General features: G+C 45.6%; 204 protein-coding genes, 1 pseudogene and 1 riboswitch (2 of these 206 only partly in view). Of the genes and pseudogenes, 106 read left to right on the forward strand and 99 right to left on the reverse strand.

Features of this window, described 5'->3' with window-relative positions; translation table 11 throughout:
• Positions 1-92, forward strand: the 3' portion of a protein-coding gene (gene lldD / locus ACWPOD_RS06095) for an FMN-dependent L-lactate dehydrogenase LldD (RefSeq protein WP_005383962.1). It extends 1,048 nt beyond the left edge of the window; only the last 92 of its 1,140 coding nucleotides appear in the window; its start codon lies off the left edge, out of view; the stop codon is at positions 90-92.
• A 91-nt stretch (positions 93-183) separates the two neighbouring features.
• Here lldD and ACWPOD_RS06100 read toward each other — a convergent pair whose 3' ends face one another.
• Positions 184-531 carry a helix-turn-helix domain-containing protein gene (locus tag ACWPOD_RS06100; RefSeq protein ID WP_005375109.1) on the reverse strand — a complete coding sequence of 116 codons (348 nt, stop codon included), beginning with the start codon at positions 529-531 and terminating at the stop codon, positions 184-186.
• 300 nt (positions 532-831) lie between these two features.
• Here ACWPOD_RS06100 and ACWPOD_RS06105 point away from each other — a divergent pair, with 300 nt between their 5' ends.
• Positions 832-1,935 (forward strand): mechanosensitive ion channel family protein, encoded by a 1,104-nt coding sequence (locus tag ACWPOD_RS06105; protein ID WP_046875767.1) that lies wholly within the window; start codon positions 832-834, stop codon positions 1,933-1,935.
• A gap of 73 nt (positions 1,936-2,008) precedes the next feature.
• Here the strand turns inward: ACWPOD_RS06105 and ACWPOD_RS06110 are convergent, their stop codons facing one another.
• The 11 genes from ACWPOD_RS06110 to ACWPOD_RS06160 all read right to left on the reverse strand — a co-directional run bounded on the left by ACWPOD_RS06110 (position 2,009) and on the right by ACWPOD_RS06160 (position 15,704).
• Positions 2,009-2,728, reverse strand: coding sequence for a carbonic anhydrase (locus ACWPOD_RS06110; RefSeq protein ID WP_395202689.1), 720 nt, complete (start codon positions 2,726-2,728; stop codon positions 2,009-2,011).
• 141 nt (positions 2,729-2,869) lie between these two features.
• On the reverse strand, positions 2,870-3,841 hold the full coding sequence (locus ACWPOD_RS06115; protein WP_395202690.1) for a Csu type fimbrial protein: 972 nt from the start codon (positions 3,839-3,841) through the stop codon (positions 2,870-2,872).
• Positions 3,838-6,252: a fimbria/pilus outer membrane usher protein gene (locus tag ACWPOD_RS06120; RefSeq protein ID WP_456231678.1), complete on the reverse strand. Its 2,415-nt coding sequence runs from the start codon at positions 6,250-6,252 to the stop codon at positions 3,838-3,840. Before ACWPOD_RS06120 ends, ACWPOD_RS06115 begins: the two co-directional genes overlap by 4 nt.
• Positions 6,245-7,003, reverse strand: a complete 759-nt coding sequence (locus ACWPOD_RS06125; protein WP_258658009.1) for a fimbrial biogenesis chaperone — start codon at positions 7,001-7,003, stop codon at positions 6,245-6,247. Before ACWPOD_RS06125 ends, ACWPOD_RS06120 begins: the two co-directional genes overlap by 8 nt.
• 39 nt (positions 7,004-7,042) lie before the next feature.
• A complete protein-coding gene (locus tag ACWPOD_RS06130) occupies positions 7,043-7,579 on the reverse strand; it encodes a Csu type fimbrial protein (RefSeq protein ID WP_225311819.1) in 537 nt (178 codons plus the stop codon).
• Positions 7,580-8,125: a Csu type fimbrial protein gene (locus ACWPOD_RS06135; protein WP_047009589.1), complete on the reverse strand. Its 546-nt coding sequence runs from the start codon at positions 8,123-8,125 to the stop codon at positions 7,580-7,582.
• A gap of 365 nt (positions 8,126-8,490) precedes the next feature.
• Positions 8,491-9,522 carry an L-threonine 3-dehydrogenase gene (tdh, locus tag ACWPOD_RS06140; RefSeq protein ID WP_167427759.1) on the reverse strand — a complete coding sequence of 344 codons (1,032 nt, stop codon included), beginning with the start codon at positions 9,520-9,522 and terminating at the stop codon, positions 8,491-8,493.
• Between the two features lie 44 nt (positions 9,523-9,566).
• Positions 9,567-10,760: a glycine C-acetyltransferase gene (locus ACWPOD_RS06145; RefSeq protein ID WP_005394869.1), complete on the reverse strand. Its 1,194-nt coding sequence runs from the start codon at positions 10,758-10,760 to the stop codon at positions 9,567-9,569.
• 212 nt (positions 10,761-10,972) lie between these two features.
• Positions 10,973-13,303, reverse strand: a complete 2,331-nt coding sequence (locus ACWPOD_RS06150; RefSeq protein ID WP_167427760.1) for a putative bifunctional diguanylate cyclase/phosphodiesterase — start codon at positions 13,301-13,303, stop codon at positions 10,973-10,975.
• The gene (locus ACWPOD_RS06155) at positions 13,300-14,232 is read right to left on the reverse strand and encodes a transporter substrate-binding domain-containing protein (RefSeq protein WP_005394865.1); all 933 of its coding nucleotides are present in this window, start codon (positions 14,230-14,232) and stop codon (positions 13,300-13,302) included. Before ACWPOD_RS06155 ends, ACWPOD_RS06150 begins: the two co-directional genes overlap by 4 nt.
• A gap of 62 nt (positions 14,233-14,294) precedes the next feature.
• Positions 14,295-15,704 (reverse strand): aminotransferase class V-fold PLP-dependent enzyme, encoded by a 1,410-nt coding sequence (locus ACWPOD_RS06160; protein WP_006741963.1) that lies wholly within the window; start codon positions 15,702-15,704, stop codon positions 14,295-14,297.
• Positions 15,705-16,245: 541 nt separating this feature from the next.
• Here ACWPOD_RS06160 and ACWPOD_RS06165 point away from each other — a divergent pair.
• On the forward strand, positions 16,246-16,761 hold the full coding sequence (locus ACWPOD_RS06165; protein WP_167427761.1) for a superoxide dismutase family protein: 516 nt from the start codon (positions 16,246-16,248) through the stop codon (positions 16,759-16,761).
• Between the two features lie 30 nt (positions 16,762-16,791).
• Here the strand turns inward: ACWPOD_RS06165 and ACWPOD_RS06170 are convergent, their stop codons facing one another.
• The 4 genes from ACWPOD_RS06170 to ACWPOD_RS06185 form a co-directional block, all read right to left on the reverse strand.
• Positions 16,792-18,165, reverse strand: coding sequence for a sensor histidine kinase (locus tag ACWPOD_RS06170; RefSeq protein WP_167427762.1), 1,374 nt, complete (start codon positions 18,163-18,165; stop codon positions 16,792-16,794).
• 116 nt (positions 18,166-18,281) lie between these two features.
• Complete coding sequence (locus ACWPOD_RS06175) at positions 18,282-19,013, reverse strand: response regulator transcription factor (RefSeq protein WP_167427763.1); 732 nt, start codon at positions 19,011-19,013, stop codon at positions 18,282-18,284.
• Positions 19,014-19,159: 146 nt separating this feature from the next.
• Positions 19,160-19,855, reverse strand: coding sequence for a spondin domain-containing protein (locus ACWPOD_RS06180; protein ID WP_456231679.1), 696 nt, complete (start codon positions 19,853-19,855; stop codon positions 19,160-19,162).
• 9 nt (positions 19,856-19,864) lie between these two features.
• Complete coding sequence (locus ACWPOD_RS06185) at positions 19,865-20,548, reverse strand: spondin domain-containing protein (protein ID WP_456231680.1); 684 nt, start codon at positions 20,546-20,548, stop codon at positions 19,865-19,867.
• A gap of 288 nt (positions 20,549-20,836) precedes the next feature.
• Here ACWPOD_RS06185 and ACWPOD_RS06190 point away from each other — a divergent pair, with 288 nt between their 5' ends.
• The 3 genes from ACWPOD_RS06190 to gloA2 all read left to right on the forward strand — a co-directional run bounded on the left by ACWPOD_RS06190 (position 20,837) and on the right by gloA2 (position 22,731).
• Entirely contained in the window at positions 20,837-21,310 is a 474-nt protein-coding gene (locus ACWPOD_RS06190; protein WP_456231681.1) for a hypothetical protein, read from the forward strand.
• Positions 21,311-21,387: 77 nt separating this feature from the next.
• The gene (locus tag ACWPOD_RS06195) at positions 21,388-22,317 is read left to right on the forward strand and encodes a LysR family transcriptional regulator (protein ID WP_048625391.1); all 930 of its coding nucleotides are present in this window, start codon (positions 21,388-21,390) and stop codon (positions 22,315-22,317) included.
• A 30-nt stretch (positions 22,318-22,347) separates the two neighbouring features.
• Complete coding sequence (gene gloA2 / locus ACWPOD_RS06200; protein ID WP_237309157.1) at positions 22,348-22,731, forward strand: SMU1112c/YaeR family gloxylase I-like metalloprotein; 384 nt, start codon at positions 22,348-22,350, stop codon at positions 22,729-22,731.
• Here gloA2 and ACWPOD_RS06205 read toward each other — a convergent pair.
• The 5 genes from ACWPOD_RS06205 to ACWPOD_RS06225 all read right to left on the reverse strand — a co-directional run bounded on the left by ACWPOD_RS06205 (position 22,711) and on the right by ACWPOD_RS06225 (position 26,104).
• A complete protein-coding gene (locus ACWPOD_RS06205) occupies positions 22,711-23,076 on the reverse strand; it encodes a hypothetical protein (protein WP_104972915.1) in 366 nt (121 codons plus the stop codon). The genes gloA2 and ACWPOD_RS06205 overlap by 21 nt on opposite strands.
• Before the next feature lie 177 nt (positions 23,077-23,253).
• Positions 23,254-23,643: a cytochrome b562 gene (locus ACWPOD_RS06210; RefSeq protein ID WP_005394852.1), complete on the reverse strand. Its 390-nt coding sequence runs from the start codon at positions 23,641-23,643 to the stop codon at positions 23,254-23,256.
• A gap of 155 nt (positions 23,644-23,798) precedes the next feature.
• Positions 23,799-24,551, reverse strand: coding sequence for a PHP domain-containing protein (locus ACWPOD_RS06215; protein ID WP_456231751.1), 753 nt, complete (start codon positions 24,549-24,551; stop codon positions 23,799-23,801).
• An 83-nt stretch (positions 24,552-24,634) separates the two neighbouring features.
• Positions 24,635-25,081 carry an SRPBCC family protein gene (locus tag ACWPOD_RS06220; protein WP_005394850.1) on the reverse strand — a complete coding sequence of 149 codons (447 nt, stop codon included), beginning with the start codon at positions 25,079-25,081 and terminating at the stop codon, positions 24,635-24,637.
• Positions 25,082-25,180: 99 nt separating this feature from the next.
• Positions 25,181-26,104 carry a DMT family transporter gene (locus ACWPOD_RS06225; protein ID WP_005394849.1) on the reverse strand — a complete coding sequence of 308 codons (924 nt, stop codon included), beginning with the start codon at positions 26,102-26,104 and terminating at the stop codon, positions 25,181-25,183.
• A gap of 129 nt (positions 26,105-26,233) precedes the next feature.
• Between ACWPOD_RS06225 and ACWPOD_RS06230 the strand changes: the two genes are divergently transcribed.
• Positions 26,234-27,124 (forward strand): LysR substrate-binding domain-containing protein, encoded by an 891-nt coding sequence (locus ACWPOD_RS06230; protein ID WP_046875754.1) that lies wholly within the window; start codon positions 26,234-26,236, stop codon positions 27,122-27,124.
• A gap of 125 nt (positions 27,125-27,249) precedes the next feature.
• A complete protein-coding gene (locus tag ACWPOD_RS06235) occupies positions 27,250-28,254 on the forward strand; it encodes a S1 family peptidase (RefSeq protein WP_456231682.1) in 1,005 nt (334 codons plus the stop codon).
• Positions 28,255-28,270: 16 nt separating this feature from the next.
• Here ACWPOD_RS06235 and fliJ read toward each other — a convergent pair whose 3' ends face one another.
• From fliJ to ACWPOD_RS06275, 8 genes are read right to left on the reverse strand one after another with little or no spacing between them, the layout of a single operon-like run.
• Positions 28,271-28,711, reverse strand: a complete 441-nt coding sequence (fliJ, locus tag ACWPOD_RS06240; RefSeq protein ID WP_005394844.1) for a flagellar export protein FliJ — start codon at positions 28,709-28,711, stop codon at positions 28,271-28,273.
• Positions 28,712-28,735: 24 nt separating this feature from the next.
• Positions 28,736-30,082: a flagellar protein export ATPase FliI gene (fliI, locus tag ACWPOD_RS06245; protein ID WP_005394843.1), complete on the reverse strand. Its 1,347-nt coding sequence runs from the start codon at positions 30,080-30,082 to the stop codon at positions 28,736-28,738.
• Positions 30,075-30,830 carry a flagellar assembly protein FliH gene (fliH, locus tag ACWPOD_RS06250; RefSeq protein WP_005394841.1) on the reverse strand — a complete coding sequence of 252 codons (756 nt, stop codon included), beginning with the start codon at positions 30,828-30,830 and terminating at the stop codon, positions 30,075-30,077. The genes fliI and fliH overlap by 8 nt, the downstream gene beginning before the upstream one ends.
• A 4-nt stretch (positions 30,831-30,834) precedes the next feature.
• Entirely contained in the window at positions 30,835-31,848 is a 1,014-nt protein-coding gene (locus ACWPOD_RS06255; RefSeq protein ID WP_005394839.1) for a flagellar motor switch protein FliG, read from the reverse strand.
• Complete coding sequence (gene fliF / locus ACWPOD_RS06260; RefSeq protein WP_031780427.1) at positions 31,817-33,565, reverse strand: flagellar basal-body MS-ring/collar protein FliF; 1,749 nt, start codon at positions 33,563-33,565, stop codon at positions 31,817-31,819. Before fliF ends, ACWPOD_RS06255 begins: the two co-directional genes overlap by 32 nt.
• A 3-nt stretch (positions 33,566-33,568) precedes the next feature.
• Complete coding sequence (gene fliE / locus ACWPOD_RS06265; protein WP_005375045.1) at positions 33,569-33,925, reverse strand: flagellar hook-basal body complex protein FliE; 357 nt, start codon at positions 33,923-33,925, stop codon at positions 33,569-33,571.
• Between the two features lie 15 nt (positions 33,926-33,940).
• Positions 33,941-35,272, reverse strand: a complete 1,332-nt coding sequence (locus tag ACWPOD_RS06270; protein ID WP_456231683.1) for a sigma-54 interaction domain-containing protein — start codon at positions 35,270-35,272, stop codon at positions 33,941-33,943.
• Entirely contained in the window at positions 35,272-36,291 is a 1,020-nt protein-coding gene (locus ACWPOD_RS06275; RefSeq protein WP_456231684.1) for an OmpA family protein, read from the reverse strand. The genes ACWPOD_RS06270 and ACWPOD_RS06275 overlap by 1 nt, the downstream gene beginning before the upstream one ends.
• A 384-nt stretch (positions 36,292-36,675) precedes the next feature.
• Between ACWPOD_RS06275 and ACWPOD_RS06280 the strand changes: the two genes are divergently transcribed.
• From ACWPOD_RS06280 to ACWPOD_RS06325, 10 genes are all read left to right on the forward strand, one after another.
• Positions 36,676-37,494 (forward strand): FliM/FliN family flagellar motor switch protein, encoded by an 819-nt coding sequence (locus ACWPOD_RS06280; RefSeq protein ID WP_005398043.1) that lies wholly within the window; start codon positions 36,676-36,678, stop codon positions 37,492-37,494.
• Entirely contained in the window at positions 37,491-37,862 is a 372-nt protein-coding gene (fliN, locus tag ACWPOD_RS06285; RefSeq protein WP_005398044.1) for a flagellar motor switch protein FliN, read from the forward strand. The genes ACWPOD_RS06280 and fliN overlap by 4 nt, the downstream gene beginning before the upstream one ends.
• 18 nt (positions 37,863-37,880) lie before the next feature.
• Positions 37,881-38,639 (forward strand): flagellar type III secretion system pore protein FliP, encoded by a 759-nt coding sequence (gene fliP, locus ACWPOD_RS06290; RefSeq protein ID WP_005398045.1) that lies wholly within the window; start codon positions 37,881-37,883, stop codon positions 38,637-38,639.
• Positions 38,640-38,652: 13 nt separating this feature from the next.
• Positions 38,653-38,922 carry a flagellar biosynthesis protein FliQ gene (gene fliQ, locus ACWPOD_RS06295; protein WP_005375036.1) on the forward strand — a complete coding sequence of 90 codons (270 nt, stop codon included), beginning with the start codon at positions 38,653-38,655 and terminating at the stop codon, positions 38,920-38,922.
• The gene (fliR, locus tag ACWPOD_RS06300; protein WP_006741982.1) at positions 38,922-39,698 is read left to right on the forward strand and encodes a flagellar biosynthetic protein FliR; all 777 of its coding nucleotides are present in this window, start codon (positions 38,922-38,924) and stop codon (positions 39,696-39,698) included. Before fliQ ends, fliR begins: the two co-directional genes overlap by 1 nt.
• Positions 39,695-40,822 (forward strand): flagellar biosynthesis protein FlhB, encoded by a 1,128-nt coding sequence (gene flhB / locus ACWPOD_RS06305; RefSeq protein ID WP_006741983.1) that lies wholly within the window; start codon positions 39,695-39,697, stop codon positions 40,820-40,822. The genes fliR and flhB overlap by 4 nt, the downstream gene beginning before the upstream one ends.
• Before the next feature lie 31 nt (positions 40,823-40,853).
• A complete protein-coding gene (gene flhA, locus ACWPOD_RS06310) occupies positions 40,854-42,944 on the forward strand; it encodes a flagellar biosynthesis protein FlhA (RefSeq protein ID WP_006741984.1) in 2,091 nt (696 codons plus the stop codon).
• Between the two features lie 19 nt (positions 42,945-42,963).
• Positions 42,964-43,734 (forward strand): EAL domain-containing protein, encoded by a 771-nt coding sequence (locus ACWPOD_RS06315; RefSeq protein ID WP_047009608.1) that lies wholly within the window; start codon positions 42,964-42,966, stop codon positions 43,732-43,734.
• Between the two features lie 304 nt (positions 43,735-44,038).
• Positions 44,039-44,884, forward strand: a complete 846-nt coding sequence (gene lafA, locus ACWPOD_RS06320) for a lateral flagellin LafA (RefSeq protein ID WP_005398051.1) — start codon at positions 44,039-44,041, stop codon at positions 44,882-44,884.
• 55 nt (positions 44,885-44,939) lie between these two features.
• Positions 44,940-46,262 (forward strand): 6-hydroxymethylpterin diphosphokinase MptE-like protein, encoded by a 1,323-nt coding sequence (locus ACWPOD_RS06325; RefSeq protein WP_167427770.1) that lies wholly within the window; start codon positions 44,940-44,942, stop codon positions 46,260-46,262.
• Between the two features lie 282 nt (positions 46,263-46,544).
• Here ACWPOD_RS06325 and ACWPOD_RS06330 read toward each other — a convergent pair whose 3' ends face one another.
• Positions 46,545-46,832 carry a hypothetical protein gene (locus ACWPOD_RS06330; RefSeq protein ID WP_041853112.1) on the reverse strand — a complete coding sequence of 96 codons (288 nt, stop codon included), beginning with the start codon at positions 46,830-46,832 and terminating at the stop codon, positions 46,545-46,547.
• A gap of 388 nt (positions 46,833-47,220) precedes the next feature.
• Here ACWPOD_RS06330 and fliD point away from each other — a divergent pair, with 388 nt between their 5' ends.
• The 9 genes from fliD (at position 47,221) to ACWPOD_RS06375 (ending at position 53,829) form a co-directional block, all read left to right on the forward strand.
• Entirely contained in the window at positions 47,221-48,558 is a 1,338-nt protein-coding gene (fliD, locus tag ACWPOD_RS06335) for a flagellar filament capping protein FliD (protein ID WP_006741986.1), read from the forward strand.
• A 20-nt stretch (positions 48,559-48,578) separates the two neighbouring features.
• A complete protein-coding gene (fliS, locus tag ACWPOD_RS06340; RefSeq protein WP_005398523.1) occupies positions 48,579-48,965 on the forward strand; it encodes a flagellar export chaperone FliS in 387 nt (128 codons plus the stop codon).
• Entirely contained in the window at positions 48,949-49,269 is a 321-nt protein-coding gene (locus ACWPOD_RS06345) for a hypothetical protein (protein ID WP_005398525.1), read from the forward strand. The genes fliS and ACWPOD_RS06345 overlap by 17 nt, the downstream gene beginning before the upstream one ends.
• A complete protein-coding gene (locus ACWPOD_RS06350; RefSeq protein WP_167427771.1) occupies positions 49,266-50,339 on the forward strand; it encodes a flagellar hook-length control protein FliK in 1,074 nt (357 codons plus the stop codon). Before ACWPOD_RS06345 ends, ACWPOD_RS06350 begins: the two co-directional genes overlap by 4 nt.
• A 22-nt stretch (positions 50,340-50,361) precedes the next feature.
• Entirely contained in the window at positions 50,362-50,862 is a 501-nt protein-coding gene (locus tag ACWPOD_RS06355) for a flagellar basal body-associated FliL family protein (protein WP_005398533.1), read from the forward strand.
• A gap of 12 nt (positions 50,863-50,874) precedes the next feature.
• On the forward strand, positions 50,875-51,603 hold the full coding sequence (locus ACWPOD_RS06360) for a FliA/WhiG family RNA polymerase sigma factor (protein WP_005396579.1): 729 nt from the start codon (positions 50,875-50,877) through the stop codon (positions 51,601-51,603).
• 10 nt (positions 51,604-51,613) lie between these two features.
• Positions 51,614-52,471, forward strand: coding sequence for a flagellar motor stator protein MotA (gene motA / locus ACWPOD_RS06365; protein ID WP_005396580.1), 858 nt, complete (start codon positions 51,614-51,616; stop codon positions 52,469-52,471).
• On the forward strand, positions 52,471-53,463 hold the full coding sequence (locus ACWPOD_RS06370) for a flagellar motor protein MotB (protein WP_456231685.1): 993 nt from the start codon (positions 52,471-52,473) through the stop codon (positions 53,461-53,463). Before motA ends, ACWPOD_RS06370 begins: the two co-directional genes overlap by 1 nt.
• A 78-nt stretch (positions 53,464-53,541) precedes the next feature.
• Entirely contained in the window at positions 53,542-53,829 is a 288-nt protein-coding gene (locus ACWPOD_RS06375) for a hypothetical protein (RefSeq protein WP_031780567.1), read from the forward strand.
• On the opposite strand, the gene ACWPOD_RS06380 is transcribed toward ACWPOD_RS06375, so the two are convergent.
• The 4 genes from ACWPOD_RS06380 to ACWPOD_RS06395 all read right to left on the reverse strand — a co-directional run bounded on the left by ACWPOD_RS06380 (position 53,826) and on the right by ACWPOD_RS06395 (position 55,378).
• Positions 53,826-54,044 (reverse strand): DUF6500 family protein, encoded by a 219-nt coding sequence (locus ACWPOD_RS06380; protein ID WP_006741989.1) that lies wholly within the window; start codon positions 54,042-54,044, stop codon positions 53,826-53,828. The genes ACWPOD_RS06375 and ACWPOD_RS06380 overlap by 4 nt on opposite strands.
• Positions 54,045-54,054: 10 nt before the next feature.
• A complete protein-coding gene (locus tag ACWPOD_RS06385) occupies positions 54,055-54,432 on the reverse strand; it encodes a PH domain-containing protein (protein WP_145533813.1) in 378 nt (125 codons plus the stop codon).
• 117 nt (positions 54,433-54,549) lie between these two features.
• Positions 54,550-54,765 (reverse strand): TIGR02450 family Trp-rich protein, encoded by a 216-nt coding sequence (locus ACWPOD_RS06390; RefSeq protein WP_046875742.1) that lies wholly within the window; start codon positions 54,763-54,765, stop codon positions 54,550-54,552.
• 139 nt (positions 54,766-54,904) lie between these two features.
• Positions 54,905-55,378 carry an HPP family protein gene (locus ACWPOD_RS06395; protein ID WP_005462762.1) on the reverse strand — a complete coding sequence of 158 codons (474 nt, stop codon included), beginning with the start codon at positions 55,376-55,378 and terminating at the stop codon, positions 54,905-54,907.
• Positions 55,379-55,476: 98 nt separating this feature from the next.
• On the opposite strand from ACWPOD_RS06395, the gene ACWPOD_RS06400 reads away from it, so the two are divergent.
• The 4 genes from ACWPOD_RS06400 (at position 55,477) to ACWPOD_RS06415 (ending at position 58,863) form a co-directional block, all read left to right on the forward strand.
• Entirely contained in the window at positions 55,477-56,022 is a 546-nt protein-coding gene (locus tag ACWPOD_RS06400) for a TetR/AcrR family transcriptional regulator (RefSeq protein WP_047009615.1), read from the forward strand.
• A gap of 98 nt (positions 56,023-56,120) precedes the next feature.
• Entirely contained in the window at positions 56,121-56,558 is a 438-nt protein-coding gene (locus ACWPOD_RS06405) for a MerR family transcriptional regulator (protein ID WP_006741992.1), read from the forward strand.
• A gap of 253 nt (positions 56,559-56,811) precedes the next feature.
• The gene (locus ACWPOD_RS06410; protein ID WP_005462753.1) at positions 56,812-57,756 is read left to right on the forward strand and encodes an SDR family oxidoreductase; all 945 of its coding nucleotides are present in this window, start codon (positions 56,812-56,814) and stop codon (positions 57,754-57,756) included.
• A 24-nt stretch (positions 57,757-57,780) separates the two neighbouring features.
• A complete protein-coding gene (locus tag ACWPOD_RS06415) occupies positions 57,781-58,863 on the forward strand; it encodes a saccharopine dehydrogenase family protein (protein WP_456231686.1) in 1,083 nt (360 codons plus the stop codon).
• A gap of 49 nt (positions 58,864-58,912) precedes the next feature.
• Here the strand turns inward: ACWPOD_RS06415 and ACWPOD_RS06420 are convergent, their stop codons facing one another.
• Together ACWPOD_RS06420 and ACWPOD_RS06425 are read right to left on the reverse strand one after the other, a co-directional pair.
• Positions 58,913-61,336, reverse strand: a complete 2,424-nt coding sequence (locus ACWPOD_RS06420; RefSeq protein WP_167427776.1) for a formate C-acetyltransferase/glycerol dehydratase family glycyl radical enzyme — start codon at positions 61,334-61,336, stop codon at positions 58,913-58,915.
• Between the two features lie 2 nt (positions 61,337-61,338).
• Positions 61,339-62,268, reverse strand: coding sequence for a glycyl-radical enzyme activating protein (locus ACWPOD_RS06425; RefSeq protein WP_456231687.1), 930 nt, complete (start codon positions 62,266-62,268; stop codon positions 61,339-61,341).
• Between the two features lie 214 nt (positions 62,269-62,482).
• Here ACWPOD_RS06425 and ACWPOD_RS06430 point away from each other — a divergent pair, with 214 nt between their 5' ends.
• Entirely contained in the window at positions 62,483-63,157 is a 675-nt protein-coding gene (locus ACWPOD_RS06430) for a fructose-6-phosphate aldolase (RefSeq protein WP_167427778.1), read from the forward strand.
• Positions 63,158-63,500: 343 nt separating this feature from the next.
• Positions 63,501-64,013 (forward strand): DUF2799 domain-containing protein, encoded by a 513-nt coding sequence (locus ACWPOD_RS06435; RefSeq protein WP_053808269.1) that lies wholly within the window; start codon positions 63,501-63,503, stop codon positions 64,011-64,013.
• A gap of 10 nt (positions 64,014-64,023) precedes the next feature.
• Here the strand turns inward: ACWPOD_RS06435 and ACWPOD_RS06440 are convergent, their stop codons facing one another.
• Together ACWPOD_RS06440 and ACWPOD_RS06445 are read right to left on the reverse strand one after the other, a co-directional pair.
• Positions 64,024-64,479, reverse strand: a complete 456-nt coding sequence (locus ACWPOD_RS06440; RefSeq protein WP_017447218.1) for a GNAT family N-acetyltransferase — start codon at positions 64,477-64,479, stop codon at positions 64,024-64,026.
• Positions 64,480-64,504: 25 nt separating this feature from the next.
• The gene (locus tag ACWPOD_RS06445) at positions 64,505-64,975 is read right to left on the reverse strand and encodes a GNAT family N-acetyltransferase (RefSeq protein WP_167427780.1); all 471 of its coding nucleotides are present in this window, start codon (positions 64,973-64,975) and stop codon (positions 64,505-64,507) included.
• A 132-nt stretch (positions 64,976-65,107) separates the two neighbouring features.
• Here ACWPOD_RS06445 and ACWPOD_RS06450 point away from each other — a divergent pair, with 132 nt between their 5' ends.
• The 10 genes from ACWPOD_RS06450 to ACWPOD_RS06495 all read left to right on the forward strand — a co-directional run bounded on the left by ACWPOD_RS06450 (position 65,108) and on the right by ACWPOD_RS06495 (position 76,307).
• The gene (locus ACWPOD_RS06450; RefSeq protein WP_152813220.1) at positions 65,108-66,298 is read left to right on the forward strand and encodes an MFS transporter; all 1,191 of its coding nucleotides are present in this window, start codon (positions 65,108-65,110) and stop codon (positions 66,296-66,298) included.
• A complete protein-coding gene (yidZ, locus tag ACWPOD_RS06455; RefSeq protein WP_024702169.1) occupies positions 66,273-67,241 on the forward strand; it encodes an HTH-type transcriptional regulator YidZ in 969 nt (322 codons plus the stop codon). Before ACWPOD_RS06450 ends, yidZ begins: the two co-directional genes overlap by 26 nt.
• Positions 67,242-67,382: 141 nt before the next feature.
• Positions 67,383-68,252 carry a DMT family transporter gene (locus ACWPOD_RS06460; RefSeq protein ID WP_140087581.1) on the forward strand — a complete coding sequence of 290 codons (870 nt, stop codon included), beginning with the start codon at positions 67,383-67,385 and terminating at the stop codon, positions 68,250-68,252.
• Positions 68,253-68,640: 388 nt separating this feature from the next.
• Positions 68,641-70,815 carry an FUSC family protein gene (locus tag ACWPOD_RS06465; RefSeq protein ID WP_456231688.1) on the forward strand — a complete coding sequence of 725 codons (2,175 nt, stop codon included), beginning with the start codon at positions 68,641-68,643 and terminating at the stop codon, positions 70,813-70,815.
• Positions 70,816-70,825: 10 nt separating this feature from the next.
• A complete protein-coding gene (locus tag ACWPOD_RS06470; RefSeq protein WP_015313622.1) occupies positions 70,826-72,469 on the forward strand; it encodes a TolC family protein in 1,644 nt (547 codons plus the stop codon).
• Positions 72,469-72,672, forward strand: coding sequence for a DUF1656 domain-containing protein (locus tag ACWPOD_RS06475; RefSeq protein ID WP_005462724.1), 204 nt, complete (start codon positions 72,469-72,471; stop codon positions 72,670-72,672). The genes ACWPOD_RS06470 and ACWPOD_RS06475 overlap by 1 nt, the downstream gene beginning before the upstream one ends.
• Before the next feature lie 12 nt (positions 72,673-72,684).
• Positions 72,685-73,575: an HlyD family secretion protein gene (locus ACWPOD_RS06480; protein ID WP_456231689.1), complete on the forward strand. Its 891-nt coding sequence runs from the start codon at positions 72,685-72,687 to the stop codon at positions 73,573-73,575.
• A 16-nt stretch (positions 73,576-73,591) separates the two neighbouring features.
• The gene (locus ACWPOD_RS06485) at positions 73,592-74,278 is read left to right on the forward strand and encodes a potassium channel family protein (protein WP_005396612.1); all 687 of its coding nucleotides are present in this window, start codon (positions 73,592-73,594) and stop codon (positions 74,276-74,278) included.
• Positions 74,271-75,419: an AI-2E family transporter gene (locus ACWPOD_RS06490; RefSeq protein WP_005396613.1), complete on the forward strand. Its 1,149-nt coding sequence runs from the start codon at positions 74,271-74,273 to the stop codon at positions 75,417-75,419. The genes ACWPOD_RS06485 and ACWPOD_RS06490 overlap by 8 nt, the downstream gene beginning before the upstream one ends.
• A 216-nt stretch (positions 75,420-75,635) precedes the next feature.
• Complete coding sequence (locus ACWPOD_RS06495) at positions 75,636-76,307, forward strand: DUF2057 domain-containing protein (protein WP_258632500.1); 672 nt, start codon at positions 75,636-75,638, stop codon at positions 76,305-76,307.
• Positions 76,308-76,440: 133 nt separating this feature from the next.
• Here ACWPOD_RS06495 and ACWPOD_RS06500 read toward each other — a convergent pair whose 3' ends face one another.
• Positions 76,441-77,205: a ferredoxin--NADP reductase gene (locus ACWPOD_RS06500; RefSeq protein WP_456231690.1), complete on the reverse strand. Its 765-nt coding sequence runs from the start codon at positions 77,203-77,205 to the stop codon at positions 76,441-76,443.
• Positions 77,206-77,415: 210 nt separating this feature from the next.
• Here ACWPOD_RS06500 and ACWPOD_RS06505 point away from each other — a divergent pair, with 210 nt between their 5' ends.
• Entirely contained in the window at positions 77,416-77,868 is a 453-nt protein-coding gene (locus tag ACWPOD_RS06505) for an acyl-CoA thioesterase (protein ID WP_005374933.1), read from the forward strand.
• Positions 77,869-78,730: 862 nt separating this feature from the next.
• Here the strand turns inward: ACWPOD_RS06505 and ACWPOD_RS06510 are convergent.
• Complete coding sequence (locus tag ACWPOD_RS06510) at positions 78,731-78,949, reverse strand: VF530 family protein (RefSeq protein WP_257897643.1); 219 nt, start codon at positions 78,947-78,949, stop codon at positions 78,731-78,733.
• Positions 78,950-79,099: 150 nt separating this feature from the next.
• On the opposite strand from ACWPOD_RS06510, the gene ACWPOD_RS06515 reads away from it, so the two are divergent.
• On the forward strand, positions 79,100-80,023 hold the full coding sequence (locus ACWPOD_RS06515; RefSeq protein ID WP_015313624.1) for a LysR family transcriptional regulator: 924 nt from the start codon (positions 79,100-79,102) through the stop codon (positions 80,021-80,023).
• Here ACWPOD_RS06515 and ACWPOD_RS06520 read toward each other — a convergent pair.
• Positions 80,020-80,310: a putative quinol monooxygenase gene (locus ACWPOD_RS06520; RefSeq protein WP_257897642.1), complete on the reverse strand. Its 291-nt coding sequence runs from the start codon at positions 80,308-80,310 to the stop codon at positions 80,020-80,022. The genes ACWPOD_RS06515 and ACWPOD_RS06520 overlap by 4 nt on opposite strands.
• Positions 80,311-80,379: 69 nt before the next feature.
• Positions 80,380-81,033 carry an oxygen-insensitive NAD(P)H-dependent nitroreductase NfsB gene (locus ACWPOD_RS06525; RefSeq protein ID WP_025609956.1) on the reverse strand — a complete coding sequence of 218 codons (654 nt, stop codon included), beginning with the start codon at positions 81,031-81,033 and terminating at the stop codon, positions 80,380-80,382.
• Positions 81,034-81,200: 167 nt separating this feature from the next.
• Here ACWPOD_RS06525 and ACWPOD_RS06530 point away from each other — a divergent pair, with 167 nt between their 5' ends.
• On the forward strand, positions 81,201-82,664 hold the full coding sequence (locus ACWPOD_RS06530) for a helix-turn-helix domain-containing protein (RefSeq protein ID WP_456231691.1): 1,464 nt from the start codon (positions 81,201-81,203) through the stop codon (positions 82,662-82,664).
• Positions 82,665-82,793: 129 nt separating this feature from the next.
• Complete coding sequence (locus ACWPOD_RS06535) at positions 82,794-85,451, forward strand: alpha-amylase family glycosyl hydrolase (protein ID WP_456231692.1); 2,658 nt, start codon at positions 82,794-82,796, stop codon at positions 85,449-85,451.
• A gap of 84 nt (positions 85,452-85,535) precedes the next feature.
• On the opposite strand, the gene ACWPOD_RS06540 is transcribed toward ACWPOD_RS06535, so the two are convergent.
• Positions 85,536-86,693 carry a D-alanyl-D-alanine carboxypeptidase family protein gene (locus ACWPOD_RS06540; RefSeq protein WP_456231693.1) on the reverse strand — a complete coding sequence of 386 codons (1,158 nt, stop codon included), beginning with the start codon at positions 86,691-86,693 and terminating at the stop codon, positions 85,536-85,538.
• A 210-nt stretch (positions 86,694-86,903) separates the two neighbouring features.
• Between ACWPOD_RS06540 and ACWPOD_RS06545 the strand changes: the two genes are divergently transcribed.
• Positions 86,904-88,199 (forward strand): alpha/beta fold hydrolase, encoded by a 1,296-nt coding sequence (locus tag ACWPOD_RS06545; protein ID WP_456231694.1) that lies wholly within the window; start codon positions 86,904-86,906, stop codon positions 88,197-88,199.
• Positions 88,200-88,257: 58 nt separating this feature from the next.
• Here ACWPOD_RS06545 and ACWPOD_RS06550 read toward each other — a convergent pair whose 3' ends face one another.
• Complete coding sequence (locus ACWPOD_RS06550) at positions 88,258-88,749, reverse strand: GNAT family N-acetyltransferase (RefSeq protein WP_257897637.1); 492 nt, start codon at positions 88,747-88,749, stop codon at positions 88,258-88,260.
• A 323-nt stretch (positions 88,750-89,072) separates the two neighbouring features.
• Between ACWPOD_RS06550 and trhO the strand changes: the two genes are divergently transcribed.
• Positions 89,073-90,053, forward strand: coding sequence for an oxygen-dependent tRNA uridine(34) hydroxylase TrhO (gene trhO, locus ACWPOD_RS06555; protein WP_456231695.1), 981 nt, complete (start codon positions 89,073-89,075; stop codon positions 90,051-90,053).
• Positions 90,054-90,123: 70 nt separating this feature from the next.
• Here the strand turns inward: trhO and ACWPOD_RS06560 are convergent, their stop codons facing one another.
• Positions 90,124-90,429, reverse strand: coding sequence for a DUF6482 family protein (locus ACWPOD_RS06560; RefSeq protein WP_134646142.1), 306 nt, complete (start codon positions 90,427-90,429; stop codon positions 90,124-90,126).
• Between the two features lie 108 nt (positions 90,430-90,537).
• On the opposite strand from ACWPOD_RS06560, the gene ACWPOD_RS06565 reads away from it, so the two are divergent.
• The 3 genes from ACWPOD_RS06565 to gbpA all read left to right on the forward strand — a co-directional run bounded on the left by ACWPOD_RS06565 (position 90,538) and on the right by gbpA (position 94,542).
• Complete coding sequence (locus tag ACWPOD_RS06565; protein ID WP_258662024.1) at positions 90,538-92,019, forward strand: cryptochrome/deoxyribodipyrimidine photo-lyase family protein; 1,482 nt, start codon at positions 90,538-90,540, stop codon at positions 92,017-92,019.
• Positions 92,020-92,099: 80 nt separating this feature from the next.
• Positions 92,100-92,600: a fasciclin domain-containing protein gene (locus tag ACWPOD_RS06570; protein WP_047009633.1), complete on the forward strand. Its 501-nt coding sequence runs from the start codon at positions 92,100-92,102 to the stop codon at positions 92,598-92,600.
• Positions 92,601-92,872: 272 nt separating this feature from the next.
• Positions 92,873-92,973: riboswitch (cyclic di-GMP riboswitch) on the forward strand.
• A 105-nt stretch (positions 92,974-93,078) separates the two neighbouring features.
• Positions 93,079-94,542 (forward strand): N-acetylglucosamine-binding protein GbpA, encoded by a 1,464-nt coding sequence (gbpA, locus tag ACWPOD_RS06575; protein WP_456231696.1) that lies wholly within the window; start codon positions 93,079-93,081, stop codon positions 94,540-94,542.
• A 53-nt stretch (positions 94,543-94,595) separates the two neighbouring features.
• Here the strand turns inward: gbpA and ACWPOD_RS06580 are convergent, their stop codons facing one another.
• Positions 94,596-95,468, reverse strand: coding sequence for a patatin-like phospholipase family protein (locus ACWPOD_RS06580; RefSeq protein ID WP_005397800.1), 873 nt, complete (start codon positions 95,466-95,468; stop codon positions 94,596-94,598).
• Between the two features lie 179 nt (positions 95,469-95,647).
• On the reverse strand, positions 95,648-96,289 hold the full coding sequence (locus tag ACWPOD_RS06585; RefSeq protein WP_456231697.1) for a MarC family protein: 642 nt from the start codon (positions 96,287-96,289) through the stop codon (positions 95,648-95,650).
• A gap of 195 nt (positions 96,290-96,484) precedes the next feature.
• Between ACWPOD_RS06585 and nfsA the strand changes: the two genes are divergently transcribed.
• Positions 96,485-97,207, forward strand: a complete 723-nt coding sequence (gene nfsA / locus ACWPOD_RS06590) for an oxygen-insensitive NADPH nitroreductase (protein ID WP_301612513.1) — start codon at positions 96,485-96,487, stop codon at positions 97,205-97,207.
• 65 nt (positions 97,208-97,272) lie between these two features.
• Here the strand turns inward: nfsA and ACWPOD_RS06595 are convergent, their stop codons facing one another.
• Entirely contained in the window at positions 97,273-98,166 is an 894-nt protein-coding gene (locus ACWPOD_RS06595; protein ID WP_006740797.1) for a hypothetical protein, read from the reverse strand.
• 455 nt (positions 98,167-98,621) lie between these two features.
• Between ACWPOD_RS06595 and ACWPOD_RS06600 the strand changes: the two genes are divergently transcribed.
• The 8 genes and pseudogenes from ACWPOD_RS06600 (at position 98,622) to ACWPOD_RS06635 (ending at position 108,660) form a co-directional block, all read left to right on the forward strand.
• A complete protein-coding gene (locus tag ACWPOD_RS06600) occupies positions 98,622-99,740 on the forward strand; it encodes a polysaccharide export protein (protein WP_006740798.1) in 1,119 nt (372 codons plus the stop codon).
• Between the two features lie 130 nt (positions 99,741-99,870).
• A complete protein-coding gene (locus tag ACWPOD_RS06605; RefSeq protein ID WP_031780663.1) occupies positions 99,871-100,311 on the forward strand; it encodes an arsenate reductase/protein-tyrosine-phosphatase family protein in 441 nt (146 codons plus the stop codon).
• Positions 100,312-100,366: 55 nt separating this feature from the next.
• Positions 100,367-102,532, forward strand: a complete 2,166-nt coding sequence (locus tag ACWPOD_RS06610) for a polysaccharide biosynthesis tyrosine autokinase (protein WP_237311393.1) — start codon at positions 100,367-100,369, stop codon at positions 102,530-102,532.
• Between the two features lie 366 nt (positions 102,533-102,898).
• Entirely contained in the window at positions 102,899-104,164 is a 1,266-nt protein-coding gene (locus ACWPOD_RS06615; protein WP_167427793.1) for a DUF1835 domain-containing protein, read from the forward strand.
• Positions 104,165-104,566: 402 nt separating this feature from the next.
• Positions 104,567-105,871, forward strand: a complete 1,305-nt coding sequence (locus ACWPOD_RS06620) for a dicarboxylate/amino acid:cation symporter (protein ID WP_167427794.1) — start codon at positions 104,567-104,569, stop codon at positions 105,869-105,871.
• Positions 105,872-105,980: 109 nt separating this feature from the next.
• Positions 105,981-106,348 (forward strand): annotated as a pseudogene (locus ACWPOD_RS06625) (IS3 family transposase); the annotation flags it as partial.
• Between the two features lie 645 nt (positions 106,349-106,993).
• Positions 106,994-107,467, forward strand: coding sequence for a DUF6795 domain-containing protein (locus ACWPOD_RS06630; protein ID WP_233059816.1), 474 nt, complete (start codon positions 106,994-106,996; stop codon positions 107,465-107,467).
• A complete protein-coding gene (locus ACWPOD_RS06635) occupies positions 107,467-108,660 on the forward strand; it encodes a lipase family protein (RefSeq protein ID WP_065646924.1) in 1,194 nt (397 codons plus the stop codon). Before ACWPOD_RS06630 ends, ACWPOD_RS06635 begins: the two co-directional genes overlap by 1 nt.
• A gap of 9 nt (positions 108,661-108,669) precedes the next feature.
• Here the strand turns inward: ACWPOD_RS06635 and ACWPOD_RS06640 are convergent, their stop codons facing one another.
• The 4 genes from ACWPOD_RS06640 to ACWPOD_RS06655 all read right to left on the reverse strand — a co-directional run bounded on the left by ACWPOD_RS06640 (position 108,670) and on the right by ACWPOD_RS06655 (position 111,554).
• Complete coding sequence (locus tag ACWPOD_RS06640; RefSeq protein ID WP_074190348.1) at positions 108,670-109,044, reverse strand: YkvA family protein; 375 nt, start codon at positions 109,042-109,044, stop codon at positions 108,670-108,672.
• A 171-nt stretch (positions 109,045-109,215) separates the two neighbouring features.
• Positions 109,216-110,340, reverse strand: a complete 1,125-nt coding sequence (locus tag ACWPOD_RS06645; RefSeq protein ID WP_456231698.1) for a M20 family metallopeptidase — start codon at positions 110,338-110,340, stop codon at positions 109,216-109,218.
• 9 nt (positions 110,341-110,349) lie between these two features.
• Positions 110,350-110,817 (reverse strand): YjiG family protein, encoded by a 468-nt coding sequence (locus ACWPOD_RS06650; protein ID WP_005458317.1) that lies wholly within the window; start codon positions 110,815-110,817, stop codon positions 110,350-110,352.
• Complete coding sequence (locus ACWPOD_RS06655) at positions 110,817-111,554, reverse strand: nucleoside recognition domain-containing protein (RefSeq protein WP_395195247.1); 738 nt, start codon at positions 111,552-111,554, stop codon at positions 110,817-110,819. The genes ACWPOD_RS06650 and ACWPOD_RS06655 overlap by 1 nt, the downstream gene beginning before the upstream one ends.
• 448 nt (positions 111,555-112,002) lie before the next feature.
• Between ACWPOD_RS06655 and ACWPOD_RS06660 the strand changes: the two genes are divergently transcribed.
• Positions 112,003-112,290 carry a hypothetical protein gene (locus tag ACWPOD_RS06660; RefSeq protein ID WP_054866868.1) on the forward strand — a complete coding sequence of 96 codons (288 nt, stop codon included), beginning with the start codon at positions 112,003-112,005 and terminating at the stop codon, positions 112,288-112,290.
• Between the two features lie 96 nt (positions 112,291-112,386).
• Complete coding sequence (locus ACWPOD_RS06665) at positions 112,387-113,103, forward strand: DsbA family protein (RefSeq protein WP_145533895.1); 717 nt, start codon at positions 112,387-112,389, stop codon at positions 113,101-113,103.
• Between the two features lie 67 nt (positions 113,104-113,170).
• Here the strand turns inward: ACWPOD_RS06665 and ACWPOD_RS06670 are convergent, their stop codons facing one another.
• The 5 genes from ACWPOD_RS06670 to ACWPOD_RS06690 form a co-directional block, all read right to left on the reverse strand.
• Positions 113,171-115,231 carry an alpha-amylase gene (locus tag ACWPOD_RS06670; RefSeq protein WP_456231699.1) on the reverse strand — a complete coding sequence of 687 codons (2,061 nt, stop codon included), beginning with the start codon at positions 115,229-115,231 and terminating at the stop codon, positions 113,171-113,173.
• A gap of 180 nt (positions 115,232-115,411) precedes the next feature.
• Positions 115,412-116,089, reverse strand: coding sequence for a monofunctional biosynthetic peptidoglycan transglycosylase (gene mtgA, locus ACWPOD_RS06675; protein WP_167427799.1), 678 nt, complete (start codon positions 116,087-116,089; stop codon positions 115,412-115,414).
• A gap of 151 nt (positions 116,090-116,240) precedes the next feature.
• On the reverse strand, positions 116,241-118,436 hold the full coding sequence (gene glgB, locus ACWPOD_RS06680; protein WP_233059817.1) for a 1,4-alpha-glucan branching protein GlgB: 2,196 nt from the start codon (positions 118,434-118,436) through the stop codon (positions 116,241-116,243).
• 282 nt (positions 118,437-118,718) lie between these two features.
• Complete coding sequence (gene malQ / locus ACWPOD_RS06685) at positions 118,719-120,899, reverse strand: 4-alpha-glucanotransferase (RefSeq protein WP_456231700.1); 2,181 nt, start codon at positions 120,897-120,899, stop codon at positions 118,719-118,721.
• Positions 120,900-121,016: 117 nt separating this feature from the next.
• On the reverse strand, positions 121,017-123,470 hold the full coding sequence (locus ACWPOD_RS06690; protein ID WP_005396762.1) for a glycogen/starch/alpha-glucan phosphorylase: 2,454 nt from the start codon (positions 123,468-123,470) through the stop codon (positions 121,017-121,019).
• Between the two features lie 735 nt (positions 123,471-124,205).
• Here ACWPOD_RS06690 and malT point away from each other — a divergent pair.
• From malT to sstT, 7 genes are all read left to right on the forward strand, one after another.
• The gene (gene malT, locus ACWPOD_RS06695) at positions 124,206-126,914 is read left to right on the forward strand and encodes an HTH-type transcriptional regulator MalT (RefSeq protein ID WP_005396763.1); all 2,709 of its coding nucleotides are present in this window, start codon (positions 124,206-124,208) and stop codon (positions 126,912-126,914) included.
• A gap of 580 nt (positions 126,915-127,494) precedes the next feature.
• Entirely contained in the window at positions 127,495-128,412 is a 918-nt protein-coding gene (locus tag ACWPOD_RS06700) for a DUF368 domain-containing protein (RefSeq protein WP_041853110.1), read from the forward strand.
• 251 nt (positions 128,413-128,663) lie between these two features.
• Positions 128,664-129,089 carry a hypothetical protein gene (locus tag ACWPOD_RS06705; RefSeq protein WP_074190343.1) on the forward strand — a complete coding sequence of 142 codons (426 nt, stop codon included), beginning with the start codon at positions 128,664-128,666 and terminating at the stop codon, positions 129,087-129,089.
• Between the two features lie 9 nt (positions 129,090-129,098).
• Positions 129,099-129,713, forward strand: a complete 615-nt coding sequence (locus ACWPOD_RS06710; protein WP_006740812.1) for an SCO family protein — start codon at positions 129,099-129,101, stop codon at positions 129,711-129,713.
• On the forward strand, positions 129,703-130,011 hold the full coding sequence (locus ACWPOD_RS06715) for a PTS transporter subunit EIIB (RefSeq protein WP_046875700.1): 309 nt from the start codon (positions 129,703-129,705) through the stop codon (positions 130,009-130,011). The genes ACWPOD_RS06710 and ACWPOD_RS06715 overlap by 11 nt, the downstream gene beginning before the upstream one ends.
• 275 nt (positions 130,012-130,286) lie before the next feature.
• Complete coding sequence (rsgA, locus tag ACWPOD_RS06720) at positions 130,287-131,363, forward strand: ribosome small subunit-dependent GTPase A (protein WP_456231701.1); 1,077 nt, start codon at positions 130,287-130,289, stop codon at positions 131,361-131,363.
• A gap of 357 nt (positions 131,364-131,720) precedes the next feature.
• Entirely contained in the window at positions 131,721-132,938 is a 1,218-nt protein-coding gene (sstT, locus tag ACWPOD_RS06725) for a serine/threonine transporter SstT (RefSeq protein ID WP_005396770.1), read from the forward strand.
• Between the two features lie 72 nt (positions 132,939-133,010).
• Here sstT and pdxY read toward each other — a convergent pair whose 3' ends face one another.
• The 6 genes from pdxY to ACWPOD_RS06755 form a co-directional block, all read right to left on the reverse strand.
• Positions 133,011-133,880: a pyridoxal kinase PdxY gene (pdxY, locus tag ACWPOD_RS06730; RefSeq protein WP_167427802.1), complete on the reverse strand. Its 870-nt coding sequence runs from the start codon at positions 133,878-133,880 to the stop codon at positions 133,011-133,013.
• Positions 133,881-133,981: 101 nt separating this feature from the next.
• Positions 133,982-134,170, reverse strand: coding sequence for an AbrB/MazE/SpoVT family DNA-binding domain-containing protein (locus ACWPOD_RS06735; RefSeq protein WP_005396772.1), 189 nt, complete (start codon positions 134,168-134,170; stop codon positions 133,982-133,984).
• Between the two features lie 144 nt (positions 134,171-134,314).
• Positions 134,315-135,625 (reverse strand): putrescine-ornithine antiporter, encoded by a 1,311-nt coding sequence (potE, locus tag ACWPOD_RS06740; RefSeq protein WP_005396773.1) that lies wholly within the window; start codon positions 135,623-135,625, stop codon positions 134,315-134,317.
• Between the two features lie 61 nt (positions 135,626-135,686).
• Positions 135,687-137,867, reverse strand: a complete 2,181-nt coding sequence (gene speF / locus ACWPOD_RS06745; protein ID WP_069528156.1) for an ornithine decarboxylase SpeF — start codon at positions 137,865-137,867, stop codon at positions 135,687-135,689.
• A 408-nt stretch (positions 137,868-138,275) separates the two neighbouring features.
• A complete protein-coding gene (locus ACWPOD_RS06750) occupies positions 138,276-138,722 on the reverse strand; it encodes a helix-turn-helix domain-containing protein (protein ID WP_031780583.1) in 447 nt (148 codons plus the stop codon).
• Between the two features lie 540 nt (positions 138,723-139,262).
• Positions 139,263-140,459, reverse strand: a complete 1,197-nt coding sequence (locus ACWPOD_RS06755; protein WP_046875696.1) for a tetratricopeptide repeat protein — start codon at positions 140,457-140,459, stop codon at positions 139,263-139,265.
• Positions 140,460-141,005: 546 nt separating this feature from the next.
• On the opposite strand from ACWPOD_RS06755, the gene pulA reads away from it, so the two are divergent.
• The gene (gene pulA / locus ACWPOD_RS06760) at positions 141,006-144,995 is read left to right on the forward strand and encodes a pullulanase-type alpha-1,6-glucosidase (RefSeq protein ID WP_167427803.1); all 3,990 of its coding nucleotides are present in this window, start codon (positions 141,006-141,008) and stop codon (positions 144,993-144,995) included.
• 99 nt (positions 144,996-145,094) lie between these two features.
• Here the strand turns inward: pulA and ACWPOD_RS06765 are convergent, their stop codons facing one another.
• The 5 genes from ACWPOD_RS06765 to ACWPOD_RS06785 all read right to left on the reverse strand — a co-directional run bounded on the left by ACWPOD_RS06765 (position 145,095) and on the right by ACWPOD_RS06785 (position 151,782).
• Entirely contained in the window at positions 145,095-146,711 is a 1,617-nt protein-coding gene (locus ACWPOD_RS06765; RefSeq protein WP_456231702.1) for an endonuclease, read from the reverse strand.
• 331 nt (positions 146,712-147,042) lie between these two features.
• Complete coding sequence (locus tag ACWPOD_RS06770; RefSeq protein WP_456231703.1) at positions 147,043-148,656, reverse strand: alpha-amylase family glycosyl hydrolase; 1,614 nt, start codon at positions 148,654-148,656, stop codon at positions 147,043-147,045.
• Positions 148,657-148,776: 120 nt separating this feature from the next.
• Entirely contained in the window at positions 148,777-149,283 is a 507-nt protein-coding gene (locus ACWPOD_RS06775; RefSeq protein WP_006740821.1) for a hypothetical protein, read from the reverse strand.
• A 317-nt stretch (positions 149,284-149,600) separates the two neighbouring features.
• The gene (locus ACWPOD_RS06780; RefSeq protein ID WP_167427807.1) at positions 149,601-150,410 is read right to left on the reverse strand and encodes a MalM family protein; all 810 of its coding nucleotides are present in this window, start codon (positions 150,408-150,410) and stop codon (positions 149,601-149,603) included.
• Between the two features lie 100 nt (positions 150,411-150,510).
• The gene (locus tag ACWPOD_RS06785; RefSeq protein WP_006740823.1) at positions 150,511-151,782 is read right to left on the reverse strand and encodes a maltoporin; all 1,272 of its coding nucleotides are present in this window, start codon (positions 151,780-151,782) and stop codon (positions 150,511-150,513) included.
• A 446-nt stretch (positions 151,783-152,228) separates the two neighbouring features.
• On the opposite strand from ACWPOD_RS06785, the gene glgX reads away from it, so the two are divergent.
• From glgX to ACWPOD_RS06805, 4 genes are all read left to right on the forward strand, one after another.
• On the forward strand, positions 152,229-154,199 hold the full coding sequence (glgX, locus tag ACWPOD_RS06790; RefSeq protein ID WP_167427808.1) for a glycogen debranching protein GlgX: 1,971 nt from the start codon (positions 152,229-152,231) through the stop codon (positions 154,197-154,199).
• A 160-nt stretch (positions 154,200-154,359) separates the two neighbouring features.
• Positions 154,360-155,004: a recombinase family protein gene (locus tag ACWPOD_RS06795; RefSeq protein ID WP_109169267.1), complete on the forward strand. Its 645-nt coding sequence runs from the start codon at positions 154,360-154,362 to the stop codon at positions 155,002-155,004.
• Positions 155,001-156,185 (forward strand): multidrug effflux MFS transporter, encoded by a 1,185-nt coding sequence (locus ACWPOD_RS06800; protein WP_456231704.1) that lies wholly within the window; start codon positions 155,001-155,003, stop codon positions 156,183-156,185. Before ACWPOD_RS06795 ends, ACWPOD_RS06800 begins: the two co-directional genes overlap by 4 nt.
• 79 nt (positions 156,186-156,264) lie before the next feature.
• Positions 156,265-156,909, forward strand: a complete 645-nt coding sequence (locus ACWPOD_RS06805) for an START domain-containing protein (RefSeq protein ID WP_446602614.1) — start codon at positions 156,265-156,267, stop codon at positions 156,907-156,909.
• Positions 156,910-156,925: 16 nt separating this feature from the next.
• Here the strand turns inward: ACWPOD_RS06805 and ACWPOD_RS06810 are convergent, their stop codons facing one another.
• A complete protein-coding gene (locus tag ACWPOD_RS06810; protein ID WP_085342484.1) occupies positions 156,926-157,135 on the reverse strand; it encodes a DUF3955 domain-containing protein in 210 nt (69 codons plus the stop codon).
• Positions 157,136-157,640: 505 nt separating this feature from the next.
• Between ACWPOD_RS06810 and ACWPOD_RS06815 the strand changes: the two genes are divergently transcribed.
• Positions 157,641-159,887, forward strand: a complete 2,247-nt coding sequence (locus ACWPOD_RS06815) for a CehA/McbA family metallohydrolase (protein ID WP_456231705.1) — start codon at positions 157,641-157,643, stop codon at positions 159,885-159,887.
• Between the two features lie 90 nt (positions 159,888-159,977).
• Here ACWPOD_RS06815 and ACWPOD_RS06820 read toward each other — a convergent pair whose 3' ends face one another.
• Complete coding sequence (locus ACWPOD_RS06820; protein WP_456231706.1) at positions 159,978-161,732, reverse strand: hypothetical protein; 1,755 nt, start codon at positions 161,730-161,732, stop codon at positions 159,978-159,980.
• Between the two features lie 428 nt (positions 161,733-162,160).
• Here ACWPOD_RS06820 and ACWPOD_RS06825 point away from each other — a divergent pair, with 428 nt between their 5' ends.
• Both ACWPOD_RS06825 and ACWPOD_RS06830 read left to right on the forward strand, forming a co-directional pair.
• Positions 162,161-163,114, forward strand: coding sequence for a M23 family metallopeptidase (locus ACWPOD_RS06825; RefSeq protein ID WP_005395595.1), 954 nt, complete (start codon positions 162,161-162,163; stop codon positions 163,112-163,114).
• Positions 163,018-163,470, forward strand: a complete 453-nt coding sequence (locus ACWPOD_RS06830) for a bactofilin family protein (RefSeq protein ID WP_080619267.1) — start codon at positions 163,018-163,020, stop codon at positions 163,468-163,470. Before ACWPOD_RS06825 ends, ACWPOD_RS06830 begins: the two co-directional genes overlap by 97 nt.
• Before the next feature lie 88 nt (positions 163,471-163,558).
• On the opposite strand, the gene ACWPOD_RS06835 is transcribed toward ACWPOD_RS06830, so the two are convergent.
• Complete coding sequence (locus tag ACWPOD_RS06835; RefSeq protein WP_456231707.1) at positions 163,559-166,309, reverse strand: M16 family metallopeptidase; 2,751 nt, start codon at positions 166,307-166,309, stop codon at positions 163,559-163,561.
• 364 nt (positions 166,310-166,673) lie between these two features.
• On the opposite strand from ACWPOD_RS06835, the gene ACWPOD_RS06840 reads away from it, so the two are divergent.
• Positions 166,674-168,560, forward strand: coding sequence for a methyl-accepting chemotaxis protein (locus tag ACWPOD_RS06840; protein WP_395187381.1), 1,887 nt, complete (start codon positions 166,674-166,676; stop codon positions 168,558-168,560).
• A gap of 118 nt (positions 168,561-168,678) precedes the next feature.
• Here the strand turns inward: ACWPOD_RS06840 and fecE are convergent, their stop codons facing one another.
• The 6 genes from fecE to ACWPOD_RS06870 all read right to left on the reverse strand — a co-directional run bounded on the left by fecE (position 168,679) and on the right by ACWPOD_RS06870 (position 176,768).
• Complete coding sequence (fecE, locus tag ACWPOD_RS06845; protein ID WP_140291718.1) at positions 168,679-169,443, reverse strand: Fe(3+) dicitrate ABC transporter ATP-binding protein FecE; 765 nt, start codon at positions 169,441-169,443, stop codon at positions 168,679-168,681.
• Positions 169,444-169,445: 2 nt separating this feature from the next.
• The gene (locus ACWPOD_RS06850; RefSeq protein ID WP_025504940.1) at positions 169,446-170,417 is read right to left on the reverse strand and encodes a FecCD family ABC transporter permease; all 972 of its coding nucleotides are present in this window, start codon (positions 170,415-170,417) and stop codon (positions 169,446-169,448) included.
• The gene (locus ACWPOD_RS06855; protein WP_370685978.1) at positions 170,414-171,373 is read right to left on the reverse strand and encodes a FecCD family ABC transporter permease; all 960 of its coding nucleotides are present in this window, start codon (positions 171,371-171,373) and stop codon (positions 170,414-170,416) included. The genes ACWPOD_RS06850 and ACWPOD_RS06855 overlap by 4 nt, the downstream gene beginning before the upstream one ends.
• Before the next feature lie 74 nt (positions 171,374-171,447).
• Positions 171,448-172,371 (reverse strand): Fe(3+) dicitrate ABC transporter substrate-binding protein FecB, encoded by a 924-nt coding sequence (locus ACWPOD_RS06860; RefSeq protein ID WP_167427815.1) that lies wholly within the window; start codon positions 172,369-172,371, stop codon positions 171,448-171,450.
• A 100-nt stretch (positions 172,372-172,471) separates the two neighbouring features.
• Complete coding sequence (gene pvuA / locus ACWPOD_RS06865; protein WP_029853989.1) at positions 172,472-174,610, reverse strand: TonB-dependent siderophore vibrioferrin receptor PvuA; 2,139 nt, start codon at positions 174,608-174,610, stop codon at positions 172,472-172,474.
• Positions 174,611-174,731: 121 nt separating this feature from the next.
• Positions 174,732-176,768 carry a TonB-dependent receptor gene (locus ACWPOD_RS06870; protein ID WP_167427816.1) on the reverse strand — a complete coding sequence of 679 codons (2,037 nt, stop codon included), beginning with the start codon at positions 176,766-176,768 and terminating at the stop codon, positions 174,732-174,734.
• Between the two features lie 250 nt (positions 176,769-177,018).
• On the opposite strand from ACWPOD_RS06870, the gene ACWPOD_RS06875 reads away from it, so the two are divergent.
• From ACWPOD_RS06875 to ACWPOD_RS06895, 5 genes are read left to right on the forward strand one after another with little or no spacing between them, the layout of a single operon-like run.
• Positions 177,019-178,230, forward strand: a complete 1,212-nt coding sequence (locus tag ACWPOD_RS06875; RefSeq protein ID WP_167427817.1) for an ATP-grasp domain-containing protein — start codon at positions 177,019-177,021, stop codon at positions 178,228-178,230.
• Positions 178,227-180,059: an IucA/IucC family protein gene (locus tag ACWPOD_RS06880; RefSeq protein ID WP_456231708.1), complete on the forward strand. Its 1,833-nt coding sequence runs from the start codon at positions 178,227-178,229 to the stop codon at positions 180,057-180,059. Before ACWPOD_RS06875 ends, ACWPOD_RS06880 begins: the two co-directional genes overlap by 4 nt.
• A gap of 6 nt (positions 180,060-180,065) precedes the next feature.
• Complete coding sequence (locus tag ACWPOD_RS06885) at positions 180,066-181,271, forward strand: MFS transporter (RefSeq protein ID WP_456231709.1); 1,206 nt, start codon at positions 180,066-180,068, stop codon at positions 181,269-181,271.
• Positions 181,243-183,072 carry an IucA/IucC family protein gene (locus tag ACWPOD_RS06890; RefSeq protein WP_456231710.1) on the forward strand — a complete coding sequence of 610 codons (1,830 nt, stop codon included), beginning with the start codon at positions 181,243-181,245 and terminating at the stop codon, positions 183,070-183,072. The genes ACWPOD_RS06885 and ACWPOD_RS06890 overlap by 29 nt, the downstream gene beginning before the upstream one ends.
• Entirely contained in the window at positions 183,065-184,267 is a 1,203-nt protein-coding gene (locus ACWPOD_RS06895) for a type III PLP-dependent enzyme (protein WP_456231711.1), read from the forward strand. The genes ACWPOD_RS06890 and ACWPOD_RS06895 overlap by 8 nt, the downstream gene beginning before the upstream one ends.
• 73 nt (positions 184,268-184,340) lie before the next feature.
• On the opposite strand, the gene ACWPOD_RS06900 is transcribed toward ACWPOD_RS06895, so the two are convergent.
• Genes ACWPOD_RS06900 through ACWPOD_RS06910 form a run of 3 tightly spaced genes read right to left on the reverse strand, consistent with a single transcriptional unit; the run spans position 184,341 to position 187,715 of the window.
• Positions 184,341-185,585, reverse strand: coding sequence for an ABC transporter substrate-binding protein (locus ACWPOD_RS06900; RefSeq protein ID WP_456231712.1), 1,245 nt, complete (start codon positions 185,583-185,585; stop codon positions 184,341-184,343).
• Between the two features lie 2 nt (positions 185,586-185,587).
• Positions 185,588-187,018, reverse strand: a complete 1,431-nt coding sequence (locus ACWPOD_RS06905; RefSeq protein ID WP_456231713.1) for an ATP-binding protein — start codon at positions 187,016-187,018, stop codon at positions 185,588-185,590.
• Positions 187,008-187,715 carry a response regulator gene (locus ACWPOD_RS06910; protein WP_005383484.1) on the reverse strand — a complete coding sequence of 236 codons (708 nt, stop codon included), beginning with the start codon at positions 187,713-187,715 and terminating at the stop codon, positions 187,008-187,010. Before ACWPOD_RS06910 ends, ACWPOD_RS06905 begins: the two co-directional genes overlap by 11 nt.
• Before the next feature lie 265 nt (positions 187,716-187,980).
• On the opposite strand from ACWPOD_RS06910, the gene ptsG reads away from it, so the two are divergent.
• Positions 187,981-189,423 (forward strand): glucose-specific PTS transporter subunit IIBC, encoded by a 1,443-nt coding sequence (gene ptsG / locus ACWPOD_RS06915; RefSeq protein ID WP_456231714.1) that lies wholly within the window; start codon positions 187,981-187,983, stop codon positions 189,421-189,423.
• 96 nt (positions 189,424-189,519) lie between these two features.
• On the opposite strand, the gene ACWPOD_RS06920 is transcribed toward ptsG, so the two are convergent.
• On the reverse strand, positions 189,520-189,966 hold the full coding sequence (locus ACWPOD_RS06920) for a DUF302 domain-containing protein (RefSeq protein WP_456231715.1): 447 nt from the start codon (positions 189,964-189,966) through the stop codon (positions 189,520-189,522).
• A gap of 228 nt (positions 189,967-190,194) precedes the next feature.
• On the opposite strand from ACWPOD_RS06920, the gene ACWPOD_RS06925 reads away from it, so the two are divergent.
• From ACWPOD_RS06925 to ACWPOD_RS06935, 3 genes are all read left to right on the forward strand, one after another.
• A complete protein-coding gene (locus ACWPOD_RS06925; protein ID WP_456231716.1) occupies positions 190,195-192,186 on the forward strand; it encodes a U32 family peptidase in 1,992 nt (663 codons plus the stop codon).
• Between the two features lie 152 nt (positions 192,187-192,338).
• Complete coding sequence (locus ACWPOD_RS06930) at positions 192,339-192,983, forward strand: class I SAM-dependent methyltransferase (RefSeq protein ID WP_005395561.1); 645 nt, start codon at positions 192,339-192,341, stop codon at positions 192,981-192,983.
• Positions 192,973-193,857, forward strand: a complete 885-nt coding sequence (locus ACWPOD_RS06935) for a hypothetical protein (RefSeq protein ID WP_170902790.1) — start codon at positions 192,973-192,975, stop codon at positions 193,855-193,857. The genes ACWPOD_RS06930 and ACWPOD_RS06935 overlap by 11 nt, the downstream gene beginning before the upstream one ends.
• Positions 193,858-193,877: 20 nt before the next feature.
• Here the strand turns inward: ACWPOD_RS06935 and ACWPOD_RS06940 are convergent, their stop codons facing one another.
• A complete protein-coding gene (locus tag ACWPOD_RS06940; protein ID WP_005395558.1) occupies positions 193,878-194,879 on the reverse strand; it encodes a glycosyltransferase family 2 protein in 1,002 nt (333 codons plus the stop codon).
• Positions 194,880-194,918: 39 nt separating this feature from the next.
• Positions 194,919-196,640 carry an ArnT family glycosyltransferase gene (locus tag ACWPOD_RS06945; protein ID WP_456231717.1) on the reverse strand — a complete coding sequence of 574 codons (1,722 nt, stop codon included), beginning with the start codon at positions 196,638-196,640 and terminating at the stop codon, positions 194,919-194,921.
• Between the two features lie 304 nt (positions 196,641-196,944).
• On the opposite strand from ACWPOD_RS06945, the gene ACWPOD_RS06950 reads away from it, so the two are divergent.
• From ACWPOD_RS06950 to ACWPOD_RS06970, 5 genes are all read left to right on the forward strand, one after another.
• Positions 196,945-197,190, forward strand: coding sequence for a DUF3297 family protein (locus ACWPOD_RS06950; RefSeq protein WP_005383498.1), 246 nt, complete (start codon positions 196,945-196,947; stop codon positions 197,188-197,190).
• A gap of 226 nt (positions 197,191-197,416) precedes the next feature.
• Positions 197,417-198,151, forward strand: a complete 735-nt coding sequence (locus tag ACWPOD_RS06955) for an ABC transporter ATP-binding protein (RefSeq protein WP_139059671.1) — start codon at positions 197,417-197,419, stop codon at positions 198,149-198,151.
• A complete protein-coding gene (locus ACWPOD_RS06960; protein WP_167427828.1) occupies positions 198,138-200,648 on the forward strand; it encodes an ABC transporter permease in 2,511 nt (836 codons plus the stop codon). Before ACWPOD_RS06955 ends, ACWPOD_RS06960 begins: the two co-directional genes overlap by 14 nt.
• Positions 200,648-201,772 (forward strand): lipocalin-like domain-containing protein, encoded by a 1,125-nt coding sequence (locus ACWPOD_RS06965; RefSeq protein WP_167427829.1) that lies wholly within the window; start codon positions 200,648-200,650, stop codon positions 201,770-201,772. Before ACWPOD_RS06960 ends, ACWPOD_RS06965 begins: the two co-directional genes overlap by 1 nt.
• 178 nt (positions 201,773-201,950) lie before the next feature.
• Positions 201,951-202,850 (forward strand): AraC family transcriptional regulator, encoded by a 900-nt coding sequence (locus tag ACWPOD_RS06970; protein WP_139059674.1) that lies wholly within the window; start codon positions 201,951-201,953, stop codon positions 202,848-202,850.
• Between the two features lie 59 nt (positions 202,851-202,909).
• Here the strand turns inward: ACWPOD_RS06970 and ACWPOD_RS06975 are convergent, their stop codons facing one another.
• On the reverse strand, positions 202,910-203,332 hold the full coding sequence (locus ACWPOD_RS06975; RefSeq protein WP_006740859.1) for an organic hydroperoxide resistance protein: 423 nt from the start codon (positions 203,330-203,332) through the stop codon (positions 202,910-202,912).
• Between the two features lie 137 nt (positions 203,333-203,469).
• On the opposite strand from ACWPOD_RS06975, the gene ACWPOD_RS06980 reads away from it, so the two are divergent.
• The 4 genes from ACWPOD_RS06980 to ACWPOD_RS06995 all read left to right on the forward strand — a co-directional run bounded on the left by ACWPOD_RS06980 (position 203,470) and on the right by ACWPOD_RS06995 (position 207,855).
• Complete coding sequence (locus tag ACWPOD_RS06980) at positions 203,470-203,928, forward strand: MarR family winged helix-turn-helix transcriptional regulator (protein ID WP_005395543.1); 459 nt, start codon at positions 203,470-203,472, stop codon at positions 203,926-203,928.
• Between the two features lie 303 nt (positions 203,929-204,231).
• On the forward strand, positions 204,232-204,789 hold the full coding sequence (gene ahpC / locus ACWPOD_RS06985; protein ID WP_005395542.1) for an alkyl hydroperoxide reductase subunit C: 558 nt from the start codon (positions 204,232-204,234) through the stop codon (positions 204,787-204,789).
• Between the two features lie 157 nt (positions 204,790-204,946).
• Positions 204,947-206,515 carry an alkyl hydroperoxide reductase subunit F gene (gene ahpF, locus ACWPOD_RS06990; protein ID WP_164665966.1) on the forward strand — a complete coding sequence of 523 codons (1,569 nt, stop codon included), beginning with the start codon at positions 204,947-204,949 and terminating at the stop codon, positions 206,513-206,515.
• A gap of 920 nt (positions 206,516-207,435) precedes the next feature.
• The gene (locus ACWPOD_RS06995) at positions 207,436-207,855 is read left to right on the forward strand and encodes a VOC family protein (RefSeq protein WP_456231718.1); all 420 of its coding nucleotides are present in this window, start codon (positions 207,436-207,438) and stop codon (positions 207,853-207,855) included.
• Positions 207,856-207,932: 77 nt separating this feature from the next.
• On the opposite strand, the gene ACWPOD_RS07000 is transcribed toward ACWPOD_RS06995, so the two are convergent.
• Entirely contained in the window at positions 207,933-208,472 is a 540-nt protein-coding gene (locus ACWPOD_RS07000) for a CAP domain-containing protein (RefSeq protein WP_456231719.1), read from the reverse strand.
• Positions 208,473-208,599: 127 nt separating this feature from the next.
• Positions 208,600-209,556, reverse strand: coding sequence for a LysR family transcriptional regulator (locus tag ACWPOD_RS07005; RefSeq protein ID WP_456231720.1), 957 nt, complete (start codon positions 209,554-209,556; stop codon positions 208,600-208,602).
• Positions 209,557-209,682: 126 nt separating this feature from the next.
• Between ACWPOD_RS07005 and ACWPOD_RS07010 the strand changes: the two genes are divergently transcribed.
• The 3 genes from ACWPOD_RS07010 (at position 209,683) to ACWPOD_RS07020 (ending at position 211,801) form a co-directional block, all read left to right on the forward strand.
• Entirely contained in the window at positions 209,683-210,369 is a 687-nt protein-coding gene (locus ACWPOD_RS07010) for a DJ-1/PfpI family protein (protein WP_167427832.1), read from the forward strand.
• Positions 210,370-210,452: 83 nt separating this feature from the next.
• Positions 210,453-210,938, forward strand: coding sequence for a sigma-70 family RNA polymerase sigma factor (locus ACWPOD_RS07015; protein ID WP_012842407.1), 486 nt, complete (start codon positions 210,453-210,455; stop codon positions 210,936-210,938).
• 167 nt (positions 210,939-211,105) lie between these two features.
• Positions 211,106-211,801: a VC0807 family protein gene (locus ACWPOD_RS07020; protein WP_046875662.1), complete on the forward strand. Its 696-nt coding sequence runs from the start codon at positions 211,106-211,108 to the stop codon at positions 211,799-211,801.
• An 8-nt stretch (positions 211,802-211,809) separates the two neighbouring features.
• Here ACWPOD_RS07020 and ACWPOD_RS07025 read toward each other — a convergent pair whose 3' ends face one another.
• Both ACWPOD_RS07025 and ACWPOD_RS07030 read right to left on the reverse strand, forming a co-directional pair.
• Positions 211,810-212,760 (reverse strand): zinc-dependent alcohol dehydrogenase family protein, encoded by a 951-nt coding sequence (locus tag ACWPOD_RS07025; protein ID WP_456231721.1) that lies wholly within the window; start codon positions 212,758-212,760, stop codon positions 211,810-211,812.
• An 88-nt stretch (positions 212,761-212,848) separates the two neighbouring features.
• On the reverse strand, positions 212,849-213,664 hold the full coding sequence (locus ACWPOD_RS07030; RefSeq protein WP_104972114.1) for an AraC family transcriptional regulator: 816 nt from the start codon (positions 213,662-213,664) through the stop codon (positions 212,849-212,851).
• Positions 213,665-213,775: 111 nt separating this feature from the next.
• Between ACWPOD_RS07030 and ACWPOD_RS07035 the strand changes: the two genes are divergently transcribed.
• Complete coding sequence (locus tag ACWPOD_RS07035; protein ID WP_456231722.1) at positions 213,776-214,468, forward strand: MOSC domain-containing protein; 693 nt, start codon at positions 213,776-213,778, stop codon at positions 214,466-214,468.
• Positions 214,469-214,516: 48 nt separating this feature from the next.
• Here ACWPOD_RS07035 and ACWPOD_RS07040 read toward each other — a convergent pair whose 3' ends face one another.
• The 4 genes from ACWPOD_RS07040 to ACWPOD_RS07055 form a co-directional block, all read right to left on the reverse strand.
• Positions 214,517-215,017: a (R)-mandelonitrile lyase gene (locus tag ACWPOD_RS07040; RefSeq protein ID WP_167427836.1), complete on the reverse strand. Its 501-nt coding sequence runs from the start codon at positions 215,015-215,017 to the stop codon at positions 214,517-214,519.
• 42 nt (positions 215,018-215,059) lie between these two features.
• Positions 215,060-215,776 carry a carboxymuconolactone decarboxylase family protein gene (locus tag ACWPOD_RS07045; RefSeq protein WP_167427837.1) on the reverse strand — a complete coding sequence of 239 codons (717 nt, stop codon included), beginning with the start codon at positions 215,774-215,776 and terminating at the stop codon, positions 215,060-215,062.
• A gap of 106 nt (positions 215,777-215,882) precedes the next feature.
• Positions 215,883-216,236, reverse strand: coding sequence for a cyclophilin-like fold protein (locus tag ACWPOD_RS07050; RefSeq protein WP_233059818.1), 354 nt, complete (start codon positions 216,234-216,236; stop codon positions 215,883-215,885).
• A 150-nt stretch (positions 216,237-216,386) separates the two neighbouring features.
• Positions 216,387-216,836 (reverse strand): cupin domain-containing protein, encoded by a 450-nt coding sequence (locus tag ACWPOD_RS07055; RefSeq protein WP_174856115.1) that lies wholly within the window; start codon positions 216,834-216,836, stop codon positions 216,387-216,389.
• A gap of 436 nt (positions 216,837-217,272) precedes the next feature.
• On the opposite strand from ACWPOD_RS07055, the gene ACWPOD_RS07060 reads away from it, so the two are divergent.
• Entirely contained in the window at positions 217,273-218,196 is a 924-nt protein-coding gene (locus ACWPOD_RS07060; protein ID WP_167427838.1) for an AraC family transcriptional regulator, read from the forward strand.
• 130 nt (positions 218,197-218,326) lie between these two features.
• On the opposite strand, the gene ACWPOD_RS07065 is transcribed toward ACWPOD_RS07060, so the two are convergent.
• Positions 218,327-219,328, reverse strand: coding sequence for an arginine deiminase-related protein (locus ACWPOD_RS07065; protein ID WP_085342453.1), 1,002 nt, complete (start codon positions 219,326-219,328; stop codon positions 218,327-218,329).
• A 402-nt stretch (positions 219,329-219,730) separates the two neighbouring features.
• Between ACWPOD_RS07065 and ACWPOD_RS07070 the strand changes: the two genes are divergently transcribed.
• Both ACWPOD_RS07070 and ACWPOD_RS07075 read left to right on the forward strand, forming a co-directional pair.
• Positions 219,731-221,581, forward strand: a complete 1,851-nt coding sequence (locus ACWPOD_RS07070) for an ABC transporter ATP-binding protein (RefSeq protein WP_104972120.1) — start codon at positions 219,731-219,733, stop codon at positions 221,579-221,581.
• A 591-nt stretch (positions 221,582-222,172) separates the two neighbouring features.
• Entirely contained in the window at positions 222,173-222,880 is a 708-nt protein-coding gene (locus tag ACWPOD_RS07075) for a DUF445 domain-containing protein (protein ID WP_005392172.1), read from the forward strand.
• 124 nt (positions 222,881-223,004) lie between these two features.
• Here ACWPOD_RS07075 and ACWPOD_RS07080 read toward each other — a convergent pair whose 3' ends face one another.
• Complete coding sequence (locus tag ACWPOD_RS07080) at positions 223,005-223,481, reverse strand: Lrp/AsnC family transcriptional regulator (RefSeq protein WP_006740877.1); 477 nt, start codon at positions 223,479-223,481, stop codon at positions 223,005-223,007.
• 293 nt (positions 223,482-223,774) lie between these two features.
• Positions 223,775-224,023 (reverse strand): hypothetical protein, encoded by a 249-nt coding sequence (locus ACWPOD_RS07085; RefSeq protein ID WP_012842405.1) that lies wholly within the window; start codon positions 224,021-224,023, stop codon positions 223,775-223,777.
• Positions 224,024-224,407: 384 nt separating this feature from the next.
• On the opposite strand from ACWPOD_RS07085, the gene ACWPOD_RS07090 reads away from it, so the two are divergent.
• Positions 224,408-224,965 (forward strand): GNAT family N-acetyltransferase, encoded by a 558-nt coding sequence (locus ACWPOD_RS07090; protein ID WP_456231723.1) that lies wholly within the window; start codon positions 224,408-224,410, stop codon positions 224,963-224,965.
• A gap of 58 nt (positions 224,966-225,023) precedes the next feature.
• On the opposite strand, the gene ACWPOD_RS07095 is transcribed toward ACWPOD_RS07090, so the two are convergent.
• The gene (locus tag ACWPOD_RS07095) at positions 225,024-225,263 is read right to left on the reverse strand and encodes an RNA recognition motif domain-containing protein (RefSeq protein ID WP_005392166.1); all 240 of its coding nucleotides are present in this window, start codon (positions 225,261-225,263) and stop codon (positions 225,024-225,026) included.
• A gap of 182 nt (positions 225,264-225,445) precedes the next feature.
• Between ACWPOD_RS07095 and ACWPOD_RS07100 the strand changes: the two genes are divergently transcribed.
• The gene (locus ACWPOD_RS07100; protein WP_054866771.1) at positions 225,446-225,979 is read left to right on the forward strand and encodes a GNAT family N-acetyltransferase; all 534 of its coding nucleotides are present in this window, start codon (positions 225,446-225,448) and stop codon (positions 225,977-225,979) included.
• Positions 225,980-226,103: 124 nt separating this feature from the next.
• Here ACWPOD_RS07100 and putP read toward each other — a convergent pair whose 3' ends face one another.
• The 3 genes from putP to putA all read right to left on the reverse strand — a co-directional run.
• Entirely contained in the window at positions 226,104-227,597 is a 1,494-nt protein-coding gene (gene putP, locus ACWPOD_RS07105) for a sodium/proline symporter PutP (RefSeq protein WP_005392162.1), read from the reverse strand.
• A 136-nt stretch (positions 227,598-227,733) separates the two neighbouring features.
• A complete protein-coding gene (locus ACWPOD_RS07110; RefSeq protein WP_152813672.1) occupies positions 227,734-228,441 on the reverse strand; it encodes a 1-pyrroline-5-carboxylate dehydrogenase in 708 nt (235 codons plus the stop codon).
• 11 nt (positions 228,442-228,452) lie between these two features.
• Positions 228,453-230,686, reverse strand: the 3' portion of a protein-coding gene (gene putA / locus ACWPOD_RS07115; protein ID WP_006740881.1) for a bifunctional proline dehydrogenase/L-glutamate gamma-semialdehyde dehydrogenase PutA. The gene runs 898 nt beyond the window's last position; the window shows 2,234 of its 3,132 coding nt (coding positions 899-3,132); its start codon lies beyond the right edge, outside the window; it ends in the stop codon at positions 228,453-228,455.

Raw genomic sequence — 230,686 nt, forward strand, 5'->3', positions numbered from 1 at the left:
TGTACGATAAAGAAATGCGTGTAGCTATGACGCTGACAGGCGCGAAGTCTATCGCGGATCTTTCTCGCGATTCGCTAGTGAAAATCCCATAATCTTTGCAGGCGATTAAAAACAGAAACGAAAAAACGAGCCACAATTGGCTCGTTTTTTATTGCTATTCAACCCGATAATTTGACGAGCAAGCTAGCTTACTTGGTGAACGTACTCAATCACGACTTGGTTGCCGTCGATAAACACGTTACTGATATCACCATCCACCGTCACACGATTTTGTAAATAAACCGTACCAGATGCAGATAGATCACGCTCCGTCAAAGACGGAATCACCTGACCAGGACGTACATGTAGCTGCTCGCATAGCTGTTTTACAAAACCTAGCGTCAGTGGAGAATTACCACGTAACAAGCCAGAAAACTCGTGTAGACTCAAACCAAGGCGCTTCGCCATTTCCATTTGAGTGATGTGCATTTTGGCTTTTTGTGACATCCAGATGTCGTAGAGCGCGTTTCGATCCAGCTCTGTAAATTCCATATCTGCCTCCGCTAATTCAAGAGCCAATACACTCTCACACTTACTTAAGATAAATGTTAGCGATAAGTCAGAGAAGTTATAATTGATCGTTCAAATATCAACGCATATCGGAGATGACGAAGCTCCGCACACGAATGGAACAGCGGCTCATCACCCAGTTTCGACCACTCACTTTTCACCTCACGAAATAGCCTACCTCAGGCGATTTATACATAAGTAAATGATTTAAAGGAAATCACTGGGGTGAAGGAGTAATATCTGCTACCTTTCCTTCCATGGTTCACTAGAAAGAAGTTACATATGTCACAGTGGTTTACCGATTTGCAAAGCTATATTGAAACATCTCATCAAGATTGGAGTGGGAGTGTCCTTTTCATTACACTCGCCAGCTTTATTGCTTGGATAGCTTGGCGACTGATCCGCTCTCGTCTCGCTGTACTAGTAGAGAAAACCCCTTTCCACTGGGATGACATGTTGCTTGATGCGCTAAAAGCGCCAGTCAGTACACTCATTTGGTGTTGGCCAGCAACCGTCTCTATCGGCATCATATTAGAGAGCGAGCTCAACGATAAAATAAACTGGTTAAGCACGCTGAAACTGATTTTGGTGATCAGTATCTTCGTCTGGACCGTTATGCGACTCATCACCAATGTTGAAGAGTACGTCCTAGAACAAAAAAACCGAGATGAAACCACAGTGCAAGCGATAGCTAAAGTCGCGCGCTTGTTCTTTATTACCGTCGGAATTCTCACTGTGATGCAGGCGTTTGGCTTGTCACTGTCAGGATTGCTCACCTTTGGTGGTGTCGGTGGTTTAATCGTTGGTTTAGCGGCGAAAGATCTGCTGTCGAACTTCTTTGGCGGCCTTATGATCTACTTCGATCGTCCGTTTAAAGTTGGCGACTGGATCCGCTCTCCAGATCGCCAAATTGAAGGTACGGTAGAACGAATTGGCTGGAGAATGACCATCATCCGAACTTTCGATAAGCGTCCTCTTTATGTGCCAAACTCTGTGTTTAGCAACATAGTCGTAGAAAACCCATCTCGCATGCTAAACCGACGCATCTACGAAAAAATTGGACTTCGTTACGACGACGCCGAAAAAATGCCGCAAATCATTACAGCGGTGAAAGAGATGCTTAAGAATCACAAAGATATTGATGCACGCCAAACGCTTATCGTCAACTTCGATACGTTCGGTCCATCGTCACTGCATTTCTTCATTTATACCTTCACAAAAACCGTGAATTGGGTGAGATACCATGAGGTTAAACAGGATGTTCTTCTTCAAGTAATTAACATCATTAAAGAACACGAAGCAGATATCGCCTTCCCAACTCAAACACTCAAGCTCGACCCAGTTCAAATGATAAAAGCTGAAGAGCAAGAAGATCACGGCTTCTAATTTCCACCAATACCCAATAACAAAGCCCGCTTTATTCAAGCGGGCTTTTTCATTTTTTATTTGCTTGGATTGGTTAGTGTTGCATTAACACCATACGAGCATTCAATGGTTGGATGGGACGATTGTTTTCCCCCATCACTTTCGTAAACGCTTTAATCTGCTCAGGGGAAATGGTTTGTGCTTCTTTCATCACTAACCAACGTACCCCTTCAGAGCATGGTGGTGTCGTTAGTGAGCCATTAAAGCGATAATACGCTTTGTCTTTTGGAAGCAACGCATCCGCTTCAAATGGCAATTTAATCTCTACACCTTGATCTTTACTTGGTATGTTTGCTAGTAACTTCGCTAAATCTGGGTTCGCTTTTCCGGATTGAAAAAACACGGCTACAACCGCCAAATGGCCAGTTGTATCAGCATGCACAAAGTGTGCTTCTAATGGGTATTCTTTGCCATCCACATGATTTTCTGACGGGGTATGGAAGTGGAACTGCTTTAACGTGAATGCATTGCCATCAATCAACAGTGTGTTGTCACCCTCTAGGCTGGTTTGCAGGGTGTGGCCGTTATTGAGCAATGAGATTGCTTTGCCATGGTAGTCGAACTGCAATTTGTCTAACTTCGCTTCTGCTGCGGAGACAATATTAATTGGGCTTTGGTTTTGACCTTTGGAACATTCAGACGCAAACTCGCCCCAATGCTCAGGCCCGTGACTCCCCTCGTAACCCCAGCTTGCTGCGTAAGCTGTTCCTGTAAATACCAACGCCAAACCTAGTGTTGCCAGTGACTTCTTCATAGTTTTCCTTATTCCTTCAAGTTAAATGTTGTGAAAACAAAACCATACTAATCGCACAGAATTAAGCGGGAATAGAGTGAAAACTATGATTACAAAAGTTTTTTGGAATAGATGCCTCTAGTTATGCAATTGATATGATGCTCAAAATTGAACATCAACGATTATCGAGTCGGTATAAGTGCCAGCTGGTGGGGTGGTTTGGCTTGTTATTATCTCTGCGCGATAATTGAAGTTCTGCGGAGTGATGCCATCGGGAATGGTGTCCCCCGTATCCACATCGCTCTGTTCACGACGTTCAGAACCAGTCCCCCCCCACCGCTCCGTCGATGAGGATTTATAGATTTCATACTCCAAATAGTTACCGCCAGATGCCATGCGTCGTTGGCCTCCGGAGGCATTCACACCGTCGTTTAAACCAATGGTAAAAGCACTGTTCTTGGTACAGGTTAATGATATAACCTGACTGACAGGGTCAAAACCTGCCACCAATGGTGATGAACCAAAATTAATATCTGGCGCCGTGATCATACAATCGGGAGTGACTTCTAACTCTACCGTAATCAAGCTTTGTGCATTGCCTGTTTCTCGCCCAAGACATACGCCTCCAACTCCAATTCCTGAGCAATAATTCCAAATCCAAGAGACCGTAATTTGGTCTCGATAAGTCCCTGCTGAGAGATTACTACCAGCTCCTGTCCGGGCATAAAGCGGAAATTCAGCTTGAGTGCCAAATAAACCTAGTAAATCGAGCAGCCCAATTTCAAAAAAATTGTAAGTTTGGCCAAAAATGTACTCTTGCGAAAGGCTTGGGTCTCCAAAAATCTGATAGCTAAGTTCCGAACTAATATCCGCCGCATTAAGCAACCGCCCATCGTTAGTACTGTTAAACGTTGCAGACACATAGTCGCCACTCAACAAAGAAACAAGTGTAGAAAAGTCACACGTTATCCCTGCGTGAGGCTGGGCTGAGCTCTGTTGCTGAATAGTTGAAACGGTAAACGAGGAAACGCTTCCAAATTGAATCAAAGGCGTCGGCGCAGTGAGCTCACAAGCCATGTTACCGAACGATATAAAAAGAAGAAAAAACCAAAGATAACGAGAATACCGACTCATAATTGTACCTCTGATTTTTGCTCTTTCGTGCAGACTTGTTTACCTAATGTCTGTATTTTCTCGCTCCGTGTTTGATAGAGTCCCGTTATAAATACTTTACATGGTGGAAAGCCTTCGGGGTAAAAGATAATGTACTCACCTACATTACGCCCCTCAAAATACGTCACTCCATCCCAACCAATTTGCCCTACCACTCCAGTATCTGATTGACCATAAGTTCCTAATGGCAAGTAGGCGTCATTTTCATCAACAACCTCCATGCTTAACGCAACTTGCAAAGCTATTGGGAACTCGAGCAAATAGCCGTACCCAGAATGTATCGACGCGTATTGTTCTGTTGTTGGGAAAAAAGCATTGGCTGGTAATCTAAGCGGATCAATTTCATATTTTGCGGTGTAATATGCCATTGCCCAAGGCACAAGTAAGTAACCGTCATCATCAGTCAATCCAACAACTTGATTCTCATATTTGACGGGCACACCTTCAAAACCGCTAGTACTGACAACAGCGAAACTATCATACACATTATTTGCAGGGAATATTTCACCATCGAGTGACGCAACCGAACCCGACATTTCGGCAAAATAATCGTAATTACCACTCGTCCCATTTAAGCCCGCTCGGAACTCCGCCCAAGAGGCTCGGTAAGTAACATCGGCCTGCTTTCTATTGTCAGGCTTTTCATTAATATCATGCGCTAAGTTGATTCCCCAACCACCTCGAACCGGCGCAAGTCGACTAACACTAGCACGGCCACCAATATGACCATCGCTTTCACGCTTCATGGTTAATCCCGCGCTACCAGAGAAGGCACTCAAAGGTAATGAGAATTGTGCTAGCGTAACGGCCTCTCCACCTATGCTCCGATTAAACGATAATGACATGTTGATATCGAACGGAAGCGAGCGGCTGTAAGTTACATTAAGTATTCTCGATCGAGAGTCGGTTTGCTGAACATCAAAGTATCCCCCTGATAACGAACCCCACTCATTCAGCCGGGCGCCAACATTTATCTGAGAGACATGCCGAGATAAATTCTCTCGCTCGTTAGTGTCGTCACTTCTCAAGTTCTCTGGTGTTTGGGAGAGCGTGTAAAATCCCTCGCTCTCAACTTGGGTACGAGCGGAAAAGCTAAACATTCGAGATTGATAACTATAACCAACTGAATAGGAACTCGCTCTCTGCTCATAATTGCTAAACCTTACCGCCCCATCAATCGTTCCCATATTGAATAGGTTGGTAACAAAACCGACTCCCGCAACAATTAAGTCATCTTTCGCTTCGGTTTGTGCCTCCAACGTAAGCCAGTTTGTCATTCCGTGCCTCGCAGCTGCGACAACAGCACCATCGCCATAGTCATTTGAAGCGTTGCCATAGTTTTGGCGTAAAGCACCAAAACTGGCGTTGTAAGAGGTATAGTTAGCCTTCAGCAAGTTAGCTGAAAGGAAAAATGGACTGGTCATTGCAGTCCGCCTTCCCTGGGCATCCGTTGCAATCACTGTGGCTTCACCAGCTCCCGATACCATTGGAATATCATTGATAACAAACGGTCCCGGCCCCACAAACAGTGAATCGGTTTTTAATCCGTTTACAAATAAATCTAACGTCGTGGGAGCAGTTACTTCGCCATAAAATGCAGGTAAAGGGGCGGTAACCACATCTGGACGCATAGAGAAGTCATGTGACAGTTGAATACCAGCCATTCGAACTGGTTGACTCCACGCAAGGGGCCTCACAATGTAATCCCCTACTTCAAAGCGCAATCGACGACTTTGATCAACATATTCGTACCTCGTGTCGAAGCGCGTATATTTATTACTTTGTTGCGCTTGAACGTCTCGATGAAGGTTAGATTTAAATATTCCCGTCGTAGAAAGTACGCCGAATTCGGAAAAGGCTCTCAATTCGTGGTTAATAGATACTTCTTTTTGACTACTATCGTGATCATAAACACCAAACACACTGTAATTAAATAACCCACCAGTTCCGAATTTAGCGGGCGAAAAACGCCTCCTGTTCTGCGCAGAAAAGCGTTGCATCGGCAACCAATTAGGAGGCACTGTGATTAATAATTGCAGTGACGATTGCAAATAATCGACCTCTACACCCGATATTGATGTTATGTCTAACTTCTCTTGCGTCCCAGGTAATACATCCGCGACCACACCAGCAGACAGTAAATCGTCTCTATACACGAAGTAACGCTCGCCTTTACGTTCAACATCCGAGATTAAACCCGTCGGTCGTTGATTAATGACTAGTTCTAACGACAAATGAATATTTTCAAAGTTCTCATAAGAAAAGTTTTCAGGGCTAGGTAACTGCGATAAATGGGTCACTACGTTATCGCACCAACCCACGCCAGGCGTCATACTGGTAAATAAACAAGATAGATATAAAATCTTATTCATTTTGTTCGAGTGGAATAACGTAACGCTTACCTTCAATATCCGCCTTTACTTTTATATTTTTCATATTGGAGTAAGAAATAGGCCACGTTTTATATTGCTCAGGTAATATATACCCTGCTAACCCTTTCGAAACGATAAAAGGCGATTGGTTTGGTGCGGTCACTGCTAGGTTGACTAATCTGACATAGTGATTACTGGTGTTTTCTATATGAATAAGGTTCTTATCTTTACTCTTTATAATCTTTGCCTGTAGTCCGCTCCAAACTTCATTTGTTCCTTGGGATGGTCTTTTCATCCCTTTACCGTACATAAACAATGGTATGGAATATCTCATTCTCACTTTTACTGCCAGATCATTTTCTTTATTTTCATCTTGAGGCCCTTTAGCTGGCGGGAGTTCATCGATGATAATACGATATGCGTACTCTTTATTAGAAAGCGCTCCATCTTGATTTAATATACGAATAAGTTGCTTGGCACCAGGTGCAATTTTCACAAAAGGAGGCGTAGCTATCAGTTGTCGTTGCTGCGCATATGTATCCTGCCCATCCTTCTGTCCCCACTGAAAAATACGAACCTGCAAATAAAAATCTTCAGTGCCTTGATTAACCATCCAAATTGATGTTGCATTCGATTCAGAAGATATTTTAGGGTAAATAGGCCAAATAAGGAGAGAATTAGCATAGGCCTGTGAAGTTAACGTTGATAAGAAAATAATGACGAAAACCAGTCTTTTTATTATTAAATCCATTTAATTTCTCCGAAGGTTATCATTTCTTCGAAACAGCGCTTACCACTCAAGCGTTAAGGTAAGAGTATCTGTATAAATACCAGCGATTTCATTTCCATTTAATATCGCCTTTGCCCAAATTGGCACCTGAATGTTGTCAGGGTCTTCATTAGTTCCAACAGAATAGGGGGTATCAATGTCTAATACTTGAGAGTGTTCTGCATCTTCAAATAATAAATAATCCACCGTACTCGACTTTTCTGTGTGCTTCAGCTTGCGTACTCCTAACGAAGCGTTCAAACCACCGTCAATCTTAATATTCATGGCTATGCCAGGGGTACAACTTAACGTAAGCCCACCGTTGTAGGTGATGCTGCCTTCTACTTCCGCAGCATAAATAGCAGAATGTTCACCAAAGTTTAACTCTCCTATTGTTCCAATTTGAGTGTTACTCTCTTCTGTCAGCGCACCATTGATCAGACACCCCGTATCAATGGTCGCTGACACTTGGAAAGTTTCACTCTGCGCTGCAAAAATAGGATAGGAAAAAATGGCACAGGCGGTGAATAAAAATGCTTTGAGTAATATAGAGTTCACTTACCAACTCAGAGTTACGTTTAGTGTATCAACATAATTTCCTGCGACGCTGCTGGTACCGTATGCCGTGGCGTACAAATTAATGGTCTCTGAATCAACACCATTAAATGTAGAGAGTGCTATAGGGTTACTCGAGGTAAACTGGGTAGAACGATCTGAATCAGTGAAGAGAGTGTAATCCACAAACTCGGATCCGTTGGTCATTGCGTGATTACCTGTCGTCGAACTGGGATCGTTGGCACCACTGACTAAAGAGAAAGTAGGCGTGACTCCATTGCTGCAAAGTATTTCGATCCCCGTACCACCTTCCCCAGTCAAGACTGCTTCTTGCTCAGTAAAAATGGCCGGAACGTCACCAAAATTTAATGAGCCAAAACCAATATTACTGGAACCGTTCACCGCATTGTTGCCATTAATGACACAGCCTTCCACTAAATTGATCGAAACGTCTATCGTACCGCTAATTGTCTCTGCCCTCGTTTGTAAGCTCAACACTGTAAATAACAAGGGAATAATCAAACAAAAAATTTTCATATGAAGCTCCATTTCTATCTCTGTGAACTCTATACAGATGATTGTATTATTAGTTATAGCTCAACAAATAAAACAAAGTGCATATCGAGATTAAAAAGATAAAAAGAAGTCAGTTCATTGTAGTTGTCAAAAGAAAAGCAGAGCTTTACACCGAGATATTCTTTTAGGTTGGAATATAAAACCACCAATTAACCATATTAAATAAAAGGTCTTTAGTGTATTCTGCATACGTTGAAACACGAAGAAGGCAGTTTTTTCTGAATTAGACAGCTTTTAGAAACGAAAAGAGATAGGGTGTGAGCTAAATAATAAAAAATCTAAGCGTTTAAAAAACGAAAAAAAACGCCCCTTTCGGAGCGCTTTCTTATTTGAGCAGATTATTCCCAATCAAGGATAACTTTGCCAGACATGCCTGAACGCATGACATCGAAGCCTTCTTGGAAGTCATCAATCTTGTAGTGGTGCGTAATAATTGGTGATAGATCCAAACCAGATTGAATCAGTGAAGCCATCTTGTACCATGTTTCGAACATTTCACGACCATAGATGCCTTTGATAACTAGGCCTTTGAAGATCACTTGGTTCCAATCAATGCCCATATCTGATGGTGGAATACCGAGTAATGCAATACGACCACCGTGGTTCATTGTGGTTAGCATTGAGTTGAATGCCGCTGGGTTACCAGACATTTCTAGGCCTACGTCAAAGCCTTCTGTCATGCCTAGTTCAGCCATTACATCTTCAAGCTTCTCTTCAGCAACATTTACTGCGCGTGTTACACCCATTTTACGAGCTAGCTCTAAACGGTACTCGTTTACGTCTGTGATAACCACATGACGAGCGCCGACGTGTTTCGCAACTGCGGCGGCCATGATGCCGATTGGGCCAGCACCAGTGATGAGCACGTCTTCACCGACTAGATCGAAAGAAAGCGCAGTGTGTACCGCGTTACCGAACGGGTCGAAGATCGATGCTAGATCGTCAGAAATCTCGTCAGGGATCTTAAACGCGTTAAATGCAGGAATCACTAGGTATTCTGCAAATGCGCCTTCACGGTTTACACCCACACCGATCGTGTTGCGACACAAGTGAGTACGACCGCCACGACAGTTACGGCAGTGACCACAAGTGATGTGACCTTCACCAGATACGCGGTCACCAATGTCAAAGCCACGAACTTCCTGACCAATCGCAACCACTTCACCCACGTATTCGTGACCGACAACCATAGGCACTGGAATTGTCTTTTGTGACCATTCGTCCCAGTTGTAGATGTGTACGTCCGTACCACAGATAGCGGTTTTCTTAATTTTGATCAGAATATCGTTATGGCCAACTTCAGGTTTATCAACCTCAGTCATCCAGATGCCTTCTTCAGGCTTTAGCTTTGATAATGCTTTAATTTTCATAATGTAACCTTCATTAAAGGCCCTATTATCTAGGACCTAGAGTCTTAAATAAGACCCATGTCCTTACCAACTTCGATGAACGCATCAATTGCACGATCTAGCTGCTCACGAGAATGCGCTGCTGACATTTGAGTACGGATACGCGCTTGGCCCTTTGGTACCACAGGGAATGAGAAGCCGATTACGTAGATGCCTTTCTCTAGTGCTCGCTCAGCAAATTCTGCTGCCACTTTCGCATCACCTAGCATGATTGGAATGATCGCATGGTCAGCGCCGCCCATTGTGAAACCAGCAGCTTCCATACGTGCGCGGAAGTGTGCTGCGTTTTCCCATAGACGGTCACGTAGGTCACCGCTCTCTTCTAGTAGATCTAGAACTCGGATAGAAGCGCTTACGATTGCTGGTGCAACAGAGTTAGAGAATAGGTATGGACGAGAACGCTGACGTAACCAGTCGATCACTTCCGCTTTACCAGACGTGTAACCGCCTGAAGCGCCACCCATTGCTTTACCTAGCGTACCTGTAATGATGTCGATACGGTCAACCACGTTATGGTATTCGTGCGTACCTGCACCCGTTTTACCCATGAAGCCAACCGCGTGAGAGTCATCAACCATGGTCAGTGCGCCGTATTTTTCAGCTAGATCACAAATAGCCGGAAGGTTCGCCACTACACCATCCATTGAGAACACACCGTCAGTAACGATAAGAATGTGGCGTGCGCCTGCTTCTTTCGCAGCAATCAGTTGTTGCTCTAGCTCTTCCATGTTGTTGTTTGAGTAACGGAAGCGCATTGCTTTACATAGACGAACACCGTCGATGATTGACGCGTGGTTTAGTGCGTCTGAAATAATTGCGTCTTCTTTACCGAGAATGGTTTCAAACAGACCTGCGTTTGCATCGAAGCAAGAGGTGTAAAGAATCGTATCTTCTTTACCTAGGAACTTAGACAACTTCTGCTCAAGCTCTTTGTGGATGTCTTGAGTACCACAGATGAAACGTACTGAAGCCATACCAAAGCCGTGCTCGTCCATACCCGCTTTACCCGCTTCAATTAGCGCAGGATGGTTAGCAAGACCAAGGTAGTTGTTTGCACAGAAGTTTAATACTTCTTCACCGGTAGAGATTTTAACAGCCGCTTGCTGCTGAGACGTGATTACGCGCTCTGATTTGTAAAGACCTTCAGCCTTCACTTCTTCAATTTGCTGCTGAATCTGTTGGTAGAATGCAGAAGACATTTGAAATTCCTTCCTGGTTATTTTGGCGAGTATTTACTCGTTTAGAATTAGGTTGAGCCTTTATGTGACGGGCATCACGGGCTATCACTCATCAATTAATTGTAGTGTAATTCAAGGAAGGAAGAAGGATTATCCCTTAAGGTGGAAAAGCATTAATGAATCCAAGGCACAAATTCAATTAATGCTTTCCTATAATATTGTAATAAAAGGAGTTATAGCCCAGTTGGTTGTTTAAGTAGTGCTTCAAAGTCCTTAGCTGGTAACGGGCGGCTATAGTGGAAACCTTGCCCGAACTCACAGTTTAAGTCTTTTAGATAATCGACATGACGCTGTTCTTCAATGCCTTCAGCAACAATCTTAAGGTTCAGCGCTTTCGCCATTGCAATGATCACGTTGACGAGCTCACGATCGGAGTCGTTCTCGAACATATTTTGCATAAAGCTGCGATCAATCTTAAGGCGATCGAACGGGAATTTCTGTAAGTAACTCAACGCAGAATAGCCAGTACCAAAGTCATCGATGGTAAGCTTAGTGCCTAACGCTCTTAAGTTATTGAGCATGTCTAATAGCTCTGAGTCGTGGTTAAAGAGAAGGCTCTCTGTCACCTCAATATCGAACTTATCTGATGGAAGACCAGACTCCTCAAGGCTCTTCTTAATAAACGCAAGTAAGCGATCACAATACCTAAATTGAACACTGGAGAAATTCACAGAAACAAACAGCGGCGTCAGATTTTGCCATTGCGCCGCTTGGCGGCACGCTTGCTGGATAGCGAATTCACCAATTTGATGAATCAAGCCATTTTTCTCAGCAATAGAGATAAACTCTTCAGGATTTACGAATCCGTACTTCTCATCATTCCAACGCATTAACGCTTCTGCGCCAACAATTTTACCACTGCTTAGCTCAATAATAGGTTGATAATACAACTCTAGTAATTGACTAGAGATGGCATTTCTTAGTCGATTTTCCAAATCCAAATAGCGTTGCAAGTCTTGGTTCATATTGTGGTTATAAAAGCAGAAGGCATCGCGTCCATCTTGCTTCACGCGATACATCGCCATGTCAGCACAGGCGAGGAGCTGCTCGGCATTATCTCCATCATCCGGAAATACGGACATTCCGACGCTGCTACTCAAGAAGAATTCATGATTGTTCCATACAAATGGATCGTTAAACGCCGAAAGCACGCTTGAAGCAACGCGCTTCGCGGTGTCATTATCAGGCAAGTCAGGAATCACTAATAAAAACTCATCCCCACCAATTCTCGCCAGTAAGTCTGTTTTTCTCGCAACTTGATGAAGTCGTTGAGCACTAAGTTTAAGGATCTCGTCCCCAACAAAGTGACCCATTGAATCGTTAATCTGCTTAAAGTGGTCTAAATCAATAAACATGACCAATACTTTTGAACCACTACGTGACGCTCTAATCAACTCCAAAGCCAGTCTCTCAGAACCGTAGCTGCGATTAGGCAAGTTAGTCAACGTATCGTATTTAGCTTGGAAGGCGAGTTCTTTTTCAGACGCTTTTCGGCGTTCAATTTCGTTAGTTAGTTTTCGGTTCTGTTGAGAAAGAATGTCTTTTCGCTTTTTCTCTTCTTCAAGTTTAATTTTCAATTCAATTCTATTATTATTTGTGATGAACGCATAACACAGCGCAATAACAACCATAACAGCAAGAATACTCAAACCGAGAATGAAGATCCGTGATGTGAAAATATCTCGCTCACTCAAAGGCTCAAACCAAGCCATAAGTTTGAAGTGATGTTTTTCAACAGGCACTTCAAAATATATTTTTCCATCAACGGCTTCAGATATTAAATAATTCTCATCTTTATTATGAGAAGACGTTTTATTTATTGTATCCCATACGACCATCTCAACGTCTTTTATTTTGAGCACCAGCCGGCTATAACTGTCTTCGTGCTCTTGATTAGTGAGCTGATCAATAACAATGTTTTTATTGAGATCTGCAATTAGAAAGGCAACTGGCTTTCCAGAGAACTTGACTTGCTTAATGACTTGAATACGCACGTCGTCGTTATATCGAGTTGCACAAACCTCTTCGGGATGCCCATGTTGAGTCATTAAGGTTTGGATATCCATCTTCTGCTCTATGTTGTCTTCAGAGCCCGTCGTGACAATCGTTGTGCCATCACTGCCTACCAGTGTGAGCTTTTTATAGATTTGGCTGCTATTAATTAACTTACCATCTATCTTTTCATCGAAACGACGCTTCAAGTTAATTAAACTCGCTCCTAATCCGTACTCCATTGACATGCCAGAGGCTAAATTAGCAAAGAATGTTTGTACTGTTTTATCTGTAGATAAGTTATCAACATCTTCACTAGCAATGGTAAATAAATTATCGAGTGTGCTTGCGTAACTTTTTACTTTTAAACCAAGTTCCCTATGTTGGGATTCTTTTAATTTATTTTGCCCCAAACTTGTCACAACAATAAGCATAGCTAAATAAATAGAGACTAATATTGCGCTTATTGCAATAAATTTTTTACTGGATATTTTTTTAACGGCCTTTTTCATCGGGTTTTCTTACTATCTTCTATGAAGTAATCGTTATAAAAGTAGTAAATAGATGGATAGTATTTTTTTACTAATTTTTCGTAGGTTCCATCTTTCTTTATTGAATCTAAATAACGATCAAATGCTTTGCGTAATTCCGGCGAGTTTTTACGGAATGCAACAGCCATTTTCTGATTTTCGGATACTGGACCAATGACTTTTATTTCACCTGGCCATTTTTCTAATGCAATTAACGTATCGGCGACGTCTAGTAATGTGCTTTCCGCATCATTTTTCATTATCGCTGGCACCATCTCATTAAGAAGACGAGCCCCATCAGGCAGTATGACTTTTGCGCCCGTGTCATATAAGTCATAAAGGTTAGGGTCCAAGCAAGAGTGCTCCAACGCTAACACTTCGCGACCATGAATAAGCTGCTTGACGGTTTTTACATCTTCATCAACCGAACCACTGGGTTTAATCGGACTCAGCGTGGAATCTGTTCTGGAAACTAACCAAACGCCCGACGGGAAGTAATCTTGTGAAAAGTCTAAAACTTCAGAACGCCAGTCAAGAATGGTAACGCCATTTGCGATCAAGTCCCCCTCGATTGGAACACTTTCTCCCACGACGGCTTGCTTATTATGGTATTGAACATCTTGGCCCGTCAGCTTACCGACCATATCGCTCCACTGAGCTGGAACATATTGGTACTTAACGCCCAACGACTTGGCAAAGCCTTTGACTATCTCTACATCTAAGCCAGTCAAGGTTTCCACTTCACCTTGTTCAATATAAGAAACGAAGTTAGCGTACGGCACACCAATATGGCGCAACACTCCGCGATCACGGATCTGTTGTAAGTCGTCTGACCAAGCGGAAGAGGACATAACAGAGGCCGCCATAAGCGCCATCGCCGCTAAAGTTCTTTTGAATGTTTTGACTGACATAATAATATCCTTACCTTTCACAAAGCGCCCAATCATGGGCGCTTGAGTGATAAACAACGATGTTAGAACGACGAGTAATACAAATTCGTCATCGCCACCACGAGCCCTTCAACATCCTGCTCGTCATGGAACAAGTGCGTGGAGATACGGAGTGCGTAAGTATCAAAGTCATCATCTTTATGCAGCTTAAAGCTGGTTGTTCGAATGATATAGCCATATTCTTCACGCAGACGATCTCTGAATTCAGTCAATATGTCTTCATTCGTCACATCAGAGAATGGGTTAACTGTGGTTAAGCCACTCGTTAAACCTTCCACGTTTGGCGAGTACATTTGGGCTTGTGGCAAGTACTCTTGTAGTAAGGTTTTACACAAACTACCAAGACTTAGAACACGTTCCTCAATGCGGTCACGACCAATCTCATCCCACATTTTGCAGCTATCAACTAACGCTTGTTTCGCAGGATAGTTGTCGTTCCCGATGTACTGCATCTGTAACTGCTTGCCTAAGTAATCCGCATGAGAAAGTGAAGAGTTGATCAACCACAACGGGTTTTCACGATCACTCCAATACTCATTCAAGCGATTGGCGTTATCACGTACGTACAAAATACCGGTTGCGCCAGGACCACACTGCCATTTGTGACCAGAACCTGCATAGAAATCACAGTCCATATCATGGAAATCGAGGTCAAACATACCGACAGTATGCGCTCCATCTACAAGCGTAGGCACACCATATTCTTTCGCTAAAGCACAAATGGCTTTGGCTGGTAACGCCGTTCCCGTTTTATAGGTGATATGAGAGAACATGATGAGGCGAACGTTTTGATGCGCATCAAGCGCGTCGCGGAAAGCTTGGATGTAATCTTGTTCAGAAACGTCTTCAGTACCGGTAAATACTGGTAGTTGAATTTCAACAACATCGACGCCAAAACGATGTTTTGCGACGTTCATCGGTGATGTTGCAGCCATATGCTCATGGTGCGTCGTTAGAATCACATCGCCTGGTTCAAAGTGTAAGCCGTTAATGATCGAACATAGACCATCAGTAGTATTGCGGCTGAGAATGATTTCTTCTGGGTTAGCACCAAAGCCAGGCGCTACTTCTTGAACCATCTCAGAGACATAAGGCCAAGAGCCAAATTTGCCCTTCATATCCCAAGGATACTTAGCCACCAACTTGTTGTTATGCTCGTAATCTTGAAGAACTTGTCTTGGCATAGAACCCGTTGTGCCAATGTTCATGTAAGTCGTACGTTTATCCAAAACGAACTGTCGTTGCACTTTACGCCAAAAGCGCTTATCGTGTTTTCTACCTAGCCCGCGGCTGCTCCAATCAATTTTCTGTTCTCGTGCTTGAACTGCGCCCGAGAAAGCGGAAGCACTCACACCAGCAACAACAGCTCCTGTTGCGCCTTTCAGAAAATTACGGCGGCTGCTATTAGTCTGAATAGATTCCTTGTCTTTCATCTTTTTCAATCCTTGTCGGAAATTAGCCATATTATTAATTTTAAGTGCGTAACTATCTGTTACTAAAACATTATTACCCATTAAAACCAGAGTTTAATTTTTTCCTCTGCCATTAAGTGACTTTAGTTCCAATTTTTTATCTTATTTGATGATATAAGCAACAGTTTGACCACAAACCTATAAACAACCATATTCACATTAAAATATTCATTAAATTGATTATTTTTTATAGAAGACAATTCCGACAACTTCTTTATAAAACAATTATGAGCTTTGTTATAAAGTCATTAAAAATTTAACTTTGCGTTAATTTAAAAATATTCAGGCTATTTTTTGATTGACGTCTATTCTTTTTATATCTGAACAAACTCAATATGTTAAGTCTTAATAATGGAGAGCTGGTTTCTCAGATAGATACCAGTTTAAGACCATAGAGTGAGACACATCACTCTCTGACATAAACCCACCGCTCAACAGACATAAGGAAGAGAAGTTTTCACTAATATGTGCTTGAGCGTACAACCAAAAAGAAGGAAGTCCCATGTTAAAAGGATTGCTATGCATTTCAGTTGCTGCCACTCTCGTAGCCGCACCTAACGTACTTGCGCAGACTGTCGCGATGAACGATCTCAACAGCAAGAAGAGCGCTGGCACCATTGAGATTTCACAAAGTGACTATGGCGTGGTATTTATGCCTCAGTTATCAGGTTTGTCATCAGGGGTGCACGGTTTCCATGTTCACACTAATCCATCGTGCGATAGCGCGGAGAAGAATGGCAAAACCGTCCTTGGCGGTGCAGCAGGTGGTCACTATGACCCCAGCAACACAGGGAAACATGGCTACCCTTGGACCGATGACAATCATTTAGGCGACCTGCCTCCACTCTACGTGGACATGGATGGTAATGCTAATCAGCCCGTTGTCGCGCCTCGCCTAAAATTATCAGATTTAAAAGGCCGAGCATTAATGATTCATGCTGGTGGTGACAATCATTCCGACCATCCTGCTAAATTAGGCGGCGGCGGTGCGCGCGTTGTATGTGGCGTTATTAAGTAGTCATTCGATAAGCCAAATTCGCGCTTCTCCTCAGGCAGCGAGAAGTGCGAATTTTTGTTGATACTCAGTGTCCGTCTCACACGTCTCTAAGTAGCTGTGGTGCAACATTAAAATTGACTGCACTATCTTTGTACCAATTCCTAATGCGCCACCGACGGCATCTTTATCAATTCGGTTGACAAAAGTGAACAGGATTCGCGACTTATCCTCACTCAAATGCGCTTGGCAATGCACTTCCGAGCCGATTGGGCTGTGGCGCAACGCATTTTCAAGCAGGTTCAATACCAACCGCTCTAAGAGTCCTTTATCACCCACAGTTTGAATCTCGCTATCGATATCCACTTTCAACACCACTTCTTTACGAGAAAACTGGCTCTGCATCGTCTCGGCACATTCTGCCATCAACGCGCCAAGATCTATGGGGCGGTATTCGTAGTTTGGCATTGGTTCCTCTTTACGCGCGGCGTCTAATAAAGCATGCAATTGAGTTGAGAGCTTCTCACAATTTCGGAAAGCGACCTCAATCAAAGGATCGGATTCCGGATGTTGCAAACGCCACGTTTCTAGATAGCCAAGCACGCTCGATAACGGCGTTTTTAAATCATGACTGAGCTGCAACAAGCTCTGACGACGATGAGAAGACTGATACTCCAACTGTAAAAACTGCTGCTGAATGTGCTTCGCCATCATCTGATAAGAGTGCGCAATCGGCACGAGTTCCGGCACTTGGTGAGTAAAGTCAGGTTGCAGGTGAAAATCATGTTCGGCTTGCTGTTGAAGTTGCTTGGTCACGCGCTCAATCGGGTTCAATAGGCTACGTTTCACCAGCACATAAGCCCCTAGAGCAAAGCCTAAAATGGACACTAAGACCAATCCTGCCAGCGCGATGTAAGGGGTATCGACTTGCGCATTAGCAATGGCGTCATGTCGGGTACTGCCAATCACCACATAGAGATAACCGACCGTAGAGCCTAATTCCTCTATCGCCGCAACAGAAAACACTTTGTGTTCACCGCGATTACGAGGATCTTCGCCTAAGATGGGAAGCGGTTCGTTGTTTAAGAATTGCTGAATGGGGTTCAGATCCACCGAGTCCATAAGCTTTGCCCCATCTGGCGCAGCATGGGTGGTGATATTGCCTTGGCTATCGAGGAAATAGATTTCAAAATCAGGGCCGATCAGCATAAGGGTATGAAAGATCGACTTGAGCGCTTTAGGGTTGTAATCCGTACCAATCATCAGCGGATTATCATCGCGCATGTGGCTGGCTAGCTCTTTGTGCAGGCTTTGCTTAGTGCGTAACTCAATGGTTTCTTTTTGCCAATTGTAAGTCAGTGCAATCACCACCGCCGCGAGGCAGAACCACAAGCTGGTAAATACCACTAAGCGAGATTTGAAGCTCATCCTATCGCCTCCTTAAACAGCGGTGTTTTTGAAACACCCGTGATGATTGAAAAATGACGGTGAAAACAACTGCCGACTTACTGTCTTGGCTTGATGTTTTGACTTGCTTTTTTGCATTAGTGTCTTGGTTGAAACTTATACCCAACGCCCCACACGGTTTGGATGAAGTGATGATCTGAATCAGACAAAGACAATTTGCTGCGTAAACGGTTAATGGTGCTACACACCGTGTGGTGATAACCAGAGTGACTGGTGTTCCATACGTGATCGAGCAATTCATCTTTACTGTAGACTCTGCCCGGACGAGTCGCGAGAAACTGCAGCAAAGTAAACTCTGTCGCGGTAAGAGTGACATCCTTGTCGTTTAGGGATACTTGGTGCAACTCCGGAATGATTCTTAGCGGACCAAAATCCATCGCTTCGTCGAGGACTTCATTTGCTACTTTGGCCTCTGCGGTTTGACTGACTCGGCGCAGCACGTTTCGCACTCGTGCTTGGAATTCTAATACGCTAAATGGCTTAGTGATGTAGTCATCAACGCCCGCTTCTAAACCGTCAACCTTGTCCATTTCACCGTCTCTGGCTGTCAGCATGAGCACTGGATTCCAATCTTGTTGCTGACGCAAATAATGGCAGATGTCTAGGCCATCGCCGTCTGGTAAACCTCGGTCAAGGATCAATAAATCAAAGGGTTGTTGTTGGTATTGCGTTTTAGCATCGGCGACATTTGTGGCTCGCGACACTTGGTGTCCTTGAAACTTGAGATGCATCTGAACCAGTTCTGCCAAATCATCGTCATCTTCCACCAACAAGATGTTCGCGACTAAATTGATTGCCTGTTGTTCCATGGTCCTTTCCTTGCCTTCGAGTATCCTCACTTTGCAGATGACCGGAACAAATTAGAAATTCTTTCAAAAAAGGTTCCGATGACGCCATGAGGGATAAAGCGCTCGGCTACAAGCGCTTTGGAAAGGAGACGTCATCGGAGCCTGTGTTACTCGACTCGAGTGATGGTGACTTTCGCACCTGGATTCAAGAAACGATGGTTCGCAGAAAGTGCTGAGTTTGCTAATCCATCATCGTGGCTAACAACACCGGCATGGAATGCAACAACGTCACTGCTGTCATTACGAGCGGCATTGAAGCCCTCACCGCCACCTGCTGGGCCCGGAATGGTTGCGGCAAGTTCATCGTTCAGTTCCGTGCCAGAATCCCAAACGTTCATGCTCATTTCATAGCTTTCACCCACTGCGAGCGATTTGAGCGATAGCCCCGTTTCGCCAACAAAGGCATCGTTGGTATTCACGAACATAGACGCCACAGACAAGTAACCGTAACGACTTGGGTCAACCGTGATGGTGACTTCGTCCGATGCACCCGGCAACACCAATCCATTGCCCGAAATACCTTGGTAAACACTGTCATTGCTGTTCATCAACTCAATCAGCTCTGCGTTACTACCGCCTTCGGCAAGATGCTCAAGTTCAACAGATGCGGCTTGTCCAATTTCAAACAATTGGTAGTCACCATTGTGAGTGAGTACCGCAAGCGGAGACATTGGTTGATTCGCAGTCAAGTTCGCCACGTTGACGGTGTAGCGGTACGATTTCACTATGTCGTTATCATCATCGCTTGGACAACCGGCGAGCAAACCGACTGAAGCTGCTACTAGTAAGATTCTGACTTTCATACATCCCCCTTACTTCACAACGATTGTGATGGTTGCAACTGGGTTTAACCAACGATGGCTGCTGCTATCTAGGTCACTGATGCCGCCGGTTGGATCGCTATCACCAAGGTTACCCGGATGCACGTGAACTTTGTCGTTAGTTACTGTTGCTTCAACGCCTGTGCCGCCAGTACCAAAGGTAATGAAAGGTGGGTTTGGCATGCTAGACGCAAGTTCATCGTTCGCTTCTGTACCGGCATCGTAACTTCTTAGCGTTGCTCGGTATGTACCCGCTTCCGTTGGAATCTTCCAGCTATCTAGACCGACGAAACCGTCATTGGTTGGCAGCAACATCGCGCTCAGAGAAAGATATCCGTGATCGCCACTGTCCAAGGTGAAGGTGGTTGCAACACCCGGATTCAAAATACCACCAGCAGGGTTCTCAACCACCGAACCACCAGCGTTACCAATCACACTAGCAAGCCCAGAGATATCACCACCTTCTGCCATTGCTTCTAGTTCTGGAGTCGCTGCTTGACCCGTTCTGAACATTTGAAGATCAGAGCCATGCGCGGCAATAATAAGTGGCGTAAAGTAGATGCCTTTGGTTGCGTTTGTCACGGTGATTTCCAATTCCGCCGCATTCACTGATGCTGAGCCTAGAGCCATAGCGACTGAAGTCATGACGAGTCCGAGTTGGGTACGTTTTTTCATTGTGATTCCATCCTTTAATGAGGGTTGAACTACCCAAGCCCATTTGTACGGCTTTACTTCTTTGTTCGTGACTTGAGTAGGTTAAGCATTACGTTTCGAACGTTTTGCGTTCTTGCCTCTAAGAATGACGAGCAAATCTATCAGCAACTTCATCGAATTCTCATAAAATTCTCACAAGTTCTGTTCGAATTCTGTCAGCAGCACTTTTTTATTCTTAATCAGGTGTTTACACTTCGCGCTTTCCCCTCCTACAATGCGGTATTCTCTGTTTAAATCACGATTCTCACCATGATTCATAACGTTCTGTCTGCCTACTATGGCGAAATCTACGGCATCGCTTTTTTCAACCACTACTTGAGCCATTACACCCAAAGTGAACAACAAACGCTGTGGCAAACCTTGATTGAAGTGGAAGAACTCACCGCAGAAAAGCTCAAACCTGTACTGCTGACAAATGGCATGGATATAGAAAGTCGATACCAAGAGATGTTGGATAAAGGCTTGGCAGATGCAACCAAGTGGATTGGTTTACCATGGCAAGAGTTGGTGGCGACTCTTCTGAAGTGGGTAGAGCCTTATGAGGTCAAGTATCGAGAGTGGCACGAAGAAGTGAAAGCTTCACAGCAGTATTCAATCGCTGAACGAGAAGCTATCGAGTTGATTGCAGGCCACGAAACGGTCATTTATCACTGTTGGCAGCAATACCATACTGGTGAATCTGGCTTGCCTGCACTCAATGCATTTTTGGCAAAATATCGTTAAAGCGAGACGGTGACACTTGAACCTCGTGAAACCGTACCAGACAATATCGTTATTCCGCTGCGCAGAACTGAACAATTATGGTTAATCCAAAACTCATTGCCCTACTTCCTGATCTTGCTTCGTTTATCTTAGTGGTAAACGAAGGCAGTTTTACCGCTGCAGCCAAACAACTCGGCGTGACGCCATCGGCTTTAAGTAAGTTGATCACACGATTAGAGCAAGCGCTTTCGGTCAAATTGTTTGAGCGCACGACTCGTAAGTTGATCATCACTCAAGCTGGGCAAAAGGTTTACGACCAAAGCATTGCAATGGTGAATGCCGCGCAGCAAGCCGTTGAGTTATCTGCAGAAGATCATGCCGAGCCTACAGGCGCACTCACAGTGGCCGCCCCGGAAGCATTTCTTAATTCGGTGCTTCAACCGTTTGTGTTGCCATTCCTAGAGCGTTATCCAAATATTCAGCTTAAGCTGCGTGCAGCAGATGGTGAGATTGATCTTTTCCGCCAAGGTATTGATGTCGCATTTAAGCTCACCGACAAACCCGATGAAAACCTGGTACTCAAAGAGATCAGCAAGACCAACCTTGTTTTGTGTGCCTCTCCAGATTACCTCACCAAACACGGTATGCCTGAGCACCCAACCGAGCTTGAGCAACACGACTGTATTTACCTTGCCGAGAACGACAAAGACAACATTTGGTCTTTCTTTAAAGAGGAAGCATTCCACTCCATTGCAGTGAGCGGGCGTTACGCCGTCAACCATTCTCAAATGCGCTTGAACGGGGTTAAATCTGGCTTGGGAATTGGGATCTTCCATGACTTCGTGATCAAAGACGCGTTAGAGCAAGGAGAAGTGGTGGAAGTATTGCCGGATTGGATGATCAAGAGTAACTACCACGGCGCTATCGCGATGCAGTATGCACAAACCAAATACATGCCTGCTCGTCTGCGCGTGTTTATCGACTTCGTTAAGGAGCATTTAGTCTCCGAGGACGCTAACCATGCTTGAGGATACTAGCCATGTTTGAAGAGGCTAACCATGTTTAATGCCATTCATCACGTTGCGATCATTTGCAGTGATTATCCAAGGTCAAAACGCTTTTACACCGAATTGTTAGGGCTAAAAGTCATTGCTGAAAATTATCGTGAAGCCAGAGACTCGTACAAACTTGACCTTGCTCTGCATGACGGTAGCCAAGTTGAATTGTTTAGCTTTCCGGACGCACCAGAGAGACCGAGCTTTCCTGAAGCTCAGGGTTTACGCCACCTTGCTTTTCAAGTGGATGATGTCGAGCATGTTAAAGAATATTTAGAGGCGAGAGAAATTGAGGTAGAGCCCGTTCGCATCGATGAATTTACAGGCAAAGCGTTTACCTTTTTTAAAGATCCTGATGGCTTGCCGCTAGAGGTTTATCAACGCTAACTTTGGTGGGGCACGAGGAACTGGCGTTTCAAATCGTACACTTAGAGCCAAAAAAGTGTAGCTTTCAGAAATGACCAAGCTCAGTTGTGGAAGTATTGGTGTAGTTGGAAGTGAATCATGATGAAAAGTCGAAAAGTGGCTAAAAGGACAAGGTTTGCCTTTATGGCTGACGGCATTGTCACTTTCTTCGATTTGAACCAATTCAAAACCATTAAGCGTACATAGCGTCGCCCACACGCCCATGCTGTTACCATGAGCATTGATAACAGGCATCAGCGTCACTAGCACCCAACTTAGAGCACTAGCAAATAGCATGGAGCGATAAAAAGGAATTAATCTACGCATAACGGTGACTTAACAAATTTAATTCAGCGTAACTAATTCTGAGTGCTAGCTCAAAAAACAGGATCAATAAGTGGTTGCCACCTCACAGCTTTTCTTCAATAACGCAATTGACAGACACAAAAAAGCCCACCAAAACGGCAGGCTATTTTCATATTCTATTGTCAGCTTTTATCGCGATTAGCCGAACAGCTTACTCCAAATACTTGGGTTACGCTTGTCGTGGTATTCTTCACGTAGGCTATCAATTTCACGTAATTGTGCTTTCGCGTCTTGCAGGTTACCAGCGTCTAAGTCTGCCTCAATCTTGTCTAACGTTACCGTTAGTTTATTAAAGCCTTCTAAGTAGGTATCGAATTTCTCTGGTGGATAGTTGCCGCGCTTAGATTGCTCGACGATTGCTTGCAAGCTATCAATTGCAGACTTCATGGTTTCAACATCCGACGCTTCTGCCGCCTGTTTGAATTCCATCTTCATCTGCTTCATGTTTTGTTTTAAATCAACCGCTTCTGCCATTGCGTATGTTGAGCCAAACGCAATCGCACACCCTAGGACTAAAGGACGTAACATTTTCACTTCTCCATTTATAGTGCCGAATTCTGTGTCGGCTTTATTTACCCAAGTAACCCACGCCATAAAAGGCGACAAACTAGCTTAGTTGAGTATTTCCGGGTCGCAGTGTAAAGCAATCTTACGCCAGGTGCATACCTAAAATGTAATCAAGTTTATGCGTTGCGAATGTCGTCATACTCTGGAATTGGCTTACGGCCTCTCAGAGCTAAGAAAGACAAAAACTGCTGAGCGGTGTGAGTAATCACTTTTTTGCTATCGATACCCACTCTATCCATTAGCTCTCCAACCAAATCCAGATTACCAACATCATGACAGAAATGCGCATCACTTCCCGTTGTGAAGAAGACACCGAGATCTTTACCGATTTGTGCAATCTCGTGGCAACGGTCTACGCTACCCACTCGGCTATTCCCTTTTAGCGTGGTGTTATTGATTTCAATCGCAACATTATACTCTTTCGCGCACGCTAAAACGGCCTGAAAATCAAAGTCGAAATTTGGATTCCCAAGATGGCCAAGCGCATCAATACGACCGTTTTGAATCACATTAATGAGCGCTTCCGTATGAGTTTCTTTGTTTGCAGGACGAAAAACAGGTTCATGGAAACTTGCAATAACCCAATCTAGGTTACGATCGACACTCAGCGGAATATCGATGTCGCCTTCGGTATTAAGAATGTTGGATTCCACACCCCGAATGATCGCGATACCGTCTAAAAATCGAGGCAGGATTTTTTGGTTGGAGAAAAACCAGTAATGCGGCGCGCCCGGCATTGATTCCGCGTGATCAGTCGTACAGAACATATCCAAGCCGTTCTCTTTCGCCAATTTTGCATTTTCAATCAAGGTGCTGTACGCATGACCACTGGCGTACGTATGTGTATGGGTATCAACTTTAAATTCCATCATCCACTCTCTTAGGTGCGCTATCTTGCGTGCTATTGTATACCTACACGTGACGTACCGTCAGCCCAAGATGAGTATCAGACTTAAGCTTGCTCCTCACTGATGGCTTTTATTAGGGGCAACGCTTTTTCCCATCCGTGATTAAACATAGAAACAAAGTCGCTGTGCGTATGAATGGTGACATTGAGTAACAAACGATCACTATTGGTGTCGATCTGATAGATCTCTCGTGATCCAATCCACTTAGATGCTAAATCCCCATCCAATTGCTGCCTATTATCCGGATTAAAAATGGCAATGTGATGAAATTCAAGACGCTGTTGCGGTTGCACGATATCGATAGTCGCTCGCGTTCCGCCCATATCGGGATCAAAAAAAGTGATGTCTTGCCCTTCTTCCCATATCCCATCAAATTGAGACTGGGGTGAGAAAGCCTGTGCCCAGCGTTTGTATAACTCAGCATCGGTTAGCACTTCCCACACCCGTTGCGGTGTAGCTGAAATCTCAACGTAATAATTTAGCGTAAGCATTATTTCTCTCCCTGAACCTTTCTTGACGCTAGTTCATTGTCAGAAAAAATCAAACCTCACCTCTGATTTGCCTTACTTAATCCTCTATTTTCCGACAGGCTAAGAAGTTCTCGCTTGTAACCTACCACCACGATGCGCCGTAAAGCGAACCCAACATGTGTTCAGTATGGTTGCGAGCACGATTAAACTCATCCCGATAATTTGGCTTTGGCTCATTCGGTCATCGAAAAACGCACTCTGCCAAACCGCAGTGAACAGTAGGTTAGTAAAAATAAGTGGTGCAAGTTGAGAGCCGCTGCTTGCCAGTTGATACGCTTTGGAGCGGAAAACTTGGGTGTTAATGATCATCAGGGACATCACACCGAGCCACAGCATATTAGAAGAAACAGTAGATTCCATCACATTGGCTTTGAGGAAAACATCGATGTCGTTAAACAACGTTAGCGGTAACAGAAATACGGCAGCAAACCCAAACGCCCAAAAGTTGATTTCTAATGGCGACATATCAGTTTTACTCACTTTATATAGCGTAAGCTGAGAGCCGGAATTGAAGAGTCCACCAGCTAGACCGAGTAATAAATCCGAACGCCAAGTAAACTCCCCACCAACTCCCGCCAACATAACCACTCCAGTAAACGCCATTGCTAAAGCCGCCAATGTTGAAACGCGAATGTGGCCTCCCATAAACAGCTTTTCAACCAAAGGAATAAATAATGGGCCAGTGGCAAACAATACCACCCCTTCTACCAGCGTTAACGTTTGTAGTGACGCGATGAAACACAACTGTGATAAGCCGATACAGAAGGCGCGAAGCAAAATCGGTTTTAACGTCCCAGCTTTAGGAAAGGTAAGATTTTTGAAACGAAGTAAGACAAGCAAAATAAGTGCAGGAGCCAAAAAGCGTAAGAAACTAAACAGTGTGACGGAAAGTTCACCTGTCAACTGCTTTGCTAACAACCCAGTAACAGATAAGCTTAACGTAGACATCAGCATGAAAAGAATAGATTTATTTACTGCATTCATTCGATACTCCTTAATATGTGGAGTATTTTATGAGATATCACTTATTGTAAATAGCGAGTAATATTAACCATTAATGTAAGAAAAACTTACAGGTTAACTTATCTCTCATCATGTTACGGTTTCTAAAATATGCGTAAATTAGTCCCTCTAAAATCCATCTATGCATTTGTCGCTGTGGCGGAGTCTGGCAGCATGACAGAAGCAGCGCAGATATTAAGTGTGAGTCATTCGGCGGTGAGTCAGGCGATAAAATCACTGGAGACTCAGGTCAACAAACCTCTGTTTGATCGCGTAGGCAGACAAGTTCAACTTAATGCTGACGGTAAAAAATATTATCGAAAGGTTGCGCCAGCTTTAGAACAAATTGTCGATGCCACAGAAGCGCTAATCCAAGACCAAAACTTGCAACGTATTACGCTTAATATGGTGAATTCCTTGGCGCTGCATTGGTGGATTCCGCGAATGTCGAGTTTGCAGGACTTTGCTCCGCAATTAGACGTTCGTTTATCCAACCTGTCTGGCAGGTTTAATCTAGAGCAAGAAGGTATCGACGCTGCCCTCGTGCATGGAAACACCGAGGAATGGCAAGATTATTACTGTGAAAAGCTCAGTGAAGATGAACTGGTTTTGGTGTGTAGCCCTGAATTGATAGCTAAGACGAATGACTCAAATATAGCTCAACTGTTAAAGCAGTATCCCATCATTGAAGTCACTAACGAACGAAGAAAAAATGACTGGAACGTGTGGCAGAATGCGACTGGCATCCTGCGACCTAAAAGCAAAAAACCAATCACTTTTAATATGTCGATACAAGCCGTGCAGGCGACGACTCGTCGTTTAGGCTTATTGGTGACTCATCGCTTGTTTGTGAAAGATGACATCAAATATGGCCAGTTAATCGAGCTGGGTGAACCCGTAATTAATCCTCATCAACAGCTTTACTTTGTATGCCCGCCACACAAGCTAAAGCTGGAATCGTTTCACCTTCTGCGCTCGTGGTTGCAACAATCATTCAATTAAAGAAACCTTTTGTTAAGCACATTCATTGAAAAATTAGTATAAAGTTAGAAAGAGCACTTTTCATCCAAGGATGGTTTATGAAGCGGTATCAAATATGGTTAAGCGTACTCTGCCTCGCAGTACCCATGAGTGCAGTCGCTGAAAGTGAAGACGCTCATTCAGAGCAAGGCATCTCAACGGCAATCATAGGCGGCCAGCAAGCCACTCAAAATCAATTGCCCTTTTTCGCACGACTCATTCTACACAAAACTGGCGCTAATCAATTTGCCAACATCTGTGGCGGCACTATTGTTAATGACCGCTTCATTTTAACCGCCGCTCATTGTGTAGAGCCGAGTGTTTTTTCTGATGGATGGACAATCAATGATCTGCGAGTCTTAGTAAAAAACCCGACAATGAACGATGTGTTTGTTGAGGAATTCAAAGATGTTCGCTCTATCACTATTCATCCAAATTACGAGCCTAGTGATTTATGGATAAATGATATCGCCGTGCTTGAACTTACCCACCCGATCACCGACAACGTTCAATCCATTACGTTGCCGCAAGATTTTGGTGATTACAGCAGCCAATCGGTTTATCAGATATTCGGTTTAGGGCAAACCTCGACCAACGATGAAAGTGGACCAAATTATTTGCGATGGGCGGAAGTAAAACCACTCACTGATGCGCAATGTGCTTCTTTAGTGACGGGGTTTAATGCTCAAGAAAGCTTATGTGCCAATGGGTTTCCTGAGCGCAGTTATACCGGTATTTGCAGCGGTGACTCTGGTGGCCCTCTCACCTATCAAGACAATAACGGAATGTATCAACAAATCGGTATTGTGAGCTATGGTTCTTCTGTTTGTGAATCCGCTGCGATTCCGAGTGTGTTTACTGAGGTTCTAAATTACACAACATGGATTGCAGCCCAAACCAGTTCGGGAGTGAAAACGCGTTACAATTCCCTCTTAGCAAGCACAGAAGATTATCATAGTGAAGGTGATTCCGGCTTTGAGCCAGAAGATACCAACACATCTGGCTTTGAGGATAATGGCAGTAGTGGTGGCGCACTTGGCGCAGGGATGATCATGCTTGGGGGCTGGTTTGGTTGGCTAAGACGACGCAGCAAAAATTATTCGCGCTCCTAATAGCTTCGACAAGACATCATAATATCTTGCGCTTAACACGAGAGTTGATGATGTCTTCTATTATTTTTTGCTCTTTTTTCGCTTTTTCATAATTTTGCTTAGTACGCCATCGTTCGAGCACTTTTTCTAACCCTTGAACACGAGCGTGTTTGTGCTCCAGCGTTTTTTGTACAGACGCGCATTCCGCTTGCATGACGGCTTGTTCATGCTCATGGTGGCGAAGCATTTTTTGCAGCATTTGATCGACACGATTAAAGTTCATCAGTGCTGCGCTTGTCAGTGTTGGAACAGTTCTGGTTGATTGTCCCGCATGACCTTTCAATGCTGACAATTGTTCCAACTGCATTGAAAGATGGGAGTGACGTTGGCGCATGGCATCAAGTTGCTGACCCACACGATCACGTTGCTTTTCTTCCATTTGTTGCAGCTTACCCACTGCTTTTAACTTGGATTTCATCTCAACGATACCACTCCCATTTGGTTAAGCACTTTGAAAAAGCTGCGCGAGCTCGGTCAAACTGGTTGGGTAATCCACTGACTCATTGGCGGCTTGTTGTAAATACGCGCGTAAGTTTGGATACATAGCAACAGATTGATCTAATTCAGGATCTTGCCCCGGTTGATAGCCTCCTAACGGCAGCAGTTCTTTCACCTGAAGATAGTTTGAGTACATCTGGCGGAAATTATTCGCGATCGTGCTATGCGCCTCCTGTGTACAGGTACTCATACAACGGCTGATAGACGCATTAATATCAATGGCAGGATAGTGCCCTTGCTCGGCAAGTTGACGCGATAATACAACGTGCCCATCTAAGATAGCACGCGCAGAATCCACGACAGGATCTTGCTGGTCGTCCCCTTCCGCCAACACGGTATAAATTGCGGTTAGGCTACCGTGCTGATTTTCACTGTTGCCCGCACGCTCGAGGAGTTGCGGTAACACGCTGAAGACAGAGGGCGGATAACCGCGAGATGCCGGGGGCTCGCCCAACGACAGAGCGATTTCACGCTGTGCCATGGCGTATCGAGTGAGAGAGTCCATCAACAACAGAACATCTTTGCCTTGGTCTCGAAAATACTCGGAAACGCGATGACAAAGCAGTGTCGCTCTTAACCTCATCAGCGGGGATTCATCAGCAGGAGCTGCGATGATAATCGCCTTCTTGCGCGCCTCTGGGGTTAAGTTTCGTTCGATGAACTCGCGTACCTCTCGGCCTCGCTCACCAATAAGACCGACCACAATCACATCGGCTTCGGTGTTTTTGGTGATCATCCCCATTAAAACACTTTTACCGACACCACTGCCCGCCATTAAGCCAATGCGTTGCCCTTTTCCGACGGTCAAGAGTCCATTGATTGCGCGCACCCCAACGTTGAGTGGGGTATCAACAGGACGTCGCTTCAATGGGTTAATCGGTTTTGGTTCAAGTGAAACACGATCTCCCCCTTTAAGCGGTGCCCCGTCATCCAACGGCTCACCTAAACCATTCAGCACTCGCCCTAACCACTGAGCACTTAACTGCACGGTACTGTCACCGTCCAGAGGAATGACTTTCGCACCAGCAAATAAGCCACCTAAGCGCCGAATAGGCATTAGGTAAGCAATAGTGTGCTCAAAGCCCACCACTTGCGCTTCGATCATGTCGCCTTCTGCGGTTTCTACGAGACAGCGCTGCTCCAGTTTAAACCGGCACCCAACGGCTTGTAACATTAAGCCGTTTACTTTAATCAAGCGCCCTGTCACGCGAGCAACAGGGATTGAATCGAGCGAAGCCAATGCTTCGCTCAAACGCTCACTCAATAGCTCATGGCTTAAGGTATTACTCATGCTCTGATTCTACCTGCGGAATACTAACTTCATCCAAAAGGTGTTGTTTTACATTGTCCATACAGGCTTCTAAACGAGAGTCGCAACTTGCATCCGCCTCTGCATCATCGGTCACTAGTTGGCAGCCACCAATCGGAAGTTCCGTATTAGCCACCAGTTTCCAAGATTGTGGCAGATCAGCATTAATGTGAGTAATTCGTTCTAAATCCTGCGGATTTAAATGCACGGTTACGGTTTCCGCTTTGCCTGGCATGGCAGACAATGTCTCATCCACCAAGGCAAGGATCTGTTGAGGCATTAAAGTGAGCTCAGCACGAATCACTTGCTGAGCCACTTTTTGTACCAGCTCACAAATCATATGACGTTGCTGTTGCTCTTTTTCGTCTTGCCAGCGAGACAGCGCATGAAAGAGCTCGTTCACGGGTTTCGCCGCCTCTAGAAAGCTCTGTTTTCCTGACTGCTCACCAGACACAAAGCCTTTTTGGAAGCCTTCTTTTTGCCCATCTAACAGGCCTTGTTGCTTACCCTGCTCGATACCTTGACGTAAGCCTTCTTCATGCCCTTGTTGTAAACCTTGTTGAAAACCGGCTTCAAGCTGTTGTTGAATATCAACTTGCGGCTCTTGCCAACCTTGGTTATCTAGCCCGAATTCGTCTTCTATAGCCTTAGGCTGCGCCAAAGGCGGAAAACGGTGCAAACGGTATCCACTCGGCGGCAGTCGCATCGTACTTGATTTTGTCTCTACCATGACGTTACTCCACCGTTGGCTCTTCATAAAGAAGCAACTGAACTTCACCAGATTCATCCAATTCACGCACCATTTGCATGATGTCTTGACGCGCTTTTTGAACACGACTTAGCGCCACAGCCCCGCGCGCTTCCATATCGTCTTCCAGTGCTTTCACCATACGCTGAGGCATAGAGCGTTTAATGGCTTGCTGTAACGTAATTTCTGAACCTTTAAGTGCAACTGCCCACAATTCTAGTGGGATCTGCTGCACCAGCATGTCCATGGTTTCTTCACGCTGACGACCAAGAACCATAAAGTCGAACATATTCTCTTCAATGGCATTAACGACATCTTCATCATGCAACTTCAGCATTTCCATCAACGACCCGCGATCACCTTCAAAGCGGTTAATGATGTCAGCAGCTTGCTTGACACCAGATAGCGGTGTGCTTTGGCTTGCAGATACTTTTTCAATGCAGCGCTCAACGAGCTCATGCAAATCAATAGCAACTTGATGATCGATGTCTTGCAGCTGAGCAATTCGGAACAAGATTTCGTCATGGTAATCTTGTGGCAGGTGCTTCAACACCGCTGAAGAGCTATCGGCTGGCAAATACGCAAGAAAAATCGCTTGCATTTGCGGGTGCTCATTCACAATGAAACGAGCAAGCGTTTCTGCTTCCACCCACTGTAAGCGCTGCATATTGTTGCGAATTTCATCACCATACAGTGTATTCAGCAGCCCTTTTGCCAAATCATTACCCAATGCTTTACGTAGCGTATTGGACAAATATTCTTTAGAAGCTCCACGAATGCCACTGTGCTCACGAAAGTCTTCAAAGAAAGTTTGAATAACGCCGCGAGCGGAATCGCTCTTAATGCCATTCAACTTCGCCATTGCACGAGTCACCCGCTGGGTTTCATCACGGCTAAAGTGCTGTAAAACCTTCGCAGCGGCATCCTCGCCCATGCCTAATAGCACGAGCGCGGTTTGTTCTACATAACTAAGCGTCTGCTTTGATGGAACTGTGTTCATTGATGTTTACCCATTGTTTCAGTATTTCGGCTACGCGCTCTGGCTCTTCATTGGCAATAAGCTGTAGGTGTTTCAATTGAATCTCTAGTGGCGAACCGGCTGGAGGCAGCATGTCGCTGTTTACATCTAAACCGGAAGAGGCTGAGATACCTTTTTCTGATAGACGACGATCAAGCACTTCTTCATGCTCACGCTCTTCACGCGTTTGCAGGTTGTCGTAATCAGGTTCTTCTTGCGGCTCTGCAAAGTCTAACTCTGGTACTGGCTTATCAACGCCAGTGAGGTGCATGATCAATGGGCGTAGTACGAAGAAGATCATCGCTAAGCCTAACAAACCACCGATAACGTAACGTATTGGCTGCTGTACTGTAGGGTCTTGCCACCACGGCAGAGCAGGAGGCGCATCAATTTCAATTGGAGTGAAGTTGAAACTCATCAAGCTTAAGCTGTCACCTCGTGCCGCAGAAATACCGACAGCATCCATGATCATATTTGAAATCTGCTCTTTATCTGCTTCACTCCAAGCAACACCATCCGGAGAGGCTTTCGAGTTCAACAGTACCGACACGCTCATTTTCTCAATTTGACCTTGTTGGTATTGAGTACGACGAACACTACTCCCCACTGCATACTGACGGTTTACTTCAGAGCGTGCGTTGGTGTTTTGGCTATCGTTCGTTTCTACTTCTTCACCAGTTACCGGCGGTTGGTTGCTTAGAGAACCTGGTACGCCTAGCGCAATTTGGTCAACTGAGTTGTTGTGAATGGTGTGCTCGTTACGTACGACAGGTGCGTTATCCAAAATCTCTTGCGTTTCTTCAACTTGGCTAAAGTCCATATCAGCAGCGACTTGCACACGGAAGTTACTCGGACCCACAATTGGCGTAAGCATGTCTGCTGCGCGTTGAATGATCTGCTTCTCAACGTTCTTTTGATATTCAAGGTATTTTGCATTGACTTTACCTGCTTCCGCCGAAGCAACATCTGCACTGAGTAAACGGCCATATTGGTCGATAACAGATACAAATTCAGGCTTCATCGCCGTCACGCTACCAACCACTAAGTTGATGATTGCTTCAACTTGCTCAGACTTGAGGTCTTCGCCAGGTTTCAGCTCAAGCATCACTGACGCTGAAGGGTTCTCGCTGTTTTGACGAACAAATAAGGTTTGACGAGGAATAGCTAAGTGAACACGCGCATTCGCCACTGAATTCAGAGACATGATAGTGCGTACTAACTCACCTTCTAAACCATGACGGTAACGCGCCGTTTCCATAAATTGGCTTGTACCGAGAGAGCTGTCTTCTTTAAGCGAATCCAAACCTGTCGGCAGTTTGGCTTTAACACCTTTTGACGCAAGCAACATGCGAACTTTCGCAACTTCGCCTTCTGGCACAAGAACTTGGCCATTTTGCTCTTGCATACGGTAGCTCACACCTTCACTTTCTAATACCGAGACAATCTCTCCGATATCAAAACGTTCTTGTTGGCTATACAGTGGACGGAAGCTTTGTGAGGAACTCCAAAGAGCGACCACAATGATTGCCGCAACAATCGCAGCGAGTACGGCAGATAACACTAGGTTTCTCTGGCTACTCGACCAGATTTGCTTCAGCTTCGTTGTTACATCGTCCATGCTATTCGCAGTAGAAAATGTCTGTGCTGAGCCGGAGGTCATGGCTGTATTTCCGGCGACTTGGGGGGTTAGTTCTGACATGAATTACACCGGCATCTTCATAATATCTTCAAATGAGGTCACGACTTTGTTGCGCACTTGCATCAAAGCATTAAATGATAAGCTGGCTTTTTGGCTAGCGACCATCGCACCAACTAGGTCATCACTTTTTCCTGTTTCTACGGCCGTCATTTTTTGACTAGCCACTGATTGATGTTGATTCACTGTATCCAACACATTTGTCATCGCTTGTGAGAACGATAATGGTGCGTTTAGTGATTGTTGATCTAAAGGATTTGCACTCACGATAAACTCTGGCGGCTGCACTTGTGCCTGCATCGCCTGCATTTTTGACAACATAAGTTGCTCTGCCGAGACCGCATGAGTAGGTTGACTTGCCATCTATTTTTTCTCCTATTAGGCAGCCGAGCCTAGTGCCGACTGTAAATCAATACCATGTTCTCGCATGGCTGCGAGTTTGTAGCGTAGCGCTCGAGTAGAGACTCCAAGCGCGTTTGCGGTTTTCGTTCGGTTTCCACCAAACTGACGTAATTTTTCTAAAATAAATTGATATTCGGCCTGCTTCTTCGCTTCTACATGACCAAAGCTTGAAGCTGGCTCAGCGGATGGAACTGGCGCAACAAGTTCAATAGGCAGCATCAGATCATGGGCAGTAATGTAGTCACCATGACGCATGACCAATGCACGCTGAATGACATTTTCCAACTCGCGAATATTACCTGGCCAGTGATACTGACTCAGCGCACTGATCGCATCTTGGGATAGATGACAGCGACTGCTATCTTGATACTTTTCAATAAAGAATTGGCTGATCGGTAAAATGTCTTCTTTTCTTTCACGCAAAGGAGGCCAGTGCAGAGGCAAAACATCCAATCGGTAATAAAGGTCTTCACGGAATGTGCCTTTTTGAACTTCTTCACGTAAGTCTTTATTGGTTGCCGCAATAACACGAATATCAAGCTTCACCGCCTTGTGGCTGCCTACGCGTTCCACTTCACGCTCTTGAAGAACGCGTAATAACTTGGCTTGAACTGCAGGGGACATTTCACCGATTTCATCTAGCAAAATCGTCCCGCCATTCGCTTCTTCAAACTTACCGCTTTGAGAGTTAGTCGCTCCTGTGAAGGCACCTTTTACATGACCAAATAGAACCGCTTCTAGCATCGACTCTGGAATGGCGGCGCAGTTAACCGCCACAAATGGACCATCAATACGTGGAGAGTGCTCATGCACATATCGAGCCAGCACTTCTTTACCCGTTCCCGATTCGCCTGTAATTAACACACTGGCGCTGGTGCAAGCGGCACGATGCGCCAATTGCAGTACCTGCTTGCTTCGCCAAGATTCCGCAACAATGTTGGCCATTGGCTTACCTAGCGCTTCAACGCGCTTCAGTAAATTGAGCAGCTGATTCGCTTCAAATGGGCGTAATAGATAATCGGTTGCTCCCGATTTCATCGTCTCAGCCGCCAAGATTCCCTGCTCTTGATCGACAATAGCGATAACAACACCAGAGTTACGTTGCTTTTGGTGGCAAGCAACAAACTCGCGGACACACATGTCCGGTAAAGTAGAGCTCACAAGAGTGATTTCTGCTCGCTCTTCAAGTAATGCGCCTCGGCCAGTACGAGTGTGTTTTGCGGTGTAACCTGCATTTTGCAACACATCCAATACTGGTTGAGCAAGAGCTTCATTCGGCTCAACCAACAAAATTTTCATTTTCGTCATCATTGAACCTTAACTTTCGTTTGTTGATTTTGTTGTTGTACATCAGGGTGGTGTTTCACTGCCGTTCGCTCGTTATCTCTAACTAGGCGCAACGTTACACGTCGATTTTTCGCTTGGCCCTTCGTCGAACTATTGCTGGCAATTGGGTAACGAGAACCATGCGCTCTTGTTTCGAGCATCGATTTATCAATACCAAGTTCAACTAAGGCCTCGGCAACTTGCTCTGCTCTAGTACGTGATACTGAAAGGTTCGCCAAACTAGAACCAACGTTATCGGTGTGGCCATCAATTAAAATCTTGGTCACACGATCATCAACAGATACATAGCTATTTAACGCTGCGAGCGTTTCTTGCTGCTTACGACTTAGCGCCTTCTGACCAAAGTCAAAAGACAGAACAAGATTTCGTGCCTCTGAAAACGAAAGCTTAGGCAAACGCGCTCGACAGGCATTAAATGACTTGAGCGCGTTTTGAATTTGAATAGTCGGAATTACAATCTCTGACAAAGAGGAAGCATCACTTCCCTTTAGTGACAACGTCACCCAATTACCAGTAGCAATTAAATCCATGAGTTCATCAGCACCTTTGCTGAAGACAAATCGTTGGGATGGCTTAGTAAAATCAAGGGTGGCAAACTCTTTTCTATAAAGCTCACTAGACCAAGGAGCACTTTGACTTATTAGAGCAATCGTTTTCCATTTATTATTTTCATAATGTATATCGGAAATAAAATAAGTTTTATTGTTAGGTTCCGAACGGAAATAAAACTTCCCATACGACGTGCTTGAGTGCAATAAGTTGCATTCAAAGTTGTTTCCTTTATATGTCCACTTTGAAAGGTCCATGGGGATGGTCACAACCTCACCTGAATATGTCACCTTAGACACTAGCAAACTGACAAAAATAAATATTTTACAATTTATTAAACCGTTAGGGTTCATGTATATCTTACAATTCCATGACCTTATCAATTTAATTAAATATGCCACTAAGCCGTGATAACTGGCATAGCTAATCATGTTAATTACCTATTCTGAATATTGAAACTGGTTACAAAATGCTCACAAGAGCATAGCCAAACCTTTTAAATCAAGATTTAAGCTTTAAAAACAATGTCTTATGTTTTAATTATCTAAATTAGCCGTTACACCATGAAGATGGTTTTAAAAAGTTAATAACAACTAAAAACGCTTAATATTTTTATATTTTCTTATTAAGCAATTTATAAAGGAAACTAACCCTTTTTAAATTTTATTAAAAGATTAAGACTATATGCTCAAGGCAACATGTGAACTAAAGTCACAATCTTAGAGTTTGAAACTAAAAGATCATTAAAATTTCTGTGTAGACTACACGCCATTAAGTTAAAACAGTTTCGATTGTTAACGCACGGTAAAATATAAATGGAAAATAGAGTTAGCGAGCCTATTTCTGATATTCAACTACTTGATGTAGAATTATTAGGCAAACCTATTCATATCATTCGTGAAAAGCTTGAAGGCTTGATTTCAGAGTCTTGTTCCAGCCTTACGATTGAATTACAAAATTGGCTCAGTACGAGTAAAGTGGAAGCTAGCTTAACCTCTGTAGACTTGCATCGCTTTACACCAATAAAAATGGATAAAGACCAAACGTCAACCTATCAACACCAAGAGGGCGGCATGGTATTTGTTCATGGAGATGCTCACACGTTAATAAAACTGGCGGATCGGTTCTATGGTGCCAGCACTGAGCGTTCAGCAACAACACTGACAGCAAGTGACCTCCGCCTACAAGAGAGAATCAGTCGTATCATTATTGGTTGGCTTGCACCAGGTGAGATGTGGGAAATGGGTGAGTACGAAGCGCCCCGAGGGATTGGAATTAACGTGCAATTAAACATCGCGTTTGACGATCACCAAGGCTCAATTCATCTCAAACTAGATAGCCACCTTATTCAAACACTGATCGAGCAGCTTGAACTGCAGCCCGATACGGATTTGTACCAACCATTCTGTCGCTCTTTAGAGGCAACGCCTGTTCGACTGAATGTTGTTTTAAGTAAAAAGAAGATGCCGTTGAGCGACGTTGTTGGCTTACAACCTAACGATATTTTACCAATTGAGCTTCTTAATACGGTTCCAGTCAGCATTGGTAACCAATCTTTATTTACAGGTCGTATTGCTGAGCAAGACGGCCAACTTGTTTTGATCTTTAACCCTGATAAGGAACCGCAGCGATGAGCGAAGCGCCAGAAACGAATGCATTCGACGCAGAAGAATTGAACTTTGACGACTTTCAATTAGAAGACTTTGAAGCTGAAAGTACGCTCCAACAAGAACCAGCAACTGCGGAACGTGATCTTAGCTTTTTCAAAAGTATTCCCGTCACTGTCACGCTGGAAGTTGCAAGCAAAGAAATCCCACTTGGGGACTTAATGAAAGCCGGAGAAGGCACGGTTATCGAACTTGAAAAGCTCAATGGTGAGCCTTTAGACGTAAAGGTAAACGGCTCTCTAATGGGTCACGCTGAAGTCGTCGTCGTTAATGATAAGTACGGACTTCGTCTGATCGATGTACATGACTCGGCATTGAGTGGCGTTGGTCAATAATCTTAGGTAGGCATCACAATGAAAAATCTGAGCGCTTGGCACCGTTGGTTACCTCTTTTGGTACTGGTGTCACTTTTGTTTGCTTTCCCAACCATGGCGGCTGACAACGGCTTAACTATCTTGTCCGTTTCTGATGGCGACACACAGCAAGAATACAGCGTTAAATTGCAAATTCTGTTGTTGATGACGGCGCTCAGTTTTCTTCCAGCATTCATTCTGATGGCAACGAGCTTTACTCGGATTATCGTCGTCCTCGCGATTTTGCGCCAAGCCCTTGGTCTTCAACAAAGTCCTCCTAACCGCGTATTGGTTGGGATTGCTTTGGCATTGACCTTGCTGATCATGCGACCTGTTTGGAGCGATATTCATGAAAATGCATTTCAACCGTATGACAATGGTGAAATCACGCTAATACAAGCGTTCTCTGTAGCAGAGAAACCAGTGAGAGAGTTCATGCTGGCACAAACTCATCAAAGCTCTCTTGAGCAAATGCTGCGCATTGCCAATGAACCACTCGACCAAAACGTTGAAGATATTTCTTTTGCGGTTGTCTTGCCTGCGTTTGTCATCAGTGAACTAAAAACCGCCTTTCAAATTGGCTTTATGCTCTTCATCCCCTTCTTGGTTATCGACTTAGTTGTCGCCAGTGTGCTCATGGCAATGGGTATGATGATGCTATCACCTTTGATTGTTTCACTCCCTTTTAAACTGGTGGTGTTTGTACTCGTGGATGGCTGGGCAATGACGGTTGGCACGTTATCTGCCAGTTTCGGTTAAATAGGAGCATGCTATGACCCCTGAACTAACCGTAACGTTATTTTCCGATGCAGTATGGCTGATCATTTTAATGGTTGCGGTACTGGTTGTTCCTGGACTAATTGTCGGTTTGTGTATCGCCGTTTTCCAGGCCGCCACACAAATCAACGAGCAAACACTCAGCTTTTTACCACGTTTGCTCGTTACGCTATTGATGGTGATTTTTGCGGGTCATTGGATGCTCCGAAAAATCATGGAACTGTTTGATTTCTTATTCCACAACATACCAGGGATGATTGGCTAATGGCCATCACATTTGCAGAGCTCTCAGCGATACTCGGTCAACTCTGGTGGCCGTTTTTTCGTGTGGGAGCCGTATTTATTTCGATGCCCTTCTTTGGTGATGCAATCATTCCCGTTTGGATCCGTACCTTACTGGCACTTTCGATCGTCGTGATTACCGCACCATTGATGCCACCAATGCCACAAGTCGAATTATTCTCCATGACGTCTCTATTCCTTGCTTTTGAGCAAGCGATTTGGGGCGTGATGTTTGGGCTAATTTTGCACATGCTCTTTAACGTTTTCACCATGCTTGGTCAGGTCGTTTCTCTGCAAATGGGATTGGGTATGGCAATGATGAATGATCCTATCAACGGACTTTCTGTCGCCATTTTGGGCCGCATATTTCTTATATTTTCAACCTTGTTATTTCTCGCGCTAGAAGGACACTTGCTCGTCATTGATATCGTGATTCAAAGTTTTGTCGTGTGGCCGGTCGGTTCTGGCATCACATCGCTTTCTCTGCAAGGCGTTGTAAATATTTTCGGTTGGATGTTTGCCTCTGCTTTAGCACTAGCGTTGCCTGCCATTGTTTCAATGCTCTTAGCCAACATCAGTTTTGGTGTGATGAATCGCGCCGCCCCCTCACTCAACGTGTATGCGTTAGGCTTTCCAATGACGATGCTTCTTGGCCTGTTCAGCGTATTAATTTCAGTATCTGGTGTGCCGGGTCGCTACACCGCGCTTGTGCACGACACCATCAGACACTTGAGTAACTTTATGTTGGGGGGCGCATGAGCGATCAATCGTCTCAGGACAAAACTGAAAAAGCCTCGCCGCAGAAAGTAAAAAAAGCACGTCAGGAAGGACAAATTCCTCGAGCAAAAGAGTTTACTACTGCGGTGATATTTCTAGCGGTAGCGCTCTACTTTTACTCTCAGCTCAATAGCATTTGGGAAAGTATGTCAGGTATTTTTCGCTACAACATGATGCTGACGCGAGCCGACCTAGAAAACCCTAAACAGCTTGTCGAGCAATTAGGACAAAGTTTAGCGGTCATCATCGACATGTTATTACCGTTGTTTACCGTCATTATTATCGTGACCTGTGGTAGCAGCCTTGTACTAGGCGGTTGGATGTTCCGTCCGGCGAACGTGATGCCAAAGCTGAGCAAAATTAATCCTTTAAGTGGGATAAAGCGCATTTTTTCGACACGCTCAGTGGTTGAGCTCTTAAAGTCCACGTTCAAAGTAGCCGTGATCTTCGGCATCTTATATGGCTATTTAGACAACCACTTACAGCCTCTGCTAGGTATGCAAAACTTACCTTTAAGCCAAGGCTTTTCCCTGGTGATGTCTATTCTCTTTGAAGGCTTATTGTTGATGGGGTTTGCGTTGTTGTTATTTGGTGTTGTAGACATTCCCTACCAACGTTGGGAGCACCTAAAAGAGCTGCGTATGACCAAACAAGAGCTGAAGGAGGAATTCAAGAACAACGAAGGCCGCCCAGAAGTAAAGCAGCGAATCCGTCAAATTCAACAGCAGTTTGCACGCCGAAAAATCGATAAGATGGTACCAACGGCTGACGTGATCATCACTAACCCAACTCACTACGCTGTCGCTCTGAAGTACGAACCTTCACTTTCTGATGCTCCATTTGTGGTTGCAAAAGGCGTAGACGAAACTGCCATGCACATTCAACGAATCGCCCGAGAAAACAAGGTGGAGATCATCAACTCACCACCGTTGACTCGTTCGATCTATCACACCACGGCGATTGAACAAGCAATCCCAAGCCAACTGTACATTGCCGTGGCACATATTCTTACTTACGTTTTGCAATTGAAAGCCTTCCGTAAAGGTGAAGGAAAAGAGCCAACTCCTTTGCCTCATTTTTCGATTCCAAAACATTTGCAGCACTGATTAACCCGCGTTTATCCAAGGACACGAAAGTATGCTTAACCGGTTAAAACAACTTCAAACATCAACCAAAGGCTACATTGGCATTCCAATTGTCTTGCTAATGATTTTGGCAATGGTGATTTTACCTTTGCCTCCCCTGCTATTGGATGCGTTGTTTACCTTCAATATCGTCTTGGCAATCCTAGTATTGCTGGTCAGCACTACCGCAAAGCGACCATTAGACTTCTCAGTTTTTCCAACAATTTTGTTAGTCGCGACATTATTGCGTCTTACACTGAACGTCGCTTCCACACGAATCGTACTCCTAGAAGGACATAATGGGGGGGATGCGGCAGGTAAAGTCATCCAAGCGTTCGGTGAAGTCGTTATTGGCGGTAACTACGTCGTTGGTATGGTGGTGTTTGTTATCTTGATGATCATCAACTTCGTCGTAATTACCAAAGGTGGCGAACGTATCTCTGAGGTGTCAGCGCGCTTTACTTTGGATGCCTTACCGGGCAAACAGATGGCGATTGATGCCGACTTAAATGCCGGTCTTATCGATCAGGAAACCGCTCGATTGCGTCGTAAAGAAGTCGCTAACGAAGCCGATTTCCACGGCTCGATGGACGGTGCCTCAAAGTTTGTGCGAGGTGATGCTATCGCTGGTTTGCTGATTCTGTTTATCAACATCATTGGTGGTATCAGCATCGGCGTCTTTGAGCATGGACTCGCAGCATCTGACGCCTTTAAAACCTACGCACTACTTACAATCGGTGATGGCTTAGTAGCTCAAATTCCGTCACTTCTATTGGCAACGGCTGCAGCGATTATCGTTACGCGAATTAATGATAGCGATAATGGCATGTCGGAAACCATGCAAAAACAATTGCTGGCAACCCCGGCGACACTGTTTACCGTCGCAGGCATCATGGCTGTGATAGGCATGGTACCAGGCATGCCACATTTGGCCTTTTTTGCTTTCGCGGGTGCTTTAGCTTTCGCGGGTTGGCGTCAAACGAAAAAGCCCGTGCAAGACTCCCAAATCGAGGAGGTCGAAGCACTTTCACAAGCCATGCAAGAGGACGATACACCACTTACGTGGGAAGATATTCCTCATGTTCAAACGTTGTCGCTTTCCCTGGGTTACCGTCTCGTTCACCTAGTCAACAAAGAACAAGGTGCACCTTTATCACAGCGTATTCGCGGTGTGCGCCGTAACCTATCTGAACAAGTCGGCTTTTTATTACCAGAGGTACGTATTCGAGACAACCTAAGCCTTAAACCGAATCAGTATACAATTTCTCTCAATGGCGAAGTGATCGAACAAGGCTTTATCGAGCCAGAACGTTTGATGGCGATTGCAGTCGGAGAAACGTACGGTGAAGTAGATGGTATTTTGGGCAGTGATCCTGCTTACCAATTACCAGCAGTGTGGATTGAACATCAAGACAAAGCGAAAGCGCTGAACATGGGTTATCAAGTGGTCGATGATGGCACGGTCATCGCGACTCATATTAGCAAGATAATGAAAACAAACCTTGCTGAGTTGTTTACGCACGACGATGTTGAAGCTATGACGCAACGTTTGACACAGCAAGCACCGAAGTTAGCCGAAGCCCTAGCCGCAGCACTTAACCCTGCGCAGCAACTCAAAGTATATCGCCAGTTGTTACTAGACCAAGTGCCACTAAAAGATATTCGTACGATTGCTAACACGATGCTGGAGTCCGCGGAAAACACTAAAGACCCGATTTTACTGGCATCTGATGTGCGTTGCGCACTAAAACGCACGCTCGTAAACCTGATTGCGGGACAGAAAAACGAATTAAATGTCTATGCTCTCTCTGATGAACTAGAACAAATGCTACTGACTTCGCTACAACAAGCACAATCTTCTGGTACAGTAATGTTAGACAGCTTCCCAATTGAGCCAAATATTCTTGGTCAGTTCCAACAAAACTTGCCACTGATAAGACAACAGCTCAAACAACAGGGATTACCTCCGATTCTTCTCGTTATGCCTCAGTTACGTCCACTTCTGGCTCGTTACGCACGCACATTTACGCAAGGACTGGCAGTATTGTCTTACAACGAAATTCCAGAAAACAAACAAATCAATGTGGTAGGAAACCTTGGTTAATCTTATTTCAACACATGCGATGTACGAACATTTGGTTGGTCTCGCAGTACAACATATCGTCACGGATGACGATCAATTAGTATTTGATGCTTTAAAGCACAATGACATTCAACACGCGTGCCAAGCCATTCGCGAGACTCAATCAGGCGAGGTAGAATTCCAACACCTGACGTTGAGATTTGGCACGCGTGGCGAACAAAGCGTCTATCAATTCGAACTCTCTGAACAAATGCAGTACTGCCTAGATTTGTTCAGCCTTTATCTCGCATTGCGACAAACACAGTTTCAGCTAGAAGCCTTTCACCCCGACTTAATCAGTAACGTCGTCGTGCCGATAAGAATTGACGCATTACTATGGGAACCAGGCATATACTTTCTCGAACAGATGATTCAGTTTCACTCTTGCGCTTTTCAACATGTGATTCCTTCTCTTCAAGCAGACAAAACGCTATGCGCCTATGATAAAGTCTCAGCGCTGATAGAGAAGTTAAGAGAAAACGCCTACTCACTTTGGTTTGAAGTCGCGACATCACAAGTGAACTTCGAGCGAGTCGCTGACTTTAGTCCCGATATGATCAAACTATCGGTCACGTTAGAGGATAAAGAAGAAAGACATGCTTTCCTACCGATTGCTAAGTTCTTAAGAAAGCACAAATACCCTTGGGTAGCCGGGCGGGTAGCGAGCCAAACAGAGCTAAACCGCTATCGCTTGTTAGGGGCCAATTATTACTTTGGTTATTTCAGTGACATCCCGACCTCCCTCTCTTTTCAATCTTTTGGTGAGGAATGACAGAATCCTAACTATTAATCTTTATAAAACAGCGCGAATTATTCGCGCTGTTTTTTTATTTATAACGAAGAACGACAATATTGATAGATGACTGCTTCCCTGATTAAGTCAGGCTTATTCAGGTTATTTGATGTTATATCTGTATTTTCATGGAATACAAGTCACTAAAAATCATCAATTTTGATCTTTTTTAGGAATTTTTTAATTTTCAAATTAATCATTAAAGCTGACCGACCGCCTCTAGTTAGTGACTAGGGAATATCCCGAGGCCTGAAAGATATAGTGACTAACTAAGGAGACTAAGATGGCTTTATCAATGCACACTAACTACGCATCGCTTGTAACTCAAAACACTCTGAACAACACAAGCGGTCTTCTAAACACTGCGATGGAGCGTCTAAGCACGGGTTACCGCATCAACTCAGCAGCAGACGACGCTGCGGGTCTACAAATTGCAACTCGTCTGGAAGCTCAGACTCGTGGTATGAATGTAGCGATGCGTAACGCACAGGACGGCATCTCTATGATGCAGACTGCTGAAGGTGCAATGGATGAGATGACAAACATCACATACCGCATGAACGACCTAGCAACACAATCTTTGAACGGCTCAAACAGTCAAGAAGACCGTGCAGCTTTGGATGCAGAGTTCAAACAGCTAGCATCTGAGCTAGGCAACATCATGGAAAACACTTCATTTGGTGGTCAAAAACTTCTAGCTGAAGGCGGCGGTTTTGGTGCAAGCAGCGTTACTTACCAAATTGGTGCGACTGGTGCAGAGAAACTAGCTGTAAATGCAAAAACACAGCTAAACGACATCTCGACAGCAATTGCTGGCCTGACAAGCATCAGCACTGCTGCTGCAGCTTCTACAGCTCTTGCAAACCTTTCAAGCTCTGGCGGTATGCTAGCAGATCTAGGTACAGCACGTGCTCAGTTTGGTGCTAACATCAACCGTCTAGAGCACACAATGACTAACCTTGGTAACATGACTGAAAACACTTCTGCAGCAAAAGGCCGTATCACTGATGCAGACTTCGCTACAGAGTCTTCAAACATGACTAAGAACCAAATGCTTATGCAAGCAGGTACAACAGTTCTTTCTAAGACTAACCAGCTTCCTGGCATGGCAATGTCTCTACTACGCTAATCATTGAAGCTTATAACCCCACCCATCCGGTGGGGTTTTTTACTATCTGAATATTATGACACCAGTTTATTCTCAACATATTGATATCATTCGCTCTCGTTGGCCTGACGTAGCAAAAGCCTTAGACAGTGCAGACTTTAGCGACTTACACTTTGAAGTAGTTGAACAAGCAGCGATGACCCTAAAAGTCAACGGAGTTCAACTTAGCAGTGCTTATGACCCGGTCGAAGAAGCCTTCCAGTACCGAAGCCTAACGTCTAGCGACGATTATCATATTTGGGGCATCGGTATGGGCAATGTCCCATCCCTGTTAACACAAGATAAAAATGCTCGATCAATTCGTGTTTATCTTTATAACCTACCGTTAGCAAAATTGGTGCTTTCTCTCGTTCCACAACAATGGATATCCGATCCTCGTGTTTCGTTGATCATCGTCTCAGAAGACCAAAGCGATATAGGTAGAAAACTCGCGAGCCTTACTTGGGATGATTGTATCATTCTCAATGCCGACAGAGCCATTTCGCGTCATACTCATCAATGGCTTTATTTCCGCTTAGAAAACCGTGTTTTGATCGGCTATGCAAACGCTAGCTATAGACATAGCGATGAAGAACTGCTCACAAGAGAGAAAGAAAACGAACCTCTTTTAAAACGCCTAAACTCTTCTGATCATTATCTTATGTATCAAGTAGACGACGCTATTTGTATTGGTGCTGGCCCATCACTCCAGCATCATATTGAAGAGTTAAAAACAGTCTATAACCGACCAAATCGTCCCAAGCTTATTGCTGCATCAACTGCATGCAAGTGCTTAATTGAAAATAACATCAAACCAGATGTCGTATTTGCTGTAGATTTAAATTTAGGTGACGAACATATTCCATATGAGATCGCCAAAAATACTATTTTGGTGTTTGGTAGCCATATGCCTAGCCGTATTTTCCAAAACTGGCATGGCGAGAAGTATTACTTACACTTGGGTGACTTCACATACGACAGATTTGCAAGCAAACTACCGGTTAAATATCGCCCTTACTCGTTTGGTTCGGTAATCCATCCTCTAATCCACTTCACCCTTTTACAAGGTGCTACCCAAGTATCACTCATCGGATGCGACTTTGGTTTCCCTGGAGATATCATCCATTCAGGACGCGAAAACAGACCAGACGACCCGAACGCGACGATGACAGCACGAGTAGAGAATGGTTATGGTGAGATGATCAAAACCTCACCAGCCTACCGCATGTTTGGAAGCGGTGTTGAGAACCTAATAGCAGCATCACCACAGACCAAGTTTTACAATTGGAGCCGTATTGGTGCAAAAATTATTGGTGCTGAATATTTCAATGTGGAGGAACTATATGGCAACCGAGATTAACTCTGTTTATGACACTTTTATTAAAACTTCAGAGGTTTACTCATACGGTGACCACTTGACAGGCGACTTAATGTTAGGGAGATGTCTAAATCTCCTAACAAAATTATTCACCGTTCAGTCAGAGCGCACGTCTGTTCTCGAAATACTTTCGCGAATAAATACCGCCCGAGAAGTTCATGACTTCACTGCACTTGCAGATATTCTAAGGTATGAAATTGCGCCTAACATAAAAGCGTTGAGTGAACGCTATTAGCTCTAGAAAGCCTCATCATTGAGGCTTTTTTATCGCCTGATGTAAATAGAACTATTATTATCCCAATGAGAGTCTGGCAATCTAAAACCTACTTTCAGCATAATATTCCTTAACACTTTGTTAAATAACTCTAGTTCCACTGGCTCAGGACTATTATCGAACTGATAGCGTTTTAACTCAGGAAATTTTGATATGGCCTCTTTTTGGATACTTGCCAACTCGTCAGAATTAAGACTCTGCTTGCTAAGTAATTTAGCGTGAATAAAGCGCTCATATTCGCGAGCACACTTCATTAGTCGTAAGGCAAATTCGTTCATAATTGTTGTTTTTCTTTCCGATACTCCAATTTGATGAAAAGATAACAGGAAGCATATAAATACGATGTAAGAATTATCTTAATTCATTAGAAGTAAACACCGAAATATCTGTTCTGAGTCCCTTCCTCCCTTTCAACTCCACTTAGAAATTCTATTAAACATTTACGAGTCTTGAGTCGCCTTGTCTTATAGGAAAACGCTACTTGTTTTCTAGAGGAAAGCGGAACACAAAAGGTGGAACCACAGCTTCCTCTCTATGAAATAATACATCGCAAAGCATTGTTATATATAGCCATTTATATACGGCACACATCTTGCGATGAACTGTTAAACCAAGGCATAGCAGATAAGCTATTTAAGCCGTATATATGAGAGAGGGAGTAACCTCATGAGTTCATTAGATCCAATTACAATGGCTACTAAATTTGCCACTTTTGACGTTCAACCGTTTCAACAGCGCTATCAGCTACAAGCCAGCAAATATCAAGCGCAACTTTCCGCTCTAGGTAAAGTTGAAACGGCATTACGAGACTTTCGTAATTCGTTAAACGAAATGAACAGCAGCACAAACACCATCATTAAGAACAGTGCAACCCTATCTCAGGAAGGTTACTTTACAGCCAGTGCAGATGCTAAGGCCCTCACAGGCAACTACCAAATTTTTGTTGAGCAAGTTGCCACGTCTCATCAAGTCTCTACAGGGATGCCTGCTGATCTAGAAGCAACAACTGAAGTCCCAACAACTGGCTCTCTCGAGTTCACGATCAATGGCGAAACAATGACGCTAGATCTATCGACTGTTGATTCAGACGGTGATGGCACAGCAACAGTCAGTGACTTAGCAAAAGCAATCAACAACAACAGCGATAACCCTGGAGTAAACGCCACCTTAGTTCGCTCAAATGGTCAAACTCACTTTATGTTATCAAGCACTGAAACTGGTGTTGCTAACCAAATCAACGTATCGGCGTCTGGTACTGGCCAAGCCTGGTTTGAAGATGCATTCACAAATCTAAACCAAATTAGCGCCCCACAAGATGCTGTAATGTGGTTGGGAGCTAAAGACTCTGGTCTCAAACTGACGAACGCAAGCAATACATTTGAAGGTGTAATCGACGGTGTAGATATTACTCTAACCAAAGCTCAAGCTTCTGGTGAAACACCTGTTGGCCTTGATATAGGCTCTGACAGCGAAGCAACTAAAGAGCAATTGGATAAGTTTGTTGACGCATATAACACTCTTATTGGCGCAATGAACCAGCACACCCAAATAGGTAGTGAAGACAAAAAACGTGGAGTGTTAGCAAGTGATCCAACACTTCGCTCCATTGAGAGCCAATTAACTAATTTGGTTCGAGGGGAACACGGTGGTATGCGTCTGAGTGAAATCGGAGTGAGCTTGGATCGTGATGGGAAAATGAAAGTCGACCACGAAAAATTCGCCGAAGTTCAAAAGAATAACAGCGTGGGCTTGGAAGCAATGTTTAATGGCGACGATGCCTTACTTGACTCAATGGACGCGATGATTGATCCATTTCTGAAGTTTTCATCAGGCGCATTCAAATCCCGTAAAAATGCGCTTCAAGCTAACTTGGATCGCATAGAAGATAAACAATCTACATTAGAGCGTAAATACGATATGTCGTACAAACGCTACATCAAACAGTTCACACAAATGAACGCGTTAATGACCCAAATGAACCAAACCATGTCGATGTTTGGCTAAGCCTTTAGGAGAAAAAACTCATGCTTATGGACTCTGGCTATGACTCGTACCAGCAAGTAGACCTCAACGCGCAAGCGGCAGCAGCAAACCCACACCAATTAGTCATTATGTTGATCGATGGCTTACTTGATGAAGTTGAACGTATTCGTGGCCATTTGGCTGCGAATCGCTTGGCTGAGAAAGGTAACGGAATCAACAAATGCATGAACATCTTGATTGGGCTCACAAGCGCTCTAGATGATGAGAATGGTGGCGAAATTGCTGAAAACTTACGCCAGCTGTATGACTTCTGCCAAGTTGAGCTTTATTACGCCAGCGTGCAGAACGATGCGAATCGCTTGGTTAATGTCGAGCGTGTAATGGGTAACATTCGTGAAGGTTGGATGAATTTTGGACAACAAGCATAAAGTGTCGCCAGAGCGATTTCGTCATTTATCTCAGCTCATCCAATTCGCTACAAAAACAGCAGATTGGCATGCGCTTAAGCGCTATGACTTGCAGTTGCGAGAGCTATTGATCAGTCACAAACCTTTTTTGAAGGATCCTAAGCTTGCACCTGAAATTCAACGTGCCAAAACCGTTCATGCTGATGCATTCGCTAGATTAGAAAAGTCGAAGAACGAGTTAGAAAAAGAGATGAACATGGTCAATGACCATCAAGAGCGCGCTATGGCCTATCAATTAGCGATGACCATGGAGCTAACTCAATGATCGTATCTCCTTCAACTCAAATATCCGGCAATGCATCACCTAGCCATGAAGGCAACATAAAACAAGCAAGAGCTGTACACGGTTTTTCTCATAACCCTATGTCTGAGCATAGCCAGTATGACGGCCAAGGTTTCGCCTCAGCTTCAACCGTGCCGAGTTTTCATCTTACCGCTCCAGCTTTGGACAGCGAAGAAAAGGCGTATGATCGTGGTTCGGATACTGACGAACACTCGGCTTCTGAAGCAGATGCTCACCTGACAAGTACACTGGGTTCAACAGAATCACCTGATCTTGCTATGCAAGCTCAGGCTCTAACCCAGAGTATGCTCACTATGGCCGAAAAGCAGCCGGGTCAGTTCGGAAAAACTCCGCCTTTAGCGGTAGCTAACGACGTTAAGTCTGCAACACAAGACTCAAATAACGCCTTGCTAAACACCTCTCCAAAGCAACAAGAGGTGCAACAAAGCCAACCGATGTCATCGAACTCGCGTCTATCAATCTCCAGTGCCGACTTTCAGACCCTATTGAGTCAACCAGCTCAAGGGCAACCAACGGCCTCACCACTCCAAGGACAAACACCAACGCCACAAGCCCCGAACACCGCCGTTGCCACGAGTCATATTCAAACTCAAGGCTCTGAGTGGGCGGCTGTGCGCGTTGACACCAGTGCTGGAAAATGGGGAGAGCAAATGATGCAAGTTCTGCATGACCGTGTGACTCTTCAAGCGCAACAAAATGTACAAGAAGCCAAAATCCGCCTCGACCCACCGGATTTAGGTAAGCTGGATTTACTTGTACGTGTTGAAGGCGACCGACTAAGCGTGCACATCAATGCCAATGCAGCCGCAACACGAGAAGCTTTAATGCAAGTGTCTGAGCGTCTACGCACAGAACTGCAAGAGCAGAACTTCGTCCATGTCGATGTCAACGTGGGCTCTGATCAAAGCCAGAGTCGCAATGACCAACATACAAATGAAGAAGACGCCACTATTTTCGCAGCACGAGAATCTGGTGCATTCCAAACCACAACAACAAATTATTCAGAACACTGGCTGAACACTCAAGCCTAGTTAATCCTCGAGGAAAAAGGTTATGACCAAACAACAAATGATCGCCCTGTTTATCGCCATGATCATCACCAGCGCCCTCGTTTCGGCCGCCACGATTATGGGCGGAATCTGGTACTTAAACAAACACGCTCAAGAGTCACCTGACTCTGGTTCCTTGATCGATGATTCTCCATTGTCATTTTTAGTCACAGAAGAACCGACAAGCAAAGGTCCTAGCTTCCATCCTTTAGACAAAGTCGTTTTAACCGTAAAAGGTAAAAAGCAAACTCACTTTGTCATGCTAGAACTAGCAATTGAAACACGCCGTCCTGAGCGTATCAAAGACATTGATGAATACATGCCAATGGTACAAAACTCATTATTAAAATTGTTTAGCGACAAAACATTTGATGAGTTACAGCAAGCGGGTGCCATTGATATTCTGCAAAACGAAGTAAAACAAACGCTTTTACTGGCTTTTGCTAAGACAGACATCGTTCGCGAAATAGACGATGTTTTGTTGACTAAATATGTTGTGCAATAACGGAGCACAACCATGTTAGACATGAATATACAAGACACCTATACCACAGAAGAGGAAGTGACGACGCCATCACGTCCAATTGACGAAAATGCACTACTGCAACGTCATCAAGTTATGGTGAAACGCGTCGTTAACCAGCTACGTGTTCATGCCACTTCTCACTGTAGTATTGAAGATATGCAGCAAATTGGCCTTATCGCTCTAGTTGAAGCTGGACGCCGATACGGCGATGTTGACGATCCTCATTTCCCTGCCTTTGCCGTGTGTCGCGTTCGAGGTGCAATTTTAGACGAATTACGCCGGCTAGATTGGCGCTCACGTAAAACTCGCCAGCAGGCTCACGAACTCAATGACGTGACTCGAGATCTCACACGCTCTTTAGGTCGGATGCCCACGGATGCAGAAATCATCCAAGCCTTGGGGACGAATGAGCAGGACTATTACAACCGCCAAAATGCCGCCCTTGCGGGAGAGATGCAAAGCCTTGACCAACTAATGGAAAGCAGTGGTGATAGTTATATTGGCGGGCAATATGATGGCATGGAACATGAGCATATTCGTCGCAGTTTAGATAGCGCTTTAGGCAAATTGCCGAAGCGTGATCAATTGCTGCTTACTCTGTTCTATCAACATGAACTCAACTTACACGAAATAGCTCTGGTATTGGATCTGACACCACCTCGTATATGTCAGCTTCACAAACAAGCGCTGAAACAACTCAACCAATTAATGTCCTCTTAGGAGTCACAAGATGCAAAAGTTTTTTGGAGTCCTCACTATCCTGGTGTGCGTCTTCGGTGGATACATGTGGGCCGGCGGTAACTTAGGCGCTATCTGGCAACCAGCCGAATTCCTTATCATCATTGGCGCTGCTGCTGGTTCTTTGATCATCGGTAACCCACCTCACGTACTGAAAGAAATGCGTCGCCAAGTGCCTGCGACCATTAAAGGTCCAACAGAAGAGCATGAGTACTACATGGAATTAATGGCGCTACTCAATAACTTGCTTGAGACAGCGCGCAACCGTGGTTATAAGTTTCTTGACTCTCACATTGAGTCGCCAGAACAGAGCTCTATGTTTCTCGCTTACCCGACGATTGCTGAGGATCATCGCCTAATTTCTTTCATTACTGATAATTTACGTTTAATGGCAATGGGACAAATGTCGCCTCATGAATTAGAGGGACTGCTAGAGCAAGAAATTGAAGCTATCCAAAACGAAATGCTTTTGCCTTCACGCTCATTACAGCGTACAGCAGAAGCACTACCTGGCTTCGGTATTCTTGCAGCAGTTGGTGGCATCATTATCACCATGCAGGCCATTGATGGCTCAATCGCGATGATTGGTTATCACGTTGCAGCAGCTCTCGTAGGTACATTCATTGGTATTTTCGGTTGTTACTGTGGTTTAGACCCACTAAGTAACGCCATGGCTCAGCGAGTAAAACGTAATATGACTGCTTTTGAATGCGTACGCGCAACCTTGGTTGCCTACGTAGCGAAGAAGCCGACATTGCTCGCCATTGACGCTGGTCGTAAACATATTCAGCTAGACATCAAACCAACATTCAACCAAATGGAGAAGTGGTTAGCTGAACAGGAGGGATAATGCAAAAACAAGAGCATGTAGTGTTCAAACGTGCCAAAGCACACAGCCATGATGAACCTCATGGCGGCGCGTGGAAAGTCGCGTTTGCTGACTTCATGATCGCCCTAATGGCGCTGTTTCTTGTGCTTTGGGTTATGCAGGTGGTAGACAAAGAAGAGCGTAAAGCAATTGTCGCCCACTTACATAGCTCGAGCGTATTCGACAAGAGTTACGGTAATCCATTTGATACTTCACAAAGTATCTCTCCTATTGACTTGGCACAGGACTCTTCTGTGCCAAGTAAACACAATTCCAACCACGTGGTAAGCTCATACTTTCGAGGTGACGGCGATGGGCCAGAAATCGACTCGTTGATTCCTGGTAACTTCGATACTCAGGAGCAACTTGCAGCGCTGGCGAGAGTCATTGAACGAATGACCGCTCAGATTAACGCACAAGGAAATGTCAACGTCACCGTGACCCCACAAGGCTTACGTATCGTCCTTCAAGATGATTACAAACAGCATATGTTCAGTCGTGGTGGCGCAGAGCTGACCCCTTTCTTCGAAGACTTATTACTTGCACTTGCGCCTGTATTTCAGCGTGTGAACAACCCACTGATCATCAGCGGACATACGGATGCGATTCCATTTAAAAAACGCTTTGGTCGTCAATCAAACTGGGCGTTATCTGCATCTCGAGCTGATGTCGCAAGAAATACGCTGGTTGAAGGTGGCATGCCGGATGATCGCGTCATGCAGGTCACAGGCATGTCGGATAGAGCACTGCTTAACCCTGATGAACCAGATTCAAGCGAAAACCGCCGTATCGAGCTGTTCGTTTTAACGACGCCAGCAGCCAAAGTACTCGAAACTCTTTTTGGTAACCACCAAGAAAGTGAACTGCAAAAAGCGAAAGATAAAGCCGAATTTAACCAACCAGTCATTCGACAAGAAGTCATCAATTACTCGGGTGATACGGCCACCAACGAAGTAAATATTCAAGAATTATAACCTCAAAAGGTCACCTCGCCTGATGGTGACCTTTCTAACTGAAACCTCTGTTACTGTGACTTTTTAGTTGAGTTCTATATGCACATAACACCATCCGAAAACAAAAAACGCGATCTGTTGAAGAAGGCCTTTTTATGGTTAATTGTCTTCGACTACCTTTTATTGGCGTTTTTCTTAACTCAGCTGTCCAGTTTAACGCTTAACAGTGGGACCATGATTAGTATGCTGCTCGTCGTCTACAACGTCTTACTCGTTTCTCTGTGCTTTCAAAGAACCAATAAACAGGATTCTTATATTATCTACCCTGTTTTATCCGCGACGTTGTTGGCATTTGTCTGCTTTCTTTATTTCTTTTTTTTAATTTAGATACCTGACTCCACCATTGACTTTATTTTTACTGCTTTTTCGAAGTGGTCGAGCCGATGGGTCTGAATCCACCACGTAGCCGCCTCCATCAACCGTTCTGGATCATCATTTTTGTTGGCGAAAAACGCATAAAATGAGAGCCCAACCTGCTCACCTTTGCTTTCGATCTTTTTGTCACAGACCTCTATTATTTTGTCTCTCAATGAAGCTCTCATTTCTATTCCCTTACGCTAGTACATACTCACTAACCATACGGTTGAAAGAAATCAGATCAAACGAGCCTTTAATTTCAAAACGAACTCTTCCCACCTCACTGATGAAGAACTCAATTTCACAATCTAAGTCAAAAGTACCAGACGTCTCGATAGAAAATGCATTGATCTTGCTATAAGGCAGCGACGTATAATCCACTTTTGAGCCCGTAATTCCTTGCACATTCGCCGCAATCACTCTCTTGTTGGTAAACACCACTTGGTCGCGAACCGTTTTAAAGCCCGCAAATACCGACTCGCCATCAATAAGAAACTTGTGAAAATCTTCCCTAACTTTTGATACCTCAATGGGTTTAAGCTTAAACACTGATGAATTGTCGAAATCGATCATAGTCATTCCTTTTTAGTTGATAGCGAACAAACTCAACGTAGCAGATACACAGACCGTTGCCTATCAGCTAAGTACCATCTTTCGATTTCAAACCTAGGAAAAATTCAACAAAGTGCATTACTTCCAGCCCTGCCGCCATAGCTCTGGGTCTTTCAGCTCTTGCCAGTTCATCTCTTGCTCACGTTTACTCATAACCGCCTCAATGACACATTTCACAACATTGCCGTCTTCATCCAGTTCCATTTCAGTTACGACAAAGTGCTTCTCTTTATTTTTAGGTGACGTCGCCGTCCATTTGCTGTGCAATAGCTTCTTGGGGTGAATTTTATTCATAGTGGTATACCAATTTAACTAGCATCTTTATGTATACGACTGAATACCAAGAGAGAATCAGATTTTATTTTTAAGCATCCACGAAAAGAAAAAGCCGCAAAAGAGGTCATCCCCTAATGCGGCCTTACTTGCAACCCAATTAGGTCTTTTGACCGTTCAAACGAGGGTTTAAGTACTGACTCTGTAGCAACTGCAACGCCTTACCAACCAGCACAATCACCACCGCGCCAATCAATACGGGCGTGAACAGAAAACTCCACCCCTGCCCAGATGCCATGATCAAGATTGGATTTGCGCCCGCAGGTGGATGCGTTGTCTTCGTAATCAGCATTGCTGACACTCCTAACCCAGTCGCAATCGCGAGGGTGATTGGCGTGATCTCAACATATTGGCTAAACGCAATACCGATAGATGCCGTAATGAAGTGACCAATGATCACATTTTTTGGTTGAGCGAGAGGGCTGCTAGGCACCCCAAACACCAACACCGCCGTAGCACCAAATGGCGCCATGAGAAGTACAACCTCAGTAAGAGACACCTCGGCGTAAGACAACACACCAATAGCCAATGTCGCACCAAGCCCCGCGACCAACGATAAAATTAAATTATTCATAAACACCTCAAAGTAGACCGAATTGTCTACAAATTAAAATAGACAAACCTGTCTACCTTTGTCAATATGTGTTTGTAGAACTTTTTGAGGACGTAGTTATGAACAAAAAGAAACAGTTATTGATCGATACCGCGTTGTCGCTGTTTTACAAACAGGGCATCAACTCCATTGGCATCAATGAAGTCCTTAAAGTATCTGGCGTGGCTAAACGCACGCTGTACAGCCATTTTGAAAGCAAAGAAGCGCTCATCCTCGCCGCACTAGAACAACGCCACCAAATCTTCATGGCGTGGCTAGAGGAGAAACTATCACCAGCACAATCGAGCACAGACGTGATCGACCAGTTGTTTACCGCGCTTAACGGCTGGTTTCATGGTTCTGAGGAAAAATTGGGCGAGTTTCGCGGCTGTTTCTTCATCAACACGTCCGCCGAATTCAGTGACGACAGCGGCGAGATCGCAACGTATTGCCGCCACCATAAACAACAGGTTCGAGAGCTAATTCAACGCTATCTCAAATCAGACAACACATCATTACTCGATGCCATTTGCATCATGAAAGAAGGCGCCATCACTACCGCTTACATGACAAAAGAGTACGACGACGTCACAAAAAAATGCGTGGAAATTTTGCACAAGCTGTAACGGTAAGAAAGCAAGAAACGAAACGACCGAGCACCAAACTGGCGAGAATGTTCAGAAATGGTAAGGTTATTTTATCAACCTAATGAGACACGCTTGATATGAAAATTGGCGAACTGGCGCAAAAAACGGGCCTTGCTCCCTCGCGTATTCGATTTTACGAGCGCATCGGACTGCTAAAAACCGTGACCCGTAAAGCCAACGGGTACCGTGAGTATCCGCAAGAAGCATTAATGATTCTGGACATGATCACAACGGGTCAGCAAGCTGGATTCAGTTTGGATGAACTAAGTGCGTTACTGCCATCCGACCTTTCTAACTGGGATCATCATCAGTTATTGACAACCTTGCAGCAAAAAGTCCAAGAGCTCGACGAGCTTGAGCGAAAAATCGCGCAGAGTAAAAGCAAGTTAAAAGAAGTACTTAAAGAGATTGAAGCTAAGCCAGATGACATGGACTGTGCAATGAATGCAAAACGCGTCATGTCTCAACTTGGTCAAACGATTCTGACCAAAGAAAATCCCTCAAATAAAAAATAAGACCGTCACCAAGTCAAGGCAATGTTAACAAGCGAAGCCTTACTCTTGATGTTGGGTTAAAGATTCGCCAATTCCCCTGCCCGCCACTAAGTTGAGTCTGTAAAAACCATTCGCCCTTAGCTCAGGTGTACCACCTCCTTGTTTCTATAATCAATAAAAAATCAATCCAATTTATCTTCAAAATGCGGGTTGACCTTAAACCTAACTTTAACGTTAGGATGAATATCAAAGTAACACAGCAGGAGACTGGCGAATGCAAACGATATTGGGTGCAAGTGGGCAAATTGGCCGTGAGCTGGCATTAAGCCTAAAACGAGACTTTACGAGCGACATCCGATTGGTGAGCCGCAATCCACATCGAGTCAACGAGACGGATCAACTGGTAAAAGCGGACTTGCTCGACGCGAAACAAACATCAGATGCCGTAAAAGGTTCTAGTATCGTTTACCTTACTGCAGGGCTACCAATGGATACTCAACTGTGGGTGGAACAGTGGCCAACAATGATGCGTAATGTCATCGCCGCATGTAAAACTCATCAAGCAAAGCTTGTTTACTTTGATAATACCTACATGTACCCGCAAACGGATACACCTCAACAAGAAGATGCACCATTTCAGCCCAATGGAGAAAAAGGTCGAATTCGTGCGGTCATTACTGACATGCTGCTAGAATCGATGAATAAAGGAGAAATCGAAGCCGTTATCTGTCGCGCTCCGGAGTTTTACGGCCCGGGGAAAACGCAAAGCATCACTAATTCCGCCATTATCGATAATCTACTTAACCAAAAGAGCGCAAAAGTGTTTTTACGTGATGACACCAAACGCAGCTTAATTTATACGCCAGACGCAAGCCGAGCGATGGCGCTAATTGGGAATACGCCCGATGCTTACGGACAAACTTGGCATTTGCCTTGCGATGATCGTCGACTGACGTATCGGGAGTTTATCGCTGTTGCAGCAAAGGTTTTTAACGTTCAACCGAAATACAAAGTCATCAAGCGCTGGCAATTGTGGCTAGCTGGGCGATTTAATCAAACCATTCGAGATGCAGCCGAGCTTTTGCCCCGCTACGAATCTGACAACCTTTTCGTTTCGGATAAGTTTCAGACTCGTTTTCCAGATTTTCAAATCACCACATTCGAACAAGGCTTGACCACCATTCAACAAGAAAAAGCCAATGACCAGAAACCTCTTTAAGCAGGCATTGATAGGAGCTTTTTGATGAAATATAACACACCGGCATCATCCCCAGATCGTTGGATCATATACGGAGCCAATGGTTATACAGGCGAGTTGATTGCGAGAGAGGCCGTAAAACGGGGTCACCACCCAATCCTTGCAGGTAGAAGTTTAGAGAAAGTACAAAGCCTAGCGGCTGAACTAGGGCTGCAAAGTCTTGCTTTTTCTCTTGAGGATAAAAGCAGCGCGGTCCAACATATTTCGGGTTCATCACCGGTATTAAACTGCGCAGGACCCTTTTCTTCGACGGCAAAACCGATGATGAAAGCGTGCCTAGAAGCAGGCGCACATTACCTCGATATTACAGGTGAGATCTCTGTATTTGAGTTTGCACAAACGCTGCAATCACAAGCAAAGGAAGCTGGTGTCGTATTGTGCTCCGGTGTTGGTTTTGATGTTATTCCAACGGATTGCATTGCAGCCACATTGAAAGCTGCGCTACCAGATGCAACACACTTGTCTCTCGGTTTTGACTCTCGCTCTGGTTTTTCTCCGGGCACGGCGAAAACGTCTGTCGAAGGTTTGGCTCAAGGCGGTAAAGTGCGGCTTAACGGAAAAATCACCACCGTTCCGCTAGCGTATAAAGTTCGCAACATTGATTTTGGTGACGGCGAAAAACTTGCGATGACCATTCCGTGGGGCGATGTTTCAACCGCCTATTACACCACGGGGATTGAGAATATTGATGTTTTTATTCCCGGATCGCCGAACATGATAAAAAACGCTAAACGAGCGAATTGGGTTCGCCCCCTTCTCGGCATAACCTGGGTACAAAGCCTCATAAAAAGCCGTATTGAAAGAACCGTAAAAGGACCAAATGAGGAGCAAAGAAACCAATTACCCACATATGTGTGGGGTAAAGCAAGCAACAAACTCGGACAAAGCAAAACAGCACGAGTGCAAACGGCCAATGGCTACAGCTTAACCGTAACGGGATCTCTGGCGATTGTAGAACACCTGCTACATACAAAGCCTGAAGCCGGTGTATACACCCCCTCTAAGCTCATGGGCTCCAATTTTGTGTCGCAGCTTCCCGGCTCTAGTGGCATAACCATTGAAGAGTAAACCAAAAGGCACCAATCGGTGCCTTCTGCATTAACAGGGGTTGAGACCATCACAACTCGTGTTCGGTACGGGCGATGATGTCATCCTGCGCGTCTGGTGACAGCGCGGTAAAGAAGGCTGAATAGCCCGCAACTCGTACGACAAGGTCACGATATTGCTCAGGGTTCTTCTTCGCTGCCAGCAAGGTTTCACGAGAGACGATGTTGTACTGCACGTGCCAACCTTTATGGTGATTAAAGAAGGTGCGAATCAACATTGAAAGCTTGAGCTTATCTCCTTCTGAAGCGACAGCCGCTGGGCTTAACTTCTGGTTAAGCAGCACACCACCCAAGATTTTATTGGCTTGAATTTTACCGACTGAGTTGTACACCGCCGTTGGTCCCAAACGGTCAGAGCCCGATGCTGGACTTGCGCCTTCCGCCAGTGGCGTTTTCGCTTTTCGACCATCTGGTGTTGCCATCGTGGATGCGCCAAATGGCACGTTGGCAGAGATGCTCGATGTTCCCGCGTAGTAGCCACCACCAATTGGTCCACGCCCATGACGTGTGTTGACAAATTGCACCAACTCATCGATATAAACTTGGTAAGCATCAGCCAGCAATTGGTCGACATAATCGTCGTCATTGCCGTATTTTGGCGCGAAGTTGATTAAGCGTTGGCGAAGTTGTTCGTTCTCAATACCATCGAAGTCTTCTTCTAATGCTTTAGCCAGTTCCGTTTGGCTGATTTGTGCTTCTTCAAACACCAAATGTTTGATCGCCGCCAAACTGTTACCCAAATTGGCGATACCCACTTGCAGGCCAGATACCCAATCGTATTTCGCTCCGCCTTCTTTTACTGTTTTACCACGCGCCAAACAGTCATCCACCAGCGATGAGCAGAAAATATCTTGCGCTTGCTGCTCAAGCACACTGTCGACTACGGTATCGATCTCTATCGATTTACGTGTGTAGTAGCGAATTTGCTCCGCCCAAGAAGCGGTGACTTGCTCAAAGCTCTCGAAGTTGCCTTTTGCCAACGACTTATCATGCGGCAAGAAGGCTTTGCCCGTCGTTGCATCCACACCTTCGTTAAGCGCAGCCAGTAAAATACGCGCAAAGTTAATGAAGCTCATGCCCGTGCAACGGTAACCCCATTTGCCTGGAACAGCGGTTTCAATACAGCCAATAGACGCATAGTTGTAAGCGTCTTCTTTCTCAACGCCAAGCTTGATGAATTCTGGAATGACGATTTCATCGTTGTTAAATGCAGGCATACCGAATCCACATTTGATCACTTCAATACAGCCCATCAAGAACTCTTGATTCAGACCTTCATGATAGCGAACACTCAAGTTCGGTTGCGTGGAACGTAGCTGACCACAAGACTCTAAAATCGCCCAAGATAGCGGGTTTACGGCGTCTTCAGGTTCTCCATTCTCATTCAGCTTTTGGCCACCGATACAAACATTTTGATACAGAGGAGAACCTGCCGATGCTTTTGAGTGCGCACCAGAGCGAATCTTGTTTACTTCAAGCAATTTCAACCAACAGCTTTGCAATAACTCAAGGGCGAACGCTTTGTTCATCGCGCCACTTTCAAGATCACGCACGTAGTAGTCGTTTAGGAACTGGTCCATTCGACCGAATGAAACAGAGTGGCCATTCGATTCAATTTGCAACATCAACTGAACAAAATAGCTCAGTTGCAGAGCTTGCCAGAAGTTGGTTGGCGCATGGAAAGCCACATGACGACAGTTTTCTGCGATTGTCTCCAGTTCCGCTTTCCTCTCTGGTCGAGTTTCGTTTTGTGCCATTTCCAGAGCGAGATCGGCGTAACTCACCATGTGCTCCTTAATCGCAAGCAAGACAATTTCGACGGACTTATAAAACTGCTCTTTCTTCAACCCTTCATACGTCGACACGTCGTTATTAGCGCGATGCTGACGAACCTCATCCAGCAGACCGTTCATACCGACTTTCAGGATTTTTTCGTTATCCACCGCAAGGTGCGCGTCGCCCGAAGTCATGTTGCCTTCGGCTTTAATGATGGTGCTGGCTAAGATCTCTTGCTGCTCGTCGGTAAAGAGTCCATAGCAGCGATCTTGAACCGTTTTACCGCGCCAGTATGGCGTAATGGCGTGAATGCTTTGTTTGTCTTCTTCACTTACCGCAAAACCAGCCCCAGGTCGGTCGGCCAGTTCGTCGATTTCCGCTTCAATCCAACGCACCGTGTATTCAGGGAAGATCGGCGCAGCGCGTACTTTGCTCGCTTGGTTACCGACAATCAGCTCGTCGTGCTTAATCCAAATGGTGCGAGTGCGTAAGTGCTCTTGTAACGCCAACGCTCGTTGCACAATCACAGGTTTGTCTTCATTTGCCTGATACGCTCGAGTATAAGCCTCTGCGCGCTCAGTACAGATAGGCGGCGTTACGATGTTGACCAGTGCAGATTTGTGGGCTTTGATTCGCTCTGGAAGGGTATGTAGGTCCATGGTTAACCTCTAACAATCACGTTAAGTTGAGTATGTTCGCTTGCGTATTGCATTGCGTTTTCTAGCAGTTCTGGATTATTTAATGGTTTGTCAGAACACTCGTAAGGCATATCGAGCAAACGGTATTTATTGATGCCGAGGGTGTGATACGGCAGCAAGTGAAGTTCTTGACAGCTTTCTAATGAAGCAGCGAAATCAATGATCGCTTTGAGCTCATCAATGGTGTCATTGAAGCCCGGCACAACCGGCACGCGAATCACAATGCGTTTGGCAATTGGTGCCAATTTTCTAAAATTGGCTTTGATGCGTTTTAACGATCCCTTCGCCCAGCAGAGAAACTTTTCTTCGTCGGTGTGTTTAAGATCCGCTAACCAGCAATCGATATACGGCGCAACTTTTTCTACGTTTTTCCACGGAACATGCATGCACGACTCCACCGCCGTAGACACATGGTTTTGATGCAAACGTTCGGCAAGTTCTGCCACAAGATTTGGCTGCATCAGCGGCTCGCCACCAGAAAACGTCACGCCACCTTGGCTTTGATCGTAAAAAGGCTTGTCTTTCATCAACACTTCAAACAAGTCGTCCGATTTCGCCGCATCTCCACATATGCAGAGCGCTTGTGTTGGACATACGTTTCGCAGCGCTATGATCTGCGCTTCGCTCATGGCTTTTCGATTGATGATGATTTGATCGTCAATACGTCGGATACCATCGCTCGCCATGTCGCCGTTTACGGTTTGTTTATAAGCCGACACACAAAGCTGGCAGTCCGCTATACAACTGCGCTCATCAAACAGCAGAGAGTGCTTTTCACTGCGGCTTTCTGGGTTTTGGCACCAAGGACAGGACAAACTGCATCCCTTCAGAAACAGAATGGTGCGAATACCATCACCATCGTGGGTCGAGAACCTCTGAATATTGAAATACATTGCTGTCCGCCTCTTGGTTTGCTCTTCTACTTTTCACGCTTTTCTTTTTCTGAAAGCTTCATTTGATAATGAAATATTGCCACTTAACTTTCGTTTTGTGAAATTATTATAATTTCAATTGAAATTTCAATTGATCAAAATCAAGATCTCGACGGATTGTCAGATCTATAGTGATCCCATCATCAAAACGAAGATTTTGTATAAGGTAGAACCCATGATCGAACTCTATTTAGATACTGCTGACGTGGCAGAAGTAAAACGCTTTAACCAATGCCTACCTCTGAAAGGGGTAACCACAAATCCAAGTATTTTGGCGAAGTCAAAACAAGGCTTGAACCAAACCTTAGCTGGCATGCAAGAAGCGTTAGGGGGCACACCCCGTTTCCATGCTCAAGTGGTGAGCACAACTGTAGAAGGCATGGTAGAAGAAGCGCGCCAAATCCAAGAATTACCCTATGATATGGTCGTTAAAGTGCCAGCAACCGAAACGGGCATAGCGGCAATTAAGTTAATGAAAAAAGAGGGAATTCAAGTACTCGCCACTGCTATTTACTCTGCTCAGCAAGGTTTCCTTGCGGCATTGTGTGGCGCTGACTATCTTGCGCCTTATGTGAACCGTATTGATGCGATGAACGGAAACGGTGTAGAAGTGGTCGCAGACCTGCAATTGCTACTGGATCAAAACCAACTGCCTGCAAAAATTTTGGCAGCGAGTTTTAAGAATACCCAACAAGCGATGGAAGTGATGAAGTTAGGTATTGAAGCGATTACCTTGCCTGTCGATGTGGCCGCGCAGATGTTTTCTCATCCAGCAGTTCAGCCGGCTGTCGATCAATTTGATAAAGACTGGAAGTCCGCGTTTGGCAACAAACTTTCATTTGAAAGTTAAGCGTAAAATTATCGAAAGTCCCATTCCTCCTCGATCGAGGGGCTTTTGATATGGGAATCTCTGAGAAAAAGTAACATTCGCGCAGGCAACTGTTTGTAGATGCGGCTTACGAAGAGATTCCCAGCCCACTAGTCTCACCTCTCCTTTCACGCAAAGCACTCTATTCGTAACATCACTACTGACGAACAACGCTCGTTCCACAAGCAAAAAATTTTTGCTTCAAGCCGACAAACTCACAAGCGCAACGCATCAATAACTCGGTAATTATTAATTTTATCTATTGGAAATGAACACTGTTCATTTATAATCAGCGAACCTAACGCAGTAACAAGGAATCCACTTCATGAAACGCATTGCGCTTCTCTTTGCCATATTTGCATTACTTTCTGGTTGTAGCAGCATGTCGCCAGAACAATGCCAAACCGCAGACTGGTATCGCGTCGGCTACCAAGATGGCCGCTCAGGCAACAACCCAAACATTTTGTACGAATACATTAAAGACTGTCGCGAAGCAGGCGTAACGCCAAATCACGTTGAGTGGCAAGACGGTTTCGATAAAGGCACCATTCTTTACTGTTCGCCAGACAATGGTTACACGGTGGGTGTAGAAGGAAAAACCTACTATGGCGTTTGCTCTAACGATCTTTTCCTTAAAAACTATCAGTTAGGCCATCAAGAATATCAGCGTCAACAACGCATTAATGCGTTAGATGCGGAGATATCACGCCTTGATCATCAATTGGATGCAAACTTAGATAAAGACAACGCGAAGCGTATTAGAGAGAGAAGAAAACAACTGGCGCGTGAGCGTGCATCACTCATCTCGCCAGGAGCTAATTACTACTTTAACTTTTAGTCGCGACGGGCTACAACGCTAGGGTCATAAAGCGGCTGTTTGGATCAGGTTGATAGTCGCCAAACGGCTCGCAGTACACGAAGCCATGTTTTTCATATAGGCGATGCGCAGGTTCAAAAAATGCCATCGACCCAGTTTCCAAACTTAGACGTTGTATCCCCTGATGTTTCGCTTGCTCAATCACGTGATTGAGTAAGCGGGATGCCACGCCCTGTTTTCTCGCCGACGGCGTCGTACGCATCGATTTCAACTCTGCGTGACCATCTTCTAGTTGGCTCATTGCCACACATCCCAATAGCTGCTCACCATCCCAGCCCGTCCAAAATGTGATTGAAGGCAGCTTCAACTTGCTTACATCTAACGCATGCACGCTCTCTGGTGGCGATGTAGCGTACATGTCCTGTAAATGCTCTTCCAACAACGCAAGCACCTGCGGCCGTTCTAAATCGTCAATTTCAATTCTCATATTTCCATCCTTGGTGTTTTCCTAGTTAAAGCGGTTGTCTCATAATGTGCTGCGGTCCAACGGGGCCGCCGTGGTAAAGCTCATTGGTATCTTCAAACCCTGATTTTAAATAGCACTGATAAGCAGGTATGTTGCGGCAATTCACGGTGAGATAAAGCGCATCAAACTCGGGATAATGGCGTTTGGCGAAATCGGCAAACTGTTGAATGGCTTGCTTGGCGATGCCTTTGCCTTGATGACGGTGATCCACCAGCAAAGCACGCACGCCTAAACTGTTTTTCGAGCAAAAATCGTATTTCTCGTTGTAAGCAGCATCAAATAGAAAAAAGCCAACCACGTCATCGTCCGCCAAAATCAGATGCGGAAGCTCTGTGGGTTCAAGACGTGTAAGCATTTCACCCACATCCGCGACCGTAAACTGCGATTGCTCTTCTAGCACGCTAAGTTCGCAAGTTTGTTCATGTCGCTCAGGCGAATACTTTTCAATAGTAATCATAATCTTCCTTGTTGTTTTTATGCTCAATTCATACAGGGTATGTCGTAAATAGAAATACCTAGTGTCGTATTTCCCACTCGCAGGCAAACGTTTAGCACTCTATTATCCTCGCCATTCGATAGAGAGGTTTCCATGTCCCGTTTTTTACTTTGTAGTTTTGCACTCGTTTTACTCTACCCTACTGCCATTGATTTGTATCTTGTTGGTTTGCCTCAAATTGCGTCAGATCTCAACGCCAGTGAATCTCAGTTGCATATTGCGTTTTCGATCTATTTAGCTGGCATGGCTACCACCATGTTATTCGCGGGGAAAATTGCAGACTCTGTGGGACGAAAGCCTGTTGCCGTCGTCGGCGCGATGATCTTCGTGCTCGCGTCTTTTCTCGGCGGGATGGCTGAGCAACCAAACGCTTTCTTGATTGCTCGCTTTTGCCAAGGCATCGGAGCTGGATCTTGCTATGTCGTCGCGTTCGCGATTTTACGCGACACGTTAGACGATGAGCGCCGCGCGAAAGTATTGTCGATGCTCAATGGCATCACCTGTATCATCCCAGTGATCGCACCCGTGATTGGTCACTTGATTATGCTGAAATTTCCTTGGCCGAGTTTGTTTACCACAATGGCAGGAATGGGCATTCTCGTCAGTGTATTGGCCATTTTTGTTCTCAAGGAATCACTACCCAGCCAACAACGTGAAGAACAGACAGCGCCAGAGAGCCATCAAGAGACTTTCTTCGAGCGATTTTTTATCAGTAGGCTGATCATTACTGCGCTTGGAGTGACCACCATTCTGACCTTTGTTAACGCTTCACCAATTGTCGTGATGAGCATGCTTGGTTTTGATCGCGGTGGCTATTCTTCCATCATGGCTGGGACTGCGACGATCAGTATGTTGATTTCGTTCTCGGCGCCATTGGCATTGGGGATTTTTAAGCAGCGAACCTTAATGATGACCTCTCAAGTATTGCTCGCTTGTGCAGCCATCGTGCTCAGTGCTGCCCATTTCCATGATGGACAATCTCATTACTATGTGTTCGGACTTGGTCTGATTTGCGCTGGCTTCGCTTGTGGCTTTGGCGTGGCCATGAGCCAAGCGCTCAGCCCATTCTCTCAACAAGCTGGCGTGGCGAGCTCGTTACTGGGCATTGCTCAAGTTTGTAGTTCAGCGTTCTATATTTGGTTTATGGGTTTCATCGGCGTTAGTGCACTGAATATGTTGGTGTTTATCTTAGTGTTAGGTAGCGTAATCAGCCTTGCTCTAATACTATTGATTCCAAAGCCTGTTCACGATACCCATTATGAAGAAATCCCTAGCGCGACTTGATTTAAACTTACTGTTCACTCTGCAATTATTGCTGCAAGAGCAAAGCGTCTCGAAAGCCTCGAAAAAGCTGAACGTTACGCCCTCTACCGTAAGTAAGTCGCTCAACAAACTTCGTCATTGGTTCGATGATCCCTTGTTTGTCAAAACACCTAAAGGTCTTGCGCCAACGCCTTTGGCACAAAGCATGGAGCAAGATCTTGCAGAATGGCTGCAAATTGGCAGCCAGATTGCAGAAAAACGCAGCGATATTACGCCTAAAGGAGTGCGTTTTGATATCACGATTGAGTCGCCATTAGTGCTCACGGTACTGGACAGACTCATCGTCGCTATCCACCAGCGATACCCTGAAGCGAAAGTAAAAACCAGTAACTGGGATTACGATTCACTCGACGCCATCATTAGAGGCGAGGCAGATATCGGTTTTACCGGCCGAGAAAGTCACCCGAGATCGAAAGAGTCGTTGGATCTTCTGCCATATTTCTTGGATTTTGAGATTCTATTTTATGACCTGCCGATGGTGTATTTGCATAAAGATCATCCGGCATTACAGCAAGAGTGGAATCTCGAGACCTTTCTGAGCTACCAACACATCAATATTGTTTGGGAAAAAAGTGAAACTTGGGCGTTGGATGAAGTGTTAACGGAACTAGGGCTACAGCGCTCTATCGGGCTGACGATGTCCAACTTTGAGCAATCCCTTTTTATGGCAGCGCAGCCCACGCATGACATGATCACCACCGCGCCGCACTATTGCAAAAGCTACACAGAAAAGCTGCATCTCGATTTGGTGTGCTTGCCAATTCCGTTAGACCAAACTCAACAAGACAAGTTACTGATTCCATTTACCATGATTTGGCATAAACGCAATGCGTACAATCCCAAATTGCTATGGTTGAAAAACACCATCAAGTCATTGTACGAACAACCATCCCTACCACAGTAACACTCAGGCTAAGGTCAGGTTTTCTTTGGTGATTTTTGATGGTTTTCTCGCTCTGACAGCTATAACTAATCACTTTATCAACTAATGAAAAAGGTCGTTTGACGCTACACTCAATCCATATTTCTGCGTTAAGGGCCAAGGATGTCGACCTTTTTACTCACTGCTATTACGATGCTGGCGTTCGCTGCCAATTCATTATTGTGCCGACTTGCATTGGCCGAAGGGTTGATTGATGCAGGAAGCTTCACTCTCGTTCGATTGATATCTGGCGCGATTACCTTAATCGCATTGCTTGTCGTGAGAGGTCAGTGGAAAACCGATCGGCCAACTTCTCGCTTTCGCTTTTTTGCTGGCGTGGCGTTATTTGGTTACGCTGCCCTTTTCTCTTTCGCGTACTTACAACTGGCGACAGGAACCGGTGCTTTGCTTTTGTTTGGTGCCGTGCAACTGACTTTACTGGCAATCTATTGGTGGCAAGGTGAGCGCTTTCAGTTTCTCGAAATCATCGGTATCGGCCTTTCGATTGTTGGCTTTGTTTGGTTAATGTTGCCATCTGCCACTCGCCCCGATATCAGTTCTGCATTTCTCATGTTGATTTCTGGCGTTTGTTGGGCTGCGTTTACTGCGCTCGGCAAACAAGCGCCTTCTCCAAGTAGTGGCATCACATGGGGGTTTATCGCTGCATCTATAATTGGCATACTCCTATCACCATTGATGCTGTCCTCAATCCATCTCTCTCTGAGCGGAATTTTGCTCGCTATCACGTCTGGCGCCATTGCATCTGGCCTTGGGTATACGCTTTGGTATCAAGTCATGCGTAAGCTCTCTTTACTTCAGGCCGCCGTCAGCCAACTTTCCGTGCCAGCCATTGCTTTGCTACTAGGTACCGTCGTACTCCACGAACCTCTTTCGCTGCATACACTTTTAACCAGTGGCATCATTCTTGGTGGTATCGCTTTGGTTTTTTTATCTCGATCCAAAAAAACAAGCGAACAATCGGCAAGCCGATAAAAAATAATAACTTTCCCTCTCAAATACCCATTCATCATCTATGCTTTTTAAAGCAGCAAAGCTCATTGCAGATGGTACGAGTGGCCTGCTTTAGTATCAGGCGAAGGATATAAGGTGAGAATTGGCTCACACAACACAACGATTTTGTTTCAAAAGTGAGAATCGTCACAGATCGCGATTTTGCTCGTTTTAGGCGTTTCATCAATAACGCCAAGGGCTAGCGCGAGATCGAGCCAAATACGCACTTTGTGTTTTGACAAAGGGTTTACAAAGCACACTTTTTCACCCGCTATATTCCGCCCCCCGAATTTATTCAGAACAAGATTCTGATTATTCACATAAGAAATTCATCAACTTATAACGATAAGCCTGAGCAAACTTTGACACTATGAACGACAAAATAAAATTCGCTATTAAAGTATCGCTTAGCCTGACTCTGGCTTATCTGATCCCGTTTGCCATGGGTTGGCCGCAAGCATCGACGGCCGCAACCACAGTGATGCTGATTGCATCCACAGGCAGTCGTCGTGAATCACTCGCCAAAGGTACCTTACGTGTGTTCGGTACGTTGGTTGGCGCCGTCGTTGGCTTGTTACTGGTGGGATTGTTTGCCCAAGACCGCTTGCTGTACATGCTGAGCGTATCGGTTGTGGTCTCTTTCATTTTTTACTTCCGTAATGCCTATCAAAAAGATCCAACGCTACTCATGCTGACCGGTGTGATGACGCTAATGATGTCCAATGGCGGTGACGCAGAAGGTGCGTTTCTTTATGGCGTTGACCGCGCTTATATGACGGTGTTTGGGGTGGTGGTTTACACACTCGTCGGGACTTTCTTATTCCCTACCAAAACAGAACAAAACCTAAGACAGCTCATCGAACAACTCAACCAAGCACAACGCGCGTTGTTCACCGCTATCTTGCAAAATTTCGAGCAAAAATCGGCAGAGCAAGTCTCTCCTCAAGAAAAGGGAGAAGAAAATCCAGAAGCAGGAGAGCCACAACCTAGCGTGGATTCTCTTATCGAACAGATGTTTGCCGCCCAAAATGCGCTCGAACAGCGTTTTGCCACAGTCAGTGTGGAATGCAGCGACGTGTCGGCCTACATGAAAGAGTGGCGCTTGGCGGTTCATTTGAACAAGCAGGTAACGCAACAATTGACCGTCGCGGCGCACAGCCACTTTAGCCACCAGCAAGACCGTGAAAGCATCAGCAACTTTGATCAAGCCGTTGCGGAAATTGACGCGCTATTTGATACCTGCCAACAAGTGTGGGACGAAAAAGAGCCCGCTTTTCGTGCTCAAGAATTCAAAGTCGAATACAACCAAGCGTTGCTTGAAGACGCAGCGCACCTAGAGAAAGGCTCTGCGCTTATGCTGGGGCACCTCTTGGGGCTCATGCATCAAAACTTGTCGCGTTTAGCGGAGAGCATTAGCTGCATTGACTCTGTGACGAACAATGTCTCCTTTGACGTGCCGCTGCCGAAACCGAAAGGCAAGTTTCTATGGTGGGACGCAGAAAACTTTAAAACCGCGGTCAAAACCTTTGTCACTTATTGGGTTGCAGGACTGATTTGGATTTATTTCAATCCGCCAGGCGGATACTCGTTCGTGGTCTTCTCGACCATGTTTATGTCTTTGCTGTCGTTCGTGCCTGTGCACCCGATTTTGTTGCTAGTGCTGTTCACTTTCGGCTTCTTGTTCGCGGTGCCTTCTTACGTCTTCATTCTTCCCCAATTGGATCTCGGGTTAGAGCTTGGCCTATTCATCTTTATCTACACCTTTATCGGCTTTTATCTGTTCAACGGGCCAGTGACGATTTTCTACATGGTGGGCTTGTTTGTTCTCGGTTTAGACAACAACATGTTCTATCACTTCGGGATCCTCATGACGATCATGCTGCTGTTCTACATGGTGGTGTTCATGATCATTTTCGCGCACTACTTCCCGTTTAGCTCACGACCAGAACACCTCTTTTTGACCATAAAAGAGCGCTATTTTAGGCACACTCGGGATCTGTTTGACTCCTATCAGAAGCAATCCAGCTCTATTATTACGCCGCTCAAACGGGCCTTGCACTTGGTGACGCTCAACGTTTCATCGAAAAAGCTCAAGGTGTGGGGTTCGAAAATCAACCACAAACACTTTGACAAAACCACGCCAGAAGCGATTGGCGCGTTTAGCAAAGCGTGTGATGTACTCAGTAATCACATCAACATCTTAATGGCCGCCGAGAAAAAGTTGATGACCAATCCGCTGATCACTCAGCTTCGCCAACAACACCGCGATTCCATCATTCCTTTGATGGCGGGCGCTTTAGCCAGCCACCAAGCAACACAAGAACTCGACTCCGTATTCGACCAATACAGTCAGGATTACCAAACATTCGAAGATAAACTGGAAGATTTTTTTAGTGAGTTGGATTTATCTGACTACGCTTATTCTGAGATAGCCGGTTTTTATATCTTGCTGAATTTAAAACGGAACGTGTTCGAAGCAATCAAGCATTGCAAGCAAACCTACGAGGATATCGATTGGGTGAACTTACAACAGAAGCGGTTTTAAAGGTGGGGATATGATGCTTCCAAAACTAACCAAACCAAGCCTCGCCATACTTTCCCTGCTCGGGCTCAGTGCGTGTACCACTGTGGGGCCAGACTATGTCCACCCACCGCAAACGCCATTACCAAGCGATTGGTCGGTGCAAAAAGCAGCCAAAGATACGCAGCAATCCGAGCAACAATTACAACAGTGGTGGCAGCAGTTTAACGACCCGACGCTCAATCAATTAGTCGAGTTGGCGAATGAGCAAAACCTAGACATAGAAGCCGCGGGGCTGCGCATTGTTCAAGCGCGTTCATTACTTGGCATTTCGACCGGCTTGCAATACCCGCAAGTTCAAACCGTGTCAGGAAATCTAGCGCGTGCCTACGTGAATGATCAGGGTGTAAACAACGCCGCTCTGTCGTTTGATGCTGCGTGGGAAATGGATATTTGGGGCAAATACGCTCGAGGAATCGAATCTGCAGAAGCTGGTTATTACGCATCCATCGCGTCGTATCACGACATCATGGTCACCATCACCGCCGAAGTAGCACGCAATTACATTAACTATCGCACATTCCAAGAACGTATTTTGCTGTCTCGCCGCAATATCGAGATTCAAGAACGCGTTGTGCACATCACCCAAGTTCAGTTTGATTCCGGCAACGTAACAGAGCTAGACGTACAGCAAGCGAAAAACCAGCTTTACACCACAAAAGCCGCGCAACCAAGCCTAGAAGTCGCGATGAAGCAATCGCGCACGGCACTGGCTTTGTTACTGGGCGTACTGCCTGAAGAAGTAGAGAAATTGCTGCAATCGGACGGTTTGACGCAGCAAATTGCTGACTATGAAGCGCAGTTCAAATCGACAGGCAGAAAATCGGCGCTATCGGGTACCGACGAGCGTTCCATTGTGCCACGTCCTCCGCTTTTAGATACGCAAGTGGATGCTAACTTAGTGATGCGACGTCCTGATTTGCAAGTCTCTGAGATGCAAGCTCGCGCGCAAAGTGCGCAGATTGGCGTGGCGGAAACGGCTCTGTACCCAAGCTTTTCGTTGTTCGGTTCCATCGGTATCGACAGTACGGTTCCCGATGGCAGCAGTTTCAGTTTTAGCGATTCGCTCACCATGGTGGTTGGCCCAACGTTCAGTTGGAACATTTTCCAATACGGACGCGTGAAAAATAACATTCGTTTCGAAGATGCTCGTTTCCAAGAAACGCTGACCAACTACAACAAAAAAGTGCTGCAAGCCGTGAACGAAGTGACCAATGCCATCGAAGCGTATGACCTGTATTTGCAGCAAAAAGATTTACGTTTGCAATCGGTCAACTCTTCCATTCGTGCGTTCAACATCTCCATGACGCAGTACGAAAACGGCCAAATTTCTTTTGAGCGACTGCTCAACTCAGTCGAAAAAATGACCCGCGCGGAAGACAGTTACGCGCAAATTAAAGGCAATGTCGCGAACCAAGTAATAGCGCTGTACAAAGCGTTGGGCGGCGGCTGGCAGGCACAAACGGGGAAACCATTCCTTGAAGAATCCATCGCCAAGCAGATGCAAGATCGTACCGATTGGGACGGTTATCTGGATGAAGAAAACCGCACGTTGCCACCTTTGCCTATCGAAACACCGACGGAAAACGGCGATAAGAACAAAACGGAGGATCTCTAATGCCTCATGAACTCTCTTGGGGAGACATTTACTTTTCTCCCACGCTACTGGTGCTCTTTCTCGCCGTCACGGCAACGTGGATAACGGTGATGATATTGAACAAGACACGTTTGTCTCGCTTCATCGCTTTTCCGTCTCTGACGTTTATTGCCATCATGGTCGGTTATGTGGTGGCCATCGACAGCTTTTATATTCAATTTTAGGTGCCAAACAAGATGAAAAAACTATTCGTAATCGCACTCAATCTTGTCATTCTTGGTGGCGCAGCTTGGCTCGGCTATCAAAAATTTGAAGAGTATTTTAATAACCCTTGGACACGCGATGGCCAAGTGCGCGCGAACGTCATCAAAGTAGCTCCTCGTGTATCAGGCCCAATTGTAAATGTCGCGGTGCAAGACAACCAAGAAGTGAAAACAGGCGATTTACTGTTTGAAATCGACCCTGCGACTTACGAAGTTGCTTTGTCTCAAGCCGAAGTGGCACTAGAACGCGCCATTGTTAGCTCTCGCGGCAAAAAAATCGAATACGACCGCCTTAAAGATATTCGCGCCAAAGACCGCGGCGCGGTTTCTCACAAGGATCTGATTCGTCGTGAAATCGCTTACGAAGAATCGCTGCTGCAAATCAAATCTGCAGAAGAGCAATTAAAGTCAGCGCGCCTTAACCTCAGTTTCACCAAAGTTTATGCGACCGTCGATGGTTTTGTGTCTAACCTCGATATTCGAAACGGTACGCAAGCGGTCGCAAACCAGCCACTGCTGGCGCTGATCGACAAGAACAGTTTCTGGGTGTTTGGTTTCTTCCGTGAAAACCAACTCGCGCAAATCGAACCTGGCAGCCAAGCACGCGTCACTTTGATGTCTCACCCAGACACGCCAATTGACGCAACGGTTGACTCTATCGGTTGGGGTATTGCGCCGAAAGACGGCACGGTCGGCTACAACCTTCTTCCAAACGTGAACCCTGTATTTCAGTGGATTCGCTTAGCACAACGTATTCCGGTGCGAATCTCAATCCCAGAACTTCCAGAAGATGTTGATCTTCGATTCGGGCTTTCTGCGTCCATCATGGTGATGAAAGATTCATCGGCAGAAAATGAACAGTAACTAAGTGAGAAGAACCATGGTCATTGGTAAAAAACTCAAAAACATTAATGAAGAAAACAACTTCTTCTATCTAACTTTAGCGCTAGTGATTTTGTTGCTAGGGAGTGCGATGGCACAAGTGGTAGGTGAAGGGACGATTGAACACATACTGCAGGCGTTCACGGTTCTCACGTTCATTGTCTGTTTTGCCAGTCTTCGCTTCGACAAAATGTGGTCTCGTTTCCTCTATACCCTGTTTGGCGTTTGGGTTCTTGTGATTGTGATCAAGACCGTTTTCAACATCCGAGAGATGAATGTAGTGATGCTTGCCCTCACCTTCGCGTTCTTTTTCGGCACTTTTAAATCCATCGCAAGGCAGATTCTTTTCACTGGCCACGTCAATAGCAACAAAGTCATTGGCTCAGTCGCGCTTTTCTTGCTGCTTGGTCTGATGTGGGCAATTGCCTATCTCATTCTTCTAGAGTTCTCGCCAACCTCATTCACTGGTATGGAAGCCATTTCTTGGGGGCAGAATTTCTCTAATGCGGCGTATTTTAGTTTCGTCACCTTAACCACGCTTGGTTATGGCGATATCAGCCCTCTAACGCCATTGGCTCAAGTCGTGGTGTATTTAGAGGCCATTACAGGTGTGTTCTATATGGCGATTGTTGTTTCAAGTCTCGTCAGTTCTAACATTGATCATCAGGTAAACAAAAATGGATAAACAATCGGTAAAAATCGACAGTAAGCTTTTCATCAGTAATATGGTGGAATCAGCAATACGCATTGGCTTGATCTTCGTCTTGCTGATGTTTACATACGACATCATCAAACCCTTCATTCTTCCCGTTATTTGGGGTGCAATTATAGCCGTCGCTTTAATGCCACTTACAAAAAAGCTGGAGCGTGCATATGGCGGTCGTAGAGGCCTGGCAGCCACAACGATTGCTTTACTTGGTATTGCACTCTTAGTCACACCACTTGTTATGGTGTCAGGCTCCATTGTAGATGGTGCAACGCATGCGCTTGAAGTATTGCAAAACGGACAAGTGAAGATCCCAGGTCCAAAACCTTCCGTTGCGGATTGGCCTGTCGTAGGTGATAAGCTCTATGAGGTGTGGACCCTATTCGCGACTAACCTTGAACAAGCGATTCAAACCTTTATGCCGCAGATAAAGTCCGCGCTCACTTCTTTGCTAGGCACACTTGGCGGTGTATTGGGCAGTTTACTGCTTTCAATCTTGTCACTTGCGATTGCAGCAGGTTTTATGACGTACTCTGAATCTGCAGCATCAGGGCTAAGAACCATCGCTATTCGTACCGCTGGTGAAAACGCTAAAAGCTGGACCACGCTTATCGCAGCAACCATTAAAAGCGTACTGCTTGGCGTAGTCGGTGTGGCGGCGATTCAAGCCCTATTGATCGGTGCTGGTTTCTTTGTATTTGGCGTTCCAGCAGCTGGTTTGCTCACTCTGATTCTGATGATCTTGTGTATCGCTCAGCTACCAGCGCTGCTTGCCGTACTGCCAGTGATCGGCTTTATGTACATGACTCAAGATACAACGACAGCCACCATGTTTACTGTCTGGGTAGTAGTTGCAGCACTTTCTGAAAACCTGTTCAAACCAATGTTAATGGGACGTGGTGTCGACGTACCAATGCCTGTGATTCTGCTCGGTGCCATCGGTGGTATGCTTTTCTACGGCATCGTAGGTCTGTTCTTAGGTGCCGTTATCCTGGCGATTTGGTATGAGTTATTTGTTTGGTGGTTGAGCATTGAGAAAGCACAACAGCAAGAAGAAATGGCAGAACAACAAGACGCTTCTGATGACCAATCAGAGCCTGGACACGGTGCAGGCATTTAATAAATCAATAAGTTAGAAAGAAATTTAATCTATAATTTATGATATCAAACCGCTCTATTGCAGCGGTTTGATTCTATTTGGATCACAGTTTCCCCGTAATAAATGCGATAAAAATGACGTTCTTGTTAAATTTTCATACTTCTTACACTTGGGAGTTGCAATCGGGCAATGAACGATGCACTCTCGATGACCACTAATTTGCTTAGGATAAAAACAATGAAATTGATCAAGCCTTTAACTTGTGCGCTTGCTCTCGCAATGAGTGGCATGGCATTCGCAGATGTAACCGTGAGTGTTCCTGACGACGTTTCAGTATTAGCGGCTAACGGTGAAAAAGCAGACCTTTCGGGTGGTTTTTTCGCCTCAGAAAGAACACTAACGTTACCTGATGGCGTTAACCAAGTCGTATTTCGCTTCGCCCCTTACTTTAACCAAGGTAATGACCGTTTAAGTGTTGAAAGCGATGTTATCGTTACACGATTTGACGCTGCCAATGCCGAGCTGACGCTACAAATGCCAGAATACCGCAACCTTCGCGATGCGGAAGAAAAGATCAAGGACTTAGATTGGAAACTGGTTGATGATTCAGGCAACACCGTCGCCGTTGAGCAAGACAAATTGATCAAACCGGGTATGCAAATCGGTCGTGATTACGTGCGTGAAGTGGAAGGCTACAACAAAACAGGCGGCGTTGCTGCTATCGCTGTTGCTGGTGCAGCCGTTGCTCAACCAGTCACACTGCCAGCAAAGATTCCTGAAGATATGAAACAAGCGAGAGCGACTGCGGTTAAATCAGATTCGACAGCAGAAGAGATGCTGCACTTCTGGTACCAAAAAGCAGACGCAGAAACCAAAGCTCGCTTTAAAGCGTACGTTAATCAACAATAAGTCTGATTAACTCTATCGATATTAAAAGGCCACTTCATGTGGCTTTTTTGATCGAACAAGCTAGGACGCATGAACGACTTTTGTATTGGTGATCATCATGTGTTCAATATGGTTATATCAATTTAACCAAACGCTACCAGTAACGCTCATAGATGATATTGCCTCCTGTTTTAGGACGATACTTTTCCAACCCAAGCCCTTGTAAGACTGGCAAGGTATCTTTGATCATCTGCGGGTTCCCACACATCATGACAAAACTACTTTGAGCAGAGAATGGCATATCAGCAGCGTTGGACAGTCTACCCGATTCGATGAGTTCGGGAATTCGACCTTGTAACTGACCATCCACCACTTCCCTACTGACTATCGGGATGTACTTTAGTCTGCCTTCATATCGTTGCTGTAGTTGCTCAATCAGATATTTGTAGACCAGATCTTTTTCGTAGCGAACCGCATGAACAAGCACAATTCGCTCATTATGAGGTGGTAAGTTTATATCATCCAGTAGCGATAAAAACGGTCCAATACCTGTACCTGTAGATAGCAGCCACAGATCATGAGCCTGTTTAGGAATAGAATCGTGGATTAAATCACCATGTGCGGTCTCACCAACATAAATACTATCACCAGATTTAAGCTTTTGGAGCCTTGGGGAAAGTTGTCCTTGAGGGTCCGCTACTATTAGGAACTCCAACCAATCGAACTGTTCGCTTGGTGCATTAACCACAGAGTAAGCACGGCTGATCGGCTTGCCCTCATCATCTAGCAAAGCAAGCTTGGTGAACTGGCCGGCTTTAAAGGTAAGAGGCGCGCCTGAGACCCTTAAACTGAACAGCTCGCCAGTCCAGTCAATGCGTTTTTCCACCTTGGCTAGATTGAAACCTTTCAGCTCAGTCATGAGACACCTCCTATTTGGTTACTCTTAGTTAAACTTACGCCTTCAACTCGATTATGTAAAGTTTCTAGTTTACATAATAAGATTGCCATTTCATTTCACATTTTAAAAACAATTTTATTACATATTAAATGATTACATCTAGAATAAATGCTCAAAGTGATAAGTCGCGTCGCAATTTGTGGCAATGCAGATGAAAAAGGAGCACTAAAAATGGACACACTGTTAAAGGACTTTCCCGTTATCACAGAGATCAAAGTCGCATGGGGTGAAATGGATGCTCTGCAACACGTCAATAACGTGGTCTATTTCCGCTACTTCGAGACAGCGCGTTTAGATTACTTCAACAAAATTAATCTGCTAGTCGACCTGCAAACCTCGCAAATTGGGCCAGTACTGAGCGAGACGCAATGCCGCTACAAGCTTCCTGTCACTTACCCAGACACGTTATTAGTCGGCTCGCGCGTAATCGACATGCAAGAAGATCGCATCACGATGGAATACCAAGTGCTGAGTAAGAAGTGGGGTAAGATTGCGACCATCGCGACCGCTACTGGTGTGATGTTTGATTTTAAGAACAACGTAAAAGCTGCGATTCCAGACCACGTTCGCCAGTCGATTTTAGACTTGGAAGGAACTGTGGGTAGCACGCATCATTTAGAGTAGCAAGAAACGAGAGATTAAAGGCGAGGTTCCCGACAGCTATTCTTCATCGCTGTCGGGAATAACGTAGGGCTAATCTTCCAACCTACGCGATAAGAGAACTAGCGTCATTCTAGCGAGCCATAGCGAGACGAAGAATCTACTGACAGCTTGCTGCAGACCATAGAGCGATGAATAAACTCAATACAATCTGAGGGTAGATTCTGAATCACGCTCGTTCCTCGCTGTTCAGAATGACGGTTCGAGTTTAGCTCTGACCTCTATAAAACCATCTAAAAAGCTATTCCAGAGAAGCCTAAGTGACCATCCGGAATCTCTCCTTAAATGTAACAGCAGAGCTACTCTTCCTGCCTACGCGATAAGAAAAGCTGCGTCATTCTAGCAAGCCAAAGCGCGACGAAGAATCTACATACCGCTTGCTGCAGACCATAGAGCAATGAATGGACTCAATATATTCTGAGAGTAGATTCTGAATCACGCTCGTTCCTCTCTGTTCAGAATGACGAACCTCGTTTAGGTTCTGACTCTAAAACACTATCTAAAAAAACATCCCGGACGAGCACAAGCGAGTCATCCAGAATCTCGCTTTAGACGTATCAGCAGAGCTACTCTTCCAGCCTACGCGATAAGAAAAGCTGCGTCATTCTAGCGAGCCAAAGCGAGACTAAGAATCTACTTACCGCTTGCTGCAGACCCTAGAGCGATGAATAAACTCAATACAATCTGAGGGTAGATTCTGAATCACGCTTTAGACGTAACAGCAGAGCCACTCTTAAAGCCCACACGATAAGAAAAGTGACGTCATTATAGCGAGCCAAGGCGAGACTAAGAATCTACATAACGCTTGCTGCAGACCATAGAGTGATCAGCAGAACGTCTCGATATATAGCACTTCCACCTTATCTCTTGCCCATTGCGTTTTACGCAAAAACTTCAGCGAAGATTTGATCGACGGATCTTTCTTAAAACAGTTCACTCGAACGCGCTCATACAGGCCATTCCAACCAAAGTGTTCAACTAGTCGGGTGACGATTTTTTCTAAACTCAACCCATGCAGAGGGTTATTCGGCTGTTCGTTGCTCATGTTGTTGATCCAGTAACGATGTAAGTGGCGGGCTAATCTAACTCAAAGTGACCACTTAACCTAATGTTTTCACCTTCAAAGGCGTTTAGCTTGAATTACTTTGCTCATCTCCCCTATAGTAGCTCAAACTTCACAAACATCCTTTTCACGATGAAAGCCCTCAACGACCTCAATATTTTTGTCGAAACCGCGCGCCAAGGCAGCTTTTCAAAAGCCGCTAACAGCATGGACATGACACCTGCCGCCATTAGCGCATCGATTAAGCGTCTTGAAGGGCAAATCGGTTTCCCGCTGTTTGTGCGTTCTACCCGAAGCCTGCGTTTAACCTCAGAGGGCGAACTGTTTTTGGACAAAACCACGCAAGCGTTGGCAACATTGCAAGAGGGGTTGGATCAGATCTCAAGTGCGCGCGGTGAACTGTCTGGTCAGCTACACATTACCGCGCCCTCCGATTTTGGTCGCAACATGTTGCTCGATTGGGTGGATGAGTTCATCGATCTCTACCCAAATGTTTCCATCAAACTAGAGCTGTCCGATAGCTTGACGGATATGTACACCAAGCCTGTCGATATTGCGATTCGCTACGGCGAGCCGGCCGACTCCAATCTGGTCGTGTTGGCTTTGTGTGGGTCAAACGAACGGATCTTATGTGCATCGCCAGAGTACGTAGCTACACACCCAGAACTCACCTCTCCTGCCGATTTAATGCAACACAACTGCTTGTGCTATATGGTCGCGGATTCGGTCTACAACAAATGGACGCTCACGCGTGACGGCGAGAAAGAACAAATCGTGGTCAGCGGTAACTTGATGAGCAACGATAGTGACTTGCCACATCGGTTAGCGATCAAAGGCAAAGGCATTGCGAATAAGTCGTTGATGGACATCAGCCGAGACTTAATCGAGGGAAGATTGGTGCGAGTGTTACCAGAGTGGGATTGCGGCCCAGTGCCACTCTACATGGTGTGCGCCGATCGTCGCTTACTGACGCCAACGATTCGGACTTTCCGCGACTTTATCCAACAAAAATGCTGCCAGCAACGCGCCAACGTGCTGGCAACCTTCTGTCATTAGGCGATAAATCGAAGAGGACGAATCTGGGTATATTCAACCCAATCGTTCTCTTCCAATGTTTCAAGAAACGTCGCCATGTGCGGGCTTTGCAAATGCTTATCCAAGGCCTCTTGCGATGCCCAAATTTCTTGGAACATAAATAGGCCTTCAACTTTTTCGTCGAGATACAACTCGTATTGGCAACAGCCTTCTTCTTTGCGAGTTGGCTCTAGTAAACCAGAAAGCAAATTCGACACCTGATCCTTACTGTCTGGATAGGCTTTCACTTCTGCAACTAAGTGGATCATCGTTTTATCACTCTTTTGCGATTTATATATTGATTACAGGGTTCTACGTAACCTGCAAGTAAGCTCGAATTAGATCTCGGTGAATACGGTTTCTGCATCCCAGCGAGACTTTGGCGTTTTCGCGTTGAAGTCATCTTCCGCGTGGTAGCCAAGCGGCACGATCACAACGCTGGTGTAACCTTTTTCACGCAAGCCAAATTCTTCATCCAGCACTTTGGGATCAAACCCTTCAATTGGCACTGCATCGATTTCTAGCGTCGAAGCACCCAACAGCAACGTACCCACGTTGAGGTAAACTTGTTTCTCCATCCAATGGTTCGCATCTTTCAGATCAAAACGGTGCATGTTCACAAAGTAGCTACGACCACCGCGCACAGCCGCTTTCGCTTCTTCAGTTGGGAGTCGGCCATCTTTTTCTTCTTGCACCATTAGCGCTTCAATGTAGTCGTTATCGATGCCTGTTTTTGCACAAAACACCAATACGTGAGAAGCGTTGAGAATCTTCGCCGCGTTAAACGCGTAGTTCTCTTGCGCCGCTTTAGCGATGCGCTGTTTGCCTTCTTCTGTGCTTGCCAGAATGAAATGCCAAGGTTGAGAGTTCACACTCGATGGACTAAAACGAATCAGCTCTTTAACTGCATCGATTTTTTCTTGAGGTAGCTTGCGCGTTGGGTCAAACACTTTCGTTGAGTAACGAGATTTTGCAGCTTGTACGATATCCATGAGGTTCTCCAATTAATGAATTTAAGCTGAGTAACAGCATAACCTCATGAGATAAAGGGAAAAACCGATTTCGATTAAAAACATTTTCAAAATAAATTTGAAAATAAAACGATAAGAAAGGCTTTGAGCGTTCTCACTGAACTTCTTCATCCTTTCAGCAATAATGCATGTTTGCTCGCAACCGAACTCAACTCATGCTGCCTCAAGATAACGTTATTACATCCTTTCTGTGCAAAAAGCTCGGTCACAATCACCTTCGAATTGCCGGTGAATATTGGCACATTGAGAAGTTGGTGGCCTTGCAATGCATGATGTTGAAAGAAGCGCCTAACCTCCAAGAAGGGCTGCTTTGGTGGAGTAAAAGTGTCTCATTATTCGACCGCCGTTTGTACGTCACATTGCAACATGGTGATGCCCAAATCCATCTGCAAGTCGAATGCAGAACGGCCGATATGCCAAATTGGGCGGAGTCGGTGTTTGGCTTGCTCAAAATGCAGTTGGAAATGCTTGAGTTAAGCGAATCAATACAGGTACAAGTTCAAGCCAGCAATCCACTCGCGGCCGATATTTTTCTAGGGGAAACGCGAGATTCTAAAACGAGTTCAAGCGTGTTTGACTTGGTGAAACATGTTTATTTGCTGCTTTCTCACCAACCAATTGAACAGCCAGAATTGCTGAGTGTTTTGAACGCATTGTTCATCAAAAACAGCAATTACGCGCTCAAATTAGAGCAAGCGGCAAGGCAACTGGGCGTCTCCAAACGCACCTTGCAACGTCGACTGCAAGAGAAGCAAATGAGCTACTCTCAATGCGTTGATTTCGCTAAAAGAAAGCAAGCACTCACTTTGCTTGCCGACACCCAACTCACGACGCAGCAAATCGCCTATCAACTTGGTTATGAAGAACCATCGAACTTTCACCGCACTTTTCGTCGTTGGTATCCGTTTTCACCCATGCAGTATCGCCAACAATGTTTGGATAACCGAACTCAGCTAAATCAGCAACCGATCCGCTTGTACTACGCCAAAGCCAATACCTTCGACGATAACCACATCGACCAACCTGTCGGCAAAATCTGGATGGAAGTGGACAATATTGCGTTTGAAAAAGTGGTCTCGGTAGAATGCCGTGACCGTGATGGCGCATGGCGGCGCTACCCCGCCTTCTTCGAGCGTTTTTTAAGTCATGGCACCGAACTCTGGGCAACGACTGAACTTCCGGTGGCGCATCCCCTTACCTTTCGCCTGTGTTATGAAGTCGATGGAGAACGTTACATTGAGAATAACCACCAGCGTGATTATGTAGTTTCTAAGGGGCTTTTAATTGGCGCAACGGAATATATTGTCCCGACTCGGCAGCTTATTAACATTGGGGCGCAATACACGCTCTTTATCGAACTGGCATGCCGACTTGAAAACGTTGCGAGGATTGACGGTTACGTCGATGATGACCCCACACCTCACGCAATGCGCTTAACCAAACACTCGCTACATTATGCTTGTTGGGTGCTACAATTATCGCTCACTCAAGCTGCAAAACAGTGCCGTTTCCGCCTTTATGATGAATCCGACAACGAGCTCGCGAAAGAGCATTACCCGATACAATATCCTATTGTGCAACCGCTCAATTAAAACTGTCGGTCAGATCAAAGTCGCCGCTTCGTGACATCATTTCACGTCTTTTTTGGCGTGAAATGACACTCTCAATTTCAAACCTTTGCTTTATCGTTTCTGCATTGCTGCATAACGGAGGCAAAAACTGTGTTTGAAACTCTACCTAACCCAATGAATAAAATAAAAATACTTCCTTTCGCGATCGCTCTTGCTCTTTCTGGCTGTGGAAGCGACGAAACCACACCAATCGATACAGGCAGCCACGTGGCATCTCCTGATTGGCAAGATCAAATCATTTACTTCCTGATGATCGACCGTTTTAACGACGGCGACAGCGCTCTTAATGATCAAGGGCAAAACGAATTCGATCCAACTTCGGATAAAAAATTCAGCGGCGGCGACCTCGTTGGCGTGAGTGATAAGCTAAGCTACATCGAAGATCTCGGAGCCACATCGATCTGGATTACTCCGCCAGTTGCTAACCAATGGTGGGATGCGGAGCAAAACTACGGCGGCTACCACGGGTACTGGGCGCGCGATTTCCAAAAAGTGGATGAGCACTTCGGCGACCTAGAAAGCTACCAAGCGTTAGCACGCGAAGTGCATGCGCGTAACATGTTCTTAATTCAGGACATCGTGACCAACCATGTAGGCAACTTCTTTACCTACGATGATCCTTACAGTTATGATCCAAGCCTACCTTGCCAAGGTTTCCGTTTGATTGAAAATGCACTACCCGCCGGGCAAGAGCTGCCGTACCCCCTCAACATGAACGAGTGTAAAACAGACGGCACAGGCAGCTACCACTGGACGCCAACCATCACCGACCACAACGATCCGGTACAAGAAAAAACCTGGCAGCTCTCTGATTTGGATGACCTTAATACGTCCGATCCTGAAGCACGCGCTTATCTAAAAGAGAGCTACCGAAAATGGATTCGCGAAGTCGGCGTCGACGGATTCCGTATCGATACGGTGAAGTTTGTTGAACACGATTTCTGGAACGATTTCCTACACGCCGACGATGGTGTGATGACGCAAGCGGTTGATACCGGTCGTGACAACTTCCTCACTTTTGGTGAAGTATTCGAAACATCTACGCCATACAACACCGAAGGCGAAGAGAAGATGCTGACTTACATCGGTGAAAGTGGCTCACCGAAACAGCTAACCTCGGTACTGAACTTCCCATTGCAAGCGACCATGACGCGCGTGTTTGCAGCAGGACAACCGACCGACTATTTACGTTTCCGTCTTGAGAAAATGATGGAGATGTTCCCAAATCCATACATCATGCCGAACTTCATTGATAATCACGACATGCCGCGTTTTCTGTCGCAAGGTAGCGTGAATGACATGAAACAAGCACTGATCACCATGATGAGCGTGCCGGGTATTCCTGTGATTTACCAAGGTACAGAACAGGCGATGTCAGCGGCGCGTGATGCGATGTTCGCCGGAGGGTATCGTAAAGATGGCAACTACGTAGACTCGTTCGACCAAAACAGTGAGATGTACTTGTTTATTCAAGAACTTGCCAAGCTACGCACTGAAAACAAAGTCATGACACGTGGCGAAATAAAAGTGATTGGCAGCGATAAAGCGGGCGCGGGCGTCTTCGCCTTTACTCGAACGTTGGATAACGACGAAGTCTTGGTTGTGATGAACACATCGAATTCGCCAATGTTGATGAACCAACTCGATGTAGAACAAGTCGGCGGCACCGTCTTCAAACAACAAATCATGTCTAACTGGGCAAACGCTCCAGAGCAGTTAGTCGCAGATGAAAATGGTCACGTAACCCTTGAGCTACCAGCCAAGTCTGCAGTGATTTACTCAAAAACAAGTAGCAACCAATCTGTAGAGACCCCAGACCTCAACATCCAACTAGCGCAGGATTGGGAAGGACAAACCATCACTGGTGATATTGTTATCGCGGGTAGTGCGAACGCCAACGAGAAGTTGAACCTCGTCATCGATGGTAACTTGGAAACAGCGCAAACCATTACTGTAGGCGCTGATGGTCAGTTTAGCGTCACGCTGTCGACTCGTCACTTTGCAATTGGCGAACAACAGCACCGCTTCGCGATTTATTCCACCGAGAAAAAAGCAGGCATCGAGGACGTGAATTTTGTTTCGAACCTAAGCTGGTCAAGCTCGCCGGATGACACCATTGATGATGCGGGGGACGCACAAGACGGCATGGGCGGTCCAAACGGTAACTACTCATTACCAACCGATCCAACGTTCGACAAAGACAACAGCCAACTCGCAATCAACAAGGCAGAAGTGTTTACCGTTGGCAGTAACGTACGTTTGACCCTCACCATGGACAACATCACCGACACTTGGTTGCCACCAAACGGCTTCGACCACGTGGGTTTCACCATCTTTATTGATTTACCGGAAGAAGCCGCAACCAACTTGTCTGAGCTACCGAAGATCAACGCTTCTATGCCAAGCGGAACCTGGAGTCGCAATGCGGTTGTTTTTGGCTGGCAAAGCTCGATTTACAACACCAAAGGAGCAAATGCGACGACATGGGGAGAAGCCGTAACGCCAGCACCAACAGTGACAGTAGACAAAGCCAACAACACCATTTCAATGGACTTTGCTAGCGATGCACTAGGTCGCCCAGATTCGCTCGATGGAATCCGCTTCTATGTCACGACTTGGGACTTAGACGGCCTTTCAGCAACTTACCGCCCGCTAGAGCAAGACAAAGGCCCTTGGAACTTCTCCGGTGGCGCATCGGATGAAAGTAAGATTTGGGACGATTTACCAATCATCACCTTGTCGGAATAAACCGTTAAATAAAACACCGCCCAGCGTTTAGCTGGGCGGCCATCAATAAAAGAATGCAGAAAGACACTTCTGCTCGTTTTTACTCTAGTTAAAGAACGATTTCATCCACAGCACCAGACTGTCCCAAAGCTGACCGAACCACGAGCCCTCTTCTACTGCTTGGCTGCTGACCAAGGGATAACTCGCCACGGTACTGTCATCGCTTTTCCAAACGACCTTACCAATCTCATCCCCTTGCGCGATCGGTGCAATCAATGGTTCATTTAACACCACACTCTTATCAAGCCCAGCCGTCATTGAACGAGGCAGAGTGAGATAGGCATCTTTAGCAAAGATCGCCTCAACTTGATTGGTATTTCCCTTCCAAACGCGAACTTTAGACTCAACTTGGCCCTGCTTAGCAACTTGCTTGGTGTCATAAAAACGAAAACCATAGCTGAGTAGATTCTTCGATTGGCTGATCCGAGCCTGTTGACTTGGCGTGCCCATCACTACCGAAATCAACCGCATTTTCCCTTCTTTGGCGGAGCTCACCAAACTGTATCCCGCATTGCTGGTGTAACCGGTTTTGCCCCCGTCGACATCAATGGAATTGTCCCACAGTAATTTATTGCGGTTGTACTGCGTAATGTCGTTCCACTTGAAGACTTTCTCACTATATAGCGCATACACAGCGGGAACATCGTTGATGATCGACTGCATGAGTTTTGCCATATCGGTGGGTGAGGTTTGGATGCCTTCACTATCGAGACCATGGGAGTTTACAAAATAAGTGTCTTGCAGTCCTAATTTCTCCGCCCAACCATTCATCAAGGCGACAAAGCCGCGTTCACTGCCTGCAACATGCTCAGCCAGTGCAACGCACGCGTCATTACCCGACTGGATGATCACGCCGCGCATTAAGTTCGCAACACTAATTTCATCTTTCGGTTTGATGAACATTTTAGAAGATCCGGGAAACTTGGCCGACCACGCGTTTTCGCTCACGGTGACAACATCATCCCATTTCAAACGCCCCGCTTTGATTTCTTGTCCAACTACATAAGCGGTCATCAACTTGGTTAAACTCGCCGGAGCAAGGCCTGCTCGCCCGTTATGCTCGGCAATAATGGCACCGGATTGAAAGTCCATTAATACGTAACCTTTCGCCTTTAATTGAGGTGGGTTGGGCGTAACAACGGCAAAAGTAGGTACGCTTATTAAACAAGCCACAATAATCCATCGAGCCAGTGACACTTTCATCCGACTTCCTCCATGCTCTTACTTTGTCGCAACTCTATTGAGCATAGCTCACTCAACCAGTTGCACCAGTCGCTAATCGTTTCATTTTCTTGAACTTACATTGATTTGACCAAGGTATAGAACTGAAGAGGCGATTGGGAAATAGCATTGGTTCTTCATGCCATTCGCAGTAAAGTAGCGCTACCCCTCAATAAGGAAATAAAGATAACAATGAACGCTCAATCATTTATCGACGCAGGATTGCATTACACTCCCCACAGTTTTACCGCTCCTCTGGATTACCAAGACGCGAGCAAAGGTACCATTGAAGTCTTCGCCCGTGCGGTTTGCCTAGTTGGCGATGAAGAATCGACCAAACCTTGGTTGGTTTACTTTCAGGGCGGACCGGGCTTTCCCTCTCCGCGTCAAAACGGCAATAACGGCTGGGTAAAACGCGCGTTGCAAGAGTACCGAGTTTTGCTCCTCGACCAACGCGGTACGGGCAACAGCAGCGTAATTAATCACCAGACGCTTGCTCACCTCACGCCAGAGCAACAAGCAGACTACTTAAGCCACTTCCGAGCCGATAACATCGTGCGCGACGCGGAGTACATTCGTGAGCAATTTGGCGTCGAAAAATGGGCGATCTTAGGTCAAAGCTTTGGTGGTTTTTGCTCCCTCACCTATTTGTCTTTGTTCCCAGACAGCTTGCTACAAAGCTATATCACGGGTGGCGTGCCATCAGTCTCGCGTCATGCCGACGATGTGTATGAAGCCACCTTCAAGCGCACCATGGAGAAAAACCAAGCGTTCTTCCAGCAATTTCCAAAAGCGCAACAACTCTGCCAAAACATTGCGAATCACTTGCTGGAAAACGAAGAGTACCTACCAAATGGTCAACGCTTCACGGTGGAGCAATTTCAGCAAATCGGCATCAACTTTGGTGTGAGTGATACTTTCTTGCCAACTTACTATTGGCTAGAAAGTGCATTGATTGAAGTGAACGGCAAACAACAACTTCGTTATGAGTTCTTGAACGATATGTTGGCACAGCAAAACTTCCAAACCAACCCGATTTACGCCATTTTGCATGAATCAATTTATTGCCAAGGCTTTGCGTCGAATTGGAGTGCTCACCGTGTTCGCCAAAGCCGTTCAGAGTTTAATTATGAACCTGGCAAGCCATTTTACTTTACGGGGGAAATGGTCTTCCCATGGATGTTCGATCAATACGTCAACCTCAAGCCACTAAAAGATGCCGCTGAAATATTGGCCGCGAAAGAAGATTGGACTGCGCTGTACGATCAAACACAACTGGCTCAAAACAAAGTGCCTGTCAGTTGCGCCGTTTACGCCGATGATATGTTTGTGGAAATGGATATCAGCCGAGAAACGCTCGCGTTAATCCCAAACTCAAAAGCGTGGATCACTAACGAGTACGAGCACAACGGTTTACGTGCCAACGGTGAGCGCGTTTTAGATAAGTTAATTGCGATGGGGAATCAAACCGCCGCTAATTTGAAATAAATACTATAAAAACGCCTCTTCTAGAGGTAAGAGGCGTTTCATTCCTACCATCTTGTTTTTACGAATCTCTTACGCGCTTGGTCATACGTTTCGTCATCACCCGGTAGCCCATTTTATGATAGAAATCCTCACCTTCATGGTTAAATGACGCCACGGTTAAGCCGATTTCTTCTATTCCTTGAGCACACAAATCACTTTCCATCTTATCCATCAGCGATAAACCTATTCCTAAGTTTCGATGGTTCTCTGAAACAATAAGCTCATTAATAAAGCCAACGCGTTTTTCTGGTGAAATCAGCGACTGAACGTTACGAACCGAACCAGAGATAAAACCGACGACTTTTCTTTGCGAACAAGCAATAAAAGCGCTCACGCTCCCGTCAAAATACTTTTCGAAGGTGCCATATGATTCTCTTAGTTGCGCCAATTCCTTGGGTGGACGATAGAAGTTCGGTTCAGCTTCATAGTGCGATGTATCGAGTTCAACGAGTAATTGTTTGAGCAAGGGAGCATCTTCTTCCCTCAGCCGCCTGATATAAAACTGCTGCATGTCCTTTCCTTGCCAACTGATCCGATTATTATTTTGTAGCTCTTGCGCACAACTTTAATGAAGAGCCGAAGAAGGAATCACAGTACAAATTTAAACCAAAAGTGTCGAGTTCAACTTACCTTGTTCTCTACAATTTATGCTTATAATTTGAACACATAGCGATTTTACCCGCGTGACGCTTTGCCGCATCAAAACACCGCTATATCCTGCCTAGCCATAATATCCGCATAATTTGTCCGTATTTCCGACTAATTTAGTCAGGTATACTTCGTGCCGCTAAAATTTTAAGGTCGTTGACCACCTGTATTTTTAAAGGAAACCTCATGAGTCAGTATGTAATTTGTGCGCTGTACAAGTTTGTTGAGCTGAATAACTATCAAGAACTACGCGAGCCATTACTTGCGTTGATGGAAAAACACCATATTCGCGGAACATTACTGCTGGCAAGTGAGGGCATCAACGGCACTGTTGCCTCTGATCGTGCAGGTATTGATACGCTACTGGAGTGGCTAAACAACGAGCCTCGTTTGACAGGCACCGTATACAAAGAGTCGTATTCTGAGACCCAGCCATTCAATCGCACCAAAGTGAAATTGAAAAAAGAGATCGTAACATTAGGTGTTGAAGGCATAGACCCTCGCCACGTAGTGGGTACTTACGTGAAACCTCAAGAGTGGAACGATCTTATTGCTGATCCTGAAGTGTTTGTTGTCGATACACGTAATGATTACGAAATCGAGATCGGCACATTCAAAGGCGCTGTAAACCCAAATACTGAAACCTTTCGTGAATTCCCAGACTATGTAAAAGAAAACATGGACCCGGAAAAGCATAAGAAAGTGGCGATGTTCTGTACCGGTGGCATCCGCTGTGAGAAATCAACTGCTTACATGAAAGAACAGGGCTTTGATGAGGTCTACCACTTAGAAGGCGGCATTCTAAAGTACCTTGAAGAGGTACCAGAGGAAGAGAGTATGTGGGAAGGTGATTGTTACGTGTTTGACGGTCGTGTTGCAGTAAACCACCAGCTAGAAAAAGCAGATTACGATTTATGTAACGCTTGTCGTCTACCGATCACTGAAGAAGACAAACAGTCAGAATTGTTCGAGCAAGGCGTGAGCTGCCCGAAATGTCACGGCACACACTCAGAAGAACAAATTGCTCGATTCCGCGAACGTGAAAAACAAATTGTTCTTGCAGAACAACGAGGCGAGCAGCATGTTGGTGGCGAAAGTGCCAAGCAAAGAGAAGCTCGACGTGCCGCTAAGTACGCACAAAAAGAAGCTCAGCGTAAACAAGACTAAGCTCGACTCTAATTCTATTTTAAGCGAGCTGCCGTAAGGTGGTTCGCTTTTACTATGCACCAACACTCTTTCAATACAATTTTGTATCCTTCACCAAAACCTCTAGTTGATTGTCTCTTTTGCCTTCGGGTAGCCCCACCATCTCATCATAAGCACTTTGATGTACTAAAACCTGCTTATTTGCTTTGATATTCTTGCACTTCTTTTGCATCTCGATAAGGGAATGAGCCCTCAAAAAGATACCGTTGTCGTCAGTGATGAATTGCGCTTTTCCATCAACTACGACAGATGCTTGATACAATGCGAGATCAAGCGAGTGAATGATCAATTTATCTACGTAGAAGAACTTTTCTAACTTACTCAGTGGTATCGACATGTCTCACCTCCTTGTGAGCAACCTCTACGTTTTAATGAACAAAACCGATCATTAGGTGAGATCTCTTCGGGTCATTTGCGTACAACATCGGAAACAAAGAGGATTCCGATGCAAACAATCAATGTCGTGTGGTTAAAACGAGATTTAAGACTGACTGACCACCAGCCCTTAACACAAGCATTGTCGTCAAAGCACCCAACGGTACTTTTATATATTGTTGAACCGTTGCTGTTAAACAACCCTCACTATTCTGAGCGTCACTGGCGATTTGTTTGGCAATCATTGCAAGACATGAATGAGACACTCAAAGCCTATGGACACCGCATCACCGTTCTGTTTGGCGATGCCTTAGCATGTTTTCAATCAATTCAAATGCAATATCAAATCAACGCTGTGTTTTCTCATCAGGAAATAGGGCTCAACTGCACCTTTGAGCGCGATAAGCAAATTGCCGACTGGCTGCATGAGCAGAACATCACGTGGTTTGAGTTCGAGCACGGTGCTGTTATTAGAGGAGCAAAAGACCGGCAGGGTTGGGACAAACATTGGGATTTGGTCATGAGAGCCTCCATAAGCCCTCTTGAGCTGCAAACCAACTTGTTGCATTCATTGGATGCAGAATCACTCGGCTGCGCGTTTTCGCCACCTTCATCCTGGCTATCAAAATGCAAAGGAATGCAAACGGGAGGGAGCCAACTCGCTTGGAAAACACTGGAGGACTTTTTCAATCGTCGAGGTCGTGATTACTATCGAAGCATTTCTAGTCCCACAGCCTCACGTACAGCCTGTACTCGCCTTTCTCCATACCTCGCTTGGGGTAATATATCCTTGCGTGAAGTTTATCAGTACCTATTGAAACACTGGCAAGTTGTTGGGTTTCGTCGCAGCTTAATTGCGTTGTCTTCACGGCTGCATTGGCACTGCCATTTCATACAGAAATTCGAGTCGGAATACGACATGGAGTTTTACTGTGTTAACCGGGCTTACGAATCGTTGATTAAACAAAGTAGCACTTTCGATGAAGAAAAGTTAGCAGCATGGAAATCTGGATATACTGGCATACCTTTGATCGATGCCTGTATGCGCTGTTTGCATCAGACTGGCTATATAAACTTTCGCATGCGCGCCATGCTGGTTAGTTTTCTCACTCATCACATGAACATGGATTGGCGAACTGGCGTGACGCATTTAGCGCAACTATTCCTCGACTTTGAGCCTGGTATTCATTACCCACAATTCCAAATGCAAGCCGGGGTAACTGGGACCAATACAATCCGGATTTACAACCCGGTTAAGCAAGCCCAAGAACATGACCCTGATGGCGCGTTCATCTATAAATGGGTGCCTGAATTGCAAATGGTCCCCACCCCACTATTGTTCGAGCCCTGGACAATGACACAGATGGAAACCGTCATGTACCACTTGAAACCGGATAGCCGTTACCTAGCGCCTATTGTCGACCTAAATAGCGCAGCTAAAGACGCAAGGGAGCGTCTATGGGCATGGCGGAAACGGGCCGATGTAAAACAAGAAGGCAAACGGATTTTAACGCGACACGTGAGGCCATCGAAAGAAAGCAGGGCTCGTTGATCATCTTTTCATTTAGATGCGTACAAACGAAGACATTCTCTAGGGAAACCGTTGTACCCCCAACTCGTAAGGAACACATTATGTTTAAACGTATCTTGGTTATCACGGCTACATTGATGGCGACTTTATCTTTTATGCTTCCCGTCAAGGCTCATGAGCATGGCATGATGAAGGCTGATATTGTCGACGTTGCCACTGAAAACGGCTCTTTTAATACACTTGTCGCTGCAGTGAAAGCGGCTGATCTAGTCGATACACTCAAAGGAGAAGGCCCATTTACTGTTTTTGCACCAACGGATGACGCTTTTGCAAAACTGCCTGACGGTACAATCGATATGCTCTTAATGCCGGAAAACAAAGACAAGTTAGTATCCATTTTGACTTATCACGTCGTCCCAGGGAAAGTAATGGCTGCCGATGTTGTTAAGCTGGACAAAGCGACTACGGTTCAGGGCCAAGATGTGATGATTAAAACCATGGGCGACAAAGTCATGGTCAATGGTGCAAATGTAATGGCAACCGATGTGAAAGCTAAAAACGGCGTCATTCATGTTATTGATACCGTCATTATGCCTAAATAACATGATTCAGAGGGCGGTGTATTCCGCCCTTTAAACGGTGCTTCTTCTATCCTTAATACTGCCCCTTCCCACCTTCAACCCAACAACCAATCACTCATTCACTCCAACTATAAAAAAGACAAAAACAACATCAAAACCAATACCTTAGAAACAAAAAAGCACAATATTAATGAGATTGGCGTACCGTTACCTTTCAATTTGAGAACATGATTCCATGTCAGTGTCGTTTACTTTTCCACATGTAAATTCTTGAGCTAAATTTTGGCTGCTCAATCACATTTCGGCAAACCATTCGAAAGGGTGGGACGCAAAGCTTCCGGTCTGTCAGCATTCCATCATCAAAAGTAATGCTCATGATAGCGGGGTTGCCATGTTGCAACACTACATTATCCAAAGTATGGATTCATGCAGCGTTGCTTCGTGCTCAGCATGCGCCGAGGTGTGACATTAATTTGTCAGCCATAACAGAGGACATGTGATGAAATCCTTTCCAACCAAATCCGTACTCACGTTAGCACTTGCAAGCATTAGCTCAGGTGCTGCGGCTCACGGCTACGTATCAGAAACCAATGATGGTGTCGCTGCAAGTCGCGCGGCACTATGTAAGTATCCAACACCTGATACTAACGAAAAAAATAATAACTGCGGTGCCATTCAATACGAGCCACAAAGTGTTGAAGGTCCTGATGGTTTTCCACAAACAGGGCCTCGCGATGGAAAAATAGCAAGTGCCGAAACCGCTCTAGCTGCCGCTCTTGATGAACAAACTGCCGACCGCTGGGTTAAACGTCCTATTCAATCAGGTACACAGACTTTTGAATGGACATTTACCGCTAACCATGTGACGCGTGACTGGAAATATTACATCACCAAACCTGATTGGAACCCAAATGCCTCACTATCACGCGACTCGTTTGATCTGACTCCTTTCTGTGTAGTCGACGGCAATATGGTTCAACCTCCAAAACAGGTGAGCCATCAATGTAATGTGCCTACGCGAGAGGGGTATCACGTCATTCTGGCGGTATGGGATGTTGGCGACACAGCGGCTTCATTTTATAACGTGATCGATGTGAAATTTGATGGTGACAGTCCAGTCATTCCAGATTGGACGCAAGGCGGTCAAATTATTCCGACGATGGATTTAAATGTTGGAGATTCGGTTTATACACGCGTATTTGATCAGGCGGGTGAAAACATAGCTTATCGAACCGAGCTAGAAATTACCGATGCAGTCATGGGCAAAGCGAAAAATTGGTCTTACGCTCTAGCAACGAAGATCAACCAAGAGCAAACTAAACTGCAAGCTGGACAGTATGCCGAGGATAAATTCACTCCTGTTTATGGTACTAACCCGGTGTACCTGCAAGCTAATAGCGGCCTTGAGCGTGTAGAAATCGGCTACAAGATAGAAACTCCCGCTCCAGAGTACTCACTCACAGTAGATGGCTTAGAAGACGAATATATTATTGAGTCAACACCGACAACGTTGGAGCTGACACTAACTGCTGAAGGCGATTTAAACGCAGAACTCACCGTGTACAATCACCACCGTGAGCCACTTGCAAGCTGGGCAGACGAAATGAAAGACGGCTCGGTGGAGGCTGTATCGCTCGCTTTAAGCAAATCAGAGCCTGGTCACCATATGCTCGTGACTCGTATTAAAGACAAAGATGGTAACTTGGTGGATCAGCAAACGCTCGACTTTCACTTAAAAGAAGAGTCAGTAACGCCACCACCATCTGGCGAGTACGATTTTGTCTTCCCTGAAGGGCTATCTAGCTACACGGCGGGTACAAAAGTGCTTGCAAGCGACGGTGCCATTTACCAATGTAAACCCTTCCCATACTCTGGTTACTGTGTACAGTGGAAAGAAAGCGCAAACCAATACGAACCAGGAACAGGTTCACATTGGGAAATGGCTTGGGATAAAGTCAACTAAATCGCCCTTTGAACGTTAAGTAAAAAGAGCCTCGCTATGAGGCTCTTTCATTATCAAACGCAAAAATGGCAGTTTTCCCGATCTAAACCATGAACACCTGACAAATTAGCCAAATGAGCCCGCCCTTCAATCAGCCCCATTTCATAACCTTCCAATAGAACGGTTTGTCGCATTGATAAGCGCTGAACAGGAAAATTATCTGGTGGTGCAATCACTCTGACATGCGTTCCCGGTGGAGGATTACGAATAAATTCCAACGATTGATTGTAGTTATCTGCACGTCTTAACATCGCGTCCGCCATTTTAGGATGTTCGGCAAATAACTTCTTCATCAGCCATGTGGTTTTTACTGGCTTCTTGGCATAATTTAGCGGGTGAGAAAGCACAACGGTTATGTCGCGAGCTCCGCGACGATAAGCCTCACGCACCGGGATAGAATCTGCAACCCCGCCATCGGTATAGCAGCCTCCAGAAAAGCAAGGGGTATGCTTGTATGCAATGGGTAACGCTGTTGTCGCTTCAATCGCATGGTGAAAATTATCACGCGTCACGCGATAATAATCTGCCTGTCCTGTATCTACATTCGTCGTCGCTGCCAGAAAAGGAATGCCATTAAACAGTTTATTTTCATCGACGGGATACAAACGATTAGACTCTTCAAACAGCCACTTCACATCAATGAGGTCCCCACCTTTAACGAATCGAGTCGGATCAAAAAAGCGTTTACTCGTTGCCAGCTTAGTAATGACATTAATGCTGCGATGCGGATAGTCGGTCAAATAACCAATCAAGTTTGATGCGCCAGCAGATACACCAATGGCAAAATCAAACGGTTTATAACTCTGCTCTAAAAACGCATCTAGCACTCCGCTTGCGAAGACACCTCGCATCGCGCCACCTTCCACTACAATTGCTTTTGTTGCCATATTTCCCCCATTATTCTTGCCAAAAGAGTAATGAAATTCGTGCAATCAAAACAATTGAATATTCTTATTATTGAAATAGGTGAAGTCTATTTATTTCTTTCTTAGAAACTGAAAACTAAAGTTCAAAAAATCCACACCAGCTAGAAATGTAGGTGTGGATTTAGACGAGGTGGAAACGCCTAAGAGAAAACAGTTTTATAGGCTTCGCCCGCGCCATCAATAAACATTTGAGTACCGATAACCGCTAGGATTAAGCCCATCATTTTCGTCACGACGTTCAGAGCACTCGGTCCAACTGCTTTGACTAATTTGTCTCCAAATAAAAACAGCATATAGGTAATAACACACAACACAGCAAAAGAAACGATGGTAATAATGGTTTGATCAAAACCACCCGCCGTAGCAAAGTTCATCGCGGTAGCAATCGTTCCAGGCCCTGCTAATATCGGCATTGCAAGTGGAGAAACGGCAATGCTCAACGCCGCCTGCTGCTGCGCTGGAGAATACGCTTTCTCTTTAGTTTTCTGATGCGTCGAATCACCTTGAAGCATATTAAAACCGATCAAAAACACCAAGATACCGCCCGTTATTCGCAAGGCGTACAGCGTGATACCAAACAAATCAAAAATTAATTTACCGGCGATCGAAAATATCGCAATGATGACAAATGCAATAAAAACCGAACGAAGCGCCATGGAACGTACGGTTTCCCTATCCTCATCAGCCGTTAAACTCAAAAAGATAGGAATATTGGCGATGGGGTTCATGATCGCAAAGAAGCCCATAAACACCGTGACTGTATGAACGATGAGTTCTTTCATATTTTCCACTGCAGTTAAATTGTTGATTCTAAAAACAGTATATACGCTCTCAAGCAGAACGAGTGATGTATTCTCTATTCATCTTCACACTTATGCGCTAAGCATTGTTTTTCTTTTGAGATAGTTTACCGACTCATCAAATATCGCTAAGGTGAGGCTTCAGCCTTTACATGTAACAGGGGATGTTAAGTCACCATGAACAGTACGATACAAACAATTCTCAATCACCGCTCAATTCGAAAGTTCACCTCGCAACCTATTGAAAGCGAACAATTAGAAACGATTCTACAAGCTGGCCTTGCGGCGTCTTCATCAAGTATGTTGCAAGTCGTCTCAATTATCCGCGTTACCGATAAAGAAAAGCGTACGCTATTGGCACAATATGCGGGGAATCAAGGGTACGTTGAAAGCGCTGCTGAGTTTTTGGTGTTTTGCATTGATTACCAGCGCCACGCCAGTATCAATCTTGATGTGCAAGCTGATTTCACCGAGTTAACACTTATCGGTGCTGTTGATTCTGGCATCATGGCACAAAACTGCTTACTTGCGGCAGAGTCTATGGGACTAGGAGGCGTGTATATTGGTGGCTTACGAAACAATGCTCAAAAAGTCGACGAGTTACTAGGCTTACCTAAAAATACAGCCATTTTATTTGGTATGTGTCTTGGTCATCCAGATCAAGCCCCTGAAGTTAAGCCACGTCTACCTGCTCATGTCGTGGTGCATGAGAATCAATATCAAGACCTAAATTTGGATGATATTCAGGCTTATGACCAAACCATGCAAAACTACTATGCAAACCGTTCGAGCAATCAAAAACAAAGCACTTGGTCACAAGAAGTCACCAGTAAACTAGCTGGCGAATCACGTCCGCACATCCTGCCTTACTTAAACAGTAAAGGGCTCACTAAAAGGTAATGACCACAGTACGATAGGATCAAAAAAGGCCTCTGAAGAGGCCTTTTAATTATCAGTACAGTTAATTAGTTACCGCCTGAACCACCTGATGGCGGATCAACAGGATCAACTGGTTTGCCTGGCTTCGCATCTGGAATCGGTGGCACTACCGGTTTGAAATCATCTACAGGTTTTCCTGCTTCGATCTCTTTTTCAACCTGGTTAACAACATCTTTAGTATCTTCTTCAGATACCTCTACGTAAATAACATCACCAGAATCATTTTTAGGGTAATTTGGGTTCTTCTTAATTACCTCTTCAGTTACAGCTTTGGCTGCTACTGAAATTGCTTTCGGAGAAGCCGTAGGGTTCGCTTTAATGACATCTGAAACTACATTCGCTGTAGCAACCAGTTTAGTCGCTAATGCTTTTGTTGCAGCATCACCACTCTCATCTAACTGCTTAACTACACTTTCAGTATTGCGAAGCAAATCATTAACTGAAACGCCCATCGCATTGACATCAAGACCTAAATCAGCAAACACTTGCTCTGCAACCTCTGGCGTGTAAATTGCACCTTCTTCCAAAGTATCCGTTACTAGAGTAGTAAACGGTGAACCTGTTACAGGTGCATCTGCTTGCGCTAGACCTTTTGGAATTTTGTAATCAGTTGTAATACGTTTACCATTAGATGCATCTACACTCTTATCAGTGTGCTTTAATGTGAAAGTACACTCACTTGGAGCACTAACTACGTCTATGTGACTAATGCGCGCATAGCCAACCATACCTTTGTAGTTTGTTGTCAGTTCATCAGCCTTACCTTTTAAATCTCCACCACAGTCGTAAGAGACTTCCATGCCGATAACAGCTGGATCATAAGCCTGTACTGAGTATGTTTTTACCTCAGGATCGCTGTCACTACCACAACCTGCTAGTAGGACTGCAGCCACACTTGCCGTTAAAAGTTTGATTTTCAAAATTAGCTCCAATATTTGTTGTTATATCCGACCGCAACAGGAAGCATAACGGCAGTTGCATATGGTGTAAATAGGATGCATACAACTTTGGCATGAGTTTTTTCACATTCCTGCCTGTTTACATGTGCAAAATCATGCATTCATCTCAATAACGCTAAATAGACATAATTTTGTCATGTATTCGTAAGTATTTTTTAAGTATGTAGTTGCCTTTATTGCAACCAGATGGATAATGGTTGACTATTTTTGTGGGGTAGATTTTTCACCTTCATAAATGAAACTAAGAGCTCTAAGTCGCTAGCAGCCATTTGGAGTGTTTATTACACAAATAATTCTGAATGGACTCGCTTTCTAAAGGCTTAAAACTGCAGTAAATCGTCAACATTGATGAAATGCAGTTCAATTAGAATGAACCAATTTCAGTCGGCAAACTTTCTTTCGGTAGTTATAAACCAATGAACACATTTAATAAATTTTTGGGGATATCAGTACTTCCTATCCTTCTTACAGGGTGTACTCTGCCTGGTAGCCACCTTTCGGTCAGTGACAAAACAGTAATGAGCACTGAATCGAGTGATATAGAATCGCAGGTTACGGTTTATCCTTTAACTTTGGAGCGAGTGACCTCTTTAAATTCAATAGATCCTTTTTCAAAGCCAAATCCAGAGTTAGATATTGAAATCGCCAAGTATGAATACGAAGTAGGACCTGGCGATATCTTAAATATTACTATTTGGGATCACCCAGAGCTCACGATCCCAGCTGGCTCATATCGTAGTTCAGCCGAAGCAGGTAACTGGGTGCACTCAGATGGCACAATCTTCTACCCTTACATTGGCGTTGTACACGTTGAAGGTAAAAACGTTCGCCAAATTCGTGCAGACATTGCCAACCGTCTTGCAAAATACATTGAGAGCCCGCAAGTCGATGTAAGCGTTGCAGCTTTTCGTTCTAAAAAGACTTATGTGACTGGCGAAGTGAACAAGCCAGGGCAACAACCAATCACAAACATTCCTCTTACACTTCTTGATGCCGTAAATAGAGCAGGCGGACTGGCAGCCGAAGCCGATTGGCGTAATGCAACACTGACGCGAAACGGTGTGGTTGAAAATGTCTCTTTATACGCTCTGATGCAACAAGGCGACTTAACTCAAAACCGTCTTCTAAAGCCAGGTGATATTGTTCATATTCCCCGTAACGATGCGCAAAAAGTATTTGTTATGGGCGAAGTTAACGATCCGAAGCTACTCAAAATTGATCGCAGCGGTATGAGCCTTACTGAAGCTCTAAGTAGCGTTGGTGGTATTAATGAAATCTCCGCCGATGCTACTGGCGTCTTCGTCATCAGACGTTCAAAAGAAGAAGCTAAAATGGCGGACATTTATCAGTTGGATGTTTCTGATGCTTCTGCTTTGGTGATTGGAACAGAGTTTGATCTCAACCCATACGACATAGTCTATGTAACAGCCGCGCCTGTTAGCCGTTGGAACCGCGTTATTGCTCAACTTGTTCCAACCATTTCCGGCTTTAACGAATTAACCGAAGGTGTACTACGAGTACGCACTTGGCCGTAAAAACGACGTGCCGCAAGAAAGTTATCTCTTGCGGCATGCATTCAATAGTTACGTAGCTCAATTGTGCAATATAAAGAAGCAAGCAATTCAGTTGGGATCATAGGCATACAATTTAAAATAGGGTAAGCATTTGTTTTCTAATATTCTTGTCGTCTGCGTAGGTAATATTTGCCGCTCTCCAACAGGAGAGCGGCTTTTGCAGTCTTTACTACCAAACAAACATGTCGCGTCAGCGGGAATCGCGGTGGATAAAAGTCATTTAACAGGAAAAGCTGCTGATGATATGGCAACCACCATCGCGAATGAACATGGCGTAAGCTTAGATGGACACGAAGCACGACAATTAACACCTGAGCTTTGCGCTCAATACGATCTGATATTGGTTATGGAAAAAGGTCATTTAGAAGCCTTAACCAAAGTCGCTCCTGAGGCACGAGGCAAAACGATGCTGTTTGGACAATGGATAAGTGAAAAAAACATTCCTGATCCATACAGACAAAGTAGAGAAGCCTTCGAACATGCTTATACGCTTATAGAAAAAGCAGCAAAAGCGTGGTCTCAAAAACTATAAGCCGCAAGGCTAAATAAATAAACGCCAATGGCAAGGTATTTAAGAAGTTAAAGTAATGACAACACAAACTATTAAGCAATCACGTCAAGCCGACGATGAGATCGATTTGGGAAAGTTATTTGGGATCATTCTTGATGCCAAATGGCTCATTCTATGTACCGTAGTCCTATTTTCAATTATAGGCGTCGGCGTTGCCATTCTATCAACACCTATCTACAAAGCTGACGCTCTTATCCAAATTGAAAGTAAGAGCTCCGGTGGTATTTCAGCGATGGTTGGTGATATGGGAGAGCTGTTTTCAGCAGAGTCATCAGCGACAACAGAAATTGAGATCATTAAATCTCGTATGATTTTGGGTGGTACAGTTGATAAGTTCAACTTAACCACGGTCGTCTCTCCGAATTACATGCCTATCATCGGTAAGGGCTTAGCTCGACTGCAAGGCGAACAAATCAGTCTGAGCGTTTCACGATTTAATACCCCTTCTTACGCAGTTGGAATTCCTCTAACTCTCGAAGTTATTGATTCTGAAAAACAGACGTTCAAACTTATAGAAGATGACAATAACGTCATTTTAGAAGGTAAGGTTGGCGAGCTCATTGAAAAGAACGGCTATCAATTCTTAGCTACAGAAATGATAGCGCAAGACGGCGCATCGTTTACCGTGAGTAAAGTCAGCAAATTAGATGCAATCAATGCACTGCAACAAAACTTATCGATTAGCGAACGTGGTAAGCAAACCGGGATTATTTCTTTAAGCTTCTCTGGTGAAGATCGCGCTAAGATTCAAGCTATCTTGAACGACATTAGCCAGAACTACTTCTTGCAAAACGTTCAAAGAAACTCAGCAGAGGCAGAGCAAAGTCTCGAGTTCTTGAAAGGCCACCTTCCAGACATCAAAACAAAACTGACCGCTTCTGAAGACGTTTTAAATCGATTCCGTCAAGAAAATGAATCTATCGACTTAGGCCTTGAAGCTCAATCAACGCTGAAAGTGATGGTTGAATTAGAAGCGCAGTTAAATGAGCTTACATTCAAAGAGAGTGAAATCAGCCAGCGCTTTACACAAGATCACCCGGCTTATAAGTCTCTGCTTGATAAACGTGAGACGCTACTCAAAGAGAAAGAGCGTCTTAATAAACAAGTTCAAAAGTTACCGAAAACACAGCGTGAAGTTCTACGCATGACGCGCGATGTAGAAGTAAACCAACAAATCTACATCCAGCTATTGAACAAGGTTCAAGAGCTCAACATCATTAAAGCAGGAACCGTTGGCAACGTTCGAATCTTAGATAACGCTCAGTCGTTCTCTAAGCCAATCAAGCCGAAAAAAGCGCTTATCGTTGTGCTAGCAACACTGCTTGGTGGCATGGCAGGCGTGGCTTTCGTATTAATTCGTGCGGCATTCCACCGTGGTGTAGAAACACCAGATCAAATTGAGCAGATTGGTATGCCTGTTTACGCTAGCGTTCCAAAATCTATTCAACAACTGGAATTTGCAAACAAGCTTAAACGAAACAAAGGCAGCAACGATGAGCTAGTCCTTCTTGCTGAAGCTAACCCGGCCGACCTTTCCATCGAGGCCCTGCGTAGTCTTCGTACTAGCCTGCACTTTGCGATGATGGAAGCGAAGAACAATGTTCTTATGATTTCAGGTCCAGCACCATCTATCGGTAAAACGTTCGTATCGACAAACTTTGCAGCCGTCGCTGCGAAAACAGGTCAGAAAGTACTGCTTATCGATGCAGATATGCGTAAAGGTTATTTGCAGCAATGTTTTGGTTTACGTTGGGATAACGGCCTTTCTGATTATTTGAGCGGCAAGACATCCCATAGCAATATCATTAAATCAACATCCATCGACAATCTAGATGTGGTTACTCGTGGCCAAGTACCACCAAACCCGTCAGAGCTTTTGATGCATCCTCGCTTTAAGAGCTTTGTTGACGAAATGTCGGCGCAGTACGATCTTGTGATCATCGATACGCCGCCAGTACTCGCGGTTACCGACCCAAGCATTGTTGGTGCAATCGCAGGAACAACACTGATGGTAGCTCGTTTTGATCAAACGACTTTGAAGGAAATTGAAGTCGCACAAGGCCGCTTTGAACAATCCGGCGTGGAAGTAAAAGGCGTAATTCTAAACGCCGTAGAGAAGAAAGCGTCAAACTCATACGGATATGGTTACGGTTACTATAACTACGCTTACAAGAGCGAGTAATTAATATCTACATGTATTACAAAGCCCTGCTAGACCTAGCAGGGCTTTTTTATTACTGGATCCTGTAATGCATATCTACTAGAAAACGGATGGTCGTTAACATCTACATAGGCATTGGCTGTCAAACTATTCAGCACTTCTTTAATGGGGCTGATATTTTGTGATGCGGTTCTCTCATGAATAGTTGCATGATGGATTGTGAAACCCTACTATCAGTCTGCTCACGCCTAAAGCCCCCAACACTCGCGGAAAGAACTTGGTTCACGGCAACTCTTCCACCCTGCTCTGTATAGCAGGAACAATCTGTTTTTACCTTCTTTTTAGCTTCTATTTAGGCGAGTGTGGAAGAGATAAGAAAGGTGAAAAATGAACTCTACAAATAGCTTCTTAATCAACATTAACCAACAAAAATCCGTTGCTAAAAAAAGGCTCAAAGCTATACGTCAACACGATGATGAGATGTTGGATCGAGTTAAGCGATTTCACTCCAAACCAGAGTCATTAGCTCCCAATACAATTCAATTAGCTGACGTTCAACATTCGCTAGCCAGAGAATTAGGTTTACCAAGTTGGAGTAAATTAAAAGCGCATGTCGAAGAGTTAGAAGCTCACAAAGACGCCATCAAAAATCACTTCCCTCCTCTTGATAGCGAACTAAAAACGCTCCATGTCCGCTGTGGGCATGATATTCAGCAACGGCTTAAAGACAGCGGATTCGAGGGGACATTTTTAGCCCTAATAGATCCGCTTTGTATGGGTCCAATCCCAGCAACACCACAAAACTTCCTTGCCATTCGTGCCCAATATGTCGTAGAGACTCTGCTGCCCGTGATGAAGCGTGAAGATTCAGTGCAAGATATTGTCAAATTTGAGCAAGCTAATATTGATACGCTGCTCAGTGATACATTTGAACGAATCGTCTTTTGGGTCGAACATGACAGCTATGACCAATTAATGCTGCTTCGTGCCCTAACATTGTTAGAGAATGTAGAAAACAAGGTGATAGAGATCATTGAGTTGAACCAGTTCCCTGGCACTGAGCGATTCATCGGTTTGGGGCAGTTGCCTAAAGAGGCTATTCGCGCTTGTTGGCAATACCGTAAACCCGTGACAGCCAAATTATTCAGTCAGGCTAAACATTCCTGGCACGCAGTCACATCACCGACACCCATCTCTATGGTTAATTTGATCGAGCAGCATGATCTAGATTGCTTACCCAATATGCTCAACGTGCTAACACGCCATATGCAAGAGTTACCTCATTCACAAACAGGATTAAGCTTGACTCAGCAGATTGCATTAGAGGTCCTAAGTTCTCAAAATCGTTCAATTCTCATCAAAGATTGGTTTGAGCAATATCAACAACGTGAACCTCTGCCTTACCTGGGCGATACGATGTTTTACGCCTTACTCCTCCCTCTAGCACAAGGTCAAACGCCTTTAATCACGATTGAGTCACGTGAAAGGGAGTGGTGGGAACAAAGCGTCCATATCACTGAGACTGGTCTGCATTGTTTGGAAGGCTTCATCCGAGCGAAGCAACGCTATTGGGTTGGGGGTATTAGCAATACCACTCAGAATAATTGGAGTTGGGATCACCTCCAATTATCTACATTGACCAACCTTCATTGATTCATCGGATAAATAACATAAGCAGGGGCATAGACGGCTCGTTAGCCCCTTGTGTTCAGCCCAATACAAAAACAATCAAAAAGAGACGGCTTCTAGCCTGAATAAAATCTAGATAGTTATGCAAGAGTAACATTCCTTAGAGATAATATGCACTCCATTTACTAATAAAAATAAATGTAAATACTCTTTCTTATCGGTTGTATGTTCGATAAAAGTGTTAAAATACAAACTTTTCGACCAGTCAAATAGTTAAGATTTGGTTAAAACTCCATTTTTATTAGTGATAAAGTTCACATCTATTAACCATTTAGAGGATTATTCTTTCGTATTTTCTCACTCCACTGCTACTCTGCTCGCCGCTTTGAAGTGAACTCAAGGTGCATAACTATAAGGAGTGTTCTCATGAATACCAAGAAACCGATGTCGCTAACCAGCCGCGTAATTTTGGGTATGGTAGCGGGTATCTTGACAGGATTTGCAATTCGCACACTTTTTGCCGGCAACGGATTTGTCGACGCATACATTGTTAATGGATTATTTGAAGTTGGTGGACAGATCTTCGTCGCCAGCTTAAAAATGCTCGTAGTCCCTCTAGTGTTTGTTTCACTAGTTTGTGGTACTAGCTCCCTCAAAGACCTTTCTACACTGGGTCGCATGGGTGGTAAAACCCTCGCTTTCTACGTTACAACAACGGCTATCGCGATTACGCTTGCTCTAACTATGGGTACTCTGTTCCAGCCAGGTGCTGGCGCTGACCTAACCGCAGCAAGTTCATTCAAATCAGCAGAAGCACCATCTTTGGGTCAGGTGATCATCGATATGTTCCCAACCAACCCTATCAGTGCAATGGCTGAAGGTAAAACCCTGCAAGTTATTGTTTTCGCAGTGCTATTTGGTATTGCGATCAGCGCAGCAGGCAAACCTGGTGAACGTATTGCAGCGTTCTTCTCTGATCTGAATGAAGTGATCATGAAACTGGTAGCGATTTTGATGAACTTAGCGCCTTATGGTGTGTTCTTCTTAATGGCGAAGCTATTTACTGGTCTTGGTCTGGGCGCAATCGTCAATCTGGCAGAGTACTTCTTAGTACTGGCGGGTACGCTTGTCCTGCACGGCCTAGTCACTTACAGCTTAATGTTAAAAGGTTTCACTGGTCTAAATCCAATTACGTTCCTACGTAAGATGGAAGACGCGATCATGTTTGCTTTTTCTACAGCATCATCGAACGCAACAATTCCAGTAACAATGGAAACGGTTAAGCACCGAATGGGTGTTGAGAACCGCGTATCATCGTTCACAGTACCACTTGGTGCAACCGTGAACATGGACGGTACGGCGATCATGCAAGGTGTAGCAACCGCCTTTATTGCTCAAGCCTTCAATATTGATTTAACTATGGGCGATTACCTCATGGTAATCATGACAGCTACATTGGCATCTATCGGTACTGCGGGTGTCCCTGGTGTTGGCCTTGTAATGCTAGCCATGGTATTGAACCAAGTTGGTCTGCCGCTTGAAGGTATCGCGCTCATCATGGGTGTTGACCGTCTACTTGATATGATTCGTACTGCGGTAAACATTACTGGTGACAGTGCAGTTACCGTCATTGTCGCAAAATCAGAAGGTGCATTGGATGAAGCTCGCTTCAACGATCCAATGGCAGGCGTAGCCGAAGAAGAAGTGCATCTTAAACGCGCTGACGCCTAAATCGTTTTACGATTAAGTTATCCTGTCTAAGAAAAAACCACCTTATTCTAAGGTGGTTTTTTGTTTCCATGTGTTGTCCTGAAATGTATTTACACATTGAGGACAAATTATGACTACTGCACATAACCCCTACGTTAAGCGAACCCCGCGTGAAAGCACACTATGCTTTAAATTACAGGTCGTCGATGCTATTGAAAAAGGCTACATGAATTACAAACAAGCCCAAGCAACCTATGTTATTCAAGGGCGTTCAACGGTTTTAACCTGACTAAGAAAATATGGAAAAATGGATTGGATACATAACCCAAGGAAGAACACCATGCATAAAAAACGAAACCGAAAGAGTTTCCGGCTAAAAAAATCCAACGACTTGAAAGAGAATTGGAAGATAAACGGGTGAAGAGCCTCTCCTTTAACGAGTTAATTGATATTCTCGACTCTGAACATGAGACGAATCTCATAAAAAAGTATCTCGCCTACTATCCTTTGCTTCTCACCATAGAACACCTGCCTTCATACTTTGGTGCAAAAACTACATGATATTTATAATTCCATCGCGTGTGCGCTAAGCTCTTTTTGTATCCATTGGGACCCCTTTCAATTCTTAATTAACTCTGCAATTGCCAGACCACAAAACGTTTTTATCAAATTGAAAGGGGTTATATAACTGACTTATAGCTGTAAGCTTTACGGGAAATCCAGCCTAACTGGAGGCCTCTATACAAAAAGCCAACAGCTAACGAAGTTGGCTTAGTGTAAAAAATGTCAACGCATTTTGATACGAGATGCCCCCGCTAAAGGTGCTAATGTACAGATATAATTGCTTCTAGACTTTTCTTAGTTACGAATCGGTAAGTAGCTAGGTTATGATAATAATTCTTCTGAAGAATTAGAGTTTTACTAGTCTATGTTTATCATTTTGAAAATGACATAAGGGACATTTTCATCATATAGAGATACAAATTCCATTATTAAATTAAAGATCAAAACCAAATCGCGATAGGTAGTAGTCTGATAATTAATTTGGTACTAAGATACATACATCATAAATTCATGTTTAAAAATAGTCTTTTTTTATTCAGTTTCTCATTTCCAATACTTGCATTAGGTTTCAACGAAAGTATGTTCGGTTTTTTTAAGAAATTTAAATACACATTAAGCCCAGAGATAAAAGGTACTTTAGTTCTTGAGCAAAGACCTCTAGAAAATGTAACCGTTTACTTAGAAGCTAATTTTTTAAAGAATACTTACAAAAGGAGTTCAAGTACTAATGAGTTAGGTGAATTTCACTTTAAACCAGTCATACATTCTCAAAGGTTCAAAGAATCAGCTTTGAATCAAACATATTCATATATCGGAATATATACCTATATAAATGAAGAAAAGAAGTACATTTGGGAGTCCCAGTTAAACTACGTTTCACCGCCTATATTTATAAAAGATAACTTAAATAATCTTTACTGTGAGCTTAAAAATAAAGAATTCCGATATTTTTTCAAAAATATCAATCTAGATAATGCTCGAGATCTAATGGTTATTAGCAATTGCAATTTAAATGGATTTTTATATAAAGCAGAGTTTACGGAGGATACATAATGCCGTCTTTAACACCAAAACTTGCATCAGAGATCGCGAATATACCGTATGGAGTATATCAGGGGCAAGGGAGACTAGCGTTCAAGGGACAAGGAGGTTTTGAAAAACACTTTGCATTTTCGCAGCAAGATGTTTTTAGTGGCCGAACTGGAGGTATCACAGGATTAGATCGTATACCATTGTTTAGAAAAGTGATACCTGGTGTAATGAGAACATCTGAAGCGTTTGCGGTAATTGGTGTTGGGAAAGGAAAATATAAGGGAGATTTAGTAATTTCCATTAGAGGGACGCAAAACGCCAATGATTGGGTAACCAACCTAAATGTAGGCCTTAAAGGCTCTCCAAATGGCTCTATTGCTCATGCTGGATTTATTAATTCATTTTCAAGTATCAAACCAAGTATAAAACAATATTTACAGCAATTCCAAAGTTTACCTAACCGAATTCATTGTGTTGGGCATAGTTTAGGAGGGGCTCTAGCTTCATTATGTTCTGATTGGCTGAGAGAAGAGTATTCATTAAGAGTGAATTTATATACTTTTGGCGCACCTAGAGTTGGTTTAGAACAATATTCCCGTAAATCTAGTAAAAGCAACGACAAAGTATACCGCTGTACTCACGGCGCAGATCCTGTACCTAAAGTACCTGTCTGGCCATTTATTCATGCGCCACATAATGGCGATGAGTACCGCTTAGACGCTAGTACTGGCTTTAATTTAAATGCTCATAGTATGTCTAGCGAAACAAGTTTAGGGTATTTAGATAATGCTAACTCCGAAACGTGGGGAGCAATAAAAGTCAGATCTAACAAGTACTTGTATACTCCTACTAGATTTAAGTTTGAGCACAGAAACCAAGCATCATTTACAGAGTATTGGTCAGAAAGAATTCAAGCAGCATTAATAACATTATTAAAAGATACTGGCTTGTTTTCAGCAATAGCAGCCCAAGCCACAGTATCTACTGGAATGACATTTTATGACATACTCGCTAGAAATATAGAAAAAGTAGCTAAAGCATCTAAAGTAAGAGAATCACAAGTCAAAGGGCTTTTAGGCCATATGCTGGTGTTTATTGGAAAACCAGTAACAGCAATTGAAGATATGTCTGCAAAATTTATTAGAAATGTTTTTCTTATGGTATTTGGAAAACTTTATCGAGCAGCACAAATGGCTATTAGCGCTGTACAATAAATTTTCAACTTAATCCGCCATCGAATTCAATTTTTCTCTGGCTCGTTCTTCGTGTTCTTCAGTAATGGCATTGCCGACTGAGTTAGCGGCTAAGGTAAGCGCTGCCATGTCATCGGTAAAGCCGACGCCTGCTAACACATCTGGCACCATATCGGTGGGCAATACAAAGTAAGCCAACGCGCCACCTAAAATCGCCTTATGGCGAACGGCGGTGTTGGAATCTGTCATCGCGAGCCATGATTTGATACCCATAACGGCAATTTCTTCACCCGCTTTCTTAACCGACCCTTTCATTTTGCGCCAGAATGTTTTCTCATCTGGCGCTTGCATCGTTTGATCTTTGGCGTCTTTCGGCGCCGATTTTACAGACATTGTTGTGCTCATCGTTGCCTCCGAAATTTATGACTGTGGCCAACATATTAATAAATCGAACCTGAACGCAAGATTAATAACAAGAAATGATAGTAAAGTGAAACAAAAACACAGATAGAAAAATCCCCAAACCAAAGTCTGGGGATCGTGATGTTGGGAACCAAGCTTTAGAAGGAGAATGCCTTATTGAGCAATCTTCTCCAGTACACGCATCAGCATTTTGATACGTGGTTCGATAGACTCAAGCAACAAGTACTCTTGGTCACTGTGGAAACCTGCACCGATAGGTCCTAGACCATCCAAAGTTGGAACGCCAAGAATTGCCGTATTGTTTGCATCAGAGCCGCCACCCACTTCTTTCCAGTTGATGTCGATAGCCAGTTCACTTGCTGCGTCTTCAACTAATGCCATCAGGCTTTCGGTTTGCGCGCTTGGCACCATAGAAGGTTTGTAAGCTTCACGAACCAACTCGATGCTAACGCCATCAACGAATGGTGTTTCCAGCATGCCGTTTAGCTTGCTATCGACATCATCGTATTCTTCATTACTCCAGAAACGCACATCCACGATCGCTTCAGCGTGCTCAGGGACGATGTTTGCGCCGTTACCGCCAGACACAATACCCACGTTTAATGTGGTGCCAGATTCGAAGTTCGTCATGGCATTGATTGCGAGAATCCAGTTCGCCATCTCGGTAATTGCACTGCGGCCATTTTCTGGCTCGTTGCCAGCGTGGGCTGCAATGCCATTAAACGTGATTTTGTAACGCGCCATGCCTTTGCGCGCTTTGACTAAACCGCCGTCTGCACGTGCTGCTTCTGCCACCAATACGTTCTTCGCGTTTTTTGCAACAGATTGAATCCAGTCGACCGAATATAACGATCCGGTTTCTTCGTCTGGGTTCATGCAGATACAAATCGACAGTTTATCCAACACCGCTTGGTCGAGGTTACGCATCGCGTACACAATATTCAGCAAGCCAGATTTCATGTCCGAGACACCCGGACCGTACGCTTTTTCAGGGTCTTGAGACATAGGGCGTAATCCAGCGGTACCGACAGGGAACACTGTATCCATGTGACCAATCAGCATCACGTCAACTTGCTCTGCTTCAGGCTTGTTTCGAACTTCAAGACCGATACCCGCTCTGCCACAGTCGATGCGTTTTACGCTCCAACCTGACATCGCTTGGTACTTCCCTTCAAATTGAGAAGCGATGAACTCAATGCCATCAGTGGTGTACGTGCCACAATCGACATTGATGAGAGGACGAAGTTCTTCGAGATATTCATTGAGAGAAAACTGCATGATTGCCCCCTAAACAAACAAGTTCATGACTAGCATTGCGCCAAATGCGTTCAATACGGAAATCGCAATCATGATTGGGATATAACGACCTTCAGTACCGATAGGTCCCATAATTCGCCCCATGTACTGAACCTGTGAGCCCATTAAGTAAATTGCAGGTGCAAGAATCGCGATGTGCGTACCGTTCAAGATGCCTTGATCAAACAATGTGATAACCACGCCAACTGCGCCGCCCATCGACATCCAAGCACCAATCAGCACCGCAGCCGCTTCACCTGGCAAACCAAAAACCGCCATTACTGGAGAAAATACCGAGCCCATCAAATCCAACGCGCCAGTAATCTGCAACGCTTTAATGATGACAAACGCCATAAGAACGTTAGGCACGGTTGATGTTGTCGCAATAACCCAGCCTTTTTTAGCGCCTTCAACGAAAATATCTGTCACCATCGGCTTACTTACTTTTACGTCACTCATTACGCCGCCTCCTCTTTTAAGTTCTCAGATTTGTTTTGATCTTGCTTGTCTTCTTTACCTTCTGTGATGTTTAGGTAGATACGGAATAAGTTCGCGCCCACAATTTTAAACAAGAACATCACCACAACCGCCAAACCAATAGAAGACGTTACGGCAAGCGAGCCATCCGCCATCGTCAACGTAAACAGTACCGCCCCTGAGGAGAAAAAGTTAACAATAGTGGCACCAGCGGTGAACTGGAACATAGTGAACACATCGGTTTCGCGTTTGGTAAGATGGCCTTCATCTTTAAGCTGACGAGTCATCGCCGCGCCCGCGTCGGTACTTTGCAGCGAAGCGATAAGAGCCAAACCAGAGTTACCCGGAATACCCATAATTGGACGAAGAAGCGGCGTTAACAGTTTGCGTGCCGCTTCTAGTGCGCCATAGTGCTCAAGTACATTGATCATACCCAGTGCGAACATAACGGTAGGAATCAAAGTAAGTGCAAAAATGAAACCGTCACGTGCACCGCTACCACCAGTACCACGAAGCGACGTTGTTGCAACTTGCACACCGTCAGCCGTTTCGGTGACACCATAAGCCACCTTGCCAAAAGAGCCATTCAACGTGGTGAAATCAAATACGCCATACCATTCGTTCGATTGCATTAGACCAGAAAAGAAGACGACCGCAAACGCCAGTGCAACGTAGCACCCCAGCGTAACCTTGCGCTCGGTTTGAACAGGATTTTTCATAACATTACCTACACATGTGGGACAGGACACATATGTTCACCCGAATAATGTGCTAGAGAGATGATCAAAATCAATCCGCCTGCCGAACATTCTGGTGACTCAGTTATGAAGTTTTGTTTTATGATTTTAATCACATTTGAAAGATAATAAAAATTTGTACTAACAATTAGGTATATTAATCTATATCGATACCTCAGGACTTCTTCATCAATCCGACCAATGATTCCAACGAATATTGCTTTCTACAACATTCATGACGTACTTCATACTTTGGCATTGAGGCGATATCGATTAACTCGAAAGTAACATTCCATAATGAAATTTAGGTTAGGATTGTCCGGTCATATGCAAACGGCATAAACCAGAATCAACAGGACTAGGCAGCCCATTGTTACGCTCACAACCTAAAATAGCCAAGTGGACACTCACCCTCGTGTTTTGGGTGGTGATGGTATGTTTAAGCCAAAATTCCGGCTTCTCGAAAAGCTGCCCTAAGGCTCACCAAATACAGAGTCAGCAAGATGAAAGCGTGAATTTATCACCATCTTGCGACCTTTCAGAGAAGCTAGTTCAAGCGTACCAACACCAGTTGGATCATATTCTTATTCCATTTTTTCTGTTTGCTTTGATTGTGGCGCTGCCGATGGCATCCACAGCAATTCATTATCTGGAATACACAGAACCGATACCGGAAAAGTGTCGGGTTCACCTAAAACTTTGTGTGTTTAGAGAATAAACCTAGCAAGGCGAGAGACCTTCTCGCCTGACTTTTGTACGTATTTTATTCACTTCACATAACAAACAACGAAATCTAAAAGTTTTAGGAAATATTATGACATTCACTCGTACACTTTTGACGTTAATGATGGCTATCGTACCTGCCGTATCTTTCGCATCAGAAAAGACCGCAGAACAAAAGCTGGAGGAAGTTACTCAGATACTAAAAGAGAATCCTCAAATTCTTGATTCATTGCACCAAAACCTTCAAGAGTACATTGCGTATCAACAGTCATTTGGCGACACCTTGAAGGAGGTTCGTCACTATCTAAGTGATGGCAAACATTCCTCTTTTGGTGCTGAAAACCCTGAGTTAACCATTATTAACGTAACGGACTACAGTTGCCCTTTTTGTAAACGTTTAGAAGGAGAACTGGTCAAAGTTGGTGAGGAATATCCGCAGATAAAAGTGCTTAACCTCAATGTCTCTTTTAAAGAACAATACGAGAAAAACGGCTACAACTCGGCAAGTTACGCATTAAATGTTTGGCAAAACCAGCGAGATAAGTACGAACAAGTGCATGAGTTATTGGTGAAAAAACCGGGCGCACATGATGCACGCTCGTTAAAGCAAATCGCGAAGAAAACGGGGACAGAAGCGCAGCTTGTCGACGACAAAGAGACCAAAGCGCTGCTTGATAAGAACTATCAGTATTTCACGCAACTTGGTTTACGCGGCACGCCTGCGTTGATCATTAATGATCAAGTCATTCCTGGCTATGTGCCGTTTGACGAGCTAGAAAAAGTCATCGACCAAGAACTGGCGAACTAAAACAACAAAGCCCTTCCTTGATAACTCAAGGAAGGGCTTTTTATTTATCGACATAAAGAGCGTTTAGTTACTTATCACGTCCTACAAACGCCACGACGACTTTGTCATTACCAAGCGAACGAGAGAAAACGTACGCGCCTTCCTGTTCAATCACTCGATGCTGACCTGCGCCAATGGCAGGGTGTGCTTGACGGAACTGACCAAGGGTTTGCCAATGTTTGAGCAGCGCTTGCTTCTCATCCGATAGTTTCCAAACCATGTCTGAACGTGTGCCTTGGTGGAAATCATCCGCGTAAGGACCAATGTTACGACCCACTTCATCACCGTAGTAAACCTGAACAGCACCTGGGCTCAGAAGCAGTGCATTCGCGGCGTTACGCTGCATGCCGTGGTCTTTGAAGCGAGAGAAGAACAACTCGGTATCGTGGGAAGACATGTAGCTCACTGGGTTGAAGTCTTTCTCATTCGCGATAGTTTCCGCATAGCTTTGGTAAGTGTCTGCCATTTGGCTAAAGCACGCCGCGCCTTTGTCTAGCTTCTTCTGCATATCGAAGTTGATCAACGCGTCAAAACCATCATCGAAATAAGGGCTGCGATACGCGGTGTGTCCCCAGACTTCGCCCATCATCCAGAACGGCTGACCTGATTTGCCATTTTCTTTACGCCACTGTTCTAAGCTGTTCGATGCTTCTTCTTTTAGACGCTTCCAAACTTCACCTTCGACGTGTTTCACCGTATCGACGCGATAGCCATCAATGCCGAAGCGTTTCACCCAATCGGTTTGCCACTCAATCAAGTAATCCGCCACGGTGTAGTTGTCACGAGCTTCTACGCGAGTGCCAGGGTTATCTAATAGCCACTGAGCTGGTTTTACAGCTTTGCCTTGTTCAGTGATAAAGTCAGGCAGCCCCGCCAATGACATGGTGATGTCGCTACTGCCCGGAGCTGGGTAACCTGGCAAGCCGGTTCTTACCCAATCGCCGCCCCACCATTTAGCCCAGTTCGGACTCTGATAATCAATATTCTGGTGATAGCTATGCCAATTTTCACCCGCTTTTGGTTGCCAGTCGCCCCATTTCTTGGGCAGATCGGCATTAGGCTTTAACACATCGATACCATCGAACTGTAGATCCGCCAATGTTGAGTAACCAGAATGGTTGATAACCGCATCCATCAAGACTTTGAGGCCACGTTTGTGCGCCTCTTCCACCAGCGTTTTCAAATCTTCTTCGTTACCGAAGTTCTCATCAATCTTGGTGAAATCGCGCGTCCAGTAGCCGTGGTATGCATAAAACGGAAATGAACCACTATCGCCACCACCGACAAAGCCGTGCACTTGCTCCACGATTGGCGACAACCAAATCGCGTCTGTGCCTAGGCTCTTAATGTAATCCAGTTTCTCAATCACGCCTTTAAGGTCACCGCCGTGGAAAGTACCGATCTCTTCTTTGCCGTCTTTTTTGCGACCATAACTGTTGTCGTTATTTGCGTCTGCGTTGTTGAAACGGTCAACCATCACGAAGTAAATGTTCGCGTTTCGGTAATCAAATGGCACCGCTTCTTTGGTTTTCTGTACAGGCTCTAGTAGCACTAGGCCGCCAGAGTCTTTACTTGGCGTCAGCGATACTTGCTGATCTTTTACTTCGACCATTTGACCAGAATAGGCATCACGCAACTTGGTACCATCTGGGAAGCTGTCACCTAACGCAATGGTGACTTCTCCGCCTTGGTAAACCTCACATTGCACTTGTGGGATTGGGCGTTTGAATTCAGTTTTGGCGGCTTTCTTAGGTTCACGCTTAAAACGCAGTGTTTTGGCTTCTGCATCAAAAGCAAAAGAGTAATCGCCGGTAAAGCGGATTTTTAACGGCAGTTCCGTTGGTTTTCCGCAGTTCAGCGCAAGAGGTTTGTTGAACTTCACTTTCTGACCATCAGGTGCAACGCAGTCGCCTTCAACGCCCGTGATTTTAAGCGTGTATCCGTCTTTGGTTAGAGGCACAACCAAAGGCAGTTCTGCACTTAGCGGGAAGTCACGGCTGTTGGTCGTGGTAGAAATGGTGATGTTAGGCTCGGCGATGGCACTTGCCGACGCAAGCAGTAAAGTAGTGGTAATCAGGTTCAGTTTCATCGTTCAGTCCATTGGCAGCACATGGTAACCATGCACATTTATTAGTTTTATTCACACTAATTGTGCCTAGATAAGAAACTGAACACATCATTCTAACTGCCTACGCCCCAAAGGTTGTGACGCTTCACATTTTATTGATATAGGGGCGTAGTTCTATTTAAGCGCAATGGATTGAGGGACTTAAAGTTGCACGCTGCCAAGATTGCTCATTTGGTTCATCGCCCATCTTGTGCGGCGAGCAGTGTAATCACTTTGTGGGTAGACTTTGATTCGATATGGGTTTGGCAACACCACGGCTAAACGCGCTGCTTGCCACTTCGAGAGTTGCTTTGCACTGACACCAAAATAATTCTGCGCCGCCGCTTCAGCACCGTAAATACCGGGACCAAATTCAGCCACATTTAGATACACTTCGAGAATGCGCTCTTTACTCCACATCAGCTCCATCAGCAAAGCAAAGTAAAGCTCGTAAGCCTTGCGAGCGTAGGAGTGAGAAGGAAACAAAAACACATTTTTCGCAGCTTGTTGAGTAATCGTGCTCGCGCCTCTCGACGGGCCATTGTCACCTGCTTCAGCAATCACGTCGAATAGCGATTCGAAGTCCAATCCATAGTGATGAGGGAATTTTTGGTCTTCGGTCGCAATCACCGCTAACTGCATATTTTTTGAAATACGCGACAAGGGTACCCATTCGTGTTGGCTGCTGTCTGGATAGTTCTTTGGTGGCACAACAATGCGGCTTAACTTCCATCCCCATATTGGCGGATCGACATATTTCACCACACCAACCAAAACGACTGGGGCGATCAGCAAGATCAACACCATTTTAAATAGAAATGACTTAAGCCTTTTCAACATGTGTGGTTCCCCAATGCATTAGCGATTGATGATAAACAAACCAGCGAGCTTGCCTGATTCAATCAGGAACAACAAGTTTTTGAGGTAAAAAATAGGTCAAAAAAAGCCCGATTTACAATGTAAAACGGGCTTAGAATTTGATTAGACTGAATTATTTATTCAGCTTGTAGAACACGGTTGAAAGTGGTGGTAAACGAAGCTCAAGTGATTGAGGCAGTGATTCACTTTCGACTTTTTCCGTTTTCACACTGGTCTGCACTTTAAAATCGCTGCCGCCGTATTTGCTGTCGTCCGTGTTCAGCAGCAGTTCGTATTGACCTGCATTTGGAACACCTAAACGGAAACGCTCGTGTGGTACGGGCGTAAAGTTGGTGATGATGAGAATACGCTCACCCTCTTTACTGATACGCTCGTGCGCTAGGATACTCGCATCCGCTTCGTCTTGTAGACGCCACTCAAAACCAGCAGGAACACAATCTTGATCGTGCATCGCCGCTTCATTTCGGTACAAGTGGTTCAAATCTCGCATCAGCTTTTGAACGCCTTGATGACGCTCATATTCCAGCAAGAACCATTGCAACTGATCATCGTGGTTCCACTCCGCCGTTTGGCCGATTTCCGCGCCCATGAAGTTCAGCTTTTTGCCCGGTTGACCATACATGTAACCGTAGTATGCACGTAGGTTTGCGGTTTGCTGCCATTCATCACCTGGCATCTTGTTATGGATAGAGCCTTTTCCGTACACCACTTCATCGTGAGAGAGAGACAAGACGTAGTTTTCGCTGTGTGCATAAACCAGCGGGAATGTGATGGTATTGTGGTGGTATTTGCGGTGAACAGGATCTTCTTTGATGTATGAAAGACTGTCGTGCATCCACCCCATATTCCACTTGAAGCCAAAGCCTAAACCACCCATAAAGGTTGGCGCAGACACCCCCGGGAACGCCGTTGACTCTTCCGCAATCGTCATCGCATTCGGGAAGTGCTTGTACACTTCTTCGTTCATCCATTTTAAGGTTGCGATTGCGTCGTAGTTTTCGTTGCCACCGTCGACGTTCGGTACCCACTGATCGTGGCTACGTGAATAATCGAGATAGAGCATCGACGCGACTGCGTCCACGCGAATGCCATCAATATGGAATTGTTCAAACCAGTACAGCGCATTCGATACAAGGAAGCGACGCACATGTTCACGGCCTAAATCGTAGATGTATGAGTTCCAATCTTGGTGCCAACCGCGACGTGGGTCCGGGTCGTGGAACAGCGGTGTACCGTCAAAGTTTGCTAAACCGTGGTCATCCGATGGGAAATGCGCAGGAACCCAATCCAACACCACACCGATACCAGCTTGGTGACACGCATCCACGAAGAATTTGAAATCATCAGGTGAGCCAAAACGGCTGGTTGGCGCAAACAAGCCAACGGGTTGATAGCCCCATGAACCGTAGAATGGATGCTCAGACACAGGCATCAGCTCAACGTGAGTGTAGCCCATATCCACAAGGTATGGCACCAACTGCTCCGCGAGTTCGCGGTAGTTGAGGAAATCGCCTTTCTCGTTGCGCTTCCATGACCCAGCATGTAGCTCATAAAATGATAACGCTTCATCACGCTTTTGTGTCACTGCGCGATTTTGCCATTTCGCATCTTGCCATTGGTAACGCTTGTGATCGTAAGTAATGGACGCGAACGATGGGTACTGCTCAGAGTAAAAACCCCAAGGGTCTTGTTTGTGTGGCAGCCCTTCCCCATTTGGCCCTTTGAGCTCAAATTTGTACTGAACGCCTTCTTCTAAGCCAGGAATGAACAAACCCCAAATGCCATAATCTAAACGTTGCATTGGGTGACGACGACCGTCCCATTGGTTGAAGCAACCCACAAGGCTAACAGCCGATGCATGCGGTGCGTAGACAAGGAAGCGAACACCGGAGATGTTTTCACCGCCACGTTCTAGCGTGACAAAGTGTGCGCCCATATAGTGATACATGTCTTTGGGCGTATGCAGATGCTCGTACTCTTGGTAAATATTGTGGTACTGGTACGGGTCATCAATAATTTGTTCAACACCATTCCAATCGACCGCCAAACGGTAGTGGGTCAGGTGTAAATCGCGTTGTTCTTTTAAGATAAAACCGCTGTCACCATCACGCTCAAGCGCCACACGAGGTTCGCCATTAACAAGCAGTTCAACCTTGTTTGCGCCCGGCATCCACACTCGCAGCGATCCTTCACCATCATCAATGAATGGCCCCAACGCCGAAAATGGGTCTGAGTAAGCCGCCTCAGCAAGCAGTTCATATGCGCGTTCGTGTTGTTTCTTTATTTTCTTGGTTTTGGTGGTTTTCAAATCTTTCTCCCTAGAGCCAATATCCTTTTCAAGACCAGAAATCTGAATCAAACATCGGTTTCTCCACAGCCAACGTTGTGAACTCACAAAAGACTTCGCTTAAAACATGTATGCATCAAGCAATGTCAAAAACAAAAAATGCCCGCTATTGTCGCGGGCATAATAACGGTACTTCATCCTAACGGATTGTGTTTTCGGAATGAGTGACCTAGACGGAACTTTCGTACCTCTGAGCTAACAAAATTGGTAATCCGCTCATTCATCTACGTCACTCTACGCGTCTTATTTGCTCGCCTGTGCGCGAACTTCAGTGAGGCGTTTGGAAATGCGATTCACATCTTCACGGCTGAAGATTTCATCTAGGTTCATCGACAATTTACGACGCCAGTTTGGATACTCATCCACCGTGCCAGGAATGTTGACCGGTTGATCCATTTCTAGCCAGTCTTCAAGCTGAACGCTAAGCAATGCAGAGTCACCCGCTGCTACGTGCAGTTGCAGCGCTTCGCTTAGGTACGAGTCCATCGGTACGTACTGAGCATCATGACCAATGCCTTCTGGCAAATAGCCGTGCCAGCGAACGCTGTCTAAGATACCTTGCTTGCACTTCAAGCGATCAGCAAATAAGCCTTCCAACTGTTTTTCATCTGGGTACAGGCCAATCTCACGACCCATTTTCAAATCATCGCAGTGCCAGAAACCACGCAGGGTTGGCATGTCATGCGTACACAGTGCCGCCATAGATTGCTCTGCGTAGTGCTTCGGAGAAATGAACCCACCGTCTTCTTTCGATGTTTCGAAGAAGAACACTTTGTATGAGTGAACACCTGCGTCTCGTAGGATATCGACGATTTCATCTGGCACAGTACCTAAGTCTTCACCAATCACAGAGCACTGATGACGGTGCGACTCAAGCGCTAGGATTGCGAGCATGTCTTCCACTGGGTAGTACAAGTACGCGCCTTCTGTCGCCTTCTCGCCTTTTGGAATCCACCAAAGGCGAAGCAGGCCAAGCACGTGGTCGATACGCAATGCACCACAATGCTTCATGTTGGCACGTAGCAACTTGATGTACGCGTCGTAGCCAGTCGCTTCTAAAACTTGAGGGTTAAGCGGAGGCAGACCCCAGTTTTGACCCAGAGGACCAAGTACATCCGGCGGCGCACCGATGCTGGCGTCTAACACTAAGTTACCGTCGTCGGCCCAAGTTTCACTACCTGAGCCGGCAACACCGACAGCAAGGTCACGGTACAAGCCCACAGCCATGCCTTTTTCTTCTGCCAGTGACTGCGCTTCTTTGATTTGATCGTCTGCGATCCACTGTAGGTACATGTACAAGTGAACGCGGTCTTGATTGTCTTTGATGTATTTCTGAGTGCCGGCTGCGTCGAATGTGCGGTATTTCTCAGGGAATACAGGCCAACCCCACATGTTTGAATCTTCTGCGTGTAAATCCGCATGAAGCGCATCGAATGCAGCTTGGTGTAACAAGCTATCGCCGCCTTTTTCTACAAAATCCAAGAATGCACGAGCGCGGTCGGTGTTTTTGTCTAAATGGCGAGCTTTAAACTCACTAAACAGCAGCGGAAGAACGCTCATTTTCAGTTGCGAAACTTCTGTGTAGTTCACCCAATGAGAATCACGTGCTTTTTGTAGACGCTGTTGAAACTCTGCACTGCCAACACGTTGCTGAGCTTCAGCACTCAGTGCGAATTCAGGTACAGAACTTACGTCAATGTACATGATATTCAACCAACGACGAGAAGACGGGCTGTATGGGCTCGCGCCTTCTGGGTTCGCTGGGAACAGTGAGTGAATTGGGTTCAAACCAATGAAGTCACCGCCACGAGAAGCGATATCGCTCACCAACTGTTTTAGGTCACCAAAATCACCGATACCCCAGTTGTGCTGAGTACGCAGTGTGTAAAGCTGGATACTAGGACCCCATAGCTTTTTATGTTGGTTTAGATCGTCTTGTTTGAAACACGCTTTCGGCGTGATGATCAATGACATCTCGTAAGGCGTTTTACGACGCTTACGGCTGACAATCAATTTGTGATAACCCCAAGCCAAGTTCTTTGGCAATGCAAACACTAGAGGGCCACCCTCAGCACGCTCATCACGAACAATTTGGGACTGAAGATAGCCTTCAAGTACCTCTCCTTGTTCTGTTTCTAAACGCCAGCTGAATTCACTCTCACGAGCACTCGTACCTAGGTTTAGTTCCACTTCGACTGGTTCGCCGTCGCGTAAAACAAGAACAGGGGCTAGTACGTCTTTTTTATGTTTCTTTTCAGCAGAAGCCAATAGTTTTTCATCGCTGCTAGTATCGTAGCCAAGCGAAGCGAGCAAGCGGCGTAGCGTCTCCTCAGACACTTTTGCCTCATCTCCCCAAGCACTGACATAGCTATCAGCCAATCTCGCCATTTCCGCGACTTTCTTTAATGCTGTTTGTTCTTTCATCGCTTTCTCCGAAGGTAATACCAACACCTTCCATGTAGGGTTTTATTGTTATCAATAACTTCTTTTGGAAAATGACCAAAGGTAGCGCTTGGCTACCTTGGTCTTAACTCTGTTCTATTAACGGTGAACCGCTTTTAGTTTCCAGATGTTGTTCACATAGTCGCGAATTGAGCGATCTGAGGTGAACTTGCCGACGAGGGCGGTATTAAGAATGGCTTTCTTCGCCCAGCCAGCTTGGTCTTTGTATTGTTCGCTCATGTCTTCGTGCGCTTTCACGTAAGATGCGAAGTCCGCAAGACATAAGTACGGGTCACCACCATCTAGTAGGCTGTCGTACGTTGCACGCAGTAAGCCTGGTTGACCTGGAGTGAATTCTTCACCCAGTAGTAGGTCCATAGACGCTTTGAGTAGATGATCCGCATTGTAGTAATCAAATGGGTTGTAACCTTGAGCTTTCAGCGCTTTCACACCTTCAACGTCTAGACCGAAGATGTAGATGTTCTCATCGCCTACTTCTTCACGAATCTCAACGTTAGCACCATCCATCGTACCGATCGTTAGGGCACCGTTAAGCGCCATCTTCATGTTACCAGTACCTGATGCTTCTTTACCCGCAAGTGAAATTTGTTGTGATACGTCCGCCGCAGGAATAATAATTTCAGCCATGCTCACGCGGTAATCAGGAATGAAGACCACTTTCAGCTTGTTGCCGATGCGAGGGTCGTTGTTCACTTTCTCAGCAATCTTGTTAATAGCGAAAATGATTTCTTTCGCTAGGTGGTAACCCGGTGCCGCTTTCGCTGCGAAGAACACAACGCGAGGCACACATTCGAAGCCTGGTTCGTTAATAATGCGATGGTACAGAGACAGTACGTGTAGAAGGTCTAAGTGCTGACGCTTGTACTCGTGCAGACGCTTGATTTGAACATCGAAGATCGCATTAGTATCGAGTTCGATACCCATGTTCTCTTTCACCCAGTTAGCTAGGCGTTCTTTGTTCTCTTTCTTCACTGCCATGAATTCTTTCTGGAATTTCTCGTCAGTGGCGTACTTAGCGATGCCTTCTAGTTGCTCTAGCTTCGCTGGCCATTCTGGGCCGACTTTCTCTGTGATTAGCTTAGAAAGACCTGGGTTACAGAACTTCAACCAACGACGTGGCGTAATACCGTTCGTTACGTTGTGTAGACGTGTTGGGTACATTTCGTGGAACTCTGGGAACAGGTCTTTCTTAACCAATTCAGAGTGAAGTGCCGCTACACCGTTTACTGCGTAAGAGCCAATTACACATAGGTTTGCCATGCGAACCATGCGGTGGAAACCTTCTTCGATGATAGAAAGCTTCTGTTGTTTCGCGACATCACCCGGCCACATTGCACGTACGTCTTGTAGGAAGCGGTGGTTGATCTCGTAAATGATCTCCATGTGACGTGGTAGTAGGTGCTGAATTAGCGACTCCGGCCATGTCTCTAGTGCTTCTGGAAGTAGCGTGTGGTTTGTGTACGCGAAGGTTTGAGAGCTGATTTCCCAAGCCGCTTCCCAAGTTAGACCTTTTTCGTCCATCAGGATGCGCATTAGCTCAGGAATCGCAATCGTTGGGTGCGTATCGTTAAGCTGGATAGTCTCTTGCTTCGGTAGATCCGCTAGCGAGTAGCCAGCTGCTTCGTGGCGACGTAGGATGTCACGTACAGACGCAGCTGAGTGGAAGTACTGTTGCATTAGACGAAGTGTTTTACCTTTCTCGTGGTTGTCATTCGGGTAAAGCACTTTAGTGATGTTGCCTGCGTCGATCAGTGCGTGCTGCGCTTCGAAGTAGTCACCGTTGTTAAAACTTGCTAGCGAGAATGGTGCAATTGCCTGACATTCCCAAAGACGTAGCGGGTAAACCGTGTCTGATTCGTAACCCACAATTGGTAGATCCCAAGGCATTGCTCTTACAGACATGCCAGGAACCCATTTGCGAACTTCTTTACCGTTCTCGTTAACCACTTCAACGTGACCGTAGAAACCGATCTCTTGTGCGAGTTCTGGACGAGCAATTTCCCAAGGGTAGCCTTCTACACCACGCCATGCGTCAGGTGCTTCTTGCTGGCGACCATCTTTGAAAGACTGTTTGAACAAACCGTATTCGTAGTGCAAGCCGTAACCGACGGTTGGGAATTCTTGTGCCGCACATGAATCCATGAAACATGCCGCTAGACGACCAAGACCACCGTTACCCAATGATGGGTCACGTTCTTCTTCTAGCAGGTCAGTTAGGTTGTAACCCAGTTCAGCCATTGCTTCTGTTACTTGTTCGTACAGACCCATGCTGATTAGGTTGTTACCCGTCAAACGACCGATAAGGAACTCTAGCGAAAGGTAGTTAACGCTCTTCGCACTTTTAATGCGTGGATCTTCTTCAGTAGCAAGCAAATCTAAAGTAGTGAACTCAGCCAGTGCATGACCCATTGCTAGGTACCAAGCGCGGCTGTCTGCGTTTTCAATCGTGTGAGCGTAAGTTACAGATAGGTGTTTCTTTACGCTTTCTTGGAACGACTTCTTGTCAAATTGTTTTTGTTGAGTAGGTTTCATTACGAAATTCTCACGTCTTTTGGTAATTCATCTGCCATACATCGTGCATTTACCTCTGTGAATAAACATCCTCCTAATTCTCCTCCTTTGAAGGAGGAGGGCTGAGGGCGTAGAGGGGGTACCATTGCTAGGTTAGTGATCCAAATCTCAACAAAGTGAGCTTTGCTCCAGTTCTTAGTGATTTTGATCACAATGGAATATGAGAAAGGTTAAAACCCGTTCATGACGCTTTTTATAGCCCACTCATCTGATGATGTGAAAATTGTAATATTGGTCACATTAACTTGGTTAACATGGAAAGATTTTTCATAATCGATGTGCAACGAGATCTTAATACACTCAACACAAAAGATATTTAAGTGACAAGAATCACAAATAAAGGGCGTAGTTGATGGTAAATCCATCAACCCTTGAGAATTAGGAAGTGGATCAAAGTAACGGACATTTCTGATGTCGTACCATCCCACACGGCTCACAGGATTGTACGCTTTTTATACAAACTAGAATTAGGCGGTGTGAGTTATTTCTAGTTTTCGCTAGCTTTTATATCTAAGTGACCGTATGGAATGCTTTTTCAGACGGATGCAAGCCCCAACAAGAGGCGACATTAACCGGCATTCAAGCAGTTTTTGATGCTGATGACATCATTCAGTAAGACGAAGCTTTCGAGGGGGCCTTACTGAAATGATCACGTCGCAATCACTTGGGTATACATAAATAAGGACATAATTACTAATGTGGATTCCATCTAAGCTTACTCGACCAGGACGCCTGCACAATGCCATCGTGCGCCCACGAGTGTTGGACTTACTACAGCAAGCGCCTTACTACAAATTGGTTTTATTCCGCTCCCCAGCAGGTTACGGAAAAACCACCATGGCAGCGCAGTGGCTATCCGATAAACCAAACGTCGGTTGGTACAGCATTGATGACAGCGATAACGACGGCTTTCGCTTTGTAAATTACCTGCTTCAAGCATTAAACAAAGCCACCAACTTCAGTTGCTCTAACGCACAAAAACTGGCGGAAAAACGCCAGATCTCTTCTCTACGTTCTTTATTCAGCGAAGTGTTCGCGGAAATGGCTGATTTTCATCAAGAGTGCTACGTGGTGCTTGATGACTATCACTTGATCACCAACGATGAAATTCATGAATCCATGCGTTTCTTCTTAAAACACATGCCAGACAACCTCACCGTTGTGGTAACAAGTCGTGCAGCGCCGCCTCTGGGTACTGCAAACTTACGTGTTCGTGATTTAATGATCGAAATAGGCAACGAGATGTTGGCGTTCGATACCGAAGAAACGACTCGCTTCTTTAATCAGCGTATTGCCGATGGCATCGACGAAGACATGGCAAACAGCCTCAGAACCTATGTGGAAGGTTGGCCATCAGCGATGCAGTTGATCGCGTTGCAAGCGCAACATCAAAACCGTACATTGGCACAAACCGTAGAGTCGGTATCTCAGTTCAATCACGCGCATTTGTGGGATTATCTGGTCGAAGAAGTATTTGACCTACTCGATCACGAAACTCGTCATTTCTTGATGCAAGTTTCCGTGCTTGACCACTTCAATGATGAGTTGGTGTTTGCCCTCACCCAACGCGAAGATGCACTTGGTTTGATCGAATCATTAAACCGCTACGGCTTATTCATCTACCCACTCGAAGGGGAGCAAAACTGGTTCCGATTCCATAACTTATTTGGCGAGTTTTTGTCTCATGAGCGCCAAGCGCGTATTCCTCAGCAAGAAAAAGATCTCCACCGCAATGCAGCTGTTGCCTGGTTACAACAAAAAGCACCGCACCAAGCGATTCACCATGCACAAAAGTCGAACGATAAAGACTTGGTGGTAGAAATTCTAAACGAATTCGGCTGGAAGATGTTTAACCAAGGCGAGCTCAGCACACTGGAAAGCTCAATTAATAAGTTGGATGCTGAGCTTCTGTTCAGCCACCCAAAACTTACGATGCTCCGAGCTTGGTTGGCTCAAAGTCAGCACCGTTATAACCAAGTAGGCCACCTGCTTGAAGAAGCGGAAGAAGAGCATAAAAAGCGTAACATTGAGTTAGATATTCATTATCAAGGTCAAGCAAACGCGCTGCTTGCTCAAGTGGCTATCAACAGCAACCAGCCAGAGAAAGCACTCGAATTAGCGGAGCTAGCACTTAGCCAACTTGATAACACGATTTACCGTAGCCGCATTGTGGCAACTTCGGTTGTTGGCGAAGTTAACCACGTGCTAGGTAAACTCGACCGCGCGTTACCGATGATGCAACAAACCGAGAAACTGGCTCGTCAGTACCAAGTTTACCACCAAGCGTTATGGGCGATTTTACAACAAAGCGAGATTTTGATTGCGCAAGGTTACGTACAAGCCGCCTTTGAGCTGCAAGATTCCGCATTCCGTTTGATTGAAGATCAGCAACTTCAACATGTTCCTCTGCACGAGTTTTTGCTGCGTATTCGTGCGCAAGTGCTTTGGTGCTGGAACCGACTTGATGAAGCAGAGGAGTGTGCCTACCGAGGTCTACAAATTCTCGAAAACCATTCGCCAAGTAAGCACTTACACAGCTACTCGATGCTGGCGCGTATTGCGGTTGGCCGTGGCGAGCTAGACAAAGCCGGTAAATTCATTGAGCACATTCAACATTTGATGAAGCAGTCGACTTACCACGTAGATTGGACAGCAAACGCTTCACTATCGTTGATCCTATTTTGGCAAGCGCGCGGTAACACCGATGCAATGCAAGAATGGCTCAACACTGCGGTTCGTCCTGAATCGGCATGCAACCACTTTTCACAATTGCAATGGCGTAACATTGCACGCGCACACATCAACTTAGGTCAATATACCGAAGCGCGCGCAGCATTGGATTTCCTCCAAAGTGAAGCTCGTCGAACCAACCTGATCACAGATACTAATCGCAACTTAGTGGTCGAAGCGGTGTTTGCTGCTCGTCAAAAAGACGAAGAGCAAGCAAAAGCTTTGCTAAAAGAAGCGTTAGTGATGACAAACCAGACGGGGATGGTAGGTAATTTCCTCATTGATGGCGCCACCATTGGCGGGCTACTGGAGAAGTTAAGCCTACGCCATGAGCTAGGCGATCTAGAACGTCACCGCGCTCAACAATTGATGAAGGATATTTCGTCCAATCAGCGCAGTCGCTCTATTCACTTTGATGAAGACTTCATTGAGAAGCTGGTAAACCACCCTAACGTACCGGAACTGGTTCGCACAAGCCCACTGACTCAACGTGAGTGGCAGGTGCTTGGTTTGATTTATTCTGGTTTCAGTAATGAGCAAATCGCGCAAGAGCTTGATGTGGCAGGCACCACGATTAAAACCCACATTCGCAACTTGTACCAAAAGCTCAATATCGCCAATCGTAAAGAGGCCATTGTGACAGCTGAAAATTTACTCCAGTTGATGGGGTACTGATCAGCTCAAGAAAACAGATTAAAACCTAAAGTGAAATACAAGGGGTTGGCGTGATGCGTCAGCCCTTTTTTATGAGTCTAGAACGAGGGAAATGCAATTTGCAAAGCACGTAAGTAACGTTGTTCATATAAAAAAATAGCCAACCGCAATAATCGCGATTGGCTTATATTTAGTGTGAACAAATTGTATTCACTAACAACGTCAGTTGGCTAGGTGACCCTCGGCTTAAGAAGGGTCGAGCAGTATTATGCATTAATCATGCCAAAATGCAAAGACTTATTTTTGGGCACAAGATCTCATATAAAGTGAATTTGCCTATATAAAATATAGCAAAACGCAAATTTAATTATCAAATTGCATTTGCATAATGCAACAAACGTAGCCATTGATAGTACAGTTAATCATCTCAATAATGTAAACCAAATATTAAGATATCGTTGTATTTGAATCACCTCATAACCTGTAACAAAAATAAGCAATTGCTTGGATATAAAACCCAGTAGCTACAGCACTATTTCATACTTTTTTCGTCGCAATGTTTGTATACTCTGTGCCATCGAAACGACTTAGCATTAGAGCAATGAACTACTTAATTACTTTCTTCAAAGGAATCGCCATGGGCGCAGCAGATGTTGTTCCTGGCGTATCAGGCGGCACCATCGCGTTTATCACCGGCATTTACGATACGCTGCTTGAGAGCATTCGACGCATTAACCCATCACTTTTCTCTATTTGGCGAAAAAAAGGGGTTAAAGCCGCCTTTAATCACATCAACGGTTTCTTCCTTATCGCTCTGTTTGCCGGTATTTTCACCAGCATTGCTACGCTAGCAAAGTTGATCACTTGGCTTCTTGACACACACCCGATCCCACTTTGGTCATTTTTCTTTGGTCTGATTTTGGTATCGGTCTATCACATTATTCGTCAGGTTGAACAACGTGATCTTATCCGCTTCGTGACTTTACTCGTTGGTGTCGGGTTTGCTTACAGCATCACCGTGCTTAAACCTTTACACATGGAACCAACGGCTATTAACACATTGTTCGCTGGTGCTATCGCGATTTGCGCGATGATCTTACCGGGCATCTCTGGCAGCTTTATCTTGTTATTGATTGGGATGTATGCACCTGTATTAGCCGCCGTGAAAGGTTTCCAAGTCGATACATTGGCGCTGTTTTTGTCAGGTTGTGTGATTGGTTTGCTGTCCTTTTCGCATCTATTGTCGTGGTTACTACGCAAGTTCCGCGATTTCACTCTGATGTTTTTGACAGGCTTAATGATTGGTACGTTACCAAAGATTTGGCCTTGGAAAGAAACCATCACTTGGCGCACCAATTCAAAGGGTGAGCAAGTGCCCTTGCTACAGCACAACCTATCACCATTTGAATTTGAACACGTGACATCACAACCTTCTCAGTTAGTGCTTGCCGTTGTGATGATGCTTGCTGCCATTGCGCTGGTTTTGAGTCTCGAAAAATTCGCAGATTCAGACAAGTAACTGCGGTATCAAATCAATACGGAATCAACAAACAAGAACGGAGCCAATTGGCTTCGTTTTTGTTTGTTGGCTAAGAGAAAATCATCGCAATTGAAAATCTTTATGGGCTTGATTCAACAACCCCTACACCGCGCGGTTATTTTGATCTCTGGCATCGAGGCACAACGCACAATTTATCTAGGCCACGAGTTGGCGAATGACGCTTCTGTGCTACGATGCAGGTAATGTTAAGTGATAAATGCTGAACCTTAATGAAAGTGTTACAAATCGCCGCTGTTTCAGCCGCACTGGTTGCGGGATTTTATGCCCCAACTTTACTAAAAAGCTTTTCTTCATCCACTCCGATCAAACCGATAGATGAGTATTGCGTTCTCTCTACTGCCTCGTGCGTTCAAGAGAATGTTACGATGACGCTCAACGCAGATACTGCTCAACCCTTGGTCCCTACTACTCTGAATGTTGAGTGGCACACAAGCGATGCTGAGCAACTCGTCCTAAGCCTTTCAGGAAGAGAAATGGAGATGGGAGAGCCCAAGTTTTTACTGAAGCAAGTCGCTCCCGGTCGATATCAAGGTGACATCATTCTGCCGGTTTGCACTCAAGACGCCATGACCTGGGTTGGTGAACTCAGTGATGGAGAGAGTACCGTTTACCCTGCTATAAAAATGCAAAGATAAGGAATCGTTATGAGCCGCAATTGGTCCCTATTTCTCGTAGTTGCTTTCGCCCTCGGGTTTGGCGTAAAAAGCTATTTAGATAATCAGAAAACGAAGCCAGAGCAAGTGGATAGTTCCACCTCTCAACAAACGGTATTGTTTGGGGAAAATAACCAAGCCGTCAATATCTTCGATGTGAATGACCCTCGCATTCGAGTCGTCTATTTTGGTTTTACTCGCTGCCCAGATGTTTGCCCAACTTCGCTTGCTATGCTGGCAGGAGCCCTAAATCAGATCGATGAAGCGCAAAAAGCGCAACTGCGCCCAATGTTCATTTCTTTAGATCCAGAGCGTGATGAGGCCGATGCCTCGGCGAAATATGCCCATTACTTCCATCCAATGATTGAAGGCCTATCGGCACCGCTTGATGTAACCACACCTTTGGCACACAACTATGGTGTTATTTTCCGCAAAACCGAATTGGAAGGCTCGGAGCTCAAATACACGCTTGATCACAGCTCTTACTTTTACTTCTTAAAGCCGGATGGCACGTTAATCACTAAAGTACCGCATACGCTCTCGCCGGCACCGATTGTTGAAGCCATTTCAAAACTGACGACTGAAGGCTCCTCAAATGACAGTTAAGTCAGTGCTGAAACAGTTTTTCAGTTTCCTAACTCAAACCAACCCCAATGTCGAACAAGACGTCGATACGATCATTGACGCCATTGGGGGGATAGAAAACCTGCTAGAAACTGGAGCATGCGCGACTCGGCTACGTCTTACCCTCAGAACGACGTCCATCATAGATAAAAATGCACTCAAAAATCATGGCGCACATGGCGTCGTGATACTGGATGAGCGTCATGTCCAAATCATATATGGCTTAAAAGCCAACACGTATTCGCAGATAATGGAAGAGCGCATCAACAAACAAAGCTAATATTTTCGCAGTATAGCTACCCTCTAAGAAAAAGGGCGGCTATACTCTCTTGGCTTAATTAATTCACTTACTTATTAACCAACGAAGAGGACACATGATGATTGTATTGAATAACACTAACTGGGCATCGCAAGGGTAACCCTAACCGCACCAATTACGTGGCATAGCCACAACTCCCCTTCTCTGCCCGGTCTTCACCGGGGTCAACTCTATCCGAATTAGACCCTAATGCGATTTGTATTAAGGCGCTATTTTGCGTCTGGGATAATTCAACAATGAATCAAACACATACTTTTTGTGACACGTTAATTTCAACTTCAAACCCACTAAAACGATTGGGTTGGAAACCATTTTTTCAGCAACAACTGACACTAGACGATTACGACGACACTATTTTTGCACGTGTTATTGCGCATCACCGAAGTGGTTACCTATTGGCGACAGAAACGGGGCAAGTCCACCTCAATGCCCACCGCTCTCTACCCAATATGACCGTCGGAGACTGGGTTATCTTAAATGACGATCAGCAATTTGTTCGCTTACTGGATCGCTTGAGCCTCTTTAGCCGCAAAGCAGCAGGCAGCAAAGTGGCAGAGCAGCTCATCGCCGCAAATGTGGATACCGTTTTTATCGTCTGTTCCCTTAACGACGACTTCAATTTAAGTCGTATTGAACGCTATCTCGCCTTGGCTCATGAAGCCGAAGTCGAACCCGTCATCGTCCTTTCCAAAGCCGATTTGTGTGACGACGTCAATGAACTCAAAAGCCAAGTACAGAAGCTAGACCCTCTGCTAGTCATTGAGACGGTCAACGGCTTAGATGCAGAAAGTACTTCTAAGCTCATGAGTTGGTGTAATGAGGGGCAAACCGTCGCTTTTATCGGTTCTTCAGGCGTTGGCAAATCAACTCTTGTGAATGCATTACTCGGGCAGCAAGAACAGGCGACTGGGCATATTCGTGAAGACGATAGCAAAGGGCGACATACAACCACATCTCGCTCTATCCATCTATTACCTGATGGCGGCATCTTGATTGATACTCCGGGAATGCGCGAGCTTCAACTAGCAGACTGCGAAGTGGGCGTCAGTGAGGCATTTTCTGACATTGAGGTTCTCGCTCAGCGTTGTCGCTTTGGTGATTGCCAGCATCAAACTGAGCCGGGTTGCGCAGTTCAAGCTGCGATTGAAAATGGCAAACTGGAGGTTCGTCGTTTCAATAACTATCAAAAACTATTGCGAGAACAAGCCTTTAACGGCGCGACTTTGGCAGAACAACGAGCTCAAAGTCGACAGTTCGGGAAACTCACTCGAAATGCCATGAGTGATAAGCGCAGGCGCCAACAAAGTTATTGATTTGTTACGTTTGAGTTGTCAATAAAATCAAAGGAGACGAAAGTCTCCTTTTTAACAACTTTATTAAAAACCATTACTCATAACTAATGATAATTTTCAACATAAAAATCTTATTTAAATAACATTGAGCAAACATTTAATCCAAAAACAAACTAAAACTAGACACAAAATATTACCAAGCTAAGATATGTGATATTCAGCAAGAAAATGGCTGAATTTATAAAAACAGGATAATTGATAATCATGTGTCTTAGTGACCAGAAGCAATGCTCACCCCTTGCAATACAAGGGCATTATCGCCGTGTAATGATGGACTATTGCCCTGCTCGCTCTGGCATAAAATTGCAGGAATGATGTATGCAACACAACAGCCTCGTTGCCCGATTTGCTCGTGGTAACCTCGTCGTCCAGATCCTTGTCGGTATTGTCTTTGGTATTTTGCTCGCCACAATTTCCCCAAGCCATGCCGAAAGTGCAGGATTAATTGGTAGCCTTTTTGTTGGTGCTCTTAAAGCGATCGCGCCAATCCTTGTGTTTATTTTGGTTGCCGCTTCAATTGCGAACCAAAAGAAAAACCAGCACACGTACATGCGTCCAATCGTTGTACTGTACCTGATGGGTACGTTCTTCGCGGCGCTATCAGCAGTGGTTCTAAGCTTCCTTTTCCCGACCAATTTAACGCTTGTCACCGGCGCTGAAGGTGCAACGCCGCCTCAAGGTATTGCTGAAATTCTACGCACACTGTTGTTTAAACTGGTCGACAACCCAGTAAATGCACTAGTAGAAGCAAACTACATTGGCATTCTTGCTTGGGGTGTGGGTCTGGGTCTTGCGCTACACCACGCATCTGCAACAACGAAAGCCGTGTTTGAAGATCTCAGCCACAGCGTGTCTCACATTGTTCGCTTTATCATTCGTCTTGCACCATTTGGTATCTTTGGTCTGGTTGCTTCAACGTTCGCAACAACAGGCTTTAGCGCACTAGCAAGCTACGCACACCTTCTGGCGGTTCTTCTTGGCGCAATGATGATCATCGCACTCGTTGTAAACCCGGCGATCGTGTTCGTTAAAACTAAGCAAAACCCTTACCCACTTGTATTCCGTTGCCTACGTGAAAGTGGTGTAACCGCGTTCTTCACTCGTTCAAGTGCGGCGAATATCCCAGTAAACATGGCATTATGTGAGAAGCTAAAACTGGACGAAGATACGTACTCAGTATCTATCCCACTAGGTGCGACCATTAACATGGCTGGTGCTGCAATCACTATCACAACGCTAACGCTTGCAGCTGTGCACACTATGGGTATTGAAGTTGATCTACTGACTGCGCTACTGCTCAGTATTGTGGCTGCGGTTTCTGCATGTGGCGCATCAGGTGTTGCAGGTGGCTCGCTACTACTTATCCCACTTGCGTGTGGTCTGTTTGGTATCTCAAACGACGTAGCAATGCAGGTTGTAGCGGTTGGCTTCATCATCGGCGTGATTCAAGACTCTGCTGAAACTGCACTAAACAGTTCAACAGACGTTGTCTTCACAGCAGCAGTTTGTAAATCAGAACAGCAAAAAGCTCAGTAAGACTGACAGAATAAATAGAAAGGGGAGCCGATGATGGCTCCCCTTTTTTATATACTAATTATTTGCGCTCAATTACGCGGTGGCCAGAGCCACCTCTTCAATTGAGAAATGCTTACTTGGCTCAACAAACTCTTGCTGTGCCGCGATAGTTTGCAGCTCCCACTCCCCTGCATGGTAAGTGGCGCTTAATACCCCGTAGCACGCGTCATGGCAGTGTTGGAAAGCTTGCTTAGGAGACCACCCCTTCAATAATCCAGCGGTGAAGATAGCCGAGATAAGATCACCCACACCCACAGGCTGTTTGGCAAACTCAAACTGAGGACGCTTCGCTAAGTAAATGCCTTCTTGCGTTGCCAGTAACATGTTGAAGCTGCCATTCTCTAGGCAGTAAAGGTGCTTCACTAGCACTATTTTTGGACCTTTCGCTAGTGCACGTTGGCATGCGGTGATCGCATCGTCTAGTGAGTGGATTTCCATCTCTGAAAATTGGCTTAGCTCGAACTGGTTAGGCACGATCACGTCCGCCATTGGCATCAAACGAGTCAGAAGATTTTCAGCAATACCCGGAGCTACAATGCAGCCTTTGTCTGGCGCGCCCATCACAGGGTCGCAAACATAAAGTGCCTTCGGGTTCGCTTGCTTCACCTTCGTCACGGTTTCTTCAACAGCAAGGCACTGCTCTGCGCTGCCTTGGTAGCCCGTCAACACCGCTTGGCACTTTTCCAATGCACCGATGTTACTAAGACCACGAACTAACTCGCTGATGTCTTCAGCCGCAAACGCTCGCCCAGTCCAGCCTTCTTGATACTGCGTGTGGTTAGAAAATTGAACGGTATGAATCGGCCATACTTCGAAGCCCATGCGTTGCATTGGGAAAACGGCACTGCTGTTACCAGCATGACCAAAAGAAACATGAGATTGTATAGAGAGGATACCTTGCATAGTACCTTACCTCTTATTGTTGTTATCGATAGTTCAAAGACAGCGGCAAGCGCCAGTTTTGCGAAACCAGTAGTGTATCCGACAAACCAAGATTCTCTAACTCAATTCTCGTTAACTTCTTCAGAGTAAGTTGGAGCGCTGGTTTTCAACACCATCTTCTTGATTTCCATTTTGTCTTTATTCAGTGCGATTTCTAGGGTATCTCCTTCCCTTATCCCGAGTTGAGTCAGGATTACGCTTGGAATGACTACGGCGGTATCGTCACCGATTTTAACAGGTTGACTTATCATCTTTCGTCCTCCAAATGTCGAAAATGAGTTTTCACATCATTGGATATTTATTCCCAAGAGCCTTGTTCTGACTTGGGCTTGGCATAAGCGCCTAAAAACAAAGAGCCTTCCACACCGCGTTTGGGAAGGCTCTTTCATTATTTTTTAATTTGCTAAAGGCTCATGCTTGGCAGCAATCAGACCGTAAGCACTCCAGCCTAGGAAGGTGACGATTGAGCCCCACATCATCGCTTCGTAGCCAGAACCATATAGCGCGTAGAAGCTGTATAGGGAACCAATCAGAGCGATAATGTTGGTGGTTTTCATCTCGCGCTCTGGCACGTGCGCCACTTGCTGCATGATGAAAATTGCGCCCATACATAGGATGTAAGGAATAACGTTCGTTACTACCGCTAGGTTAACCAGCGCTTCGAACTGCTCGTTCAGCGTTGGAGAAATAGTCATTAAAGACAGCACCGATTGGATAACCGTGATGGCCACCATACCTTTGATTGGCGTACCACGTTTGTCCACTTGAGAGAACAATTTAGGGAAGAAGCCCGCATCAGAAGATGATTTGAACACTGACGCGATAGTGAACTGCCAACCTAATAGAGAACCCGCACAAGCCAATACCGCCATACCAGCAACCGCTTTACCTGCTGCTGAGCCAAGCATCACAGACCATACGGTTGAGAATGGCGCGGTAGAAGCGGCAAGCTCAGAGTTTGCAACGATACCAGAACAGATGTTTGTCGATACAATGTAAACCACCGCAGCAATCAACGTACCGCCCAATACTGCGATTGGTACGTTCTTCTCTGGGTTTTCTACTGCTTCAGAGTTCGCACAAGCTGATTCAAGACCAAGAAACGCCCATAGTGTCATGGCAATAGAAGCGCTCACAGCTTCACCAAATGGCAGGTGGTGTGGGTTCCAAGCTTCGATGTACATGGTTGGGTTAAACCAGAACCAACCAACAATACCTAGCGAACATACCGGTAGGATCACACCCCATACCGTGAAGGTACCGATTTGACCTGTGATTTTCGCACCACCGAAGTTAGCGAAAGTACAAATCCAAAGAATGGCGATGGTGTACAAACAGGTTTCGACCGGAGATAGGGTCACTTCAAAAAATGCGGAGCCGTAACCCACACAGGTAATCGCGATCGCAATATTCGCAATAAGGAGCGACAAACCGTAAGTCCAGCCCGCCATAAACGCACCCGATTTACCGAATGCGTAAGACGCGTAACCGTTCATACCGCCATCACGTTTACTAAAGCGACCACATTTTGCAAACACATAAGCCAACGCCAAAGAGCCCGCTGCCGTGATCAACCAAGACAACACAGAAATGGTGCCCACTTGCGCCAGTTTACTTGGCAGCATGATGATACCGGAGCCAGCCATGTTGATGAACGTCAGAATGGTTAACTGCACCACCGACATTTTTTTAGTTTCAGTACTCATAAATTATTCTCCACGAATAAGCGGTTCGCACCGACGCCAGAGCGTGGTGCGAACGGGTAGATTAATCTTTTAGGACATAGCAATGTGCGGTAGTGCGACCGTCGACATCTTCAAGGTACACACCTTGAATTTCTGGCGCGAAGCCTGGGAATCGGTTGATGCCTTCTTCTAGAGATAAGAAGTAATCCACCACCTGTTGGGTCCAGATTTCACCAGTGATCACACAGATAATGCCTGGAGGGTAAGGCAGCGCACCTTCGGCGGCTACGCGGCCGACGGCCTCTTTAAGTGGTAAGTAATCGCATTCACCGCGGAAGTATTTGCGTGTTGCCACGTCTGGTTTGTGAACCATTTGTGGGAAGTATTCACTGCGGAACATCGCTTTTTGTAGCTGTTTCACGTTCAGCTCTTTGTACATGTCATGCATTTCCTGACATAGCTGACGGATGGTGTAACCACGGTAGCGCTCTTTGTTCGCTTCGTAGACGCCTGGTAGCACGATACTGAGAGGTGCATCATCACGAATGAATTTTTCAAATCGGTTGATTTGCGCGACAAGGTGACGGATCTTACCCATATCTTCGGCTGGAGTGAGTAGGAACAAGATGGAGTTCAAGTCACACTTCTCAGGGATGATGCCGTTTTCGCGAAGGAAGTTCGCCAATAGCGTTGCCGGAATACCGAAATCTGCGTAGCTGCCGTCTTCGGCAATGCCTGCCGTGGTTAGCAACAATTTACATGGGTCAACAAAGTATTGACCTTCGCCATAACCTTCAAACTTGTGCCAGTTTGCATCTGGCTCGAACATGAAGAACTTCTTGTTGGTCGCGATCACATCCGTGTCGTAACTGCCCCAAGGTTGACCTTCAATTTCATTTGGAATGAACGGACGAATTAACTCACAACTTTTGAGAATTTCTTTACGCGCTTCGATACCTGTCTTAACCGCGTCGCTCCATAAACGTAAGCCTGCTTCACCATCGTGGATCTTCGCGTTCACATCCAATGCAGCAAACAACGCATAGAAAGGAGATGTCGATGCGTGCATCATAAACGCGTTGTTAAAGCGCTTGTGATTGCAGTAACGAGCTTGGCCTTTGATATGGCGGTCTTTTTTGTGGATTTGCGACGTTTGAGAGAAGCCAGCTTGTTGCTTGTGAACAGACTGAGTCACGATCACACCCGCATCATCTGGTTTCAGATCCAGTAGCAGTGGCGAACAGTCTTTCATCATAGGGATGAACTGCTCATAGCCTACCCATGCCGAGTCAAACAAGATGTAGTCACAAAGGTGGCCAATCTTATCCATGACGTAACGAGCGTTATAAATTGTACCGTCGTAAGTACCCAACTGGATGATGGCCAGGCGGAACGGACGTTCATCTCGTGCACGCTCTGGAGATACTTTCGCGATTTGAGCACGAATGTACTCTTCATCGAAACAATGCTCATCCATACCACCAATGAAGCCCCAAGGGTTACGCGCCGTTTCTAGATAAACCGGCATACCACCCGCTTGGATTAACGCGCCGTGGTGATTCGACTTGTGGTTATTGCGGTCGAACAATACCAAATCACCTTCAGTTACTAGCGCGTTACACACCACTTTATTTGAAGCAGAAGTACCGTTGAGTACGAAGTAAGTTTTGTCAGCGTTAAATACTTTTGCAGCGTGTGCTTGCGCTTGGTGTGCAGAACCTTCGTGGATCAGTAAGTCACCTAAGTCCACGTCCGCGTTACACAAGTCGCTACGGAATAGGTTTTCGCCAAAGAAATCGTAGAATTGTTTACCAGCAGGGTGTTTTTTGAAGAACTGACCACCTTGGTGCCCTGGACAGTCAAACGCCGAGTTACCCATCTCAACGTAGTGCGTTAATTGCTTGAAGAAAGGAGGGAGCAGACGACACTCATATTTAGTCACGGCTTCATTAATTTGACGGCAGTAGTAATCGATAGATTGTCTTTCTAAATCAATAACACCCGTTAACCAAACGTAATCTTCTGCCGAAACTGGAGTTTCATCGGTCACTAAGAAAACAGGAATTCCGTACCCTGTTTCCGAGATCATTCTGTGCAGACCCGCTTTAATGTCTGCTGACGTAATAATAGCCGCACCAACGTCGGTTAATTCAACTTGTTCTAAAGGCAGTAAGTGACGATTAAATTGTTCATCTAAAGATTCAGCTAATAAGCTAAAGTCTTCAGGCATGTAATTACTAACACCTATAATTAAACGTTTCATTTGAAATATCTCTTTTTGTTCTTTAAAAATGACAAGGACAGATATTACAAACGAAATATTTATTTAAAATTCAAATTACAAATTTCGTGATTAAATTTTCATATTTAAAAGACTTATTTTATCGAATTAAAATTTAGAGACTTTCATCACTTTCCAGCTTCTATCTCAATGATATTGAAACGCACCTAAAAGGAAAGAACCTTCAATAATTATGTGACAACGCCCATTATTAAAAAGAAGGTTATTATAAGAAAATAAAGTTTTGAGATTTCCATCACTATATAATAAGTTAAATTATATTATTGCAGTTTAAAACACTCCACTTTTAACCAAATTTAAACACATAATAAAAGAGCCATCAACACATGTATTGATGGCTCTTTACTTTGGATATAAAGAAAAAACAACTTAATTGAATAAATGACTATCTAGCTTGACTCCACCATTCGACCATTGCTGATAACGCTTTACAGACATGCCTGACGAGTACATGGTATGTTTACAATCCATACACTCAACAAAATACAACCCACTCATTCCTGCCATAACGTGCAGCCTTCGGCTATCGCAGCGCTTGCAGGACAGGCGCTTTACTTTGGTGTTGACGTCAATACGCCGAGCAAAGTTTAACGTTTCGTGAGAGCATAAAGCGTCAACTGCACTATCTTTAAAAGGATGCTCACTAAGTAAATAATTAATGGCGTAATCGTACACCGGGGGGATTGAAGATTTTCCACTTTCAATATTACTTATCTTAGCAACGGAAACGCCTAATAAAGAAGCGAACTCAGCCTTACTGTACTCTAAGATAAATCTTGAAGAGATGAATTTATCTGCACTAATGATTCTCAACATACACAAATCTCTAATAGAAATAAAAACAGAGCAAACTAATTCGCTCCATTTCTGCTGAAACATGTAATGAAAAAGTTACTTCCTAGTGTAATTCTGCATATTATCTATGCTATTTTATTTTGTACGTCATCTTGCGCCTAATTAATTATAAAATCAATAATCCATGCCTAAATATAAAAACACAATTTAAGATTTATAATACAATTTTTAATTTACATTATTAGATAAAGTAATGAATACTATTCACCTATTACTCTGGGCATCAAGTATTGCTCTTCAATCATTATTACTATCAATTGAAGAGACTTGATTTGAGCCCAACAGGAGAAGTAGATAAAGAGGGAAATCCCTCTATTTGAAGATAAACATATCCCATCTTAGCGAAGCACTAAAAATGTGTTGAAAAATCGAATAAATAGTATGCAGTCCAGTAAATGAATCGCTTAGATAAGTTTACAGTCTGTAATTGTGATCGACAGAGATACTGAGACAGAAAGGCAAAAGAAAAGCCTCAATTATGAGGCTTATGGATAAGATAAATTATGGTTGAAGGAAATTCTGCGTGAAATCGAGCGCCTCTTTAGAGAGCTTTTTTTCGGTAGACGATGTGGTTGTCTGCCCTTCCGTCGTTGCTGTGGTCATGTCTGGCTGGAAGTTCGGCGCCGATGCTTCATCCCATGCGTTAGCATCGTCTTTATTTTCGTCACTCAGCACCGCGTTAAGCTCCTCCTCTGCAGGAAAATACGCTTCGCGTTTGTACACCTTGTTCAGCGCCCGAATAATGGAATGCTTTCTTACCATCCCTGACGCCAGCTTTCTTTGCAACGGTTTCGCTATAGATTGCAATCCAACGACGACGTCAACACCAATATTGGTCGCCACTTCGTCACGCAACGTACGCGCTGGCTGATACCCCATATTGGCAGCAAGAAACAGCCAAACATAAGCAATCGCATTGCCTGTTTTACCTTTGTCCTTCCACGCTTCGCCAGCATGATACATCGCCTCGGCGCTGCCACCTTCTGCGGCTCTTTCAAGCCAATAGCAGCCTTTGACCATGCTTTTTTCTGTACCAACACCATTTAGGTAACATAAGCCAACTTGGATCTTTCCGTCCGCACTGTCTTTTTCAGCCGCTTTCATAAACCAATAAAGCGCATCTGCACTGCGTCCTGCACTATTGTCTGGTGAAAGTTGCCATTCACCCATGTAAAGCATGGCATCAATGCAGCCTTCTTCGGCTGCAGTTTCAATCAGTTGGTTACCTTTGGGAATATTTTTTTCCGTTCCGCGGCCAAAAACCAACGCTTTGCCTGTCGCAAATTTCGCTTCGGTATCCCCTTCCATTCCGGCAATGGCGGTACGCCAAAAGTTTGCCTGCTCTTTTAAAATCACATCTTCACGCATGCGCTCACTCAAGCGAACAATACCGTACATTCCCGTCACATTGTCCAACTTAGCGGCTTTATCATACCAATACAGCGCTTGACGAATGTTGTCCTTCTCAGCTTCTTTCGCTAGAAATAAAATGGTGGGGATATGTCCGGTTTCTGCTTTGAACTCACGCTCTTTACGCTCTTGCTCTCGCGCTTTTTGCATCGCCTTTCGATAAGCGGCTTCGCGAGCTTTCCTCTCTGCCTCGAGTCTCTGTTTCCGCATCGACAACGAGATCATCCACACAAATATCAGGACGAGTGAAAGGCCAGTTGCCGCAATGGCAATGCCCATACTACTCATAAATAGCCTCTTTTGGTTTCAGGGCCCAATTCATCTCCCTCTCAGGGAAATCTTAAGATTACGCGCCGACATAACGCCGACTACCTTCATTATATAACGACCACTTAGCGAAAATCTGAAGCTTGCCAAGACTTAATGGCGGTATTTTATGCAATATCACTGCAACTTATTTTTAATTGAAAAATATCACTGTGATTTTTATAGAACTTAGTCACGGTTTTGGGGCTGAGATATTCTCCTCCCCTATCATCCCCCCTTGCTCCTCCTATAAAATTTTACATTTTAATGATGTGCAGAAGCTCTCACTATGCGTCTGTTTTATTATTTAATTTGTGAACAAAATCGACTGTGACAGAAAATTTTCACTTGTAAAAAACTTAACTGCCTGCTCTCACATTTTGCTGATGATTCAGTGTATTAGCATCTAGTTGAACATTTCCTTTTTCGGCATCTGCCTTTCTAGCGTGTGCGAAACCTTCTTGATGACTGAGTCAGCGAAGGCAGCGCGCAGCTCAATATCAATTCAATAACAATGGATTTGTAAACGTGGACAATAAGACATTTAAATTATCAACAATTGCCAAAACCGTACTGCCTTTGATTTCCGTCGCAGTCATCAGCGGTTGTGGTAGTGATAGCACGAACGAAGATACGACGAACCCAGGCTCAGGCTTGTACCCTGCGGGAGAGAACGAGGTCGTCATTTATTACAAACGCGACGTGGCGTCCGCTTCAACGGCCAGCGACTACGAAGGTTGGGGCTTGCACCTGTGGAACGGTGAAGGCTGTACCAGCACAGATTTAGACGCAATGGGCATTCCTGGCACAGGAACGGATTGGTCGGCACCGCATCCATTCGATGGCATCAACGACACCTACGGTGCTTATTACGTACTGAAAGTGAACCCAGATGCCTCTGACCCACACGAATGCATGAACTTCATTCTGCACAAAGGCGATGAGAAAGCATTCGGCAGTGCAAATTCAAAAGTAGAGCTGACGAAAATCGGCGAATCTAAAGGGTTGTTTGGCTTCCACGGCAGCAGTGAGCTTTACTACGAGCCAATCGAAGAACGCCCTGTTGATATTGATGGTCAAAAAGCGCATTGGCTAGATGCCAACACCATCGCGTGGGAAGCGGCGGCCAATGCGGATTCCATGAAGCTGTTCTACAGCCTCAGCAACGACATTAAAATGGATGAAGACAAGCAAATCTCCGGTGGCACGGCGGTTGAGTTGACGAAAGCAGGTGATTTATCTGATGGTCTGAAATCACGCTTCCGTCACCTTGCTAGCCTCCAAGCTGCAGGCATTGATGTCGATGACGCGACCCTACGCACGATCCTGAAGTCACAAATCGTTATGGTAGCTTACAACGCGAATGGTGACGTCATTTCTGCAACTGAAGTGCAAAAGCCGGGCGTTTTGGATGCGGTATTTGCCGATTCCAAGGCAGGTAACGCGATTGGTCAAGAGCTCGGCGCGATTGTGGAAGGCGATGCTGCAACCTTCAAGCTATGGGCGCCAACTGCTCAAGATGTTGATCTGATAATCTACGATGAAAACTTAGCGGAAGAAGCTACCGTTGCAATGACAGAAGATCCAGCAACAGGTATCTGGGCTTCTGAGGCACAAAGTAATGTTGTTAACAAATACTATCGCTACCAAGTTAAGGTGTACCACCCTACAACTGGCGTCGTTGAAACGCGTTTGGTAACAGACCCATATTCAATGAGCTTGTCTAAGAACTCACGATACTCGCAAGTGGTTGATTTAGATGATCCAAGCTTAATGCCTCAAGATTGGAAAAACTACGCACGCCCAACGGTTAAAAAAGACGAAGACCACGTCCTTTACGAGTCACACATTCGTGATTTCAGCTTTAACGACAGCAAAGGCACACCAAGTCTTGATGGCAAATATCTGGCGCTTACAGAACCTGAGCGTGAGTCTGTTTCTCACTTACAAGCCTTAAAAGATGCAGGCCTAACAACGCTGCATATCCTACCAGCATTTGATATTGCAACCGTGGATGAAGACGCCGACAAACGAGTCGATATCACCGACACCGTGGGTAAACTTTGTGGCATCAAGCCAGAAGCGTCCATCTGTGAGACCGAAGACGACGGCAAAGTGATTGAAGAGGTATTAAACAGCTACGACCCAACAACGGGCAAAGCACAAGCGTTGATGAACGATCTTCGCATGCTAGACAGCTTCAACTGGGGTTACGACCCATACCACTACACCGTGCCAGAAGGTAGTTATGCGACCGATCCTAACGGGTCTAAGCGTATTCTTGAGTTCCGCGAAATGGTGCAAGCGACGCATAAAATGGATCTGAAACTGGTCATGGACGTGGTGTACAACCACACGAATGCATCCGGTGTGAACGAAAAATCAGTACTGGATAAAATTGTCCCTGGGTACTACCACCGCCTAAACGTCAACACTGGCGGCGTAGAAAACTCAACCTGTTGTGATAACACTGCAACCGAGAACCTAATGATGGGTAAACTGATGGTTGACTCATTGATGGTGTGGGCGGATGACTATAAAGTCGATGGTTTCCGTTTTGACCTTATGGGCCACCAGCCGAAAGATGTCATGGTTTACGCACTTGAAAAAGTCCGTGAAATTGATCCGAATACTTTATTCTACGGCGAAGGCTGGGACTTCGGTGAAGTCGCGCAAAACGCTCGCTTCGATCAAGCAACACAAGTCAACATGGCGGGGACAGAAATCGGTACTTTCTCTGATCGTCTGCGTGACGCAGTTCGTGGCGGAAGCCCGTTTGATGGAGGTGTAGATTCTGAAGGTAAGCACCCACTTCGCTTCAACCAAGGCTTTGGTAACGCTGCTTACCCGAACGAAGAAACCAAAACTGACGCAGAATCTGTGAATGGCCGTCTACACAACCAAGATCTGGTTCGTCTAGGTATGGCTGGTAACTTAGCTGACTACGTCCTTCTGGATTACAAAGGCGAAACCAAACTTGGTAAAAATGTTGATTACAATGGTGCTCCAGCAGGCTACACAAAAGTGCCATCAGAGAACATTTCCTACGTGTCTAAGCACGATAACCAAACGCTGTGGGACAACAACGCTTACAAGATTGCGACAGGCACTTCATCTGCTGAGCGCGCACGAATGCAGTCTGTATCACTATCAACGGTGATGCTAGGTCAAGGTATTCCGTTCATTCACATGGGTTCTGAGCTATTGCGCTCTAAGTCAATGCAGCGTGACTCGTACGATTCTGGTGACTGGTTCAACCGTGTATTCTTCGATGGAAGCGACAATAACTGGAACGTTGGTCTACCACGTGAAGACAAAGACAGTGCAAACTGGGAGTTGATCAAAACCATCGTCGGTGACAGCACGGCGAAACCAGACTCAACGGACATCGAGCTGACTAAGCAACAATTCCTAGAGCTACTAAAAATCCGCAGTACAAGCGAACTGTTCCGCTTAGACACCGCGCAAGAAGTGATGAATCGTGTTGATTTCCGCAACGTGGGCCAAGACCAAGTAGAAGGCTTGATTGTGATGTCTATCGACGATGGCACATCAGCAGGTGCCGATTTGGATTCGAACTATGATGCAATCGTGGCCGTTGTGAACTCAACATCAACTGAGAAATCTTTCAAAGTTGCTGGCGCAACTGGTTTCGAGCTGCATGAAGTTCAACAAAACTCTGCGGATGACATCGTGAAAGGTGCAAGCTTCGCCAATGAAACGTTCACAGTACCAGCACTGACAACAGCGGTATTCGTACAGCCACAAGACGGCGCGCAAGGTGCAGGCCTACCAGTAAACACGGACAATAAAGACGTATCGAGCATTCCTCCTTACGGCGAAACTGTGGTTTACGTCAAAGGCACCATGAACGAGTGGTCAGATAGCAGTGACTGGGCGATGACCTTTATTGGCAACGGCATGTACTCTGTAACTGGCGTTCTTGAAGCAGGTGAACACGAGTTCAAATTTGCGGACTCAGGATGGGCAAATCCAAACATCGGTTGTGATGCTGCAGATTTGGCTTCTGGCTCACTAGACTTAGGCTCTGCGGGGAACTGTACGTTGTCTGTCGCTGAAACTGGTAAGTACAACTTCACTCTGAACGCGTTACATGTTCAAGATGAAAGCGTAGAAAAACCTGTCGTTTCAGTGACGAAGTCAGCAGATGCACCAACGTTCGGTGAAACAGCACTTTACCTACGTGGCACTATCACCACATGGGATACTCCAGCGCAAGACTCAACTGCGAAGTTCAGCTATGTAGCAAATGACGTTTACTCGCTAGACATTGACCTAGCGGCGGGCAACTACGAGATGAAAGTTGCGAGCGCAGACTGGGCAGCAGACACCAACTTCGGTGGCGAAGGCAGTGTTGAGCTTGGTAAAGCGCTAACGATGGAAGTCGGTGGCGGTAGTGCAAACCTGAAAATTGCGATTGCAGAAGCAGGAAATTACAACTTCCACTTCAACGCGGCTGACAAGTCGGCGCCAATCGTGACGGTAACGAAAAACTAGTTTCATTTAAAAACATCCATAATGAAAAAGGGGAAGCATCACGCTTCCCCTTTGTTTTTTTGGCGTCACTAAATGGTGGATACCAAAATCAAGAAGGTGTTAGTTTCCCCAAATCTGTTCAACAAACTCAGGGTGATCAATGAATGGATTGCGATTGCCCTGAAACTCAAACACTTGTTGATTGCGGTTTTGTTCTTTTTCACTAACCGGATCATTTTTGTGCCAACGTTTCAGCATATTTAACATCCAAGGTTCAAAAACCGTTGAACTTGAACCATCAAGCACAGCATCCGCATTGCTTGAATTGCCTTCCCAGTTACCTACAACATTTTCATAGCGGGTTGCCATGTAGAAATAAGCACGGGCGAAGTCGCCCTTAAACTCATCGATCGGCTCAAACACCGTACCGGAATAACCTAGGCTAGTACTTGCTTGACCAAGTTTAGAACCATTACTAGACACGTACGTCGCGGTGGCAACTTCACCAAATGGCCAGTTACTGCGCTTCGCGTTCACATAGCCATCGGTCGCAAACAAATGATGACCATCGGAGTTCATCGGCTCAACTTTGCCGCCAAACCAGCTTTTCGGGAACGAGTGTTCACGGTTGTAGCAATCCCCTTCTTGGCTATATTGACCACATTGGTCTGTCACTTTCGTGAAGCTGATAGCATCAGTGCCCGCAGGTTTCTCTGAATACATATCGAGAATAGAGCCATCATTTTCGTAATAACGATCAATATCGGCATCTTTTACCAAGGTCCACACCGCAGAATAACCTCGGCTAGTGTGGTTGTTGATGATGTTAAACAGCGCCGTTTTTAGAGCGTAGCCCGTCTTGCCAGACGCCGCTTGGTAGTAACCATCAACCACTGGTGGGGTTGAGGTTGAGTCACCTAACGTAAAGTCGGTGATTTCGCTTTTCGAGAATTCAGCGCCAGAAGCAAGAGTCTTATCTCCCACCTTCAACGCGTAAGACCCCGAACCATTGCCACAGCAAATGCCGTCGCCATAGCTGTCTTGAATCGTAAATTGGTAGTTACCATCGGCTAAACACATGGTCTTTTCAACAGTGGTTGACGACTCATACCCCTGACCAGAGAAAAGCACTTGCGCTTGGCTATTTTTCAACTCCCAGCTAGTTTCTGAGCCATAGTTGTCCGTCGTGAGTGTAAGAAGCACTTCATGATCACTACAACTTTCTACAGGAGGTTGTGTACTTGTCTCGGTCGGTTGAAAATTATCGATGTAGACAACTTCTGAGCCGTCAAAACCGGCCTCATCATAAAAACGCAACCCGACATTGATGGTCTTGTTCAAACTCGCAGTATAGTTATGCGCCAGCTCTTGCCACTGGTTTACCTGCTGCGGATCTGAGTAATTGTTGTAACCATCAACCACCAGACGTGCTTTTACATTTCCTTCGGTGTGATAAACCGAGACAGAAAACGGATAGGTTTTCCCTTGCTCCACATTAATGGTTTGCAAAAGGTCAGTGTTGCTTTGGGTACCTGTATTCACGACGACTTGAGCAGCCAGGCCGCCCGATTTGATTTGTTCGCTGCTTGGCGACACCGCGATGCCAGCGTCAATCACTGACCACTGCGTAGGCGCACTGCCATTCCACTGTTCAAAGTCACCATTGAGAATTTGGCTATATGCAAGCGGAGAGCTAATAACAGCAAGAAGACAGAGGGGTTTCGTTATGGATTTCATTATACTTTTCCATTAGCTATGTAAATCCCAAACACGATAAACATATTAGTAAGGCATAAGTAATCCTTCGGTCACACTTTTACGTTGCACAAGTGTTAATTTACTTTTTAATGTGCAGCTTATCTCACAAATATCTACCTGCCGAAAACAAACGCCAATGCAAAAAGCGAAGCAACCTGTTGGCTACATCGTTGGAAAACCATTAAGGGAAAAGTAAAACGGACGGAAAAAAGCCAAGTGTGCGCCTATGGGGGTCAGCAACAACACTTGGCTTGTGTATGAGAAAAGCTTCTGGTCAGCTCAACTGATGAGCGGTGATTCTGGATACTTCCTAGGGTGTAACCGCAAAGAATCGACCTTGTAATGGCGACATCGGAATTTGATATTGACCATTGCTTGGCGTAATTTTTTCATTCGTGAGCAGATCCACCAACTCACCAGTACTAACACTTTCCTGATTAAGAATAATTGTTCTCGCGCTTTTCGAAGTGTTTAGCGCAAACAGTACTTTGTCTGTACCAGATTGTTTCAAGTCCACATAACTGCCGTTACTCGCAACTAAATTCGTGCGTGACCCCTGATACAATGCTGGGTGCGCACTGCGCATCGTCATCAGCGATTTCACGTAAGCTTTGAGATCGGCTTGGTTTGCGTCAAGTGTCGCCGTCACACCTTCAATTTTTGCACTGCTGCGCGCAACGTGATCATCGCACAAACCTTGAATGGCGCAGGTGTTGTTGTCTTCTTTTGCGGCAAAACCATCCACTTGATCCCCGATTTCATCGCCGTAGTACAGCGTGATTGGCCCAGTGTAGGCAGCTTGGAAGGCAAACGCAGCTTTATGGCGTAACCAATATTCTGCATCATTCACATCCGCCAAGTTTCCGCGTTGCAACAAGTCACCAAAGCGCACTAAATCATGGTTGCCGATCATCAAATTCGGTTGCGCATGCGTTGGATATTGGTTGTGTGTGCTGTAGCCGTTGTCTAGCCAATCCACACCGCGACCACCCACGCCGCTCTCATTCACGGCCAAAGTTTCTACGATGCGATAGCGCATCGGGAAGTCAAATGCAGAGCACAATGCTGGATCGCTGTTCGATCCATACGCCTCATTCGCGATCTCATACTCCCCTTTCCAAATCTCTGCCACCATGTAACCCAACGGATTCACTTGTTCGCCTTTGCTATTGGTGTACGTGACACCTTGCGAGGCTTCATCGACAGCTTTACGAAGTTGTGTCCAAGCGTCTGTCGGAACTTGATAGGCTTGATCTAAACGCCAGCCGTCAATCTTCAGTTCTTTGATCCAATACGTTGCCACTTCTTTGTAGAAATCGAGACTGGCTGGGTAATCAACGGGGTTGCTCGATCCTGATGGCAACAAGCCGGAGGGAGATGGTTTGATCAAACCATCTTTGTGATGACCAAATACGCCATCAAAAAACACGTATAAGCCGCGTTTGTGTGCTTCATCGACCAGGGTTTTCGCGGTCGCTAAATCACCAAATTTTGGGTCGATCTTAAAGTAATCTGTCGCAAAATAGCCCGTGGCGTCCAAACGATCGGCCCAGTGATCTTGTCCTGCTATCGCTTCAGACTCAAAAATCGGCGTCAACCAAATCGCGTTCATCCCTAAATCTTGGATGTAATCAAGTGAATCAATCACCCCTTGCAAATCGCCATTATGGTGACTGGTGCCATAGCCCGTACCGTGACCAATGCTTGCATCACCATCCACAAAACTCTCGACCATGATTTGATAAGTACGAAGTTGGTTACTTTGCGCCATGACATTGGCTTGGCAAGCATAACTGGTATCCGGTAGCGGAGTGCTGCTATTAGTATCGCCACCACCAGAAGAATTACACGCAGATAAAGCACCAATCACACTTAACGCAAGCAGCGATCGATACAGGCGATGGTTACGTCGGACGTTACGCATTTTATTCTCCCTAACTTACTCAAATAACCTACAAACATTTGAGTAATAAAATTAACCCCAACATGCTTCCCATGTAGGGGTTAATAAATAAAAACAGATTTTAAATAACTGAATGGAATATTATTGACACTTATTTACCATAACATGAAGCGGTTTGCCTTTTCCTTCAAATTGAAGGCTCCAGACATATTTACCATCTTCTTTAATATCAACAGAAGTATCTGTACCGTAACCACCAAATGTTAGTGGTGTTAATTCACCAACGTTCATTCGATTCCCTTTAGCGGTAAATTGTGGGAACCACAACTCGGTCGCATACTGCATTTTGTAGGAACCTACTTTTTCTTGAACTACAGCTTGGTAGAAGTTATTCCCTTTGTAGGTGTATTGACGTTGAGGCACGTGTTTCCAGTCGGAATCCGCAAACGTACCCACCACAAACAGTGGTTTAGAAATTGGTCCTTTCGCCGTGCTATCTGGGTTGTCACACGCTTTCATGAAAGCAACCACTTCGTCTTGAGACATATTCACAACGGGCTCTGCGGCCGCTTCTGGTTCTGCAGTCGATTGACAACCCACTAAGGCAACAAGTAGGGCAGCAGCAAGAGAGGTCTTCATCATGTTCATTTCACGTAATTCCTTTTTAGTATATCCAAAGCAAAATAAACTCAACGTTTAAAAGAAATATTAATCGTTATTAAAATGGAAATATCAAACGCTAAATAAATATCGTCGGATTGCGAATTTAAATTACTTCGAGAAGTTTATTTATTTCCTAAGTACAAAAAATAAGTTAGGAACTGTCAATAATTATTGATCTAACCAATATAAAAAACAAAACAATAAAAATAATTATGTGAATAAGATAACTCTATGTAGGGGTATTTTTATTGGTTTATATTCTATGAAAAAAGGCCAGCATTTTGCTGGCCTTTTATATTCAATTATTTTTTATTTACGGCTTTCACAAACACTTGTTGCGCACCTTCAATACCCAGTTCTTTTGCTTCATCGAGCAAGGTGAGTGCTTTCGGAATATCGTTCGCTGCCACTGCCGCTTCAATTGAGCTGTGGTAGTAGCTAGTGAGATCCGTACCTTGAGGAATGTTGTCGTTTTTCGCAACAATCTTGGTATTCACGATATCATTTGCGGATACCGACAAACGGAACTGACCCAGTGGGCTGTGTTTCGCTAAAGGGTCTGCAATATCTGGCGGCTGAGTGTGGCGCGCCATGGCGAAGGCTTTTGCAGGATGCAGAACTTGCGTACTGCCTTTTAGATCAGCGGAAGTCGTGTACACCAATACATGCAGATCGTTACCTGTCATGTCTGGAATCACATTGAGATCAAGTACGAATTTATCATTGTCCAACAGTTTTGCTGGTTCGTACTTAAACTTTGAGAAATCTGCTTGGTAAATGGTTTCTCCTGCCGAGTTCATCACTGCGACATTAGGAGCATAAAATTGAAGTTCTTTACTTACGAATGTCTCTAATTTGATATCGAGACTGCCACGGTTGCCCGGAAGAGCAAACGCTGCAATAGCGCCAGCACTGTTACCATCCAACAGCATTTGGCTTTTATTAGTCAAAGCGAATTCAGTAACCACAGGTACATCAACCGTTACCCATTGAATATCACCCGATTGAGTGATCACTTGTTGCTGATCTTTTGGACTCATCTCTACTTGTTCTACGGACGCACAACCAGTAGCCAACATGCCCAGCAGTACGGGAGCAAGCCATTTTTTCATTACTGTCTACCTCGACTCTTTATTGTTTTTTAAATAAATACAGCCAGATAAGTTCTGGCTGTATCATTCTAGGACAATTTAGGACTTAGTGGTTAGATGATTACCACCAAGCTTCAGCTTGTACACCGAATTGGAACGTATCGTCTGAACGACCGTTGTCAAATGTGTTAGAGTTGTCTTCTTTGTCAGCCGTTAGGTAAGAAGCGTAAACACGGATTTCAGGACGAGCCCAGAAGCTAGAACCAGCAGACCATGCTTGAGCAACAGTTAGCTTACCGTATTTGTTTTCGTCGCCGTCGTTATCATCGATAGCGTAACCAGCTTCGAAGATAGTTTTGTGGTTGTCATCCCATTTGTACATTGGACGAACTACAACAGACATTGTTTCCCACTTGTCTTGGCCAGCCCACATGTCTTCACCAACACCGTAAACTAACTGGTGACCCATTTCCCAGCTGTCACCCATGCCGATTACACCCCAGTTGATTAGGCGGTAACCAGATGCACCGTTATCAGCTTCTGCGCCGTACCAGCTACCGTCGCCGTAGAATGCCATTGTTTTTGAGTAGCCTTCAGTACCGTACTGAAGCACTGTTTTGTTGAAACCAGCGTCTAGACCTTGAGTCAATTCTGCTGTGAACATTACGCCGTTTTTCGCATCTTTAGTGCCGTTTGGCGCAGCGTCAGTTTCGTTAAGGATTGCGTAGTTCAAGCCCATTTCTAGAGAACCGTTGTCCCATAGAGGAAGACCTGCATAACGTACGTCTAGAGTGTTAACGTTTGTATCGCCGCCATCGTTACCTGGATCTGCGATATCGCCACGGTCGTTACGAACCCAAGCGAAAGAAACTTTACCTGGACCAGCTTCGATACCTTCAACACCAGCGCCCGCGCCAGAGATGTTCCAGTAGTAGAAGTCAGAGATATGAATGTCGTGACGTTGGTAGTAGCGCTTACCAGCCCAAAGTGTTGCTTCTGGAGCAAAGTTTAGTAGGCCTTTAGCTTGAACGTTGAATTGACGTAGTGCGAATTGTGCATCGTCAACACATTTCACTTCGCCGTTATCCAAACCACAGTTAGCAGAAGTGCTTTCCCAGTCGTTTGAACCATTAGAAGTCATTGCAACCATAGAGTCTACGTAGAACGTTTTGCCGTTGTTGTTGTAAACTTCTTTACCTAGTTGAATCTCGCCGTAGATATCGCTTTCATTACCTAGACGACCGATCTTGTTCTTTTCGAATGTTAATTGTTGACCACCGTCAGCGTTCACGCCAACGCCAGCACGCATGTAACCGTGGAAATCCACTGCGAACGCAGAACCAGCAGCTAAAGTTGCAGCCACAGCAGCAGCAATTGCACTTACTTTTTTCATTCTTAACTCCATTAAGGGTATTTATAATTCTGTCTTCCCTGCTCACTCTTTTAGGTGAATATAGGCAGTAAAAACACACCTAAAGAAAGAGAGGTAAGATGGGAACGAATCCCCGTTTGTTTCAACAGTTATGAGATTACCCGAGGCGTACAGGGATGACTTCCTCCGCCCCAAACTAATTTAGGGGGGATGAGAAGGGAGTAGAAAATTTACCGAATGGTGTTTTTTCGAGTTAGATCACCAATCTAGGGAGGAATTAGTAAGTTTATTCGGTTTTGAGCCGCTACAAAGTGATAGCCATTTCATATTTTTGACTCTAAGCCGTCACATAAAGTAATTAAATTACATGAATATTTTTATATTTAGGGTGGTTGACCTTAGTAAGACAAAGTTTTTAACTTATAGTTTCCTAAAGGTAGCAATAAATATTAAATAAAGTATCTCCGATGACACGACTTCTCTCTCGCCCTTACCCCTTGGGTGCAACTGTAAATAAAGAAGGTTGTAACTTCTCTATTCACGCACCAGGGAATAAAGACATAAAACTCGCCCTGTTTGCAGACGATGGCAGTTACGCGCTTCATGATTTACCGAATGAATACGCTGGCATACGTCATACTTTTATTCCGGATATTAAGCCGGGGCAAAAATACGGTTACCTTGTCTCCCACAAGGAAGAGCCACTATTAATTTCTGACCCTTACGCAAAGTCAATTGATAAAGCCCTCCACTACCACCCTCCCTACTCTCCAGCCAAAAGTTTCGATATGCCGAAGTGCATCGTTATCGAAGATAATTTTGACTGGCAAGATACGGATCATCCGCGTATACCCAGAGAAGAGATGGTGTTGTTTGAGACACACGTCAAAGGGCTTACCCAACTCCACCCAGAAGTTGAGGACAAACTGAAGGGGCGCTATTTAGGTCTAGCGTCACCTGAAATGCTGGCCTTTTATGAACAGCAAAACATCAACACGCTGCAATTGCTACCTGTCGCTGCGTGCATGCATGAGCCTCACCTACTAGAGATGGAAAAGGTCAACTATTGGGGGTACAACCCTTATCTCTTTATGGTGCCTGATCCGCGCTATGCAGAAAAAGACGCCGTCACAGAGCTCAAAACAACGATTCGAGAACTGCACAAAAACGGCATCGAAGTGATTCTCGACGTAGTTTACAACCACACCGCAGAGGGGGGGGAAGGGCCTACAATTTTCAACCTGAAAGCGCTCGATTCCCGTTTTTACATCAAACATGGCAACCACTTCGCAAATTACACTGGTTGTGGCAACACGGTCGATCTCACCTATCAACCCGCTTTAAACCTTGTAATGGATACATTGCGCTACTGGGTTAGCGAATTTAAAGTCGATGGCTTCCGTTTTGACTTGGCTGCAACGTTAGGTCGACAGGGCGATGATTACAACCCAGAAGCGGCTTTCTTTAAAGCCGTCGCGCAAGACCCAATTTTGCGTGAAACCAAATTGATTGCCGAACCTTGGGATATTGGTCCAAATGGCTACCAAGTGGGTAACTTTCCATTTGGCTGGAACGAGTGTAATGACAAACTGCGTGATATTTCCCGCAGTTTTTGGCGCGGTGATCAAGGCTATTTAAAAGAGTTTGCCACTCGATTAATGGGCTCTCGTGACATTTATAGTGCAGCGAACTGGCCATACAAACTCACGGTGAATTACATCACGTATCACGATGGCTTCACACTGCAAGATTTAGTGTCTTACAAGCACAAACATAACGAAGCTAATGGCGAAGAAAATCGCGACGGCCACGGTGACAATCGCTCAGAAAACTACGGTGTCGAAGGCGAGACGGAAAACCTGATGATCATCGCCACGCGTGAGAAGCAAAAACGCAACCTTATTGCCAGCTTGCTGTTTGCTTTTGGAATCCCACACATCCTCACTGCTGACGTGCTGTCTCACACCCAAGGCGGTAACAATAATGCCTATTGCCAAGATAACGAAACCAGTTGGCTTAACTGGGGAGAAACGGAGCGTAAGCAACATTTCAAAACGTGGATGTCACAAATGGTCGCCAACCGAAATCAATACATGGTGCCATTTATCCGAGCTTTCAGTGGCGAAAACCGCAATAACAACCGCATTTTCTGGCGCCGAACAGACGGTCGCTTAATGGAGCATGATGATTGGAACCGTTTAAGCTCTGTCGCACTTCACCTTGGCATCGGTAAAGAAGGACAAGAGCTGGTCTATCTCATCAACCAAACTAACGCTACAGCGCGCTTTAAGCTCCCTAATGAGCGAAAGCAAGAATGGGTAACGATCTGCGACACAAACGTACGTAACCTCAATCCAGGACATGCTGAAGGCGAGGTTTTGCTATCACCTACTTCGATGGTAATTTTGCATTACCAGCCGAAATTGGAGCAATCATAGAGCAATAGCCCTGAAAGCTTATATACACGACTTTAATAGTAAAAGACCCGAAGTCCGTTAACGACTTCGGGTCCATTTAGTGTTGTAAGCATTAATGAACCTCTGTATATTTATGAGCCATTACAGTATATGAACCAAATTAAAAAGGCGTATAGTCCATATGGCTACTTATCTTTACACACGTTACTCGCCAAAGAATCGAGCTTATCAAGAGCACCTCGGTGTCCTAAAAGCGTTCGTGCCTGACGCCCAACATTTTGAGGATAAGGTTCGCGGTTGCATGCCTCCAGCAGAACGAGAAGCTTTCCAACAGCTACTCAATATCGTCAAAGCAGGTGATACGATTGTGCTCTGGTGGCTAACGGCATTTGGTCGAGATTTTAGTCAGGCGTTAAATACAATAAAAGTATTACTAGCAAAAGGGGTCACACTGAAAACCGTTTGTGAACCACTCACATTTGAACCGGATTCTGTTCAAACTCAAACGCTACTCACCGTGTTATCTGGATATGGAAAAGTGCAGACTGAACATCGCCTGTTTGCCGCAGAGCAAGGACGGCAAGCCATTAAAGATCAACCAGATTTGTGGAAACAGAAATTTCGCGGACGCCCAGCAGACAAAACTAAACACCAACAGATCGCAACGTTGCTGTTAGAAGGCTATACGTTGAAGAGTGTTTCGGAGCAGTGTGATGTCAGCCTATCTACCGTAAAACGCGTCAAATCTAAGTTAAATGAAGTGGATGATGAAGGCTGCCTCAGAACACGAAAGCAAAGAGGTTATTCTGATGGTGATCCATCATGAGTCGCCCAATCAACTTTCGCACTATCTTACTCGCCTGTCTTATTATCAGTGTTGGCCAATTGAGCATGGGGCTTGTTATGCCCTCTTTGCCATGGATCGCAAAAGACTTTTCTATCTCCCTTGATCAAGCCCAACTGCTTGTGAGTATTTACTTACTCGGTTTTGGTCCCTCTCAGTTCATTTACGGTCCGGTATCGGATGCTTTGGGTCGAAAAAAAGTACTATTGACGGGTTTGCTCATCGCGATGTCTGGTCTATTAATGATCATTTTCCTCAGTGACACCTTCACAGGCATGGTGATGGGGCGTTTTCTACAAGGCTTAGGAACTGGATGCTGCGCGGTACTCGCGAGAGCATCGACTCGAGATAGATTTAGCGGTGATGAGCTCCCTGTTGCCATGTCTTATATCGCTATGGCAGCTTCGATCACGCCACTCATTGCGCCTGTGATTGGCGGCTTTATCAACTTCCACTTTGGTTGGAGTATGGTGTTCATTTCACTGCTAGGTTATGTCTCACTCGCTTGGGTAATCATCGCCTTTAAGTTTACAGAAACCATAGCGAAACGATCTGTTATTCCGTCACCACGCAACATGCTTTTCCAGTATCGAGACTTGGTGACGTCACGTTACTTTATGAGTTTTGCCAGCATCAGTTGGTTAAACTTCAGCCTGATGATAACGACCGTGTCCGTGATGCCATTTATCATGCAAGACCAAATTGGCATGACATCCGATCAATACGCAATGTGGGCACTCATTCCCGCTTTAGGTATGTTAGGCGGCACCACGATTTGTAACCGAGTAAGGCCAATTATCGGCAACAAAAGAATGCTACTTTGTAGTCCATTCCTGCATCTCAGTGCTGCAATATGGTTGTTCTTCTGCCCGGTAGAACCGCTGTATTTAATGTTGGGGCAACTATTAATGATCTTAGGTAACGGCATTGCCCTACCTTGCGCGCAAGCCATGGTAATGCAACCCTACAAAAAGCAGGCTGGTGCTGCAGCAGCCATGTCTGGAGGTGGACAAATGATCGTATCCTCATTGGTCAGCTTAACATTGGTACAGCTTGGTTTAAGCCAAGCCTGGCATCTATCAATCGTTATTGCGGTGTTTGCAGCCATAACGCTCACCAATATTCAACGAGGTTTTGGAGCAGATCAACCTTCAGAACAGTAACGAAAAGACTTACTATTGTCCTTATAATTAAGAACACATCGTATAAGCTTTAACTAAGGATAAGTTGGCGGGTACTAACATGATGTTGCATTTACGAATTGGCGTGCTACTACTCGCCACTTTTATATCCGCTGGCACCGCCGCGAAAGCCAACGAGTACTGGCAATTTGATAGTGACGATAACGGAATCACTATCTACTCTCGAGAGCATACCGGCGGTTTAGTTGAGATTCGTGCTCGGATGTTCACACCCACCAGCTATGGCGCATTTTTAACGCTATTAGAAGATAGTGACAATATCCCGAACTGGATTGACAATGCCAGTCATAGCCGGGTTTTAAATCAAATATCAGCCACCGAAAACATCGTTTATACCCGATTTACAGCGCCATGGCCTGCAAAAAATCGTGATATGCTCACCTACTCTAAATATTGGGTCGATGAACTTGGGTTCACGATAAAAATCAAAAGCGCACCAGACTCATATCTTGCTGAACAAAAGGGCTATGTTCGCATTCGTTCGGTTGATGCAACTTGGGAATTACAAAAGCTCACTAATGGCACGACACTCATTGACTACAAAGCGTTTGCTGACCCCGGAGGCCTTTTGCCAATCTGGCTAATCAACAAACTATCAAAACAAAGTGCACGAGCAACATTTAGTAATCTAAGGAAAGAGTTACCAAAATATCAGCAATACTCCCATCCTCAGATAAAGGAGTAAACTTCACGTTTGCTCTTTAATTACGATTACGGTGTTTGACAAAAGAGCCCACAAAAGAGGCGAAGGCTAACCCCAAAAAGAGCCAAAACAAAGGGATAAACCCAAATGACTCTACTAATAAGCCATTTTCATCTACGTAAGAGCCTTGAGCGTGGTACGCAATTAAACATGCCACACCACTCAAAAACAAAACTATGCTCAGTTTATATTTACGAATAAACCCCATCTAAACCTCAAGCAATCAATTGATATGTTTTCGACATATTGCCACCGTATATAGTTCACTCAAAAAACATAGTGTCTCTATGTTTGCTCTAATCTTTATTAAAGGCCTTTTAGTCAGAGATAAAATAAAAACCCAAACATAAAGAATAAAAAGTCAAATTTAACTCAAAATATTATATGCGTTCTCAGAACTATCTTGACCTTTTTTCTCACATATACAGTGTAATTGTTATCATTTTGTTTGCTCAATGCTGCCAAAAATCGTTCACACCTCTCCCAAAATAATTAGTGTTCTAAATATTTTTATTGCTCTATACAAAAACAAATTAAACAACAAAAGACCTTTAAAATCAAAACTTAAGATTCATAAATCAATTGTAAAACAATAATAGCAACGAGTTGACCTCTTCATTTCTTTCGCTTTTTTAATTGAACGTCTAATCAAGTTAACGCACAATGCCATCGACAACTCACATAATAAATCATGAAAAAAAGGAAGTGTCTTCATGCATAATTTTTCAAAAAGTGCAGTGGCAACTTTAATCTATGGCCTTTTGCTTGGAACTTCAGCGAATGCGGGAGTGAGTATCACACAAGGAAAGACCACGATCCCCGATGGCGAAGCTACACACGCTCAAGACATTACCGTTCAAAACGAACATGTCGCCTTCGCTCTCGCTGTTGAATCCGCACCACCATGGGGCGTACCGCGAGGAACATTAGTCGATTTGGCAGCAGTAAAGAATGGCAAAGTAGACCTTGACCGTGTTGCCTTTGCTGACTTCATTCCTAACAGCTGGTCCGCATGGCCGAATGATCGCAAATCCATTGAAATTATCGAAGACAGCGACAATAAAGCGGTCATTAAAGTGAGCCGCAACTTCGATAACGTTGATATCACAACATGGTATACACTCGCTTCTGGATCTGACTCAATTGCGCTTAAAACGGTCATGACCAACCAAGGTAAAAAAGATCTCGCGTTAGAATCAGGGCACACCATTTGGCCAGACACTGGCTACCAATTTGCCGTGCCGGGGTTGGAAGGGAAAGAAGAATCCATGGCCGACCATGCCCTCGCCGATCGCATGGTCGCTTATGATCGAGACTGGGCCTTTGCACTTCATGCTCCTTATTTTGATCGCGTCAAATACAATGGTCGTGATATGTACCTAGGGCATACCTTGAAAGCAGGAGAAAGCCGCACTTTCCAATCCCGATTACAAGTGGTTCCAAATGGAGACATGGCCCCCATTGTCAAGGCAGAAGCTGACCGACTAGGACAAGCGACAGGCACCATCAACGGCCAATTACGCGCAGATAATGGTCGTGTTCCTGAAGATGCTATCGTGATGATCGAAAAAGAAGGACAACCCTATGCCTGGACATTGGCCAAAGATGGCCAGTACAGCATGGCGCTGCCTGAGGGTGAGTACCAAATCTACGGCACAGCGACTGGTCACGCAAACAGCGAGCTGCAATCGATTCAAGTGGCGAGAAATAGCGAGCAAACACTCGATTTTACGTCTCTAAAACGCCCAGCAACTCTCTCACTTCAAGTTGAAGAGGCAACATCAGGTCTGGCCAAAGATGCGAGAATCACCATCCTTGAAGGTCAAGCGCCACCGGTTGAATTTTTGGGTAAACGCACCTTCTTTACCGATCTGCTGCCTGCAGGTCATGCGGAGCTAAAACTGGCACCCGGTCAATACAAATTAGGTATCAACTCTGGTGGAGGTTTTACAGCTAAAACCCAAACATTAGACGTAACCCTAACGTCCGGTAAAACGACGAAGCAACGAGTAGAAGTGCCTCAAGTGACGTTTCCTAACCGTCAGCATTGGTATGGCGCAGATTTACACCATCATGGCAACGTGTTGGAAGGCGTTACTCCGCCAGAAATTGTTGTGCGTGCTCAATTGGCAACGGATCTTGATCTGACTTTCATTAGCGATCATGACTCAACCATTAACCACCAAACGTTTGCAGAACTATCTGCGAAACGTGGCGTGCCTTTCATCCCGTCGATCGAAGTTTCGCCATCATGGGGACATATGAATCCATTTCCTATCGATAATGGCGCCGATCTAAAGGTCGATCCTGGCACTGCTGACGTTCACACGTTACTTGACGCCGTACATGAGATGGGGGCTGAAGTCGTACCGATGAACCATCCATACAACGATTATGGCTACTTTACGAACATCGCTAAAAATGCAGTCCCTGGTGGTAAAACGGATCGCTTCGACCTTATGGAGCTTAATGCGCGCGTAGACAATGAACCAACGTTGAAGAAAGCGCATAAACTCTGGGATCAAGGTGAAGCAATGTACTTTACGGCGGGAACCGACACCCACGATGCGTGGAACCAACTCACGGGGCAGATTCGAATGATGGCAAGAGTCGATGGCGAGCTAACGCCGTCGAAGTTTGCGCAAGCACTTAAAGCCGGCCATGGCTACGCAACACAAGGCCCTATTCTTTATCCGCAAAACATTATGTTTGGTGAAACAGCAACAGCTGGCGATACGTGGGACATCCACGTCGTTGCAGCCGATGGTCTAAAAGAAATTCGATTGATCGGTAAAGGCGGCAACGTGCTGAATACCCTGACGATTAACCCGAAAGCTGATACTCAACGCATAGAGCTGTCGCTACCTATACCTAGCGACGCAGAGGGATGGATAAGTTTAGAAGTCGAAGATAAAGACGGCAGCACGGCCTGGAGTAACCCTGTTTGGTTGCAGTCATAGTCTTGATGAACGTCCGACTCGATGGTAAACAAACCTGAGTTCTACGATGAAATAAAGGCGGCACTGCGCCGCCTTTTTCTACTCGATGTTTTACTGCTGTGCAACCGTCACGGGTTTGGTCGCACCACGGTAATCAAACTCAAAACCAATACCTTGATCTGTTACATCCATCGTCATACCACCAACAAGCTCGCCTTGTAAGCTTTTCATAACATCATCAGGTAACGGCTCACCAGTCACGGCTGACGCACTTTCCAACACTTCCAAAATGCGTTCTGAATCGAAGTCAAAACTGAACAAGCCATTTGGAGAAAGTGGTTGTGCCATCACTTCTTTGCTCGCGTCTTCGGCATTCTCACCACTGTAGAGCGTAAAATGGTTTTCGTTTAAGCGAGCAAACACATCCATCTTCAAGCCTGTGTGCATTTCTAGCAGGTCACTGACATTAACTGGCTGGTTATCCGGCTGAATTTGTAATTGAGCAAGTTCAGGGACAAACATTTGCGCGGTTTGAATCAGCATCATTGGATCATTGGCAGATAGAGACAACATACCATCTAGCTGGCTAAATACTTCACCGTGCTGAGCATTAGTGTCAACGTGGATATCAAACATTTGCAGGCTTAATCCTTTCAGGCCGTTAACCATGCCGGAGCCCATGCTCACGGCTGCGGCTGGGTTTTGGCCACCCATCTCTTGCTGCATTTGTGTCAATAAAGAACATTGGTACTGAGGCTGAGTCAAGTCGCTCCAAATCTGACCAATCGATGGCGCTAGCGTATTAATGTCTAAACCAAGCGCCATGCTAAAGAAGCTCTTATCATTGTTCGATTCTGCCAAAACGCCACGAATCGACTTAAGCGCATCTAAAATCACTTTATTTTTCGATTCAACAACAAAAGCACCTTTAATGAATGCCTGCTCGCCTTTCAACTTGTATTCCGCAAATGCGACGGATTGAGGCCAGTTTTCTGCAACTTGAGTAAGTTCAGTATGACAGGCTGGTGAACGCATCTCCTGAATAGTCGGCTCAGGATCAATGGCATCCAGCATGCTGACTTGACGCGCAAAGATATTGCCATCTTTCGTCGTCAAACCTTTAACCAATTCACGGTGATCAAAGTAACCGAAAGAGTTATTGTTTTCGCCGTATTTAGCCTGCAACGCCGTTAGGCGTCCACTCTCCGCAATGTTTTGACTTGGTGACTCAAGTCCCAATGCCATTTTAAGCGGGTTTTGAACACCCAGTTGCGGAATATCAACCGTTAACGTAAGTACGTTGTCAACCACGGCAACAACCAAGCCAATGCCATCTTGCGGGTCAACCGAATCTGTCATCTCGTAACGACGAAACTCAACTTCACCGAGTTTAACCAGCTCGTGCTTAGCACCGCTCATCTGCTCTTCGTGATCCAATGTTTTCCATAACGCGGCAGGGTCTTCAATCTTCAATTTGTACACTGGTACCATACCGATTGTGTACAACACAGGGTTAATATTTTCTCCGGTACCTAAGTAGGCTTTTAACGTTTCTGGCGATGCTGCGCTCTCCAGATATCCATCAAACAAGTTAACGGCAAACTGTTGCTGTGGAGAAAGTGGTTCATCGGCAAAAAGTTCAGCAATCGAGCCTTGGTTAGCCGTGCCAAATGCATTCATGTATTTATAATGATTAAAAGGTTCCGTCTGATACGTCACCATGAGCGAATCCACAGGAACTTGCGAAAGTAGTGATACTGAATCACTCGAGGTAGTATTGTTTTGGTACAGGTAGCCAGCGCCCCCTGCAGCTGCGACCACTGCTGTAGCCAATAGTAGTTTTTTCACGACCAACTCCGTTGTCATAGTTATGTGTTCCTAAGCGAAATATCACGCTTAGGTTTAAAGCCTTTGAATAGCACTTTTATATCGACCGCTATCATAAACAAGTTATCGATATAATGAATGTCGGTTTGATAAATTATCCAACATTTATAAGGTAAACCGTGAAGTAAGTTGAATTGCGTGAGGATGCTATTGGCAATATTCACAATCTAATTTCTCGGATAACCACCTTACAAATCAAAATCTTCAGTTCAATAAAGCGATTTGGAGTAACTACGACCAAAAGCGCTAGGATATTAAATCTTTATTGAGTCTTTTATCTAATATCTGAAAACGCCTCACGGCCTGACACTTCTTTCCAATTTGCCTCTAGCGGTCCCCGTTCGTTTTCCTTACATTCCCATTAACTCAGTGACGAGACGTATACCAGATACGAGCAGTAGAAGACGATGAAAGACCAGTTGACGATCTCTATATCAACCATCAATGGCTCCAGACATTGGTACTTCAGTAAAAGGATGCAACGCAATCTAAAAACGTTTTTATGCTTTTTTGTCATTGCTCTGGCCGCAACCGCGATCTTAATTCATCACTTGTACACTCGCGTCGATAATGCCGCGTTAAAACAAGCTGAATTGACAGAACATTCGCGCACTATGGGTGAAGAGCTCAGCACACTGAAAGCATTAAAATCCGAGCTGGAAAGTGATCTCTCAGAGCGAGAAGAACGAGTACAACTTGTTTCGGAGCGTTTGGGAGAGTTAGAGAAAGTCCTTGGAGTTGGAGAACATACTACCACGGATAATTTGGATGCCCGACTTGATGCGGCGGCGATTACGTCGAACGTTCGCATGGTGTTGTTAAACCAAATACCAAGCGGGTCTCCGGTCGGTAAAGCGCGGCTCTCTTCTCGCTTCGGTAAGCGCATTCATCCGGTGACGAAAGTCGCTAAGATGCATCGCGGGCTCGATTTTGCCGTGAATACCGGTACTAAGGTTTATGCCCCAGCAGATGGGGTTGTGGAAGTCACCCGCCGCAGCAATAAAGGCTCTGGTAACTTCCTCAGGCTGCAACATTCTTTCGGTTTTTCGAGTTCTTATTCGCACTTGAAAAAGTTCAAAGTAAAAAGCGGTCAGTTCGTCAAAAAAGGGCAACTGATTGCAATTTCCGGCAACAGTGGGCTCTCTTCTGGCCCTCACCTTCACTACGAGGTGCGTTTTGTTGGGCGAGCACTGAATCCGAAGCCATTTGTCGATTGGAGCCTCAATGATTTCGAAGACATTTTTACTAAGGAGCGAAGAATACGATGGGAATCTTTAATCAAAACCGTGGAACAACGAGTAGCTCAGCAGCTTCAACTCTCATCGCCAAAGGCTGTGCTGTTAGCGGAGAACTCAAAGTAGAAAACGATGTCCAGATTGATGGCATCGTCGATGGTCAAATTAATGTAGAAGGCACTCTCGTCGTTGCAGAAAGCGGCCGAGTAAACGGTGAGATCTACGCTAAGCAACTGATCATCAATGGTATGATGGATGGTAACTGTCACGCAGAACACATTCAAGTACTTGCCAAGGGACGTGTAAGTGGGAGGATCTGGAGTAATAACCTCAGCATCGAACCGGGTGGTAAATTCTTTGGTGAAGCGGCCGAATTACCTGAAAAAGAAGTGGTGACACTGAAAGGGAAGGCTCAAGAGAACGCCAGCACGAAAGAAAACAATACCAACAATGAAAAGCGACCTGCGCGTAAATCAGCGTAAACTCTTTGGTTAAAGTGCATAAAAAAGACGGCTTTCACGCCGTCTTTTTTATTACTAGAGACACAAGCTTCGTCAGAAGCTACAGTGATTATTCGGCCGGGTTTAAAATCATCACCGAGCGCTTTGCTTGTGGACCAAAAGCCGCTTTCGCATACGCTTTCACTTCTTCTAATGTCACACTCTTAGCCGCTTTCTCAACGTCAAGTAACACATCGACGCCGTAATCATGCACTAAGTAGCGAGTATACGACCATGCGCGCTGAGCAGGGTTATCATCTAATCCTTGCATCGCTACCGCCAATTGCTTCGCTGCCGTATCCACCTCTTTTTGCGTGATGTTCGAAGCCAAGTCATCAAACATTTTGCCTAACTTGCTATCTAAAACTGCCACGTCTTCGGGCTCAACTTGAGATTCCAAGAGCCAATCAGAGATTGGTTCGCGATCTTGCGTCACGGTGTAAATATTTGGGCTGTAATCGAGACTAGACTCTTCTCGCACAATATCCAAGACACGCGCATTACTGATACGTTGCAAAATATCTTCGATAACCGTATCCCTTGCCGTACGTTGGTAATCGTTCGTGTTAGTCAAACGCATTACATACAAGGATGAAGGTTCATGACCATCCGCAACGACTGTTCGCGCCGGCACGTCGGTGTTGAACGCAACATGGTAATCAATCGAACGACCCGGTTTCATCTCGATGGAGGCCACATACTTACGCAAGAGTGGCGTAATTTCTTCCGGCTCGACATTTGCCACAATAACCATCTTAAAACCATCATTGGTTTTGAAAAGTTGCTCATGCACCGCCAATATTTGCTCGGAAGTCACTTGCTCTACATCGTCACTGGACACGATACGATGACGACTACCCGGCAAATAAGAATTGCCGTTTGCTTTTTGAATCAGTTTTCCCATCGGTGATTCAAAAAAAGCACCGCTCTGCTGCTTAAACTCTTGCTTCGCTGCCGCCATCTGGCGCTCGTCGACTTTAATCTCCGTCGCTAGATTGTATAGTCCATTCAACGCGTAAGTTAAATGCGTTGTTGGCGCGGTAATTTGTGAACCGTGACTGGTCGCATCAAGAATCGCGCTAAGCGCAATGTTATTTTTGCGTAAGTAACTGTCTAACTCTGAACCAGAAAATGCCCCTAACCCACTGCGTATCGCCGTCGTTGTAGCGATTTCATACGCAGCATATAACGCTGGTTCAACGGCGGCTTTACCACCTTGGCTCGCATAGTAAATATAAGCTCGACCACCCGCTTTGGCATCTTTTTGGAACCACACTTCGACACCGTTTGATAGCGTATAAACTTGAAAGCCACCCGCTTCCTGACGCATGCTGGTGATGGTACCTTCTTGAGTAGGCTGTAAGAATCCATCCACTTTGTCATACATCTCTAACGGTTTTTCGCCAGTTTGGAGGTAGGCACTGTATAGATCGGTAAATACATCATTGAACTGAGCTGACGTTTCACTTTTCCCCAACCCAATAACAAAGATTGGTTGCTCAGACAACAAGGCATTCAATTGCGTGTTAATGCTCTCTAGATTCTCGTTGTTGATGAATTCAGACAAACTCTGGGCGTAACTCTCTTTTGGTTGACTCACACTGCCTTGGTCAATTTGGAAAACGCGTGCTTCTGCATAACTGTTTGGCTTACGTTGGTCCCAGTCTGAATCAATATTTGCGAGCTCACCTTGCCAATTTGACATGATGCTCTCTAACTCAGATTGGGTCGCACCATAATCTCTCAGTGACGCCAACGTGCTGATGAAAGTTTGATGCATTTGTTCACGACGCTCAGGCGAAAACGAAATACCTGCCGACATCATGCGCTGGTAGTTGGAGTAGTAAGGCTGGGCATAAGCATACTGAAAAGGTTCAGCGGCATCATTAAGTACACGAATCAGACGTTGTTGAATTAGCTGTGTTGCGACTTCATCACGCCACACTTGATGCTGTTGTTCAATCGTAGTGCTGCCACTTAGACCACGCTCAATCACTAAATGAAGGCTTGGTGATTCCATCGTGTTACTTGGCAAGGTTCGGTTTTGGTTGTTCACTCGAATATCGCGGCGCTTCTCTATTACGGTATCCGAGGTGCTTTCCCAGTTCGAGAATTTGTTTTCGATAATATTGGACAGTGAATCCACGTCGATATTACCGGTCACAACCAACTCGGCATTTTGTGGTTGGTACCACTTGTCGTAAAACGCTTTTAGCTTGCTTGATGAGGCATTTTGAATCGCTTCGCGAGTACCAATTGGGTCGTGTTCACCATACATAGTGCCTTCAATCGACGCTTGATAAGCATGCATAGAAAAGGACTTATCATCCGGGTTAGCACGTCGCCATTCACCAAGGATCACCCCTTTTTCTTTCTCTACTTGTTCAGGAGCAAACTGAAGTCCGTTTCCGATATCTCTCATCCACTTCAGGGCATCTTCCAGCTTTGTATTATTGGCAAGATCAAGTTGGTAAGAAGTTTGCTGATAAGTGGTAAAGGCGTTGATATCGGCACCAAAGCTACCACCAGATTGCTCGAAAAGTTTAACAACGTCGTTGCCGGTAAAATGCGTGCTGCCATTAAACGCCATGTGCTCAACAAAGTGAGCGTAACCTTTTTGATTGGTTTCTTCTTGGAATGAGCCGACATTCAGAACCAAACGGACCGATACTTCTTGGTCTTTTGTTGGGTAAAGATGGTATTTCATACCGTTCGATAACTGGTCGACATGCCAGTTGGCGTCAGGCTGAATCGGCGTCGATTGTTGTGTCAGAGCACACCCTGACAGTAATAACGCGGGGACTAACAATATACTGCGCATAACTATTGCCCATAACAATGATTAAGCCGATTAATATAATCCTCGTTCGATGACCTTCACATTTTTAATGGATTATTTACTACTCAAACGTGACGTAAATCACCTTTTAATGAAATCAATTATCATTTACAAAAATAGACAAATCCTTACTTTACAAATAGATAAATAACACAGCTTAAAAGCCTTTTTCTTATTTGATGTAAAACTCAAAATCGCGACATGGAGTCAGTATTTATTTTGAGCAATAAAATATAATTATTGAACAGATTCGAATCTGACTTTCTGCTTCATATTCAACGGCTCGGTGAGTCCTGATGAGAATAAAAACACAACAACTATTATTCAAAGATCTATTATTCGCTTTATGTTCAAAAATCTATCATTAAAAAACAAACTGGCAATCTCTGCCAGTGCTGCCATCATTCTCGGGGGAGTGCTGGTAGAAGGGCTGTCTTTTCGAGATTCATTAAACAGACTGGATGTCGAAGTCGCGCAACGACTAGAGAGCACCAGCGCATCTTACAATCAATACGTAAAGGACTGGTTACTCTCAAAAGAGCGAGCACTGACGTCACTCTCTTCCGATTCAGAGAAGCGTTCTCTGGTTACGCACTTGAAACAAGTCCGAGACTCTGGCGCGTTTGATAACGTCTTTCTCGCTTACCCAGACGGCTCACAAGACAACGCCAATGGGGTGGTTTTGCCACCAGGTAATAACGACCCACGCAAATGGGGTTGGTACACCAACGCCATTGCCAATCCATCGAAAGTCTTTATGGATAACCCAACCGTCGCAGCGGCCACGGGGGCCAACGTCGTGTCGCTCGGTAAAGCCCTGCAACTACATGGTCAAACCGTCGTTCTGGGTGCGGATGTCGAAATTGGAGATATTTTAAACAGCCTCAACCAAGTGATCCTGCCGGGTGAAGGCTATATGTTTATTGCCAACGATCAGGGCAATATTTTCACCCATAACGACGGTAAGCTGCTGAATCAACCTGTTAGCAAGCTGGGCCTAAACAACAGCGATATTACCTCTGCCGCACGTTCCGGCACAGAGCGTCGTGTCTCGATTAACAACACCGAATATGTGGTTTACGCGCGCCATATTGAGGGCACCAAACTCACAACGGTCACAGTGTTAGATCAAAACTCGTTGGTTGCCCCACTTTACGATGCTGTTTGGGATCAAATCATCGCAACCACTATCGTCGTCGTTATCTGTGTGGCTTTGTTTAACCTGTTATGTAACATCTTGTTCCGTCCGCTCTACAATGTTTCGAATGCGCTCGCGCAAATCGCCAACGGTAGCGGCGACCTGACTCAACGCATCAAAGTAGAAAACCGTGACGAAGTTGGTGAACTGGCTGAAAACTTCAACCAGTTCGTTGAAAGTTTGCAGCAACTTATTGGTCACATTCGTCACCAAGCGGAAGAACTGAGCCAACAATCGGAGCTGAGCACGACTCGCGCGAATCAGTCGGTTTCTGATCTGAACCATCAGCAACAAGAAATTACTATGGTGGCGACCGCTGTGACCGAAATGGCATCGGCAACGCAAGAGATTGCAGCGCATGCAGAGCAGACGGCCAAAGCCGCACAAGACTCTTCATCGAGCACACAAAATGGTCATGAACTGGTGATCAACTCCAAATCGTCCATCAACAATTTGTCTTCTGAAGTCAACCAAGCGAGCGTTGTCATCGGCGAGCTCAACCAGCACGCGCAAGACATCTCAACCGTGCTATCAACGATTCGAGACATCGCAGAGCAAACCAACTTACTGGCTCTGAATGCGGCGATTGAAGCGGCGCGTGCAGGTGAACAAGGCCGCGGTTTTGCCGTTGTTGCAGACGAGGTTCGCGTGCTATCACAACGCACACACACCTCAACCGAAGAGATTCGCTCGACGATCGAGACTTTGCAACAGACCACACAACGCGCTGTGACCATCATGGATACAAGCTCTCAACTTGCCCAAGGATCAGTGGAAGATGCCGATCGCGCAGCACTGGCTCTGGATGAAATCAACGCGGCCGTTGCGTTGATCAGCGATATGGCAACGCAAATCGCGACCGCAGCCGAAGAGCAAACGCACGTAACCAATGAAATCACACAAAACGTCACGTCCATTAAAGATGTGACCGATCACTTGGTGATTGGTGCCGAAGAATCGATGAATCAATCTGCTGAGCTGAAATCGCAAGCAGAGGATCTCAACTCGAAAGTAGCGACGTTTAAACTGGCTTAAACGCCACGTTAGGAACGATCTTAAAAACAACAAACCCCGCTAGCAACTTTGTTACTAGCGGGGTTTGTTTTTATGGCTCAGCGTTTTTATTGCAGATAGCTTTCGAAAGACGTAAGACCTACACCGCCACACACATCGGCGTGCCTGAGATTGGATCGTTAAATACTCTCGCTTGTAAATCAAACACCGATGCCAACATGCCTTCTGTCAGTACCTCTTGCGGCGTTCCCTGCGTGACTAACTGACCTTTTTCCAACACCACCAAATGATCGCAGTAACGGCAGGCTTGGTTTAGATCGTGTAGCACTACGACCACTGTTTTGCCTTTGTCGTTCATATGCCTCATGAGTTTCATCAGCTCAACTTGGTGAGAGAGATCCAAGTAAGTGGTTGGCTCATCAAACATCACTACGTCGGTATCTTGCGCCATTACCATCGCAATCCACGCCCTTTGTCTTTGACCACCAGACAACGATTCAACTAGCTTGTCAGCAAACTCAATCACGCCAGTATCTTGCATTGCTTGCTCGACCAACGCTTTGTCTTGTTGACTTAACCGCCCCCAATGAGAGAGGTAAGGCGAGCGGCCATATTCGACCAGTTTTCTGACGGTAATGCCTTCAGGGCTGACAAGAATCTGCGGCAGTAAAGACAACGAACGCGCCAAGCGTTTATCGCCGTAGTTGCTTAGCGGTTTATCGTCATACAACACTTCGCCAGAAGCTGGTTTATTGATGCGTACCAAGGTTTTTAATAGTGTCGATTTACCGCAACCATTTGGGCCAACAAGCGCGGTAATTTTACCTTGAGGAATCGACAAAGAGAGATCTGGAATGATGGTCTGTTTGCCGTACGCGACGGATAAGTTCTGCGTTCGTAACATGCTTACCAACCTCGATAACGATACAAAAGAAAAATGAAATATGGTGCGCCAATAACAGAAGTCAGCACACCCGCTGGCAGCTCAATTGGTGGCTGTAAGCCTCTCGCTAGACCATCGGCGCAAATCACCAACAGCGCGCCAAGGGTTGCAGAAGCAGGAATCAATAACTTGTGATTGTGACCAAACAGCAAACGCGCAAGATGCGGCGCAAGCAGGCCAACAAAGCTGATAGTGCCTGCCACAGACACGCTGATGCTCGCCAATAGCACGGCAGCAATCAACGCAAGAATTTGGATCTGTCTTGGTTTCGTGCCAAGTGTAGTGGCGCTTTCTTCTCCCAGTCCCATCACATCTAACCGCCATGCCAGCCAAAACGCCAATGGCAGTAGCAGCAATAGAGCACTCCAAATAAACGGCACTTGTTGCCAGTTTCGTCCCCACAAACTGCCCGTTAGCCAGACCATCGCCGTGTTGATTTCAATAGGGTGCACAATCAGAAGAAAGTCGATACCGCTGGCTAAAAATGCGCTGACAGCAACGCCAATCAGCGCCAAACGCGCAGGTGTTGGCTTCGACCAATAAGCCAGAACAGCAATAAAGCCTGCAGCAAGCAAACCTCCCGCCATAGCGACCATCGGCAACATTGCCACCGGCGCATTCGGATACAACACCAAGCAAGCGGTAGCCGCCAGCCCTGCCCCTGCGCTTATCCCCATTAAATCTGGGGAGGCAAGTGGATTACGGATGACGCCTTGCACTAAAACGCCTGATAGCCCTAATCCAGCGCCCACGCCAATGGCGAGCAACATTCTCGGCAGTCGATATTGGTGAATCACAAAGTCCGAATCAGAGAAAGAAAACAGCAATGCAAAAACCTGTTGAGCCGACAGATTCGCCGCGCCAACAAACAGCGTGAGAGACGACGCAATCAGCAAAAGCCCAAGCAGTGCTATCAGTTTGGTTTGATTCATCATGATGATTTCCTCATTGCAATCGCGATAAAGCAAGGTGTGCCCAACAGTGCGGTAATCACGCCCACCGGCGTTTCGGCCGGAAAGGCAATCGCGCGTGACAAAGCATCTGACCACGTCACCAATGCCGCGCCACACAAAGCGGAAACCGGAATGAGAATGTGATAGTTGTGACCAACAATCGGGCGTACCAAGTGCGGCACTAACAACCCGACAAAGCCAATTGGCCCAGCAATCGCCACGCTAGTACCCGCCAACAGCACAACCGCTAAACCACTGATTAATCGCGTAAGACGAATGTTACCACCCAACCCGACAGCAACTTCGTCCCCCAACGCGAGTAAATTTAAGTTTCGCGCTAATCCCATGGCGAGCACCAAACCTAAAGTCGCAAAAGGCCACAGTTGCTGCCACTGCTGAGAATCTACCGCAGAGAGTGAACCCGTTAACCAATGCAACACGCTGTAAGCCATGTCATCCGCCAAAATTACCGACGCACGAGTTAACCCTATCAGCAGCGCACTGATGGCAATGCCTGCCAGCACCAAACGCAATGGGTGAGAACGCGCGGAAAAAAAACCACCCAACAACATGACCGCACCACCACTTAGTAGCGCACCGAATACTGCGTTGATGATGGGGTTCAATTGACTAAAGAATGGTACGCCGATGGAGGCCAAGGCCATAAAACACGCCGCACCAGCATTAATGCCGAGAATAGATGGCGACGCCAAAGGGTTACGAGTTAACCCTTGCATCAGCACACCGGATACCGCAAGCGAAGCGCCAATTAATAACCCAGCATAGGTGCGAGGAGCGCGCAACGTCGCAAGAATTTGATGAAGCATATTGCCCTCATCAAACGCAAACCAATAGCTTGTCAGATCATTAACACTCAAGGAAAAGTTAGACCAGCCAATCATTGAGGCGGTATAGCCTGACAGCGTACACAACGCCATAGCACAGACAAACAAGCTCGCTTTCCAATGCGGTTTTCTAACCGAAGTCGGGCTTTCTGAGATTATCGACGCACTCATGAGCGCCCCAATAACGCTTCAAGGTTGCGGGCAATTTCTTCCGCCGCCAACATACCACGATTTAATGACCACAGCTCCGGAGAGACTTCGACCAGTTGTCGCTTTTTCGCCGCAGTTAACAGCTTAAATAATGGATTTTTGCGCCATTCATCCACGATATTTGGTTGAGAGTAAAGTCCAACTAGTAACCAATCAGGGTTGGTTTTTAGTAAAAGTTCGAAGCTGGTTGGGATATAAGCATTTTGCTCAGACGGAGCCAGAGGGCTTTGGATGCCTAGTGTACTCAAAACACCACCAGCGTAAGAAACCGGGCTATGCAGCCACATCCCTTTATCGGAAACCACACCAAACTGAATGGTTTCTTGTGTCGCAAAATGCTGTTTGAACTCCGCCATGGTCTGTTTGTGCAGCTCGATTCGTTGCGTCATTTGCGCTTGCTTGCCAATTGCCACGCCGATTTTTTGTGCGGATTCGAGATTTTCTTGATATGTCTCTCCACGGCTTTTTAGCAGCAAAGTTGGCGCAATTCGCTGCAAATCTTGATAAATCGCGCGATGACGTTCGGAATCGGCAATGATCAAATCAGGCTTGAGCACCGCAATCGCCTCTAAACTCGGTTGTGAGCGCATGCCGACCGATTGCCAAGGTTCGATCTTGGCACGAACAGCAGGGATGACTCGTATGGCATCGTTGTCATCGGCAACGCCTACCGGTGAGACATCGACGGCTGCCAGAGCGTCCACAAACGAAAACTCCAAAACCACAATACGTTGAGGTATCGCTTCTAGCTCAAAAGTGCCTTGCTCATCTTGCACGCTGCGCGCCTGAGACAATGCGCTAAATGACATAAAAACTGAGCTCAACAGCATCAGCAAAACGGTTGAAAAGTGTTTGATCGTAAATTGTTTTTTATTTTTCATCTTGCTTTTTCCAGTGCTAAGAGTTTTCCATTACCTAAGATCGGCAAAGTCGCCAAGGTAAATTGGCGACTTTTATTTTCAAACTCGGCGAACGAAACGCTTAAAACTGATAGTTCAGATCCAGTGTGTAAGAGCGTCCCGGAGCTGGGTATCGACCAACTGGGCTGGTATCAATCCCACGGAAGTAATACTCCTCGTCAAACAAGTTGTTCACCGCAACATTCATGCGTAACTTGCCTTTGTCGTCTTTGTATAAATCCGTACCTAAGTTGAAGTTCCACACCATGTAAGACGGCACTTTGCCCGTTGCACCTGTTGCGTCTTCAGCACTGGTGTTGGCGTTATCGGTATACGAATCACTGAAGTAGAAGCCCGACAGCGTGGTGTCCATGCCGTAAAACGCGTAGGTCGCATCCCAACCAAGTTGATGTTTAGAGGTGTAAGGCAGCTGGTTACCTTTATTCGCACCTTCTTCTTCAAGCGTGGCATCGAGGTAGTTGTAACTTGCGCCCAAGCTCAGAGCAGGTAGAACTTCAGGCACGTAACGAGCGGAAAGTTCTAAACCTTGGTGAAGTGTTTTTCCGATGTTATCGAAGGTCTGCGTTGAGCTTTGCCATTGCAGTTGGTCTTCAAAATCGATGCGATAAAGTGCAGCGTTAAAACTGGTCGCATCTTGGGTGTAACGCGCGCCGACTTCGTAGTTCCAAGCCAGTTCGCTCCCTTCTTCACCCAAGCCTCGGATGTAGGCAATTTGTGGCGCACGAAGCGATTTTTGCGCGTTCGCATACGTTACCCACTGATCGGTCACGTTGTATGCCACCGTCAAACCCGGCAGCCATTCGGTCACCTTGTTGTCTGCCGTTTGCTTTTTACCGCGATCGGTAAACGTCATGCGAACCGATTCAACACGCAGCCCTGGCGTTACCTTCAACGTGTCGTTGAACAAGCCAATCTCGTTGCTGACGTAACCAGCAAACGCATCCGTATCTAAATGCCAATCACGCGGCACTTTGGTTGCGCCACCAGCGATTGGAGTCTGAGTAAGTTTGTAGTCAATGTCTTCGTTAACATAACGAGTACCCACGATCCAGTTTTGGGTAACGGATTTGCCTTCACCAAAATACATCGCCATTTTCGGCTCTATGCCGTACACGGTAAATTCACGTGGAGAGGTACGAACGTCCGTCGCAGGCAGAGCCGGATCCGCCCAATGGCCACCCGCACTGTTAAAGCCCCACTTGAAAAGACGCTCTGATTTGTGACCAAACGTGAGCACTTCTAGCTCGGCACTGTCGGCAAATGGCAAATCGTGGATGTACTTAACACTCCAGCGCGTCGACTTACCTTCATAATCATCGTAAGGACGTTTCGATTGATGACGATCTTGCTCGTAATCTTGTGGCGAAAGTGCGCCCGGCATTTGCGTTTCAGCATCGTAACGTTGCAGGAATGCTTGAATCTCTTGAGTATCACTCAGTAGCCACTGTGCTTTAGCTTGAAAGTTCTTCACGTCCGTATCGGAATGTTCACGGAAGCTTTCGCCTTTTAGAAAGTTACCTTCCAACTGCAGCGCGAATGTGTCGCTTAACCAGCCACCCGTGCGTAGGTAAAAATCATTCAGCGGCGCATCACCACCGTCAAACACGGTAAGGCGGTTGCTGATTTCAGTTTGCCAAGTGTGTGGAATCGGTTTAGTCACTAGGTTGATCACACCACCGACGTTGTTTGGGCCGTACTGCACTGCGGCACCACCGCGTACAATGTCAATACGATCAAGCATCGATAGCGTTGCTGGGAAGATAGACTGACCAGTATGGCCGTATGGCGCGAGCGTTAGCGGCACACCATCCATCAAGAACTGCGCATGACCACTTCGACTTGCTTTCAAACCACGTACGGAAATGTTAGGCAATACGCCCGTTCCGCTTTCATCCTGAACTTTAATACCCGGAACGCGCTGTAGCGCATTATCAATCGAACCTGCGGCGGTTTTCTCAATTTGATCACGGGTAATGACGGTACGAGCACCTGGGTACTCTTTGACGTCTTCAATGTCAGAGTTGCCAATCACGCTGCCAGTGACAACCACCGTTTCCATCACGGTGGTTTCGTTTTTTTCAGCAGGAGCGGCAACTGCGCTCATGGAGGTGGCAGAAGCGATAGCAATCGCGAGCACACTGTAAGTGGTAGACAAACCAGCACGTACACGCACTTTACCGTCCAAATTCTGGTAAGACATTAAGGTCTCCTTTGCGAGAAATTGAGCCTCGGGCAAAACATTTCCCGTAGGCTCTCGGGGCTAAAACATCCTCAATAAGAGGCAAAAATCGGCTAACGTGCGCCAACTACGCACAACGAGCCTAGAACTGGTATCCGTAGCTAAGCATGAACTCGGCTGGTGCGCCGTAGCCAATCTGGTTTAGGCCAGACGTGCCGTTTGTTGCGCCAAGAATGTATTTCTCATCCAAAATGTTGTAAGCGTTCGCTTGGATCTTGTGACGACCAGTGGTGTACGCCGCCATCAAATCCACCGTGGTGTAATCGCCAAGTGCGACGGCTTCGTCGTTACCTGCATAACGATCGCCCACGTATTTCACGCCGCCACCCAAACGCCAGTTGTCATCCAATTGGTAAGTGCTCCAAAGGGAGAACAAGTGGTCTGACACATCGTTCGGCTTTTTACCTGTGGCTTTGTCTTCTGCGTCTAAGTAGCTGTAACCAACAGAGATATCCCATTGTTTGGTGATTTGGCCGCGAGCTTCTAGCTCAATGCCTTGGTGACGCACTTCAATTTTGTCGATCACATCGCCGTCTACGTTAGTTTGTGGCTGCTCTTGGTCGATCTGGAACAGTGCCGCATTCAACATTAATGCGTTATCCAGCAGGTACGCTTTCGCCCCCACTTCTTTTAAGTCGGTATGGAAGAATTCCGCCAACTTTGGATTGATGTAGATGCCTGCGTACGGCAACTGCCAAGAGCGCGCTAAACTGGCGTAAACGGATGTGTCGTAATTGATGCGGTATACCAAACCAGCGCGATAGCTGACTTTGTCATCGTCCAATTTTTCCTTTCCTGCGCCAGCTTTTTGCTGTTCGAGATCCATCGAGTCGTAACGCACATTACCGATCACAGAAAGGTCGCCCCACGTGTACACATCTTGTACGTACACACCCGTGGTTGTGGTGGTATTGTCACGGAATGGTTTGAAGCCCGGATCGGGTGTTGGGCCCACAACTGGGTTGTAGATATTTTGCGGAGGAAGCGTTTTGTCACTTGCCAACGTCAGGTCGATATCAATTTGGTTGAAATCCGCGCCCAACATCAATTGATTGTCGTTGGTTTCCCAAATCAGCTCAGATTGCAAAGTGGTTGTAGTACGCGGATCGTAGCCAAAGTTATTCACGGTTTGAGACACTTCATTGCCCGTCACTTTGCCCTGACGCGTGCCTTTTTGCTCAAGTTCGATATGGTTGAACGCCGCTCGGTTGTTCCATACCCATTGATCGTTCAAACGCCATTCGTAGTCCACTGCAACGCGAAGACTGTCCGACTCCTGATAATCGTTCGTGCCACCAAAGTAAGTACTCACTGGCAAATCAACTGGCTTGCCATTTTTTGATGGCACACCACGATATGGCACTAATTCTTGATGGGCGTATTCAACGTCAATATCAATGGTATGACCGTCCGCTGGCAACACGCGAATGGTCGGCGCGATGAAGAAATCGTTCGAATCAACATGATCGACGTAAGAATCGGCCTGACGGTATTCCAAGTTAATACGTCCGTTGACCTTGTCAGAAAATGCCATTGAGCTGTCGACTTGACCAACATACTGGCTGTTGCTGCCCACACTGCCTTTTACGTGGGTGAAGTTATCGCCGTTAGCGCGCTTCGTCACCAAGTTGATGATGCCACCTGCCGAGCCACGGCCATACAGCGCGCCCGCCGGGCCTTTCACAATTTCAACGCGCTCAACGTTCGCCAAGCTGCGGTAAGACTGCAACGTACCGTCGTCTCGCATGCCGTCACGGTACATATCATTGAGTGAATCAAAACCACGGATCATGAACTGATCGCGGCTGCCTTCGCCCAAGGTGTTATTGACCCCGGCTACCCCATCTAGCGCATCCACTAAACGCACCGCGCCTCGGTCTTGCATTTCTGTTTTCGTTACTACAGATACCGCTTGTGGCACATCAAGCCATTCCACATCGGTTTTGGTGCCTGATTGAGGCATGTGTTCAGCATAACCTTCGTACTGATGACCGAAGACTTGAATCGTTTCAGTTGCTGATGAGGTTGAGTTCGTCTCTTCTGAAGCCACTGCGCTTGGTGCTACTAGTGAAGAACCAATCGCGACCGCCAAGGGGGTCAGGGTCAATAATTTATTCATTCCATAATTCCGTTTAGTTGTTATAAAGCCAACGGATGGAAATAAGAACAAATATTATTTCTATTTGCAATATTAATTTTATGCTCTATATTTATTTACCCTAAAAACACAACTAACAACAAAAAAAACCAAACATAATAACAATAAACACTAAAACTTCTGCCCTCCATCTCGCGAGAGGCACATTGGAAGACGACCGTGAGCGACTTTATCAACGTTAGAAGAAAATGTTAGAAAATTAGGAAAGCTCATGAAATCTACGATGATTATCGTAAGTCATGTCGTTAACGATGCAGTCACTCACGGCTTTGTGCCTGCAGCTAAAGCGATGGACCTTCACGTCGTTCTTATCACCGACCACAAGCTAAGCCATTTAGAGCTGGCGAGTCGTGATAGTCACTTTAATCCGGATGCCATTCTAGAGTGCGATGTCTTCAATCCCTTGGAGATCATCGAAACCATCACTGAGAATGAGTTAAAACCCGACGCTATTTTCAGCAATAGTGATCACTTACAAACTTCCACCGCCATCTGCGCGCAATTTTTTGGCCTCCCATCCAAAGATTGGTCTGTCACGTTAAAAGCCAAAAACAAACACTTAACTCGACAAGTGTTAAATGAAAAAGCCCTACCCAACACACAAAGCTGTTTGCTGCACCGCCATTCGAATGTGGCATTAGGCATGGCCTTTCCTGTCGTGGCAAAACCCAAAGAAGGCGTGGCAAGTTTAGATGTGCAGCGCTGTGACTCCCAAAGCGAGCTCGACGCATACTGCGATGCGTTTTGGCAAAAACACCCAAACGCCGCCATTCTGGTGGAGCAATTCCTTCAAGGGCCGTTGGTTACGCTCGAAACTCTGGGAGATGGTGAGCGCCTTATCGCCGTCGGCGGTTTTGATGTGTCGCTCTCTGAGCCGCCTTACTTTATCGAAACAGCCGCAGACTGGAACGGACCAAACGGCATTGCTCACCGAGAAGCGTGCTTGGCCCAACTGAAAGCGTTCGGCGTTGGTTTTGGAGTTTGCCACAGCGAATTTATCATTACGGAAAATGGCCCGGTTCTGGTGGAAATTAACTACCGCAGTATTGGAGATGGCCGCGAATTCTTGCTCAACAATCTCGCTCACTTCGGCTGGTTTAGCACGATTTTGGGTCTGCATCTGGGTCGAAGATTGGACGGCGATTACCAAATTCATGGGTCAGCGCACGTGCACTACGTAGTTGCGGAGCACAGCGGTGTGATTGATGGAGATTCGACCTCCTTCATCCAAAACGATGACGATATCATCACCCAGCAACAGGTACTAAAAACCGCTGGAGAACACTTCCAACAGAGTTATTCCAATAAGGATTATCTCGCCCGAATTTCGATTGTCTCACCATCAGGGCGAAACCTCGACCAAGCGCTGCAGAACGCGCTTAGCAATTTCGATCTAGCTCCGACTCGCGAGGTGGCAGCATGAATCACAACGCTTTATACCTAACCCAACGATTGATCGATACTTGCCTGCGCGAAGACATGTTTGGCATTTTATCGAACGCCAAGTTCAGTAGCGCCGCACCAAAAGGGGTTATTGTTCCTCAAAGCGAGCAAGTCTGGCTGACCTTTGATAATCCGGATTTCACGCTCTATTTACCTGTTGTGCCAACGTATTACATGCAGCATTGGTGTTACGGCCAAACCAATGGCGAAGCGCCGCTAGGTTGGTGGGTGGAGAGGAATGGCCAAGTCGAGCATCAGCAGCATTATCAAGAGTGGATTGCGCTACTAACGACACTGGCGCATGAGAGCTCTCACGAATTGTTGGCGGGGTATCTTCAAGAACTGGAATGCGCAGAGAAACACAAAGCGCTGTGTGACCAAGCGTTTCGTCACCACGCCGACCACATTTCTCAACCAATATCCGAGCTTGGTTCTTGGCATAAAAAGCTACTGCTTGCCGACCAGATCGCTTCTTACCTTGACCACCCGTACTATCCAACTGCGCGTGCGAAGTTTGGTCTGAGCGATGAAGACCTTGCTAAGTACGCGCCCGAGTTCGCACAAAGCTTTGCTCTGCATTGGATTGCGATTGAAAAATCACTGGTGACATTAACCAGCGAACAACCTGATTGCTGGCCGACAATGGAGCAAGTTGGGCTTCCTGCTGATTTTACACTGAGCCACGTACTGTTCCCTGCGCATCCGCTCACCCTTCGCTCTTTAGAAACCTTACCCGAAGGCATGATAGAAGCGCCGTTTACGTACCTAGACGTGACGCCAACGCTTTCCGTTCGTACTGTGGTAGTCAACGACGCGCCGCATATTCACATCAAAGTTCCGCTGATCATGCGATCGCTAGGCACGAAAAACATTCGCTTAATCAAGCCTTCAACACTGTATGACGGCCACTGGTTTGAACGTCTACTCAGCCACCTTGAACAAACGGATGCCGACTTAAACACTCGCTTGTTCCATTGCAACGAAAAACACGGTGGACACGTCGGCGAGGATAAAACCTTCTCGTACATCGTACGTGAGTACCCACTTACTCATTGCGATGATAAAGCGTTAGTTCCGGTTGCAGCACTGGCAAGCCCAATGCCTGACGGTCGCTTGTTTTTAGAACATTTGGCGGAGCAGTACTATCAACAAGATACGCTGGCGTGGTTCCAAGATTACGTCGACTTATTATGCCAAGTACACCTTACCTTGTGGCTTCGTTATGGCATCGCATTAGAGTCCAACCAGCAAAACGCCATCGTTGCATTTGATCAACAGGGCAAAATGACGCTCGCGATGAAAGACAACGACGCGGCGCGAATTTGGCCAGAGCGCTTCCACTTTGCTACAGAGCATGCCGCCGAAAAACACGGCGCAAAAACACTTCCAGTGGATTGCGATGAACTGCTCGATCAACGCATCAAAGTCGACAATGAATTGGCGCTCGGTCAGATGTTTATCACCATCACATTACAATTGGATATCGCAGCGATTGTAGAAGCCATGGCAGCGAAGGGCATTGCCTCTTCAGCATCGCTTTACGCCATCGTGGCCAAAAGCATTGCAGAGCAACTCAACAGATTAGAAGGCGAGGGGTTAGAGACAAAACTGGCACGCGAGTTACTGCAAGAGGCGCCTGATTTGTACGCCAAGTACTTGTTGAGCTCTGGCAGTTTGCTCTCGAAAGAGGCCTCCGGCGCGAGCGACATCAATAAGTTCTATGGTTTGTCGGCTCCGAACTTCTTACTGCTTTCTAGCGAAGAAGCGCAACGCGCCTACTTAGAAGCCATCAAAAAAAGCGTACGTTAAACGATTATGACCAAACTCATCTACAGTGTGTTGTTGTGCCACTTTATCGCTGCGTTTGCCGCGTTAGGTATGCCGCTATTTCTACCCGTCGTATTGCCAACGTTAGGCGCAAGCATTGATGCGGACTGGGCAGGGGTATTGTTTATCCTACCTACGTTTTGTACTGCGTTGGCGGCGCGATTTTGGGGCAACTTTGCCGATCGCTACGGTCGCCGCCGCTCACTCTTGCGTGCGCAACTTGGCCTTGCAGCAGGGTTTGCGCTGTGCGGCTTGGCAGACAACCTCGCCATGTTTGTGTTTGGTCTTATTGTTCAAGGAACCTTTGGTGGCACCATGGCCGCCTCGAACAGCTACTTATCTAGTCAAATTAAAGAAGCCAAAACACTCGGCAAGTCACTCAATAAAACCCAACTATCTGCTCGCTTGGCGCTGATCGTTGCGCCCATAGGGCTCGGCTGGAGCTTGTCAGAGACCAACCCGCTCAACGCGTACCTTTGGTTATGCGTTTTGCCTTTAATTGCTATGGGCATCACGCTAACACTGCCTGCGGATAAACCCGCCGACCAAAACCTCGAAAAGCCAAACTCAGAATCTCAGCAAGAAAAACCGGTTGCACAGAAAAACGCAATGCATGCCATTCGTTGGATCTTCTTTGCTCAGTTCGGGTTTGCGTTTTCTATGGTGGTGACCTTTCCTTATTTCTCGCCGTTTGTGCAGCAATATGGCATCACTCACCACGCATGGATCGGTTTTTTGTACGCACTGCCGCATGGCGTCTATCTGTTGCTGGCAGGCAAAATCCACGTGTTGTCAGATGGGTTGAATCGCCATCAACCGCTGCGCACGTTGTGGCTCGGGTTTGCATTGCTTGCCGTGAGCTCTGCCTTGCATTTGATTGCGTCCGAAACCGCACTCATTGCTGCGAGAATTATCTTCGGCATCGCGATGGTGTGTTGCTATCACGGATTGCATCAGCATCTTGCGAGCAATCTGGATCGCAAACTCAGTGGCAAAGTATTTTCTCGCTTTGATGCCATGTCCAAATGGGGTGGCGTGGCGGCGGGATTTTGCGCTTCTTTCATTTCTAGCTTGGGGCTACTTGAGGTTCCTTTCCTACTTTCTGCGATAGTCAGCGTAATCACCTTGATCGCGCTGGTTCTCCATTCAAAATTTGGAAATCAACATGTTACAAACTCAATCCTCTCAGACTAGCGAGTTGCGCGCGCATGAGGTGCAGCTCAATCGCGAGAAGGCCCAACTCAACACGATAATGGGTGTTCTTAATTGTTACTTACGAGAATTTGCACTGCCGAATCAACAAGTGGAATGGTACTACCAATCGACATCGCTACCCCAAACATTAAAACGCAACTATTCCGCCAAGCAACGGGTAGCCGTTCATCTTTCTCAACAAAATGGCGTGCTGGTTTTACCGATTCACTACGCGAGCAAACTGGGCAAAATCAAATTAGCAGAACTGCCTTGGGCAAAAATGCCGGGATCTGGTTGGGCAAAATTGGATGCCACGCAAACTCTTACGCTTTTGCTTAACTATCTCAAGCAGGTATTGGCGATCCCGTTTAACCATGAGCTGATCGAACAACTGGAAAATAGCGTGCTGGTTACCGAGCAGTTTCTCAACGTCGCGCCCAAATCGCATCACAACGAATTTATCGCTTCGGAACAATCTCTGATTTGGGGGCATACTTTCCATCCGACCCCGAAAAGTCGTTCGGGCGTCACCATGGATGATCTCTTGGCGTTTTCTCCAGAAGTCGGCGCGCAAGTCCCGTTGTACTGGTTTGAAGTGGATACGTCCTTACTTGATGTGCTGAATTCAGACGGAGACGCTAACCCTGCGCAGCGCATGCTACAACAGCTCGCGCCACAACACACCACCAGCAATGAGAAGACCCTCTACCCTTGCCATCCTTGGGAAAGCTACACCATTTTGAGCAACCCAAGCGTGAAGCGTGCCATTGAGCAAGGCAAGATCACACCACTGGGTTTAGGTGGTGAAAAGATGCAGCCGACCTCTTCAGTTCGTACCCTCTACCACCCAGACATGGATTGGTTTGCGAAATTCTCCATCAACGTACGATTAACCAATTGCGTGCGCAAAAACGCGTGGTACGAACTCGACAGCGCCGTGCAGCTCACGTCGATTCTCAAACCAATTAGAGAAAACGAACAGCTGCACAACCCCGTATTTAAAGTGATGACAGAGCCTTACGCCACCACATTGAATCTAGAAAGTGTCGCTGAGCGTAATTGGGATGACAACACCAAAGCGCGCGAATCGTTTGGGATTTTGTATCGCGAAAATTTCTCGTTGAGCGAAGTCGATATCTTAAAACCAACCCTCGCTGGCGCTCTGTTTGCTTACGACAAAAACGGCAACAGTTGCATTGCTCAACGCCTTAAAAACAAAGCGCGTACTACGCAAAATCGCTATTCCGACATCGCGACACTGTGGTTTGAACGCTATTTGCATGGCCTAATTCCGGGTGTGTTTAACTACTACTTCAAACACGGTGTGGCGTTTGAGCCGCATTTGCAAAACACCTTGATTGGCTTTGAGCAAGAGATGCCGTGTTGTGTTTGGATTCGTGATTTGGAAGGCACTAAATTACTGCCGGAGTTCTGGCCAGCAGAAACATTAACTGATTTGTCTGAACGCGCGCGACAATCGGTTTACTACAGTCGCGAACAAGGCTGGAATCGCATCGGATACTGCACCTTTATCAACAACATCAGCGAAGCGATTTTCTTCATCGCAGAAGGTGATGAGCCACTAGAGCAAACGCTGTGGAATGCGGTGCAAAGTGCCATTGTGCGTTGGCAATCCGTGAATGGAAAACAGCCGGAACTAGAAGCGTTGCTGAATGGCGGTCACTTCCCAAGCAAAAATAATTTCACCACGCGTTTGATGCAAAAAGCCGATAAGGAGTCGGGCTATACCCAAGTCGCCGCGCCTTGGCAGCAACACGAAAAAGGAGCGCAACATGTCTAATTTACTCTCTCTACCGACACGCGTTAGCCAGCAAGTTCACACGCTCGCACAGCAGCAAAATCAACCCTTGTGCGCGTACTTGTATGACCTAAACGCCTTAGAAGAACACATCAAACAACTGCGTCACGTTTTGCCGAAAAATGTCGAGCTATTTTACGCGGCCAAAGCCAATCCATCGGGCCCGATTCTCAAAACGCTCGCGCCGTATGTCGATGGTTTTGAAGCGGCGTCTGGCGGGGAGCTGGCACACCTCCACCAGCAACAACTCGATAAGTCATTGATCTTCGGCGGCCCGGGGAAAATGCCAAGTGAATTGCAACAAGCGATTGAGCTTGATGTTGATGCAATTCATGTCGAAAGCCTCACCGAGCTGCAACGCATTGGAGCACTAACCGAGCGCCTCAACCGCCCTGCTTCGATCTTTTTGCGTATGAACATCGATATTGGCGACATCACGCTCAGCAAGTTGGCGATGGGCGGCAAGCCAACTCCTTTTGGTTTGGACGAGTCCGAACTGAGTAATGCTTTGATGTTGCTGCGCGATTTCCCGCAAGTGTCACTCAAAGGCTTCCATTTTCACTTGATGTCGCATCAGCTCGATGTTGAACGTCACTTAGCGTTAATGCAGCGCTATTTCCAAGTCGTGAAGGCGTGGCAACAAGAGTTTGAACTCGGTGAGCTGATGATCAACTTGGGTGGAGGCATGGGGATTAACTACCAAAAGCCTGAGCAACACTTTCCGTGGATGGAGTTTTGCGACAAGTTGGAATTCCTGATCGCTAAAGAGCAAGTGCAAGACTGGACACTGCGTTTTGAATGCGGACGTTTCATCACGGCGGCATGCGGTTATTACGTGATGGAAGTACTGGATATTAAGCAAAATCTTGGCGAAAACTTTGTCATCGCACGCGGGGGAACTCACCACTTCCGCACGCCAGCAGCTCAGAGCCATGATCATCCATTCGTCATCCTGAAAAGCGAGCAACACCATGAGATTTCTCATCCAATTCAGCATGCACAAGCAACTTTTGTCGGCCAGCTTTGTACGCCCAAAGATGTGCTGGCACGCAATCAACACGTCGCCCACGTCGATATTGGTGATTATGTTGTGTTTACCTTAGCGGGCGCCTATGCGTGGAACATCTCCCATCAAAACTTCTTGATGCATGAACCGCCGATCTTCCACTATTTTTAAACGGCATACTTCGCTTCACTCAAGCCCCAATCATTGGGGCTTTTTTACTCCACTCGGCACAAATTCATTACCATTAATCGCTTTGCGAAATAGCAATAATGCGTTTTATCAGCTCGTCGGGTTCCATCTTGGGATTGCGGTAAAAACGGAAGATTTCCGAGTTTATCGCTTGCTGAGCAACCGGATTGACCGCCATCGAATCAATCATACTCGGCACAGAGAGGTTGTGTTTAACGCCGTAGCGAAAGTCTTGATATGACTGGACCTGACACGGATTAAAATCGCTGATGTCGATATCGGTACGTACCGGAATTGAGCCTTTTACCTTATTGAACTTAGCTTGAAACTCGACGTCTGCCAGCGCGCTTGCGGTTTGCTGAGCCGCCTCGGCAGAAAACGACTTGCTCGACATAAATACCAAACTGTCCATGTTGTAGAGGAATACACCATCGCTGTCAGGCGTTGGGTAACAGCCGATCTCTTGCGGAACCGAGACTTGATTGGCGAGCAGCTCACCTAAAATCCAATCTCCGCCGATTTGAAACAGCGCTTGACCGTCGGCTAACGCTTGGGTCGCCGTATCCCACTTACTGTCAGGTAATTGGTTGTCGATCAACAAACTCAGGCGGCGAAATTGCGTCAGCGCTTGGCGCAGTTTTTCGCTGTCGATGCTGTCTCGCTCAAGCTTAACCATTGCATTGGTGTAGAACTCAACGCCGCCAGTGGAGATCACTAAGTTCTCGAAAAGTTGGGCGACTTGCCACGGCTGCTCACCGACCGCGATCGGTACGATACCATTTTGCTGAGCAAGCTCCATGGCAGCGAACATCTCTTGCCAGTTTTTCGGCGCGGACAGATTCAGTTGTTTAAGCAGCTTGTGGTTGACCCACAGCCAGTTCAAACGGTACAGCGTAAGTGGCAGGGCGATATAGCCGTTTTGTGTTTTATTGATTTCGATAGACAGCGGGTAGAGCACCTCGTCCCAGCGCTGCTCATCCGCTACTGCGTTGACGTTGTGCAAAATACCGATGGCATCCCACGCTTTAATACTTGGCCCTTCGATTTGCGCGAAGCTCGGTGGATTGCCCGCCAGCGCGCGAGCTTGCAGTACCGTCATCGCGCTGTCACCACCACCGCCTAACACCGGGCTTTGCAGCAGCTCAATATCGTGCCGTTGTAGCTGAGCTTTAAGTGTTTGCAGCGCTTGCTGCTCGCCGTCAGAAGTCCACCAATGTAAAAACTCTACCCCTTGTGGCGACTCAGCGTGAGCGACGCAAGGGGCGAGCAACAGTGGGAACAAGAATGCCAGTTTGTTCATAGTCAGTCTCTCGGGAAAGTCAGTGTGGCGCAGAGGCCGCCAAACTGAGAATGGCTCAGCGACAAACTGCCGCCGTGAGCCTTTGCAATGCTCTGTGAAATGGTTAACCCCAGCCCACTGCCTTCTTTGTCGTTGCTAGCGCGGAAGTATGGCTGGCAGAGCTTTTCAAGTAATAAATCGTCAACACCATCACCGTGATCTTCAATTTCAATCTGGATCGACTCTGGGCTTTCACTCAGCGTAATGTCCGCTTGATGGCCGTATTTGAGCGCGTTATCGACCAGATTCTGAATGCAGCGCTTAATCGCTAGTGGTTTGCCGGCAAAGTGGGTGCGGATTTCACCGTGGATGCGAATCGCGTCCGGCGCATCGGCGATATTGGCGGAAATGTGCTGAATCAGTTGGGTGAAATTGATCGGCTCGATTTCCTCGTGGATATCGGTCTCTTTAATGCATTGCAATGCGCCTTTGACCATCAAATCTAGGTCGTTACTCAGGCGGATAAAGCGTTCTCGGTCGGCGTCGTCATCTAGCATTTCCGCCCGCAGTTTTAGGCAGGCTATCGGCGTTTTCAGATCGTGGGAGATAGCGCTGAACAGCATTTCGCGGTCTTTAATGTGGCTGTCGATGCGTCGATTCATTTTGTTAAACGCACGTACTGCCGCTTTCAGTTCGTTACTGCCTCGCTCAGAGACTTCGGGCACGTCTAATCGGCTCGACATCAGGGTTGCGGCTTTTGCCAGCTCTCGAATGGGTTGAATTTCTTTACGAACGATAAACCAGGTACACAACAGCAGCATTAGCGCTGACAGTAATAGCGTGAGCCATTGGCGCAACTCAAAATAGTTAGTCTCTAGGTTGATGTAAGGCGCGGGTAGCACCGCCGCGAGATAAAACCATTCGTTCTGCGCGACTTCGACCTGCATCACCAGAATGGGTGGATTGAGGTCACCAAACGAAAGCGAATAATGCGCCCACAATAGCGGCAGTTCGTCGATAGGTAGCTCGTTGTTGAACACTTTGAGTTTGTCACGCTGGGTAAACTCCACCTCGATATTAGGAATGCCGCTCAGCTCGCTTTCCAAAACCTCGCGAACTTGGTTGATGACCAACGTTTTGCGCTCGCTCTCTGGCAGTGGGTCGACGTCAATCTGGTGATTGTTGAGTGAGACGAAAAAGCGCGTACCACCCATGTTGCGTAGTTGATTGAGCACCAAGTGGCGATATTCAGAAGGGAGGGTTTGAAAGAAGGCGATGGTGGAAGAAGCGCTCAGTGCTAAGCTTTTGACCGTGGTGGTCAGGCCTTCTTTATCGCGTTCGCTGGCGTGTTGATACCAGATAATCCCGGATAATACCTGCGCCAGAATGATCACCAGCAACAAGAACACACTGGCGCGAACGACCAGTGAGCCCGTCCAGCGTTTAATTCTCATAATGCACGTCCGTGGTCAGCATGTAGCCTTTGTTGCGCACCGTTAGGATCAGCGAACGGTCTTTATCTTCAAGGTGATGACGCAAGCGGCTGATCTGCACGTCAATGCCGCGTTCAAACGGGTCTGCATCGCGTCCCCAGATCTCGCGCGCAATATCATCGCGCGACAATATTGATTGCGCGTGGTTGACAAACAAACCGAGCAGCGACAAATCCGCGCCACTCAGTTGCTTGACCTCGCGGCTAGCAACGTGGGTCAGTTGTCGGGTTACGGTATCCAACAACCAATCGTCAAAACGCACTTTACGCGTCAGTTTGCTATTGGCGGTCGATTGGCTGCGTCTCAGAATCGTTTTGATGCGTGCGAGCAGTTCGCGCGGACTGAATGACTTGGTGATGTAGTCGTCGGCGCCCATTTCTAGCCCTGCGACTCGGTCGGCTTCTTCAGTGACGGCGGTCAGCATGATGATCGGGATATCGGAGTTTTTGCGCAGTTTCTGGCACAGGGTAAAGCCGTCTTCACCGGGCATCATAATATCGAGGATGATCAAATCAGGATGGTGATCGTTGAGCAGTTGCCACATTACGCCTCCGTTTTCTGCGCAAAGCACTTCAAACCCTGCGCGACCAAGGTAATCTGACAATGCTTCGCGAAGGTCAAGGTTGTCATCGACGACCAGTATCTGCTTGTTTTCCATCCTACTTTCCCTGTGTCCGTCCCTATGACTGCCCCTGAGTTTGGCGCTGGCCAATATGATGCATTCTTAAACGCCCATGCACAATCGAGCCGATTACAATTTTCACTTCTCGGTGTAAGAGATTTGTAAGCGCCCACTTACAAACTGATTGCCTTTTGTAACCTTAGGCGCCGCCTTGCTCGCTATGATCATCCTGACCTTACGTGAAACAACATGACCTGAAGGAATCAGGTCCTACAACACTGGCATTCGTCAGGAGGAAACCATGTTTGCAAGTATATTTGGACAACTACAAAAAATAGGGCGGTCGTTGATGCTGCCTGTGGCGGTGTTACCGGTGGCCGGCTTGATGTTGGGGATTGGTAACGCGGGTTTTGCGTTTATTCCAGACGCGGTCAACAAAGTGATGCTCGCCGCCGGTGAAGGCGTGTTCGGCAACATGCAGTTGATGTTTGCGGTCGGTGTGGCGCTCGGGTTATCAAAAGGCAATGACGGTGCCGCTGCGCTCGCAGGCTTAATTGGCCTAATTATTATGAACGCATCGCTCGGTATTGTGACTGGCCTGCGCGGCTTAGAAACTGACGCCACCATCATGGGCGTTGAGACGCTGCAAACCGGGGTGTTTGGCGGCATCTTTATCGGTGCGGTCGCGGCAATCATGTACAACCGCTTCTACAACATCAAACTGCCGGAATATTTGGGCTTTTTCGCGGGTAAGCGATTTGTGCCCATTGTCACCGGTTTATCGGCGATCGTCGTGGGTGCGATTCTCGCGTTTGCATGGCCACCTGTCGGACAACTTCTTGATGCATTCTCTCATTGGGCAGCGTACCAAAACCCTGTACTCGCGTGGGCGGTTTACGGCGCGGGCGAACGTTCTTTACTCCCTGTTGGTTTGCACCACATCTGGAATGCGCCGTTCTTCTTTGAAGTCGGCAGCTATGTAGACCCAGAAACCGGCAAAGAGTTTACCGGTGAGCTCACTCGCTTCTTCGCGGGCGATAAAACCGCAGGTTATCTGTCAGGTGGCTTTATGTACTCCATGTGGGCGCTACCAGCAGCGGCATTGGCGATTTACCACTGCGCGTCTCCAGAGCGTAAGAAAATCGTCGGCGGTTTGATGATGTCTGCGGCGTTGACCTCTTGGTTAACTGGTATCACAGAGCCAATCGAATTTACCTTCCTATTCGTCGCGCCAGTGCTGTACGTAATCCATATTTTCCTCACCGGTATTGCGTTTGCGATCACCGCATTTTTGGAAATCAAACACAGTACGGACTTTGCGCACGGTGCGATTCAGTTCTTCCTTTACTACCCAATGTCGACCAACGCGTGGATGTTCATCATCATCGGTCCAATCTGGGCGACGCTGTACTACGGCTTGTTCCGCTTCCTAATTGTGAAGTTGGATCTGAAAACGCCGGGCCGTGAAACCGACATTGCAGAAGTGAAGATCGCCGGACAACCTGATGAAATTGCGGTGGATGTAGTAGCTGCATTGGGCGGCAAAGCCAATATCAAGTCAGTCGATGCGTGTATCACTCGTCTGCGTGTCTCGGTGAAAGACATTGCCAACGTTGATGTTGCTAAGCTAAAAGCACTTGGCGCGCGAGATGTATTAGTGATTGGCGACAGTTTACAAGCGATTTTCGGCACGCAGTCTGACTCAATTAAGTCAGAAGTGCACAGCGTACTCGCCGCCTCCTGATCTTATCTACCCCCAGTCTAGGTAAGATTTGCCAACCTCCTTGTGAGGTTGGCTTTTTCGTTTTCGGAGTAAAAAAAGCGAAGCCAATAACCAGCCCTACTTCGCCACCGCGTGGGTTAAATTGCCCAGCACGCCGCTGATTTTGTTCAATACCTCGTCACAGCCTTCAATATGATGGCGCTGCTTTAAATACATAGGATCGTTGTAAGCTAACCACGTTTTGCCTTCAGCATCTTCATACACCAACACTTTTTGGGGTAAATCGAGCGCCACCTCCTGCGTACAGATCATCAGTGGTGTGCCCACTTTAGGGTTTCCAAACACAATAACTTCAGTTGGTCGCAACGTCATATCGACTTTCGTGGCATTCTCTTGATGGTTAATGCGCGCAAAGACGTTCAACCCTTTTTCTTGCGCGATAGCGACAAATTTATCCGCCGTATCTTTTGCTGAATGCGTGCTCGCAACGGTTACCACGCCCTCACCAGCCAACGCACTCAATGACGTCAACGCCACGACCAACCCGATGATTACTTTTTTCATTTGTCGTCCCTTCCTCTCTACTGAGTCGAAAACTAGATATAGAAAAACCAAGTGTAGGAAAACTATAGAAGTCAGATTCCGCTATCGCGAATTGCACCCTACCCACTCAAGAGTCGACCGTGTAACACGGATTAATTGATTCAGATTAATAAAGTATTAACTAGCCGAGCATCAAAAGCGTGAAATACGTAACATTTGCCGCCTATTTTAGTAAGAAAGAGAAAAATAGTGACACGCGATCAATTTGAGTTATTAGCACCCGGTGGTGATTTAGATTCCATCAAAGCCGCCATTGCCGCTGGCGCCGATGCAATTTACTGTGGGCTCGACCGCTTCAATGCTCGTAACCGAGCGACCAACCTCACCTTAGATAACTTAAATGGCGTGTTAACGTTAGCCCACCAGCACAGCTGTAAGATTTTCCTAACGTTGAATGTGCTGATTTTAGAAAGTGAAATTCCGGCGATTGTTCGCTTACTCAGCCAACTGAACACCACCAAAATCGATGGCGTGATCGTGCAAGATCTCGGTCTGGCCTACATTCTCAAACATCACTTTCCCGATTTGGATGTGCACGCTTCAACGCAACTAAACACGCATAACGAAGGCCAGATCCTCTTTCTCAACCAGCTCACCGCAAGCCGAGTAAATCTATCTCGCGAACTTAACATCGATGAAATAAAACATCTGGCGCAATTTGGTCGCGAGCACAACGTAATGATGGAAGTGTTTGTCCACGGCTCATACTGCATCGGATTCTCCGGAATTTGCTACATAAGTTCCGCTCGCAATGGTGCATCAGGTAACCGTGGACGCTGCAGCCAACCTTGTCGCGAACAGTACGAAACGACCAAAACAGGCAACAACTACCCACTCAATATGAAAGACAACTCCGCCTTTGGGGACTTGAAAGCGCTTGCCGATGCTGGCGTGTATTCATTAAAAGTGGAAGGACGAATCAAGAAATCGCACTACGTCTATACCGTGGTCGACAATTGGCGTCAGCAAATCGATCGCTTGTGCGAAGGTTTGGAGCTCTCTGAAGACACTACCGAGTTATACACGGTGTTCAACCGTGATTTCTCCAACGCATTTTTGCAAGGTGATTTCGGCAAGGCGATGTACATCGACAATCCGCGCGACCACGCTGTAAAGCATTTTTCGAAGGTTTATCAATGCCAATCTGCTGATGATGTGCAAGCGGTGAAAAAGAAACTCTACGACGACAAAACCGCGATCATTGAGAAAGTGGCAGAGCAAACCAAGTCGTTCGATGTCGCTTCGACACAAGTATCCGGCTGCAGCTTGAAAGGGTCGATTGATGTACCAACTCTGCCAGCGTTACCTCAACCAGAACCTCGCCAAGGTGCGCCAAAATTATCGGTTCTGATCTCGTCAGCACAAGAAGCCATGCTGTGCGAATACCAAGACATTGATGTTTACTATCAATTGCCAATGGGATTGTCTGGTGAACTGAGCGCGATGATGGAGTTGTTCCAAGCCAACCCAATGCTCAAACCTTGGTTTCCTGCCATTTTGATTGACGAAGACTACCACGCCGCGCGCGTATTTTTGGAAACCATCCAACCTGAGTTGTTGATCACCAACAACTCAGGCGTCGGCATGATCGCAAAAGAGCTCGGCTTAGGCTGGGTGGCAGGCCCACAAATGAACACGGTGAACTCATACGCGTTTAAATGCCTTCAAGACGAGTTCGCGGCAAGTGGCGCGTTTGTTTCTAACGAGCTGAATATGAAGCAGATACGCCATATCAAGCGTCCGAAAAACATGCTCAGCTTCTACAGCATTTATCATCCAAATACCCTACTCACGAGCCGCCAATGTTTGTTCCAACAAACCGAAGGATGCCGTAAGGTGAAGGTCAACAAAGGTTGTTTGAAACGCTGTGATAAACGCACGTCTATCATCAACTTAAAAGACAATCCTTACGTGGTGCAAAACCAAAAAGGCAGCCACAATTCAATCTACAGCGAGCACAACGTCTTAAACCTGCAAGTACTGCACGATCTGCCGCAATTGTTTACCGATGTGTTGATCGATCTGCGTGATATCCAGACCGAAACGAAAGTCTCAGCAAGCAAACCTGAGTTGATTAACGCGTTCTTAGCTCTACTTGAAGAACACAGCGAACAAACCGTCCAAACGCTGAATGCCATGATTCAACCAACAGCCAACGCGCAGTATTTAAAGGGGTTGTAGAATTTTTCTAACGAGGCAAACAAAACAATAAATTATCCTACACTCTACTAGAGGGAAGCGTAACGCTTTGTAAGTCAGATGGTTGGCTGAAGAACATAGTTCATCAATAGAAGAACTTCCTGGCCATTTGAGATAATTTATTTGAGTACGCCATGAAAATATCTAAAGGTATCGAAGAGCAGGGGATCCCTGTCGGAAACTATTACGACAAATACAATACTCAGAACCCCATCGCCAGAAAAATGATGAGCAATTTCGATCATCATTTATCGCAACTGGTTGATATGGTCACACCAAAGTCGATACACGAAATCGGCTGCGGAGAAGGAGTCTGGGCACTTAAATGGCATCAACAAGGGATCCGTGTGAAAGGGAGTGACTTCTCCCAACAAGTGATTCAACTAGCAAGAGACAATGCCCAAGCACACAACTTGGAAGACATTTTGTTTGAACAAAAAAGTGTGTATGACGTTGCTAGAAAGACTGATTCTGCTGACCTTGTTGTTTGTTGTGAGGTCTTGGAACACCTAGAGCATCCCGAGCAAGCACTAGCAACATTGCAAGAGCTCGATACTGACTATTACATTTTTAGTGTGCCAAGAGAGCCGTTGTGGTGTGCGTTAAACATGGCAAGAGGTAAATATTTAAACAGTTGGGGCAATACTCCCGGACATATCCAACACTGGTCCAAGAATGCCTTTCTGACTTTGCTCAAGCAGCACTTTGAGATTCTCGAAGTACGCTCTCCCATTCCTTGGACCATGGTTTTATGCCAGCGTGTGAATCATGAAACATAATAAGAGTAAATTCATATTACGCTGGGTTGGGCGAATCATTACTATTTTTTCCATCGCCTTTGTATTAATCAAGCTCTCTACATACTCGCAGCAACTGAATATTAAGGATATTCCCTCTTACTCCTATCTGGTATTTATTTTTTGCATAGGCCTCTACGCCTTTGGCAATTATGTTCTTTCTATGGCGTGGCGACTTTTAGTCGCGAACAGTGAATATACTCTGTCTGCATCAACTGCCATTTGGGTGTTTGGCGGATCTCAAATTGCGAAGTATCTGCCTGGAAACATTTTCCAATTCGCTAGCCGACAAGTAATTGGCGTACAACACGGAATTAAAAATAATGTATTACTGAAATCGACCTTATGGGAAATAGGGTTGATGGGTATTGCGGCTGGTTCGTTTGGCGTCTTTCTGCTAAATGAGTACTTCCCTAATTTAATGGGGTACGAGATGACTTTATTCGCTGGACTTATCGTGAGCACCGGATCAATATTAAGCTTGATAGCCAGTCGCAATTACCTAAAAGCTTGTGGGCTTTATCTCTGCTTTTTTTTGGTATCGGGCGGCATTTTCTCACTCATATTTTTTACGCTAAACGACAATCTAACTCCAACTTTAGAGACATTTTTACAAACATCTTGTTACTTCATCATCGCATGGTTAATAGGGTTTGCCACCCCAGGTTCTCCTGCAGGGTTGGGTGTCCGAGAGGCTGTTTTAATCACACTTCTAGATTCGCCGAGTATTGAAGATACACTCTTAGTTGCCGTCCTTGTTTCCAGAATCGTCACGGTTCTAGGGGATATGTTGTTCTTCGCTATCTCGAGTTTATTTAGGCCTAAGCAAGCCGTATCAAATAACTCACTTCTTTAAAGTATCGAGGTAACTCGCTATTACTCTCCAGATCGTTTTCGCTTGGTTTCAAACTGATAAGTGGGCAACTTTTCCTGATGCTCCAGCTTTTCTTCCAATACCTCAATTCGGTGCAATACTTTTTCGGTCAGCTTTCGATTGAACCCTATTAGATCGGCCACCAACCCCATCAATAAAGTGATGAAACCCAAGATAAGTAGCGTTGACCCCAAGACCAATGACTGAATATGGCCATCTCCCGCTCCATTTAAAAAGAAATACAGGAATCGCATAATGGGAATCACACCACAAATCATCGCCACCGAGCCAATAAACAAAAACACTTGCAGAGGTCGATACATGGTATAAACCCTGACCAAGGTAGAGAGCGACATTTTTAGAAACTGCGGAATGCTCTTAAACAGACGGGACTCTCGCGTTTTTTCATTAGTTCGGATTGGCACCGAAACAACACCAATCCTTTTGGCACTTGCTTGAATCAACATTTCTATTGTGTAGCTAAAATCCGATACGATATTAAGTTGTTGTGCCGCACTTCTCGATATTGCGCGAAAACCACTCACAGCATCTTTAACATCCAATCCCGTCGCTTTGGCAATAATAAAGCTCCCCGACACTTGTAAACATCGTTTAAATACAGAGAAATGTGTATTGCTATACCCTCCTCGGTCACCAACAACAATTTCTGCTTTGTGCTCGATAATAGGCTTAACCAAGTGCGGAATATCGGCCCCATTATATTGATTATCGCCATCGGTGTTCACAATGATATCGGCATGAAGGCGAAGGCACTCCTCAATCCCTCTTCGAAATGAGTAAGCAAGCCCCTTATTGCCCTGGTTAGTAATAATGTGCTCAACACCACACTTGCGTGCGACTTCTGAAGTACCATCCGTAGAACCATCATCGATGATTAGAATCTCTATCTTAGCGATACCATCAACGCGCTTTGGTATTGAGCGAATAACATCAGCAATATTGTCCGCTTCGTTAAAGCACGGAATTTGAACAATTAACTTCATGCTTGCTCCTCATGTTCTGAATCAACATTACTGTGCGTATTAGAAGCCGGTAAATAACCTCTGCTTCTCTTCAAGATTGCGAGGTCGGTACAGGTTATCTCCCCAACGCAGAACGACTTTACCTGGCTCTTTCGACACTAATTCATAGCCCCCCCGCGCCAAGTACCGTGCTTGACCTGCCAACCAAACCTTGCCATTAATCAGAAGACTATTGCTAGCTTCAAGCGTATATACGCCCTCGATGTTGACCTTAACTTCCCGACTAAGAGAGTTGGGCGTCAGTTCAAACGTCTTTCCTGCAACATACAGATGCGACCAATGATGAATGTAGTTCTGCCTTAACGCTTGAATATCTTGCCTTAATAGCCCTTTATCGGTTTTGTCAGGGCCAAACACATCTAAATAGTGCGAATTAACCAGTACGAAAGCCGGATTGTCTTGCTCTATAGCATTGCGAATAACGGGGATGTTTCTCGCAATATAATCTTCGTAACCCCACGTACTCATGAAAAAACCTTGTTTTGAAAAAGTCGGAACCATGGAGCATCGATCAATATAAGCAACAGGCTGAGGAAAGATTTTATGTACTTCATCAAGAAACTGACGCTGGTAGGCCAAGTTGCTTTTTATCGGTAAAACAAAACCATTCACCACAATGGATACCGCAAACAAGCAGGGAACAATAAAATTAAAAAATTGTGCAACTCTTGCGTTAGTGAAATTCTGGATACCAACCCAAGCCACAGCAAACAAAGCACTCACTGGAGCAAGCATAAAAGCGTAATAGTATGGGAAAGCGTTGCGATAAAAGAGCAAAGTGAAGAGTAATAAACTTAGGCACAAAAACTTAATCGATGACTCACGGCTTAATAGCTTTTGCGAAAAACACGCATAAACAGCAGTACCAATACCAATGAAAAGAGCTAACCAATACCATGAGTTCGTCGAAACTGAATGAACAAAGTAAAACAATCGAGGAAAAAGCTCGCGCTGGTTTAGTGTCTTATCCGCAGCACCGAACATCGTTCCTGCATCACCAACCGAACTCGCTCCATGTATAGAGAAGTAATGCCAACTGTATAGCATCGCAAAGGCAACCAGTATTGCGACTCCATACATGAGAACTTGCCTAAAATAACGCTTACGATTTCGCGACCAATAAAGCGAGGTTAAAACTATGCCTATAAAAGTCGGGATATACAGAGCGGTCTTTAAAGTGACGAGCAAGGCGACAGCCGTAAGGACACCAGCAAGAATGGATACACGCCAAGAAAATGTTGTACTAAACACATAATACAGTGCCGCCATGATCATACATGTCGCGATAGGATCAGTACGAAAACTGGCCCCCATACGAACATTATAAACAAAAGAAAAATAGGCAAGAACCGCAAAAAGTGCCGCCGATTTGCTGCAGTACAATCGACATAACTTGTATAGATAAAATCCCGTGAGTAATTGAAAGAACACCATAACGACTCTCGCCACAATGATCTGGTCAACATCGTTATCTGATACACCACTCAGCCAAGTAAAGAAGTGAATGTGAAAGGTTTGGAAACTATTAATCACCTCGCCGTTAATAAACCGATGCACAAAAGATAGGTAATAAAACTCGTCCCAATTTACTTCGTAATTAAACGCAACAAAAAACCGAGCGATTACAGCCACTACGATTAGAATACAAAGAAAAATAGAAGTGCTAGAGGTAGTATCTCTATCCGATAAATGACGTTTATTAACCTGTTCAACAGTCTCCATTCACCCTTCCTTGTTAATCGTTTCTCGACTAGTGGCATGCTCTGAGACATTAAGTTGTATGAATAAGGTTAGAACTGCCAGTAATGAGTATAGTCATGATTCAAAACCAAATAAGGGGTGGCAGGAGAAGTTTCGAGAGCAAAACACCGTTGAGCAACGAGACCGTGTTTTTATTCCACACTTTGAAAGCGGGAAACTTTGCATTATTTCAAAAGGCTTTAGTATTAAGTCTCTCAACATATCTTGAACACTCACTGTGCACTGACTACAATGGCGCACTTTTTACGGAATTTAGGTCACAAACATGACAGATACAGCTAAACCAGCTCTACCAGATCGCCTAGCAGGTAACCCACGTAGCCCATTCTTCATCAAAGAATGTTTCGATCACCAAATCGGTATCCGTTTTAACGGCAAAGAGCGCACAGACGTAGAAGAATACTGCGTGAGCGAAGGTTGGGTGAAAATTGCTTCTCCTAAAGCAAAAGACCGTTTTGGTAACCCAATGCTGATCAAACTTAAAGGCGAAGTTGAAGCGTACTACGTATAAGCTGACCAAGCTGAATTTCTTTGAAAGCTCGAGTTTGACTCGGGCTTTTTTAATGCCTGTTATATCCCTTTCTCGATTAATCTATTCCCTCCTCTATTCAGTACAAGTTATTAAGAAATCGATGTAAATCGCTGTTTTTATCTGATTGTTGGCTAAAGTTTCTATAGAACTTACTGTAATAACCATTGCCAAAAGAAACGACACCTTTTGATTGTAGGGAGAGGAAATGGAAAGCCCACTTGTCACACTCAAACACGCCAGCAAAAGCTTTGTTGATGGCAAAGAGACACATCGCGTGTTGGAAGGAGTCGATTTCACCCTGAATTCAGGAGCGAGTGTCGCACTGACGGGGGCGAGTGGCAGCGGCAAAAGTACCTTACTCAATATCATCGCTGGCTTTGAGCCGCTTTCCGAAGGTGAGTTGTGGTTAGATGGCGATAACACGGTGGCTTGGAAAGACCCACAATGGAGCCGCTTCCGCCATCAAAAACTCGGGGTTATTTTTCAGCAATTCAACCTCTTAACACCTCTTAACGTAAAGAAAAACATCGCCTTTCCTCTCAATTTGAATCAACAGAAATGGAATGACTGGTGCGATTATCTGGTCGAAACGTTAGGCATCAGCCAGCTTCTCGACAGGCATATTTCTGCTCTTTCAGGCGGTCAACAACAACGCGTCGCGATTGCACGAGCATTGGCACACAAACCCAAACTTCTGCTTGCCGATGAACCCACAGGAAACCTTGACCAAAAAGCGGGCTTAGAAGTGATGAAACTGTTGAATGAAATCACCACCCAAGGCAATACCGCTGTGCTCTTGGTGACCCACAGCCCTGAGTGTGCCGAGTTCATGCAAACCCAATTACGTTTAAAAGATGGGCGTTTGAAGGATGGTCGTTTGCAAAGCGGACTGACGCAAAATCAGAGCGATGTAAATGAGCAACATCATGAAGCAAGCTAAGCAACCAAACACCAGATTCACTCATATTCGACTCGCCCTGAATCTGTTTGCGGCGCACTATCGGCAGGCACCACTGCAAGCCGCCGCGATTCTGATCGGTATTGTGCTGGCTGTGACCTTGTTTGTTGCGGTGCAAGCCATCAACCTCAATGCCAAGCGCAGTTATGCTGAGTCTACCGAGCAGCTTAGCGCACAAGCTCAGAACTTAATTATTCCACCAGCAGGGCAAAACTATCTGCCCGAATCGCTCTACTTCACCCTTAGACAAAACGGACTCAGTGCAGCGCTACCTATAATCGAAGGGAGAGTGAGAGACGAACAAGGGCGTCGCTGGTCAGTACAAGGTAGCGAGTTGATTGCCGCCATCTCTTCACGTTCTCGCTATTCATCAGAAAACCAGCAGAACGTGTCTTTGTTCGACAGTGCTTTACCTTTACCAGAGCTTTTGGCTGGCAAGCCGATCGTGATGATGAGCCAATCTCAACATCAAAACTTAGGAGAGGTAGAAACCCTAACTTTAGACGACATTCCAACCCAAGTGGTGGTATTACCCGATGATTGGCAGTTAGGTAGCCGAATGTTGATGGACATAGGCTTCGCCCAGCAACTGCTCAATAAACAAGGACAGCTCAGTTACATTGCGGTTTTCCATTCCGGCGATAAAGGGAATAAAGACACGCAAGCAAATTGGCAAAGCATCATTGGTGAGCAAGGACAATGGATTTCCAATAATCAAAGTACAGACCTTGGCTCGCTGACCGATAGCTTTCACCTCAACCTCACGGCAATGAGCTTACTCGCGTTTTTAGTCGGGTTGTTCATCGCTTACAACGGCGTAAAGTACAGCTTGCTTAAACGCAATCGGCTGTTAGTGCAGATTCAACAGGCGGGTGTTGCGCCGAGCATTGTGTTCTCTGCGCTGTTAGTTGAACTCACTACTCTCGTTACCATCGGCGCTTCCCTCGGTTTTGTATTGGGCATGCAGCTTAGCCACTGGTTACATCCGACCGTGGCACTGACTTTAGAACAACTTTATGGCGCGACACTGCTGCCCGGCACTTGGCAGTGGCAATGGTGGGTGCAAGCGCTGCTGCTCACTTTAGCCGCAACCCTATTGGCATGTTGGCAACACTTTAAACAGCGAGTGCGCCAACTGCTCTCCTCTCATGGCGGATTTTATCAAGCACCTGAAGCTTCTAACGAAAACCAATTGTTCGTGATAGGTATTGCGTTGACGGCTTTCGCGCTTTCAGGTTTGTGGCTGAGTGAGCACCACCGCTTCACCATGGCGTGGCTCGGCGTGCTTGTGGTGTCGATTCCTTTGTATCTACCCAAAACACTCAGCGTCTTAGCAAATTGGTGTGAAAAGCGCACCAGTTCTGGTTTGATGCAGTATCTGTTTGCAGAGCTGCGTGAGCTGATTTCTCCGCTTTCTCTCGCCATGATGGCACTGCTACTCGCCGTTACTGCCAATATGGGGATGAATACCTTAGTGGGCAGCTTCGAATCCACCCTAAAACAGTGGCTAGAACAGAGGCTACATGCCGATATTTACGTCAGCCCTGCGCAAGGGGAAATCGCAGATGTGGAGCGCGCGTTAGGGCAGTTCGACAAGGTTGAGACAGTCTACAAGCAATACTACGTCGACGATAACCTGCAAGGTTTACCGATTTTGCTTGGCACCAAAGACAAAGATACCTTAGAACAAACCATGGTGTTCAAATCGCATTTGGAGAACTTCTGGCAGCGTTTTTACCAAGGTGAGTTAGTCGCCATCAGTGAACCAACCGCGATCAAACTGGGTTTATCACTGGGTAGCGAACTTAAGCTTGATGCCATTCCAAATAAGAACCTGCTTGTGGGTGCGATATTCCACGATTACGGCTCACCCAATGGTGAAGTGTTATTAGCACCAAAGTTATGGAAAGAGAGCGGATTTACCGACCTGCCGACAAGCCTTGGCATAAAAGTCTCGGGGGACCCACAAATCGTCTACGAGCAACTGCGCGATCAATTGAATCTGCATCCAAGCCAGCTCTACGATCAGGCGCAAATCAAATCCATCGCGTTGGATATTTTCTCGCAGACCTTCGCCATTACGCGCGCACTCAACGGCGTGACTTTGATGGTCGCCGTGATTGGTTTGTTCAGTGCTTGCTTCATGTTGCTTGACGCGCGCAAAGCCGCCATTGCAAGACTGTATGCACTTGGCGTCAGCCGTCGTAAATTAATGACCATGGTGGTCGGACAGATCGTCGCTTTGGTCAGTTTTACTCTGGTTATCGCCTTACCTCTAGGAGCTATGGTGGGTTATGTGCTGACAGATATCGTCACCTTGCGCGCTTTTGGTTGGAGCTTAAATTATCTGTGGAATTGGAGTGATGCCCTCAGCATTGCGGCAATCACCATCTTGGTGGCGGTGATTGCAACCTTGATTCCGCTGTGGCGATTGGTCAGTAAGCCTGTCGTGTCCAGTTTGCAAAGCGAGGTGTTGTGATGGTTCGTTTGGCAAGCAAACTTACTCTACTCATAAGCAGTCTGTTCCTATTTGGATGTGAAGATCCCCAACAAAAAAATATGGGCACGCAAAATATGGGCGCATTGCTGGGCAGTGGAGATATGCAAAGCGAGAGCAACCGATTCACACCCGTAGAAAAAGGTGTTGAACTCACCTTTCCTACCGATCATCAAGCGCACCCAAACTTTCGTCATGAATGGTGGTACTTAACCGCTAACTTAATTGATGAAGAAGGTAATCCTATCGGAATACAGTGGACTCAATTTCGCTTTGCTGCTGCGCCACCAATGGGCGAAGATGACGTGAAGAAAACCGAATGGCAAACTCAGCAAATCTACATGGCGCATAGCGCGGTTACAACGCAAGACAAACATTATGCTGATGAAAAATGGTCACGCGATCAAGCCTCTCTAGCTGGCGTCGACACCTCACCATTTCGGGTTTATCTCGATGATTGGCAGTGGACTTCTTCAACCACCGATCTCTTCCCTGCCACATTGAATGCAAACTCCGAACAATTTGGCTATTCGCTGACGCTTACCAGCAGCTCACCTTATCAAAAGCAAGGCGAACAAGGTTACAGCACCAAAAGTGCCGATGGCCGTGTGGCTTCCTATTACTACAGCCAACCGTTTATTGATGTCTCCGGTGAAGTCACGATCGATGGCAAAACCCATCAAGTATCCGGCAAAGGCTGGATAGATCGAGAGTGGAGCTCGCAATTCTTACTCGACTCACAACAAGGCTGGGACTGGTTTGCTCTAAGGTTGAGTGACGACACCAGTTTGGTGGTGTTCCAATTGCGGGATTCCAAAACCGGAGCAGCCAGTTACTCCAACGCAAGACTGATGCAGCAAGATGGTTCTGGCATCGCTATCCCACAAAAAGACATTCAGTTAAAGGCAACCAAGCAAACAGAAATCCAAGGGCGAAAGTATCCAACCCAGTGGCAAGTGTCGATTCCTAACCAGCAAATCGATCTTACGGTTTCGGCACTCAACCCGAACGCGAAAATGCCGCTTTCGGTGCCTTATTGGGAAGGCCCAGTGCGTATTGATGGCTCTCATTCAGGGACAGGTTATATGGAGCTGACGGGATATTAAGCGCTCTTAACGGATTTCAATTACCGTTGAGAAGCCATCTTAAGAACCATCTCCTACCCGCAACAGAATGCATCATAATCAGAAATAAATGACTACGACGCATTTATTCGATACTAGCCTTGAATCCTTGCTTCGTTGCGGTACGCTTTGAGCAAATCAAACAAGGGTGGCCCCTCTCATGCGTGTCGATTATCACCAACGACTCGTTCCTGTTATTCGCTATCTGGAACAGCACTTTAACGATCCTCTCAATTTGCTCGAAGTAGCAGCGCTAGCCAACCTCTCTCCCTATCATTTTCACCGTACCTTCAAGGCGGTACAAGGCGAAACATTAGCCGACTTCATTCGACGTTTACGGCTAGAGGCGGCAGCAGACGACCTTTTCAAATCAAAGCAACCAGTGCTGAACATCGCGTTAGAGTACGGTTTTTCTAGTTCGCAAAGCCTAGCTAAAGCGTTTAAGCAGCATTATGGCGTAACACCAACCGCCTTTCGCGACTGTAAAAACTACCAGCAATTTTCTGAACTCGCGCGAAACAGCAAGATTGGACACGCACTGCGCAAGAATGGAAACGAACGAACCCTAAGCGATTCATATACTGACTCTGAACTCACAACATGGAGCAACAATATGGAAACGCAAAACTTTGATAAAGCAAAATTGGCTTACATTCGCGTTAACGGCCCTTATGGCCAAGGTTATGAAGAACCATCAGGTCGCTTGTATCAATGGGCAGGAATGAAAGGTTTGGCGGGCAATACCTGTATCTTCATTTATCACGATAACCCAGAAATCACGCCAGACGAGAAGTGTCGTACTGACATCTGTCTAATGGTGCCAGAAGATACCGAAGTACCAAAAGGCATTGAGCTGCAAGACTTCCCCGGCGGTCAATATGCGGTGATGCGCCAGCAAATTACCGAATTCAGCCAATACCCTAAAGCATGGGATGATTTGATGAGCAAAGTGGTTGAATCTGGTATTGAGAACGACTGTCGACCTTGCTTCGAACTTTATCATAGCTACGATCCACAAACGCACCATGCAGACGTCAGCTTCTGCACTGCCATCAAATAATCGAAAAAAGCCTGCACGTTCGCAGGCTTTCCTTCTATTAGAAATAATGTCTAAATCGATTAGATCGCTTCACCGTTTACTGTAACAGCAACATCAATATTGCCACGAACGGCGTTTGAGTATGGGCAAACTTGGTGTGCAATGCGCGTTAGCTCTAATGCTTGTTCTTGTGGTAGATCTAACTCTGCCGCGAGGCTAACGGTCAACGCAAAGCCACCGTTTTCATTCGGGCCAATGCCTACTTCAGCTGTCACAGGTGCACTTTTCAGGTTTACTTTACCTTCACGTGCTACGTGCAGAATCGCGTTAGAAAAACATGCTGAATAGCCCGCTGCGAAAAGCTGCTCAGGGTTAGTTGCTGCACCTGTGCCGCCCATTTCCTTCGGGTATGACAGCTCTAGATCGAGAAGACCGTCATCTGTTTTTACTTGACCATTACGACCAGCCAAAGCAGTAGCTTGAGTTTTGTATAGAGTAGTCATGCGATTGTCCTTCTTAATTTAAGTTGTGCGCAATTTAATTGCTTGCAATCTTATATCGAAGTAAAGATCGTTTGCAACTATATTGTGCACAATTTATTTTGTTACTCTCTTTCTCTGTGAGCAGGTAGGCAACGCCAATGAGCCAGTGTTACACCGACAACACCATGACCAACGACGATAAACTCTTACTCGAAAACCAAGTTTGCTTCCCGCTCTATAGTGCAGCAAATGCGGTGATCCGAGCTTACCGCCCTTTGCTGGACGAACTTGATCTGACTTATTCGCAATACTTAGTGATGATGGTGTTGTGGGAGAAAGACGGTGCCAGTGTTAAAGAACTGGGCTCGCAACTGCATTTGGATTCAGGCACGCTCACGCCGCTGCTTAAACGATTAGAAACAAAAGGCTATGTAGAACGTGGTCGCAGTGACACCGATGAGCGCGTACGCGTACTCAACCTTACAGAGCAAGGTCGTGATCTCAAAGAGCAAGCCAAGTCAGTGCCAAACGCCATGATGTGTAAAATCACGTTAGAGCTGGATGAAATGATCATGCTGAAGAAGTTGTGCGGCAAGGTGCTCGACAATCTGAACTAAAAAATAAAAGCATCAGCTTCTCCACTTCTTATTAGAAAGAGCCTGCCGAAATGCAGGTTCTTTCGATCTTAGCCAGACGATCTCTTAAAGGTCATCATCGGTATTCTCTATTACCACTCGGCCTTCATCTTCAATAAAGCCTATCAAAGCAAACTCACTTACATCGGTTTTCCCTATTAAGAAAGATAGGAAATGACTATCAATAGGATAGTTACAAGCGATTTTCCTTAAACACGTTCCAATGCGAATATACTTTCCGAAAGCAAGAACTGCTCACCCTAAAACATTCTGAGGAAAGTAAAAATGATTAATACAAAGATCAAACCATTTGCAGCTACAGCATACAAAAACGGCGAATTCGTTGAAGTAACAGAACAAGATGTTCTAGGCAAATGGGCTGTATTCTTCTTCTACCCAGCAGACTTCACATTCGTATGTCCGACAGAACTAGGTGACCTAGCAGACCACTACGAAGAGCTACAAAAACGCGGCGTTGAAGTGTACTCAGTATCAACAGACACACACTTCACTCACAAAGCTTGGCACGATAGCTCAGAAACAATCGGCAAGATCCAGTACTACATGCTTGGCGACCAAACAGGCAACATCACAAACAACTTCGGTGTGATGCGTGAAGGTCAAGGTCTTGCAGACCGTGCAACGTTCCTAATCGACCCAGAAGGTACTATCCAAGCAATGGAAATCACTGCTGAAGGTATCGGTCGTGACGCAGAGGACCTACTACGCAAAGTAAAAGCAGCTCAGTACGTAGCAGCACACCCAGGTGAAGTTTGCCCAGCGAAATGGAAAGAAGGCGAAGAGACGCTAGCTCCTTCTCTAGACCTAGTAGGCAAAATCTAAGCCACTGAATTTAAGCTCAATTTGACATGCTAATTGACGCTTAACTTAGAGAGCATTCCAGGTTAGATACCTTGACGACCTTCTGCCTGGTTTGCTCTCTCCCTACTGATTTTATCCAGAGTAACCACTCTTTTGTTTATTTAAGGTAACAACAACTATGTTAGACCAAGCGATCCAACAACAACTCAAACAATATCTGGCTAATGTAAAAGAAGACGTTCGTCTAGTGGTTAGTCTAGATGAAAGCAAAGCATCGAATGACATTCTGTCTCTGGCGAACCAAATCGCAGAGATGAGCGACTTTATCACCGTTGAACGTGACGACAACGCAAGCGCACGTAAACCAGTGATGACGGTGACCAACCCAGTAAAAGGCACAGCACTTCGCTTTGCTGGCCTACCAATGGGTCACGAATTTACCTCTCTGGTATTGGCATTGCTGCACTCTGGTGGTCACCCAATCAAACTAGAGCCGGAAGTGATTGAACAAATCGCAGCGCTAGATAAAGAGTTGGAAGTTGAAGTGTTCATTTCACTGTCGTGCCAAAACTGTCCAGACGTCGTTCAAGCGTTCAACATGATGGCGGCAATCAACCCGAAAGTGAAAGCAACCATGATCGACGGTGCACTCTTCCAAGATGAAGTGAAACAGCGCGACATCATGGCCGTACCAAGCGTATTCGTGAACGGAGAGCTATTCGGACAAGGCCGTATGTCTTTGACTGAAATCCTAAACAAAGTAGATGACGGCGCGAACGAGAAAGCCGCCAAAGCACTGAGCGAAAAAGACCCATACGACGTGCTAGTTGTCGGCGGTGGCCCTGGTGGTAGTGCAGCTGCACTATACGCAGCGCGTAAAGGCATTCGCACTGGCGTTGTCGCTAAACGCTTCGGTGGTCAGGTGATGGACACCATGGCAATCGAGAACTTTATCTCGGTAAAACGTACTGAAGGTCCAAAACTGGCGACTGACCTAGCCGAGCACCTAAAAGAATATGACGTAGACGTTGTGACTGAGCAACAAGCGCAAAAACTGATGGGCGCAGCGCACACAGATGATGGCTTGATTCATATCCAACTTGAAAGCGGTGCAACACTGAAAAGTAAGAGTGTCATCCTAAGCCCTGGTGCACGCTGGCGTGAAATGAACGTTCCGGGTGAGCAAGAGTACCGCAACAAAGGCGTCGCGTACTGCCCACACTGTGACGGCCCGTTGTTCAAAGGCAAGAAAACTGCGGTTATCGGTGGTGGTAACTCAGGCATCGAAGCGGCTATCGACCTAGCAGGTATTGTTGAGCACGTAACCGTTCTTGAATTTGCAGACGTACTTCGCGCAGACCAGGTACTTATCGACAAAGCGAACTCACTACCAAACATCGACATCATCACGATGGCGCAAACTACTGAAGTTGTGGGTGATGGTACTCGCGTAACAAGCTTGAAGTACAAAGACCGCAACACAGATGAAATCAAAGAGATTGAACTGTCAGGTATCTTTGTTCAAATCGGTCTAGTACCGAACACAGAATGGCTAAAAGATTCAGAAGTAGCCCTATCTGAGCGCGGCGAAATTGAAGTTGGTAGCCGTGGTGAAACCAGCCTAGAAGGTGTCTTCGCAGCGGGTGACGCAACGACGGTTCCTTACAAACAGATCATCATTGCGATGGGTGAAGGTGCAAAAGCAAGCTTAGGCGCATTTGACTACCTAATCCGTAAGCAAGGTTAATCTCCAATTTCTTGAGCACAAAGCGCACGGTGCGGTGTTTTCTTCCCCTGAAAACCAATCGGGGCACCGTGACAGCGATGAGTAACAAGAAATAAAAGCAAAAAACCTAGAAGCCCAAAGACTTTGCCAGCAGGTATTAACTGCTGGCTTTTTTGGTTTTTGGGGAGGGGTGTAAGTACATCCCCCAGCACTCCGTGCTTAAGGTGGCAAGTTCTACAGTCACGGATAATTCAGTTCACTCCACTAGCATCACAACGCGCTGCAAATAGATTCTGAATACTCGCTTAGGCTCCTTCAGAATGACGCTGTTCGTTAAGCGCTCTCTTCACGTCATTCCCGAGAACCTAGGTGAGACTGGGAATCTACCCACCGCAAGCTTGAACGAAAGAAATTCACACATATATACGTGAAGCATCAACGGTTAGAGGGTTCATGAGCATGATCCTTCTCTCAACCTCAAACCACCAATCCCACCTAACCTTCTCTTGTATCAAACTCTAAAGATCTCAGCACTCCGGACTAAAAGTGGGGCTGGTTCTGCAATCGCGGATAATTCAGTTCACTCCACTAGCATCACAACGCGCTGCGAATAGATTCTGAATACTCGCTTAGCCTCCTTCAGAATGACTCAGTTCGTTTAGCGCTCTCTTCACGTCATTCCCGCGAACCTAGGTGAGACTGGGAATCTACTCACCACAAACTCGCTCGAAAATGATTAGCACGAACAAACAAAAGATGAAAGAGGGTTGTAAGCACCTAACCCAACTCGCAGATTCAAAGTACCACCCCACCGAATCTCTCCATGTATCAAGCTCCAAAGACATCAACCCTAAAAAACTTAAAAAATCCCTTTACCTCAATTTAACTTGAGGTTTTAGCATGTTCATCGTTGGCTAGGAAATGACAAAAAGGAGCACATCATGATCCAACTAGAACATATTAATTTAGTCGTGAAAAACATCCCTGAAATGCTGAAGTTTTATCAAACTGCATTTCCACATTGGTACGTGCGTGATGAGGGGAAAGGCGAATGGAGTGGCAAGCCAAGAAACTGGCTACATTTGGGCGACGAGTATCAATACATTGCCATGAGTGACCACGGTGAAGGTGAGAACCGCGAGTTGGGCGGCCACCAAGTAGGGCTAGCGCATTTTGCTTATGTGACCAACAACGTCGATGCCATCATAAAAAGACTGACCGATGCAGGTTATCCGATTGCCCAACCTGGGGCTGATGAGCCATATCGCAAGAATGTGTATTTTGTTGACCCTGCAGGTTTTGAGATCGAATTCGTTGAATACCTGACGGATGATCCAAAACTTCGTAACCTGACAAGCTAAAAGAGACGTAAATAATAAAACGCCAGCAGATGGTTACTGCTGGCGTTTTAGTTTATCTATCAGGTTTCTTTATCGCATTAGCGCTGTTTGGCAAAAACCTGAGTCCAGTAATACCCGTAGCTTGCCGAGTGATTTTCGACAAGCGACGCGCCCATCTGATCAAAACCCGCACTCATGATATTGAGGCAGTGACCTTCGCTCGATAACCAAGCATTAACGACGGCGTTAATGGAACTTTGCCCTACGGCGACATTCTCACCAATGGCGCTCCAAGCATAGCCCGTTGCGTTGACTCGATCTGACATATTGCTGCCGTCAGAGCCTGTATGACTCATGAAGTCGCTGTTCGCCATATCGCTCGAATGTCGATAAGCGGCGCTTTCCAAATCGTAGCTCCAAGTCAGTGCCCCAACAGGTGGCATGGTGGTTGCGCCACACTGTTGTGTAGTAGAGCGAGCACTGTTGACCGCTTCGAGCATCTGCTCGGCAAATGTGCCTTGTGACGATGTGGAACCTGTGTTTTGAGAGCCGCTGTCTACAGGTGCTGACGACTCCCCGTCGCCGCCACATGCGCTGAGAAGTAGGGCCAAAGCAGGCACTAAGATCTTAGTTGGCATTGTCTTTCCTTTATGAGTGACGAAGAGCAAACTGCGTTTGTCGATAATAACGCCCAATAACCTAACAAAAACCCATAAAAGCACCATATGGCTTGGAGTGTTTTAACCAAAGACTCACATGAAGTTTTCAATCTCCTTGGTTCGGTTGGTAAATCGGCAACGTTTCAGCCCACGTATGGAATGGCGTTTCATCCATATCCTGTATTGCTTGAGTGATAAAATCGATGAACACCCTCACTCGGGCAGGCACATATTCCCGGTTGGCATAGAGAAGATACACGCCATTTCCTGCTTGACGCATGCTCGGAAATATCGGCACTAAACGCCCGGCTTTGAGCCAATCCCTCGCGATAAAGTGAGGAATCTGAGTTAATCCCAAGCCTTCTTCGCAAAGAACTGCCATCGATTCGCCGTCGTTTACAATAAAATTTCTCTCGGGGTTATACTCACTTGCACCGTCTGGTTCTGGCATCCGAATCGGCAACAGTTTTCCCGTTTGTTTAAAACGAAAACGAACCCAAGAATGGTCATTGAATACATCCGGGCTACTCGGAACACCATGCCGCGCTAAGTAATCCTGACTGCCACAAATAATAAAATCGATAGGACTCAGCTGGCGCACAATCAACTGGCTGTCCTGAACGACACCAGATCTAATCGACACATCAATCCCTTGTTCAATAATATCAACGTAGGCGTCATCGTAATGAATATCGATTGTGATGCTGGGGTAGCGGCGACAAAACTCTTTTAATAAAGGGCGAATGTAAAGGCGACCGTAGGAGACTGGCACATTAATCTTAAGCCGTCCTGAAAGCGCATCATTGTGGCTTTTCAATGAATCCTCACACACCGTCAGTTCGTCCAGTACAAACCTAGCGGTATTTGCGTACCGACGACCGGCTTCTGTCAGACGGATCTGTCGCGTAGAACGTTGGAAAAGCTGTATTCCCAAGTCGCTTTCAAGACGATGGATGGCCTTACTCACCGTAGAAGGGTCTGTGCCATACGCTTTGGCGGCCGCAGCAAAACTGCCACCTTCTAAAGTGGCAATAAAAAATCGTAGGGACCGTATCTTATCCATAAAACTCGTGCATTCCATTCGTGAACTTTATTCACTTTAGTAAAGACAAAGTGGCTCTTCAATCACCAATCAGCCCAAATATAATGAATCTCAATAACTTGATGCTCTGTTAGCGAGGAAAAAACAATGGGTAAAAATGGATTAAAGAATGCACTACAACTATTGATAGCGACCTTAGTCCTATTCTTTGGGATGCTTCAAACGGCACATGCGGCGGATAAACGCATTGGCATTCTGGTTTACGACGGCGTACTGACCTCTGATGTTACTGCGCCTTTAGAGGTCTTTGGCGTCGCAAGTCGTCTGACTTGGTTTAGCGATTATGAAGTAGTCACTATTTCCGTCTCTGAACAGAAAACCATCACCACTGAAGAGGGATTAAAAATTGGTGTGGATGCTTGGATTGGCGATCAGCCGGAACTCGACGTGCTGGTTTTAACATCCAGCTACGACATGGATGCGCTAATCGAAAACAAGGATCTCATTCACTTTATTCAAACCACATCAAAGGCGGCAGATTGGATGGCAAGTAATTGCTCTGGTGCGTATCTATTGGCCGAGGCTGGCCTTTTAAACGGTAAGAAAGCGACGACATGGGCAGGAGGTGAAAACGGATTACAAAAAGACTATCCAGCAGTTGATGTACAGGTCGACCAGAATTTTGTTGTTGATGAGGGCGTCATCACCTCAAACGGCAGCCTAGTCAGCTATCAGGCCGCCCTTAAATTGCTGCATCTCATGACTTCAGAATCTAAAGCTCAAGAAGTCGCAGACGCCCTTCAATACTCACGTTTTTCTACCCAGCCATTTTAAGCGGGCAAGGACGAAACCGCAGGTAACCTTTGAAGCTTCAGAGGTTACCTACTGCTCAGCTCTACACTTCTGATCTTAATGCTATGGAAAAACACAAACGATACGAAGCACTGACGAAGGAGCGATACCAAGATATCTATCGTCTCGCATATTGGCTATGCAAAGATCATCACCTTGCTGAAGATTTGGCGCAAGACACCTTCCTGAAAGCGTGGCGATTCTTTGATAACTTAAATGATCCCAATGCCGCGAAGCCTTGGCTCATCACCATTTTGCGTCGCGAGAATGCTCGGCGCTTTGATAAAAAGCAGTACGATTTTGTCGATATTGATGAGTGTGTAATACAGGCAAAAACCTACCCTGGCAGTGACCACGACATGGCACAAGATTGGCTTCAAAAACAAATGATGATTCTCGAACCCAAATACCGAGAGCCATTGGTCTTAAAACTCGTAGTCGGGTTTAATCATAATGAAATTGCTCAAGTATTAGAGCTTAATCACAACACCGTGGCGACTCGATTATTCAGAGCACGCAATCAGATCATTGCGCAGAGGGAGCGCGATTAAGACACAAAAAAGTAGTCAATCATGTCAACTAACTGGCTATGCTCCGGTCTATTTCATAAGTCGTTACACAACTCGGCGCTTTAACGCTTTACATCAAGCGCGACTAGATGAACACTTCTCGTCAAAGTACAATAACAGCCGACATAGAGTAGAGTCAGTAAAACATTATGAGTAACACAACGGCGAAAAAGCCGAATCCCCTATTCGAGATTCTTTTTAACGTATTCATCCCTTCCTTTATCTTGATGAAGTTTAGCGGCGATGAACACCTAGGAACAGCAATGGCGCTGGTTGTCGCTTTGCTATTTCCTATCATTTACGGCGGTATGGACCTTGTCCGGAACAAGAAATTTAACTTTATTTCTGCACTTGGCTTTATCAGTGTTTTATTAACTGGCGGCATTGGCTTGTTAGAGCTTGATACACGTTGGTTAGCCTTGAAAGAAGCCCTGATCCCTGGCCTGATCGGTTTAGCGGTTTTGGGCTCAACGTTTACCCGCTACCCACTGATGCAGAAGTTAGTACTGAATGACACGGTATTGAATTTATCGCTGATTAACGAACGCTTGAAAGAGAACGGTCAATCAGAGGCATTTGAACGTTGTCTAATGTCATCAAACTATCTGTTTGCGAGTACTTTTGCGTTCTCATCCGCGATGAACTACTTCCTTGCGACTTGGATCGTAACCAGCCCTTCGGGCACGGCTGCTTTTAATGAAGAGTTGGGTAAGATGACGCTTTACAGCTACCCGATGATTGCAATTCCAAGCATGTTAATGATGTTCGGTATTTTTTATTACATTTGGCGTCAAGTACGTACGATGACATCGCTCGAAACAGAACAAATTTTCCATCTAAAATAGTCCCATCATTACAAATAACCCATCAAAAAAGGGAGGATTTTATCCTCCCTTTTCTCAACAGACTCACTGTAATTCATAGCGTTGGCAATAAAGTGGTTTAGCATTTCAGCGAATACCACCTTTCTCACGCTTTTACCTACCGATTCTTCCCAATACCGCAAAAAGAAGGTGCTAAAGTCGATGTTGTTGGTCTTCATCGATTCAAAAAACGCAGGCGTATAAGGCGCTAACGACAACGTTCCGTAGTTGATGTATTGACCGTTTTCTTTCAAGGTACGAATGAGATACGTGCCAGCCTCACCACCTATCGCATCCAAAGCGGCCGTTGGTTGTGGCAGTTTGCGCGTTTGCAGTTGCACGTGTAAGTCTTGCTTCGCGTCCAATACTGGAGTCGTATCGTACGGATACTCGTCTGGCTTTGAAGTCACAGCAATCAGTGTAAAACCCAGTGAATGAGCAAGCTGGGCAAATATCTTACCGATCGCCGAACCCGCCGCATTGATGATCACCACATCGTCTTTGTTCAACTTAGCCACTTTCGTGGTGATAACCCACGCGGTTAGCGCGTTGATGTACAACTGGCAGGCATAGCCGTTATCCAAACTTTCAGGTAGCGGAAAAAGATTCTCAGGCGAAGCATCTATGTAGTATTGCCAAGTACCACTCATCGCCACCAACACTTTTTGCCCAACTTGAAGGTCAGTGTGATCGACTGCACTGACTTCCACCACACGCCCAACCGCTTCAAATCCCGGCACGCGAGGTGGTACGTGAACGCGGCGGTATTGCCCAACACCATAAATGGAAAGCAAGTCACTTGGGTTAATGTTTGTAGCTTCGAGCCTCACCCGAACCTTGCTCTGAGCAAGCGGCTTGAGGGGCTCTTTTTCCAACGACAGCGACGTTTTTGGCTGACCAAAGCAGAATTGGTTCACTCGAGTATTTATCGTTGGTGCCATTGTTATTCATACCATGTAATTGAAATTCAAAAAGGAAGTTTCGCGACTTCTACTCAAAAGCATTAAGTGAAGTCGAAGCTCTGTATTTCTATCTGCGCGATGCGTCGTTCACTCTAAACTGTTGTGGCGTCATATCAAAATAGGCTTTAAATGCTTTGATGTAGGATGAATCGTTTTGATAACCCACTCGGTCTGCAATGGCTTGGATTGGTAACGTTTCATCTAACAAAGAAAGCGAGTAAATCAGCCGAATTTGTTGCCGCCAAAGCAGAAATGAAGTGTTGAATTCCTTGGCGAACAACCGTGATAAAGTGCGCTCAGACGCCCCAATTTTCTCCCCCCACTCTTTTAGCGAACAGCTCAACGCGGGCTCGTCAGTCAGTTGCTCGAAAATCAGTTTGAGTCGGCGATCTTGTGGCAGTAATAACTGAAATGTCTGCACGTTGCTTTTCAAAATTTGATCATGCAACACCGCCAGCAAATGCAGCACTTCTTCATGGCTTGCCTCATTTTCACACTGTCTGCGGATCTCTTGTAAAAGCTCATTTAAAAACGGCGTTAAAGCAATGGTTCTCACTTGTGGCTCGTACGTCGCACCAAACTCAGGGTTGAGGTAAATACCAACAAATATCGTGTTGCTCACAGCAACCGACTCGTGTTGAACACCCGCAGGAACAAATAACGCAGAAGTGTGCGGAACCAAATGCTGATAATGCTCCGTTTGCGTTTGCAATAACCCTTTGATAGGAAAGATGATTTGATGCCAAGTGTGTTGATGCAGCGCATCAATGTAACCTTTTGGCATGTCGATGGTTTTCACCAAAACAGGAGAATGGGGATTCGCGGCCATCATCTCATTGGAGGTCATGACGCCTGACTTCGAATCAATTTGGCGAGTTAGCATTGTTGATTGTCTTTTCATCCCTATTCCGACACAAGTTCACTAGGCTATCATGCTCCGCATCGCGAATGAAGATAAACACTTTATCTCTCATTCAAACAATAAGGAGGTTACATGAAGAAAATCGGCGTCGTAAAAGCTGTGCTAGCAGGGAAAACTGTCCCTTATGCTCATGGAGCGCAAAGCGCAATCAACAAACAAGTGTTGCCCGATCGCCAGCACGCAACAGAGCTTGGTTTTACCAGTGATGAGCAAGGCGATCCACGCTTTCATGGTGGCATTCAAAAAGCGCTTCATATTTACCCAAGCGAGCACTACCCAATCTGGCAACAACAATTAGGAAAAAGAACAATTTTCCAATCCGCTGGCGGCTTTGGCGAAAACATCAGCTCCGAAGGCGTCACCGAATCCACGATTTGCTTGAAAGATAAAATCCGTATCGGCTCAACATTACTTGAAGTGTCGCAAGGTCGCATGCCTTGTTGGAAACTTAACGTACACTTTGACCAACACGACATGGCGAGAAGACTGCAAGATACGCTTCGAACAGGCTGGTATTTCCGAGTATTGGAAGAAGGCGATATCGGTGCAGGTGACGAGATTATTCTGTGTGAAAGACCTTATCCAGAATGGCCATTGGCTCGCATCATGGGCGCGGTTTTCACTGGCTGTTTAAATAGAGAAGAACTCACCCAGCTGTCTGAGCTGCCGTTAGTCGAGTCTTGGGGCAAGTTGGTCGAGCGCCGCCTAGAAACTGGCGAAGTCGAGGATTGGGAAATGCGCTTGGTTGGCCCAACAAGACAATAAAAAACGCAGAGTAAAACCTCTGCGCTCGCTATAAAAACGTGGGCTTTGTTATTGCTGTCCTGCTGCATACTGACCATCGGTAACTTGCTCTTTCCAGATAACGTTTTCACCGTCTTTTGACGCCGTAACCACTAGGTGAGTCATTGGCGCATTTGGTGTTGCACCGTGCCAATGGTCGATACCAGGAGGACACCAAACACTATCACCAGCAGCAAATCGAATTACATGCCCATCACGCGTTCCTGTAAGTGCGGTACCAGAAGTGACGATCATGTGTTGTCCTGCTGGGTGAGTATGCCAAGCGGTTCGAGCTCCTGCATCAAAAGTGACATAGGCGGCGCTGTAGTTTGCAACTTCGTTTTCAGGAAACAACATCTCGACGTTAACTTTCCCGGTAAATAGGTTTTCAGGTCCTTGAAACGATTTCTGATCAGCAGAGCGATAAACTTGCTGCGAAGATGAGTTACCATCGGCTGCTTGAGCGATTGGAAGCATAAATCCCGTCGACAACAGCACAGACCAAATAAACAATGATGATTTATTTTTCATAAACGAATTCCTTTCTAATTGATATGATTGGCCAAATAATATTTATTTTTCCAAAACTGTTTTTAGGACCGATTGAGCATTGTTAGACACACTTTCACCACAGCACTCACTTAATACAACAATAAATTCCTCTAACTCTTGAATAGAAACATTGTTATTCATACTGATATTATAGTGAGCTGCTAATTGGCTATTAACACCGTTCATATTTGCTAATGCTGCAATCGTAGCAATTTCACGCTCTTTCCAAGTGAGCACATCGCGTTCAAAAATATCACCAAACAAATGTGCTTTTAGGTATTCATCAATTTGCGGAGAAAAATCGAATAGCGCGCCTTTTACTTCTGCACCAACAAGTTGTGTTTGGTTTTCAGCGCCAAATTCTAAGCTGGTTTTATCGTTAGGTAACGCGCTTGATTCTCGCCCTAAGGTATCAGTAATACCTTGGCTTTTACGTTCCTCCAACACCGTCATAAATGTTGCTAGTCCATTCAAACTGCGCGGAAATCCAGCATACGCGTACAACTGAGCCAGCACTTCTTTTATCTCGTTGACCGTTAGGCCTGCGTCTAACCCATCATTAAGGCTTTGTGTTAGTTTTTCTATTTCACCACTCGCAGTAAAAGCAGAAATAGGAATAATAGCTCGCTCTTTATCACTGAATATTTCTGATGCTGAAGCGATATTCGTTGTGCATAGCGTTGTCATAGTGAGCACCAATATTAATATTGATTTAACAAATTTGTTTAATTCTTTCATATCAAGATTCCATTATGTAACGATGTTCTAATCCATAGAAGTTCTAGAAATATATTTATTAGCGTTCTGATTTCTACATTAATAATTCACATTGTTAACTGGGTTATTAATTTACTTTTTCGATCGTGACACGGTTTGTTTCTTTCGAAATAAAGCAATGAATCCCATCATCGACTTGACCTAATTTAATTAACCCAGACGCGTAACCAAAGTCTTTATAAAAGATAACTAAATTTCCCCAAGGGGCGTAATAAGAGATGTCACCCGCTTTTGATTGAGTTCCAGAAGGTGCGCCTTCGCGAGTTAACTTGTTCGGTAAGTAAGCAATTTTCTCTGTATTTGCGTAGTCTTGTAGATCTAATGTAAGAGGCAATTGACGAACAAAATCGTCTGTACTCGCACTGCTCTTCAATGTGCCTAAAACACTGCAATCATCGAAAATAAAACGAATTTTCACCATATTTTCCTCCAATCCAGCGCTATTAACTTCTGCGTTTACAATGCAGGGGAACATCCAGGCACTACTCACCAAAACGCATCTCACCCACTGATTGAAACGGTACGCTTGTCTCATCGAGATTCCCTTTTCTCACTGAAAACTTAGCTCGGGCTACTTTAGTTGCATGTACTCTTGATCAGAGACTGGTTCGCACCATTCATTACTTGCGCCTTCAGCCGGTATTTCTATTGCTACATGTGAGAACCAACTGTCTTTAGCTGCGCCATGCCAATGCTTAGTACCTGGCGCGATATGCACGACATCGCCAACATTCAACTCTTTTGCTGGTTGGCCAAATTCTTGATACCAACCTCGCCCTCCTGTCGCTAACAGAATCTGCCCACCTTCATGATGAATATGCCAAAAATTGCGACACCCTGGTTCAAACGTTACATTCGCCACGATAAGACCAGGCTGATTGAGCAACGCCAGATAACTCGTACCGGTAAAGTAATCCGCATACGCTTCATTCTTTTCACCAAACTCGAAAATGCCTCGACCTTGAAATACACCGGCTTGCAGTACGTCAGGGGTTTGAGTATTGCTTTTGTTATTCATCATGACTCCAAATAGTGTTCTTGAGTGCTTACAACTCACTAAACCATGGGTTCACTGTATTGCGCTTTGATAGATGACCGTTAGCCTATTCATTGCTAATACTTGCCCAATATTCCAAACCAATACAAAAGACAACCATACTTGAGACCGGTTAGAAAAAACGGAATAAAAACTCATCTATACATAAGTAGTTGACTATTAAATAATAAAATTCATGACAGACAATTAACCCACTCAAAAACCAACCAGAAAGATCACTCTCTGATCGCTTAACCTCGAAATAGACACTTGCCCAATATTCTTTACTTAAAGAAATGAACTGTTATAACTATGCTTAATGAAGTCGCTTAATTGACTCCAAAGAGGCGTTAACTACAAAGGCAGAAATCGCATGCCGTTAACACCGAACCTGAGGCCAACCAGAGGAGAGCACTGACTTATGCAAGAGGTACCGTCAAACACTTCGTCAACCCTGGCCAGTGCAATAGAAAAGCTTGCCAAGCACATTGAGAAATGGGCAAATGGCTCGAACCAATATGACACAGAAATTCCAGGATTAAGGTTCAGTCGTTGGGCAACCCCAACACCACCGACAAGCTACACCCACAACCCAAGTATTTGCTTAATTGCTCAAGGGAGAAAGCGCGTGTTGTTGGGTGAAGATAGCTTTGTTTACGATGCGAACCACTTTTTAATCTCCTCTGTCGACTTGCCGATTATCGCCAATATCATTGAAGCCAGTGAAGATAAACCTTATTTAGGGGTGATTATGGAGCTGGATCTGACTGAAATATCTCAACTTATTGTCGATAGTGAGCTGACGTTTAATCAAAGCAAAGAAGCACAAAAAGGCATAGCGGTTGGAGAGTTGTCGGAGCCATTACTTGACGCCTTTCTGCGTTTAATAGAGCTGCTGGATGAAGGACAAAGCATCAAAATTTTAGCGCCGATCATTAAACGAGAGATTTTTTATCGACTGTTAATTACCGAACAGGGCGCTCGTCTTAATCAAATCGTGACTGCAGGAAGTCACAGCCATCAAATCGCGAAGGCCATTGATTGGTTGAAGAATAATTTCGTAAAGCCGTTAAGTGTCAGTGAGTTAGCCGCCTACAGTGGCATGAGTAAATCGGCGTTTTATACCCACTTTCGTTCTATGACATCTATGACGCCACTGCAATTTCAAAAGAAATTAAGACTCAGCGAAGCTCGGCGTTTAATGCTGACAGAAAACCTCGATGCCATGGCGACTACGTTTAAAGTGGGTTACGAAAGCCCTTCTCAATTTAGCCGTGAATACAGCCGTTTATTTGGTGCGCCACCATCCAAAGACATCAAGTCTTTGCGCGAGAGTATGGGTTAAGCTCGGAATATCCTAGGAAGAAGCTAGAAAGTGAAACCGTCAGCCTCGTACTGCCTCGAGGCTAACGGTTTTATTATTTGGGAGAGAATGAACGTCACCTGCATTTGCAAGCAAAACTGCGCAATATTGTTTATAACACCGCTTGTCGACTAGGCAAAAATACCTCACCCAACATACAGCGAACCGAGCCACCACCAATAGATTCTATGGTAGAAACATCGAATGGCAGCAATTTACCGTGCGTCGCAAGTTGATTTCTTTGTGCAGGAGAGAAAGCATCGTATGCCGATTGCGACATCGCAATGACTTTGTCTCCATTGATGGTTTCCAACTGAAGAATGTTGCCGCAGAAGTGGTTCATTTGCTCAATCGAAATAGAGATCACTTGCTTATCTTTGGCGAGTGATTTCATCACAAAACGACGCTCAAATTCTGGGATCACTTCGTCACAAATCACGCAGAACTGCTCACCCACAGCCATCATCACGTTGGTATGGTAAATAGGCGCACCAGACGGCAAACGGGTTTGGAAAGAGATCACTCGTTCATAGCCAATACGATCGGCGTAATCTTCTAAAACCAGACGATCACAACGTTGTGAAAGTGCGGCATAGACCGTTTTATTTAAGTGGTCAAAGACCATCACACCCGTGCTTTCTAAATACGCTTGCTCATCAAGATATTCAGTTAGGCTGCTACGTCGATGAACTTCTCGCCCAGCTTGCGCTAGTGCCGCCACAAGCGCATCGGGACGCACTTCTTTTTGACGGTTTTCACAGGCCATTGGAAAGGTGTACAACGTGCCATCTGGCGTAGTGCTAAACCAGTTGTTTGGAAATACCGCATCTGGCGTCGCAACATCAGAAGCTGGATAATCAAACTCAACAACTTGAACGCCCTCTTGACGCAGCGTAGCTACCATACTCGCGAACTCGGCCATCACTCTACGCGAGACTTCTTCTTGGCTGAGTGACACTTTATGTTGGAACTCATTATCTTGTGCGGTTTCTTCATTAAAACGAAACTCTTTCGGTGGCACCATCACTACGCAGTTTGCGGTTTGGCGCTGAGCACTTTGCGTGCTTTCTTCTTTCCCATTAGCAAATTGGGTCACTGATTCGTGTAATAGCATCCAATACATTCCTTATCACTAGAATGAGGAGATTGTAAATTTATTGTTAACTTCAGTTTTGCTGTTTTCACAATTAATTTAATTATCTAGAAGTAATTTTCACTGCACTTAGCTTATTCCTCCCGAATTTTTATTGTCACTATGCAGGTTTAAGGTTTTATGGCATCGCGATAAACATGCGAAGAATTCATCATAAGAATCAGAACCATAGACAACCACACCCATAACCAACTAGTTACATTTAAAACACAATCGGTTAGACTATTTTTTCGCCCCTCTCGTCAATCCGTCTGCTTTCTCGAGAGCAGCCAAAAACTCTTATACACGCGGCTTCGTCCAAAGCAACGTGAATCGATGGATTTAGCCACCCCAAATGGCACTGTTTTAACTTTAGGATGAGTTATGTTTAAACGATTTGAAGGCTTTACAGAGCCGTTCCCCAAATCCACACCAGATCAGCCTCCTTCAGGGATGCTCGCTTTTTTACGTTATTACACCCGCGGCTACGAAAAGCCTTTGATCATCATGTCTTTGATGGCCACGATTGTTGCTGTCGTTGAAGTTATGTTGTTTGGCGCGATGGGACAATTGGTTGATTGGTTGTCCACCAGCAATCCAGAAACGTTCTTGCAAGACAATAAAGCAGATTTAATTTTCTACGGAACCTTATTGTTGGTTGTCATGCCCATTTTGGTGATCGTGTATTCGTTGCTCGTTCACCAAACATTATTGGGCAACTATCCAATGTCTATCCGCTGGCTTGCACACCGGTATTTGCTCAATCAAAGCTTAAACTTCTATCAAGATGATTTTGCAGGCCGAGTTGCAACTAAAGTCATGCAAACCTCATTAGCTGTGCGCGAAACCGTCATGAAAGCTATGGATGTATTTGTTTATGTTACGGTTTACTTCACCAGTATGATCATTATGTTAGCGACGGCAGACTGGCGTTTGATGATCCCAATGATCGTCTGGCTGCTCGCTTACATCGCTATTCAAATCTATTTCGTTCCTAAGCTCAAAGACGTCGCTTCAGCGCAGGCCGATGCTCGTTCGACAATGACAGGACGCATCGTCGACAGCTATACCAATATTCAGACGGTCAAACTGTTTTCTCATAGCCAGCGCGAAACCCAATATGCTGAGCAAGGGATGAAGGGATTTTTGAATACGGTCTATCGTCAAATGCGCCTAGTGACCGGCTTTGACGTTGCTGTAGAGATCTCAAACTATATTTTGGTGTTTTCCGTTGCTGCTTTATCGATTTACCTGTGGTTGGATAGTGCCATCAGCGTTGGCGCGATTGCGATTGCTGTTAGCCTTGCATTACGCGTAAATGGTATGTCGATGTGGATCATGTGGGAAGTTGGCGCCCTCTTTGAAAATATGGGAACCGTAGTCGATGGAATGAAAACGCTCTCTAAGCCAATTGATATTAAAGATAAACCAGACGCAAAAGACTTAGTTGTCACTGAAGGTGGCATTCACTTTGATAACGTCAGCTTCCATTACGGTGAGAACAAAGGCGTGATTAGCCACCTCGATCTCAACATCAAACCAGGAGAGAAAGTCGGCTTGGTTGGGCGCTCCGGCGCCGGAAAATCGACTTTGGTGAACTTGTTACTTCGTTTCCACGATGTCGAAGACGGCAGCATTAAGATCGATGGACAGAACATCTCTGAAGTCACACAAGACTCTTTGCGTTCAAAGATCGGTATGGTGACCCAAGATACTTCTCTGCTACACCGCTCGATTCGCGACAATATTTTGTATGGCAACCCAGATGCGACAGAAGAAGATTTGCTGAAAGCTACTAAGCAAGCGCATGCCCATGAGTTTATTGAAACTCTGACCGACCCATTTGGTAATGTCGGATACGATGCGCAAGTTGGTGAACGTGGTGTGAAACTGTCTGGCGGCCAACGTCAGCGTATCGCAATATCTCGTGTGCTACTCAAAGATGCACCATTGCTGGTACTGGATGAAGCTACATCGGCTCTGGATTCAGAAGTCGAAGCAGCGATTCAGGAAAGCTTGAATGAATTAATGCAAGGAAAAACCGTTATTGCGATTGCGCACCGATTGTCGACCATCGCACAAATGGATCGCCTCATCGTGCTAGATAAAGGCAGTATTGTTGAACAAGGTTCTCACCAAGAGCTCATCGCGAACAACGGTATTTATGCCCAGCTTTGGGCCCATCAAACTGGCGGATTTATCGCTGAAGAGTTAGAAAATCAACACGTTTCTTAATTAGCGAGAAACCCAATAAAAACGGCGCATGAAGCGCCGTTTTTCATTTTTATTGATAACCCTATACTCATATAGCCATTATAGTTTCTCATATATGAAACATCCTCCATGATAAAGCTCACATTTTTTCTGCTAATATACCGCCTCGTTGCGTATCCATTGCAATGAACACAATACAGAGTTTTGAGCCGTCTTCATTTGTCATTTCACTTTTTGAGAAACAGCTATACTCAATAGATGGCTTAGTTATTAGATTAACAATAAGGTAATTAGCTTATGTGTAAATGTGGTTCAATGCAGATCGTACAACTCAAACCAAGTTGGGCTGACAAGCTATTCGGCTACTCAGAAAGATGGAAATGCCAACTTTGTTGTAAGATCTACCGCATCTAAAATTAAAAATAGAATCTTAGTTTTTCTAAGAAAAAGCAGTGGCCCGACAGTAATTGTCGGGTTTTGTTTTTCTGTACATCCATTTTTATCCCTTCGCAACACGGTCACTCATCACGGCAAAACCTAGCATCTCAATGTGACTTAGGTATAGAATCAGGCCCACTTATTTATTCCGATATTCACATATAACTGGTCACTATGAACAAAAGTTTGCTAACGAATGTCCTCGCTATCGCTTTGATGGCTGGAGGTCATCAATTACAAAACGACTACCTTTGGTATGCGGGGCTGTTTGCGTTCTCAGGCGCCATCACTAACTGGCTTGCCATCCACATGCTGTTTGAAAAAGTGCCTGGATTATACGGTTCTGGCGTGATCCCCGCGCGATTTGAAGAGTTTAAACTGGCTATCAAAAACTTGATGATGGAGCAGTTCTTTACCGAAGCGAACATCGATCGATTCTTGAACAAAGAAATGGCGGGCGGTGTAAACATCGATCTTCAACCTGTGATTGAGAAAGTGGATTTAAACCCAGCGTTTGACTCTTTGGTAGAAGTGATCGAAGGCTCTCAATTTGGCGGCATGCTAGCGATGTTTGGCGGCGCGGAGGCATTACAACCTATGCGGCAGCCTTTCGTCGAAAAGATGCAAGAATCCATTATTGAGTTGAGCAAGAGCGATAACATCAAAGAAGCACTGAAAGAGCAGTTCGAGTCTCCTGCTATGATGGATGAGATAAAGCAGAACATTGAAGGCATCATTGATCAGCGCTTGAGCGAATTAACACCCGCACTGGTCAAAGAAATGGTGCAAAAAATGATTAAAGAACACCTTGGCTGGCTAGTCGTTTGGGGCGGTGTTTTTGGCGGTTTAATTGGTGTTATCAGCACCTTCATCGGCGCATAGTCGCTCACCGATTTATCAAAAAGGAGCTTCGGCTCCTTTTTTGATCTTGAAAAAGTAATACGCCAAGTCACGCTAAATAATATGCTCAACGCATAAGCGCTGCAGTCATAGACATCAGCCTCGCCTAACCAAGGAGCTCCGGGTTCACGCCAAATCCTGTTTTATGTTCTTCAATTACCACTTCACTACGAGTCTGGATTACGCCCGGAAGCGTGCCTAACTTACTCGACATAAACTCCTGATACGCTTTCATACTCTTAACACGAACCTTTATCATGGTATCGAAGTCCCCAGAGAGCGAATAACACTCTTCAATTTCCGGCATCAATTCGACGGCTTTCGCAAACTTTTCAAAAATGGAAAAACTGGTTTGGTCTAAGCGAATATGGATGAATACTTGCACATCCAACCCTAATTTTTCCGCATTCAGCTCCGCATGGTAGCCATTGATATACCCCTCTTTTTCTAGCCGCTTCACGCGGTCAGAACACGGCGAGGTCGTTAAGTTGATCTGCTTTGCGAGTTCAACAACTGGAATTCTGCCTCTTGAATGAAGCACTCTCAAAATGTGTAAATCAATCCGGTCCAATTGGTAACTCATTAACCACATCCTTGTAACCACTCAGGAAGCATCACATTAATCGTTGCTTAAACAGTTGCAAACCATCAAATGCACAGCATGTGAAATTCAGCAGAGAATAATTAGAAATAACTAAGGAAGGAAAGGGCTGCGATTACTGCCGCTCTCTCCATAACCGAGTATGAAGAACAAAAGTAATCTAGCGGCTCCCGTAGAGTCGCAAATTTGAAAGCGTGTGATACGCCTTTATAGATCTGGCGTGCGGGGCAAGCAAGCCGCCCTGTTTAGCTATTAATCATAGCTATCGCTCTGAATTAGAGAGCTGCCGACGTATGCCTGGTAGGATGAGGAATCACTTCTCCAATTGCACGATGATTACAGCATCGGCAGTAGTATTGTGGTTCCATCTCGTAGTAGTGTTCACCTGATACAAATTTCGCCATCAGCTGTGTAAAACTCACCACTTTACCTGTCAACGAATCAACGGGCTGTGGCTCGCAACGCTTCATGATCACTTTATGTTGCGTTGATTTTCTACAAGCTGCGCAATATATATCCGGCATTTCTCTTCTCCCTGTTTTTCAGTACTACTGACAATTGACATATTTTGTTCAAAATAATTCCACAATAAAAAAGCCCCTTTAATTTTTTGTGTCCTATCTTCAAAAAATTGGACGAAAGTATCAAAAAATTGAGACATTGGTCAGACATCAACTTTTGTACCATTATTATGAACGAACGCGCTTATGTGTGTAATAATACGACACATCACACATAACCAATTGTTGCTACTCGCTATTTCAATCTGCAATGATCAATTTTATGGCGTTTTAAATATGGCTTTCACTCACATTTTCGATTCAGGCGTTACTTGGTTGTTTAAACATGCCTGATTTACAGTGTGAATCTGCAATTTCCACGATACTGACTCATCTCAAGGACGCACGATGACGCTTCAACCAACGCTCACGACACAAAGGCTTATTCTTCGCCCATTTCATCCGACAGACAGCGCAACAGTCGCACGACTCGCAGGAGACAAGAGCATTGCAGATATGACGGCAAATATTCCTCATCCCTATGAAGAGCCGATGGCACAAGTTTGGATTAAGAGCCATGTTGGCGTATATCACCAACGTAGTGGGGTCATATATGCCATTACTCAACGTCAACAAGACGAAGCGTTAATTGGTGCTGTTAGTTTGCTAAACATTTCTAAGGGAGTCGGCACATTAGGGTATTGGCTTGGCGTCGATTATTGGGGGAATGGGTTTGCTCAAGAAGCGTCAATGGCTTTAATTCAGTTTGCCAGACCACATTTTGAGTTATCGGGCCTAAAAGCGATGCACTTGGTCGAAAACAGACAATCCCAATCAGTCATTCAAAAGTTGGGCATGACGTATATCGACAATCACATCATCAAAATGCAGGGAAAAGAACGAGAAGTCTGCATATACCAGCAAATATTTTCGCCTCAAGTAACCGTAGCAACCTCTCAAAATTAAGGCACTAAAAAACCAGCCTCTCAGCTGGTTTTATCTTTCACCTTGAAAGGCAAAAATACTAGTCTTGTGCGACTTTCACACGAATCTTGCTCTTGTGTACTGAAGACAGGTTTAGTGCCTCCAACGCCGCAACGGCTTCGGCTTCATCCGGCATGATCACAAAACCAAACCCTTTTGATAAACCCGTTTCTTGATCAAGCACGACGGTGCAAAGCTCAACTTTGCCGTAGTTTGAGAACAGAGTACGGATGTCTTGCTCTGTCGTCTCACGAGCTAAGTTTCTTACTAGAAGTTTCATATTAAACCATTTTATGTTTACAACGCCTCAATTCTCTCAGCTTCTCCCTTACAAACCAAGTGAATAATGTTCTTGCGAAGGCTAGATGTCTCTAAGTGTTTCTGTTTAAATGATTTTTAGTGATAACGCTCTGAATCCTGCATTACGAGACGATTGGAGTATAAAAGCCTAGGAGATTCGACATGGAAACCAAACGTTTAAAGCTCATCCCAGCTTGCTTGGAACGTGCAGAAGAAGCACATCAGGCCGTTGTTCGTAGCCAAAAAACGCTTGAAGTTTACCTGCCATGGGTACCTCACGTGCTCACTTTAGAAGCGATGATTGCAGGGACAGAGAAAGCCATCGCAAACTTTGAAAACTTCGAAGAAGAGTTACGCTACTACCTAATCGACAAGGAAAGCGATCGTTTACTCGGTGCCATTGGGTTAATGATCCATGATCAAGAGATACCGGCATTTGAGATTGGCTATTGGCTTGATGATCGCGCGGTAGGCTACGGTTATATCTCTGAGGCGGTAGCGGCGATTGAAAACTATGCATTCGAAGCGTTGGACGCGAAAAGAATCGCGATTTTAGCCGATGCGAATAACCGCAAAAGTCGTGCGGTTGCTGAGCGCTGTGGGTATGAGTTTGAAGGTGAGCTACGCAATGCTCGGCGTGCGTCTTCTGGCGAGCTGAGTAACACCGTCATTTACGCCAAAGTTCGTCGTGACTAAGACACTCACAAAGAATAAAGCGACGTGAAAATCTGGCCTCAAGCAATCACCATTAACGTTTATTAAGTTCAGATAAAACAAAGCCCGCTGTATAAGCGGGCTTTGTGTTCGTAAAAGGAAGTAATTAGTCTAGTTCAACTAGTTTCTTCTCGTACGATTGATGTTGGTCTAATACGTCTTGCGCTGCACCACCTGTCGCTTTGCTGATAACAACGATAGCAAGCGTAGAGAAGATGATGCCCGGTACGATTTCGTACACATCAAACCAACCGCCAGTTAGCTGCTTCCAAACTACGATAGTGATACCACCAACAAGGATACCTGCTAGTGCGCCGTTACGGTTCATACCGCTCCAGTAAAGGCTAAGTACAACCGCAGGACCAAATGCAGCACCGAAGCCAGCCCAAGCGTAAGAAACAAGACCAAGTACTGAACTATCTGGTGTCATTGCTAGGAATAGCGCAACAAGCGAAATAACGATAACGCCGATACGGCCAATCATTACGATTTCTTCAGAAGACGCTTCTGGCTTGAATACTTGCTTGTAGAAATCTTCTGCAAGCGCTGAAGATGAAACAAGAAGCTGTGAGTCTGCTGTACTCATTACCGCCGCTAGGATTGCTGCTAACAACATACCCGCAACGACAGGGTGGAATACTGCGTTAACCAATAACATGAAGATCTTCTCGCCATCTTCTAGTTGAGTGCCCGGATGACCCGTAACCCAAACCAGACCGACAAGACCAACAAGCATTGCACCAACCATAGATAGTGCAGTCCAAATCACAGCGATACGACGTGCAGTCGTTAGATCTTTGTTTGAACGAGACGCTTTAAAACGCGCTAGGATGTGTGGCTGACCAAAGTAACCTAGACCCCATGCCGCTAAAGAGATGATAGCAATCGCAGACAGTGGTTCGCCTTTGGCGTCATTCCATAGCGTTGCAAGTTCTGGGTTGATGTCATGCAGATCAGAAGTTAGCTGACCTAGACCACCGTCCATTACTGCAACAGGAACAATCATTAGCGCAGCCGCCATTAGCAGACCTTGCACTAAGTCAGTCCAAGATACCGCAAGGAAACCACCGAATAGTGTGTAAGAAACGACACACACCGTACCGATGATAACAGCGTAGGTGTAATCTAGACCGAATACCGTCTCAAACAGTTTGCCCCCTGCGACCAAACCTGAGCTGGTGTAGAAAAGGAAAAATAGAAGAATGAAAAACGCAGAGATTGTCTGGATCAGTTTCGACTTATCGTTGAAGCGACGTGACAGGAACTCTGGCAACGTTAACGCGTCAGTTTGGATACTGTAGGTACGTAGGCGTTTTGCACTGATGAGCCAGTTTGCCCATGTACCAAGAAGTAGACCGCCGGCTAACCAGAAGGCCTCGATACCCGCAGCGTACGCATAGCCAGGCAAGCCTAGCAGCAACCAGCCACTCATATCTGAAGCACCTGCAGATAATGCAGCAGGCCACGGACCTAGGCTACGGCCACCTAGGAAGTAATCAGATGAATTGGAAGTCCTCTTATACGCGTAAACGCCAATAGCAACCATAATCAGTAAATACGCCACAAAAGTGGACGTGATAGCAAAGCTATTTTCTATCATTAGATAGTCCTCGTTATAATTATTTCCTTCCTTGCCTGCCCTGATATTTTACCGTCTCAGCAATACATCAGAGTATAAGAAACCAATCTGGACCGGCTCTCAGTCCAGTTACTCCAGATTGGTATCACAAGTCAGGTTAGTGAGTTTCGTTCCCCAACTCGAGTAGAGTCGCGTTACCACCCACCGCGGTAATATTTATCGTTCGAGTGCGCTCGGTAATGAAGCGCAACGAGAGATGAGGATCATGAGCCAATTTCGGTGACTCTAAATCCGTTTCAGAAACTAAGCCGACGATTGCACCGTCACGCTTAGCTAGTTGAAGATTGAGCGCATGCTCAACCTGTGAACGCCCAACATAACCCACACTACGTACATCGCTCTCAAGCAACGGGGCAGACGCATCGTACGCAACAACCTGGACTAAGTTAGATGGGAAGTTTGCCAACGCTACAGCTTGCTTAACCAGTTGGTTTAGCTCTGCATTGTCACTGCAAACGACCACACTGTTGCCTGCAATTAAGGCACAGGTGATCATCGCAAAAGCACTGTATAACGCATTATCAGCAGGCTCGATGTTGTTTTCACAAATCACCAAAGCCACACCGCGTCCTGCGGCATACAGTTCGTTAGTTTCCCCTGTAGGGCCAACTAACTGGTGAGTTTCTGCAAGAAGAGTTGATGCTTGTTGCAATTGGTAAGAAACCACTTTGGCAACGGTAGACTGCTGCCCTTCTAATGCAGATTTAAATGCCAGAACATGCTCGCATTTGTAATCAAAATCAGTCAGATTCCACTGCTCCCACGCAGAGAATGCATCTTTAAAATAGGTGATCTGATGAACCATAATGCGACTCCTTATGCGTTTTCTGCTTGAGCAAGAAGATGTTGAGTAAAGCGGAATAGGTAGTGTGGACCACCAGCTTTCGGGCCAGTACCCGACAAGCCTTGACCACCAAACGGCTGTACGCCAACCACAGCACCAACTTGGTCTCGGTTGATGTAGCAGTTACCCACTCGAGCGTGTTTCTCAATCCAACGGTACGTGGTTTCGTTACGGCTATGGATACCCATCGTCAAGCCAAAACCGGTCTTGTTGATCTGCGCAACCACGTTCGGTAATTCAGACGCTTTAAAGCGAACAATGTGCAAGATTGGACCAAATTGTTCTTCTTTCAGCACATCGATGCCCGAGATTTCAAACGCACTTGGTGAGACAAAGTCACCATGCTGGCACGATTCATCCAGCTGTAGCTGAGCGACTTTAGTCTGTGTTTTGCTCATTTGCTCAAGGTGAGCAAGGAGTTTTTGTTTTGCATTGCTGTCGATAACCGGACCAACATCCGTTTTGTGTAGGTAAGGTAAACCAACATGCAGCTCATTCATCGCACCTTGAATGAGGTTAATCATACGGTCTGCTACATCTTCTTGTACAAATAGAACACGAAGGGCAGAACAACGCTGACCGGCAGATGCAAACGCTGAACGAATCACATCACGCACCACCTGCTCTGGCAATGCAGTACTGTCCACGATCATTGCGTTTTGACCACCTGTTTCCGCAATAAACGGAACCGGTTTCGCGCTGCGCTCCGCAAGCGTGACGTTAATGCGTTGCGCAGTTGCCGTTGAACCAGTGAATGCCACACCAGCAATGGCATCATGAGAAGTCAGTGCATGGCCGATCTCAGCGCCGCGACCAGTAAGTAACTGAATCACACCAGCAGGGAAACCCGCATCAAGCATTAATTCAATAGCGCGAGCGGCAATTAAGCTTGTTTGCTCAGCAGGTTTTGCAACCACTGTGTTACCTGCAATCAGTGCTGCCGTTACCTGACCAAGGAAAATAGCCAGAGGGAAGTTCCAAGGGCTAATACATACAAACACACCAAGACCTTCACGGCTAGAAATGCGTTTCACACCGTCAAAACCCTCTAGCTCAAATGGCTGTAGGTTTTGCGCTTGTTTCGCGTAATAACGACAGAAATCCACTGCTTCACGAACTTCATCAATACTATCGTGAATCGTCTTGCCCGCTTCTTTGTGACAAATCGCCACCAGCTCAGCCAGATTTTCTTCCATTAAGTCAGCAAGCTTTTCTAAACAAGCCGCTTTTTGCTCAACAGGAACGCCTTTCCAATCAGAGAAAGCAGTTTGCGCCGCATCAATTGCAGCGGAAACATGATCAAGTGTTGCAAATGCCACCTTGCCGACTTCAATTCGGCGATCGTACGGTGCGGTGATGATCTCAGCCGCATTTTCCTTGATCATGCTTTCGGCAAAACGCTCACCATTGATCATCGGGCCTGCAACCCACTGATTGTCCATGAAGCTTTCTACTTGCGCTTCAAATGGCTTTGCCTCACTGTCGATATCAATGTTGACGCCGTATGAGTTCTTACGCTCAGGGAAGATGTCGGCAGGTAATGGGATCTTGTCGTTGTGTAGCGTGTCAAACCCCGTCAACACATCAACAGGGTGATGAGTCAACTCGTAAATCGGACAACGCGCATCAACCAATCGATGTACAAACGAGCTGTTTGCGCCATTTTCAAGCAGACGACGAACCAAGTACGGAAGAAGATCAGCATGGCTACCGACAGGAGCGTAAATACGTACTGGCTGACCATACATTTCCATAACATGGTTATACAGTGAATCACCCATACCATGCAGACGCTGGAACTCGTACTCTTTGTGCTCAGCCATAACGGCGATTGCCGTCACCGTGTGGGCATTGTGGCTTGCAAATTGCGGGTAGATATTACCGCGAACACCTTCGCTAAGTAGGAAACGAGCACAAGCTAGGTACGCAACGTCCGTCGCTTCTTTGCGAGTGTATACCGGGTAATTAGCGTAACCCGCTTGTTGAGACCACTTGATTTCGCTGTCCCAGTACGCGCCTTTAACCAAACGCAGCGGAATAAGGTCACCCTGCTCTTTTGCGAGTGCGTTTAGCCACACCAAGACTGGTAGAGCACGTTTTGAGTAGGCTTGAATAACCAAACCAAACTTGCCCCAACCTTTCACAAGATCGCTACGGTACACTTTCTCAAATAGCTTCAGAGAAAGCTCAAGGCGATCCGCTTCTT

The sequence above is a fragment of the Vibrio sp. JZG120 genome (assembly GCF_053890955.1).

Excerpts from the sequence above, each read along its gene's own strand:
- ACWPOD_RS06100 (WP_005375109.1), bottom strand. The coding sequence starts at position 531 with ATGGAATTTACAGAGCTGGATCGAAACGCGCTCTACGACATCTGGATG.
- ACWPOD_RS06105 (WP_046875767.1), top strand. The coding sequence starts at position 832 with ATGTCACAGTGGTTTACCGATTTGCAAAGCTATATTGAAACATCTCAT.
- ACWPOD_RS06110 (WP_395202689.1), bottom strand. The coding sequence starts at position 2,728 with ATGAAGAAGTCACTGGCAACACTAGGTTTGGCGTTGGTATTTACAGGA.
- ACWPOD_RS06115 (WP_395202690.1), bottom strand. The coding sequence starts at position 3,841 with ATGAGTCGGTATTCTCGTTATCTTTGGTTTTTTCTTCTTTTTATATCG.
- ACWPOD_RS06120 (WP_456231678.1), bottom strand. The coding sequence starts at position 6,252 with ATGAATAAGATTTTATATCTATCTTGTTTATTTACCAGTATGACGCCT.
- ACWPOD_RS06125 (WP_258658009.1), bottom strand. The coding sequence starts at position 7,003 with ATGGATTTAATAATAAAAAGACTGGTTTTCGTCATTATTTTCTTATCA.
- ACWPOD_RS06135 (WP_047009589.1), bottom strand. The coding sequence starts at position 8,125 with ATGGAGCTTCATATGAAAATTTTTTGTTTGATTATTCCCTTGTTATTT.
- tdh (WP_167427759.1), bottom strand. The coding sequence starts at position 9,522 with ATGAAAATTAAAGCATTATCAAAGCTAAAGCCTGAAGAAGGCATCTGG.
- ACWPOD_RS06145 (WP_005394869.1), bottom strand. The coding sequence starts at position 10,760 with ATGTCTTCTGCATTCTACCAACAGATTCAGCAGCAAATTGAAGAAGTG.
- ACWPOD_RS06150 (WP_167427760.1), bottom strand. The coding sequence starts at position 13,303 with ATGAAAAAGGCCGTTAAAAAAATATCCAGTAAAAAATTTATTGCAATA.
- ACWPOD_RS06155 (WP_005394865.1), bottom strand. The coding sequence starts at position 14,232 with ATGTCAGTCAAAACATTCAAAAGAACTTTAGCGGCGATGGCGCTTATG.
- ACWPOD_RS06160 (WP_006741963.1), bottom strand. The coding sequence starts at position 15,704 with ATGAAAGACAAGGAATCTATTCAGACTAATAGCAGCCGCCGTAATTTT.
- ACWPOD_RS06165 (WP_167427761.1), top strand. The coding sequence starts at position 16,246 with ATGTTAAAAGGATTGCTATGCATTTCAGTTGCTGCCACTCTCGTAGCC.
- ACWPOD_RS06170 (WP_167427762.1), bottom strand. The coding sequence starts at position 18,165 with ATGAGCTTCAAATCTCGCTTAGTGGTATTTACCAGCTTGTGGTTCTGC.
- ACWPOD_RS06175 (WP_167427763.1), bottom strand. The coding sequence starts at position 19,013 with ATGGAACAACAGGCAATCAATTTAGTCGCGAACATCTTGTTGGTGGAA.
- ACWPOD_RS06180 (WP_456231679.1), bottom strand. The coding sequence starts at position 19,855 with ATGAAAGTCAGAATCTTACTAGTAGCAGCTTCAGTCGGTTTGCTCGCC.
- ACWPOD_RS06185 (WP_456231680.1), bottom strand. The coding sequence starts at position 20,548 with ATGAAAAAACGTACCCAACTCGGACTCGTCATGACTTCAGTCGCTATG.
- ACWPOD_RS06190 (WP_456231681.1), top strand. The coding sequence starts at position 20,837 with ATGATTCATAACGTTCTGTCTGCCTACTATGGCGAAATCTACGGCATC.
- ACWPOD_RS06195 (WP_048625391.1), top strand. The coding sequence starts at position 21,388 with ATGGTTAATCCAAAACTCATTGCCCTACTTCCTGATCTTGCTTCGTTT.
- gloA2 (WP_237309157.1), top strand. The coding sequence starts at position 22,348 with ATGTTTAATGCCATTCATCACGTTGCGATCATTTGCAGTGATTATCCA.
- ACWPOD_RS06205 (WP_104972915.1), bottom strand. The coding sequence starts at position 23,076 with ATGCGTAGATTAATTCCTTTTTATCGCTCCATGCTATTTGCTAGTGCT.
- ACWPOD_RS06210 (WP_005394852.1), bottom strand. The coding sequence starts at position 23,643 with ATGTTACGTCCTTTAGTCCTAGGGTGTGCGATTGCGTTTGGCTCAACA.
- ACWPOD_RS06215 (WP_456231751.1), bottom strand. The coding sequence starts at position 24,551 with ATGGAATTTAAAGTTGATACCCATACACATACGTACGCCAGTGGTCAT.
- ACWPOD_RS06220 (WP_005394850.1), bottom strand. The coding sequence starts at position 25,081 with ATGCTTACGCTAAATTATTACGTTGAGATTTCAGCTACACCGCAACGG.
- ACWPOD_RS06225 (WP_005394849.1), bottom strand. The coding sequence starts at position 26,104 with ATGAATGCAGTAAATAAATCTATTCTTTTCATGCTGATGTCTACGTTA.
- ACWPOD_RS06230 (WP_046875754.1), top strand. The coding sequence starts at position 26,234 with ATGCGTAAATTAGTCCCTCTAAAATCCATCTATGCATTTGTCGCTGTG.
- ACWPOD_RS06235 (WP_456231682.1), top strand. The coding sequence starts at position 27,250 with ATGAGTGCAGTCGCTGAAAGTGAAGACGCTCATTCAGAGCAAGGCATC.
- fliJ (WP_005394844.1), bottom strand. The coding sequence starts at position 28,711 with ATGAAATCCAAGTTAAAAGCAGTGGGTAAGCTGCAACAAATGGAAGAA.
- fliI (WP_005394843.1), bottom strand. The coding sequence starts at position 30,082 with ATGAGTAATACCTTAAGCCATGAGCTATTGAGTGAGCGTTTGAGCGAA.
- fliH (WP_005394841.1), bottom strand. The coding sequence starts at position 30,830 with ATGGTAGAGACAAAATCAAGTACGATGCGACTGCCGCCGAGTGGATAC.
- ACWPOD_RS06255 (WP_005394839.1), bottom strand. The coding sequence starts at position 31,848 with ATGAACACAGTTCCATCAAAGCAGACGCTTAGTTATGTAGAACAAACC.
- fliF (WP_031780427.1), bottom strand. The coding sequence starts at position 33,565 with ATGTCAGAACTAACCCCCCAAGTCGCCGGAAATACAGCCATGACCTCC.
- fliE (WP_005375045.1), bottom strand. The coding sequence starts at position 33,925 with ATGGCAAGTCAACCTACTCATGCGGTCTCGGCAGAGCAACTTATGTTG.
- ACWPOD_RS06270 (WP_456231683.1), bottom strand. The coding sequence starts at position 35,272 with ATGACGAAAATGAAAATTTTGTTGGTTGAGCCGAATGAAGCTCTTGCT.
- ACWPOD_RS06275 (WP_456231684.1), bottom strand. The coding sequence starts at position 36,291 with ATGATTAGCTATGCCAGTTATCACGGCTTAGTGGCATATTTAATTAAA.
- ACWPOD_RS06280 (WP_005398043.1), top strand. The coding sequence starts at position 36,676 with ATGGAAAATAGAGTTAGCGAGCCTATTTCTGATATTCAACTACTTGAT.
- fliN (WP_005398044.1), top strand. The coding sequence starts at position 37,491 with ATGAGCGAAGCGCCAGAAACGAATGCATTCGACGCAGAAGAATTGAAC.
- fliP (WP_005398045.1), top strand. The coding sequence starts at position 37,881 with ATGAAAAATCTGAGCGCTTGGCACCGTTGGTTACCTCTTTTGGTACTG.
- fliQ (WP_005375036.1), top strand. The coding sequence starts at position 38,653 with ATGACCCCTGAACTAACCGTAACGTTATTTTCCGATGCAGTATGGCTG.
- fliR (WP_006741982.1), top strand. The coding sequence starts at position 38,922 with ATGGCCATCACATTTGCAGAGCTCTCAGCGATACTCGGTCAACTCTGG.
- flhB (WP_006741983.1), top strand. The coding sequence starts at position 39,695 with ATGAGCGATCAATCGTCTCAGGACAAAACTGAAAAAGCCTCGCCGCAG.
- flhA (WP_006741984.1), top strand. The coding sequence starts at position 40,854 with ATGCTTAACCGGTTAAAACAACTTCAAACATCAACCAAAGGCTACATT.
- ACWPOD_RS06315 (WP_047009608.1), top strand. The coding sequence starts at position 42,964 with ATGTACGAACATTTGGTTGGTCTCGCAGTACAACATATCGTCACGGAT.
- lafA (WP_005398051.1), top strand. The coding sequence starts at position 44,039 with ATGGCTTTATCAATGCACACTAACTACGCATCGCTTGTAACTCAAAAC.
- ACWPOD_RS06325 (WP_167427770.1), top strand. The coding sequence starts at position 44,940 with ATGACACCAGTTTATTCTCAACATATTGATATCATTCGCTCTCGTTGG.
- ACWPOD_RS06330 (WP_041853112.1), bottom strand. The coding sequence starts at position 46,832 with ATGAACGAATTTGCCTTACGACTAATGAAGTGTGCTCGCGAATATGAG.
- fliD (WP_006741986.1), top strand. The coding sequence starts at position 47,221 with ATGAGTTCATTAGATCCAATTACAATGGCTACTAAATTTGCCACTTTT.
- fliS (WP_005398523.1), top strand. The coding sequence starts at position 48,579 with ATGCTTATGGACTCTGGCTATGACTCGTACCAGCAAGTAGACCTCAAC.
- ACWPOD_RS06350 (WP_167427771.1), top strand. The coding sequence starts at position 49,266 with ATGATCGTATCTCCTTCAACTCAAATATCCGGCAATGCATCACCTAGC.
- ACWPOD_RS06355 (WP_005398533.1), top strand. The coding sequence starts at position 50,362 with ATGACCAAACAACAAATGATCGCCCTGTTTATCGCCATGATCATCACC.
- ACWPOD_RS06360 (WP_005396579.1), top strand. The coding sequence starts at position 50,875 with ATGTTAGACATGAATATACAAGACACCTATACCACAGAAGAGGAAGTG.
- motA (WP_005396580.1), top strand. The coding sequence starts at position 51,614 with ATGCAAAAGTTTTTTGGAGTCCTCACTATCCTGGTGTGCGTCTTCGGT.
- ACWPOD_RS06370 (WP_456231685.1), top strand. The coding sequence starts at position 52,471 with ATGCAAAAACAAGAGCATGTAGTGTTCAAACGTGCCAAAGCACACAGC.
- ACWPOD_RS06375 (WP_031780567.1), top strand. The coding sequence starts at position 53,542 with ATGCACATAACACCATCCGAAAACAAAAAACGCGATCTGTTGAAGAAG.
- ACWPOD_RS06380 (WP_006741989.1), bottom strand. The coding sequence starts at position 54,044 with ATGAGAGCTTCATTGAGAGACAAAATAATAGAGGTCTGTGACAAAAAG.
- ACWPOD_RS06385 (WP_145533813.1), bottom strand. The coding sequence starts at position 54,432 with ATGATCGATTTCGACAATTCATCAGTGTTTAAGCTTAAACCCATTGAG.
- ACWPOD_RS06390 (WP_046875742.1), bottom strand. The coding sequence starts at position 54,765 with ATGAATAAAATTCACCCCAAGAAGCTATTGCACAGCAAATGGACGGCG.
- ACWPOD_RS06395 (WP_005462762.1), bottom strand. The coding sequence starts at position 55,378 with ATGAATAATTTAATTTTATCGTTGGTCGCGGGGCTTGGTGCGACATTG.
- ACWPOD_RS06400 (WP_047009615.1), top strand. The coding sequence starts at position 55,477 with ATGAACAAAAAGAAACAGTTATTGATCGATACCGCGTTGTCGCTGTTT.
- ACWPOD_RS06405 (WP_006741992.1), top strand. The coding sequence starts at position 56,121 with ATGAAAATTGGCGAACTGGCGCAAAAAACGGGCCTTGCTCCCTCGCGT.
- ACWPOD_RS06410 (WP_005462753.1), top strand. The coding sequence starts at position 56,812 with ATGCAAACGATATTGGGTGCAAGTGGGCAAATTGGCCGTGAGCTGGCA.
- ACWPOD_RS06415 (WP_456231686.1), top strand. The coding sequence starts at position 57,781 with ATGAAATATAACACACCGGCATCATCCCCAGATCGTTGGATCATATAC.
- ACWPOD_RS06420 (WP_167427776.1), bottom strand. The coding sequence starts at position 61,336 with ATGGACCTACATACCCTTCCAGAGCGAATCAAAGCCCACAAATCTGCA.
- ACWPOD_RS06425 (WP_456231687.1), bottom strand. The coding sequence starts at position 62,268 with ATGTATTTCAATATTCAGAGGTTCTCGACCCACGATGGTGATGGTATT.
- ACWPOD_RS06430 (WP_167427778.1), top strand. The coding sequence starts at position 62,483 with ATGATCGAACTCTATTTAGATACTGCTGACGTGGCAGAAGTAAAACGC.
- ACWPOD_RS06435 (WP_053808269.1), top strand. The coding sequence starts at position 63,501 with ATGAAACGCATTGCGCTTCTCTTTGCCATATTTGCATTACTTTCTGGT.
- ACWPOD_RS06440 (WP_017447218.1), bottom strand. The coding sequence starts at position 64,479 with ATGAGAATTGAAATTGACGATTTAGAACGGCCGCAGGTGCTTGCGTTG.
- ACWPOD_RS06445 (WP_167427780.1), bottom strand. The coding sequence starts at position 64,975 with ATGATTACTATTGAAAAGTATTCGCCTGAGCGACATGAACAAACTTGC.
- ACWPOD_RS06450 (WP_152813220.1), top strand. The coding sequence starts at position 65,108 with ATGTCCCGTTTTTTACTTTGTAGTTTTGCACTCGTTTTACTCTACCCT.
- yidZ (WP_024702169.1), top strand. The coding sequence starts at position 66,273 with ATGAAGAAATCCCTAGCGCGACTTGATTTAAACTTACTGTTCACTCTG.
- ACWPOD_RS06460 (WP_140087581.1), top strand. The coding sequence starts at position 67,383 with ATGTCGACCTTTTTACTCACTGCTATTACGATGCTGGCGTTCGCTGCC.
- ACWPOD_RS06465 (WP_456231688.1), top strand. The coding sequence starts at position 68,641 with ATGAACGACAAAATAAAATTCGCTATTAAAGTATCGCTTAGCCTGACT.
- ACWPOD_RS06470 (WP_015313622.1), top strand. The coding sequence starts at position 70,826 with ATGATGCTTCCAAAACTAACCAAACCAAGCCTCGCCATACTTTCCCTG.
- ACWPOD_RS06475 (WP_005462724.1), top strand. The coding sequence starts at position 72,469 with ATGCCTCATGAACTCTCTTGGGGAGACATTTACTTTTCTCCCACGCTA.
- ACWPOD_RS06480 (WP_456231689.1), top strand. The coding sequence starts at position 72,685 with ATGAAAAAACTATTCGTAATCGCACTCAATCTTGTCATTCTTGGTGGC.
- ACWPOD_RS06485 (WP_005396612.1), top strand. The coding sequence starts at position 73,592 with ATGGTCATTGGTAAAAAACTCAAAAACATTAATGAAGAAAACAACTTC.
- ACWPOD_RS06490 (WP_005396613.1), top strand. The coding sequence starts at position 74,271 with ATGGATAAACAATCGGTAAAAATCGACAGTAAGCTTTTCATCAGTAAT.
- ACWPOD_RS06495 (WP_258632500.1), top strand. The coding sequence starts at position 75,636 with ATGAAATTGATCAAGCCTTTAACTTGTGCGCTTGCTCTCGCAATGAGT.
- ACWPOD_RS06500 (WP_456231690.1), bottom strand. The coding sequence starts at position 77,205 with ATGACTGAGCTGAAAGGTTTCAATCTAGCCAAGGTGGAAAAACGCATT.
- ACWPOD_RS06505 (WP_005374933.1), top strand. The coding sequence starts at position 77,416 with ATGGACACACTGTTAAAGGACTTTCCCGTTATCACAGAGATCAAAGTC.
- ACWPOD_RS06510 (WP_257897643.1), bottom strand. The coding sequence starts at position 78,949 with ATGAGCAACGAACAGCCGAATAACCCTCTGCATGGGTTGAGTTTAGAA.
- ACWPOD_RS06515 (WP_015313624.1), top strand. The coding sequence starts at position 79,100 with ATGAAAGCCCTCAACGACCTCAATATTTTTGTCGAAACCGCGCGCCAA.
- ACWPOD_RS06520 (WP_257897642.1), bottom strand. The coding sequence starts at position 80,310 with ATGATCCACTTAGTTGCAGAAGTGAAAGCCTATCCAGACAGTAAGGAT.
- ACWPOD_RS06525 (WP_025609956.1), bottom strand. The coding sequence starts at position 81,033 with ATGGATATCGTACAAGCTGCAAAATCTCGTTACTCAACGAAAGTGTTT.
- ACWPOD_RS06530 (WP_456231691.1), top strand. The coding sequence starts at position 81,201 with ATGTTTGCTCGCAACCGAACTCAACTCATGCTGCCTCAAGATAACGTT.
- ACWPOD_RS06540 (WP_456231693.1), bottom strand. The coding sequence starts at position 86,693 with ATGAAAGTGTCACTGGCTCGATGGATTATTGTGGCTTGTTTAATAAGC.
- ACWPOD_RS06545 (WP_456231694.1), top strand. The coding sequence starts at position 86,904 with ATGAACGCTCAATCATTTATCGACGCAGGATTGCATTACACTCCCCAC.
- ACWPOD_RS06550 (WP_257897637.1), bottom strand. The coding sequence starts at position 88,749 with ATGCAGCAGTTTTATATCAGGCGGCTGAGGGAAGAAGATGCTCCCTTG.
- trhO (WP_456231695.1), top strand. The coding sequence starts at position 89,073 with ATGAGTCAGTATGTAATTTGTGCGCTGTACAAGTTTGTTGAGCTGAAT.
- ACWPOD_RS06560 (WP_134646142.1), bottom strand. The coding sequence starts at position 90,429 with ATGTCGATACCACTGAGTAAGTTAGAAAAGTTCTTCTACGTAGATAAA.
- ACWPOD_RS06565 (WP_258662024.1), top strand. The coding sequence starts at position 90,538 with ATGCAAACAATCAATGTCGTGTGGTTAAAACGAGATTTAAGACTGACT.
- ACWPOD_RS06570 (WP_047009633.1), top strand. The coding sequence starts at position 92,100 with ATGTTTAAACGTATCTTGGTTATCACGGCTACATTGATGGCGACTTTA.
- gbpA (WP_456231696.1), top strand. The coding sequence starts at position 93,079 with ATGAAATCCTTTCCAACCAAATCCGTACTCACGTTAGCACTTGCAAGC.
- ACWPOD_RS06580 (WP_005397800.1), bottom strand. The coding sequence starts at position 95,468 with ATGGCAACAAAAGCAATTGTAGTGGAAGGTGGCGCGATGCGAGGTGTC.
- ACWPOD_RS06585 (WP_456231697.1), bottom strand. The coding sequence starts at position 96,289 with ATGAAAGAACTCATCGTTCATACAGTCACGGTGTTTATGGGCTTCTTT.
- nfsA (WP_301612513.1), top strand. The coding sequence starts at position 96,485 with ATGAACAGTACGATACAAACAATTCTCAATCACCGCTCAATTCGAAAG.
- ACWPOD_RS06600 (WP_006740798.1), top strand. The coding sequence starts at position 98,622 with ATGAACACATTTAATAAATTTTTGGGGATATCAGTACTTCCTATCCTT.
- ACWPOD_RS06610 (WP_237311393.1), top strand. The coding sequence starts at position 100,367 with ATGACAACACAAACTATTAAGCAATCACGTCAAGCCGACGATGAGATC.
- ACWPOD_RS06615 (WP_167427793.1), top strand. The coding sequence starts at position 102,899 with ATGAACTCTACAAATAGCTTCTTAATCAACATTAACCAACAAAAATCC.
- ACWPOD_RS06620 (WP_167427794.1), top strand. The coding sequence starts at position 104,567 with ATGAATACCAAGAAACCGATGTCGCTAACCAGCCGCGTAATTTTGGGT.
- ACWPOD_RS06630 (WP_233059816.1), top strand. The coding sequence starts at position 106,994 with ATGTTCGGTTTTTTTAAGAAATTTAAATACACATTAAGCCCAGAGATA.
- ACWPOD_RS06635 (WP_065646924.1), top strand. The coding sequence starts at position 107,467 with ATGCCGTCTTTAACACCAAAACTTGCATCAGAGATCGCGAATATACCG.
- ACWPOD_RS06640 (WP_074190348.1), bottom strand. The coding sequence starts at position 109,044 with ATGAGCACAACAATGTCTGTAAAATCGGCGCCGAAAGACGCCAAAGAT.
- ACWPOD_RS06645 (WP_456231698.1), bottom strand. The coding sequence starts at position 110,340 with ATGCAGTTTTCTCTCAATGAATATCTCGAAGAACTTCGTCCTCTCATC.
- ACWPOD_RS06650 (WP_005458317.1), bottom strand. The coding sequence starts at position 110,817 with ATGAGTGACGTAAAAGTAAGTAAGCCGATGGTGACAGATATTTTCGTT.
- ACWPOD_RS06655 (WP_395195247.1), bottom strand. The coding sequence starts at position 111,554 with ATGAAAAATCCTGTTCAAACCGAGCGCAAGGTTACGCTGGGGTGCTAC.
- ACWPOD_RS06660 (WP_054866868.1), top strand. The coding sequence starts at position 112,003 with ATGGTATGTTTAAGCCAAAATTCCGGCTTCTCGAAAAGCTGCCCTAAG.
- ACWPOD_RS06665 (WP_145533895.1), top strand. The coding sequence starts at position 112,387 with ATGACATTCACTCGTACACTTTTGACGTTAATGATGGCTATCGTACCT.
- ACWPOD_RS06670 (WP_456231699.1), bottom strand. The coding sequence starts at position 115,231 with ATGAAACTGAACCTGATTACCACTACTTTACTGCTTGCGTCGGCAAGT.
- mtgA (WP_167427799.1), bottom strand. The coding sequence starts at position 116,089 with ATGTTGAAAAGGCTTAAGTCATTTCTATTTAAAATGGTGTTGATCTTG.
- malQ (WP_456231700.1), bottom strand. The coding sequence starts at position 120,899 with ATGAAAGAACAAACAGCATTAAAGAAAGTCGCGGAAATGGCGAGATTG.
- ACWPOD_RS06690 (WP_005396762.1), bottom strand. The coding sequence starts at position 123,470 with ATGAAACCTACTCAACAAAAACAATTTGACAAGAAGTCGTTCCAAGAA.
- malT (WP_005396763.1), top strand. The coding sequence starts at position 124,206 with ATGTGGATTCCATCTAAGCTTACTCGACCAGGACGCCTGCACAATGCC.
- ACWPOD_RS06700 (WP_041853110.1), top strand. The coding sequence starts at position 127,495 with ATGAACTACTTAATTACTTTCTTCAAAGGAATCGCCATGGGCGCAGCA.
- ACWPOD_RS06705 (WP_074190343.1), top strand. The coding sequence starts at position 128,664 with ATGAAAGTGTTACAAATCGCCGCTGTTTCAGCCGCACTGGTTGCGGGA.
- ACWPOD_RS06710 (WP_006740812.1), top strand. The coding sequence starts at position 129,099 with ATGAGCCGCAATTGGTCCCTATTTCTCGTAGTTGCTTTCGCCCTCGGG.
- ACWPOD_RS06715 (WP_046875700.1), top strand. The coding sequence starts at position 129,703 with ATGACAGTTAAGTCAGTGCTGAAACAGTTTTTCAGTTTCCTAACTCAA.
- rsgA (WP_456231701.1), top strand. The coding sequence starts at position 130,287 with ATGAATCAAACACATACTTTTTGTGACACGTTAATTTCAACTTCAAAC.
- sstT (WP_005396770.1), top strand. The coding sequence starts at position 131,721 with ATGCAACACAACAGCCTCGTTGCCCGATTTGCTCGTGGTAACCTCGTC.
- pdxY (WP_167427802.1), bottom strand. The coding sequence starts at position 133,880 with ATGCAAGGTATCCTCTCTATACAATCTCATGTTTCTTTTGGTCATGCT.
- ACWPOD_RS06735 (WP_005396772.1), bottom strand. The coding sequence starts at position 134,170 with ATGATAAGTCAACCTGTTAAAATCGGTGACGATACCGCCGTAGTCATT.
- potE (WP_005396773.1), bottom strand. The coding sequence starts at position 135,625 with ATGAGTACTGAAACTAAAAAAATGTCGGTGGTGCAGTTAACCATTCTG.
- speF (WP_069528156.1), bottom strand. The coding sequence starts at position 137,867 with ATGAAACGTTTAATTATAGGTGTTAGTAATTACATGCCTGAAGACTTT.
- ACWPOD_RS06750 (WP_031780583.1), bottom strand. The coding sequence starts at position 138,722 with ATGTTGAGAATCATTAGTGCAGATAAATTCATCTCTTCAAGATTTATC.
- ACWPOD_RS06755 (WP_046875696.1), bottom strand. The coding sequence starts at position 140,459 with ATGAGTAGTATGGGCATTGCCATTGCGGCAACTGGCCTTTCACTCGTC.
- ACWPOD_RS06765 (WP_456231702.1), bottom strand. The coding sequence starts at position 146,711 with ATGAAATCCATAACGAAACCCCTCTGTCTTCTTGCTGTTATTAGCTCT.
- ACWPOD_RS06770 (WP_456231703.1), bottom strand. The coding sequence starts at position 148,656 with ATGCGTAACGTCCGACGTAACCATCGCCTGTATCGATCGCTGCTTGCG.
- ACWPOD_RS06775 (WP_006740821.1), bottom strand. The coding sequence starts at position 149,283 with ATGAACATGATGAAGACCTCTCTTGCTGCTGCCCTACTTGTTGCCTTA.
- ACWPOD_RS06780 (WP_167427807.1), bottom strand. The coding sequence starts at position 150,410 with ATGAAAAAATGGCTTGCTCCCGTACTGCTGGGCATGTTGGCTACTGGT.
- ACWPOD_RS06785 (WP_006740823.1), bottom strand. The coding sequence starts at position 151,782 with ATGAAAAAAGTAAGTGCAATTGCTGCTGCTGTGGCTGCAACTTTAGCT.
- glgX (WP_167427808.1), top strand. The coding sequence starts at position 152,229 with ATGACACGACTTCTCTCTCGCCCTTACCCCTTGGGTGCAACTGTAAAT.
- ACWPOD_RS06795 (WP_109169267.1), top strand. The coding sequence starts at position 154,360 with ATGGCTACTTATCTTTACACACGTTACTCGCCAAAGAATCGAGCTTAT.
- ACWPOD_RS06800 (WP_456231704.1), top strand. The coding sequence starts at position 155,001 with ATGAGTCGCCCAATCAACTTTCGCACTATCTTACTCGCCTGTCTTATT.
- ACWPOD_RS06805 (WP_446602614.1), top strand. The coding sequence starts at position 156,265 with ATGATGTTGCATTTACGAATTGGCGTGCTACTACTCGCCACTTTTATA.
- ACWPOD_RS06810 (WP_085342484.1), bottom strand. The coding sequence starts at position 157,135 with ATGGGGTTTATTCGTAAATATAAACTGAGCATAGTTTTGTTTTTGAGT.
- ACWPOD_RS06815 (WP_456231705.1), top strand. The coding sequence starts at position 157,641 with ATGCATAATTTTTCAAAAAGTGCAGTGGCAACTTTAATCTATGGCCTT.
- ACWPOD_RS06820 (WP_456231706.1), bottom strand. The coding sequence starts at position 161,732 with ATGACAACGGAGTTGGTCGTGAAAAAACTACTATTGGCTACAGCAGTG.
- ACWPOD_RS06825 (WP_005395595.1), top strand. The coding sequence starts at position 162,161 with ATGAAAGACCAGTTGACGATCTCTATATCAACCATCAATGGCTCCAGA.
- ACWPOD_RS06830 (WP_080619267.1), top strand. The coding sequence starts at position 163,018 with ATGGGAATCTTTAATCAAAACCGTGGAACAACGAGTAGCTCAGCAGCT.
- ACWPOD_RS06835 (WP_456231707.1), bottom strand. The coding sequence starts at position 166,309 with ATGCGCAGTATATTGTTAGTCCCCGCGTTATTACTGTCAGGGTGTGCT.
- ACWPOD_RS06840 (WP_395187381.1), top strand. The coding sequence starts at position 166,674 with ATGTTCAAAAATCTATCATTAAAAAACAAACTGGCAATCTCTGCCAGT.
- fecE (WP_140291718.1), bottom strand. The coding sequence starts at position 169,443 with ATGTTACGAACGCAGAACTTATCCGTCGCGTACGGCAAACAGACCATC.
- ACWPOD_RS06850 (WP_025504940.1), bottom strand. The coding sequence starts at position 170,417 with ATGATGAATCAAACCAAACTGATAGCACTGCTTGGGCTTTTGCTGATT.
- ACWPOD_RS06855 (WP_370685978.1), bottom strand. The coding sequence starts at position 171,373 with ATGGCGTTGTGTACGCTGTCAGGCTATACCGCCTCAATGATTGGCTGG.
- ACWPOD_RS06860 (WP_167427815.1), bottom strand. The coding sequence starts at position 172,371 with ATGAAAAATAAAAAACAATTTACGATCAAACACTTTTCAACCGTTTTG.
- pvuA (WP_029853989.1), bottom strand. The coding sequence starts at position 174,610 with ATGTCTTACCAGAATTTGGACGGTAAAGTGCGTGTACGTGCTGGTTTG.
- ACWPOD_RS06870 (WP_167427816.1), bottom strand. The coding sequence starts at position 176,768 with ATGAATAAATTATTGACCCTGACCCCCTTGGCGGTCGCGATTGGTTCT.
- ACWPOD_RS06875 (WP_167427817.1), top strand. The coding sequence starts at position 177,019 with ATGAAATCTACGATGATTATCGTAAGTCATGTCGTTAACGATGCAGTC.
- ACWPOD_RS06880 (WP_456231708.1), top strand. The coding sequence starts at position 178,227 with ATGAATCACAACGCTTTATACCTAACCCAACGATTGATCGATACTTGC.
- ACWPOD_RS06885 (WP_456231709.1), top strand. The coding sequence starts at position 180,066 with ATGACCAAACTCATCTACAGTGTGTTGTTGTGCCACTTTATCGCTGCG.
- ACWPOD_RS06890 (WP_456231710.1), top strand. The coding sequence starts at position 181,243 with ATGTTACAAACTCAATCCTCTCAGACTAGCGAGTTGCGCGCGCATGAG.
- ACWPOD_RS06895 (WP_456231711.1), top strand. The coding sequence starts at position 183,065 with ATGTCTAATTTACTCTCTCTACCGACACGCGTTAGCCAGCAAGTTCAC.
- ACWPOD_RS06900 (WP_456231712.1), bottom strand. The coding sequence starts at position 185,585 with ATGAACAAACTGGCATTCTTGTTCCCACTGTTGCTCGCCCCTTGCGTC.
- ACWPOD_RS06905 (WP_456231713.1), bottom strand. The coding sequence starts at position 187,018 with ATGAGAATTAAACGCTGGACGGGCTCACTGGTCGTTCGCGCCAGTGTG.
- ACWPOD_RS06910 (WP_005383484.1), bottom strand. The coding sequence starts at position 187,715 with ATGGAAAACAAGCAGATACTGGTCGTCGATGACAACCTTGACCTTCGC.
- ptsG (WP_456231714.1), top strand. The coding sequence starts at position 187,981 with ATGTTTGCAAGTATATTTGGACAACTACAAAAAATAGGGCGGTCGTTG.
- ACWPOD_RS06920 (WP_456231715.1), bottom strand. The coding sequence starts at position 189,966 with ATGAAAAAAGTAATCATCGGGTTGGTCGTGGCGTTGACGTCATTGAGT.
- ACWPOD_RS06930 (WP_005395561.1), top strand. The coding sequence starts at position 192,339 with ATGAAAATATCTAAAGGTATCGAAGAGCAGGGGATCCCTGTCGGAAAC.
- ACWPOD_RS06935 (WP_170902790.1), top strand. The coding sequence starts at position 192,973 with ATGAAACATAATAAGAGTAAATTCATATTACGCTGGGTTGGGCGAATC.
- ACWPOD_RS06940 (WP_005395558.1), bottom strand. The coding sequence starts at position 194,879 with ATGAAGTTAATTGTTCAAATTCCGTGCTTTAACGAAGCGGACAATATT.
- ACWPOD_RS06945 (WP_456231717.1), bottom strand. The coding sequence starts at position 196,640 with ATGGAGACTGTTGAACAGGTTAATAAACGTCATTTATCGGATAGAGAT.
- ACWPOD_RS06950 (WP_005383498.1), top strand. The coding sequence starts at position 196,945 with ATGACAGATACAGCTAAACCAGCTCTACCAGATCGCCTAGCAGGTAAC.
- ACWPOD_RS06955 (WP_139059671.1), top strand. The coding sequence starts at position 197,417 with ATGGAAAGCCCACTTGTCACACTCAAACACGCCAGCAAAAGCTTTGTT.
- ACWPOD_RS06960 (WP_167427828.1), top strand. The coding sequence starts at position 198,138 with ATGAAGCAAGCTAAGCAACCAAACACCAGATTCACTCATATTCGACTC.
- ACWPOD_RS06965 (WP_167427829.1), top strand. The coding sequence starts at position 200,648 with ATGGTTCGTTTGGCAAGCAAACTTACTCTACTCATAAGCAGTCTGTTC.
- ACWPOD_RS06970 (WP_139059674.1), top strand. The coding sequence starts at position 201,951 with ATGCGTGTCGATTATCACCAACGACTCGTTCCTGTTATTCGCTATCTG.
- ACWPOD_RS06975 (WP_006740859.1), bottom strand. The coding sequence starts at position 203,332 with ATGACTACTCTATACAAAACTCAAGCTACTGCTTTGGCTGGTCGTAAT.
- ACWPOD_RS06980 (WP_005395543.1), top strand. The coding sequence starts at position 203,470 with ATGAGCCAGTGTTACACCGACAACACCATGACCAACGACGATAAACTC.
- ahpC (WP_005395542.1), top strand. The coding sequence starts at position 204,232 with ATGATTAATACAAAGATCAAACCATTTGCAGCTACAGCATACAAAAAC.
- ahpF (WP_164665966.1), top strand. The coding sequence starts at position 204,947 with ATGTTAGACCAAGCGATCCAACAACAACTCAAACAATATCTGGCTAAT.
- ACWPOD_RS06995 (WP_456231718.1), top strand. The coding sequence starts at position 207,436 with ATGATCCAACTAGAACATATTAATTTAGTCGTGAAAAACATCCCTGAA.
- ACWPOD_RS07000 (WP_456231719.1), bottom strand. The coding sequence starts at position 208,472 with ATGCCAACTAAGATCTTAGTGCCTGCTTTGGCCCTACTTCTCAGCGCA.
- ACWPOD_RS07005 (WP_456231720.1), bottom strand. The coding sequence starts at position 209,556 with ATGGATAAGATACGGTCCCTACGATTTTTTATTGCCACTTTAGAAGGT.
- ACWPOD_RS07010 (WP_167427832.1), top strand. The coding sequence starts at position 209,683 with ATGGGTAAAAATGGATTAAAGAATGCACTACAACTATTGATAGCGACC.
- ACWPOD_RS07015 (WP_012842407.1), top strand. The coding sequence starts at position 210,453 with ATGGAAAAACACAAACGATACGAAGCACTGACGAAGGAGCGATACCAA.
- ACWPOD_RS07020 (WP_046875662.1), top strand. The coding sequence starts at position 211,106 with ATGAGTAACACAACGGCGAAAAAGCCGAATCCCCTATTCGAGATTCTT.
- ACWPOD_RS07025 (WP_456231721.1), bottom strand. The coding sequence starts at position 212,760 with ATGGCACCAACGATAAATACTCGAGTGAACCAATTCTGCTTTGGTCAG.
- ACWPOD_RS07030 (WP_104972114.1), bottom strand. The coding sequence starts at position 213,664 with ATGCTAACTCGCCAAATTGATTCGAAGTCAGGCGTCATGACCTCCAAT.
- ACWPOD_RS07035 (WP_456231722.1), top strand. The coding sequence starts at position 213,776 with ATGAAGAAAATCGGCGTCGTAAAAGCTGTGCTAGCAGGGAAAACTGTC.
- ACWPOD_RS07040 (WP_167427836.1), bottom strand. The coding sequence starts at position 215,017 with ATGAAAAATAAATCATCATTGTTTATTTGGTCTGTGCTGTTGTCGACG.
- ACWPOD_RS07045 (WP_167427837.1), bottom strand. The coding sequence starts at position 215,776 with ATGAAAGAATTAAACAAATTTGTTAAATCAATATTAATATTGGTGCTC.
- ACWPOD_RS07050 (WP_233059818.1), bottom strand. The coding sequence starts at position 216,236 with ATGGTGAAAATTCGTTTTATTTTCGATGATTGCAGTGTTTTAGGCACA.
- ACWPOD_RS07055 (WP_174856115.1), bottom strand. The coding sequence starts at position 216,836 with ATGATGAATAACAAAAGCAATACTCAAACCCCTGACGTACTGCAAGCC.
- ACWPOD_RS07060 (WP_167427838.1), top strand. The coding sequence starts at position 217,273 with ATGCAAGAGGTACCGTCAAACACTTCGTCAACCCTGGCCAGTGCAATA.
- ACWPOD_RS07065 (WP_085342453.1), bottom strand. The coding sequence starts at position 219,328 with ATGCTATTACACGAATCAGTGACCCAATTTGCTAATGGGAAAGAAGAA.
- ACWPOD_RS07070 (WP_104972120.1), top strand. The coding sequence starts at position 219,731 with ATGTTTAAACGATTTGAAGGCTTTACAGAGCCGTTCCCCAAATCCACA.
- ACWPOD_RS07075 (WP_005392172.1), top strand. The coding sequence starts at position 222,173 with ATGAACAAAAGTTTGCTAACGAATGTCCTCGCTATCGCTTTGATGGCT.
- ACWPOD_RS07080 (WP_006740877.1), bottom strand. The coding sequence starts at position 223,481 with ATGAGTTACCAATTGGACCGGATTGATTTACACATTTTGAGAGTGCTT.
- ACWPOD_RS07085 (WP_012842405.1), bottom strand. The coding sequence starts at position 224,023 with ATGCCGGATATATATTGCGCAGCTTGTAGAAAATCAACGCAACATAAA.
- ACWPOD_RS07090 (WP_456231723.1), top strand. The coding sequence starts at position 224,408 with ATGACGCTTCAACCAACGCTCACGACACAAAGGCTTATTCTTCGCCCA.
- ACWPOD_RS07095 (WP_005392166.1), bottom strand. The coding sequence starts at position 225,263 with ATGAAACTTCTAGTAAGAAACTTAGCTCGTGAGACGACAGAGCAAGAC.
- ACWPOD_RS07100 (WP_054866771.1), top strand. The coding sequence starts at position 225,446 with ATGGAAACCAAACGTTTAAAGCTCATCCCAGCTTGCTTGGAACGTGCA.
- putP (WP_005392162.1), bottom strand. The coding sequence starts at position 227,597 with ATGATAGAAAATAGCTTTGCTATCACGTCCACTTTTGTGGCGTATTTA.
- ACWPOD_RS07110 (WP_152813672.1), bottom strand. The coding sequence starts at position 228,441 with ATGGTTCATCAGATCACCTATTTTAAAGATGCATTCTCTGCGTGGGAG.